This is a genomic window from Streptomyces sp. NBC_00259 (assembly GCF_036181745.1).
In the GTDB taxonomy this organism is placed as follows: Bacteria; Actinomycetota; Actinomycetes; order Streptomycetales; family Streptomycetaceae; genus Streptomyces; species Streptomyces pratisoli.
In genome coordinates, this window is the sequence record NZ_CP108080.1 from 4467501 (window position 1) to 4691219 (window position 223719).

Consider the following 223719-nt stretch of genomic DNA (forward strand, 5'->3'; position numbering starts at 1 on the left):
GTTTGAGTTATTCCCAAGTAGCACGGGGCCCGAGAAATCCCGTGTGAATCTGGCGGGACCACCCGCTAAGCCTAAATATTCCCTGGTGACCGATAGCGGATAGTACCGTGAGGGAATGGTGAAAAGTACCGCGGGAGCGGAGTGAAATAGTACCTGAAACCGTGTGCCTACAAGCCGTGGGAGCGTCGCGCATCGAGTTTACTCGGTGCGTCGTGACTGCGTGCCTTTTGAAGAATGAGCCTGCGAGTTAGCGGTGTGTAGCGAGGTTAACCCGTGTGGGGAAGCCGTAGCGAAAGCGAGTCCGAACAGGGCGATTGAGTTGCACGCTCTAGACCCGAAGCGGAGTGATCTAGCCATGGGCAGGTTGAAGCGGAGGTAAGACTTCGTGGAGGACCGAACCCACCAGGGTTGAAAACCTGGGGGATGACCTGTGGTTAGGGGTGAAAGGCCAATCAAACTCCGTGATAGCTGGTTCTCCCCGAAATGCATTTAGGTGCAGCGTCGTGTGTTTCTTGCCGGAGGTAGAGCACTGGATAGGCGATGGGCCCTACCGGGTTACTGACCTTAGCCAAACTCCGAATGCCGGTAAGTGAGAGCGCGGCAGTGAGACTGTGGGGGATAAGCTCCATGGTCGAGAGGGAAACAGCCCAGAGCATCGACTAAGGCCCCTAAGCGTACGCTAAGTGGGAAAGGATGTGGAGTCGCAGAGACAACCAGGAGGTTGGCTTAGAAGCAGCCACCCTTGAAAGAGTGCGTAATAGCTCACTGGTCAAGTGATTCCGCGCCGACAATGTAGCGGGGCTCAAGCGTACCGCCGAAGTCGTGTCATTGCGGCATATACCCCCAACGGGCGATCGTGATGGGTAGGGGAGCGTCGTGTGCCGGGTGAAGCAGCCGCGGAAGCGAGTTGTGGACGGTTCACGAGTGAGAATGCAGGCATGAGTAGCGATACACACGTGGGAAACGTGTGCGCCGATTGACTAAGGGTTCCTGGGTCAAGCTGATCTGCCCAGGGTAAGTCGGGACCTAAGGCGAGGCCGACAGGCGTAGTCGATGGACAACCGGTTGATATTCCGGTACCCGCTTTGAAACGCCCAATATCGAATCAGACGATGCTAAGGCCGTGAAGCCGCCCCTGATCTCTTCGGAGTGAGGGGGAGTGGTGGAGCCGCCGGTCCAGATCTGTAGTAGGTAAGTGATGGGGTGACGCAGGAAGGTAGTCCAGCCCGGGCGGTGGTTGTCCCGGGGTAAGGGTGTAGGACGCACGGTAGGCAAATCCGTCGTGCATATAGTCTGAGACCTGATGCCGAGCCGATTGTGGTGAAGTGGATGATCCTATGCTGTCGAGAAAAGCCTCTAGCGAGTTTCATGGCGGCCCGTACCCTAAACCGACTCAGGTGGTCAGGTAGAGAATACCGAGGCGTTCGGGTGAACTATGGTTAAGGAACTCGGCAAAATGCCCCCGTAACTTCGGGAGAAGGGGGGCCATGTCCGGTGATGAGTCTTGCACTCTGAGCTGGGGGTGGCCGCAGAGACCAGCGAGAAGCGACTGTTTACTAAAAACACAGGTCCGTGCGAAGCCGTAAGGCGATGTATACGGACTGACGCCTGCCCGGTGCTGGAACGTTAAGGGGACCGGTTAGCTCCATTTCGGTGGGGCGAAGCTGAGAACTTAAGCGCCAGTAAACGGCGGTGGTAACTATAACCATCCTAAGGTAGCGAAATTCCTTGTCGGGTAAGTTCCGACCTGCACGAATGGCGTAACGACTTCTCGACTGTCTCAACCATAGGCCCGGTGAAATTGCACTACGAGTAAAGATGCTCGTTTCGCGCAGCAGGACGGAAAGACCCCGGGACCTTTACTACAGTTTGATATTGGTGTTCGGTTCGGCTTGTGTAGGATAGGTGGGAGACTGTGAAGCGGCACACGCCAGTATGGTTGTGGAGTCGTCGTTGAAATACCACTCTGGTCGTGCTGGATGTCTAACCTGGGTCCGTGATCCGGATCAGGGACAGTGTCTGATGGGTAGTTTAACTGGGGCGGTTGCCTCCTAAAGAGTAACGGAGGCGCCCAAAGGTTCCCTCAGCCTGGTTGGTAATCAGGTGTTGAGTGTAAGTGCACAAGGGAGCTTGACTGTGAGACCGACGGGTCGAGCAGGGACGAAAGTCGGGACTAGTGATCCGGCGGTGGCTTGTGGAAGCGCCGTCGCTCAACGGATAAAAGGTACCCCGGGGATAACAGGCTGATCTTCCCCAAGAGTCCATATCGACGGGATGGTTTGGCACCTCGATGTCGGCTCGTCGCATCCTGGGGCTGGAGTCGGTCCCAAGGGTTGGGCTGTTCGCCCATTAAAGCGGTACGCGAGCTGGGTTTAGAACGTCGTGAGACAGTTCGGTCCCTATCCGCTGTGCGCGTAGGAGTCTTGAGAAGGGCTGTCCCTAGTACGAGAGGACCGGGACGGACGAACCTCTGGTGTGCCAGTTGTCCTGCCAAGGGCATGGCTGGTTGGCTACGTTCGGGAGGGATAACCGCTGAAAGCATCTAAGCGGGAAGCCTGCTTCGAGATGAGGACTCCCACCTCCTAGAGAGGGTAAGGCTCCCAGTAGACGACTGGGTTGATAGGCCGGATATGGAAGCCCAGTAATGGGTGGAGTTGACCGGTACTAATAGGCCGAGGGCTTGTCCTCAGTTGCTCGCGTCCACTGTGTTAGTTCTGAAGTAACGAACACGCCGAGACCACCCCGTGGTCGGCCAGTTCACATCTTCATAGAGTTTCGGTGGTCATAGCGTTAGGGAAACGCCCGGTTACATTCCGAACCCGGAAGCTAAGCCTTTCAGCGCCGATGGTACTGCAGGGGGGACCCTGTGGGAGAGTAGGACACCGCCGAACAATTTTTGAGCCTCAACCCCCGGACCATGTCCGGGGGTTGAGGCATTTTTGCGTCCACTTGCAGTTCGTTTCCTAAGCTGTGCGTATGCGCTATGACCTGGTGATCTTCGACAACGACGGTGTGCTCGTCGACAGTGAGCCCATCTCCAACACCATCCTGGCCGGCTATCTGACCGAGTTGGGGCACCCCACCTCCTACGAGGACTCCCTGCGCGACTACATGGGTGCCGCTGTACACCGGGTGCACGACCTCGTGCTCGAGAGGACCGGGCGCCGGTTGCCGGCCGACTTCGACGAGACCCTGCATTCCCGCGTGTTCGCCGCCTTCGAGCGCGAGTTGGAAGCGGTGCAGGGGACGGACGCCGTTCTGGGCAAGCTGACTGCGGACGGGGTGGCCTACTGCGTGGCGTCATCGGGCAGCCACGAGCGGATCCGGGTCGGACACCGGAAGACCGGGATGGACGCGTGGTTCCGGGACGAGAACATCTTCAGCGCGCAGGACGTGGGCCGAGGGAAGCCGGCACCGGATCTCTTTCTGCACGCCGCCGAGCGCATGGGGGTGGCGCCGGAACGGTGTGTCGTGGTCGAGGACAGCCCGCTCGGGGTCGCGGCGGCCAGGGCGGCCGGGATGGACGTGTACGGGTTCACCGCGATGACGGCGGCGCGGAAGCTCGTCGGCGCCAACGGGTACTTCGTGGACATGGGGGAGTTGCCGGGATTGCTCGCGTGATCCATCTACCCATGGGTAGGTGAGCCGCTTACGCTGTGCGGCCATGACGGATGCGCGGTTGCGGCACGGTCGGGCCTCGTTGGCGCTGAGCTTCTTTGTCCAGGGCGTGACCTTTGCGCTGCTCGTGACCCGAATACCGGCCATTCAGGACCGGTACGGGATATCCGACGCGCTGCTGCCGCTGTTCCTGGCGGCCGTGCCGATCCTGGCCGGGGTCGGCAGCGTGGGCACCGAGAAGCTTGTCGCCCGGCTCCGGCCGGGTCTCGTTCTGCGGTGGTCGCAGCCGGTTGTGCTGCTCTCGCTGCTGGGTGTGGGGGCGGGCAGCGAGCTGTGGCATGTGGCCGTGGCGCTGGGCGCGTTCGGGCTGGCCGTCGGTGCCCTGGATGCCTCCATGAACATGCTCGGGGTGAGCCTGCAGCGCGCGTACGGGCGCAGCATCATGCTCGGCTTCCACGCCACGTACAGCCTCGGTGGGATCGTCGGTGCGTCGCTGGCCTGGGTCGGGGCGCACTGGGACCTGCCGCTCGTGGTGTCGTATCTGCCGGTGGTGGCCGTGCTGCTGCCGGCGGCGCTCGTCGGAAGCCGCTGGTACGTGGACGCGGACGAGCGGCGGGGTCGTGACGCGGAGCGGGCACCGGAGGGCCGGGGAGCGGGCGTCTCGTTCAGGCTGCTGCTGCCGCTGTGCCTGGTGATGACGTTCGCGTACATCGGTGACTCGACGGTCTCCAATTGGAGCGCGAAGTACCTTCAGGACGTCCTGGGGAGCTCGGAGGAGCTGGCGACGGTCCCGTACAACGCGTACATGGTGACGACGTTGCTGGGGCGGACCGTGGGGGATCTCGGCGTACGGCGCTTCGGGGCGGTGGCGGTCGTGCGGTGCGGGACGGTACTGGCCGCGGGCGGGTTCGCGGTGGTGGCGGTGGCTCCCGGGCCGTGGCTGGGGCTCCTCGGGTTCACCTTGCTGGGGCTGGGTCTGTGTGTGATCGTCCCGCAGACCTTTGCGGCGGCGGGGCGGCAGGCCGTTGAGAGCGGCAATCCGGGCGCGAGCGATGTGGCCGTCGCACGTCTGAACGTCTTCAACTATGTGGGGTTCTTGATCGGGTCGCCGTTGGTCGGAGCTTTGGGGGACACGTGGAACTACCGGGGAGCGATGCTCGTTCCGATGGTGTTGGTGCTTGTGACGTTGGTGTACGCCCGGTCGTTCGCGGCGGAGTCCGACCGATACGGTGGCGAGCATGAGCGGCCGCGCATTGTTGATGTGGGACGAAGCGGTAACGAAGTATGACTTCGGGGCCAGTCATCCGATGGATCCGGTTCGGCTGGCACTGACCATGGGGTTGGTGCGGGCGTACGGACTGGACCGCGCAGTGGATGTGGTGTCGGCGAAGCCGGCCGGGGAGTCGACGCTGCGACTGGTCCACCGTGAGGACTATGTGGCGGCGGTGCGAGCGGCCTCCGGGAACCCGCGGGCGGCGGACCAGTCGTACGGGCTGGGGACGATGGACGACCCGGCCTTCGCCGGTATGCACGAGGCGTCCGCGCTGATCGCCGGGCAGTCGGTCGGGGCCGCGGAAGCGGTGTGGCGGGGCGAAGCCGCGCACGCGGTGAACTTCGCGGGCGGGCTGCACCATGCGATGCCCGGGGCGGCCTCGGGATTCTGCATCTACAACGACGCGTCGTTGGCGATCGCGAGGCTGCTGGAGCTCGGCGCCGAGCGGGTCGCGTACGTGGATGTCGACGTGCATCACGGGGACGGGGTGCAGGCCGCGTTCTGGGACGACCCGAGGGTGCTGACGATTTCGCTGCACGAGCATCCGCGGATGCTCTTTCCCGGGACGGGATGGCCCGAGGAGACGGGCGGGTCGGGGCCGGCCGAGGGCTCGGCCGCGAATGTGGCGCTGCCCGCGGGCACCGGCGACGAGGGCTGGCTGCGCGCGTTCCACGCGGTCGTGCCGGAGCTGCTGGCGGACTTCCGGCCGCAGGTGCTGGTGACCCAGCACGGGGCGGACACGCACTTCGAGGATCCGCTGGCACATCTTGCGGTGTCGCTGGACGCTCAGCGGCTGGTGCAGGAGGCGTGTCACGAGCTCGTGCACGAGTACGTCGAGGGCGGCCGGTGGGTCGCACTCGGCGGCGGCGGATACGCGGTGGTGGATGTGGTGCCGAGGTCCTGGACTCATCTGGTCGGGATCGCGGGGCATGCGCCGGTGGATCCCGAGTCGGTGATCCCGGCGTCGTGGCGGGACGAGGTGTACGCGCGGACGCGGCAGTTGGGGCCCGGGCGGATGACGGACGGGCGTACCCCCGGCTGGCGGTCCTGGGAGGACGGGTACGACCCGGCGGACCGGCTGGACCAGGCGGTGCTGGCGACGCGGCGTGCGGTGTTCCCGCTGCGCGGAATGCTGGCCTAGCCTCGGCCGACCGCTGTGTCCCACCGCGCCCGGAGCGTATCGCTCGTTACGCCGACTGTGCGGATTTGCCGGGGTTTTTGAGGTGAGGTCCCGGGCACTGCGGGAGCATCGGCGGTGTGTTGAGCAGGGGAGCGTTGCGGGCGCATTTGTTGGCGGCGAGGCTGGCCGGTCCGGTGGCCACGTCGCGGGAGGAGAGTCTGCGGAGCTATCGGCTGTTCGCGGCCCGGGACCCGCGGGTCACGCTCGGGCTCGACCCCGAATGGGCATGGGGCGAGCGGGATTTGATCGCGCTGATGGCCGACAAGTGCGGGGTCTCCGGTGACCCGGATCATGTTTCCGGCCAGGATGTGATCGATCCTGAACGCACCTTGAGCGGGCTCGACGCGTTCGCCGAACGGCTGGCGACGGTGGCCCGGCACAGGGGAGCGGTGCTGATCGGGACCGGGCATCCGCACCGGCTGCTCGGGTTCTACGCCGAGCTGGCAGACGCTCTGTCGGCGGCGGGCTGTCTCGTCCTCACACCCGCGCAGGGGCGATGTATCGACATAACGACCCGGTTCGGGCTACGCACGTACAACCTCGAGTACGTACGAGGAGTTGCGCTGGTGCGGGAACCCGGCGTACGGGAAACCGGGTGTGAGACCGGCGTGCACACCCATTCACCCCTGCCGGTTCGGATCGCGCTGGAGGGGGTGGCCGAGGCGGGGAGCCCCGTGCCCGAGCTGGTCATCGGCGACCATGGCTGGGTCTGCGGCGCAGGTCAGCTCGGTTTCGATGCCATCGGCCTGGCGGATACGGACGATCCCGCGCTGTTCGTCGGCGAGGCCGAGGGGCGGGTGTCCGTCGCCGTTCCGCTTGATGACGCTGTGCGGTCCGATTACTACCGGCCGCTTACTCGCTATGTACTCAATCGAGCGTGTCTGTCACAGTAAACGACCGATGGCTGCTCCTCTTCCCCACTCGCATCACCCGCCCCTAGTCTGGGGAGTGAGCGCACCGCGACGAAGAGTCACCGGAGGGGAAGCCGGTGTGCGTCGTGTGCGGAAGGTACAGGTGGGTCATGGCTGCTGGCGAGAGGCCTCTCAACGAGGTCAAGTTCCTGACCGTGGCGGAAGTCGCCTCGGTGATGCGCGTGTCGAAGATGACCGTGTACCGCTTGGTGCACAGCGGTCATCTGCCGGCGATCCGGGTGGGCAGGTCCTTCCGGGTCCCGGAGCAAGCGGTTCACGAGTACCTCCGCGAGTCCTTTGTGGGGGTCGAATCGGCCTGAGGCTCCCCTCGGATTACAAGCTCGGAGCTCGTGCCGGTAGGCTAGGCCGACGTAGGTCGTGTGGGCCCAGACAGCCCCGCACCGAGTGAAGAGAAGTGAGCGAGGGTAGTCGTGGGCTCTGTTATCAAGAAGCGGCGCAAGCGGATGGCGAAGAAGAAGCACCGCAAGCTGCTCAAGCGCACGCGTGTTCAGCGTCGCAACAAGAAGTAAGCGGCACCTGTCCGCAGTGCCGTGGCCCTTTCACCCGATGGTGAGAGGGCCACGGTGCGTTCTGGACGTTGAACCGTCGATGTCGTGCGTTGGGACCAAAGAGCCGTGAAGAAGGCCCTGCGGTCATCACAGCGCAACATCAACCCGCTACGGTGACGCATAGCCAGGACCGAACGGAAGGCGCTGATCTTGGGCAAGGTCGTGCTCGTCACCGGTGTGGCCCGGCAGCTCGGGGGCCGCTTCGTACGCCGCATCCAGCGGGACCCCGAAGTGGACCGGGTGGTGGGCGTCGACGCGGTGACTCCCGAGCACCCACTCGGCGAAGCCGATTTCGTGCGGGCCGACATCCGGCAGCCCGCCATAGCCCGAGTACTGGCCGAGCACGCCGTCGACACCGTCGTCCACATGGACGTCACGGGCACGCCCCTCGGGGCCGGCGGCCGCACGTCGGTCAAGGAGACCAACGTCATCGGCACCATGCAACTGCTCGGGGCCTGTCAGAAGTCGCCGACCGTCCGGCGCCTGGTCGTCAAGTCCAGCACGAGTGTGTACGGCTCCGCGCCGCGGGACCCGGCCGTCTTCACCGAGACCACGCCGCCCAAGTCCCTGCCGAGCGGCGGCTTCGCCAAGGACGCGGTGGAGGTCGAGGGGTACGTACGCGGCTTCGCGCGCCGCAGGCCGGATGTGGCCGTGTGCGTGCTGCGCTTCGCGAACATCCTCGGACCGCGGGCCGACTCCCCGCTCGCCGACTACTTCTCGCTGCCCGTGATGCCGACCGTCCTCGGCTACGACCCGCGGCTGCAGTTCGTGCACGAGGACGACGTCATCGAGGTGCTGCGGATCGCCTCCCACGAGCCCCGCAGGGGAACGCTGAACAGCGGCACCTTCAACGTCGCGGGCGACGGCGTACTGCTGCTGTCGCAGTGCTCGCGCAGGCTCGGCCGCCCCACGGTGCCGGTGCTGCTGCCGGCCGTCACCTGGGTCGGTTCGGCGCTGCGCACGGTCGGCGTGACCGACTTCTCGCCGGAGCAGATCCGGCTGCTCACCCACGGCCGGGTCGTCAGCACCGTCCAGATGCGCGAGACGCTGGGCTTCGCCCCGGCCTACACGACCGCGGAGACCTTCGCCGACTTCGCACGCAGCCGTGGACCCGGCCTGCTGCCGCCGGAGGCCCTTGCGAGGGCGGTCGACAGGGTAGCCGCCCTGCCGCTGGCCGGTGGCGCCAGGACCGCCGACAGCACCACTCAGAGCGCCGGATAAGGAGCGCAAGCAACGATGGCGGACGCCAAGGTCATTCCGTTCGACGACGACCGGTCGCGCAACGGCGCGCCGCAGCGCTCGGTGCGGCGCCGTACGGGGGCGGGCCGGCGGAAATCCGTGGCCGAGTCCGCGCGTGAGATCCCGGTCGGGTCCGTCCCCGGACAGCTGGGCGGGGAGCGGGCGGCGCCGGGCGATGCCGCTGCCGGTGACGCCACGGACCCCGTGACGGCGTCCGAAGGGGCGTCGCCCGTGCCGGGCGCCGGCGGCTGGGACGAGCGCATCGCGGGCGGGCTGGCGTTCCTGCGGCGCCGGCTCACCGGTGACTACGACGTCGACGAGTTCGGCTACGACAAGGAACTCACCGACCAGGTACTCATGTCGCTGCTGCGGCCGATGTACGCGAAGTACTTCCGCGTCGAGGTGAAGGGCATCGAGAACATCCCGTCGGAGGGCGGGGCGCTCGTCGTGGCCAACCACTCCGGGACCCTGCCGCTGGACGGGCTGATGATGCAGGTCGCCGTCCACGACAACCATCCCGCCGGGCGGCATCTGCGGCTGCTGGCCGCGGACCTGGTCTTCGTCCTGCCGGTGATAAACGAGCTGGCGCGGAAGGCCGGGCACACGCTGGCGTGCACGGAGGACGCGGAACGGCTCCTGCAGCAGGGCGAGGTCGTCGGCGTCATGCCGGAGGGCTTCAAGGGCATCGGGAAGCCCTTCAGCGAGCGCTACAAGCTGCAGCGCTTCGGGCGGGGCGGCTTCGTCTCGACGGCGCTTCGGGCGGGGACGCCGATCGTGCCCTGCTCGATCGTCGGGGCGGAGGAGATCTATCCGATGATCGGTAATGCGAAAACGCTGGCGCGGCTGCTGGGGTTCCCGTACTTCCCGATCACGCCGACGTTCCCCTGGCTCGGTCCGCTGGGGGCGGTGCCGCTGCCGACGAAGTGGACGATCCAGTTCGGTGAGCCGATTCCGACGGACGGCTATCCGCCGGAGGCGGCGGAGGACCCGATGCTGATGTTCAACCTGACGGACCAGGTGCGGGAGCAGATCCAGCACACGCTGTACAAGCTGCTGGTGCAGCGCAGGTCCGTCTTCTTCTGAGCCGGGGGGAGCCCCGGTTCGCAGCCCCGGACGCCAGCACAAAGGGAGGGGGAGGGATACGCGGTGAGCGTATCCCTCCCCCTCCCTTCGCCTTTCAGCGGCCTACGGCATGTCCTCGGTGTCGATGCCCAGGCCCGGCAGCAGCCCGGGCAGCAGCGGCGGGATCGTCACATCCGGCACGGGATCGGCCGGATCCGGAAGTCCTCCGGACGGAGACGGGGACGTGCTGTTCTGCGGGGGGTCGAGCAGGCCTCCGGTGTTGCCACCGAGCAGCCCGTCGTCCTCCGAGGCGCCGGAGCCGGACGGCTGGGGCCGGTTGCTCCCGTCCGTCCCGCCCTCGGACGGCAGGGACGGCGACGGGTCGTACTTCCCCGAGGGACCCGAGGAGTCCTGCGGGGTCGATCCGGGCTGCTGGGATCCGCCGCGCTCGGTCTCGGGAGCGACGGGCAGCAGCGACCGGAGCGGTCCGACCTCCTGGTCTATGGCGTCGAAGACCGAACTCACCTCGTCGCGGACGTCGGTGAGCTGGGCGGGGAGACGATCCCGCAGCCCGTTCCACGTCTCGCGGTGGGAGGTGGAGAAGGAGGACAGCGTGGCGATGGGGGCGAGTGAGCCGTCCCGCTCGTACGCCTGGTGGAGCAGGCGGTGGCCCTCGGACGCGTCGTGGCGCATTCCGCTGAGGGCCCGTCTGACCTCGATCACCGACTCGTGGTCCAGCTCGCCGGCTCTGCCGCGTTCCATGAGGCGGCGGGCTTCGCTCAGCCTGGTCGAGGCCTGGTCGAGATAGATCTCGCCGCGGTCCGCGTCGTCGTCGGCCATGCCGAGCTTGAGGTCCTCCATGCCCCGCTTGAGCCCGTACAGGGAATCACCGGGGAGGGCGTCCGAGCTGGCGGCGGCCACTCCTCCGAAGGCACCGGCCGCCACTCCGACGGTGAGTCCGCCGGCCGCGAGGCCCTTGGACCAGCGGGAGCGCGGACGCAGTTTCCGCAGTGGTGAGGCCCGGTGGGCGCCGCGGCGGGAGGCCCGCTGCTCCGGCACCGTAGGACCTCTGGACGCACCGCTGTCCGCGGCGGTGCCTTCCAGGAGCATCGCTTCCATGGCGGCCACGAGCTGGGCTCGCTGCACCACCTTTACCTCGGGATCCAACTCCGGCTTCGGCAGTTCACCGAGGCCGTTCGCCAGGGCCACCAGCCGCCCTTGTCCGGCCGGTTCGGCCGGATCCTCGGGCTGCTCGGCCGCCGTACCCCGGAGCGTCTGATTCTCCAGGGCCTGGGCGAAGGCGTTCGCCCGCCGGTGCGCCGAAACGTTCGCGATCACTGGCGGCACCTCCTCTCGTCATGACGGTCGACTCCCCGGGGGGTCCGGAAGGTTGCACGCCTTGAGCACATCCACACAAAAGAGTGAGTGGCTGCGGGCATGGCGTGACCGCAGGGAGCCTGCATTCCGCACAACGAGCGGCTCGGCGATTGGGTTACGCGCGGAGGATGATCGGACCAGTGCGTCATCAAGGGCTCACGGATGGTGAGTTGAGGGTGGACGGGCCGGGGACTGGGCGCGTGGGGGAGGTGTGGGGGTGTGGGGGACACGAAGGGGACGGGACCGGTGGTCAGCGTGCGTCGTCGGGAAGGAGCCGGGCCAGTGTGCGCACGGCACGGTACTGCAGGGTCTTGATCGCGCCCTCGTTCTTCCCCATCACCCGCGCGGTCTCGGCGACCGAGAGGCCCTGGAGGAAGCGCAGGGTCACGCACTCCTGCTGCTGTGGATTGAGTTTGCGGACCGCCTCCAGCAGTGAGGCGTTGGACAGCGATTCGAGGACCGAGTCCTCGGGACTGCGCTCGACCTCGTTGGCGTCGAGCATCTCGCCGGTGGTCACTTCCAGTCGGAAGCGGCTCGACTTGAAATGGTCGGCGACCAGATTGCGGGCGATGGTGACCAGCCAGGCGCCGAAGTCGCGGCCCTGCCAGGTGAAGGTGGAGATGCGGCGCAGGGCGCGCAGGAAGGTCTCGCTCGTGAGGTCCTCCGCCGTCGCCTTCCCGCCCACGCGGTAGTAGATGTAGCGGTAGACGGTGTCGCTGTACTGGTCGTAGAGCCTGCCGAAGGCTTCGGCCTCGCCGGCCTGGGCGCGCTCGACGAGCTCCATCATGCGTGCGCTGTCGCTGTCGGCGACAGGGCGGCGGGCGGTGGTCGAGGTGGCGGCGTGCCGTCCGCCCCGTCTGCCCGTCTCACGGCCGTCTCCCGGCCTCCCGCCGTCGACGACGCTGCTGCGCGCCGGCACCTTCTCGATGCCGTCGGTCAGGGCGTAGCAGGGGCCGGCCGGGCCGAGAGCGGCAGGGCTCGGCACGGCGAAGGCGGGGCCGGCGTACGCGGTGGGGACGAAGCCGCGCAAGTGGTCGAGGACCGTTGCGCGGAGCGTAGCCAGGCCCGAGGCGTCAACCCCGACGTGTGGGTACACGGGACTCCCAGAGGCAGAGCTTCCATCACGTTCAGTACGGGGACGTTCACTCGTCGTGGCGACGGGTGGGGTCCCTAATGCGTCTGAGGAGAATAACGCTTCGTACAGGCAGTGCTACACCCAGTTGCTCAAATCATCGAATCCGTCGCTTCTGTTACGGCAATGCAGCGCATCCAGTCGCAGATTGTGATCGCTTGCTGATCGGATTACTTCGTCATCTGCTGCGGGGTGTGATGGGTTGTGCTCATGTGGGTGCATCCGGACTGGCGGGCGGCCCAGAGGGGTAGGGGGCCCGGAATGCCGCGTGCCGGGTACGGCGCGCCGTCGTCCGGAGCTGAAACCGTCCCCCGGAGCCGTCGCCCGTGGTCGGAGCATCGAGGCCCGGAGCATCGAGGCCCGGGCGTCGGAGTCCGGCTGCCGGACTCCGACGGGCGCGCGCTACCGCCGGGTCGTCAGCGCCTGCGCCGGTGCAGCGCCACGGCCGCGGCCGTACCGCCCGCGATCGCCCCGACACCCGCGGCGGCCGGGATGCCGACCTTGGCGGCCTTGCGGCCGGTGCGGTAGTCGCGCAGCCGCCATTCCCGCTCGCGCGCGTGCTTGCGCAGCTTGGTGTCCGGGTTGATGGCGTACGGGTGCCCGACGAGGGAGAGCATCGGGATGTCGTTGTGCGAGTCGCTGTACGCCGCGCACCGCGTCAGGTCGAGGTTCTCGGCGCCCGCCAGGGCCCGTACCGCCTCGGCCTTCGCCGGGCCGTGCAGCGGCTCGCCGACGAGCTTGCCGGTGTAGACGCCGTCGACGGACTCGGCGACCGTGCCGAGCGCGCCGGTCAGCCCGAGCCGGCGGGCGATGATCGTCGCGGTCTCGATGGGCGCGGCGGTGACGAGCCACACCTTCTGGCCCGCGTCGAGATGGGCCTGGGCGAGGGCGCGGGTGCCGGGCCAGATGCGATCCGCCATGTACTCGTCGTAGATCTCCTCGCCGATCGACATCAGCTCGGAGACACGGTGACCCTTGACGATGGACAGCGCGGACTCGCGGACGTCCTGCATGTGTTCGGGGTCCTCGACCCCGGCGAGCCGGAACCACGTCTGCTGCCAGGCGAACCTCGCCAGCTCGCGGCGCTGGAAGAACTTCCGCTTGTACAGGCCACGCCCGAAGTGGAAGATCGCGGCGCCCTGCATGACGGTGTTGTCCAGGTCGAAGAAGGCTGCGGCGCTGACGTCCCCGACGACGGGGAAGACGGGCTCGGCCGGCGCGGCGCCCGCCGCGTCCGCCCGTGCCTGAGCGGAGTCCGCTTCGTACTGCTGCGAGGTCTTGCGCGCTGCCTCGGCGGCGGCCTCGCCTGCGAGGACGCTCCGTGCGGTGGCGGAGCGCCTACGGGGGGTGAGCCATCCCAGTGCGGCCATGTCGTGAGCATAGCCAGTCTGTTCGGTACTTCCTGACTCGCCGGGATGCGAAGGCGTGAACTCTCCGGGGCCGGATTGTTAAACGGGCCGTTCGGGCGGATGCGGGGACGGGCGGAGAATGGGGGGCATGAGTCCTCTGCTGCGGCGTACGAAGAAGAAGGCCGACGAGCGCGTGGTGACCCTGATCGGGAAGCCCGGGTGTCACCTCTGTGACGACGCGAGGTCCGTGGTCCAGGAGGTGTGTGCCGAGACGGGCGCGTCCTGGGAGGAGAAGGACATCACGCAGGACGAGGAGCTGCACCGGGCGTACTGGGAGCAGATCCCGGTGGTGCTGGTGGACGGGGAGCAGCACACCTTCTGGCGGGTGGACGCCGGCCGGCTCCGTCGCGAACTGGGGCAATGACCCGAAAGGCGGTTACCATCGTGGGCGTTTTGTTGGGGTCTCGGGGGCGTGGCCGTAAGGAGTGTGTACCGCTTTGCCCCCTTCGGGTTTTCAACGGACAGGAGCGGTCCGCGGTTCCGGATTCGCGCGATCCGCTCGCGTGACCCCGGTCACTTTGCACGGACAAAGCGGACACCATCTTTGTGCACGCGTTCACAAAGACATAGCCTGCATTCGACGGGGCGGTCGTGGGACGCATGGCCGCCTGCAGCCTCGCTCATCCCGCAGGAGCACCGTGGCAACTGGCCGAACCCACCGACCGGCGACTCGTAGCCGAGGAATCCCCGAGGCCACCGTCGCCCGGCTTCCGCTGTACCTCCGCGCGCTGACCGCGCTGTCGGAGCGCTCGGTGCCGACGGTCTCCTCCGAGGAGCTCGCGGCCGCCGCGGGAGTCAACTCCGCGAAGCTGCGCAAGGACTTCTCCTACCTCGGTTCCTACGGGACCCGTGGCGTCGGCTACGACGTGGAGTACCTCGTCTACCAGATCTCCCGTGAGCTCGGCCTCACCCAGGACTGGCCGGTCGTGATCGTCGGTATCGGTAACCTCGGCGCCGCCCTCGCCAACTACGGCGGGTTCGCCTCCCGTGGCTTCCGGGTCGCCGCGCTGATCGACGCCGACCCCACGATGGCCGGCAAGCCGGTCGCCGGGATCCCCGTCCAGCACACCGACGAGCTGGAGAAGATCATCTCGGACAACGGCGTGTCCATCGGGGTCATCGCGACCCCCGCGGGCGCCGCCCAGCAGGTGTGCGAGCGGCTCGTCGCCGCCGGTGTCACCTCCATCCTGAACTTCGCGCCCACCGTCCTCTCGGTGCCGGACGGTGTGGACGTACGCAAGGTCGACCTCTCGATCGAGCTGCAGATCCTCGCCTTCCACGAGCAGCGCAAGGCCGGCGAGGAGACCGACGCCGAGGCCGACGTCGAGACGGTCGTGCCGCCCGTCGCCACCCGTGCACCCGCCACCGGGGCCGCAGGCCGGAAGGGACCCGACGGGGACGTGCCCGCCGTGATGCCGGCATGAGCCTCCTGGTCGTCGGACTCAGCCATCGCAGCTCGCCGGTGAGCGTGCTGGAGCGGGCCTCGCTGTCCGTGGACGCGCAGAACAAGCTGCTGCAGGACACGCTCGCCGCGGAGCCCGCGGCGGAGGCGGCCGTCCTCGCCACCTGCAACCGCATCGAGCTCTACGCCGACGTGGACAAGTTCCACGCCGGTGTCGCCGAGCTGTCCACGCTGCTGTCCCAGCACAGCGGGGTCGGCCTGGAGGAGCTCACCCCTTATCTCTATGTGCACTACGAGGACCGGGCCGTCCACCACCTGTTCTCGGTGGCCTGCGGGCTGGACTCGATGGTCGTCGGCGAGGGCCAGATCCTCGGCCAGATCAAGGACTCCCTCGCGCTCGGCCAGGAGCTGCACACGGCGGGCAGGCTGCTGAACGACCTGTTCCAGCAGTCGCTGCGGGTCGGCAAGCGCGCCCACAGCGAGACCGGGATCGACCGGGCCGGGCAGTCGCTCGTGACCTTCGGCCTCGAGCAGCTCGCCGACGGCACGCCCACCGATGCCTGGGCGCGCGGCAAGCGGGCGCTCGTCATCGGCGCGGGCTCGATGTCCTCGCTCGCCGCCGCGACGCTGGCGCGGGCCGGGGTCGCCGAGGTCGTCATCGCCAACCGCACGCAGGAGCGTGCCGAGCGGCTGGTGCAGATCCTCACCGAGCCCGGCGGTACGGGCGTGGCGGCCCGGGCCGTCGACATGGCCGCGGTCGGCACGGAGCTGACACGTGCCGATGTCGTCGTCTCGTGCACCGGGGCGACCGGCCTGGTGCTGAGGGCCGACGTGGTCGAGGCCGCGCTGAAGGACCGCGAGGAGCCGCTCGCGCTGCTCGACCTCGCCATGCCCCGGGACATCGACGCCGCGATCCACCGGCTCGACGGGGTCCGCCTCATCGACATCGAGTCGCTGGCCGAGGCGTCCGCGGACGCCCCGATGGCCGCCGACGTCGACCAGGTGCGCACCATCGTCGCCGACGAGGTCGCCGCCTTCGGCGCCGCCCAGCGCGCCGCGCACATCACCCCGACCGTGGTCGCCCTGCGCACCATGGCCGCCGATGTCGTGGCCGGTGAGGTGGCCCGGCTCGAGGGCCGGCTGCCCGACCTGGACGAGCGGCAGCGCGCCGAGATCGCCCAGACCGTGCGCCGTGTCGTCGACAAGCTCCTGCACGCGCCGACCGTGCGCATCAAGCAGCTCGCCGCCGAGCCCGGCGGCGCCGGGTACGCGGACGCGCTGCGCACACTCTTCGACCTCGACCCGGAGACGGTCGCCTCCGTCAGCCGGGCCGACGTGAACGACGCCGACATCAAGAACCGAGGGCGAGTATGACCACCGAGAGGGCATGGGGGACCGAACGGCCCCTGCGGCTCGGAACCAGGCGCAGCAAGCTCGCCATGGCCCAGTCCGGGCAGGTGGCGGAGGCGGTACGGCAGTTGACGGGCCGTCCCGTCGAGCTCGTCGAGATCACCACGTACGGCGACACCTCCCGGGAGCACCTGGCGCAGATCGGCGGCACCGGTGTGTTCGTCACCGCGCTGCGCGACGCGCTGCTCGCGGACGAGGTCGACTTCGCGGTGCACTCGCTGAAGGACCTGCCGACCGCGCAGCCGGACGATCTGGTGCTGGCCGCGATCCCGAAGCGCGAGGACCCGCGTGACGTGCTGATCGCCCGGGACGGGCTGACGCTGGACCGGCTGCCGCACGGCGCCCGGATCGGCACCGGCTCGCCGCGCCGGACCGCGCAGCTCAACGCGTACGCCCGCTCGCACGGGCTGCGGATCGAGACCGTGCCGATCCGCGGGAACATCGACACCCGCATCGGTTTCGTACGGAACGGGGAACTGGACGCGGTGGTTCTCGCCGCGGCCGGCCTGAGCCGTATCGGACGGACCGACGAGGTGACCGACTTCCTGTCGGTCGACTCGGTCCTGCCCGCCCCCGGCCAGGGGGCCCTGGCAGTGGAGTGCACGGCGGCCAACGCCGAGCTCGCCGCCACGCTCGCCGAGCTCGACGACCCGTACACCCGGGCCGCCGTGACCGCCGAGCGGACCCTGCTCGCCGCCCTGGAGGCCGGCTGCAGCGCACCTGTGGGCGCGCTGGCCGACCTGCTGGCCGACGGACAGGTTGTTCATGAGATGCGCCTGCGGGGTGTCGTCGGTACGACCGACGGATCCACGCTGGTGCAGCTGTCCACCACCGGTCCCGTGCCCTCGTCGCAGGACGAAGCCGTGGCGCTCGGTCGCGAACTCGCGGCCGAGATGCTCGCCAAGGGTGCGGCCGGTCTTATGGGGGAGCGAGCACTTTGAGCCCCACCACCTCGAACGTTCCGGCCGGTCCCGTACACGGGCAGGTCACCTTCCTCGGCGCCGGTCCCGGTGACCCGGGTCTGCTGACGCTGCGTGCCGTGGAGGCGCTGGCGGGCGCGGACGTACTGATCGCCGAGCCGGATGTCCTCGACGTCGTCCGCGGGCATGCCCGCGCCGGTGTGAGCACGCCTGAGCTGACGGTGGTTGACGATGCGTCAACAACCGCCGGTGTCCCGGTGTTGAGGGACGCGGCCAATCTTGTCATGGAGGCCGCGAGGGGCGGCAAGCGGGTCGTCCGTGCGGTGAGCGGTGATCCCGGGCTCGACAGTGACACGGGCGCGGAGATGCTCGCCTGTGCCGCCGAGGGCATTCCCTTCGAGGTCGTGCCCGGTGTCGCGGCGGCCGTGGGCGTGCCCGCCTACGCCGGTGTGCCGCTGCGCGACGCGCAGGGTACGGACGTCAGGTTCATCGACGCCCGCTCGGCGGACGCGCGGTGCTGGACCGAGGTCGGCGCCTCGGACGGGACCGTCGTCGTGTCCACGACGCTCGACGCGGTGGCGTCGGCGGCCGGTGAGCTGGTGACCGCCGGGCGCAAGCCCGACACCCCGCTGACGGTGACGGTCGCCGGTACGACGACGCGGCAGCGGACGTGGAACGCGACGCTCGGCACGATCGCCCAGGTCTTCAAGCAGGGCAAGGTGCTGCCGTCGCCCGAGGGCCACCGGCCCGTCATAGCCGTGGTCGGTGAGCGCAGTTCCGCCGCACAGCGCGACCAGCTCGCGTGGTTCGAGTCCAAGCCGCTGTTCGGCTGGAAGGTCCTCGTACCGCGGACGAAGGAGCAGGCGGCCTCGCTCTCCGACCAGCTGCGCAGCTATGGGGCCGTGCCGCACGAGGTGCCGACGATCGCCGTCGAGCCGCCGCGGACGCCGCAGCAGATGGAGCGCGCGGTCAAGGGTCTGGTGACCGGCCGCTACGAGTGGATCGCCTTCACCTCGGTCAACGCCGTGAAGGCCGTGCGCGAGAAGTTCGAGGAGTACGGGCTCGACGCCCGCGCCTTCGCCGGGATCAAGGTCGCGGCGGTCGGCGAGCAGACGGCGCGCTCGCTGATCGAGTTCGGCGTCAAGCCGGACCTGGTGCCGAGCGGTGAGCAGTCGGCCGCCGGTCTGCTGGAGGACTGGCCGCCGTACGACCCCGTCTTCGACCCGATCGACCGGGTGTTCCTGCCGCGGGCCGACATCGCCACGGAGACGCTGGTGGCGGGCCTGATCGAGCTGGGCTGGGAGGTCGACGACGTCACGGCCTACCGGACCGTGCGGGCGTCGCCGCCGCCGGCGGAGACCCGGGAGGCGATCAAGGGCGGTGGCTTCGACGCTGTGCTCTTCACCTCGTCGTCGACGGTGCGGAACCTGGTGGGTATCGCCGGGAAGCCGCACAACGTGACGGTGATCGCGTGTATCGGCCCCGCGACCGCGAAGACGGCGGAGGAGCACGGGCTGCGGGTGGACGTCCTGTCGCCCGAGCCGTCGGTGCACAAGCTGGCGGCGGCGCTGGCGGACTTCGGGGCGCGGCGTCGGGAGGCGGCGCGTGAGGCCGGCGACCCGGTGACGCGACCGAGCGAGCGCCGGCCGGGGGCGCGCAGGCGTCGTACGACGTAGGTGTGGTGCGGGGGGCGGGGGCGCTGCCCCCCGCCCCCCTTCCGCCCGGTGGGCCGGTTCCGGCCCGGCACGGTGTCGGTAAAAGCGCTCCGGGCACGGGCGTAGCGTGGGTGTATGACTGTGTACGGAGCCTTCCCCGGGTCGCGGCCGCGCCGGCTGCGGACCACTCCCGCGATGCGGCGCATGGTCGCCGAGACGCGGCTGAACCCCGCCGATCTGATCCTTCCCGCGTTCGTACGGGAGGGCGCGAGCGAGCCCGTGCCGATCTCGGCGATGCCCGGGGTCGTGCAGCACTCGCTGGACACGCTGCGCAAGGCCGCGGTGGACGCCCGGGAGGCCGGTGTCTCCGGGATCATGCTCTTCGGTGTGCCGGAGGACGCGAAGAAGGACGCGGCCGGGACGGCGGGCACCGACCCGGACGGGATCCTGCAGGTCGCCATCCGGGCCGTGAGGGCCGAGGTCGGCGACGAGCTGGTGATCATGTCCGATCTGTGTCTGGACGAGTACACCGACCACGGCCACTGCGGTGTGCTGGATGCGGACGGCCGCGTCGACAACGACGCCACGCTGGAGCGTTACGCCGAGATGGCGCAGGTCCAGGCCGACGCCGGCGTCCATGTGGTCGGCCCCAGCGGGATGATGGACGGCCAGGTCGGGGTCATCCGCGACGCCCTGGACACCATCGGCAAGGAGGACGTGGCCGTGCTCGCCTACACCGCTAAGTACTCCTCCGCCTTCTACGGCCCCTTCCGTGAGGCCGTCGCCTCCTCGCTGCAGGGTGACCGCAAGACGTACCAGCAGGACCCGGCGAACCTCCGCGAGTCCCTGCGCGAACTCGCGCTGGACCTGGAGGAGGGCGCCGACATGGTCATGGTCAAGCCCGCCGGTCCGTACCTCGATGTGCTGGCGAAGGTCGCGGATGCCGTGGACGTGCCCGTCGCGGCGTACCAGATCAGCGGTGAGTACGCGATGGTCGAGGCCGCGGCCGAGAAGGGCTGGATCGACCGCGACAAGGCCATCTTCGAGACGCTGACCGGGATTCGGCGCGCGGGCGCGCAGATGATCCTCACCTACTGGGCGACCGAGGTCGCACAGAAGCTGGCCCGCCCGTAAGGCGGTTCAGTCCCGCCGGTCGGTCCCGCTGGTCAGTCCCACCAGAAGGACCAGGCGGTCTGGTCCAGGACGGCCTTGGCCGCGTAGTCGGCGAGGGCGGAGTATCCGCCCTGGGTGATGTTGTCCGGGCAGAACGCGAAGTGCTCGGCGGCGACGGCCTCCGCCTCGGCGAGTGTCGTGGGCGGGGACGCAACGGAGACCACCAGCTGGTCGAAGGTGAGCGCCACGACACGTATGCCGAAGCGGTCCTCCCACGAGCGCAGGACCGTGCAGAGGCGCGCCACGTCGTTCTCGTGGTTGAGCGGACCGGTCCAGCCCAGCGCCGCGGGTATGTCGGCGCTGCGGCGGGCCGGGACGAGCGCGAGCCGGGCCCGCGCGAGCCAGGAGTCCTGATCGGTCAGAAGGTCGACGACATCGGCCGCCACGTCGTCCGGGTCGTCCCCGGCAGCCGCGGCCGGGGCGAGGCCGGGGAACTCCTCGGTGGTGTCGAGTTCGTCCCCCGCGCACTCCTCCCAGAAGGCGGCGAGCACCTCTACGGCGTCGTGATCGCCCGCGTACGACATCATCGCCGGGGACAACTCCCAGTCCTCGGGGCGCCTTTCGTGGCCACTGCCCGAGCCTATGAGCACGGGGTGGAGACCGGCGGTCCTGCGGGCGGGCAGCAGGGCCGACCAGTCGCCGGGACGGGCCGGCTCGTCCGCGCACCAGAGCAGCGGCTCGTGCCAGGATCCGTCCGTCGTGGTGTCGATCAGTCGGCCGGCCGGCAGGTCGAGCCCCAGCGAGCGGCCTGTCGGGTCGGTGGCCAGGGTCGGCAGGGGATTGGGAAGCATCGCCATGATCTGAAAGATAGAGGCCGCCACTGACAACGGGCGGCCTCCACTTCGTTCTTCGCGTGAGCGATCAGTGATCAGTAGGTGAGCGCGTCGGCCATGTCGCTCTGCCAGTACGTCACCTTGGCCATGTCGTCCTCGATGAAGGTGTTCGCGGGCAGCGCGAGCTCGGCGGGCGCTCCGGTCGATCCGGCCCCCTTGTGCCCGAAGTGGACGGTGAGGTGCTTCGCGACGCGGCCCGGGTTCTCGGCGGCGCCGGGCTCGCCGGTCAGGACGACCGCGGCGTAGGCGGACTCGCCGGGGGCCAGGGTGACCACGGCCTGCGGACGGCTGTCCTCGATGAACTGGGTCGGGGACTGCGCCTCGTCGAAGCGCAGGAACGGCGCGTTGTAGGCGGCGCAGGTGCGCGAGCCCGTGTTGGTGATGGTGAGCAGCAGGTGGTTGATGGGGCGCGAGACCTTGCTGACCACGGCCTTGGTGTTGTCGCCGGTGCAGGTCGTGAGGGACGTGCTGTCGCCGCCCGTGCCGCCGCTGGTGCTCTTGCCCGAGCTCCCGCCGGAGTTCTTGCCCGAGCCGCTTCCGGAGCCCTTGTCGCTGCCGCCGGCGGTGGTGGAGCCGTTGCCACCGGTGCCGGTGCCGGTGCCGGTGCCGGTGCCGGTGCCCGTGTCCGTGTCCGTGTCCGTGGACGGGGTGGCCGCCGGGGTCTTCGACGCGGTGGCGTTCGCCTTGCCGCCGTCGGCCGGGGCGGCTGCCTTGGGCTCGTCGTCGTTCTGGCAGGCGGTGAGGGACAGCCCCGCAAGAAGCGTGGCGGTCGCGACGACGGCGGTGCGGTTGCGAAGAGCGCGGTTACGGATGGTGCGCATGGTGGATCGACTCCCCGTTGTGGTGGTGATGCGGATTCGCTGATCGACACGGCGACCGCGAGAGCGTCGCCGGTCGCCGCGTCGTGCTGAACACACCTTGTGGGGCTGGCTGCTTGTGGGACAACGGACCAGGGACAATGGGGGAAGCTGGAACACTTGCAGGGGGGTTGACCAGGCGAAACACCCTCCCCCTGGAATGCGTTCCTGGGACGGCGAACGACAGGGGAGGGGTTGGGTGGCGACGGGGACGGAAGGCTTCGCCGGGCTGCTGAGCGCGCTGAAGGAACGCTCCGGGCGCAGCTACGGGGCTCTCGCCAGACAGCTGCACATGAGTACGTCCACGGTGCACCGCTACTGCAACGGCGACGCCGTACCGACGGATTACGCACCCGTGGAGCGGTTCGCGCGGCTGTGCGGGGCGACCCGGGACGAGCTGGTGGAACTGCACCGGCAGTGGATCCTGGCGGACGAGGCCCGCAGGCGCGGGCGTTCCGGGGCGGCCGAACCCTCCGGTGAGCCTTCGGCCGAGCCGTCCGGTGAGTCGTCTGGTGATTCATCCGTTGAGCCATCCGGTGAGCCATCCGTTGAGCGCGTGGGTGAGGCGTCTGTTGAGGCACCTGCTGACGTGGCTTCCGTCCCGGCTCCGGGACCCGTCCCGGCTCCGGGACCCGGTCCGGCTCCGGGACCGGTCCCGGAGGACGTGGCAGCCGAGCCCGTGATCGTCGGTCCTGCCGAGGCCTCGCGCAAGCGTCGCCTTCGCATTGCCGTTGCCACAGCTGCCGTTGTCGCCCTCGCCGTTCCGACCGCCTTCGCCGTGAGCCAGTTCGGGGGCGAAGGCGCCCGTACGGACGCACACGGGAAGGGGCAGCCCGGTGCGGGGGAGGCCGCCGGGGCCGCCTCGACGGACGCCGTATCCCCGTCCGCCGCGGCCTCGGGCTCCGCTTCCGCCTCACCGAACGGCAGCGCATCACCTGGCGGTAAGGGAGAAGGTGCCTCTCCGTCGGACCCGCCTGCCAAGGGCGGGACGCAGCCGCCTGCCGGGCAGGGCGGCGGTGTGGCGCCGAGTGTGGGCATCAGCTCGTACAACTGGGAGGAGCCGTGCGGCGAGTTCTATCTCCTGGACCAGCCGCCGGAGCAGGTCCCTCCGCCGCCTCCGCCGCAGGACACCCGGCCCTGGGCGAGCGCCCTGGGAGGCGTCAGCGCCGGGGACATGGCGCTCCAGCTGACCGTGACGGGCAACACGGACGAAGCGGTCGTCATCACTGACCTGAACGTACGCGTGGTGGGGCGAAAGGCCGCACTGCCCTGGCAGGTCTACTCCATGGGTGAAGGCTGCGGCAGCGGCATCACTCCGCAGACCTTCGACATCGACCTGGACCATGCCCGGCCGCTGGCCAAACCCATTGCGGGGCAGGACGGCGACACCGTCGTACCGGCCAAGGACTTCCCGTACAAGGTCTCCACCCGCGATCCGCAGGTCCTGAACCTCAACGTCCACACCGAAGGGCACGAGGCCACCTGGTATCTGGAGCTGGAGTGGAGCAGCGGCGACCGGCACGGAACCATACGGGTCGACGACGGCGGAAAGCCGTTCCGTACGAGCGCCTTGGAAGGCCGGAAGAGCTATACCTACTGGCCGGACAAGGACGAGTGGGTCGCCGAGTGACCGCCGGCGAAGGCCGCGAACGATGACCAGACGCCGGGGGCGAGCGTGAGCATCGGGCCGTCCGGGTTCTTGGAGTCGCGGACGTGGACGGCGGTGGGGTGGGTGGCGACCTCGACGCACTCGCCGCCCTCGCTGCCGCTGTAGGAGGACTTGCGCCAGGCGTAGGCGACTTCGAGGCAGGCGCCTCCTTGCTCACTGCTGTAGCTGGACTTGAACCACTCAAGTGCGGTGTTCATGGGTCTCCTAGCCGCAGGTCCAACAGGCCTTTTGTCTCCTCGGGGTTGAGGGCCTGTGTCCGCAGCATCGCATACTTCTGCGCCAGGATGCTGACCTCATCCGGGTCGGTGATGAGCTGGCTGCCGCGCTGGTTCTCGGCATAGGCAATGTGCTGGTGGTCGGGGGTTTCCAGCAGGATGAACGGGCCGGAAAGGCCGGCATGGGTCTCTCGGCCGAGTGGCATGATCTGCAGGGCGATGCCGGGGAGTTCGGCGCAGGCGCGCAGGTGACGGAGCGCCTCAATGTGCACATTCTTGCCGCCGAGGCGGTCCCGTACGGTTGCTTCGGAGATGATGAAGCTGATGGTCGGAGGGATCTTGCGCTGCAAGATCTCTTGGCGTTCCACGCGGGCGGCCACCCGCTGCTCGATCTCGTCCTGACTGAGTGCCGGGACATCAGTCCGGAACACCGCGCGGGCGTAGTTCTCCGTCTGGAGGAGGCCGGGCAGCACCTGATTCTCGAACCACGAGAGTGCGATGGCTTCGCGCTCGAAGTCCATGTACTCCTCCGCCCACGCCGGGATCAGATCCACCTCCGGCATGTTCTCCACCGCCGTCGACAACGCGCGCTTCGTCTCCAGGATGCTGTCCAGCAGCCGTGCCAGGTCCGGTTTCAGCGGCCGTCTTCCCTGCTCGATCGAGGCGATCGTCTCCTGGTGCAGACAGGCCCGGTCCGCCAGTTCGCGCTGGGTGAGGCAGGCCGTCTCCCGGAACACCGCCACCAGCGCGCCTACGAGCTTCATCGCCGACGCGTTCTTCCTGCGCCGATTCCTGGGGTGCATGCCGTACCAACTCCCCGTGGCCGTACGAAAGTCATGCGCAGGCAACCCGTACAAACTCGGTGTACGGGTGCGCGCACTGCATCACGCTAGTCACCGACTGTGACGCTCGCCTCATGAACGAGGCGATTCAACTCCCCTGTGTGCGTGAGCGGTTCTACCGGCGCGAGCGGCGGTCCGTGCCCGCTGCCAGGGAGTTCACGAGCGAGGCCCTCGAAGCATGGGGCCTGGGCGCGGTCCGGGACGACGTACTGCTCTGCGTGAGCGAGCTGGCCACCAACGCGCTGGTGCACGGCGTACCGCCCGGCCGGGGGTATCTGTTGCGGCTGGCGCGGTACGAGGAGGCCCTCCGTGTGGAGGTCCACGACAGCGGGGACGGGTGTCCCCGGCCGCGTGAGCCGCAGGGTGAGTCGGGGCGGGGGCTGTTGCTGGTGGCGACGGTCGCGGACAAGTGGGGGGTCGGGGAGCGGGCGCCCGGGAAGGTCGTGTGGTGCGAGTTCGGGGTCAGCGTTCGACGGTGAGGAGGTCGGCGAGGCGGGAGAGGCCGTCCGCCGCGTGGCCCTCGGCGATGGCGCGGTCCAGGAGGGCCTGGAACGGGACGAACAGCTCGGGGCTGACGCCCTGGTCGCGGAACGTGGCCGTGAAGTTGGGGAACGCGGCCTGGTTGACGGCGAGGCTGGAGACGTCGGTGAGGTGCTGTCCGGTGTCGATCGCCCGGCCCATCTCCGGGGCGCTCGCGAGCATCGCGGTGACCCAGGGGACGAGGAGTTCGGAGAACTCCTCGGCGGAGATGTGTTCCGTACGGACCAGGGCGAAGGCCTGGAGGACGCCGACGACCATGCCGTACATGCCGGTGAGCAGGGCCAGGTCGTACAGGGCGGCCCTGCCCGGGTCCGTGCCGGTCCACTTCGTGCCGCCGAAGGCCGCCAGCGTGGCGCGGTGGGTCTCGTAGGCCTGCTCGTCGCCGCTGTAGAAGACGTAGGCGTGCGGGCCGGCGATCATCTGCGGGACGGCCATGATGCCGCCGTCGAGGTAGTGCGCGCCGTGGTCGGCGGCCCGGGCGGCGAGTTCGCGGGCCTGGGCCGGGGTGCCGTTGGTGAGGTTGACCAGCGTCTTGCCGGTGACGTCGCCGAGGGTGTCGAAGACCTCGTGGACGGCGTCGTCGGTCAGGAGGCAGACGACGACGAGAGGGCTCGCCGCGGCCGCTTCGGCGGGCGTGCCGGCCGGGAGCGCGCCCTGGGCGACGAGGGGACCGGTCCTGGCGGGGGAGCGGTTCCAGACGGTGACGTGGTGGCCCGCCTTGAGGAGGGCGGTGGCGAGGGCGGAGCCCATCATGCCGAGACCGAGGACGGAGACGTGGGTCGTCATGCCGTCGATCCTTGCCGCGGGGTGGGAAGGGGACAAGTACCGACTATTTGGTCAGGTACTCACCTTGTGGTGAGTGGGGTGGTGATCAGTGGCGGCCCGGCGCACCCTGAAAGGGGTACCGCTGGAGGTGATCCGTCATGCAGACGCTCGTCGGATGGCACGTCGAGATGGAGTTTCTGGAGGAAGGCGACAAGACCAAGGCGGCCGCGATGCTCCGGCTCGGCGACGGCACGGAAGTACGCGGCCACGGCCACGCCAGCCGTCATCCGTCCGATCCGGGACAGCTGCGGGTCGGCGAGGAGATCGCAGGCGCGCGGGCGCTCATGGACATCGCGCAGACACTGCTCACCAAGGCCCACGACGAGATCGAGGAGACCACGGGAAGACCCGCGCACCCGCTGACGCGGTGACGCGGTGAGGCGAAGACGCGGTGACGCGAACGACGAAGGCGGCCCGGGCGAGCGAACATCGCCGGGGCCGCCTTCGTCGTCGTGCGTCAGAGGCGCTCGGGGGTGCGGATGCCGAGGAGCGCCATGCCCTGGTGGAGCGTGCGGGCGGTCAGGTCGACGAGGAAGAGGCGGTTCTCGAAGACCTCCACCGTGTTGTCCTCGCTGATGACCTGGCACTGGTCGTAGAACGTCGTGAGGTGGGACGCCAGCTGGTACAGGTACGCGGCCAGCTTGTGCGGCTCGTACGACGCGGCGACCTCGGCCAGGACCTCGCCGAACTGGTCCAGGTGCAGCCCGAGCGCCCGCTCGGCCGGGGCCAGCGCGAGCTCCGGGTGGGCGGCCGGCTTGGCGTCGCCCGCCTTGCGGAGGATCGACTGGATACGGGCGTACGCGTACTGGAGGTACACCGACGTGTCGCCGTTGAGCGAGACCATCTGGTCCAGGTCGAACTTGTAGTCCCGGACGGCCGACGTGGACAGGTCCGCGTACTTCACCGCGCCGATGCCGACGTAGCGGCCGTTCTCGACGATCTCCTGCTCGGTGAGGCCCACCTTTTCGGCCTTCTCGCGCACGACCGCCGTCGCCCGGTCGACCGCCTCGTCCAGCAGGTCTTCCAGGCGCACCGTCTCGCCCTCACGGGTCTTGAACGGCTTGCCGTCCTTGCCGAGGACCGTGCCGAAGGCGAGCTGGGCGGCCTTGACGTCGTCGTTCAGCCAGCCGATGCGGCGGGCGGTCTCGAAGACCATCTTGAAGTGGAGCGACTGGCGGGCGTCCACCACGTACAGCAGCGTGGTCGCGCCGAGGTTCTGCACGCGGTCGCGGATCGCGGAGAGGTCCGTCGCCGCGTAGCCGAAACCGCCGTCGGACTTCTGGACGATCAGCGGGACCGGATTGCCGTCCGGGCCCTTGACGTCGTCGAAGAAGACGCACAGCGCGCCGTTGGAGCGGACGGCGACGCCCGACTCCTCCAGCAGCCGGCAGGTCTCGACCAGCATGTCGTTGTAGCCCGACTCGCCGACGATGTCCGGGTCGTCGATCTCCATGTCGAGCTTCTCGAAGACCGAGTAGAAGTAGATCTTCGACTCGTCGACGAACCGCTGCCAGAGCGCGAGGGTCTCCTTGTCGCCCGACTGCAGGTCCACGACCCGACGGCGGGCCCGGTCCTTGAACTCCGGGTCGGAGTCGAAGATCGCGCGCGAGGCCTTGTACAGCCTGTTGAGGTTGGACATGGCCTCCTCGCCGGAGGCGGAGTCGGCCTTGTGGTCCAGCTCGTGCGGGTGCTCGATCAGGTACTGGATGAGCATGCCGAACTGGGTGCCCCAGTCGCCGATGTGGTGGCGACGGACCACCTTCTCGCCCGTGAACTCCAGGATCTCGACCATGGCCGCGCCGATCACCGCGGACCGCAGATGGCCGACGTGCATCTCCTTCGCCACATTCGGCTGGGCGTAGTCGATCACGGTCGTGCCGGGCTTCTCCGCGTGCGGCACGCCCAGGCGGGCGTCCGCGGCGCGGGCGGCGAGGGTCCTGACGATCGCCTCGTCGGTGATCGTGATGTTGAGGAAGCCGGGGCCCGATACCTCGATGTCCTTGAGGAGGTCATCGGCTCCGAGCGCCTCCACGACCTTGGTCGCCAGCTCGCGCGGGTTGCCCTTCAGCTGCTTGGCGAGTGCCAGGATGCCGTTGGCCTGGAAGTCGGCCCGGTCGCTACGTCGCAGCATGGGGTCGGCGGAGCCGGCCTCCGGCAGGGCTGCCGAGAGGGCGTCCGCGAGGCGCTGCTGCACGTTCGAAGCGAGGGAAGGGACCGAGGCCATGAGCTTCCGTTCCTGTCAGTGGGTGATCGGTGCTAATTCGGTAGTCAAGTGTCCCATGGGGGAGCAACCTGTTTCTCCAGGCGACGGTGGGCTGTGGACAACCATCCGGTCCGGGGCTGTGGACAACCACAGGGCCCGCTGTTCCGTCTGGGAGAATGGCTGGCACCGGCTTCGACAGACTCAAGTATTCAAGGACGTGCCGATCGTGGCTCAGAGCAGCACCGAGACCGACTGGGTCTCCCGTTTCGCGGACGATGTCATCGCCGAGTCGGAGCGGCGTGCACCCGGGAAACCGGTCGTGGTTGCCTCTGGCCTGTCGCCGTCGGGCCCCATCCACCTGGGCAATCTGCGTGAGGTCATGACCCCGCACCTGGTCGCGGACGAGATCCGCCGCCGGGGGTACGAGGTCCGCCATCTGATCTCCTGGGACGACTACGACCGCTACCGCAAGGTGCCGGCCGGGGTGCCGGGCGTCGACGACTCCTGGGGCGAGCACATCGGCAAGCCGCTGACCTCGGTCCCCGCGCCCGCCGGCTCCTCGTACCCGAACTGGGCGGAGCACTTCAAGGCCGCGATGGTCGAGGCGCTCGCCGAGCTCGGTGTCGAGTACGACGGGATCAGCCAGACCGAGCAGTACACCTCGGGTGTCTACCGCGAGCAGATCCTGCACGCGATGAAGCACCGCGCGGACATCGACGGCATCCTCGACCAGTACCGGACGAAGGCCAAGGACGGCCAGCCGAAGCAGCAGCAGCAGAAGAAGCAGCAGCAGAAGCAGCAGCAGAAGCCGGTCGACGCGGCCGAGCTGGAGGCCGAGGAGGGCTCCGGCGCGGCGAGCGAGGACGACGGCAGCGGCGGCTCCGGCGGCTACTTCCCGTACAAGCCGTACTGCGGCAACTGCGAGAAGGACCTGACGGCCGTCACGGAGTACATCGACGCGACGACCGAGCTGACGTACTCCTGCACGGCGTGCGGCTTCTCCGAGACGGTCCGGCTCAGCGAGTTCAACCGCGGCAAGCTCGTCTGGAAGGTCGACTGGCCGATGCGCTGGGCCTTCGAGGGCGTGATCTTCGAGCCGAGCGGTGTCGACCACTCGTCGCCCGGGTCGTCGTTCGTCGTGGGCGGCCAGATCGTCCGCGAGATCTTCGACGGAGTGCAGCCGATCGGCCCGATGTACGCGTTCGTGGGCATCTCCGGCATGGCCAAGATGTCGTCGTCGCGCGGTGGCGTGCCGACGCCGGCGGACGCGCTGAAGATCATGGAGGCTCCGCTGCTGCGCTGGCTGTACGCGCGCCGCAGGCCCAACCAGTCCTTCAAGATCGCCTTCGACCAGGAGATCCAGCGGCTCTACGACGAGTGGGACAAGCTGGAGTCCAAGGTCGCGGACGGTTCCGTGCTGCCGGCCGACGCCGCCGCCCACTCCCGCGCGGTGCGCACCGCCGCCGGTGAGCTGCCGCGTACGCCCCGGCCGCTGCCGTACCGGACGCTCGCGTCGGTCGTCGACATCACCGCCGGCCACGACGAGCAGACGCTGCGCATCCTGAGCGAGCTGGACCCGGCGAACCCGCTGTCCTCGCTGGACGAGGCGCGGCCCCGGCTCGACCGCGCGGAGAACTGGATCACTACCCAGGTCCCGGCCGACGCCCGGACGATCGTGCGCTCCGAGCCCGACACGGAGCTGCTCGGCTCGCTCGACGACGAGGCGCGCGAATCGCTGCGCCTGCTGCTCGACGGCCTGGACTCGCACTGGTCGCTGGACGGGCTCACCACGCTCGTCTACGGAGTGCCGAAGGTGATGGCGGGCCTGGAGCCGGACGCCAAGCCGACGCCTGAGCTGAAGACCGCCCAGCGCTCCTTCTTCGCGCTGCTGTACCGCCTGCTGGTCAGCCGGGAGACGGGGCCGCGGCTGCCGACCCTGCTGCTGGCGGTCGGGGCGGACCGGGTGCGCAAGCTGCTCGCTGCCTGATCACGGGGCCGCACGACGGACGAAGGGCTCCCACCCTCTCGGGGTGGGAGCCCTTCGCCGTACGCGCTGCGGTCCTACGCGCTGCGGTCCTACGCGGAAATGGTGCTACGCGATGTGGTCCTCTTCCAGCTCCGCGGTGTGGCGGTTGGTGAAGCGGTTGACCATGCGCTTCGACTCCTCGGCAGGGAGGGTGACGCGGAACTCGGCCTCCACGTTGTCGATGAACTCGCGCGGCGTCGGGTAGCTGCCGTTTATCGACTTCTTGAAGACCTGGTAGTACGACTCCTCGTCCGGGGCGGCGGGTTCGGGGGTGCCGCCGCCCTCGCCCATTTCCCGGGTGCGGCCGGGGCCGGCGGGGATGGGGAAGCTGCCGGTCTCCTCCGAGGAGGACTCCCCGTTCCAGGGCTCGGACTCCTCGTACTGCTGCTGGTACTGCTCAGCCGGGTACTGCTCGGCGGGGTACTGCTCCACCTGCTGGTACTGCTCGGTCTGGTACTGCTGCGGGCCCTGCTCCTCGTACCACTGCCCGTACTGCTGCTCCTCGGGGTCGTACGAGGGGTCGTAGCCGCCCTGGTACGGGACCTCTTGAGGGTTCCGGGCGTGGAGCCAGGGGCTTTCGTCGACGGGGGGCTGCTGCTCGGCGTAGTCCGGTTGCTGGGGGGAGGGGCTCTCCAGCTGGGGGCGCTGCTCGCCGGCAGGTGCCGCCTTCTGCGGAACGGGCGTCGCGCGGACGGCACGACTGTCCGCGATGACGTCCACCTGAGGGTCCGGGGGCAGCAGCACCGGCTCGATCCCGGCGGCGGCCAGCCCCGCGGGGGCCGTCTCCGCCAGCGGAACGCCGTATCTCGCGAGCCGCAGCGGCATCAGCGCCTCGACCGGCGCCTTGCGGCGCCACGCACGCCCGTAGCGGGCCTGGAGCCGGGCCTGGTAGATCAGCCGGTCCTGCTCCAGCTTGATGACCTGCTCGTAACTGCGCAGCTCCCACAGCTTCATCCGGCGCCACAGCCGGAAGGTGGGGATAGGGGAGAGCAGCCAGCGGGTGAGGCGCACGCCCTCCATGTGCTTGTCGGCCGTGATGTCCGCGATCCGGCCCACCGCGTGGCGGGCGGCCTCGACGGAGACCACGAACAGGACCGGGATGACGGCGTGCATACCGACGCCGAGCGGGTCCGGCCAGGCGGCCGCGCCGTTGAACGCGATCGTCGCCGCCGTCAGCAGCCACGCCGTCTGGCGCAGCAGCGGGAAGGGTATGCGTATCCAGGTCAGCAGCAGGTCGAGGGCGAGCAGCACACAGATGCCCGCGTCGATGCCGATGGGGAAGACCAGGGAGAAGTCGCCGAAGCCCTTCTGCTCGGCGAGCTCGCGCACGGCGGCGTACGATCCGGCGAAACCGATCGCGGCGATGATCACCGCACCGGCGACCACCACGCCGATGAGTATGCGGTGCGTGCGTGTCAGCTGCATCGCGGCCACCCGCGATCCCCTCCCTTGTCCTTTTGTGGCGCCGGTGGCGCGGGCCAAGCCTGGCACATGAATGCGGAGCCCGGGCCTCCGGGGAGGTCCGGGCTCCGGCCGGATGCCGGTGCTTCCCGACCGTCCAACAGATGGTGCAGGTGTGGGGGTTGGGTCCGCAGGCGACCGGACCGTCGGTCCGCCGGCCTGCGGGTGTGGCCGGTCTCCCGGCCCGCCGCGAGCCTAGTTGGCCTTCGCGACCGAGGTCGTGGCCTCCTTGGCCGCGGTCACCGCGTCCTTCATCAGCGCCGACGCGTCCGGGGTCTTCGCCCCCGCGTATCCGGCACCGTTGTACCCGAGCGTGACCACGACGTTGCCGGTACGAGCCACGATCGTTGCGTACTTGAAGTCTTCGCCGGTCTTCTTGAGGCCGAAGCCGATCGCCGTGGCCTCTTCGCCGACACCCGCCGCGGGGGAGGTCTTGACGCCCTTGGCGCCGTCCGTCGCCCGGGTCTTGGCGACCTCCTTCTCGTACGCGTCCTTGGCGCGCTCCTCGCCGCTGCCCAGCCCGGCCTCGGACTCGAAACGCTGGAAGGACACGTCGAGCCAGCGGTAGTTCGAGCCCTTGACGCCCTTGTCCTCCAGGCCGTTCCAGGAGCAGCTGCCGCGGACGCCCGTGTCGCTGGAGGTGCCGGCCGTGCCGGCCTTGTTCTTCACCTTGGGCACCAGCTCCTCGATCGTCTTCGAGGCGAGGGCCTTGCAGGGCTGGGGGAGCTTGGCGAACTTCGCGGGCTCCACGGTCGCCGCGGACTGCTTCGTGTCGGGCGAGGAGCCCTCGGAGGAGGACGAGCCGGTGTCCGAGCCCGAGCCCTTGCTGTCGGAGTCCGACGAGCAGCCGGCGACGACGAGCATCACCGGGACGGCGGCGCAGGCGAGTATGCGGGTGAGTCGCGGGGCTGATCGGTGCATGGTTCCTTCAGTCGGTGTGTCGTACGGTCCGCCGTCTGCCGGACGGGGAGTCCGGATCCGGGCGGACGGTCCGGTTCTTCCGGGGCGGCCACGGTACGTCGACACGGTACGACGCCGAAGTCGTCCGGTGGGAGCGAGTGACGGATCCGGCGGGCTCGGGCAGCGGCTCGCAGGAGGCCCCTGCGGACGCGCTAGTCGTTGAAGCGCTCGGCCAGTTTCCGGGCCAGACCCTGGGCCTTTTCCTGCAGTTCCTTGCTGTCCGGCAGCTCCGTCACCCGCGCCGGCTGCTCGCCGTACTGGACGGTCACGATCACGTTCGATGTGCGGAACACCACGCTCACGGTGCGCTGCTGCGCGGTGGAACCGGCCCGGGCGAGGACGTCGTCGAGGAACGCGGCGTCGCCGAGGCCGTCGAGCACACGGGGCTCCAGGCCCTCGGGGGCGCTGCCCGGGTCGCCGGACGGCGAGGTGGTGGCCGAGGGCGAGGTGGTGGCGGGGTTGTGCGCGGTGCTCGTGGCCGGCGCGCCCGAGGAGGGGGTGCCGCCCGTGGGGCCGTCCTGCGGGGCGCCGCCCCCGGCGGGAACGGGCAGGTCGGCCGAGTCCTGCTTCTTGACGTACACCTCCTGCGCGCGCTGGTCGTCGCTGACGTCCTGGTCGTAGGAGACGACGCGCTCGACGTCGATACGGAGGTTGTGCGAGGCCTCCGGGGAGTCGGCCTTCCAGCTGCAGCCGACACGGCGGTCGGTGTCGTACGTGACGGCGGCCGTGCCGCGGAACACCTTCTCCTGCTGGTCCTCGGGCAGCTCGGCGGCGCCGGGGAGCAGATCCCGGAGCATGGCGCGCTCGACGGCGCCGCACGGCTCGTAGAGCGTGCGGTACTTGCCCGGGAGTGCGACGGGGCCCGCGGTCTCGCCCGTCTTGGCCTCGGTGGTCGAGCCGTCGTCGGCGGATCCCGCGCTGCAGCCGGTGACGAGCGTCGCCACGAGGAGCGCCACGACACCGGGTACGTACCCCCTTCGCTGCACGTTCCCAGGCTCCCTTCTCTGCACTTACGGACACTCGGCCGCTGCTGCGCGCGGCGAAAACTGGTTGCCGCCCGATGCGCGCCGATGGACACAATGTGTATCGCACGCGCAGCTGTGAACGCCGGTCCGCTGTCCCTTTTGCTGATCCTGGCGCCGGTTTTGCGTTAGTCGGCTTATCGGGGGAATCGAGGAAGTATGTCGTATGTAGAGGTGCCCGGCGCGAAGGTCCCGATCCGGATGTGGACGGACCCGTCCACGGTCGAGGACGGCGCCATGCAGCAGCTGCGGAACGTCGCGACGCTCCCCTGGATCAAGGGCCTCGCCGTGATGCCGGACGTGCACTACGGCAAGGGCGCGACGGTCGGCTCGGTCATCGCCATGCACGGTGCGGTCTGCCCGGCGGCGGTCGGTGTCGACATCGGCTGCGGAATGTCCGCCGTGAAGACCTCGCTCACCGCGAACGACCTGCCGGGCGATCTGTCCCGGCTCCGTTCCAAGATCGAGCAGGCGATCCCGGTCGGGCGCGGTATGCACGACGACCCGGTGGACCCGGGCCGGGTGTACGGATTCCCGGTGTCGGGCTTCGACGACTTCTGGTCGCGGTTCGACGGGATCGCGGACGCGGTCAAGTTCCGCAGGGAGCGGGCGGCCAAGCAGATGGGGACGCTCGGTTCCGGAAACCACTTCGTCGAGTTCTGCCTGGACGAGTCCGGCTCCGTATGGCTCATGCTGCACTCCGGCTCGCGGAACATCGGCAAGGAGCTCGCCGAGCACCACATCGGCGAGGCCCAGAAGCTGCCGCACAACCAGGGCCTGATCGACCGCGACCTGGCGGTGTTCGTCGCGGACACCCCGCAGATGGCCGTCTACCGGAGCGACCTGTTCTGGGCGCAGGAGTACGCGAAGTACAACCGCGCGCTGATGATGGGGCTCTTCCAGGAAGTGGTCCGCAGGGAGTTCCGGAAGGCGAAGGTCACCTTCGATCCGGTCATCTCCTGCCACCACAACTACGTGGCGGAGGAGCGGTACGAGGGGATGGATCTGCTGGTCACCCGGAAGGGAGCGATCAGCGCGGGCTCGGGGGAGTGGGGGATCATCCCTGGTTCCATGGGTACGGAGTCGTACATCGTCCGCGGTCTGGGCAACCCGAAGTCGTTCAACTCGGCGTCGCACGGTGCCGGTCGGCGGATGAGCCGGAACGCGGCGAAGCGGAAGTTCTCCACTAAGGATCTCGAGGACCAGACGCGGGGCGTGGAGTGCCGTAAGGACTCCGGGGTCGTGGACGAGATCCCGGCCGCGTACAAGCCGATCAGCCAGGTGATCGATCAGCAGAAGGACCTGGTGCAGGTCGTCGCGAAGATCAAGCAGGTCATCTGTGTGAAGGGCTGAATCCAGCACACCACGTGATCGACGGGCCCCGGACTGTGCGTCCGGGGCTTTGTGGTCCAACGAGCACGGTCACAACAGCTGTCGATGGTTCCGTGCAGTTTCAGCGAGTGGTTCCGGGTGGTTTCACTGGTCGTACACGGTTCCGGGCACCGGCTTGGCGGGGTGGAGGAGTTCGGGGACCGTGACGAAGGTGTAGCCGCGCTTCTTCAGCTCGGTGATGATCGCGGGCACGGCGGGGACGGTGCCGTCGTAGATGTCGTGGAGCAGGATGATGCCGTCCCGGTCGGCCTGGTCGAGGGTGCGCTCTGCGATCAGGGCCGAGTCCGTGGTGGAGAAGTCCTTCGCGGTGGTGCTCCACAGCACCAGGGAGAGGCCGAGCTCCTTGCTGACGGCCGTGACGTCGTCGTTGATCCGGCCCTGCGGCGGGCGCATCAGGGTGGGCTTCTTGCCGGTGATGGCGGCTATGGCGTCCTGAGTGCGGGCCAGTTCGTCGCGTATGGCGTCCTTGTCGAGCGTGTCGAGCCGTTCGTGGGTCCAGGTGTGGTTGGCCACCTCATGGCCCTCGGCGGCGAGGCGGCGCACGGTCTCCGGGTACTTGAGCACGTGGTTCTCGCCCAGCAGGAAGAAGGTGGCGTGGACCTTCTCCTTCTTGAGGATGTCGAGGAGCTGGGGAGTGTCCTTACCGGGCCCGCCGTCGAAGGTCAGGGCGATGCACTTGGCCTTCTCGCAGTCGACCGGCGCCTTGGCGGAGGCCGCGTTGCGTCCGGCGGAGCCCGCTGCCTGGGACTTCCCGTCCCCTGCGGTCGAGGCTGCGGGGTTCTCCAGCGCGTCTGCGCGGGCCTCGGAGGGTGAGACGCGGTCCATCGAGCAGCCGGTGAGAGCGACTGCGGCGAGGGACATCGCGGCGAGTGCGGAGGCGATCCTGAGCCGGGTCCGACCCGCCGTGCCGGGGCTGGTGGTCGTGGTGTCGGAGGTTTCGGGCATGGCGGTGCTTCTCCCTGTGGGGGGGCTTGGTCCTGGTGTGAGCGCGCAACGGGGCACGGCGAGTGCCGCGATCGATCGGCCGTGCACGCAGATCCGACTATACATAGTGCGTATACGTGCGGTGTATACACCCTGCGACTAGCGCACGAAGCCCAAGGGCGCAGTCATGAATCTCCAGATCAGATGCCGCGCGAGGTCCGACATTCACGTTCCCCGCAGCCCGGCCGGGGAGCGGCCCCATCGCCTGTGCGCGATCAACTGTGCATGCGGTATATACACCGCTTGTATAGTGCTCGCATGTCCATCGGCCACACATTGCTCGGACTCCTGGAGTCCGGCCCGCGTCACGGCTACGACCTCAAGCGCGCCTTCGACGAGAAGTTCGGTCACGACCGGCCTCTCGCCTACGGCCAGGTCTACGCGACGATGTCCCGCCTGCTGAAGAACGGCCTTGTCGAGGTCGACGGTGTCGAGGCAGGCGGTGGTCCTGAGCGCAAGCGGTACGCCATCACCGGAGCCGGGGTCACCGACGTCGCCCAGTGGCTCGCCACACCCGAGAAGCCGGAGCCGTACCTCCAGTCGACCCTGTACACGAAGGTCGTCCTCGCGCTGCTCACCGGCCGCAGTGCAGGTGAGCTGCTGGAGACGCAGCGTGCGGAGCATCTGCGGCTGATGCGTGACCTCACCCGTCGCAAGCAGGGTGGTGACCTGGCGGACCAGCTCATCTGCGACCACGCGCTGTTCCACCTGGAAGCCGATCTGCGCTGGCTGGAGCTGACCGCCGCCCGGCTCGACCAGCTGGCGAAGGAGCTCGCCAGGTGAGCGGGCCTCTGCTCACGGCGACCGCACTGCACAAGGTGTACGGGCCCACGACCGCCCTCGACGGTGCCGAGTTCGCGGTCGACGCGGGCGAGATCGTCGCCGTCATGGGCCCTTCCGGGTCCGGCAAGTCGACTCTGCTGCACTGCCTCGCCGGAATCGTCACCCCCGACTCGGGCGCCATCACCTACGACGGCCGTGAACTGTCGGCGATGAGCGACACGGAACGCAGCGCCCTGCGGCGCGGCGACTTCGGCTTCGTCTTCCAGTTCGGCCAGCTCGTACCCGAGTTGACCTGCGTGGAGAACGTCGCACTGCCTCTGCGGCTGAACGGCGTCCGCCGCAAGGACGCCGAGCGCAAGGCGGGGGAGTGGCTGGAGCGCCTGGAGGTCGCCGAGGTGAGGCAGAAGAGGCCCGGTGAGGTCTCCGGCGGTCAGGGGCAGCGCGTCGCCGTGGCCCGCGCGCTGGTCACGTCGCCGCGGGTGCTCTTCGCCGACGAACCGACCGGCGCGCTGGACTCGTTCAACGGCGAGCGGGTGATGCAGCTGCTCACCGCCGCTGCCAGGGACAGCGGTGCCGCGGTCGTCCTGGTGACCCACGAAGCCCGGGTCGCCGCGTACTCCGACCGCGAGGTCTCCGTCCGCGACGGCAAGGTGCGGAGCACGGTGGGTGTGGCGTGAGAAGGGTCCGTGCCTGGGTTCGTGATCTGGCGATGGGTGCCCGGTTCGCCGTGACCGGTGGCCGCCGGGGCTGGACCCGCACGATCCTCACCGCCGTCGGTGTGGGCCTGGGTGTCTGCCTGCTGCTGACCGCGGCCTCGGTGCCCCACCTTCTTGAGAGCCGTGACGACCGCGTGGAGGGCCGTTACGTCATTCCGGTCATGCACGGGGAGGCGAAGCCCTCCGAGCGTTCCTTCCTCTTCGTCGAGACCGAGACGCTCTACCGCGGGGACACGATCAGGGGCACGGTGTTGCGTCCCGACGGCGGGCGGGCCCCCGTGCCTCCCGGGCTGGCGAAGCTGCCGGGGCCGGGCGAGATGGCCGTCTCCCCGGCACTCGCGGATCTGCTCGCCTCCCCCGAGGGGGCGTTGCTGAAGGACCGCCTGCCGTACCGGATCACCGCCACCATCGGTGACCAGGGCCTGGTCGGCCCGAGCGAACTCTTCTACTACGCGGGCAGCGCCAGTCTCCAAGCCGCTTCCAGCGAGCGTTCCGACGGCTTCGGCTCGCCCATGGGCAGCGACCCGATGAACGCGGTTCTCCTGCTCGTCATCGTGATGGCCTGCGTGGTCCTGCTCCTGCCGGTGGCCGTGTTCATCGCCACCGCCACGCGCTTCGGCAGCGAGCAGCGTGACCGGCGGCTGGCCGCGCTGCGTCTGGTCGGCTCCGACCGGGCGATGACGCGGCGGATCGCGGCCGGTGAGTCGCTGTGCGAGTCGCTCTTCGGACTGGTCGCGGGCCTCGGCATCTTCATGCTCGTACGGCAGTTGGCCGGCTCGGTGACGGTCTGGGGCGTCAACCTGTTCCCGTCCGACCTCATGCCGAACCCGGGCCTGGCCGCGCTGATCGCCGTCGTGGTGCCGGCCTGCGCGATCGCGGTCACGCTGTTCACCCTGCGCGGCGTGTCGATCGAGCCGCTCGGTGTCGTACGGAACACGGCTCCCCGGCGGCGCCGGCTCTGGTGGCGTGTGCTGCTGCCGGTCGCGGGGCTCGCCCTGTTGCTGCCCCTGGCCGGCCAGATCGACATGAACGACTCCGACATCGCCTCGTATCAGATCGTCGGCGGCTCGCTGCTGCTGCTGCTCGGGATCACCGCGCTGCTGCCGTGGCTGGTGGAGGCCGTGGTCGGCCGGCTGCGCGGAGGCCCGGTCTCCTGGCAGTTGGCCGTGCGGCGGCTCCAGCTGAGCAGCGGCACGGCGTCCCGTGCCGTCAGCGGCATCATGGTCGCGGCGGCCGGCGGGATCGCGCTCCAGATGCTCTTCACCTCCATGCAGAGCGACTTCATGAAGCCGACCGGCATGGACACCGCCCGCGCCCAGCTGTTCACGTCCGTGCCCGGTGCGGACGGCACCACCAGCCGCGAGATCATCGAGAAGTACGCGGCGACCAAGGGCGTCACCGGCGTGATCGGCACCATCGAGGCCTACGCCGAACGGCCCGGGCCGCGGCGATCCGGCGAGTCCTACATCCCTACGGCCGGCATCACCGTGGGCGACTGCCCGTCACTGCGGGAGCTGGCGAAACTGCCCTCCTGCAAGGACGGCGACGTCTTCATCGCCAGTAAGCACGGCAAGCTGCGGCCGCCGGACGAAGATCCGGCACAGCCCGGCGCGCAGGTCGACCTCCACACGCGGTACGGGGCGGTGAAGGAGACCGAACCCGAGCTGTGGCGCATCCCGGCGACTGCCGAGGCGGTGGACACCCGAACCCACCCGATGGGGCGGATGGACATCACCGGCATTCTGGCCACGCCGTCCACCATCGACGTGTCGAAGCTGCAGGACCCCACGACCACGGCGATGATCCGGCTCGACCCGAAGGTCCCGGACGCGGCCGAGCACGCCCGCAACACCGCGGCCGCCATCAACCCCGTGACCGACGTCCGGACGATGCAGAACTTCGAACGGGACAGCCGGTATTCCAGCGTCCGCACCGGGCTGTTCGTCGGCGCCGCCGTGACCATGCTGGTGGTCGCCGCGTCCATGTTCGTCTCCACCGTCGAACAACTGCGGGAGCGCAGACGACTGCTGTCGGTACTCGTCGCCTTCGGCACCCCACGCGCCACCCTGAGCTGGTCCGTGCTCTGGCAGACGGCCGTACCCATCGTGATGGGACTCGCCCTCGCGATCACCACCGGCATCGGCCTCGGCCTCGCGCTGCTGAGGATGATCGACAAACAGGTCACCGACTGGTGGGCGTTCCTGCCCGTCACAGGAGTCGGCGCCGGCCTCATCCTGCTGGTCACGGCCCTCAGCCTGCCACCGCTGTGGCGCATGACCCGCCCGGACGGACTGCGCACGGAGTGAGAAGCCGCAACGACGTCATCGGTGAGCCCCCGGACGGAATCCGTCCGGGGGCTTTCCTGCGCGCCGGATCCCGCGGGGGTGCGGATCCCATGGACGTGTCGCACATGAAGGAAACGTGACATACAGGGCGCGAAGTGGACACTGGTCGGGCTCTGCCGTGGTGTTCCTGCCCGGAGGGCCTGACCGAGGGCGAGGTGGCCGAGGTGGCCGAGGTGGCGGAAGCTTCGACGGGCGGCACGGACGACGGCGACCGGTCCGTCGAACTCGGGGGCTACCAGCAGGAGCTGAAACGGACGCTCGGCTCCTTCCAGGTATTCGCGATCTCGTTCGCGTTCATCTCGGTGGCCGTGGGCATCTTCGCGACGTACGACGAAGTGCTGGTGACCGCGGGACCGGTCGGGATCTGGCTCTGGGTCATCGCGGCGGTGGGGCAGAGTCTGGTGGCGTTGGTGGTCGCGCAGCTCGCGGCCCGCATCCCGCTCAGCGGCTCCTCCTACCAATGGGCCTCACGGCTGGCCAGCCCGAAGGTCGGCTGGGGGTTCGGCTGGCTGACCTTCTGCTACCTGGCGATCGGCGTGGTGGCGGTCGACAACGCGCTGGCGAGTCAGGCGTTCATGCCGCTCGTCGGCATCGAGCCGGACGAGGGCACCGCACGTCTGATCACCCTTGCGGTGCTGCTCGTCCAGACCGTGATCGCCGTGGCCTCGACACGCATCGTCAGCCTGATCAACACGGCCGCGGTGGGCCTCGAACTGGCGCTCGTCGTGGTGGTGGCGATCGCGCTCGTCATCGCCGTGGCGATCACGGGCAACGGTGCGGCCGGCAACCTCACCTCGCGCGGTGTCACCGAGAGCGCACCCGACTACTTCGCCGTCGGAGGCGGGCTGATGCTCGCGATGATCATGGGCCTCGCCACGCTCGTCGGCTTCGACTCCGCGGCGAACCTGGCCGAGGAGGCCAAGGATCCCTACCGCAGCGTGCCGCGCGCGATCGTGGGGTCGGTCGTGGCGGCCGGGCTCCTGGGGATGCTGTTTCTGATCACGCTCACCCTCGCGATCGACGACATCCCCCGGATCAGCGCCGACGGCTCGCCGGTCGCGGCGATCATGCGGGATCACCTCGGTCCGGCGATGGAGAGGACGCTGCTGGTCGCGATCACGTTCGCGTTCTTCGGCGCCGGGATCGTGGTGATGGTCTCGTGCGCGCGGCTCGTCTTCGCGATGTCGCGGGACTCACGCTTCCCCGCGCACCGGTTGATGCGGCGGGTCAACCCGCGCACGCGGACGCCGATCCCGGCGACGATCCTGATCTTCGTCCTCGGGGTCGTTCTGATGGTCGTGCTGCCGGGAGCCGCGCTGCTGGAGCTGATCACGGCGTCGACGATCCTCCCGGCGATCACCTACGGCTCGACGATCGTCCTCTACCTGGCGGTGCGCAAACGACTGGACCGCCGGAAGGGTGCCTTCGACCTCGGGCGCTTCGAGCTGCCGATCGCGATCTGCGCGCTGGTGTGGACGCTGATCGCGCTGTTCGTGCTGGTGGCACCCCGGGAGGCGCTCGTCTCCGTCGTGATCGTGGTCGGGCTGCTCCTCGTGGGCGGGGTGTTCTTCCTCGGCATGCTGAAGTTCGACCGCGCGGCGCTGGAGTCCGAGCCCGGGGACGTCAGCGCCTTCCGGCACTGACTCACGGGCGACCGTCATGGCGGGGGACGAGGCCGGCCAGCGCTCCGCCGCCGGTGGCGACGCCGCCGCTGGGTCTGGGGGCGGAGAAGGGGGGCGTGTCCTGCCGGCACCTCGTTCCGGCCGGCGGGAGGGTGCCGTCGACGAGGTAGCGGCTCTCGTGTTCCTTCACGCAGCTGCTGGGGTTGATCAGCGCGGTGTGCCCGTACCCGTCGTGGGTGAGCAGGCGGGCGTCGGCCAGTTCCTCGGCCATGGCCCGCGCGTCCCGGTAGGGCGTGGCGGGGTCGTAGGTGGTGCCGACCACCAGGACGGGGTGCGCCGTCGGCCTGTTCCACGGGCCGCGGTAGCGGTGGGCGGCGACCGGCCAGGTGGCACAGGGTTCCGAGGCCCAGGTCCAGAAGCGGCCGGCGTCGCCCGCGCGGACGGCGGCGGCCTCCGCCAGGGCGTCGTAGACCGCGGGGTCGCGCGGATTGGGGCTGTCGGAGCAGAGCACGGCACCGGCCTGCTCGTCGCCGAGGTACGGATTCGGATGCGGGACCGGCGGCGGGGGCGGCAGCGGGGCCGGTTCCGGGGCGCGGCCCTGCCACAGGTCCTGCAGCTTGTCGGCGAGGGACGTCCATCCGGGGTGGACGACGTAGAGGCTGTTCACCGTGTCACCGACCGTACGGCCGTAGGTCCACGCACCCACCGGGTGCGTCCGGAGGCGCCGCATCAACTGGTCGAACTTGTCCCGTGTCGCTTTCGGGCCGCCGGCGGAGAAGGCGCAGCGGGCGGTGGTGGCGGAGCCGCACAGGGCGAGGAAGCGGTCCAGGGTCGCGGCCGCGCCGGCGTCCGCGCCCATGCGCAGGAACGTCGGGAGCCGGGGGTCGGCGTCGGACGCGTGGTTCGTCCACGCCAGCGGGTCGATGTTGCTGTCGAGGACCATGGCGCGGACCCGGGCGGGAAAGAGGTTGGCGTAGGTGGCGCCGAGGATCGTGCCGTAGGAGATCCCGAGGTAGGTGAGTTGCGGGTCGCCCACCGCGCGGCGGAGCTGGTCGAGGTCGCGAGCGGTGTCGTCGGTCGACACATGGCGCAGAAGCTCCGGGTCACGCTGCTGACAGCCCCGGATCAGTTCCTTGTACGCGGCGATCCAGGCCGCCCGCTGCTGCGCGCCCACCGGGAAGCCCGCCGGTTTGCCCGACGTCCAGGCCTCGGCCTCCTTGGTACTCGCGAAGCAGTTCACCGCGGTGCTGTTGCCGATTCCGCGTGGATCCCAGCTGACGACGTCGAACCGCTCCCGTACCTCCCGCGGGAAGAGCTCGTAGTTCTGCGGCATCTGCACCGTTCCCGGGCCGCCGGGGCCGCCGGGGTTGAAGAACAGGGTTCCGATGCGCCGTCCGGGGCCGGTCGCCTTGTGCTTGATGACCGCCAGCTCGATGGTGCGGCCTCCGGGATCGCGGTGGTCCAGCGGCACTTTCGCGGTCGCGCAGTCGAACGGACTGCCCTGGACGCACGGTTTCCAGTCCAGCGTCGGTGCGGGCACCGAAGGCGTCGGCGCGCCGTCCGCCACGGCACGGTCCGGGCCGGTCAGCACCGTCGAGCAGGTCACCACGGCGGCGATGAGCGCGGCACAGCGGCGACGGCCCTTCACGGGCGCGGATATCGGTGCGGGTGCGGGTGCGGGTGCGAGTGCGGGGTCGGACATCGGTCCGGATATCGGTCCAGGTATCGGTCCGGGTACGGGCATGGTCGTTCCTCCACGGCCGAGCGTCCGATGCCACCCCTGCGCTGGACGTCGGCACGCGTCGGTGTCCACGACATCGCGGCCGGAAAGCGTGCGCGAGCCGGCAGCAGCCGAATGGCTGGGCTGCTCCCGCCGGGGCCGTCGAGACCCGTGCTCCGGGGCACTGATCCCGAGCGGGCCGCGCTCGGCCTTCGGCCGGTACGGGACGTCCTCGCCGGCCGCGCCGGGAACAGCCCGCGAGGAATAGCCCCTGCCCCTCGGAGACTTGGCCCTTACATGACCACCACACCGTTCAACCCGCGCTCGCTGCTCGCCGAAAGCCGGCTCGGTGTCCTCGCGACGATCAAGTCGGACGGCCGCCCCCAGCTCTCCCCCGTCATGCCCTTCTACGACCAGGAGGCCGACGTCCTCTACGTCTCGATGACCGAAGGACGCGCCAAGACGGCGAATCTTCGCCGGGATCCACGAGCCGCGCTGGAGGTCACCGGCCCCGACGGCTGGTCGTGGGCCACGGCGGAGGGCGTGGCGACGCTCACCGGACCGGGGACCGATCCCCACGGTCCCGAGGTCGAGGCGCTGGTGGAGTACTACCGGCACGCCGCCGGGGAGCACCCGGACTGGGACGAGTACCGGTCGGTGATGGTGTCCGAGCGCCGAGTGCTCATGGTGATGCCGGTCGACCACGTGTACGGCGCCAGCATCCGCTGACGGAGGTCAGCTCACTGTTCGCGGTGGACCTTGGCGTTCGAGGCCTGGGCGCGGGGGCGGACGATCAGGAGGTCGATGTTGACGTGGGACGGGCGGCTGACGGCCCAGGTGATCGTCTCGGCGACGTCGTCGGCGGTGAGGGGCTCCGCCACGCCCGCGTACACCTTGGCGGCCTTCTCGGTGTCGCCGCGGAAACGGGTCGTCGCGAACTCCTCCGTCCTGACCATCCCGGGGGCGATCTCGACGACGCGGACCGGTGTGCCGACGATCTCCAGGCGGAGGGTCTCGGCGAGGACGCGGGCGCCGTTCTTGGCGGCGACGTAGCCCGCGCCGCCCTCGTAGGTGGCGTGGCCCGCGGTGGAGGAGAGGACGACGACCGTGCCGTCCCCGCTGGCGGTGAGGGCGGGGAGCAGCGCCTGTGTGAGGTTGAGGGTGCCGATGACGTTGACCTCGTACATCTGGCGCCAGTCGGCCGGGTCGCCGGTCGCGACCGGGTCCGCGCCGATCGCTCCGCCCGCGTTGTTGACGAGGACCTTGACCGGGCCGGCGCCGTCGAGGGAGGCGGCGAGGGCGTCGACGGCCGCACGGTCGGTGACGTCGAGGGTGCGGGCGGTGGCGCGGTGGCCCGCGTCGGTCAGTTCGGCGGCGAGGGCCTCGATACGGTCCTTGCGGCGGGCGGTGAGGATCACGTGGTAGCCGGCCGAGGCGAGTGCCCGCGCGGTGGCGGCGCCGATTCCGCTGCTCGCTCCGGTGACGACGGCGATGGGCGTGGCGGTCATGACGGCTCCTCGGTCAACTGATCGATACCAGAAATCAGGATAGGCAACAGTCAGCGGCCGCGCGGCGCGTACATGATCACGGCCATTCCGGCCAGGCAGATCAGGGCTCCGGCGATGTCCCAGCGGTCGGGACGGTAGCCGTCGGCCACCATGCCCCAGACGAGTGAACCGGCCACGAACACCCCGCCGTAGGCGGCGAGGACCCGGCCGAAGTCGCCCTGCGGCTGGAACGTGGCCACGAACCCGTACGCGCCCAGCGCGATGACGCCGGCGCCGATCCAGATCCATCCGCGGTGCTCACGCACGCCCTGCCAGACGAGCCAGGCGCCGCCGATCTCGAAGAACGCGGCGACGGTGAACAGGAGCGCGGAACGGGCGACGAGCATGGGGGCAGCTTGCCATGGTGCTCCGGGCGGTCAGTCCTTCGCCCAGGCGATGTATCCGTCCGGGCGGACCAGCAGGGCCGCGCGGTGCGGGGTACGCCAGTGGGCCAGGGTGACGGGGCCCGGCGCGGCGGGCGCCGCGGGCGGTGCCGCGTCCACGCCGTCCGGGGTGACCAGGACGAACGCGCCCCTGCGCAGCAGTTCGTAGAGCCGGCCCTCCTTGAGGTCCAGGTCGGGGGCACGCCTGCCCGTCGTCCGGTGGGCACCGCGCCTGCCGCCGCTGCCGTACGAGATGCCGATGCCGGAGACCATGCCCATCGCCTTGTCGGAGGCCGGACGGACCGTGTCGAGGAATCCGGCGACCAGGGAGCGGAACAGACGCCTGGCCGGCGTGTGCGCCATGGCGAGGCGGACGATCGCACCGCTGCTGCGCAGCACGGTCGCGCCGACCGGATGCCGCTCCGACTGGTACGTGTCGAGGAGCGCGTCGGCGGCCGGCGCGTGGCCGTTCAGCACCGCGGCGAGCTTCCAGGACAGGTTCGCCGCGTCCTGCATGCCCGTGTTCATGCCCTGGCCGCCGGCGGGGGAGTGGACATGGGCCGCGTCCCCGGCGAGGAAGACCCGGCCCTTGCGGTACTCCGGCACCTGGCGCTCGTCGCTGTGGAAGCGGGACAGCCAGCGGGGGTCGCGCATGCCGAAGTCCGTGCCGAAGGCCTGGCGCGCGATGTCGCGCACCTCCTCCAGGTCCAGCGGCTCGCTCTCCGGGACCTGGTGGCTGCGCCGCCAGGCCATCACGCGGTACCACCCGTCGCCGAAGGAGGCGGCGACGGCGAACGCGTCCCCCGTGCCACCGGCGAAGAGCGGGCTCTTCGGCTCCTGTGCGAGGCGGACGTCCGCCATGGCCATGGAGCGGATGACCGACCCACCGGGGAACGGCAGGCCCAGAGCCGTGCGCACGGAACTGCGCACCCCGTCCGTGCCGACCAGGTAGCGGGAGCGCAGCGTCGCGTCCCGGCCCTCCTCGTCGCGCAGCTCGGCCGTGACCGAGCCGTCGTCCTGCCGCAGACCGCGCAGCTCCGTGCCGTACCGGAACGCGGCCCCCGCGGCGAGCGCCCGGCGCTTCAGCAGCCGCTCGACCTCGTACTGCGGGGTGATCAGCAGATAGGGGTAGCGGGTCCGCAGGCGGGAGAGGTCGAGGGCGAGCCGGCCGAAGAACTGCAGACGCGTCATGGGCGTGCCCCTGCTCACCAGCTCGTCCGCGAGACCGCGGGCGTCGAGCAGCTCCAGCGTGCGGGCGTGCACACCGAAGGCGCGGGTCAGATTGCTCGTCCGCTCCGGGCGGCGCTCGACGACGGTGACCCGGACTCCGGCGGTGGCGAGGTCGCCTGCGAGCAGCAGGCCGGTCGGGCCCCCGCCGACGACGGTGACGTCGGTGGCGTGGGTGGTGTGGGTGGTGCGGTCGGAGCTGGGCTTGCCGGTCATGACAGCCTCCTGCCAACGCGTGTAGGTCAACGCTTGTGTGCCAACGCTTGTAGGCAAAGCTACGCTCGCCGGATCTGGAGTGTCAACGCTTGTTGGCCTACAGTTGTTGGCATGAGTTCGGAAGCAGCTGCCGCCGCCCCCCGCCGTTCGGACGCGACCCGTGCCGCGATCCTCGAAGCCGCCCGGGAACGCTTCGCCGCGGACGGGTACGAGCGGGCCACGATCCGGGCCATCGCCAAGGACGCCGGAATCGACCCGTCGATGGTGATGCGCTACTACGGCAACAAGGAGGGGCTGTTCATCGCCGCTTCCGAGATCGACCTGCGGCTGCCGGAGCTGGGTGCCGCGCCCGGCCGCGACGTCGGCGCGGTGCTCGTCTCCCACTTCCTCGACCGCTGGGAGGACGACGAGGTGCTCACGGCCATGCTGCGCGTGGGCGTCACCAACACGGCGGGTGCCGAGCGCATGCGGCAGGTGTTCAGGTCGCAGCTGCTGCCCGTCGCGGCCGGGGTCTGCCCGGTGCCCGAAGAGGTCCCGCGCCGGGCCGCGCTCGCCGGCTCGCAGATCCTGGGGATGGCTCTCGCCCGCTACGTTCTGCGGATCCCGCCGGCCGTCGACATGACCAAGGACGAAGTGATCGCCTGGCTGGCCCCCACGATTCAGCGGTACCTGACCGCCGAGAAGCCGTAACCGCCCGAGAAGCCGTAACCGCTCAGGCGGCCGCGCCGCCGAACTCGCGCAGCGCGCCCTCGACGATCGCCTCCAGGCGGGCGTGGTGGGCTCCTCGCCAGTAGACGCGCTCACACGCGGTGCACTGGGCGAACACGTCGTACGAGCGCTGGGTGCCCTGCTCCAGTTGGTGCTCCACCGCCTCCTTGTCCGTGTCCGCGAGCGGGCCGTTGCAGGCCGTGCAGCGGGTCCACGGTGCGAGGGCGGGCGCGAACCGCTGGAGCACGTCACGGAGCTGGTCGTCGGGGCGGTCGCTGTACACGTACGCACCGGCCCACAGCTCTCGGCGGCGCAGCAGCCCGCGGTCCCGGGACAGCATCACGCGCCGCTCCCGTGCCGAGAGCGTGGCCAGTGCCGCGTCGCCGATGTCCTCGCTCTCGTAGGCCGCGTCGACACCCAGGAGCCGCAGGCGCCGGGCGAGGGTGCCGAGATGGACGTCGAGCAGGAAGCGGAGCGGGGCGCCGGGCACGGACTGCGGGCGCTCGAAGCCCAGGACCCGCACCTGTTCGCCCGCGGCGGGAATGTGCGACGCCTCGACCCGGGCGCCGTCCACCAGCAGTCGCCCGGCCTCGGTGAGCGGGACCCCGAGCGACTCGACGACGTGGCCGAGGGTCGAGGAGCCGTCGGTGACGAGGGGCGTCCGCCCGTCGCGGCGCTCCGCCGCGACGAAGAGCCGCAGCTCAGGGGCGAAGCTGATGTGGATCTCCGGTCCGTTCACGCGGCCAGCATCCCATCGGGCGGACCGTCCCAGCCAGGGAGATATCAGGACGCCGCCGTGGCGTCCGTCCCGCCGAGGTCGAAGCGCCAGTCGTTGCTGCGCAAGGGCGTGCCCGGCGGATACTCGAAGTCGCACTCCCCGAGGAGCGTGAAGCCCGCCTTCCGGCACACCGCGTTCGACGGCACGTTGTCCACGGACGGAAAGGCGTGCAGATGGCGGTGCCTGTGCGCCGCGCGGGCCTCCTCGATGACGGCCAGGGTCGCCGCCGTGGCGACGCCGCGCCCCTGGAAGCCGGGGAGGATGCTCCACCCCGTCTCGTACACCTGCACGCCGCGCCAGGTCTTCTCCCAGAAGCCGATCGATCCGGCGGCCTCGTCGCTCCCGTCGGTCAGCACCACGCGGTACATCCGCCCCGCGCCGGTCCCGTCCGCGCTCAGGGCCACGTACCGCTTGTGCCGCTCGGCCAGCTTCGCGTCCGACTCCGGACCGCCCAGGTGCACCATCGACTCGGGCGCGTTGATGGCCCGGAGCAGCTCGAAGTCGTCGTCCGTCCAGGGCTCGATCCGCACAACCCGCGTCGTGTCGTCCATGCCCGGCACCGTACGCCCCGGGACCGACAACGCGCCGGGAAAGCGGTCCTCACCTGGGCGTTCGCGTTGCCGCGTAGGCCGTTGGCGGCACGCCGACCGTCGAGGTGAAGTCCCGTACGAGGTGGGCCTGGTCGCTGTAGCCGAGTTCGGCGGCGAGCGCGGCCCAGTCCGGCTCGCCGCGCCCGACGCTGCCACCGCGCACGCCGCTCCCGTCGTCCTTGACGCCTTCGCCGCTTCCGGTGCCGGAAACGGCGGAAGCGCGGCTTTCCGCCTCGGCCCGCTCCAGGGCCTCATGCACGCGGTAGCGCAGGATGACCCACTTGGGTCCGACTCCGACGTACTCCGCGAAGAGCCGCTGCAGGGTCCGCGCCGACACCCCTTCCGCCGCGGAGAGTTGGGCGACCCGGCGGATCGCCCGGTCGGTACGGACCTGCTCGACCAGCGCCATCGCCCGCTCGGCCTGCGGATCGGCCTCCGGCCCGAGACCGAGCAGGAAGGCGTCGAGCGCCGCGACGCGCGCGTCCTCGTCGTCCGGGAGCACGATGGCCGCGGCGTCCGCCGACGCGAACACCTCGTGGTCCGGCACCTGGCGGCCCGTCCACTCCGACACCGGCCGCCCCGGCGCGAACGGCCGGAAGCCGCCGGGCCGGAACTGCACGCCGCAGACCCGCCCCCGCCCCTCCAGCTTCCTCGTGAAGAGTCCGAGGCCGATGCCCGCGACCTCGCCCCAGGGCCGCTCGTCCCCGTATCGCTGGAAGACGGCGTTCACGGACGGATGAGGCACCACATGGGTGACGTACGGCTCGGCCAGGTCCCAGTCGATCAGCCAGTAGTGCTCCAGGTACGGCCGCAGCGGCGGGGCCGGCTCGCGGCGCCGGAAGCGGACGTGGGCGAAGAGGTCCGGGGCGTCGACGATCCCACGGGTGTCGCGGCGCGGCCCGTCCGCCGGCCGAGGTCCCCGTCCTCCCCGTGCCTCCGTCGTCCACGGCTCGCTCCTGCTCACCATGTCCGGATCCTATGTCGCGTTTCTTCAAGACACAGCGGCCCCGCGACTGCCAGCGTCGCGGGCATGAAGGCCATCAGTGAACTGCTCCGAGCCACGACCGCGCGTGCCCTTCCCGTCGTCCGCGCGGTGACCGCCGACAAGCTGACCGCTCCGACCCCGTGTCCCGAGTACGACGTACGCGCCCTGATCAACCACCTCCTCCACGTGGTGGTCAACTTCCAGGCGCTCGCCGCGAAGAAGGACTCCGACTTCTCCACGACGCCCGACCGTACGGCGGGTGACTGGCAGGCCCTCTTCGCCGACGAGACCTCCCGTCTGGTCGAGGCATGGGCCGGGCCGGGGGCCGAGGAGGGCACCACGGGGTCGCTCGGCCTTCCGGCCAGGACCGTCGGGTTCATGGTGCTGGGCGATCTGACCGTGCACGCCTGGGACCTCGCCCGGGCGACCGGACAGCGCTACGACCCCGATCCGGACGTGGTCGCCGAACTGGGCCCGGCGGTCGAGGCGATGGCGCCGATGGCCAGGGAGTGGGGAGCGTTCGGCGAGGCTGTCAGGGTGCCGGCGGACGCGTCCGTGTTCGCGCGGGTGCTGGCGACGACGGGTCGCGATCCGGGCTGGAGTCCGCGCTGATCCCGCTGATCCCGCTGATCCCGCCGGTTCCGCTGGTTCCGCTGGTCCCGTTCAACCCGCCGACCCCGCTGACGTGCGCGCCGACGACGGCGTGTGCGTCAGCGGACTCCTGGTCGCCGGTCCGGACGCCGTCCGCGCAGACGCGGTCGCCCGGGCAGACGCCCTCGCCGCAGCCGCCGTCCGTGCACGTGCCGTCGTACAGACCCGCGAGCCGTGCGTACGCCTCGTCCACGATCTCCTCGGCCGCCACGAGCATCTCCCGCTCCGCGCGCCAGGCACCGACGTGCGCGCCCGTGTGCGCGTACGGATACGCGTACGGCCAGGCATCCGGGCGCATACCCGGACGCGCGTGCGACGAGGGGGCCGCCACGCGCCTGCGTCGCCGCCACCAGCTGTCGCACACCGCGTAGACACCGCTCGCGCAGACCGTCAGGGGGATGCACAGGACCAGCAGGACGTCACCCACGCCGGACCCTCCTCGGGGAAGTCGGAATCTCATGACTCGGCTGTCACGACACGGCTGTCACGACACGGCTGTCACGACGCGCCGGTCACGACAGATCGGTGCGACACGCCAGTGCGACACGTCGGTACGTACTCACGACGGGCGCATTCCGGACATCGGCAGTCGCGGTGCCCGGCTGGAGTTAGTTCACCGTTCAAAAGAATGTCCGGCAAGCAGGCGTGCCGATCACCGAAATCGCGAGGGACGCAGGATCACCGCAGGACCCTCACGGGACTTTCGCCGTGACGAATCCCTCCGAAAGAGATTCCTCACGCATCTCCGGCACAGGGAGCCCGGCGGCACCCGAAGCCCGGGCCGACATTCACGGCCGACATTTACAAGCGACTTCCCGTTCGGGAGGCTGGCCTGAGAACCACCCCAAGTCCGCCCGGGAGTCCGTGTTGTCGATGATCCGCAACCTCCGCCGTGCCGTACGCCGCGCGTATCGCCGTACGGTCGACCTGAGCCACCCGGCGCGGTCGCCGCTCGGCAGCGCCGTCGTCAACTGTGTGGGCTACACGGACGGGGTACGGCAGGCAGGGAGCTGTCCGGCCGAGGAGGCGCTGCGCCGCGTGCGTAAGGAGAACAGCGCCGATCCCGCCGGCAGCAGCTTCGTCTGGATCGGGCTGCACGAGCCCACGCACGAGGAGTTCACCGGGCTCGCGGAGCTGTTCGGTCTGCATCCGCTGACCGTCGAGGACGCCGTCAACGCCCATAGCCGGCCGAAGGTCGTGCGCTACGACGACACATTGCTCGCGGTCTTCAAGACGGTCGGGTACGCCGAGCACGACCAGCTGACCGCCACCAGCCAGGTCGTGGAGACCGGCGAGATCACCGTGATCACCGGCCGGGACTTCGTGATCACCATCCGGTACGGACGGCACGGCTCGCTCGGCCCGCTGCGCGAGGCGCTGGAGACCGTACCCGACCAGCTCACCAAGGGTCCTTCCTCGGTGCTGCACGCGGTGGCCGACTTCGTCGTCGACGAGTACCTGGCCGTCGCCGACGCCGTACAGGACGACATCGACGCGGTCGAGACGGCCGTCTTCTCGGAGCACGCGGGGCGCGGTGACGTGGGCCGCGGTGAGGCGGGGCGGATCTACCAGCTCAAGCGGGAACTGCTGGAGTTCAAGCGGGCCGTGTCCCCGCTGAACCGCCCTCTGGAGTCGCTCGCCACCCAGCCCGCCCTGCTGATCGCCCCGGAGATACGGCCGTACTTCCGCGATGTCTCGGACCACCTCGCCCGGGTCAACGAGCAGATAAACGAGTACGACTCGCTGCTGGACTCGATCCTGCAGGCGCATCTGGCACAGATGACGGTCGCCCAGAACGAGGACATGCGGAAGATCACGGCGTGGGCGGCGATCGTGGCCGTCCCGACGATGGTCTGCGGGGTCTACGGCATGAACTTCGAGCACGTACCCGAGCTGCGCTGGACCTATGGCTACCCGGTCGTCCTCGGCGTCATCGCCGTCTCCTGCTTCGTGATCCACCGGGGCTTCCGGCGCAACGGCTGGCTCTGACGGCCCTCCGCGCCATGCCGGCCCTCCGAGTCATGCCAACCCTCTGCGTCATGTCAGCCCTCACCGGCATGAAGGCCCTCACCGGCAGGACAGGGGCGGGGCCGGAACACCCCGCCCCACTGCGCAGGCAGCTCCGGTCAGGGCCACACCAGGCAGTACGGCTGATGGCCCGCCTCGTGCAGCCGGTGGCTGAAGTCCTGCCACTCGTGCAGCAGCTGGTACACGTTGAACGCGTCCCGCGGGCCGCCGCGGTCCGGGACGGTCGACCAGATGAAGGCCGCCGCGCCCACCGATTCCTCGCCGATGCCGCGCAGGGGGTCGACAACGGTCATGGGGAGCTTCACCACGGCGTAGTCCGGGTGGAGGACCACCAGCTCCAGCGGGGGCACCTTGTGCAGCGGCATGCCCTGAATACCCGTGAGCACCATCGCGGCTATGGTCTCCGGCTTGATCTTGGTGAACATTCCACCCATGCCGAGCTCGTCGCCGCCCAGCTCCTCCGGGCGCATCGAGATCGGCACGCGGGCAGCCGTGGCGCCATCGGGTGCGCCGAAGTATTTGTACGTCACCCCCATGCCCCGGCCACCCCTGCTCTCCACGGGCTCACGCGCCTCGTGCCGCCGGTGCCTCCCACGCCGGGCAGGCTCGGGACCCAGGTCGTCGGTCCCCTCGCCCAGTCCGCCACCGCGATGCATATCTCCACCCGACTGCTTTTAGGACGCACAGCGCCGGCCGCGCAACCCGATCATCGTGACAGTGACCTCCCCCACGGACGTGCTGTGAAACACCTGTCCGCAAGAACGTCGCGTGCCTCTGACACCATGGATTCCGTGAGCTTTCCCTATGACGCCCCAGTTTCGCAGACGCTTTTCGACCGCGCGTCCCTCGTGACGCCCGGCGGCGTGAACTCTCCTGTCCGTGCCTTCCGCGCCGTGGGGGGTACACCCCGGTTCATGGTGTCCGGTACCGGTCCGTATCTGACGGACGCGGACGGGCGCGAGTATGTCGACCTCGTGTGCTCCTGGGGTCCGATGATCCTCGGGCACTCCCATCCCGAGGTCACCGCGGCCGTGCAGGACGCCGTCTCCCGAGGCACCTCGTTCGGCACGCCGGGAGAAGGAGAGGTCGCGCTCGCCGAGGAGATCGTGGCACGGGTCGCCCCGGTCGAGCAGGTGAGACTCGTCTCGTCCGGCACGGAGGCGACCATGTCGGCGATCCGGCTGGCGCGCGGTTTCACCGGGCGCGCCAAGGTGATCAAGTTCGCCGGCTGCTACCACGGCCATGTGGACGCCCTGCTGGCCGCGGCCGGTTCCGGGGTGGCGACCTTCGGGCTGCCGGACACCCCCGGGGTCACGGGAGCGCAGGCGGGCGACACGATCGTGCTGCCGTACAACGATCTGGAGTCGGTCCACGCGGCCTTCCACGCGCACCCGGGCGAGATCGCCTGTGTGATCACGGAGGCGTCGCCGGGCAACATGGGCGTGGTTCCGCCGCTGCCCGGTTTCAACCAGGGCCTCAAGGACGCCTGCGCCAAGAACGGCGCGCTGTTCATCTCCGACGAGGTCATGACCGGTTTCCGTACGTCGAAGGCCGGCTGGTACGGCGTCGACGGCGTGACCCCGGACCTGATGACCTTCGGCAAGGTCATGGGCGGCGGCTTCCCCGCCGCGGCGTTCGGCGGCCGTGCCGACGTCATGGGCCATCTCGCCCCGGCCGGGCCGGTCTACCAGGCGGGCACCCTCTCCGGGAACCCGGTGGCGACCGCCGCGGGCCTCGCCCAGCTGCGGCTCCTGGACGACGCGGCCTACGAGAAGGTCGACGCGGCCTCCGCGCGGATCCGGGGTCTCGTCACGGACGCGCTGGCCAAGGAGGGCGTCGCGCACCGGCTGCAGACCGCGAGCAACATGTTCTCCGTGTTCTTCACCGACCGTGAGGTGCGGGACTACGAGGACGCGAAGAAGCAGGAAGCCTTCCGCTTCAACGCGTTCTTCCACTCGATGCTCTCCCAAGGTGTCTACCTTCCGCCGTCCGCGTTCGAGTCCTGGTTCGTGTCGACCGCCCACGACGACGCCGCGATCGAGCGGATCGCCGCCGCGCTGCCCGCCGCCGCCCGCGCCGCCGCGAAGGCCACGGCATGACCGGTTCGGGGATCCATACGGAAACGACGGTCGTCCATCTCATCCGGCACGGCGAAGTGGAGAACCCGGACGGCGTTCTCTACGGGCGGCGGCCGGGCTACCACCTGTCCGAGCTGGGACGACGGATGGCCGACCGGGTCGCGGAGCACCTCGCCGACCGCGACATCACGCATGTGGTGGCCTCTCCGCTGGAGCGTGCCCAGGAGACGGCGGCCCCGATCGCCAAGTCGCACGGTCTGACCCTGGACACCGACGAGCGGCTGATCGAGGCGGCGAACGTCTTCGAGGGCAAGACCTTCGGCGTGGGCGACGGTGCGCTGCGCAAGCCGGGCAACTGGAAGCACCTGACCAATCCGTTCCGGCCGTCCTGGGGCGAGCCGTACATCGACCAGGTGGCACGGATGCTGGACGCGCTGGGCACCGCCCGGGACGCGGCCCGCGGCCATGAGGCGGCCGTGGTCAGCCATCAGCTGCCGATCTGGATCGTGCGCAGCCATGTCGAGCAGCGACGGCTCTGGCACGACCCGCGCCGCCGGCAGTGCACGCTCGCGTCGTTGACGACCTTCACCTATCAGGGCGACAAGATCGTCTCGGTCGGATACTCGGAGCCGGCGCGTGACCTCGTTCCCGCGCATCTTCTCGCCGGTGCCAAACCGGTCAAGGGAAAGTCAAAAGCCTTTGGCGCATAGCCATCTGGCTGTCCAGCACATTCCGTGTTAGCCCCTGGAACCTTCCCGTTCCGCACGCCATCTCACTTGATGGCGGTACGGCTGCGGCGAACGCGACAGGGAACGGGATGGTCGGCATGCGCAACATCACTCGAAGGGGCGTGCTGGGAGCGGGACTCGGCGCCGCAGCGGCGATCGGTGTCGCAGGCTGCGGCACGGGCTCGGGCAACGGAAAGCCGGGGAAGGGCAGCGGCGGCGCCGACGGAGGAAACGGGGGCGGCGGTGACGGCAAGGGCCAGGGGCCCCAGGAGAAGCCGGCGCGCCTCATAGGCGACGGTTCGACGGCCGACACCGGAAAGCAGCCGCACCAGCCCGAGGCGCCGGTACCGCTCGCGCCCGGTCAGGCTCCGCCGCAATTCGTGATCTTTTCGTGGGACGGTGCGGGCGAGGTCGGCAACGGCCTTTTCCCGCGGTTCCTGGAACTCGCCAGGAACCATGACGCGGCGATGACGTTCTTCCTCTCCGGCCTCTATCTGCTGCCGGAGTCGAAGAAGTCGCTCTACCGGCCGCCGAACAATCCCGTGGGCGCTTCCGACATCGGCTATCTCACCGACGGGCACGTCAAGGACACGCTCAAGTACGTCCGGCAGGCCTGGCTCGAGGGACATGAGATAGGCACCCACTTCAACGGGCATTTCTGCGGCGGATCGGGTTCGGTCGGGAACTGGACGCCCGCGCAGTGGGAGAACGAGATCGACCAGGCTGTGTCCTTCGTCACCCAGTGGAAGACCAACAGCGGCTGGACGGACCTCGACCCGCTGCCTTTCGACTACGAGAAGGAACTCGTCGGCGGCCGCACCCCCTGCCTGCTCGGCCAGGACAAGCTCCTGCCGACCGCGAAGAAGCTCGGCTGGCGCTACGACGCCAGCTCGCCCGGCGGCCGCCAGATGTGGCCCGACAAGCGCGGCGGCGTGTGGGACCTGCCGCTGCAGGCGCTCCCCTTCCCCGGGCACTCCTTCGAGGTGCTCTCGATGGACTACAACATCCTCGCCAACCAGTCGGGGAATTCGACCAAGGGTGTGCCGTCGCGCTATCCGGGCTGGCGGAAGCAGGCCACCGAGGCCTACGTCAGCGGATTCACGCGGGCGTACGAGTCGAATCGCGCGCCGCTGTTCATCGGCAACCACTTCGAGCAGTGGAACGGCGGTATCTACATGGACGCCGTCGAGGAGGCCCTGAAGACCATGGCCGGGAAGAAGGACGTACGGCTGGTGTCGTTCCGGCAGTTCTGCGACTGGCTGGACGTCCAGGACCCGAAGATCCTCACCAAGCTCCGTACGCTGGAAGTCGGACAGTCCCCGGCAGGCGGCTGGAACACCTTCCTCAAAGCCACCGCTTAACCTCTGTTGACAAGGGGCGTTACGGGCAGCAAGGGGGGCGCCCAAGATCTCCTGATCCCCCATGCGAAACTTTTCACATGACCCTTGCCCGTGCCCCTCGTAGCACCCTGCTCGCCGTCGGCGCCCTCGCGGCCGCACTGACGCTGTCGGCGTGCACCGGCGATTCCAACGGCAAGTCCGGCGGCGGTGGTGACACCAACTTCGTCACCGGCACCGGCGGCATCTCGACCGTCGCCAAGGGCGAGCGCAAGGCGGCCCCGGCACTGACCGGTGAGGACCTCACCGGCAAGCCGCTCGATCTCGCCGACTACAAGGGCAAGATCATCGTGATGAACCTCTGGGGCTCGTGGTGCGCGCCCTGCCGCGCCGAGGCGCCGTACCTGACCAAGGTCGCCGAGGAGACCAGGAGCAAGGGCGTGGAGTTCGTCGGGATCAACACCCGCGACCCGCAGACCAGCCAGGCCCTCGCCTTCGAGAAGGACTTCAAGGTCGGGTACCCGAGCTTCCACGACCCGACCGGCAAGCTGGTCCTGAAGTTCCCCAAGGGCGATGTCAATCCGCAGGCCATTCCGACCACGCTCGTCATCGACCGTGAAGGAAAGATCGCGGCGCGCGCGCTGATGCCGATCGACGACAAGCAGCTGCGCTCCATGATCGACCCGCTGGTCGCGGAGAAGTAGGGATGAACGAGACGGTCTTCAGCGGTGCGCTGCTGCTCGCGCTGCCCATCGCCGTACTCGGAGGACTCGTCTCCTTCTTCTCGCCCTGCGTGCTGCCGCTGGTGCCCGGCTATCTGTCCTACGTGACCGGGGTCACCGGCACCGACCTGGAGCAGGCCCGGCGGGGCCGGATGGCCGCCGGGGCCGGGCTCTTCGTCCTCGGCTTCTCCGCCGTCTTCATCTCCGGCGGGGCGCTGTTCGGCTACTTCGGCTGGACGCTCCAGGAGCACCGGGAGACGCTCACCAGGGTCCTCGGCGTGCTGATGGTCCTGATGGGCGTCTTCTTCATGGGGCTGATGCCGTTCCTCACCCAGCGTGAGTTCCGCTTCCACAAGCGACCCACGACGGGGCTCGTGGGAGCGCCGGTGCTCGGCGCGCTGTTCGGCATCGGCTGGACCCCGTGCATCGGCCCGACCCTCGCGTCCGTCCAGGCGCTCGCGGCCCAGGAGGCCAGCGCGGGCCGGGGGGCGCTGCTGACCGCCGCGTACTGTCTGGGCCTGGGCCTGCCGTTCGTCCTCGCCGCCGTCGCGTTCCGCAAGGCGCTCGGTGCGTTCGGCTGGGTGAAGCGGCACTATGCCTGGGTGATGCGGATCGGCGGCGGCATGATGATCGTGACCGGCCTGCTCCTTCTCACAGGTATGTGGGACATCCTCGTGCAGGACATGCAGAGCTGGTCCAGTGGCTTCCAGGTGGGAATCTGATCCATGAGCAAGACCGAGACGACGACGGAGACCACCGACACGCCGGGGACCACCGACGCGCCGGAGACCACCGACACGGACACCGGCGGCCAGGAGGCGGCGGGTGACCTCGGCAGCGCCGGGGAGCAGCTCTCCACCGCCCCCCAGGAACGTGCCGTACCCGGCTCGTTCGGCGGACCGCGCGCGCCGGGCGCCGGCGGCGCCCTCGCCTGGGCCGGCCGCGAGGTCCTCGGCTGGACGCGCTGGTTCTGGCGGCAGCTGACCTCGATGCGGGTCGCGCTGATCCTGCTCTTCCTGCTCTCCCTGGGCGCGATCCCCGGATCCCTCATCCCGCAGGACAGCGTGGACGAGGTGAAGGTCCGCACCTGGAAGGCGAACAACGAGTTCTGGACGCCGGTCTTCGAGAAGCTCCAGCTTTTCGACGTCTACAGCTCGGTGTGGTTCTCCGCGATCTACATCCTGCTGTTCGTGTCGCTCATCGGCTGCATCGTCCCGCGCACCTGGCAGTTCACCGGCCAGCTGCGCGGCCGCCCGCCGGGCGCCCCCAAGCGCCTCACCCGGCTGCCCGTCTACACCACCTGGCGCACCGGGGCCGAGCCCGAGGCCGTGCGCGAGGCCGCGCTCGCGATGCTGAAGAAGCGGCGGTTCCGGGCCCATGTCGCCGGGGACGCGGTCGCCGCCGAGAAGGGCTACCTCCGTGAGGTGGGCAACCTCCTCTTCCACGTCGCCCTGATCGTGATGCTCGTGGCCTTCGCCGCCGGGCAGCTCTTCAAGTCCGAGGGCGGCAAGCTGATCGTCGAGGGCGACGGCTTCGCGAACACCCTCACCCAGTACGACAACTTCAAGTCCGGGTCGATGTTCAGCGTCGACGAGCTGCCGCCGTTCAGCTTCACCCTCGACCGGTTCACGGGTACGTACGAGCCCAACGGCCCGCAGAAGGGCACCCCGCGTACCTACGAGGCCGCGGTGACGTACACCAAGGGCACCGAGGGCGAGGAGCAGAAGGGCCTCATCCGCGTCAACGAGCCCCTGGAGATCGACGGCGCCAAGGTCTATCTGCTCGCCCACGGCTACGCGCCCGTCGTCACCGTCCGCGACCGCAAGGGCGACGTCGTCTACAAAGCCGCCGTGCCGCTCCTTCCCGTCGACAGCAACGTCAGCTCCACCGGCGTCATCAAGGTGATGGACGGCTACCGGGACAAGGCGGGCAAGAAGGAACAACTGGGCTTCCCGGCCTTCTTCGTGCCGACGTTCGCCGGCAAGGGCCAGGGCCAGATGTTCTCCGAGTTCCCGGCCCTGGTGTTCCCGGCGCTCAACCTCAGCGCGTACCACGGCAGTCTCGGCGTCGACTCCGGCGTTCCGCAGAACGTGTACCAGCTGGACACCCGCAAGATGAAGCCGTTCAAGGACGCCAAGGGCGGCGTGTTCAAGCAGACCCTGCTCCCCGGCGAGACGATGAAGCTGCCCGACGGCGCCGGCTCGATCACCTTCGAGAAGGAGATCAAGGAGTGGGCGAGCTTCCAGATCTCCCAGCAGCCGGGCAACGGCCTCGCCCTCTCGGGCGCCATCGCCGCCATCGCCGGACTCGTCGGCTCGCTGTTCATCCAGCGGCGCCGGGTCTGGGTCCGCGCCGTGCGCGGCGAGGACGGCGTCACAGTCGTCGAGATGGCCGGCCTCGGCCGGAGCGAGTCCGCGAAACTCCCCGAGGAGCTGGCCGATCTGGCCGTCACCCTCAACGCACAGGCGCCGACCGCGCCCGATCCCGCAGATCCCGTCGATCCTGTTCCCGCCGAAGGGGCTGAGAAGTGACTCTCGCCGCCGCCACCAACGAGAGCCTCGCCGAGTTCAGCAACGTGCTGATCTACTCGGCGATGGCCGTCTACACCCTGGCCTTCCTCGCGCACATCGCCGAGTGGACCTTCGGCAGCCGCAGCCGCGTCGGCCGTACCGCCGCCGCCCTCACGAACGGCACCGCGGCCGCCGCAGCACCGAAGATCCAGGTGGCGCGGAAGGGCGGCGGCACCGCCGTCCTGGAACGCCCGAAGGTCATCACCCGGTCCTCGGCCGGCGCCCGGGACGTCCCGGACGGCCCCGGTGCCGCAGGCGGCGACCAGCAGGGCGACATGTACGGCCGGATCGCCGTCTCGCTGACCGTCCTCGCCTTCCTCGTCGAGGCCGCCGGCGTCATCGCCCGCGCCGTGTCCGTGCAGCGCGCCCCCTGGGGCAACATGTACGAGTTCTCCACCACCTTCTCCACCGTGGCGGTCGGCGCGTACCTCGGCTTCCTCCTCGCCAAGAAGAACGTCCGCTGGATCGGACTGCCGCTCGTCACCTCCGTCCTGCTGGACCTGGGCATCTCCGTCACCTGGCTCTACACCGAGAGCGACCAGCTGGTCCCGGCGCTGGACTCGTACTGGCTGTGGATCCACGTCTCCACCGCGATCTTCTGCGGCGCCGTCTTCTACCTGGGCGCGGTCGGTACCCTGCTGTACCTCTTCCGGGATTCGTACGAGAACAAGCTGGCGAACGGCGGCAACCCGGGCTCCTTCGCCCGCTCGGTGCTGGAGCGGCTGCCCGCCGCGGCGTCCCTCGACAAGTTCGCGTACCGCATCAACGCCGCGGTCTTCCCGCTGTGGACCTTCACGATCATCGCCGGGGCGATCTGGGCCGGCGACGCCTGGGGCCGCTACTGGGGCTGGGACGCCAAGGAAGTCTGGTCCTTCATCACCTGGGTGGCGTACGCCGCGTATCTGCACGCCCGCGCGACCGCCGGCTGGAAGGGCCGCAAGGCCGCGTACGTCGCGCTGATCGCCTTCGCCTGCTTCCTCTTCAACTACTACGGCGTCAACCTCTTCGTGAACAGCCTCCACAGCTACGCGGGCGTGTAAGGGTCGCGTTCCCGGCGGCGACGGGCGACGCTGGTGCCATGACGGAAGCGATCCCCTACGGCACCGGCGAGACCCGCGACGGCGACGACGGCACGACCCACGTCCTGCACTTCGTGCTGCATCTGCCGCACCCGGTGGTCCGGGTCTGGGCCGCCGTGGCCACACCGGAGGGCCTGCCGCAGTGGCTGGCCGCCGCGGACCTGCTGGAGCCCCACCTGGGCGGCGGAGTGACACTGCGTTGGCTGAACGCCGAGAGGGAGGGAGCGGGGACCGTGGTCTCCGGGCGGGTCACGGCCTGGGACATGGAGGCCGTCGCCGAGTACACCGTGGAGGTCCACGGCCGGGTCCGGTTCCACATGGAGCCGGCGCCCGCCGACTCCCTCGCGACCGTGCTGCGCTTCACCAACGAGTTCACCGGCTCCGACGAACAGCGCCTCGACAACCTGGCGGGCTGGCACCAGCACTTCGAGTACCTTTCCGACGCGCTCGACGGCCGCCCGGCGGACTGGGCCGCCTGGACGCCGGACCGCTTCCAGCACCTGCGCGCCGAGTACGCCGGCCGCCGGTGACCCCTCAGTCGGCGGTGATCGCGTCCAGCTTGGCCCGCAGATACGTGTGCGAGTCGGTGCCCCGGACGTCCGTGCCCGGATCGCACTCGTAGAAGTAGACGAGCGACATCAGCTCCTCGGCCGGCTCGTCCGCGGGCGGCGGCAGCACGCGGTGCCGTCCCGAGCACCAGCGGCCGTCCGTCCACCGGGCCATCAGATCCCCGATGTTGACCGTCAGCGCGTCCGGTGCGTACGGCGCGTCCTCCCAGCCGCCCTCGTCCGTGAAGACCTGGAGGCCGCCCTTGCCGGTCTGCCGGTCGAGGACGGTGACCGTGCCGAAGTCCGTGTGGGGACCGATCCGGAACTGGCCGGGCCGCGGCTCACCGACGGTGTCCCGGCCCGGGTACCAGTTGATGTTGAAGCCCCAGGTCGGATGGGCGGTGTGCCGGGTGAAGAAGTCCTCCGGCTCGCCCAGGGCCACCCCGAGCAGTGCGAGCAGCCGGTCCGACAGCGCCCGCATCTGCCGCAGGTACGCCTCCACGGCAGGGCGCAGCTCCGGTACCTCCGTCGGCCAGGTGTTCGGCAGGAACCACTCCGCGTCGACCGCCGGATCGCCCGTCGGCCCGTCCGCCGCGAACGACAGCGACTCCTTCAGGTCGGGCGGCGTCCGAGTGCCCTCCGCGTAGCCGTTGGCCTCGGCCCCGGGGCCGAGCCAGCCACGGCCGCCGACCTGCACCGCGTACGGTTCCTTCGCGGTCGGCGGCAGCCGGAAGAAGCCGCGCGCGAGCTGCCGGATCTCCGTACGCAGACCCGGGTCCACCCCGTGGCCGGTGACCAGCAGAAAGCCGGCCGTGCGCAGGGCCTCGTCGACGGTCGCGGCCAGACGGGCGCGGGCGGCGGGGCCGGCGGAGAGCCATGGGCCCAGGTCGATCACGGGGATGCGGTCACGCGTCATGGCCGGTGTCCTCGCTGCCGATGTCCTCGTACCACAGGTCCGGACGCCCGCTGATGAACTCCCGCATCAGCTCCGTGCACTCGGGGTCGTCCAGGACCACCACCTCCACGCCGTGCGCCGCGAGCCAGCCGTGGGCGCCGGAGAAGGTCTCGGCCTCGCCGACGACGACCCGGGGGATGCCGAACTGCCGCACCAGCCCGGAGCAGTACCAGCAGGGGGAGAGGGTGGTGACCATCGTCGTGTCACGGTACGAGCGCCGGCGTCCCGCCGCGCGGAAGGCGGCGGTCTCCGCGTGCAGCGACGGATCGTCGTCCTGGACGCGGCGGTTGTGCCCGCGGCCGAGGAGACCGCCGTCCGGGCCGTACAGTGCGGCGCCGATCGGGATGCCGCCCTCGGCCAGGCCCGTGCGCGCCTCGTCGAGCGCGGTGGACAGCCACTGCCGTGCCAGTTCCCGGTCCATGGGCTCGGCCCCTCCGTCAGGACGTGCCCGGATCCTCGTCCCGCCTCGGGTCCTTCGCCCGGTCCCTCGCGTCCTTGGTCGGATCCTTCGCCGGGTCCTGGGGCAGGTCCTGGGTCGGGTCCTTGTCCTCGTTGAGGGACTTCAGGAAGTCGGGGTTGTCGTCGGGCGCCACCCAGTCGCCGCGCCGCGCCGGACGCGGCGTCGCGCGCTCCTTGCCGGCGATCAGCCAGGAGATCGAGCCGACGAGCGGGAACAGCAGCACGAGGATCGCCCAGATCGGCTTGGGGATGTACCTGATCTCCTTCTCGTCCGTGGAGATGCAGTCGATGAAGGCGTAGATGCTGAGCGCCAGCGGCACCAAGAACATCAGTACCCGAAGCATTGGCTGCCCCCTACGTGCGGAGAACGGGACCGTGGAACGGCCCCCGTGACAAGTCCAGGGTAGCGAGTGGCCGATACTGGACGGCATGGCTTACGACGATCTTCGCTCCCTGCTCCGGGCGCTGGAGCGCGAGGGCGACCTCAAGCGCATCAAGGCCGAAGTCGACCCGTACCTGGAGATCGGGGAGATCGTCGACCGGGTCCAGAAGTCCGGCGGCCCGGCGCTGCTCTTCGAGAACGTGCGCGGCTCCTCCATGCCGCTCGCGATGAACGTGTACGGGACGGACCGCCGGCTGCTGAAGGCGCTGGGCCTGACGTCGTACGACGAGATCAGCGGGAAGATCGGCGGGCTGCTGAAGCCGGAGCTGCCGCACGGGTTCGTCGGGGTGCGCGAGGCGTTCGGGAAGCTCGGCGCGATGACGCACGTACCGCCGAGGAAGGTGAAGGACGCGCCGGTGCAGGAGGTGGTCCTGCGGGGCGACGACGTCGACCTGGACCGGCTGCCGGCGCTGTTCACCTGGCCCGAGGACGGCGGCTCCTTCTTCAACCTGGGGCTGACCCACACCAAGGACCCGGAGTCGGGGGTGCGCAACCTCGGCCTGTACCGGCTGCAGCGCCACGACAAGCGCACCATCGGCATGCACTGGCAGATCCACAAGGACAGCCGCAACCACTACCAGGTGGCGGCGCGGCGCGGTGAGAGGCTGCCGGTCGCGATCGCCTTCGGCTGTCCGCCGGCCGTGACGTACGCCTCGACGGCGCCGCTGCCCGGTGACATCGACGAGTACCTGTTCGCCGGCTTCGTGCAGGGCAAGCGGATCGAGATGGTCGACTGCAAGACCGTGCCGCTCCAGGTGCCCGCGCAGGCGGAGGTCGTGCTGGAGGGCTGGCTGGAGCCGGGGAAGACGCTGCCGGAGGGGCCGTTCGGCGACCACACCGGCTTCTACACGCCGCAGGAGGACTTCCCGGCGCTGACGATCGACTGCGTGACGATGCGGAAGCGTCCGCTGCTCCAGTCGATCGTGGTGGGCCGGCCGCCGACGGAGGACGGGCCGCTGGGCCGGGCGACGGAGCGTTTCTTCCTGCCGCTGCTGAAGATCATCGTCCCGGACATCGTGGACTACCACCTGCCCGAGTCGGGCGGCTTCCACAACTGCGCGATCGTCTCGATCGACAAGAAGTACCCGAAGCACGCGCAGAAGGTCATGCACGCGATCTGGGGCGCGCACATGATGTCGCTGACCAAGCTGATCGTGGTCGTCGACTCCGACTGCGACGTCCACGACCTGCACGAGGTGTCGTGGCGGGCGCTCGGCAACACCGACTACGCCCGCGACCTGACCGTCGTCGAGGGCCCGGTGGACCATCTGGACCACTCCTCCTACCAGCAGTTCTGGGGCGGCAAGGCGGGCATCGACGCGACGAAGAAGTGGCCCGAGGAGGGCTACACCCGGGACGGGGGCTGGCCGAACATGGTGCTCTCCGACCCCGATACGGCGGCGCTGGTCGACCGCCGCTGGAAGGAGTACGGCCTGTGAGCGCGTCCGCGTCCGCGGCCGCGGTCCCGGGCCCGGGACGCACCAAGGCGTTCCTGCGGCTGGTGATGATCGAGCACTCGGTCTTCGCGCTGCCGTTCGCCTACATCGCCTCGCTCACCGCGATGTTCGAGCTGGACCGGAGCATCCACTGGGGCGACCTGCTGCTCGTCACCGTCGCCATGGTGGGACTGCGGACCTTCGCGATGGCCTGCAACCGGATCATCGACCGCGAGATCGACGCCCGTAACCCGCGCACGGCGGGCCGCGAGCTGGTGACCGGGGCGGTGTCGGTTCGGTCCGCGTGGACCGGGGCGGGCATCGCGGTCGTGATCTTCCTGGGGGCCGCGGCGCTGCTCAACCCGCTGTGCCTCGCGCTCGCGCCCCTCGCGGTCGTCCCGATGGTGGTCTACCCGTACGGGAAGCGCTTCACGAACTTCCCGCACGCGATCCTGGGCCTCGCCCAGGCGATCGGCCCGGTCGGCGCGTGGATCGCGGTCACCGGGGCCTGGTCGTGGGACGCGGTGATCCTCGGCCTGGCGGTCGGTGTCTGGATCGGCGGCTTCGACCTGATCTTCGCCTGCCAGGACGTCCGGGCCGACCGCGCCCACGGCGTGAAGTCGGTCCCGGCCCGCTTCGGCATCCCGGCGGCACTGTGGGGCGCACGCGTCTGCCACGCCGTGACGATGGCCCTCTTCGTCTGGTACGCCCTCGCCACCGGCGTCGGCCTCTTCTTCTGGCTCGGCCTGCTGATCGTCGCGGCCGCCTTCGTCTACGAGCACACGATCGTGACCCCGCACGACCTGTCCCGGCTGAACAGGGCGTTCTTCACGGTCAACGGCTTCATCGGGATCGCCCTGTTCGTGTGCGCCTTGCTCGATCTCGCCGTGCGGGGTCTGACCCTGTAACCGCCGTGCGGCCGGCGGCGCTATGCCGTGAGCACGGGCGCGCGCTTCGGGCGGCGGAAGACGAAGGCCGCCGCCACTCCCGCCACCAGGCCCACGAGGTGGCCCTGCCAGCTGACCTCCGTGTTGGCGGGGGAGATGCCGAGCAGGATCGAGCCGCCCCAGATCGCGCCGATCACGAGGCCGGTGGCGACGTCGATCAGGCGGCGGTCCACGAAGCCGCGGACCAGGAGATAGCCGAAGAGGCCGAAGACGAGCCCCGACGCCCCCGCGGTGTTGGTGTCCGGCGGCGATATCAGCCAGACGCCGATGCCGTCGGCCACGATGATCAGCGCGGCCACGGCGAGGAAGCGGCGGACGCCGCCGAGCGCGGCGAGGAAGCCGAAGACCAGCAGCGGGACGCTGTTCGCCGCGACATGGGCGAAGCCGAAATGGAGGAACGAGGCGGAGACGATGTCGCCCAGCTCGCCGGGCTCACGCGGCGTTATCCCATAGGCGTCGAGGGTGTGGCCCGTCGCGAAGTCGACGGCCTCCAGCGCCCACAGCAGCGCCACCCAGCCGAGCATCAGCTTCCCGGCCGCCTTCGCCCGGTCGGTCCTGCTCCGTTCGAGCGATGTCGTCGACACCATGACCCCCTGCGCTTCCCGCGTCTCCCCCCGGAAACGTCCGGGGTACCTTACTCAGTTCCGCCGTCCGGTGGCCGGATAGGCTCAACGCCATGAACGACGCCAACCGCACCCCATGGGTCGTCGGGGTCTCCGGGGCGTCCGGGACCCCCTACGCCGCCGCCGTGCTGCGCGGGCTGCTCGACGCCGGTGAGAGCGTCGACCTCGTGGTGTCGCGGGCGTCGCGGCTCACTCTGCTCGACGAGACCGGGATCGCGTTCCGGGACGCGCACTGGCAGGAGGACCTGCGCGCATGGCTGGAACGGGGCGCCGACGGCAAGCCCGGCACCTTCCGGGTGGAAGGGGCGGACGTCCGCCACTGGGCGGCCGGCGATCTCGCCGCGGGCCCGTCCTCGGGCTCGTACCCGGTCAAGGGGATGCTGATCGTCCCCGCGTCCACGGCCTGTGTCGCGGGCGTGGCGCTCGGACTGTCCAAGGACCTGCTGCAGCGGGCCGCGAGCGTGACGCTGAAGGAGCGCCGCAAGCTCGTGGTCGCGGTGCGGGAGACCCCGCTGAACGGCCAGACACTGCGGCACCTGGTGGCGCTCGACGAGGCCGGCGCGGTCGTACTGCCCGCGTCTCCGGCGTTCTACGCGGGTGCGACGCACATCCAGGACCTGGTCGACTTCGTGGCGGGCCGGGTGCTGGACGCGGCCGGGGTGGCGCACGGGCTGTACCGCCGCTGGGAGGGCGAGCTGGGGGGCTCCAGGGCCGAATAGGGGACCACCGGGCAGGTCGACGTACGTGCCTTGACCGCCCGAGGTAACACGGGCATGCCGGGTGTCCACCCTGCATGCCTTGGATTGCACACGTAAAATTGCGGTAGCGATGAATAATGGAAGGCTCAGGCATATGGACGCCGTGGATAGGCAGCTCATCCAGGCCCTGCGCGAGAACGGCAGGGCTTCGTACGCCGAGCTCGGCCGGCTCGTGGGACTCTCCGGTCCCTCCGTCACCGACCGCATCAACCGCCTCGAGGCGGCGGGGGTCATCACCGGCTACCGGGCGACGGTCGACGCCGCCTCGCTCGGCCTCGGTGTCACCGCGCTGATCGGCATCTCGCTCTCCGACGCCGCCGACCACGAGGACGTGGCGCACCGGCTGCGCGACCTCGCGGAGATCGAGGACTGCTGGTTCATCGCGGGCGACGACTCGTACATGCTCAAGGTGCGGGTGTCCGACGTCGACGGGCTGGAGAAGACGATCCGGCGGCTGTCCGGTACGCGGGGCGTGTCGCGGACGCGTACGACCATCGTGCTGTCGACGAAGTGGGAGAACCGGGTCGGAGACCTGCCCGAAGAGGTCTAGGCGTACGGTGAGTGGGGTCTTTTTTGCGCAGACGTTGGGAGGCGGCCGCATGACTGCATCTATCAAAGATGTAGGGCTCAAGCGCGAGCTGGAGGAGAAGGTCCGGGCCGGCGAGCGGCTGAGCCGCGAGGACGGCATCGCCCTCTACGAGTCGGACGATCTGGCCTGGCTCGGCGGCCTCGCCCACGAGGTGCGCACGCGCAAGAACGGTGACGTGGTCCACTTCAACGTCAACCGCCACCTCAACATGACGAACGTGTGCACGGCGTCGTGCGCGTACTGCTCGTTCCAGCGCAAGCCGGGCGAGAAGGACGCGTACACGATGCGCATCGAGGAGGCCGTCCGCCTCGCCAAGGCGATGGAGGGCGAGAACCTCACCGAGCTGCACATCGTCAACGGGCTCCACCCGAACCTTCCCTGGCGCTACTACCCGCGGTCGCTGAGCGAGCTGAAGAAGGCGCTGCCGAACGTCTCGCTGAAGGCCTTCACCGCCACCGAGATCCACCACTTCGAGACCATTTCGGGGCTCTCGGCGTCGGAGATCCTGGACGAGCTGATCGACGCCGGCCTGGAGTCGCTGACCGGCGGCGGCGCGGAGATCTTCGACTGGGAGGTCCGCCAGCACATCGTGGACCACCGCACGCACTGGGAGGACTGGTCCCGGATCCACCGCCTCGCGCACGAGAAGGGTCTGAAGACCCCGAGCACGATGCTGTACGGGCACATCGAGGAGCCGCGCCACCGCGTGGACCACGTCCTGCGGCTGCGTGAACTCCAGGACGAGACCGGTGGCTTCCAGGTCTTCATCCCGCTGCGCTACCAGCACGACTTCGTCGACATGAAGGACGGCAAGGTCCGCAACAAGCTGCAGGCGCGCACGACGATGGCGACGGGCGCGGAGGCGCTGAAGACCTTCGCGGTGTCGCGGCTGCTGTTCGACAACGTCCCGCACGTCAAGGTCTTCTGGGTGATGCACGGTGTGCAGACGGCGCAACTGGCGCTGCAGCACGGCGCGGACGACATGGACGGGTCGGTCGTCGAGTACAAGATCACGCACGACGCGGACAACTACGGCACCCCGAACAAGCTGACGCGGGACGACCTGCTGGAGCTGATCCGCGACGCGGGCTTCCGCCCGGTGGAACGGAACACGCGCTACGAGGTGATCCGCGAGTACCCGGGGCCGGACGGCGACCGCCGCGAGTCCCCGCAGCCGATGCGCGTCTGAGCCACCGGGCTCTCGGCGGGCGCACTCGATGTGCCCCGCACGCGCGTTGTTATCGTCGGGGCCATGGCTCTCGACTTCACGCTCGATCCGCCCGTCGACCCCGTCCTGCGTGACGGGGTCCTCGGGCTCTGGACGGATGTGACCAACGCGGACGGGGCCGTCGGCTTCGTACCACCGGTGAGTGCCGACGAAGTGCGGCCCGAGCTGGTGCGCCACCTGGTCGCGATGGCCGAGGGGCGGGCGCGGCTGCTCGTCGGGCGGGACACGGACGGCGAGGTCGCGGCCGCCGCGTTCCTCACGCACAACACGCACCGGCTGATGGGGCACTGGATCTGGCTCTACACGGTCATGGTGCATCCACGGCACCAGGGCAAGGGATACGGCCGCGACCTGCTCGCCGCGGCCGCCGACGCCGCCCGCGGGATGGGCGGTGTCACGGCGATACGGCTCACCTGCCGCGGTGGTGCGGGACTGGAGCGGTTCTACGCGTCCTGCGGCTACAAGGAGGTCGGGCGGGTGCCCGAGGCGATCAGGGTCGCCGACGGGGACTATCGCGACGACATCACGATGCTGCTCCCGCTCCTCTGACGCCGCCGGTCCACGGAGCGATCCCCGCACTGAACTCCGACGTGATCGCCGACGTGATCTCCGACGCGATCTCCCGGGGCGGAGCCCCCTAAAAGAGCACACTCGGGACGTGCTTCACTGGGTGGGCAACTCAGTGAAGGAAAGGGGCCGTCGTGTCCGACAGCAAGACGAGCGCCACGCTCCGGTACACCCTCATGCGGTTCGGCATCTTCGCCGGCTGCTTCTTCGTCCTGTGGGGGCTGGTGTACCTGCGCGTACTGCCCAGGGGCCTCGGCGACTCCAACCTGCTGTGGGTGCTGGTCCTCTCCGTCCTGATCTCGGCGCCGCTCAGCCTCATCGTGCTGCGCAAGCAGCGCGAGGCGATGGCCGAGCAGATCGCCACGAAGGTCGACCGGGCCAAGTCCCGCCTGGAGGAGAACCGCACCCGCGAGGACGTCCAGCAGGCCGACGCCCAGTAAGCGGAACGTAAGCTTCATCACACATCGGCGCACGTCGGAAACACCCCGGCAGCGCACAACTGCCCGCCCCGGCCGGGAGCATCCGCTCCCACGCCGGGGCGGCGTCGTTTTCCGGGCAGGTCATGGCGCGATCCCGACTCAAAGCACAGCTTTGAGGTTCCCAAAGTTCAAGTGTTAACGTGTTCGCCATGACGACAGCAGTGCGCCCCGGAACAGCCATGAGCCCCCCGCTCGTGGCGCGCCTGCATGTCGACCTGTGCCGCTGTATGTCCGCGGTCTGTCGCCGCTCGGTCTGAACCCGGCGTCATACAGCGGCTTCCCGAGTGAACGGGCGCGCCGCACCCCCTCCCCTCACCTTCCGACACGCCTTCCGGAGATGTCCGTGTCCGCGAACTCCGCGACGCCCACCCGTACCAGCAGCCGCATACCCAAGGTCCCGTTCTGGGCCCAGATCGTCACCGGCCTCGTCGTCGGTGTCCTCCTCGGCTGGCTCGCCCGCAGCCAGGACATCAACTGGCTCTACAAGACGCTCGAGCAGGTCGGCGACATCTTCGTCCAGCTGCTGAAGCTGGCCGTCGCGCCGCTCGTCTTCTTCGCCATCCTGGTGTCGATCACCAACCTGCGGAAGGTCAACAACGCCGCGCGGCTGGCCACCCGCACCCTCCTCTGGTTCATGATCACCTCCCTGATCGCCGTCGCGATCGGCCTCGTGATCGGTCTGCTCACCAACCCGGGCGCCGGCACCGGCCTCACCAGCAAGGACGGCGCGAAGCCCGAGCACGCCGGCTCCTGGATCGACTTCCTCACCGGCATCGTCCCGACGGACGTCATCACCCCCTTCACCGAGCTGAACGTCCTTCAGATCGTCTTCATGGCCGCCGTCGCCGGTATCGCGGCGCTGAAGCTCGGCGACCGCGCCAAGCCGATCCTCGCCCTCAGCGAGTCCGTCCTGGAGCTGCTCCAGAAGGCCCTGTGGTGGGTCATCCGCCTGGCCCCGCTCGGCACCGTCGGCCTCATCGGCTACGCCATCGCCGACTACGGCTGGGACCTCATCGGCAAGTACGCGACCTTCACAGCCGACGTCTACATCGGCTGCGCGCTGGTCCTGTTCGGCGTGTACCCGCTGCTGCTCGCGACCGTGGCCAAGGTCAACCCGGTGCAGTTCTACAAGGGCGCCTGGCCGGCCATCCAGCTGGCCTTCGTCTCCCGCTCCTCCGTCGGCACGATGCCGGTCACCCAGAAGGTCACCGAGCGCCTCGGCGTCCCGAAGGAGTACACGTCCTTCGCCGTACCGTTCGGCGCGACGACCAAGATGGACGGCTGCGCCGCCATCTACCCGGCGCTCGCCGCGATCTTCATCGCGCAGATCTTCGACGTCCAGCTCGGCATCCAGGACTACCTGCTGATCGCCTTCGTCTCGGTCGTCGGCTCCGCGGCCACCGCGGGCCTCACCGGCGCGACGGTCATGCTGACGCTGACCCTCTCCACCCTCGGCCTCCCGCTGGAGGGCGTGGGCCTGCTGATGGCGATCGACCCGATCCTGGACATGATCCGGACCGCCACCAACGTCGCCGGCCAGGCCCTCGTGCCGGTCATCGTCGCCGCCCGGGAGAAGATCCTGGACCTCGACGTGTACAACTCGGCCTCGGCCTCGCCGGTCGACGACGTCGACGAGCGTGACGCCGAGCAGGCGGCCGGGCAGAAGGTGGCCGTCCCCGCCACCGCGTGAGGTGCCGGCGCCCCCTGGCATGACGAAGCGCCCCGGATCTGCAGTGATCCGGGGCGCTTGGCGTGGTCGGCGCGGGTCGCGGTACGGCCTCGACCCCGATGGCCGCGCGTCGTTGCCATGGTGATGCCGTGGTCCCGCACCTAGACTGACATGATCGTGGAGAAAGTCCTGAAATAAGGAGATCTGCACCATGTCGAAGCGTGGGAACAAGCGGAGGGCCCGCAAGGGCAAGAAGGCCAACCACGGCAAGCGCCCCAACGCCTGAGGCGCCCTGGCGTGAGTCCGAAGGCCGGTCCCGCTCCGAGTGCGGACCGGCCTTCGGCGTTTCCGCGCTGTGGCGGGCCTTAGTCTTACCGAACAGTAGAACGACGGGCCGGGGCCGGGAGGGCGTCAGACGTGGGTGATGCCGGTAGGGGCAAGCGGATGCCGCGTGCCGTGCGGGAGCGACAGATGCTCGACGCCGCGGTGCAGACGTTCGGGCAGCGCGGCTACCGTGCGGCGTCCATGGACGAGATCGCCGAGCTGGCCGGGGTGTCGAAGCCGCTCGTCTATCTGTATCTGAACTCCAAGGAGGACCTCTTCACGGCGTGCATCCGGCGGGAGTCGGAAGCGCTGGTCGCCGCGGTGCAGGCGGCCGTGGCACCGGGTCTGCCGGCGGACCGGCAGCTGTGGGAGGGGCTCGCGGCGTTCTTCCGGCACACCGCCGAGCACCCCGACGCGTGGGCGGTGCTGCACCGGCAGGCGCGGACGCACGGGGAGCCGTTCGCCGCGGAGGTCGCGGTGATGCGGGACGAGATCGTGGCGTTCGTGACCGGGCTGATCGGGGCGGCGGCGCGCGAGACGCACGGTGAAGGGGAGCTTGCCGACCGGGACATGGCCGGACTCGCGCAGGCGCTCGTCGGGGCGGCGGAATCGCTGGCGGGGTGGGCCAACGACACCCCCGGCGTCTCGGCGAAGGAGGCGGCGGCGACGCTGATGAACTTCGCGTGGGAGGGCCTGGGGAACCTCATGCAGGGGGAGCGCTGGTCGCCGTCCGCCCGGTGAGGTGGACGCGGCCGTCGCGCGGGTCGCGCAGCTCGAAGACGCCGGCGTCCTCCCGTACGGCGTACTCGACCGTCCCCGGCAGCAGCACGGGAGCCTTGAACTCGGCCTCCGCGTAGCGCGGTCCACCGGGGTCCGGCTGTTCGGCCAGGCAGCGGGCGAACGTCCACATGCCGTGGGCGACGGCACGGGGGAAGCCGAAGGCGCGGGCGGTCGCCGCGAACAGGTGGATGGGATTGCGGTCCCCGGACGCCGCGCCGTAGCGACGCCCGAGGTCCGCGGCGAGCGGCCATCGCGCCCGTACGGCCGTCGGCGGCAGGGGTGTCCTGGGCGCGGACGGTGCGCCGGGTGCGTCCGTACTCCTCGTATGCCGGGACAGATACGCGCTGCGGGACTCCCACACGAGCTCACCCCCGAGCCGGGCCTCGGTCGCCAACGTGACCTCCGTGCCGCGCCGGTGCGGGGCCGTTCCGGCCGTGTACACGGAGATCTCGGGGCGGTCCGCGGGCAGGAGCCGGTGGTGCTGCGTGATGGCGATGCGCGTGTGGACGAGTCCGAGGACGGGCAGCGGGAACGTTCGGTCCGCCATGAGGCGCATGGCGAGCGGGAAGCCGAGGACATGGGGGTACGTGATCGGGAGCGGGCCGGTCCCGGGGAATCCGCACTCGTGTGTGTACGCGGTGAGGCGTTCGGGTACGACGACGGCTTCCGCGAGGACGAGCCGTGTCGCCGGGGCCGCGGCGTCGTCCCGTAGGCGGCGGCGCCTGACCGGCGAGGCGAGCGCGCCGCGCAGGAGGGCGGGCCACAGCGCGGGCGGCGAGGACAGGGTGCGGGTCTCCACGTCAGGCGCCCAGGAGCGACTGGCCGCAGACCCGCACCACTTGGCCGTTCACCGGGGCCGAGGCCGGGTGGGCCAGCCAGGACGTCGTTTCCGCGACGTCCTGCGGGAGGCCGGCCTGGGCCAGGGAGTTCATGCGGCGGCCTGCCTCGCGGATCAGGAGGGGGACCGCGGCGGTCATCTTCGTCTCGATGAAGCCCGGGGCCACGGCGTTGACGGTGACTCCGTGCTCGGCGGCGGCGCGCGGGGCCAGGGAGCGGACCAGGCCGATGATTCCGGCCTTGCTCGCCGCGTAGTTGGTCTGGCCCGCGTTGCCGGCGATGCCCGCGATGGAGGCGGTCGCGACGATCCGGCTGCCGTTCGTCATCACCCCTGCCTTCAGCAGCGCGTCCGTGGTGTCGAGGACCGCCGCGAGGTTGACGTCCAGCACGGAACTCCAGCGCTCGGCGGGCATGTTGGCGAGGCGGCGGTCGCGGGTGACGCCCGCGTTGTGGATCAGGGCGCCGAGGCCGTCGGGGACGGCGGCGGCGATACGGTCGGCCGCGTCGGCGGACGTGATGTCGAGGGGGAGCGCCGTGGCGCCGAGCCGGTCGGCGGTGCGGACGAGATCGGCCTGGGCCTGCGGGACGTCGAGGCAGACGACCCGGGCGCCGTCCCGTGCGAGGACCTCGGCGACGGCCGCGCCGATGCCGCGCGCGGCGCCGGTGACGACCGCGGTGCGGCCGGTGAGCGGGCGGGACCAGTCCTCGGGAGCGGTGACCGGTGCGTCGGCGACCTCGACGGTCTGCCCGCTGATGTAGGCGGACCTGGGTGACAGCAGGAACCGCAGCGTCGACTCCGCGGTGCGCGCGGCCCCGGTCAGCCGCACCAGGTTGACCGTCCTGCCTCCGCCGATCTCCTTGCCCAGCGACCGTACGAAGCCCTCCAGCGCCTGCTGGGTGGCGGCCTGGTGGTGGTCCGTGGCGGAGAGCGGCGCGCCGAGCACCACGATCCGGCCGCTCGTGGCGACGGACCGCACGACGGGGTGCAGCAGGGCGTGCACCCCGGCGAGCGCGCTCGTGGACGCGACTCCCGTCGCGTCGAGGACGACCGCCGTCGGGGCGCCGGCGGCGGCCGTCACCGTCAGGCCGGTACCCGCGAGGACCGCCGGGAGCTCCTTGGCGCCGACCGCCGGCGAACCCACCGTCAGATGCAGCAGGTCCCCGTCGAACGCGGGGTCTTCGGGTGTCCGGCGCCGCAGCGCGGCCGGTTCCGGGAGGCCGAGCCGACAGGTCAGGAAACGGCCGGGAGCGGTGTGGGTGAAGCGCAGATAGCGGTCGGCCATGGTTGTCCGGACTCCCTGCTGGGTCGTAGCCTGCGTCGGGTATTTACTCCGGAGTAAGGTTACTCAGGGGTCAGGAGTTGTCGAGAGTCAGGGGTGGTCCGGGATGTATCTCCGTGAGGTCCGCAGGGTCGCGATCGTCGGCGGCAGCCGCATTCCCTTCGCCCGCTCCGACGGCCCCTACGCCACCGCGTCCAACCAGGAGATGCTGACCGCCGCCCTCGACGGTCTCGTCCGGCGCCACGGACTCCAAGGGCCGGGTGCGGTCGGTGAGTTCGTCGCCGGCGCCGTCCTCAAGCACAGTCGGGACTTCAACCTCGCCCGCGAGACCGTCCTCGGCTCCGGCCTCGATCCGCACACCCCCGCCTACGACATCCAGCAGGCCTGCGGCACCGGGCTGCAGGCCGTCATCGCCGCCGCGAACAAGATCGCGCTCGGTGCGATCGACTCGGCGGTCGCGGGCGGCGCCGACACCACCAGCGACGCGCCGCTCGGGGTCAACGACGAGCTGCGCAAGCTGCTTCTCGCCGCCCGTCGTGCGAAGAGCCTCGGCGGCCGCCTGAAGGCGCTGGCCCGTGTGCGCCCCTCCCATCTCGTCCCCGACATCCCGCGCAACGCCGAGCCCCGCACGGGCCTGTCCATGGGCGAGCACGCCGCGATCACCGCCCGGAAGTGGGGCATCACGCGCGAGGACCAGGACGCGCTGGCCGTCACGAGCCACCGGCGTCTCGCCGCGGCGTACGAAAGGGGCTTCTTCCGGGACCTCGTCGTCCCCTTCCGGGGGCTCGACCGGGACCAGAACCTCCGACCCGGCTCCACCACGGCGAAACTCGCCACGCTCAGGCCGGTGTTCGGGACCGACCACGCCGACGCCACGATGACCGCGGGCAACTCCACTCCGCTCACCGACGGCGCGGCGGTCGTCCTGCTCGCGAGCGAGGAGTGGGCCGAGGAGCGCGGCCTCGACGTGCTCGCGTACCTCACGGCGTACGAGACGGCGGCGGTCGACCACGTGGGCGGCGACGAGGGCCTGCTGATGGCGCCGGCGCGGGCCGTACCGCGCATGCTGGAGCGCACCGGCCTGGGCCTCGGCGACTTCGACCTCGTGGAGATCCACGAGGCCTTCGCCTCCCAGGTCCTCGCTACCCTCGCGTCCTGGGAGAATCAGGGACTCGCCCCGCTCGACCGGGCGAAGCTCAACGTGGCGGGCTCGTCCCTGGCCACCGGGCACCCCTTCGCGGCCACCGGTGCGCGGGTCGTCGCCACCCTCGCCGGGCTGCTCGCGGAGCGGGGCGGACCCGGCCGCGGGCTGATCTCCGTCTGCGCGGCGGGCGGGCAGGGCGTGACGGCGATCCTGGAGCGGCCGTAGCGGGTACGGCCCAGCAGGTACGGCCCCGGAGCTCGCGCCGCTGTCGCGCCGCCGCGCCGCTGTCGCGCCGCCGCGCCGCTGTCGCGCCGCCGCGCCGCTGTCGCGCCGCCGCGCCGCTGTCGCGCCGCCGCGCCGCTGTCGCGCCGCCGCGCCGCTGTGTCACCGCGTCACGCGCGCCTGAGCCGCCAGTCCCGCAGGACCTCCTCGACGTCGTACGGCTTGCGTCCGAGCGGCGGACCCGGGGGAGGCATGCGCAGCATCCGGATGATCTTCTCGTTGATCTCCTCGATGATGCGGCGCACCACCGTCTCCGACGGCGCTCCGTACGCCTTCTCCAGGGCGTCCTCGGCCTCCTTGCGCAGGGCGAGGGCCGGCGGCAGGACGGCCATGCCCTCCTTGTGCATCTTTCCCTTGATCCACCAGAGCTCGTCGTAGGGCGCCTCGTCGTCGGGCAGCGGCTTCCCGAAGCCGGGCAGATCCGTGAACTCGCCGCGGTCCTTCGCGTCACTGATCTGCTTGTCGACCCACGATTCGAAACTGACGCCCGGGGGCTTGCGCTCGGTCATGCGTTCCAGGGTACGGACGCACCCGAGCGCCGGTGAGGCCTCTGCGAGACTTGGAGTGTGCTGATCAGAGACGCGACCGCGGATGACTGGGACCGGATCTGGCCGTTCTGGCACCGGATCGTGTCCGCCGGGGACACCTACGCCTGGGATCCGGACACCTCCGAGTCCGCCGCCCGCGCGCTGTGGATGGCGCCCGGCCACCGTGTCTTCGTCGTCGAGGACGAGGACGGTGCGCTCGTCGCCACGGCGTACGTGAAGCCCAACTACGGCGGTCCGGCTGCCGGCATCGCGAACGCGGGCTTCATGGTCGACCCGGACCGGACGGGCCTCGGCATCGGCCGGCGGCTGGCCGAGCACGTGCTCGACCGGGCGCGGCAGGACGGCTACACGGGGATGGTCTTCAACGCGGTCGTGGACACGAACCCGGCGCTGAAGCTGTGGGAGTCCCTGGGCTTTCGCACCCTGGGGACGGTCCCGGGCGCGTTCCGGCATCCGGAGCACGGCCCGGTGGGGCTGCGCATCATGTACCGGGAGCTCTAGACCGCGTCTGCTACGACCCAGGGTCGTACGGCCGGGCGGCCGGAAAAGGGCAGGAGCCCCGTTCCGTACAGAAAGTACGGAGTGGGGCTCCTTGGTACTGCTAAGTCGTGCGCGATTCGCCGACCCGGGCAACTAGGCCGGGGTGACGTTCTCCGCCTGCGGGCCCTTCGGGCCCTGGGTGACGTCGAAGTTCACGACCTGGTTCTCCTCGAGCGAGCGGAAACCAGACGCGTTGATCGCGGAGTAGTGGACGAAGACATCCGGGCCGCCGCCGTCCTGGGCGATGAAGCCGAAGCCCTTTTCAGCGTTGAACCACTTGACGGTTCCGGTAGCCATAAGCCCTCCTTGGGCCAAAGGGTTGCCCTGCTCCAGAACCTGCAAACAAGTCTGAAAACTACAAAAGCCTGCGGGTCACATGCTCCGCAGGCTCTGTACTGCAAGGGAAACCAAACTGCAACTTGCGCTGAGCGTAGCACGCAGGCTGTTCCGAGCGGTAGAGGGAAAGATCACTTCACCCGGATGTTTGATGCATGCTTGACATGCTGACGCTCTCGGCGGGCGTGCCCCGCCCATTCGAAGGCGTACCCACGGGTCTAGCCTCACGATGTGGACACTCACGCAGAGCCCGCGGGACACGCGGCACACGCCGAGAACGCCGCCGCCGACGCCGATCGTCGCAGCCGGCCGCGCGTCGGTCACATCCAGTTCCTGAACTGTCTGCCCCTCTACTGGGGCCTCGCCCGCACCGGGACGCTCCTCGATCTGGAGCTCACGAAGGACACTCCGGAGAAGCTCTCCGAGCGGCTGGTCGCCGGTGACCTCGACATCGGGCCGATCACCCTCGTGGAATACCTGCGCAATGCGGACGATCTCGTCGCCTTCCCCGACATCGCCGTCGGCTGCGACGGGCCGGTCATGTCGTGCGTGATCGTTTCGCAGCTGCCGCTGGAGCAGCTCGACGGCGTGCGGGTCGCCCTGGGCTCCACCTCCCGCACCTCGGTGCGGCTGGCGCAGCTGCTGCTCGCCGAGCAGTACAAGGTGACGCCCGACTACTACACCTGCCCGCCCGACCTCGGCGTGATGATGCAGGAGGCGGAGGCGGCCGTGCTGATCGGGGACGCCGCGCTGCGCGCCTCGCTGCACGACGCGCCGAGGCTCGGCCTGCGTGTCCATGACCTGGGGCAGATGTGGAAGGACTGGACCGGGCTGCCGTTCGTCTTCGCGGTGTGGGCGGCCCGCAAGGACTATCTCGCGCGCGAGCCCCGCGTCGTACGGAAGATCCACGAGGCGTTCCTGGCCTCGCGTGACGTCTCCCTGGAGGAGGTCACGAAGGTCGCCGAGCAGGCGGCGCGCTGGGAGGCGTTCGACGCGGAGCTGCTGCAGAGGTACTTCACGACGCTCGACTTCCGCTTCGGTGCCGAGCAGCTCGCCGGGGTGCGCGAGTTCGCGCGCAGGACCGGTCCGACGACCGGTTTCCCCGCGGACGTACGGGTCGAGCTGCTCGGCGTCTGAGCTCGCGTCGCCGGGGAGTGCGGACCACGTCAGGACGTCAGGCCGTGACGATGTCACGACGCCAGGCCGTCAGGACATCACGACGTCAGGACGTCAGGACGTCACGACGTGGGGACGGGTGCCTGCATGTGCTGGCTGATCCACTGGATCGAGCCGTCCTCCATGCCCTTCACGTAGGTCGCCGCGTTGTGCTCGCCGTCCTGGATCAGCTGCAGCCGGGTCTTCACCGGACCCTTGGAGTAGTCCCGGATGAAGGCATTCACCTTCCGCACCGCGGACTCCTTGGTGCCCGCCTGGAACGCCAGATAGACGTCGCGGTCCTGACCGGCCGGCTTCGCGCCCAGCGCCTTGGCGAGCTTTTCCGGGTCGTTCGCGGCCTGCTCCGCGGCGTGCCCCGCCCACAGGGGTGAGTCCGGCACGATGTCGGGGCCGGAGGCGATGACCGCCTTGAACCTGTCGGGGTGCTTCAGTACCGACTTCAGTCCGACGAAGGCACCGGACGACGATCCCATGAAGGCCCAGCCGTCCCGGGATTTGAACGTACGGAAATTGGCCTTCACGAAATCGGGCACGTCCTCCGTCATCCACGTACCCATTTTCGGTCGGCCCGGAATATCGCTGCCGTCGTAGTAGTACTTGTCGTCCGGGTTGAGTACGGGCATCACGACGATGAACGGAAGGCTCTTTCCTTCCTCCGACCACTTGCTGATGCTGCTCTGCAGCTTCAGGTCGGTGCCCATCCAGTAATTGTTCGGGTAGCCGTTGCCGCCCGGGAGTGCGATGAGGACCGGGAAGCCGCTGCCGGCGTACTTGGGGTCGAAGTACTGCTTGGGGGCCCAGACCCACACCTTGCCCGTGAAGCCGGACTTCTTGCCGTGCAGCGTGGTGACGCCGATCTTGGTGCCGTCGTCGATGGTGTTCTGGGTGGTGAACTCCGCCTTCGGGCCGGTCGGCATCAGGGTCTTGGCGGCGGCTTCGCCGTCCGTGCCGCCGCCGCCTTTGCCGCCGCCCTTGCCGGCGGGGGCCGCGGCGGACGGACCGTCGAAGGTGACCGGTTCGCCCTCGTCCGAGCAGCCCGAGACGAGCGCGACAGAGCCGAGGGCGACGGCGGCTATGAGGGCCTTGGGCAGGCGATTCATTGCGAACTCCGTTTTTCCGGTGCTTTCGGTGTGCTTGGAAGGTGTTTGTGGAGACTCATGGTGTCTTGCGCGGGTTCCGGGCGCGGTGCGCGGTTTACGCCAAGGGAGATGCGGGCCGGCGCGGATCGGTTGGCCCGGGGCCGGGCCCAATCCCCGTGATCCGGCGCACGTGGAGCCCTACGCTGCTGCACGGACGAACTCGACCGTCCGGCCGTACCGGTGCCATTGGGGGAGAAGCGCATGCAGCCGCTGGAAGCCGGCGAACCGCGAACCATCGGCGCCTACCGGTTGCTGGGCAGGCTCGGCGCCGGCGGCATGGGCCGCGTGTATCTCGCCCGCAGCGAGGGCGGCCGTACGGTCGCGGTGAAGGTCGTCCATCCGCACTTCGCGCTCGACGAGCAGTTCCGGGCGCGGTTCCGGCGGGAGGTCGAGGCGGCCAGGCGGGTGGGCGGGGCCTGGACCGCGCCGGTCCTGGACGCCGACCCGGACGCCCCGGTCCCTTGGGTGGCCACCGGCTATGTCGCCGGACCCGCCCTGTCCCAGGCGGTCATGGAGCACGGGGCGCTGCCGGAGCACACGGTACGGACGCTGGGCGCGGGCCTCGCCGAGGCGCTCGCCGCCGTGCACGCGCTGGACCTGGTCCACCGGGACGTCAAACCCTCGAACGTGCTGCTGGCCCTCGACGGCCCGCGCCTCATCGACTTCGGCATCGCCCGGGCGGTCGACGGCACCGCCTCGCTCACCACGACCGGTGTGTCCGTGGGCTCCCCGGGCTACATGGCGCCCGAGCAGATCCTCGGCCAGGGCGTCAACGGCGCCGCAGACGTCTTCTCGCTCGGCGCGGTCCTCGCGTACGCCGCGACGGGCACCGCGCCCTTCCCCGGGGACTCCTCGGCGGCCCTGCTCTACAAGGTGGTCCACGAGGAACCCCAACTGGGCCCGCTGGCCGGGGAACTGCGCGAGGTGGTCGCCGCCTGCCTGGCCAAGAACCCGGCCGCGCGGCCCGCTCCCGCCGAGATCGCCCAGTGGCTCGCGCCCGGCGGCGCGGACGCGCTGGTGGCGGCGGGCTGGCTGCCGGGAGCGCTGGTGGAGCAGGTCAGCCGGGCGGCGGTGCGGCTGCTCGACCTGGAACCTGCCCGGCACGATCCGTCCGGTTCGGGGCCCGTACCGTTCAGCAGCCCGGCGGTCGGGGTCTTCGGCCCGCCGGTCGAACCGTCGGGCGAACTGCCGGCCGCCCCGTCGCCGATGCCGTCCTCGTCGATGCCGTCCTCGCCGTGGTCGCGGCCGCCGGGCACGGGCGTCGCCGACGCGGTGCCGCCGTCGCGGCCGGCCGACGGCCGCTTCTCGGTCTCCGTGACCGCCGGCTCGCAACGGTCCGGCCGTGACGGCGGCCGCAAGGTGAGCTGCACGGTCGCCCTCGCCGTGGCGGGCGCGCTGGCGGCCGTGACCGTCGGCGCGGGAGTCCTCTTCGACCTCTTCCCCGGCGGCGGAACCCCCGCCGACACGGCCGCAGAGCCGCCGTCCAAGTCCTCGGTGACGCCCGGCAACCCGGGGGACGGGGCGACGGGTGCGGCGAAGGAGGTGCCGAAGGCCTTCGTCGGCACCTGGGAGGGCGCCATCACCGCCGCGGGGCTCCCCGCCGGGACCATGAAGGTCACCATCGAGACCGGCCGCACCGGCGAACAGGTCGGCAAGGCCGAACAGACCGACATCCTCGGCAACTTCATCTGCGAGGACCTGCTCACCGCCACCCGCGTCGACGAGCGGACCCTCGTCGTGGACGCGAAACGCGGGCCGCGCAGCCAGGGCATCTGCACGGAGAGCACTACCGGTCTGCGGCTCGTGCTCGGCGACGGTGCGCTCCGTTACGTCTCCGCCGACGCCCGGGCCGGGAACCCGGCGGGCGATCTGGCGAGGAAGCGCTGACGCCACTCCATCCGTCTTCCACCCGACTTCCACCCGGCTTCCACACGGCCTCCGTCGGGCTTCCGCCGTGCTTCCGCCGGGGGGGACCGCAGGGCCGGCCAGGGCGGCTGGCGTAGGCTGGCCCGGTCCGGTAATGCCCTGATCCACCACCGAAAGGTGACACCCCGGTGACCCAGAAGGCCGACCTTCAGTCCGTCCTGGACCGTGCCGCCGAGGGCGGACGGATCACCCCCGAGGAAGCGCTCGACCTCTACCGGTCCGCACCCCTGCACGCGCTGGGCAGCGCCGCCGACGCCGTACGCCGCCGCCGTTACGCCGGCACGGAGCACATCGCGACGTACATCATCGAGCGCAACATCAACTACACCAACGTCTGCGTCACGGCCTGCAAGTTCTGCGCCTTCTACGCTCCGCCCAAGGACACCGCCAAGGGCTGGACCCGTGATCTCGACGACATCCTGCGGCGCTGCGCGGAGACGGTGGAGCTGGGCGGCACCCAGATCATGTTCCAGGGCGGCCACCACCCGGACTACGGCGTCGAGTACTACGAGAAGCACTTCGCGGCCATCAAGAAGGACTTCCCGCAGCTCGTCATCCACTCCCTCGGCGCCTCCGAGGTCGAGCACATGGCCCGCATCTCCAAGGTGTCGGTGGAGGAGGCCGTCCAGCGCATCCACGCCGCCGGCCTCGACTCCTTCGCCGGCGCCGGCGCCGAACTGCTCCCGGCGCGCCCGCGCAAGGCGATCGCCCCGCTGAAGGAGTCGGGCGAGCGCTGGCTGGAGATCATGGAGATCGCGCACGGACTCGGGGTCGAGTCGACGTCGACGATGCTGATGGGTACGGGCGAGACCAACGCCGAGCGCATCGAGCATCTGCGGATGATCCGTGACGTACAGGACCGGACGGGCGGCTTCCGGGCCTTCATCCCGTACACGTACCAGCCCGAGAACAACCACCTCAAGGGCCGGACCCAGGCGACGATCTTCGAGTACCTGCGGATCATCGCGGTCGCCCGGCTCTTCTTCGACAACATCGCCCACATCCAGGGCTCGTGGCTGACGACGGGCAAGGAGATCGGCCAGCTGTCGCTGCACTACGGCGCGGACGACCTCGGCTCGATCATGCTGGAGGAGAACGTCGTCTCCTCGGCGGGCGCCAAGCACCGGTCCAACCGGCAGGAGATCATCGACCTGATCCGGAAGGCGGACCGGGTGCCGGCGCAGCGCACGACGACGTACGAGCACATCGTCGTCCACGACGACCCGGCGAACGACCCCGCCGACGACCGCGTCGCCTCGCACATCTCGTCGACGGCCATCGCGGGCGGCACGGCGCATCCCGAGCTGAAGCTGCTCAACGCCAACTGACGTCCCGTGCTGACGATCCACGTCGCCGATCTGCTGCTGCCCGGGGGCGGGCGAGATCCCGTGCCGGATGGCGCGGTCGCCGTCCGGGGCCGGGAGATCGCGGCCGTCGGCCCGTACGAGCAGCTCGCCGCCGCCCACCCGGGCGCCCGGGTGCGCCGCTGGCCCGGTGTCCTGACGCCCGGTCTGTGCAATCCGTACGGCCCCGAACTGCTGGAGCGGGCCTACCACCCCGACCCCCGTGAGGCGGACGACCTCGGCACCGAGCCGCTCACCGGCGAGGCGCTGTCCGCCCTGGGGATGACGGACGCCCGCTGGGGCGCGAGCGCCCGGCGCGGAGCCCAGCGGATGCTGGCGCACGGCACGGTCGCCGTCGCGGGGGACCTGTGGCGCGGCACGGTCGTGGACGCGGTGACCCGGGCGGGACTGCACAGGGAGGAACGCTTCACCGCGCCCCGAGGGACGCCGTCCCTGGACCCGTTCGCCGGACGGCCGCCGGGGGAGGCGTTCCTGGTGCCGCTGGGCCCGGAGGGCGTCGACGCGGACTTCGCCGTCTTCGACGTTCCGGCTGCTTCGGGCGGCGACCCGTACGCCACGCTCGCCATCCATGGCGCCGGCACCTGCGTCGCGACCGTCCTCGCCGGCCGGCTGGTGTACCGGCGGCGGTAGGCGGTCGGGTCACCGGCGGGCCTGTGCCCGTGCCCGTACCGGTGCCCGTGGCCCGTGCCCGTACCGCGCGCGAGCGCGTTTCGGCACGCCCCCGCAGGGGTGCCCGGGGTGTGCCTGAGACAATGGGTGGGTACTGTCCGCACCCGATACTGCGAGGCCGAACGCCAGTGACCCGCGCTTCCCTGGACAAGCAGCCGCACGAAGTCGCCTCGATGTTCGACGATGTCGCGGCGAACTACGACCTCACCAACGATGTGCTCTCGCTCGGCCAGGACCGGCGCTGGCGCAAGGAGGTCGCCAACGCGGTCGGCGCGCGTCCCGCCGAGAAGATCCTCGATCTCGCCGCCGGCACCGGCACGTCGTCGCTGCCCTTCACCCGTACCGGTGCCTACGTCGTGCCCTGCGACTTCTCGCTCGGCATGCTGCGCGAGGGCAAGAAGCGGCACCCGTGGCTGCCGCTGACCGCCGGCGACGCGTCGAGGCTCCCCTTCCGGGACGACGCCTTCGACGCCGTGACGATCTCCTTCGGGCTGCGCAACGTCCAGGACACGGAAGGCGCGCTGCGTGAGCTGCACCGGGTGACGAGGCCCGGCGGACGCGTCGTGATCTGCGAGTTCTCGCATCCGACGTGGGCACCGTTCCGGACCGTGTACGAGGAGTACCTGATGCGGGCGCTGCCGCCGGTGGCCCGCGCGGTCTCGTCCAACCCGGACGCGTACGTCTATCTCGCCGAGTCCATCCAGTCGTGGCCCGAACAGGCGGAACTCGCCGGGCTGCTGCAGAAGGCCGGCTGGTCGAAGGTGGCCTGGCGGAACCTGAGCGGCGGGATCGTCGCACTGCACCGCGGCACCAAGCCCCAGTAGTCCCGGGCCGAGCACCATGGACCACCAGGCGCTCCTGGAGCAGATCGCACGGGACGTCGAGCCGCTCCTCGGCACCGGCACGCCCGCCGAGTACATTCCCGCCCTCGCCGCGGTCGACCCGGGCCGCTTCGGCATGGCCATCGCCGGTCTCGACGGCACCGTGCACGGGGTGGGCGACTGGAAGCGGGCCTTCTCCACCCAGTCCGTCACCAAGGTCTTCGCCCTGGCCCTCGCACTGTCCCTGGGCGGCGACAGCCTCTGGGAGCACGTGGGCAGGGAGCCCTCCGGCAATCCGTTCAACTCCCTGGTGCAGCTGGAGTACGAGAACGGCGTCCCGCGCAATCCGTTCATCAACGCGGGCGCGCTCGTCGTCACCGACCGGCTGCAGACCCTGACCGGCGACGCGAGCAGTGAACTGCTCGAGTTCCTGCGGCAGGAGAGCGGCAATCCGGAGCTGTCCTTCGATCCGGAGGTCGCCGAATCCGAGTCGGCGCACGGCGACCGCAACGCCGCGCTGGCGCACTTCATGGCCTCGTACGGCCACATCGCCAATCCCGTCCCCGCGCTGCTCGACCACTACTTCTGGCAGTGCTCGATCGAGATGAACTGTGCCGATCTGGCCCGTGCGGCCCTCTTCCTGGCCCGCCACGGACTGCGCGCGGACGGCAGCAGGCTGCTGACCCGCAGCGAGGCCAAGCAGATCAACGCGGTGATGCTCACCTGCGGTACGTACGACGCGGCGGGGGAGTTCGCCTACCGGGTCGGGCTGCCGGGCAAGAGCGGGGTCGGCGGCGGCATCGTCGCGGTCGTGCCGGGCCGCTGCACGCTGGGCGTGTGGAGCCCGGGACTGGACAGGCAGGGCAACTCGGTGGCGGGCGTGGCGGCGCTGGACCGGTTCACGACGCTGACGGGGCTGTCCGTCTTCTAGCGCCGGTCACGCGGCACGAGGCACGCCGCACCGGGCACGCGACACTGGGCACGTGGCACGTACGGCGCGGCGCCCGGTGCGGCCCGGACAGCGTGGCACCGCGCCGCACCGCACCGCGCCGCGCCGCACCGCGTGCCAGGACCGGGCTACAACTCCAGCCGGAAGCAGTAGGCCTTGCGTTCGGTGCCCGGGACGCCGAACGTCTCGGCCGCCTCCATGCCCAGCCGTCGCGTCACGGCGATCGACCGCTCGTTGCGGCAGTCGACCATCGCGACCACCGACGGGACCCCGGCCGCCCGCAGCCTCTCCAGCGTGATCCGGGCGGCGGTCGTCACGTACCCGCGTCCCCAGGACGCGCGTGCCAGCCGCCAGCCGATCTCGATCTCGCCGACCGGGCCGAAGGACTCGTGCGGCCACGGCTGCGCGCCGGTGAAGCCGATCACCTCACCCGCCTCGTCGAGCAGCGTCCACAGGCAGAAGCCCCGCTCCGCGTCATGGCGGCGCTGCCGCGCGGTGAACTCCTCGTAGACGGACACCTCGGCGGACCTGCCGCCGTGGAACTCCATGACGTCCGGGTCGTCGAAGACGCGATGCCAGGCGTAGGCGTCCTCCTCGGTCGGGACGCGGAGCTGTACGACGGGGAGAGACGCAGAGGTCATCGCGAGGGAGCCCTTCGTTGGCCGATCAGTACGCCCCCATAGACTGCACATGACCTGTGCCGCCCGGCACGCGAATTCGAGTCTTCGGGAGAACCCGCCGTGACCGAGACGACCCCCTCCGAGCACAGCGCAGATGTGATCGTCGTCGGGGCAGGCCCGGCCGGTTCGACGACGGCGTACTACCTGGCCAAGGCCGGCCTCGACGTACTGCTCCTGGAGAAGACGGCGTTCCCGCGCGAGAAGGTCTGCGGTGACGGGCTCACGCCCCGCGCCACCAAGCAACTCGTCGCGATGGGCATCGACATCTCCGAAGAGGCCGGCTGGCTCCGCAACAAGGGCCTGCGGATCATCGGCGGTGGCGTACGGCTCCAGTTGGACTGGCCGGAGCTCGCCAGCTACCCGGACTACGGTCTCGTCCGCAAGCGTGACGACTTCGACGAGCAGCTGGCACGGCAGGCGCAGAAGGCGGGTGCGCGGCTGTACGAGCGCTGCAACGTGGGCGCGCCGCTGATCGACGACCGCACGGGACGCATCACGGGTGTGGAGGCCAAGCTCGGCGAGGAGAAGACCCCGGTCACCTTCCACGCCCCGCTCGTCGTCGCCGCCGACGGCAACTCCTCCCGGATCTCGCTGGCGATGGGCCTGCACCGCCGCGAGGACCGCCCGATGGGTGTCGCGGTCCGTACGTACTTCACCAGCCCCCGGCACGACGACGACTACCTGGAGTCCTGGCTGGAGCTGTGGGACCGGCGCGGCCCCGGCGAGGACCGGCTGCTGCCCGGCTACGGCTGGATCTTCGGCATGGGCGACGGCACCTCCAACGTCGGCCTCGGCGTCCTCAACACCTCCGCCTCCTTCAAGGAGCTGGACTGGCGCGAGGTCCTCAAGGCCTGGTGCGCCTCGATGCCGGAGGACTGGGGTTACGTACCCGACAACATGACGGGCCCGATCCGCGGCGCCGCGCTCCCCATGGCCTTCAACCGGCAGCCGCACTACACCAAGGGCCTGCTGCTGGTCGGCGACGCGGGCGGCCTGGTCAACCCCTTCAACGGCGAAGGCATCGCGTACGCCATGGAGTCCGGCCAGATCGCCGCGGACGTCATCGTCCAGGCCCACGCCCGGGCCACCCCCGCCCAGCGCGAACTGGCCCTCCACAACTACCCGAAGGTCCTCAAGGACACCTACGGCGGCTACTACACACTGGGCCGCGCCTTCGTGAAGCTCATCGGCAACCCGAGGGTCATGAAGATCGCGACCCAGCGCGGTCTGACGCACCCGGTGCTGATGAAGTTCACGCTGAAGATGCTCGCGAACCTGACGGACCCGTCGGGCGGCGACGCGATGGACCGCATCATCAACGGGCTGAGCAAGGTGGCTCCGAAGGCCTGACACGCACCGTGAGCGTGGGGCGAACGCAGTGTGAGGATGCTGTGGGCGCCCCTCCGCGGCGCTTCCGGGAGGCCACGGGCGTCCCTAGCCTGCGGTGTCCATGACGGACAGTGGACAGACCGCCGGCGGACAGACTGCCGACGGACGGACCGCAGCTGCGCACACGGCCGGTGGGCAGACGGCAGGCGTACCGACCGCCGGTGTAGGGACCGCCGTCGGCCGGACCCGGAGACGCTTCCTGGCGGCCACCGGTGGCGCCGTCGGTGCTGCCGCCTTCGCGACGACCTCCCGGGCGGCGGCGACGCCCTCAGCCGCGGGCCGTACCGTCGCCGTGCTCGGCGGCGGGGTGTCCGGACTGAGCGCCGCACATGAACTCGCCGAGCGCGGCTATGCCGTGACCGTGTACGAGTACCACGACGTGCTCGGCGGCAAGGCCCGCTCCATGGACGTACCCGGCACCGGCAGCGGTGGCCGCAAACCGCTTCCGGGGGAGCACGGCTTCCGTTTCTTCCCCGGCTTCTACCGGAACCTGCCGGACACGATGCGCCGCATCCCCTTCCCCGGCAACCCCGGTGGCGTACGCGGCAATCTGCGCAACGCCACCGAGGAACTCTTCGCCCGCGAGGCGGGCCGGCCGGATCTGCACTTCCCGCTACGGCGCCTGACGACCCCGCCGCGCCTCGGCGATCTCACCACGACGTGGATCCGCGACGAGGTGACGGCCGCGCTCGACACCGCGACGAAACTGCCCGCGCACGAGGCCGCGTACTTCGCCAACCGTCTTCTCGTCCATCTGACCAGCTGCGACGCCCGCCGCGAGAGCGAGTGGGAGGCCACGTCATGGTGGGACTTCATCCGGGCGGGGGACTTCGGCGACGAGTACCGGATCCTGCTCGGCATCGGCCAGACCCGCAATCTCGTCGCGACGCGCGCCCAGGAGGCGTCCACCCGTACGGTCGGCCGCGTGATCATCGAGGCGCTGATCCTGTGGGGTCTGCTCGGCCGTGGTCTCGACGGTGACGACGCGGACATCGACCGGGTGCTGAACGCCCCCACGTCCGAGGCGTGGATCGACCCCTGGCGTGCCCATCTCACCACGCTGGGTGTGCAGTTCGTGTTCTCCAGCGACGTACGAGAGGTGCTGTACGCCGACGGCCGGGTCACCGGCGTACGGGTCACCGACCCCGACGGGTCGCGTCCGCGCACCGTCACGGCCGACCACTACGTCCAGGCGATGCCCGTGGAGCACGCCCGGCGCACCTGGGGTGCCGCCCTGCGCGTCGCCGACCCGCAGCTGGCCCGCTGCGACGAGCTCCGCACCGACTGGATGACGGGCATCATGTTCTATACGCGACGGAAAGTTCCGCTTGTCCACGGACACGTCAATTGCCTGGATTCGCCATGGTCGGTGACCGCCATCGACCAGGCACAGTTCTGGGACGGCCGCGACTTCGCCGCCGACTACGGGGACGGCACCGCGCTCGACTGCGTGTCGGCGATCGTGTCGGAGTGGGACCGCCCGGGGATCCTGTACGGCAAGCCGGCCCGCGCCTGCACGCGCGAGGAGATCGTCGAGGAGTGCTGGGCGCAGCTGAAGGACGGGGTGAACGACGCGGGGCGGACGCTCATCGAGGACGCCGACCGGGTGGCGTGGTTCATGGACCCGGCGGTCACCGGGCTCGGTGGCCCCGATCCGCAGAACCGCGAGCCGCTGTTCATCCATCCGACCGGCACCTGGCATCTGCGCCCCACCGCCCGTACCGCCGTCCCGAATCTCTTCCTCGCGGGCGACTACGTACGGACGGACGTGGACCTGGCGACGATGGAGGGCGCCAACGAGTCCGCGCGGCGGGCCGTCAACGCCCTCCTCGACCGGGACGGTTCGGACGCCCCGCGCTGCAGGGTGTGGGAGCTGTACCGCCCGCCGGAGCTGGAACCGCTCAAGCGGGTGGACGAGGTCCGCTTCCGCCTCGGTCTGCCGAACACCTTCGACCTGGGGTGACGAGGCGGTGAGGACCGCAAGGGCGCACGAGAAAGGCCACCGCCCCCCGAGGGGAGCGGTGGCCTTCGCCGGGATGCGCTCAGAGCACGCGGACCGCACCGCTCGCGGGGTAGCCCGACAGGTCCTGGATGACGACGCCCTTGCTGGGGTTGGCGGCGTCGAGGTACTGGCCGTCGCCGATGTAGACGCCGGTGTGGTACGCCGAGCCGGCGCCGCCCCAGTACAGGATGTCGCCGACCTGGATGTTGTCGAGGGAGACCGGGGTACCGGCCAGCGACTGGTCCTGGGAGACGCGCGGGAGGTCGATGCCCACCTGGCGGAACGCGGCCTGGACGAGGCTGGAGCAGTCCCACGAGTTGGGGCCGGTGGCGCCCATGACGTAGGCGTCGCCGAGCTGTGCCTTCAGGAAGGCGATGACGGTCGCGGCGGAGCCGGTCGCGTTGGAGACGCCCTGGGAGGAGCCGGAGGCGGAGAGGGTGGTGCGCTCCGAGGAGCGGGAGGAGCGCTCCTGGGCCTCGGCGCGGGCGGCCTCCTCGGCCTTCTTCACGGCCTCGGCCTTGCGGTCTGCCTCGTCCTTGGCCTTCTTCGCGGCCTTGGCGGCCTTCGCGGCGGCGGCGTTCTCCTGGGTCTGAAGATTCAGATCCAGGGCGGCCTGCTGGGTCGCCTCGGCGGAGAGGGCGACCGCGCTCGCGAGCTCGGGGGTGTCGAAGGTGAGGGCGGGCATCTCGATGGTCTCGGTCACCGGCTCGGCGTTCGCCGGCCCGGCGCTTCCGGCCACCGCGAGGGTGCTGAGGACGCCACCGGCAACTCCGGCCCGCAGCGCGAGCGTCGAGGCGCTGCGAGGGCGGGGCTTCCGGTGGCTACGTATGTGAGCGGTGTGGGACATGAGTACAACCGCTATCAGGGCTTCACGGTTCCCTTCAAGAAACGTGCTTTGCGCCACAGTTGTGCGCGGAGGCGCCGAATCCGCTTCCCTGAGACCCTTATTGACGCCGTAACGGGCAAAACGGGCATGGGTGATCAGGGCCATGATCATGGGCTTTCAGAAAAAGGTCCGGATTGCCCGCCACCTACCACCCCCTCGTACCGATGGCCAAGCCCCGGTTTTCGGGGTCCCCGTCCGAGTGGTACAGGTCACAGAGTGATCACGCTCGAAGGTGGGTCCGGGCGCTCGTGAATGTGTGCACGCGTCCACTCCCGTCCAGGCATCCCCTCGCCCGGGTGACGGCCGTCCCTTATCACCCGGTCCGGCCCCTCGCGAATTTGCCTGGACGTCCGGTGGCTGGTAGGCGCGCCCGCCCCTGACCAGCGGTAACGATGGAGTTGGTCACCTTTTGTAATCGCTCGTGCGCTTCCCGTATGAAGATCACCGCTCATCCGACTTCATGATCCTTCGTCAGGTGGTGGAGATCACAAAGTCGTTGCCGTACCCCGTGTCGCAGATCACAGACCAGCAGGCATAGGATGCGGAGCAGTCGGGCTTGTGAACTGCCTCACATGTAGGTGATCTTCGTGGGGTGGGTCGCGGGGCCCGGTGCGGTCCAACGGTCAAGGACGACTGGAAGGAGCGAGGAGCGTGAATGCCTATACGCCCATCCTCGTGCTCGGCGCCCTAGGGGCAGGCTTCGCGATCTTCTCCGTGGTCATGGCCACGCTTATCGGTCCGAAGCGCTACAACCGCGCGAAGCTCGAGGCCTATGAGTGCGGTATCGAGCCGACGCCGACGCCGGCCGGAGGGGGCCGCTTCCCCATCAAGTACTACCTGACGGCGATGCTCTTCATCATCTTCGATATCGAGATCGTCTTCCTCTACCCCTGGGCCGTCACCTTCGACGCCCTGGGGATCTTCGGGCTCGTGGAGATGCTGCTCTTCGTGCTCACCGTCTTCGTCGCCTACGCCTACGTCTGGCGGCGCGGCGGCCTGGAATGGGACTGAAGGGCTACTGAGGGGCTGAGGAGCACACCAATGGGACTCGAAGAGAAACTGCCGAGCGGCTTTCTGCTGACCACCGTCGAACAGGCCGCGGGCTGGGTGCGCAAGGCGTCCGTCTTCCCCGCCACCTTCGGTCTGGCCTGCTGCGCCATCGAGATGATGACGACCGGCGCCGGCCGCTACGACCTGGCCCGCTTCGGCATGGAGGTCTTCCGCGGCTCGCCGCGGCAGGCCGACCTGATGATCGTGGCCGGGCGGGTGAGCCAGAAGATGGCGCCCGTCCTGCGGCAGGTCTACGACCAGATGCCCAATCCCAAGTGGGTGATTTCCATGGGGGTTTGCGCATCTTCGGGCGGAATGTTCAACAATTACGCGATTGTGCAGGGTGTTGACCACATTGTTCCCGTTGACATCTATTTGCCGGGCTGCCCTCCGCGGCCGGAGATGCTGATGGACGCCATCCTCAAGCTCCACCAGAAGATCCAGAGCTCCAAGCTCGGTGTGAACGCGGAGGAAGCGGCCCGCGAGGCGGAGGAAGCGGCCCTCAAGGCGCTCCCGACGATCGAGATGAAGGGGCTGCTGCGATGAGCGACGCACGCGACGACCAGCCGAACCCCGAGAAGGAACTCAGCGAGCAGAACCTGCCGGGGCAGCGCGGTGAGCACGGCGAGGAGATCCGGGTCCAGCGCGGCATGTTCGGCGCCGCGGGCGGCGGCGACACCTCCGGCTACGGCGGGCTCGTCCGCTCCGTACGGCTGCCAGGCCCGGCCACGCGCCCCTACGGCGGCTGGTTCGACGAGGTCGCCGACGAACTCGAGGGCGCCCTGGAGGAACAGGACCTCGTCCCCGAGAACGCGATCGAGAAGACCGTCGTCGACCGGGACGAGCTCACCTTCCACATCACCCGCGAGCACCTCGTCCGCGTCGCCAGGACCCTGCGCGACGACCCGGCGCTGCGCTTCGAGCTCTGCACGGGGGTGAGCGGCGTCCACTACCCCGGAGACAAGGGCCGCGAGCTGCACGCCGTCTACCACCTGCGCTCGCTCACCCACGGCCGGCTGATCCGCGTGGAGGTCAGCGCCCCGGACGCGGACCCGCACATCCCGTCCCTCGTCGAGGTCTATCCGACCAACGACTGGCACGAGCGCGAGGCCTACGACTTCTTCGGCCTGATCTTCGACGGCCACCCCGCCCTCACCCGGATCATGATGCCGGACGACTGGCAGGGCTTCCCGCAGCGCAAGGACTATCCCCTCGGCGGCATCCCCGTCGAGTACAAGGGCGCCCAGATCCCGGCTCCGGACCAGCGGAGGTCGTACTCGTGACAACACCGTCCGCATCCGCACGTGAGACGACCGAGGGGACTGTATATACAGTCACCGGCGGCGACTGGGACGAGGTCGCCCGGTCCGCGGCCAAGGCCGACGACGAGCGCATCGTCGTCAACATGGGTCCGCAGCACCCGTCCACCCACGGTGTGCTCCGGCTGATCCTGGAGATCGACGGCGAGACCGTCACCGAGGCCCGCTGCGGTATCGGCTACCTCCACACCGGCATCGAGAAGAACCTCGAGTACCGGACCTGGACGCAGGGCACCACCTTCGTCACGCGCATGGACTACCTCACGCCGTTCTTCAACGAGACGGCGTACTGCCTCGCGGTGGAGAAGCTGCTCGGCATCGAGGACCAGATCCCCGACCGGGCGTCGGTCCTCCGCGTGCTCCTCATGGAGCTGAACCGGCTCTCGTCCCACCTGGTGTGCATCGCCACGGGCGGCATGGAGCTCGGCGCCACCACGATCATGATCTACGGATTCCGTGATCGTGAACTGATTCTCGACATCTACGAGCTCATCACCGGCCTGCGGATGAACCACGCGTACATCCGCCCCGGCGGGCTCGCCCAGGACCTGCCGCCGGGCGCCGTGGACCAGATCCGCGAGTTCGTGAAGAAGATGAAGAAGAACCTTCCCGAGTACGACAAGCTCGCCACCGGGAACCCGATCTTCAAGGCCCGGATGCAGGACATCGGCTACCTCGACCTGGCGGGCTGCATGGCCCTCGGCGCGACCGGACCGATCCTGCGCTCCACCGGCCTCCCGCACGACCTGCGCAAGACCGATCCGTACTGCGGCTACGAGACGTACGACTTCGACGTCCCGACCGCTGACAGCTGCGACTCCTACGGCCGCTTCCTCATCCGGCTGGAGGAGATGCGGCAGTCGCTGCGGATCGTCGAGCAGTGCCTGGACCGGCTCACCCCCGGCCCGGTGATGGTCGAGGACAAGAAGATCGCCTGGCCCGCGCAGCTCGCGCTCGGCCCGGACGGCCTCGGCAACTCCCTCGACCACATCAAGAAGATCATGGGCACCTCCATGGAGGCCCTGATCCACCACTTCAAGCTGGTGACCGAGGGCTTCCGGGTCCCCGCCGGCCAGGCGTACGCGGCCGTCGAGTCGCCCAAGGGCGAACTCGGCGTCCATGTCGTCTCCGACGGCGGCACCCGCCCCTACCGGGTCCACTTCCGCGACCCGTCCTTCACCAATCTGCAGTCCATGGCGGCGATGTGCGAGGGCGGCATGGTCGCCGACGTCATCGTCGCCGTGGCGTCCATCGACCCCGTGATGGGAGGCGTCGACCGGTGACAGACGTATCGCTCGGGATGCCACAGCTCCCCGCCCCGCACTACCCGGCGGAGGTGCGCACGAGGCTGGAGACGGACGCCCGGCAGATCATCGACCGCTACCCGGACAGCCGGTCCGCGCTGCTGCCGCTGCTCCACCTCGTGCAGTCGGAGGAGGGCTATGTCACCCGCACCGGCATGCGGTTCTGCGCGGACATGCTGGATCTGACGACGGCGGAGGTCACCGCGGTCGCCACCTTCTACTCCATGTACCGCCGCAAGCCGTCCGGTGACTACCAGGTCGGTGTCTGCACCAACACCCTCTGCGCGGTGATGGGCGGCGACGCGATCTTCGACGAACTCAAGGAGCACCTCGGCGTCGGCAACGGCGGGACCACCGAGGACGGCAAGGTCACCCTTGAGCACATCGAGTGCAACGCGGCCTGCGACTTCGCGCCCGTCGTGATGGTCAACTGGGAGTTCTTCGACAACCAGACTCCCGAGTCGGCACGCAGGCTCGTCGACGACCTGCGGGCGGGAGCGACCGTCGAACCCACCCGCGGCGCTCCGCTGTGCACCTTCAAGGAGACCTCCCGCATCCTGGCCGGCTTCCCCGACGAGCGCCCCGGCGCCGTCGAGGCCACCGGCGGAGCGGGCCCCGCCTCCCTGGTCGGCCTGCGGCTGGCCAAGGGCGAGTCGCCGCAGCCCCGCGTGGTCCACCCGCGCGGCGCCGCCCCGCAGGGCGAGTCGGCGGCCGAGCACCTCAGCTCCCACGACGCCCCGCAGCACACGTCCGAGTCCGACCCCGCGCACCCCGCGGGCCCGGTTTCCGAGGAGGGGGAGTGATGACCGTGTCCACCGAGTACGGGCCGGAGGCCGGCGGCGGGACGAGCCCCGAGAAACTGCTCGCGCCCGTCCTGTCCGCCTTCTGGGACCAGCCCGAGTCCTGGACGCTGGACACCTATCGGAGCCACGAGGGCTACGAGGGTCTGCGCAAGGCCCTCGCGATGGCCCCGGACGACCTCATCGCCTACGTCAAGGACTCCGGTCTGCGCGGCCGCGGCGGCGCCGGCTTCCCCACCGGAATGAAGTGGCAGTTCATTCCGCAGGGCGACGGCAAGCCCCACTACCTCGTTGTCAACGCCGACGAGTCGGAGCCCGGGACCTGCAAGGACATCCCGCTCCTCTTCGCCAACCCGCATTCCCTCATCGAGGGGATCGTGATCGCCTGCTACGCGATCCGGTCGAACCATGCCTTCATCTATCTGCGCGGCGAGGTCGTCCCCGTACTGCGCAGGCTGCAGGAGGCCGTGCGCGAGGCGTACGAGGCCGGCTACCTCGGCAAGGACATCCTGGGCAGCGGACTCGACCTCGAACTCACCGTGCACGCGGGTGCGGGCGCGTACATCTGCGGTGAGGAGACCGCGCTGCTGGACTCCCTGGAAGGCCGGCGCGGCCAGCCCCGGCTGCGTCCCCCCTTCCCCGCGGTCGCCGGTCTGTACGCGTGCCCCACTGTGGTGAACAACGTCGAGTCCATCGCGTCCGTTCCCGCGATCCTCCACCGGGGCAAGGACTGGTTCCGTTCGATGGGCAGCGAGAAGTCCCCCGGCTTCACGCTGTACTCGCTGAGCGGCCATGTCGCGCGGCCCGGGCAGTACGAGGGCCCGCTCGGGATCACCCTGCGCCAGCTGCTCGACATGAGCGGCGGCATGCGCCCGGGCCACCGGCTGAAGTTCTGGACCCCGGGCGGCTCCTCGACCCCGATGTTCACCGACGAACACCTCGACGTCCCGCTGGACTACGAGGGTGTGGGCGCCGCCGGATCGATGCTCGGCACCAAGGCGCTGCAGTGCTTCGACGAGACGACGTGCGTGGTGCGCGCGGTGACGAGGTGGACCGAGTTCTACGCCCACGAGTCCTGCGGAAAGTGCACGCCCTGCCGCGAAGGCACCTACTGGCTCGTCCAGTTGCTGCACGACATCGAGGACGGCAAGGGCGCCATGGAGGACCTCGACAAGCTGAACGACATCGCCGACAACATCAACGGCAAGTCGTTCTGCGCCCTCGGTGACGGTGCCGCCGCGCCGATCTTCTCCTCGCTGAAGTACTTCCGTGACGAGTACGAGCAGCACATCAGCGGCCGGGGCTGCCCCTTCGACCCCGCGAGGTCCACGGCCTGGGCCGACAACGACCTGGAGGTGCCGGCATGACTCCGCTCTCCTCGCCGATTCCTCTCCGCGGCCACGCCGCGGGCCGCCTCGGGGGCGGCCCGTCCCGGCCCGTCGAGTGCCATCTGGAGGCTGTCCGCATGACTGTGGCCCATGCGCCGAACCCAGGCCGCGGCTCCGCCGTGGACCGTCCCGCGGCACGGACGGAGGTGCGGTCGTGACCGTGACCACCCCGGCCTCCGCCGGAGGCGGCGCCGCCGCCGTCCCGCCCGAGGACCTCGTCTCGCTGACCATCGACGGCGTCGAGATCTCCGTGCCCAAGGGCACCCTGGTCATCCGTGCCGCCGAGCAACTCGGCATCGAGATCCCCCGGTTCTGCGACCACCCCCTCCTCGACCCGGTCGGCGCCTGCCGGCAGTGCATCGTCGAGGTCGAGGGCCAGCGCAAGCCGATGGCCTCCTGCACCATCACCTGCACCGACGGCATGGTCGTCAGGTCACAGCTCACCTCGCCCGTCGCCGAGAAGGCGCAGAAGGGCGTGATGGAGCTGCTGCTCATCAACCACCCGCTGGACTGCCCGGTCTGCGACAAGGGCGGCGAGTGCCCGCTGCAGAACCAGGCCATGTCGCACGGCCAGGCCGAGTCCCGCTTCGAGGGCAGGAAGCGGACGTACGAGAAGCCGGTCGCCATCTCCACCCAGGTGCTGCTCGACCGCGAGCGGTGCGTGCTCTGCGCGCGCTGCACCCGCTTCTCCAACCAGGTCGCGGGCGACCCGATGATCGAGCTGCTGGAACGCGGCGCGCTCCAGCAGGTCGGCACCGGCGAGGGCGACCCGTTCGAGTCGTACTTCTCCGGGAACACCATCCAGATCTGTCCGGTCGGCGCGCTGACCTCCGCGGCGTACCGGTTCCGCTCCCGGCCCTTCGACCTCGTCTCCTCGCCGTCCGTCTGCGAGCACTGCGCGGGCGGCTGCGCCACCCGCACCGACCACCGGCGCGGCAAGGTCATGCGGCGGCTCGCCGCCGACGACCCCGAGGTCAACGAGGAGTGGATCTGCGACAAGGGGCGGTTCGCCTTCCGCTACGCCCAGCAGCGCGACCGGCTCACCACTCCGCTCGTACGCGACAAGGAGACCGGTCGGCTGGAGCCGGCGAGCTGGCCGGAGGCCCTGGAGGCCGCGGCCGCCGGGCTCACGGCGGCACGCGGCCGGGCGGCGGTGCTGACCGGCGGCCGGCTCACGGTCGAGGACGCCTACGCGTACGCCAAGTTCGCCCGGGTCGCCCTCGACACCAACGACATCGACTTCCGGGCCCGGGTCCACTCCTCGGAGGAGGCCGACTTCCTGGCCGCCAGGGTCGCCGGCCACGGCCGGGACCTGGACCGCGGGGGAGTCACGTACACCTCCCTGGAGGCCGCTCCGGCGGTGCTGCTCGTGGGCTTCGAGTCGGAGGAGGAGGCCCCCGGCGTCTTCCTGCGGCTGCGCAAGGCCGCGCGCAGGCACCGGCAGCGGAGCTTCTCCCTCGCCACGCACGCCACCCGTGGTCTGACGAAGGCCGGAGGCGTCCTGCTGCCCGCCGCCCCCGGCACGGAGACCGTCTGGCTGAACGCCCTGGCCTCCGGCACCGGACTCGAAGGGGACGGTGCCACGGCCGCCGAGGCGCTGCGGGCCGAGGGCGCCGTGATCGTGGTCGGTGAGCGGCTGGCCGGAGTGCCGGGCGCCCTGACCGCGGTCGTACGGGCCGCGGCCGCGACCGGCGCCCAGCTGGTGTGGATCCCGCGCCGGGCCGGTGAGCGCGGTGCGATCGAGGCGGGCGCCGTCCCGTCGCTGCTGCCCGGCGGCCGCCCCGCCACCGATCCGCGGGCCCGTGAGGAGACCGCGGCGGCCTGGGGCGTCCGCGAACTCCCGCACCGCTACGGCCGGGACACCGGCCAGATCGTCGAGGCCGCGGCCAACGGCGAACTGGCCGCCCTGGTCGTCGCCGGTGTCGAGGTCGCCGATCTGCCGCACCCGGAACGCGCGCGCGAGGCGTTCGACGCGGTCGGCTTCCTCGTCTCGCTGGAGCTGCGGCCCAGCGAGGTCACCGAGCGGGCCGACGTGGTCTTCCCGGTCGCGGCCGTCCCCGAGAAGGCCGGCACGTTCCTCAACTGGGAGGGCAGGGCGCGGCTCTTCGAGGCCGCGCTGAAGCCGGACCAGATGATCCGCACGCTCGCGCCGACCGACGCGCGGGTGCTGCACATGCTCGCCGACGCCCTGGACGTCCATCTGGCCCTGCCCGACCTGCAGTCGGTGCGGCGGGAGCTGGACCGGCTCGGGGTGTGGGACGGACCACGGGCCGCCGAGCCCGCCGAGTCCGCCCGGCCGCTGCCCCTCCCCGGTGAGGGCGAGGCGGTCCTGGCGGGCCACCGGCTCCTGCTGGACCAGGGGCTGCTCCAAGAGGGCGACGAGGCGTTGGCGGGCACCCGGCACGCCGCGGTCGCCCGGCTCTCCGCCGCCACCGCGGCCGAGACCGGGGTCAAGAACGGCGATGTCCTCGCCGTCAGCGGACCCTCCGGTTCCGTGCACCTCCCGCTCCAGGTGACCGAGATGCCCGACCGGGTGGTCTGGCTCCCGCTCAACTCCACGGGCGGAGGCGTGCTGAGCGACACGGGAGTGACGCCCGGCCGGCTCGTCCGTATCGGCCCGGCGGCGCCGAGGCCCGCCGACGACGTACCGGAGGTGCGCGCGTGAACCCGCCACTCCTCGACCCGACCCTGCTCGCGGCGGAGGACCTCTCGCTGTTCGGGCGGGACGTCTGGTGGATCGTCGTCATCAAGGCGGTCTTCTGCTTCGCCTTCCTGATGCTGACCGTGCTGTTCTCCATCGTGTGGGAGCGCAAGGTCGTCGCCTGGATGCAGCTGCGCATCGGCCCCAACCGGCACGGCCCCTGGGGCCTCCTCCAGTCCCTCGCGGACGGCGTCAAGCTGATGCTCAAGGAGGACGTGATCGTCAAGCGCGCGGACAAGGTGGTCTACGTCCTCGCGCCGATCATCGCGGCGATCCCGGCCTTCATGGCGATCGCCGTCATCCCGTTCGGCCCGGCGGGCAACGAGATCTCGATCTTCGGCCAGCGGACCACGATGCAGCTCACCGACCTGCCGATCGCGATGCTCTACATCCTCGCGGTCGCCTCGGTCGGCATCTACGGCATCGTGCTGGCCGGCTGGTCGTCCGGTTCGACCTACCCGCTGCTCGGCGGACTGCGGTCGTGTGCGCAGATGATCTCGTACGAGATCGCGATGGGCGCGGCCTTCGCCTCGGTCTTCCTCTACTCCGGATCGATGTCGACCTCGACGATCGTCGAGGCGCAGGCGGACCGCTGGTACGTCCTGCTGCTGCCGGTCTCGTTCCTCATCTACATCGTGACGATGATCGGTGAGACCAACCGGGCACCGTTCGACATGCCGGAGTCCGAGGGCGACCTCGTCGGCGGCTTCAACACCGAGTACTCGTCGATCAAGTTCGCGCTGTTCATGCTCGCCGAGTACGTCAACATGGTCACCGTCTCGGCGGTCTCCGTCACCCTCTTCCTGGGCGGCTGGCGGGCCCCGTGGCCGATCAGCACCTTCTGGGAGGGCGCGAACCACGGCTGGTGGCCGATGCTCTGGTTCGTCATCAAGGTGCAGCTGCTGCTGTTCTTCTTCATCTGGCTGCGCGGCACGCTCCCCCGCGTCCGCTACGACCAGCTGATGAAGCTCGGCTGGAAGGTGCTCATCCCGGTCTCGGTCGTCTGGCTGATGCTCGTCGCGACCGTACGGGCCCTGCGCAACGAGGGACAGGACTTCTCGCAGATCGTGCTGTACGTCGGCGGGGCGGTCCTCGCCGTACTGCTGCTGTCCTTCGTCGCCGACCTCTTCCGGGGCAAGAAGGAACGGGCCGAGGCGGAGTCGGAGCAGGCGGCGGCGCCCGCCGGCTTCGACCCGATGGCGGGCGGCTTCCCGGTACCCCCGCTGCCCGGGCAGCAACTGCCGCCGGTGCCACGCAGGCGGCCGCGCCACGACCGCGAGCTGATTGTCAGTGGCGGCCCCGATACTCAGAGTGACGGTCCTCGTGAGGGAAAGGAGGCTGACGGTGCCTGAGCAGTCCAAGGACTCCGAGAGCGGGTTCCAGAACCCGGTCGCCGGCTTCGGCGTGACCTTCAAGGCCATGTTCAAGAAGCGGCTGACCGAGCAGTATCCGGAGCAGCAGAAGACGACGGCGCCGCGCTTCCACGGCCGGCACCAGCTCAACCGGCATCCGGACGGGCTGGAGAAGTGCGTCGGCTGCGAGTTGTGCGCCTGGGCCTGTCCGGCGGACGCCATCTATGTGGAGGGCGCGGACAACACCGACGAGGAGCGCTACTCGCCGGGCGAGCGCTACGGGCGGGTGTACCAGATCAACTACGCCCGCTGCATCCTGTGCGGCCTGTGCATCGAGGCCTGCCCGACCCGGGCGCTCACGATGACCAACGAGTTCGAGCTGGCCGACAGCTCCCGCGAGAACCTGATCTACACCAAGGAGCAGCTCCTCGCGGGCCTGGAGACGGGCATGGTCGACAGCCCGCACGCGATCTACCCGGGGATGGACGAGCAGGACTACTACCGGGGGCTGGTCACCGAGGCCGCGCCCGGTACGGAGCGCCAGGTCGCCACCTCCGAGGGAGAGAAGCCGGACGAGCAGGAGGTCGACGCATGAGCGCGCTGGCCGCCGCGGCCTCCACCGGTGAGGCCGTCCAGTTCTGGGTGCTCGGCACCGTCGCCGTCATCGGCGCACTCTGCACGATCCTGATGAAGCGGGCCGTGCACAGCGCGCTGTGCCTCGCCGCGACCATGATCATCCTGGCCGTCTTCTACCTCGCCAACGGGGCGTACTTCCTGGGCGTCGTCCAGATCGTCGTCTACACCGGCGCGATCATGATGCTGTTCCTCTTCGTCGTCATGCTCGTCGGCGTGACGGCGGCGGACTCCCTCAAGGAGACGCTGAAGGGACAGCGCTGGTGGGCCGCCCTGTGCGGACTCGGCTTCGGCGTCCTGCTGATCGCCGGAATCGGCCACGCCTCGCTGACTTCCGGCTCCTTCATCGGACTCGGCCAGGCCAACGCGGGCGGCAATGTCGAGGGCCTCGCGGCGCTGATCTTCACCAAGTACGTCTTCGCCTTCGAGATCACCGGCGCGCTGCTCATCTCGGCGGCCGTCGGCGCGATGGTCCTCACCCACCGGGAGCGCACCGAGCGCGCCAGGACCCAGCGCGAGCTGGCCGAGCAGCGGGTGCGCGAGGGCAAGCACCTGCCGCCGCTGCCCGCGCCCGGCGTGTACGCCCGGCACAACGCGGTGGACATCGCGGGTCTGCTCCCGGACGGCACGCCGTCCGAGCTCACCGTCAACAAGACGCTGCGTGCCCGCGGTCAGATCCGCGACGTCTCCAGTGAGGCGCTGAACGACCTCAAGGCGCTGGAGCGGCGCTCCGAGGAGCGCCTGGGACGGGCCCGCGAGGAGTCCGGCCGGGACGAGAACCGCCGGGACGAGCACGACCGGGACGAGCACGACCGGGACGGCCGGCGCGACGGACAGGAGGCCAAGCGGTGAATCCCGTCAACTATCTCTATCTCGCCGCCCTGTTGTTCACCATCGGCGCGGTGGGCGTACTGATCAGGCGGAACGCGATCGTGGTCTTCATGTGCATCGAGCTGATGCTCAATGCCTGCAACCTCGCGCTCGTCGCCTTCTCCCGGATGCACGGCAATCTCGACGGCCAGATCATCGCGTTCTTCACGATGGTCGTCGCCGCCGCCGAGGTCGTGGTCGGGCTCGCGATCATCGTGTCGCTGTTCCGTTCCCGCCACTCGGCCTCGGTCGACGACGCCAGCCTGATGAAGCTGTAAGGGGTCGCAGACTCGTGGACAACGCAGAGAACCTGATCGCGCTGCTGGTCGCGGCGCCCCTGCTGGGAGCGGCGGTGCTGCTGTGCGGCGGGCGCCGGCTCGACCGCACGGGCCACTGGATCGGCACCGCGCTCGCCGCCGTCTCCTTCGTCATCGGCGTCGTGCTCTTCGCCGACATGCTCGGCAGGCCCGGCGACGAACGGACGCTCACCCAGCATCTGTTCAGCTGGATCCCGGTCGAGGGCTTCCAGGCGGACGTCGCCTTCCAGCTGGACCAGCTGTCGATGACCTTCGTCCTCCTGATCACCGGCGTCGGCTCGCTCATCCATCTGTACTCCGTGGGGTACATGGAGCACGACGAGCGCCGCCGCCGCTTCTTCGGCTATCTCAACCTCTTCCTCGCGGCGATGCTCCTGCTGGTCCTCGCCGACAACTATCTGCTGCTGTACGTCGGCTGGGAGGGCGTCGGCCTCGCCTCGTACCTGCTCATCGGCTTCTGGCAGCACAAGCCCAGCGCGGCGACGGCCGCGAAGAAGGCCTTCCTGGTCAACCGGGTCGGCGACATGGGCCTGTCGATCGCGATCATGCTGATGTTCACCACCTTCGGGACCTTCGCCTTCGGGCCGGTGCTGGAGTCCACGGGGAAGGCGTCCGAGGGCACGCTGACCGCTCTCGGCCTGCTCCTGCTGCTCGCCGCCTGCGGCAAGTCCGCCCAGGTGCCGCTGCAGTCCTGGCTCGGGGACGCGATGGAGGGCCCGACCCCGGTCTCGGCCCTGATCCACGCGGCGACGATGGTCACCGCCGGCGTCTACCTCATCACCCGCTCCGGGGCGATCTTCAACGCCGCACCGGACGCACAGCTCGCGGTCGTGACGGTCGGCGCGGTCACGCTCCTCTTCGGTGCCATCGTCGGTTGCGCGAAGGACGACATCAAGAAGGCACTGGCCGGTTCGACGATGTCGCAGATCGGCTACATGATCCTGGCGGCGGGCCTCGGCCCCATCGGATACGCCTTCGCGATCATGCATCTCGTGACGCACGGCTTCTTCAAGGCCGGGCTGTTCCTCGGCGCCGGTTCGGTCATGCACGGCATGAACGACGAGGTGGACATGAGGAGGTACGGGGGTCTGTGGAAGTTCATGCCGATCACCTTCGTCACCTTCGGTCTCGGCTATCTCGCGATCATCGGCTTCCCCGGCCTGTCCGGCTTCTTCTCCAAGGACAAGATCATCGAGGCGGCCTTCGCCAAGGGCGGCACGGAGGGCTGGATCCTCGGTGGAGCGGCCCTGCTGGGCGCGGCCATCACCGCGTTCTACATGACGCGCGTGATGCTGATGACCTTCTTCGGTGAGAAGCGCTGGCAGCCCGACGAGAAGGGTGACCTGCCGCATCCGCACGAATCCCCGAAGACGATGACGGCGCCGATGATCGTGCTCGCCTTCGGCTCGGTCTTCGCCGGCGGGCTGTTCTCCTGGCACGAGTCGTTCGTGAAGTGGCTGGAGCCGGTCACCAGCTTCGACCACGGCCACTCACCGCTCAGCGCCTCCACGGTCACCCTCTCCACGGTCGCGGTGATGCTTCTCGGCGTCGCTCTCGCCTACCTCCAGTACGGACGGCGTCCGGTGCCCGCCACCGCCCCGCGCGGCTCGCTGCTCACCAGGGCGGCCCGCCGGGACCTCCTCCAGGACGACTTCAACCACGTCGTCCTGGTCCGCGGCGGCGAGCACCTCACCCGCTCGCTCGTGTACGTGGACCACAGCCTGGTCGACGGGGTCGTCAACGGCACCGCGGCCTCGATCGGCGGCCTCTCCGGCCGGCTCCGCAAGCTGCAGAACGGCTACGCCCGCACCTACGCGGTCACGATGTTCGGAGGTACGGCTGTGCTGATCGCCGCGACCCTGCTGATGAGGGCGGTGTAACCCGATGTCGTTCCCACTCCTCACCGCGACGGCGGCGCTCCCGGCGCTCGGTGCGATCGCCACCGCGGCCGTGCCGGCCGGCCGGCGTGCCGCCGCCAAGTGGCTGGCGCTGCTGGTCTCGCTCGGCACGCTGGTGCTGGCGGCGGTCGTGGCCGCCCGGTTCGAGCCCGGCGGGGCCCGCTATCAGCTCACCGAATCCCATGCCTGGATCAAGGACTTCGGGGTGCGGTACGAGCTGGGCGTCGACGGGATCGCGGTGGCGCTGATCGCCCTGACCGCCGTACTGATCCCGTTCATCATCCTGGCCGGCTGGCACGACGCCGATCCGCTGGAGACGAAGAGCAAGCGCTGGCGGCCGACACAGGGCTTCTTCGCCCTGATCCTTTCGGTCGAGGCGATGGTGATCCTCTCCTTCGAGGCCACCGACGTCTTCCTCTTCTACATCCTCTTCGAAGCCATGCTCATCCCGATGTACTTCCTCATCGGCGGCTTCGGGGACCGTGCCCACGCGGGCAGCGACGAGAACGCGGCGGCCCAGCGGTCCTACGCCGCCGTGAAGTTCCTGCTCTACAACCTGGCCGGCGGCCTGATCATGCTGGCCGCGGTGATCGGGCTCTATGTCGTGGCGGGCAACTTCTCGCTCACGGAGATCGCCGAGGCCCGCGCCAACGGCACGCTCGACATGGCGACGAACACCGAACGGCTGCTGTTCCTCGGCTTCTTCTTCGCCTTCGCGGTGAAGGCGCCGCTGTGGCCGCTGCACACCTGGCTGCCCAACGCCATGGGTGAATCGACCGCTCCGGTCGCGGTGCTGATCACGGCCGTCGTCGACAAGGTCGGCACCTTCGCGATGCTCCGCTTCTGCCTCGGGCTGTTCCCGGAGGCGTCGGAGTGGGCGACACCGGTGATCCTGGCCCTGGCGCTGATCAGCATCGTCTACGGGGCGCTGCTCGCCGTCGGCCAGCGCGACATCAAGCGCCTGATCGCCTACGCGTCGATCTCGCACTTCGGCTTCATCGTCATGGGCATCTTCGCGATGACCAGCCAGGGCCAGTCCGGCGCCACGCTCTACATGGTCAACCACGGGATCTCGACGGCCGCGCTGATGCTGGTGGCCGGCTTCCTGATCTCGCGGCGCGGCTCGCGGCTCATCGCCGACTACGGCGGAGTGCAGAAGGTCGCCCCGGTGCTCGCCGGCACGTTCCTCATCGGCGGGCTCGCGACGCTGTCGCTGCCGGGACTCGCGCCGTTCGTCAGCGAATTCCTGGTCCTGGTCGGGACGTTCGCGCGCTATCCGGTGGTCGGGATCATCGCGACCTTCGGCATCGTGCTCGCCGCGCTCTACACGCTGGTGCTCTACCAGCGGACGATGACGGGCCCGGTGAAGGAGGAGGTGCGGACCCTTCCGGATCTGCGCCTGCGTGAACTGGTGGTGATCACGCCACTGATCGCGTTGCTGATCTTCCTCGGCGTCTATCCGAAGCCGCTGACGGACATCGTGAACCCGGCCGTCGAGCACACCATGTCCGACGTCCAGAAGAAGGACCCCCAGCCCGAGGTGGAGGCGGCCAAGTGAGCACGACAGCTGTCCACAGCCTGTGGACAACGGCAGCCCAGCCGCTGGACAAGATCCCGGCCCCGCACATCGAGTACGCCCAGCTCGCGCCCACCCTGATCGTGGTCGGCGCGGCGGTCCTCGGTGTCCTGGTCGAGGCCTTCGTCCCGCGTCGAAGCCGCCACTACACCCAGGTGTTCCTCGCCGTCGTCGCGCTGGCCGCCGCGTTCGCCGCGGTGGTCGGCCTCGCCGCCGGCGGATACGGCACGACCAAGGCGCACATCGCCGCGATGGGCGCCATCGCGGTCGACGGGCCCGCGCTGTTCCTGCAGGGCACGATCCTGCTGGCCTCGCTCGTCGCGATCTTCACCTTCGCCGAGCGCCGGCTCGACCCCGCCGTCCACGGCAACCGCATCGACTCCTTCGCCGCACAGGCCGGGTCCGTGCCGGGCAGCGACGGCGAAAAGGCCGCGGTCAAGGCCGGGTTCACCACCACCGAGGTGTTCCCGCTGGCGCTCTTCGCCATCGCCGGCATGCTCGTCTTCCCGGCGGCCAACGACCTGTTGACGCTGTTCGTCGCGCTCGAGGTCTTCTCCCTGCCGCTGTACCTCCTGTGCGCCCTGGCCCGCCGCAAGCGGCTCATGTCGCAGGAGGCCGCGGTCAAGTACTTCCTGCTCGGCTCGTTCTCCTCCGCGTTCCTGCTGTTCGGCATCGCCATGCTGTACGGCTACGCGGGCTCCGTCTCGTACGCCCGGATCGCCGACGTCGTCGACGGCACGGTCAAGACGATCGACCCGGCCCTCGCCGGCACGATGGGCAACGACGCGCTGCTGCTCATCGGAGGCGCGCTGATCCTGATGGGGCTGCTCTTCAAGGTCGGCGCCGTGCCGTTCCACATGTGGACCCCGGACGTCTACCAGGGTGCGCCGACCCCGGTCACCGGCTTCATGGCGGCGGCCACCAAGGTCGCCGCGTTCGGCGCGCTGCTCCGGCTGCTGTACGTGGTGCTGCCCGGGCTGCGCTGGGACTGGCGGCCGGTCATGTGGGCCATCGCGATCGTCACCATGCTCGGCGGTGCGATCGTCGCGATCACCCAGACCGACATCAAGCGGCTCCTCGCGTACTCGTCCATCGCGCACGCCGGGTTCATCCTCGCCGGTGTCATCGCGGTGACCCCCACCGGCGTCTCGTCCGTGCTCTTCTACCTGGCCGCGTACTCCTTCGTGACGATCGGCGCGTTCGCCGTCGTCACGCTGGTCCGGGACGCGGGCGGCGAGGCCACGCATCTGTCCAAGTGGGCCGGGCTCGGGCGGCGTTCGCCCCTGGTGGCCGCCGTCTTCGCGGTGTTCCTGCTGGCCTTCGCCGGCATTCCGCTGACGTCCGGCTTCTCCGGCAAGTTCGCCGTCTTCCGGGCGGCGGCGGAGGGCGGCGCCGGAGCGCTGGTCGTGGTCGGTGTGATCTCGTCCGCGATCGCCGCGTTCTTCTACATCCGGGTCATCGTGCTGATGTTCTTCAGCGAGCCGACGCCGGAGGGGCCGACGGTGGCCGTGCCGTCGCCGCTCACCATGACGACGATCGCGGTCGGTGTCGCCGTCACGCTGGTGCTCGGTGTGGCGCCGCAGTACTTCCTGGATCTGGCCGGGCAGGCGAGCGTCTTCGTCCGGTAGCCCCCCGGGGCGTGATCATCCCGAAGGCCCGGCTCCTCCCGACGGAGGGCCGGGCCTTCGGCTGCGCCGGGCCGCCGGAAGAGGACTACGCTCGACAGCGGGAGGGCTGGCAGGTCAAAGGAGAACCGTCATGATCGACCAGTACCAGTACCCCGAGTACACCACCCCCTCGCAGGCCGAGGGCGAGGACACCGAGTCGACCGAGGAACAGCACCCCGACACCCCGAGGACGACCCCGTCCCAGGCCGAGGGCGAGCGTACGGCGGACGACGACCGCTGAGCGGTCGGCCGACCGGCCCCGGCGCCCGGGCAACCCGCGGCCGCTGTCCGACGTCCTCCAGGGCGCAGGACCTTGATCGTGTACGTGGGGGGGGACACCATGGGGGCATCAGCGGCGCAGGCCGAGCAGCGACGGACCGCGAGCATCGCCGACACCTGGCCGGCGGTGCTGCTGCTCCTCCCGGCCCTCCTGCTGCTGAGGTACGCCGGCGAGCACAGCTGGGCCTACTGGACCGGGGCGGTCATCGGCCTGTTCGGACTGACCGGAGCGGCCTTCGAGATCACCGCCGCGGTCAAGCATCTGGCGAAGCGGCGCAAGCCGTGGGTCGCGGTCTGGGCCCTCCTCGTGCTGATGGCCGCATCGGTGCACCTGGTCCTCAGGCTGGCCGAGCGCTGGTGACGCTCCGGGCCGCGTAGGCCCGTACGTCGGCGTCCGGATCGTCCGTGGCCGTCCCGAGCGCGGCACGGGCCTCGGCCCCGTCGTGACGCAGCAGTGCGAGGACCGCCGCCTTGCGGACATCGGCGTTCGGGTCGCCGAGCGTCTTGGCGAGGGCGGGGACCGCCACGTCCTGGGCGGCGGCACGCAGGGCCGTGGCGGCGCCTGCGCGGACCTGCCAGGCCGGGTCGGTGAGCGCGCGTCCACGGCGGCGGGCGCGAGACCGGGCGGGCAGCCCGCGGACCCCGTCCCGAGAGCCTCCAGGGCCGCCGCGCGGTGCCTGGAGCACGGCCGCCGAGTGGGCGTCGGCGTTCACGGCCTCGAGGGTGATCTCGGCGCTGCCGAGCGGCTGTCCGGTCAGGGCTTCGAGCAGCCGGAACACATCGGTGTGTTCCAGGGCGCAGCCGATGAGGTCGGCGCCGATGTCCATCGGGACGTACGTGAGGTCGAGGGAGAGCGGCAGCCCGCCGAGGAGCCGGAGCCGTTCGATGTAGAGCACGTCGCTGTGCTCGGGTACGCGGAGACGGGCGGCCACCGGGGCGGGGGCCGGGACCGGGCCGACGGTGCGGACCTCGTTGGTGACCCTGCCCTGTTCACGCAGGGTCTCGGCGAGGCCTTCCAGCCGGTCGAGGCCGTGCCGGTACTTGTGGCAGACGACGACCGTGCCGAGCCCCGGCACCCGTTCGACCAGCTGCTCGGTGCGGAGCAGGTCGAGGGCCTGGCGGACGGTGTTGCGGGTGGCGCCGTAGTCACGGCCGATGGTGCCCTCGTGGGGCAGCGCGCCGTCGGGGAAGGCCCCGGCGAGGATCTGGTGGCGCAGCAGGTCGGCGAGTTGCCTGGCCTGGTCGGCACGCAGCCGGCGACGCCGGGCGGCGACGGTGGTCGCTCCCTGTCCGGCGTGGTCTCGGATGCGTTCGGCGGGCATGCGTCGGACCATGCCGACGCGTGCCCGCCGTTGGTGTCGCGGCAGTGTCGCGCCACTCCCGTGCTTCGGGAGAGCGGCTCTGAACTGCGGTTACGCGGTTGTGCCGGGAAGATCTGCCACCGGTCGCCGCACGGTCACGGCGGTCCCGGCGCCGAGCGGCCCGCAGCCGTCAGGGGCCTTTCGGCCGTTCCGTCCCGCCGAACTCACTCGTCGCCGTAGGGGACGGCGGGAACGATACGGCCCGTGACCTCGCCGAGGCCGACCTTCACACCGTCCGGGCCGGGGGCCCACGCCGTGATGGTGACCTCGTCGTCGTCCTCCAGGAAGGTCCGCTTCCCGTACGGCAGTTCCAGCGGGTCGCGGCCGTTCCAGGTGAGTTCGAGGAGCGAGCCGCGCTGGTGGACCTCGGGGCCGCTGACCGTGCCGGAGCCGTACAGGTCTCCGGTGCGCAGGGAGGCGCCGTTGACGGTCATGTGCGTGAGCTGCTGGGCGGCCGTCCAGTACATGGTGGCGAACGGCGGCTCGGACACGATCTGTCCGTTGATCGCGACGGAGATACGGAGGTCGAAGCCGCCGGGTTCCTCGTCGGCGGAGTCGTCCAGGTAGGGGAGCGGGTCGACGTCCCGGGCGGGCGGGGAGACGCGTGCGGCGTCCAGGGCCTCCAGCGGGGTGACCCACGCGGAGACCGAGGTGGCGAACGACTTGCCGAGGAACGGGCCGAGCGGCACGTACTCCCAGGCCTGGATGTCGCGCGCGGACCAGTCGTTGAGCAGCTGCAGCCCGAAGACGTGGTCGCGGAAACCGTTCAGCGGGACGGGCCGGCCCAGCGCGGAGGGCGTGCCGACGACGAATCCGACCTCCGCCTCGATGTCGAGCTTGACGGAGGGGCCGAAGACGGGCGCCGGGTCGGCGGGGGCCTTCCGCTGCCCGGAGGGGCGGATGACGTCGGTGCCGGAGACGACGACCGTTCCGGAACGGCCGTGGTAACCGATCGGCAGGTGCTTCCAGTTGGGGGTGAGCGGCTCGCCGTCGGGACGGAAGATGTGTCCGACGTTGGTGGCGTGGTGCTCGCTGGAGTAGAAGTCGACGTAGTCGGCGACCGCGTACGGAAGGTGCAGGGTGACCGCACCCAGCGGGTGCAGCAGCGGCTCGATGTCCTGACGGTGGGCCGGCACCGTCACCCACGCGGTGAGCGCGCGGCGTACGTCCCGCCAGGCGGTGCGCCCGGCCGCGAGCAGCGGGCCCAGGTCCGGCTGCGCGAGCAGCGCGGCGTACGGGGAGCCGAGGGTGTGCGCCGCGGCCCCCGCGTCGAGCACGTGGTCACCGATGCGGACGCCGAGCCGCCGCCGGTCCGGCTCGTCCGCCGTGGTGAACACGCCGTACGGAAGGTTGTGCGGGCCGAAGGGATCGCCCTCGGCCAGATCGAGCGGGCTCTGCTCGGGCATCGGTGCTTGCCTCGCTTTCCACGTGTGTGGGGGACACGTTACGTGGGGCCGGGGCACGGGCACAGCGGCGCCCGACCGGGCGACGGTGCCCGCTAACCCGCCGTCCTCGGGATCCGCTTCTCCCAGGTGCGGTGGAAGACGACTTCCTGTCCGTGCCGGCACACCACCTCGTCGGAGGTGAGGAAGTGGCCCGTGTCGCAGGCGATTTCGGACCGGGTCTCGATCGTCACGTCCCAGGCGAGGTCGGGGCGGTGGTGCCGGATCCGCCAGTCGGAGCGGGTGCGGGCGGACAGCGGGTCGTTCTCCCGGATCGTGTACGTCTCCACCGACTGCTCGGTGTGTTCGAGACCGTCCGGGTGGACACGGGTGCCGCCGTTCTCCGGGACGACCTCCAGGCGCCATTCGCCCTCGGCGACGTCCCGGACGATCAGCCGTCCGGGACGGGGTGGGTCGAGCGTGACGGGAATGACGACGCCGAGCGGCTCGGCGTGCTCGGGGGCCTCGAAGGCGACGGCCTCGTCGGCGTCCGTGGCGGCGGACCCGGTGGCGGACCCGGTGGCGGAGCGGACGGGGAGTTCGAGGGCGGAGCCCGCAGGGTCGAGGGTGAAGCCCGCGGAGTCCGCCCGGGGCCAGATCCAGGGCCAGTACGCGGAGGAGACGGCGAGCCGGATGCGGTGGCCGGGCGCGAAGGTGTGGCCGGTGCCGGCCAGCTCGAAGGTGACGTCCTCGGCCGAGCCGGCCGGCCAGGCGTCGGCGCGGTCGCGACCGGCCCGGGCCGAGAGATCGAGGACGCCGTGGGTGAGGAGCGTGGAGGAGCCGTCGGGGGCCACGTCGCACAGCCGTGCCACGGCCTGCCCGAAGGGGACGTCCATGCGCAGCCGGAGGGTCACCCGTGGCCGTCCGAGGACCTCCAGCGGTTCCGTCAGCGTGAACTCGAAGCTCGCCGACTTCGCGTCCTCGTCACGCTGGTCGGGCGGCAGATCGGCGTCGCTGCCGCAGGGGGTGAAGCGGCCGGCGTCGAGTCCGGTGTGCTGCGGGGAGTCGACGATCTGCGGCGGCCCCTGGAAGGGATACGCCACATGGGTGACGCGCGGCGAGGGCCATGCGCTCTCGCCCGCCCAGCGGCCGGGCATCTCCTCGTACACCGTCGCAGGGGGATGCGGCCCGGTGATCCAGGAGCGCAGCAGCGGCCCGGCCATCACGCCCGGGTCGGTGTCCGTGTCCCGGAGCCAGTGGTCCCACCAGCGCAGCGTCTCCTGGAGGAAACCGATCGCGGGCCCCGGCGGTCGCTCCTCGTCCGGGTATTCCCGCGGCCAGGGGCCGATGATCCCGCGTACGCGCGTCGGGTCGAGGTGCTCGACGAGCCGCAGGACGGTGTCCCGGCACGGGTCGTGCCAGCCGCCCACCGCGAGGACGGCGGCCCGGACGGCGCCGTAGTCCTCGCGGACGCTGCCGCCCTTCCAGTAGTCGTCGCGGGTCTGGTGGTCCAGCCAGGTGTGGACGAGGGGTTCCATCGCCTCCAGCCGTTCCAGCCACATCCGGCGCCAGTCGTCGCCCGCGAACAGCGGATCGGGCGGGCCGGCGGTGTGGGCGAGCATGGCCGCGGCCGAGGAGTGCGTCGCGCAGGCCGCGACCGAGCCGCCCAGGTAGTGGCCGTCGTCGTCGTACGGGTCGTCGGTGGAGCAGACCGTGACGACGGCCTCGAGCGGCTCGGGCGCGAGTGCCGCGATCCGGAGCGCGGCGGTCCCGCCCGAGCCGACCCCGAACATGCCGACCCGCCCGGTGCACCACGGCTGCCCTGCGAGCCATTCGACGACGGCGGCCGCGTCGGCGGTGCCGATGGCCGGGCAGGCGTCGCCCGGCAGGCCCTCACTGTTCCCGTGGCCGCGCGCGTCGACCCGTACGGAGACGTAGCCGTGGCCCGCGTACCAGGGGTGACGCTGGGCATCGCGGGGTGCGGTCCCGTCGCTCAGCCGGTGGGGGAGGTATTCGAGCAGCGCCGGCACGGGCGCGTCGGTGACCGGCCGCCACACGCGGGCGTACAGCAGGGTGCTGCCTCCCGCGCCGTCGGGCACCGGGATGCGGAGGTCCTCGTGGCGGGTCTCGTACGGGTACGCGGTACGGATCTTCATGGCGGGACCTCAGCGGGCCCGGCCGGCGCGCACGCCGGTACGCCCGGTCGGCCGAACGACGCACGATCGACTTCGCCGGACGGCTGTTCGCCGTTCCCTTCGTGTTCGATCGTGGTTCCGGACAAAACTCTCACTCCCGGTCGTATGAGCTGATCAAGAACATACCGGGGGTGGCGGGAAGGCGCCCATGGTGATCGAACGGCGACCGGATACGCTGACTTGAGTGAAGGCAGCGACACATCGACAATCCGTGTGATCGTCAGCAGACAGGAGTACCTCTCGTGACCGTCGTCGGGCCGTTCGGGCTGAGCGTGCGGGACCAGGCTCTTGAGGCCGATGTCCAGACCGGGTTGGCGGCTGTCGAGGCGGGGCTGCTCGATGCCACCAAGAGCGAGGTGCCCTTCATCACGGAAGCCGCGCAGCACCTCGTGCGCGCGGGCGGGAAGCGCTTCCGGCCGCTGCTGGTGATGCTGGCGGCACAGTTCGGCGACCCGTACGCGCCGGGCGTCGTGCCCTCGGCCGTCGTCGTCGAGCTGACGCACCTGGCGACGCTGTACCACGACGACGTGATGGACGAGGCCGAGGTGCGCCGCGGAGTGGCCAGCGCCAACGCCCGCTGGGGGAACTCGCTGGCCGTCCTGACCGGTGACTTCCTGTTCGCCCGTGCCTCGCACGTCCTGGCCGATCTGGGTCCCGAGGCCGTCCGCATCCAGGCCGAGGCCTTCGAGCGGCTGGTCACCGGTCAGATCCTGGAGACCGCCGGCCCGCGCGACGGCCGCGACCCCGTCGACCACTACCTCGACGTGCTCGCGGGCAAGACCGGCTCGCTGGTCGCCGTCTCGTGCCGCTTCGGCGCGATGATGTCCGGCGCCGACGAGCACGTCACGGACGTTCTCACCCAGTACGGGGAGCGGCTCGGGGTCGCCTTCCAGCTTGCCGACGACGTCCTCGACATCGCCTCCGACTCGCACGAGTCCGGCAAGACCCCCGGCACCGATCTGCGCGAGGGCATCCCCACGCTGCCGGTGCTCCGGCTGCGCGAGCAGGCCGCCGTGCACGGCCGGCCGGAGGACCTGGAGCTGGTCGAGCTCCTCGAGGGTGATCTGACGGACGACGCGCGGCACGCGGAGGCGCTGGCCAGGCTGCGGGTCCACCCCGCGCTGGAGCAGGCCAGGCGGGACACCGTGCGGTACGCGGAGGAGGCGCGGGCGATGCTGGCGCCGCTGCCCGAGTGCTGGGCGAAGTCCGCGCTGGTGGAGCTGTGCGACGCGGTGGTCCACCGCGCCGCCTGAGGCGATCCGCGCCACCTACGGTGTCGCGCCCTCCACCGCGTACCGCGTGACGCCTGTCGTGCGACGGCTGCCGTGCCGCGTGCCTCCATCGTGCGACCCTCACCTTCACCGCGCGACCCCGATCGTGCGACGTCCGCCGTCGTGACCCCTAGTGGACGGGGGACGGGACAGGCCCTCGGGTCATACCGCAGCAGTACGCGGAGTTGATCCCGGGGGCTGACGCTTCTTACCGGCCGATTTGGTCAGATGGAGACAACCACTCCTCACCAACCTGACCGATACGGGTGAGAATGGCGGCGCGGGGTGGACTCGTGCACTGGACGGACGACGCCGCCGATCACGGAGGTAGGGCACACCATGGCACCGAACGACAACGCACGGACCACCGAGGAGGCCGGGGAGCGCTCCGCCGTCCGCCGCAAGGCGGCGCGGTACGCGGTCCCCGTCGCGGTGGCGGGGGTTGCCGCGGCGACCATCGGGCTCGTCCCGGCGCTCGCCGCGTCCGGCGACCCCGATCTGCCGGAGGTCACCGCACAGCAACTCATCGAGAAGATGGCCGCGTCGGACGTCGAGCAGCTGTCCGGCACGGTCAAGATCAGCACCGACCTGGGCCTTCCGTCGCTGGGCGGGCTCGCGGGGGACGCCGCGAGCAGCTTCGCCCCGAAGGGCGAGGACGGCGGCGAAGGCGGCTCGGCCGCGTCGCCCGACGCCAAGCTGATGGAACTGACGTCCGGCACGCACACGCTGCGGGTCGCGGCCGACGGTCCGGACCGACAGAAGCTGTCAATCCTGAACGACGCCGCGGAGTACAGCGTCATCCACAACGGGAACGACGTCTGGGCCTACGACAGCAAGTCCAACGAGGTCTTCCACGGCAAGGACGCGGACAAGGCCGCGGGCAAGGGCGCCGACGAGGAGCACGCGGCCCCGGGCGAGCTGCCGAGCACCCCGAAGGACTTCGCCGAAGAGGCGCTGAAGGCCGTGGACGACACGACCTCGGTGACCGTCGACGGCACGGCCCGGATCGCCGGCCGCGACGCCTACCAGCTGCTCATCAAGCCCAAGCAGAGCGGCTCGACCATCGGCTCCGTACGCATCGCGGTGGACGCCGAGAAGGGCGTGCCGCTGAAGTTCACCCTGCTGCCGAGCAGTGGGGGCAAGGCCGTGGTCGACGCGGGCTTCACCAAGGTCGACTTCTCGAAGCCCGAGGCCTCGACGTTCGACTTCACCCCGCCGAAGGGCGCGAAGGTCACCGAGGCGGACGAGCTGGAGGGACGGGAGAAGGGCGCCACCGAGCACCCCGAGGGGCTGAAGGGCTTCAAGGGCCTCGAAGGCCTGGGCCTGGAGGGCGTGGACGGCTCCCAGGGCGTGAACGTCATCGGTGAGGGCTGGACCGCCATCGCCGAACTCACCGCCCCGGGCGGCGAGGGCCTCACCGCTCCGAAGTCCGGTGACACCCCGCCGGAGGCCCAGAAGTTCCTGGACGCGCTCGGTGACCAGGTCAAGGGCGACTTCGGCACCGGTACGGTCTTCAAGACCCGTCTGGTCAACGCCCTCATGACGGACGACGGCAAGGTCTACGTGGGTGCTGTCACGAAGGACGCGCTGGTCAAGGCGGCCAACGCGGCGAAGTAGCGGCGAAGTGGCCGGGTAGCGGGGCGACCTGGCCGCCGGGTCGGGTTCGTGTTCGAGCCGGGTGCGGGGTGACCTACGGGGCACCCCGCACCCGGGCGTACGAAGGGGGACGGATGACCGACGCCGCCGCCGTCATCGAGACGCGCGGGCTCACCAAGCGGTACCGGGGCGGGCATACGGCCGTCGACCGGCTCGATCTCCGGGTGCCCGCGGGGAGCGTCTTCGGGTTCCTCGGGCCGAACGGATCCGGGAAGACCACCACGATCCGTCTGCTGCTGGGACTCCTCGCGCCCACCTCCGGCACCGCCACCGTCCTCGGCGCCCCCATGCCCCGCGCCTCCCGCGCCGTCCTGCCCAGGGTGGGAGCGCTGATCGAGGGGCCCGCGCTGTACGGGTACCTGAGCGGGCGGGACAATCTCGTACGGTACGACTCCGCGGATCCGTCCGCCGACCCCCGCACCCGCCGCGCCCGGGTCGCCGGCGCGCTCGACCGGGTGGGACTCGGGGCCGCCGCGGCGCGCAAGGCGAAGACGTACTCGCTCGGCATGAAGCAGCGGCTCGGGCTCGCGGCCGCACTGCTTCAGCCGCGCAGCCTGCTCGTGCTGGACGAGCCGACGAACGGGCTCGATCCGCAGGGCATGCGGGAGATCCGCACGCTGATCAGGGAACTCGCGGCGGACGGTACGACCGTCTTCCTCTCGTCCCATCTCCTCGACGAGATCGAGCAGGTGTGCACCCACGCCGCGGTGATGAACCGGGGCGCCCTGATCGCGCAGGGCTCCGTCGCCGAGCTCGCCGCGCGGACCCGGGGCCGCCTCTCCGTCACCGGGCCCGATCCCGCCGACGCCGCCCGGGTGCTGAAGGAGCACGGAATCACCGACCTCGCCGTCACCGAGGACCGGGTGACGGGCGAGGTGCCCGCCGATGCCGAACTGGCCGACATCAACGCGGCCCTGGTGCGTGCGGGTGTCCGGGTACGGGCCTTCGGCCAGGAACGGGCGTCCCTGGAGGACGCGTTCGTGGCGCTGACAGGGGAGGGTTTCGATGTCGCGGGCTGATGCGCGCACGGATTCCGGTGCCGGGACGACGGGGGCCGGGACGACGGTGCCCGGGGCGACGGAGGCCGGTGCGACGGAGGTGGGTCCGGCAGCCACGGATTCCGGTGCGGGGACGACGGGGATCGGGACGACGGGGGTCGGCACGTCCGCCGCCGGCACACCCCGCCTCCTGTGGTCCCTCGGCCTCTTCCGCTCCGAGCTGGTCACGACCTTCCGCCGCTGGCGCACCCTCGCGCTGCTCGGCGTACTCGCCGCCGTACCCGTACTCATCGGCGTCGCCATCAGGATCGAGACGAGCGACGGCGGCTCGGTCGGCGGTGGCGGTCAGGGTCCCGCCTTCTTCACCCAGATCACCAACAACGGCCTGTTCCTCGTCTTCGCCGCGCTCGCCGCGACCCTGCCGGTGTTCCTGCCCATGGCGGTCGGCGTGGTCGCGGGCGACGCGGTCGCCGGCGAGACGAACAGCGGAACGCTGCGCTATCTGCTCGTCGCCCCGGCCGGCCGGACCCGGCTGCTGCTCGCCAAGTACGCCGCCACACTGGCCTTCTGCCTGGCGGCGACACTCGCCGTGGCCGCCTCGGCCCTGGCAGCCGGGGCCCTGCTCTTCCCGCTCGGCGACGTCACCACCATCTCCGGGACGCGGATCTCCTTCATGGACGGACTGCTCCGCGCACTGTTGGTCGCGGTGCTGGTGGCCGCGTCGCTGACGGGGATCGCGGCGCTCGGACTGTTCGTCTCGACGCTCACGGGCAGCGGGGTCGCCGCGATGGCGACGACCGTCGGGCTCGTGATCACGGTGCAGATCCTGAACTCGATCCCGCAGCTGGACGCCGTGCACCCGTATCTGTTCCCGCACCACTGGCTGTCCTTCGCCGACGTGCTGCGGGAACCCGTGTACTGGGACGACGTATTGCGGAACCTGGGCCTCCAGGGTGCCTACGTGGCGGTGTTCGGCTCGGCGGCGTGGGCGCGGTTCACCTCGAAGGACATCACGGCGTGAGCCACGCCCGGGCGGAGGCCGGCGTCACGGCGTGAAGAACGTCTTTGCCTGCCGCGCCGCCTCGTCGTCCCCGGCCACGTCGCCCGGGCGTGTGCCGTTGCCCAGCAGCACCCCGCCGAACTCCATCCGCATGTACCTCGCGGTGTGCCGCAACGTACCTACCAGCGGGTCCGCGTCACCGGGCGCGCCCGCGAGTGCCGTCACGCCCCACAGCGTGCGTCCCGCCATCCGTGGCCGGAAGTCGAGCCCCGGCACCCGCATCCAGCCCGACCAGTGGTCCAAGTACCGCTTGGTCGTGGTGGAGACGGAGTACCAGTACAGCGGGGAGGCGAGGACGAGGTCGGTCGCCCCCAGCGTCGCGTCCAGCAGTGTGGCCGCGTGCCCGGTCGGTGCGGGGTAGCGGCCGTCGCCCTCGTGGCGCAGGTCCTCGAAGTCGGGGAGCGGGAGGTCGTCGAGGTGCAGCCAGCGCTGCCCGGCACCGGCCGGGAGCTGCTCGGCGGCGAGCCGCGCCAGCGCCTCGGTGTTGCCGCCGGTGCGGCTGCTGCCGAGCAGAAAGAGAAACGACCTGGTCATGAAGGCTCCACCCTCCCGGGGTGACCGCAGCCACCCGCAGAACACAACTGCATGCGCATGCAGTATATGCATGCGCATGCAGTCCCTGGGGGGTGGCGCGTGGGGGGAGGGCTCAGAAGGTGAGCCTCCAGCTGTCGATGTAGCCGGTGTCCTGTGACGCCACGTCCTGCACCCGGAGCTTCCAGGTGCCGTTCGCGGACTCGCTCGACGCGTTCACGGTGTACGTGGCGACGACGTTGTCCGCCGAGTCGTTGCTGCTGGAGTTCTTCAGGCGGTACGACGTGCCGTCGGGCGCCAGCAGATCGACGACCAGGTCACCGCGCCAGGTGTGCTTGATGTCCACGCCCACCCTGAGCGTCGTCGGTGCGTTCCCCGAACGGCCGGACACGGTGACGGACGAGGTCACCGCGGCTCCGTTGTCGGGGACGGCGACGTCCGCGGTGGTCTCGTACACGTCGCCCGGGACGGTCGTCCCGGCGGACAGGGTCCAGATGGCGTGGGCGATGGCGTCGCTGTTGCGGTCGATCGCGGTGTCGTTGATGTTCGCCGTGGTGTCGCAGGACGAGTGGTAGCAGCGGTCGAAGGCCTGGCCGGCCGTGCCGCCCCACTTCTGGGCCTGCGCGCTCGACTTCGTACGGCTCGCGCCGGTGAAGAGTCCGCCCACCGGTATGCCGACGTTCTTGAACGAGGCGTGGTCCGAGCGGCCGTCGCCCTCGGTCTCGATCTCGGTGGCCACACCGAGCCCGGCGTAGTAGTCCTTGAAGGTCTGCTCGATCGTCGGGTCGTCGTCGTAGACGAAGTAGCCGGGGTTCGGTGAGCCGATCATGTCGAAGTTGAGATAGCCGGAGATCTTCGAACGGTCGGCCGCCGGGAGGTTGTTGACGTAGTACTTCGAGCCGACCAGGCCCAGCTCCTCGGCGCCCCACCAGGCGAAGCGCAGATGCTTCGCCGGCTGCAGCTGTGCCCGGGAGACGGCGAGGGCGGTCTCCAGGACGCCCGCGGAACCCGAGCCGTTGTCGTTGATGCCCGGCCCGGAGCCGACCGAGTCGAGATGGGCACCCGCCATCAGCACCTGGTTGGCGTCGCCGCCCGGCCAGTCGGCGATCAGGTTGTAGCCGGTGGCGCCCGAGGAGGTGAACTGCTGGACGGTGGTGGTGAAACCGGCGGCGTCGAGCTTGGCCTTCACATGGTCGATCGAGGCCTTGTAGCCGGGGCGTCCGTGTGCGCGGTTGCCGCCGTTGGCGGTCGCGATGGACTGCAGCTCGGAGAGGTGCGCCTTGACGTTGGCGAGGGGTATGTCCGGCGCGGCGAGCGCCGCCGGGGAAGTGGCGGCGCTCGGTGCGGCGGCCGGTGCGGCCGCCGGTGCGGCCGCCGCCGTGGCGGCCGGTGCGGCCGCCGTGAGCAGCCCGGCGAGAGCGAGTGCCGCGGCTGCGGCGGTGCGTCTGTGCGCGGAGTGGGTCATGTGGGGGCTCCGGATTCCGTACGGGGACAGGACGGAACGTGCGAGACCTCCTGTGACGACGGTGTCCCAGGAGGCTGGAGCTGTGCGTGGTGCGAGTGCGTGTATGCGGTACGAGCGCGTGTGCGGTGCGGCTGTGTGCTGAATGGTCAGTGAGATGCTGACTGACCGTCAAGGGCGGAAACCGGTCAGTTGGGTTCGATAAGCGGACGTCGGTGCTCGGGAGGGAAACGGAATGGTCAATGCCGCGCGGCGGTCCGCGTACGCGTCTTCTCCTCGCACCCGGCGGCGGGCACGCTGCCTCCCATGTATGCGTGCGGGTGTATGGACCTCCGTGAGGTCGCGTGGCGGCTGGCGGGGCAGGGCGTGCTCGGGGTGCTGCTGGCGGCCGCGGCGGTCGTCCTGATGTGCCTCACCGCTGGCGCGATGGCGCTCGTGCTGCGTGCCGTCCGCCGCCGGCGGGGCGCCGTCGAGCCCGCCGGGCAGCCGGCGTCGCTCGGGGACTTCCGCTGGGAGGAGGAGCCGGAGGAACGGCTCGGGCCGGAGGAACGGGTCGAGCGGGAGGAACGGGTCGAGCGGGAGGAACGGGTCGGGCCGTAGCGCCTACTGCACGCAGAACTCGTTGCCCTCCGGATCCTGCATCACGCACCACTCCCCGCCCGGCTCCTTCACCTCGCGCAGCAGCGTCGCCCCCAGCCGCACCAGCCGGGCCACTTCCTCGTCGCGCTGCCCGGGGCCGGAGTGGAGGTCGAGATGGAGCCGGTTCTTGACCGTCTTGGTCTCGGGCACCCGCTGGAACAGCAGCCGTCGGCCGAGCCCGATGCCGGTCGCCTCCTCGTACGGATCGTCCGGATGCCGGACGGCGGCCAGATCGCGCCAGACGCGGCGGCCGTGCCGCTCGGTGGTCAGGGCGTCCGGTACGGCTCCCGACTCCAGCAGCCGCTCGATGAGGGCGCTGTTGTCCTCCGCGGTGTAGCCGAGGGCCTCGGCCCAGAAGTCGACCTGGGCGAGCGGGTCGGTCGCATCGATCACGAGCTTCCAGTGCAGCGTCATGCCCACCAGTCATAGTGGCTCGGTCGACGGCGCGGCAACGGGCGCGCCGGTACGGGAACTTCACCCGGGACGAGTGACGGGACGACCGAAAGGTGCCGCGCCCGCGCACGGCCGCCGAAGCGTCCGCGGCCGGGGTGACGGGTCAGGCCGCGGGCTCCGGACGCTTCGCCGGGTCCGGAACGGTGGCGGCCACAGGATCCGGGACCGTGGCGGTCGCCCCGTCCGGAAGGACGACACTGGTCACCCCGTCCGGAACCGTGGCCGCGGACGCGGACGCCGCCCGGGTGGCCCGGGTGAGACGCACCGCCTCCGCCTTGTTGCGGCGGGCCGTACGCAGGGCGTCCCAGGTCAGCATGCTCAGCGCCAGCCACACCAGCGAGAAGCCGGCCCACCGCTCCGCGGGCATGGCCTCGTGGAAGTACACGATGCCCAGCAGGAACTGGAACACCGGCGCCAGATACTGCAGAAGTCCCAGCGTCGACAGCGGCACCCGGATCGCCGCCGCACCGAAGCACACCAGCGGCACCGCGGTGACGATGCCGGTCGCCGCGAGCAGCGCGGCGTGCCCGGCGCCGTGCGCGCCGAAGTCGGCCGAGCCCTGCGAGCCCAGCCACAGCAGATAGGCGAGGGCCGGCAGGAACTGCACCGCCGTCTCGGCCGCCAGCGATTCCAGGCCGCCGATGTTGATCTTCTTCTTGATCAGCCCGTAGACGGCGAACGAGAAGGCCAGGACCAGGGAGATCCACGGCGGCCGCCCGTACCCGACCGCGAGCACCACCACGGCCGCGAAGCCGATACCGACCGCGGCCCACTGCGCCGGCCGCAGCCGCTCCTTGAGCAGCAGCACCCCCATCGCGATGGTGACCAGCGGATTGATGAAGTAGCCGAGCGACGCCTCCACCACCTGGCCCGCGTTGACGGCCCAGATGTAGACGCCCCAGTTCACGGTGATCACCGCGGCGGCGACGGTGATCAGGCCGAGCTTGCGCGGCTCGCGCAGCAGTTCCCGTATCCAGCCCCAGCGGCGCAGCGCCAGCAGCGCGACACCGACGACGGCCAGGGACCAGACCATGCGGTGGGCGAGGATCTCGACGGCGCCTGCCGGCTTCAGCAGCGGCCAGAAGAGCGGGACCAGACCCCACATGCCGTAGGCGCCGATCCCGTACAACAGGCCGATCCGCTGCTCGTTGTCCGCCTTCACTGGCCCTCCAGCCCGCCCTGCGCCGCGGTGATCCCGTCGGCTGCCCCGTCCTCGTCGAAGGTAGCGCCGAGCGGGCCGCGCTGTCATGTCCGTATCGCCATACGGTCATGACGCGCCGTTCAGTGGTGCGCGAGGGCCTCGGCCACCGTGTCGGCGAGGGGTGTCGTCGGACGTCCGGCGAGCCGGGCCAGATCGCCGCTGCCGCCGGCGAGCCGTCCGCGCTCGATGGCGTGGTCGACGTCGACGAGGATCGCGGCGAAGGCCTCCGGCACGCCGGCGCCGGTCAGGATCTGCAGATGCGTCTCGGCGGGGACGTCGGTGTAGGCGATGTCCCTGCCGGACTGCTTCGCGACCTCGGCCGCGTACTCGGCGAGCGACCAGGCGGTGTCGCCGCTGAGTTCGTACACCCGGCCGAGGTGGTCGTCGCCGGTCAGCACGGCGGCCGCGGCGGCGGCGTAGTCGGCGCGGGCCGCCGAGGCGATCCGGCCCTCGCCCGCGTTGCCGACGACGGCTCCGTGCTCCAGCACCGGGGCGAGGTGCTCGGTGTAGTTCTCGGTGTACCAGCCGTTGCGCAGGAAGGTGTACGGCAGGCCGGAGTCGAGGATCGCCTGCTCGGTGGCCTTGTGCTCGGCGGCGAGCTCGAAGTCGGCCTCGGGGCCGCCGAGGACGCCCGTGTACGCGAGCTGGGCGACCCCGGCCGCCTGTGCGGCCGAGACGACCGCCGTGTGCTGCGGCACCCGCTGGCCGACCTCGCTGCCGGAGATCAGCAGCACCCGGTCGCCGGAGCGGAACGCGGTCGTGAGCGTCTTGGGTGCGCTGTAGTCGGCGACCCGCAGCTCGATGCCGCGCGCCGCGAGGTCCGCGGCCTTCTCCTTGTCGCGCACGAGGGCGGCGATGGTGCCGGCGGGGACGCCGGTCGCCAGAAGCCGCTCGATGACGAGGCGGCCGAGCCGTCCGGTGGCTCCGGTGACGACGATGCTGCTCATGGGGGTCTCTCCGTTTCGCGGGGGGAGGCGGCTTGCACGAGGGCCTTCCGCGGACCCTTCGTGAAGCCGTTCTGTACGGGCTCGTTGAGCTCGTACCGACCCTACGGTGAGCGCTAACCGATCGAAAGTACCCACTTTGAAGTAAGGTACTGATATGAGCGTTAGTGCCAACGTCAACGAGAAGCTGTGCCCGTCCCGTGTCGTCCTGGAGCATGTGACCAGCCGCTGGGGCGTCCTCGTCCTGGCCGCGCTGCTGGAGCGCTCGTACCGCTTCAGCGAGCTGCGCCGCACCGTCGGCGGCGTCAGCGAGAAGATGCTGGCCCAGACCCTGCAGACCCTGGAGCGCGACGGGTTCGTCCACCGTGACGCCAAGCCCGTCATCCCGCCGCGCGTGGACTACTCCCTCACGCCGCTCGGCACGGAGGCCGCCGAGCAGGTGTGGGCACTGGCGCGCTGGACGGAGCGCCGCCTCGGCGACGTGGAGCGGGCGCGGGCGGAGTACGACGAGGCCCGGACCTCCTGAGCGGAGATCCGGGCCTCGTGGTCGCGCCGGGCTGCTGTGCGTCAGCCGACGACGGTCCAGGTGTCGCTGCCGGCGAGGAGCGCGCCCAGGTCGCCCTTGCCGTTCTGCTCGATCGCGGCGTCGAGCTGGTCGGCCATCAGGGTGTCGTAGACCGGGCGGTCGATGCTGCGGAACACCCCGATGGGGGTGTGGTGCAGCGTGTCCGGGTCGGCCAGCCTGGACAGCGCGAACGCGGTCGTGGGGCTGGCGCTGTGCGCGTCGTGGACGACGATCCGCGACTCGTTCTCCGCGGTGACCGCGACGACCTTGAGGTCTCCGGTGGCCGGGTCCCGCACCACGCCCTTGGAGTCGTCGCTGCCGAACCGGATCGGCTGCCCGTGCTCCAGCCGGATCACGGCCTCCTCGGCCTTCTGCTGGTCCTTGAGGGCCTCGAAGGCGCCGTCGTTGAAGATGTTGCAGTTCTGGTAGATCTCCACCAGTGCCGTGCCCGGGTGGTCGGCGGCGGCACGGAGCACCTCGGTGAGGTGCTTGCGGTCGGAGTCGATGGTGCGGGCGACGAAGGTCGCCTCGGCGCCGATCGCCAGTGACACCGGGTTGAAGGGCGCGTCGAGCGAGCCCATCGGCGTCGACTTGGTGATCTTGCCGACCTCGGAGGTCGGCGAGTACTGGCCCTTGGTCAGACCGTAGATCCGGTTGTTGAACAGCAGGATCTTGAGGTTGACGTTGCGGCGCAGGGCGTGGATGAGGTGGTTGCCGCCGATGGACAGCGCGTCGCCGTCACCGGTGACCACCCACACGCTCAGGTCGCGGCGGGAGGAGGCGAGTCCGGTCGCGATCGCGGGGGCGCGGCCGTGGATGGAGTGCATCCCGTACGTGTTCATGTAGTACGGGAAGCGGGAGGAGCAGCCGATGCCGGAGACGAAGACGATGTTCTCCTTCGCCAGACCGAGCTCGGGCATGAAGCCCTGCACGGCGGCGAGGATCGCGTAGTCACCGCAGCCAGGACACCAGCGGACCTCCTGGTCCGACTTGAAGTCCTTCATGGACTGCTTGGCCTCGGCCTTGGGAACCAGGGACAGCAGTGAGGACGCTGTCTCAGTCATCGATGGCCTCCTTGAGAGCCGCAGCGAGCTGCTCGGCCTTGAACGGCATGCCGTTCACCTGGTTGTAGGAGTGCGCGTCGACCAGGTACTTCGCCCGGATCAGGGCGGCGAGCTGGCCGAGGTTCATCTCCGGTACCACTACCTTGCCGTAACGTCCGAGGACCTCGCCCAGATTCCGCGGGAACGGGTTGAGGTGGCGCAGATGGGCCTGGGCGATGGCACCGCCCTCGCGGCGGATGCGCCGGACCGCGGCGGTGATCGGCCCGTACGTCGATCCCCAGCCGAGGACCAGGGTCCTCGCGCCGTCGGGGTCGTCGACCTGCAGGTCCGGCACCTCGATGCCGTCGATCTTGGCCTGGCGGGTGCGGACCATGAGGTCGTGGTTGGCCGGGTCGTACGAGATGTTCCCCGAGCCTTCCTGCTTCTCGATGCCGCCGATCCGGTGCTCCAGGCCCGGCGTACCGGGCACCGCCCAGGGGCGGGCCAGCGTCTGCGGGTCCCGCTTGTACGGCCAGAACACCTCGGTGCCGTCGTCGAGCGTGTGGTTGGGGCCGGTGGCGAACTGGGTCCGCAGATCGGGCAGGTCGTCGATGTCCGGGATCCGCCACGGCTCGGAGCCGTTGGCCAGGTAGCCGTCGGAGAGCAGGAACACCGGGGTGCGGTAGGTCAGTGCGATCCGGGCCGCGTCCAGCGCCGCGTCGAAGCAGTCCCCCGGCGTGCGCGGGGCGACGATCGGCACGGGCGCCTCACCGTTGCGGCCGAACATGGCCTGGAGCAGGTCGGCCTGCTCGGTCTTGGTGGGCAGACCGGTCGAGGGCCCGCCGCGCTGGATGTCGATGACCAGCAGCGGCAGCTCCAGGGACACCGCGAGGCCGATGGTCTCCGACTTCAGGGCGACGCCGGGTCCGGACGTGGTGGTCACGGCCAGCGAGCCGCCGAACGCGGCGCCGAGTGCCGCGCCGATGCCGGCGATCTCGTCCTCGGCCTGGAAGGTGCGCACGCCGAAGTTCTTGTGCCTCGACAGCTCGTGCAGGATGTCCGAGGCCGGGGTGATCGGGTACGACCCCAGGAAGAGCGGCAGGTCCGCCTGCCGGGAGGCGGCGACCAGCCCGTAGGACAGGGCCAGGTTCCCGGAGATGTTGCGGTACGTGCCGGGCGGGAAGGCCGTCCTGGCCGGGTCGACCTCGTAGGAGACGGCGAAGTCCTCGGTGGTCTCGCCGAAGTTCCAGCCGGCCCGGAAGGCGGCCACGTTCGCCTCGGCGATCTGCGGCTTCTTCGCGAACTTGGCTCTGAGGAACTTCTCGGTGCCCTCGGTGGGCCGGTGGTACATCCACGACAGCAGACCCAGCGCGAACATGTTCTTCGAGCGCTCGGCCTCCTTGCGGGAGAGCCCGAACTCCTTCAGCGCCTCGATCGTGAGGGTGGTGAGCGGGACGGGGTGGACGTTGTAGCCGTCCAGCGACCCGTCCTCCAGCGGGGAGGCCTCGTAGCCGACCTTGGCCATCGCGCGCTTGGCGAATTCGTCGGTGTTGACGATGATCTCGCCGCCGCGGGGCACGTCGGCGATGTTGGCCTTCAGCGCGGCCGGGTTCATCGCCACCAGCACGTTCGGAGCGTCGCCGGGGGTGAGGATGTCGTGGTCGGCGAAGTGCACCTGGAAGCTGGACACACCCGGGAGGGTGCCGGCGGGTGCACGGATCTCCGCCGGGAAGTTCGGCAGGGTCGACAGGTCGTTGCCGTAGGACGCCGTCTCCGACGTGAATCGGTCACCGGTCAGCTGCATGCCGTCACCGGAGTCACCCGCGAAGCGGATGATCACCCGGTCCAGCTGCCGTACTTCCTTCTCGCCGGGGGGCCGTCGCTGCCCACCGACCAGGGTCTCGCCGGTCTCGTCTGCCTCGTCTGCGTGTTCTGCTGGGCTGCTGACCTGCGTCACTGAACTGGACCTCCCTCGAGGCGGCTGGACTGCGGCCGGCGCGCCGGTCGCTCCAAGGCCAACCCTACGTCCGTAAGGGTCGCCTTCCCTGGAACGCTCACATGTCGGACGTGGTCTTGAGATACCGCTGTGCCCTGGTTTGCCATGTTCCCGTTCGCCCCCGGTCCTTTCGGTGAGACGCTCCCCGTCGGTGGTTCGGTTCTGGCGGTTCTGGCCGTTCGGGTGGTTCGGGTGGTTCTGGCTGTTCTGCCGGTTCTGTGCGGCTGACCCTTCCCTCTTTTACCTGACGGAGTGTCAGGTATCTAGGAGTTGAGATAGGTGAGCACGGCAAGTACACGCCGATGGTCGCCGTCGCTGGGGGACAGCCCGAGCTTCAGGAAGATGTTGCTCACGTGCTTCTCCACCGCGCCGTCGCTGACCACCAGCTGCCTCGCGACCGCCGAGTTCGTCCGGCCCTCCGCCATCAGACCGAGCACCTCCCGCTCGCGCGGCGTCAGCCCGGCCAGGACGTCCTGCTTACGGCTGCGGCCCAGCAGCTGCGCCACGACCTCCGGGTCGAGCGCCGTGCCGCCGCGGGCGACCCGTACGACGGCGTCGACGAACTCGCGGACCTCGGCGACGCGGTCCTTGAGCAGATAGCCCACACCGCGGGTGTTCCCGGCGAGCAGCTCTGTGGCGTAGCGCTCCTCCACGTACTGCGACAGCACGAGCACCCCGATCCCGGGGTGCTCGCGGCGCAGCCGCACGGCCGCACGCACGCCCTCGTCGGTGTGCGTCGGCGGCATGCGTACGTCGGCGACGACGACGTCCGGCAGCGAGTCCTGCGCGGCGAGATCCGCGACCGTCTTGATCAGCGCGTCGGCGTCCCCGACGCCCGCGACCACGTCGTGCCCCCGGTCGGTCAGCAGCCGGGTGAGGCCCTCCCGCAGCAACACGGAATCCTCGGCGATGACCACCCGCACCCTGTCCTCCACGACCCTGCGTCCCCCTGCGTTCCCTGTGCTTCCCGCTCCGTCGTACCTTGCGTCAACCAGCATCCCAGCATTGCGCGACGCGCGGGGCCGATTACCGTGTGCAGCCGCTTCGGGGCGTCGGGGCGTCGGGGCGTCGGGGAGGCTGGTCGGCCGGTCGGCCGGTCAGGTGCGCCAGGGCAGCTCCGCGGTGACGACGGTGGGGCCGCCGGCCGGTGAGTCGACGACGAGCAGTCCGTCCACCGCGTCGAGCCGCTCCGCCAGCCCGGCGAGCCCGCCGCCCTCCGACGAGTCCGCACCGCCGCGACCGTCGTCCCGTACCTGGATCAGGAGCCGGTCCTCCGTACGCCACACGTCCACGGACGCCGTCCGTGCCCCGCTGTGCTTGCTGACGTTCTGCAGCAGCTCGGAGACCGTGAAGTACGCGATGCCCTCGATCGCCGGAACCGGCCGCGCCGGCAGGTCCACCTCCACCAGGACGGGCACGGTGCAGCGGGAGGCGACGGAGGAGAGCGCGGCGTCCAGGCCGCGGTCGGTGAGGACGGCCGGGTGGATGCCGCGTGCCAGGTCGCGCAGCTCCTGCAACGCCGTCTTCACCTCGCCGTGCGCCTCGTCCACCATCCGCGCCGCCGCCTGCGGATCCTCGGACAGCTTCTCCTTCGCCAGCCCGAGATCCATCGCGAGGGCGACGAGCCGCGCCTGGGCGCCGTCGTGGAGATCGCGTTCGATGCGCCGCAGGTCCGCGGCGGCCGTGTCCACGACCACGCCCCGGTCCGACTCCAGCTCCACGACCCGCCCCTCCAGCCGCGACGGCCCGAGCAGCCCGGCCACGAGCAGCCGGTCCACCGTGGCGAACCCACGGATGAACCAGGGCGTGACCAGGACGAACAGCAGACCGATCCCGCTGGTCACGGCCAGCTCGAAGGGGGAGTCGAGGTAGAAGTTGTGCGTGCCGTCGCCGTACAGCTGCAGCCCGTCGACGCCCGCGTAGACGGGGAAGACCCACTGCCACAGCGGATACGTCAGCAGGCTCCAGCCGTACGCCCAGAAGGTGAGCGAGACGCAGAAGGCGAACACCGCCCACGGCATGTGCACCAGCGCGTAGAGAAGGTGCCGCCAGGACACCCCGCTCTTGAGCAGTGCGCCGATCCATCCCATCAGCCCGGCCCGCTGCGCCCGGACCGGCGCCGGATCGGCGACGTCCAGCCGCAGCAGCGCCCGCGCCCGCGCCCGCTCGACCGCGCCGAAGCCGCGGCACATGGCGAGCGCTCCGGCGAGGACCGGGATGCCGAGGAAGGTGACCACCAGTCCGGCGCCGGCCGCGGTCAGCGCCAGCGCGAGGGAGAAGAAGACGACGCTGAGCGGGAGGCTCAGCAGAAGGTAGGCGAACTCGCGCCATGTGCGGCCCTCGAACGGCGCGCGCAGTGCCGGGGGGAGGCGGTGGGCCCTGGGCTGGGGCTGGGCGCGGTATGCCGTGGCCATCGTCGTGTCGTCCGTTCTGGTCGGCGGGTGGTGCACTGCCTCAAGGCTCCCGGCCGGGCCCGGCGCACACCATGTGGCCCTTCTCCGTCTTGTCCGTGGGGTTTTCCCTACCGTTTGGCCTGCCCGCTCGCCGGTTCGTTTCTCGGGTACGTGGGGGCGGCAGTGCGCCTGCCGGGCACGTACCGGCACGTGAGCCGGTTCCCCTTTGAGCTGGTTCCTCTATGAGCCGGTCCCTCTATCGGGTACGCGCGCCGGGAGCGGGCCGGGTGCCCGCCCTCCCCATGCCCGCCTTGGCCGCCGCGCCCCGGTCCGTCTGCACCCGGTCACGCCAGGGCAGCTCCGCCGTGACGACGGTGGGACCGCCGGCCGGTGAGTCGACGACGAACAGCCCGTCGACGGCCCCGAGCCGTTCCGCGAGCCCGGCCATACCGGTGCCGCCGGTCGGAGCGGCGCCCCCATGGCCGTCGTCCCGTACCTGGATCAGGAGCCGGTCCTCACGCCGCCACACGTCGACGGCCGCCGTCCGTGCCCCGCTGTGCTTGCTGACGTTCTGCAGCAGCTCGGAGACCGTGAAGTACGCGATGCCCTCGATCGCCTCGGCAGGACGGGCCGGCAGGTCGACCGTGACCTGCACGGGCACGGTGCAGCGGGACGCGACGGAGGAGAGCGCGGCGTCCAGGCCGCGGTCGGTGAGGACGGCCGGGTGGATGCCGCGCGCCAGGTCGCGCAGCTCCTGCAGGGCCAGCTTCACCTCGCCGTGCGCCTCGTCGACCATCGCCGCCGCGGCGTCGGGGTCCTCCAGCAGCTTCTCCTTCGCCAGCCCGAGTCCCATCGCGAGGGCGACGAGTCGGGCCTGGGCGCCGTCGTGGAGATCGCGTTCGATGCGCCGCAGGTCCGCGGCGGCCGTGTCCACGACCACGCCCCGGTCCGACTCCAGCTCGGCGATGCGCCGCTCCAGCTCGTCGGAGGGCGAGAGCAGTCCACGGACCATCGCCCGGTCGGCGTTGGCCATTGCGCGTACGACATAGGGGAGCACCGGCCACAGCACGAACAGCCCCACCAGCGTCACCACGAAGGACAGCACCGCCCAGGGCAGCCGGATGAACCCGTACAGGACCGTCCGCCAGCCGACCGGATCCTTCAGCCCGGTCCACAGCCGGCCGAGCGTTCCGCCGTCGCGGCGGCGCGGCAGCGGGCTGGGCTCGTCCACCCGTACACGGAGCAGCGCCCGGGCCCGCGCCCGCTCCCACCGGCCGAGCACCCGTGAACCGGCCAGCCCGGCCGCGAGCAGCGGCAGACCGATCACCGTCACCGACAGCCCGGCACCGACCGCGACCATGACGACGGTGTACACGAACCCGAGCAGCGCGACGGGCAGACCGGAGAGGAGGTAGGCGATCTCCCTCCAGGTGTGCCGGTCGTACGCGAACCGGGCGGGCGGCGGCCCGTCGTACCGGTCCGCGGAGCCGTCGGGGATGGTGCTGGTCGGGGTCATGAGGGACAGCCTGCACGCTCGTATCCCTGCACGCCATGGGGTGCGTGGGTGGGGGCGGAGTGGGGATATCCCCACCTGCCGAGCGCCCGATCCGGACCGATGCATGACACAGCTGCTTACCGTCTCTTTAACAGGGCCTAGACTCCCGTGCGTACAGATCGAACGGGGCGCAGGGAGCGAGGGGCGGACGTGCGGAGACTTCCCGAACCGACCGTACTCGCGGCCGACTACTTCCAGAGCTACTCGGTCGTCGGACTGCTCGCGCTGGTCGGCGTGCTGTTCGTCGCCGTGGCGTTCGGCGCCGGGCGGCTGCTGCGTCCGGTCGTACCGACCCCGGAGAAGCTGCTCACGTACGAATGCGGCGTCGACCCGGTGGGCGAGGGCTGGGCCCACACCCAGGTCCGCTACTACGTCTACGCCTTCCTGTACGTGATCTTCGCCGTCGACTCGATCTTCCTTTTCCCGTGGGCCACGGTCTTCGCCGCGGCCGGATACGGCGCGACGACGCTCGTGGAGATGTTCATCTTCCTCGGCTTCCTGGCCGTCGGGATTCTCTACGCATGGAAGAAGGGCGTCCTCACATGGACGTGACCCCGCAGACCCCCGGCCCGGCGGAGGCCGGGGCGCAGACCGCTGCGGCCGGGCAGGCCGCCACCGGCGGCGGGCAGGCTGCCGCTGGCGTGCAGGCCGCCCAGCCCGTGTTGCTTCCGGAGCCCAAGAGACTCGGTGCTCTCGCCCGGCTCGCGCCCGAGCCGATGAAGGTGGTCCTGAACTGGGGCCGCCGCTACAGCCTGTGGGTCTTCAACTTCGGGCTCGCCTGCTGCGCGATCGAGTTCATCGCCGCGTCGATGGCCCGGCACGACTTCATCCGGCTCGGCGTGATCCCGTTCGCGCCAGGGCCGCGCCAGGCCGACCTGATGGTCGTGTCCGGCACGGTCACGGACAAGATGGCGCCCGCGGTGAAGCGGCTGTACGAGCAGATGCCCGAGCCGAAGTACGTCATCTCCTTCGGCGCCTGCTCGAACTGCGGCGGGCCCTACTGGGACTCGTACTCGGTGACGAAGGGCGTCGACCAGATCATCCCCGTCGACGTGTACGTCCCGGGTTGCCCGCCGCGGCCCGAGGCACTGCTGCAGGGCATCCTCAAGCTGCAGGAGAAGATCGCACGCGAGTCGCTGAGCGAGCGCTACGGCTCCGCCCCGGGGCGCAGCTCCGTCGGCGAACTCCGCAGCGGGCTGGTGACCCCGCCGCCGGCACCGGAGCCGCCGGCCTCGTCCGGGCCGGGAGCCTCGTCGGGAGCGGCGTCATGAGCGCCTTCGACACGGACGTCGCCGAGCGGTTCGGGCCCGACGCCACGGCCGAGGCGGCGTACGACCTGCTGACGGTGGACGTCCCCGCGGCCTCCTGGACCGACGCGCTGCGCATCGCCCGCGACGAACTCGGCTGCGCGTATTTCGACTGGCTCAGCGCCGTCGACGAGCCGGGCACGGGCTTCCGCGTCTGCGCACACGTCGTCGCGCTGGACACCGGCCCGGAGGGGCGCGGCGTCCGTCGGCTGCTGCTGCGCACCACCGTCCCGCACGACGCGCCCGTGCTCGCGTCCGCCGTGGAGATCTACGCCGGCGCGGGCTGGCACGAGCGCGAGACGTACGAGATGTTCGGCGTGGACTTCACCGGCCACCCGCACCTGGTCCCGCTGCTCCTGCCGGAGGGCTTCGAGGGGCACCCGCTGCGCAAGGACTTCGTGCTCGCGGCCCGGGTCGCGAAGGCCTGGCCGGGCGCGAAGGAGCCGGGGGAGTCCGATCACGGTGGGCCCAAGCGGCGGCAGATGCTGCCGCCGGGCGTTCCCGACCCGAACGAGTGGGGCCCCCTCAAGGGCCAGCTCCCCCCGGCACCGGCCCGCCCCGCCCGTGCCCCCCGCGCCGCCGGCGACCGCCCTCCGCGCCGTACCCGCAGCGTGTCCGAAGGCTCGGCGAGCCAGGCAGGCCCGGCAGGTCCCGCCGGCCCGGCCGAGACGCCGCAGTCCGCTGCCGCCGACACCCCGGCGGGCAGCCCCCGTACGGCGCCGGAGGCCACGGCGCGCCGCTCCCGCAGCGTCTCCGAAGGCTCGGCGAGCCAGCGCCCGCCGGCCCCGGAACCGAAGCTCGCCGACGCTCCGGACTCGACGGCCGCCGACGCCCCGGAACCGAAGTCCGCCGACACCCCGCCGTCCCGCCCCCGCAGCGCCGACGCCCCGTGGCACCACGCCCGCCCGGCCTTCGACACCTCCGAGCCCGATACCGAGCCCGATCCGGGCGCTGGGCCTGCGCCCGAGCCAGATCCGGGCGCCAAGCCCGATCCGGGCGCGACGCCCGTTCCCGAGGCCCAGCCGGCACCGGAAGCGGAACCGGAGCCGGAGCCGGAGGATCGGGCGGAGTCCGGGCCCGCCGAGCCCCGCGCCGGCAGGGAGGGCGCCACCCGCGCCGACGACGGTGAGACCCCATCGACCACCCCCGGGCCGGACGCCGGGTCCGACGAAGGACGCGGCGGGCGGCCGGACGACGCCACAGGAGGCGACCCCGCGTGAACGACGCACTCGACGTCGCCCTGCGGCTTCTCGCCGTGTTCGCCGTGTTCCTCGTCCTGCCCCTCGTCATCGGGCAGACCGAGCACAAGGTGATGGCCCATATGCAGGGCCGCCTCGGCCCCATGTACGCCGGCGGCTTCCACGGCTGGGCCCAGCTCGTCGCCGACGGCGTGAAGTTCGCGCAGAAGGAGGACGTGGTCCCGGCCAACGCCGACCGCCGCATCTTCCAGCTCGCCCCCGCCGTCGCGCTGCTCCCGTACCTCCTCGTGCTGGTCGCGATCCCCATCGGCCCGAGCGAGGGCGCGGTCGGGATCGTCGTGGACGCCGGCATCTTCTTCGTGCTCGCGGTCATGGGTGTCGGCGTGCTCGGCTCGCTGATGGCGGGCTGGGCCTCGGCCAACAAGTTCTCCCTCCTCGGCGGTCTGCGTACCGCCGCCCAGCTCCTCGCGTACGAGCTGCCGATGCTGCTCGCCGCCGCGTCCGTCGCGATGGCGGCCGGCACGGTCTCCCTCCCCGGCATCCTGAACGCCTTCGAGTGGTGGTGGCTGCCCTGGCAGATCGTGGGCGCGATCGTCTTCTTCGTCGCCGGTCTCGCCGAGCTGCAGCGTCCGCCGTTCGACATGCCGGTCGCCGACTCCGAGATCATCTTCGGTGCGTACACCGAGTACACGGGGCTGCGCTTCGCGCTCTTCCTGCTCGCCGAGTACGCGGGCATCGTCGTCCTCTGCGGTCTGACCACCGTCCTCTTCCTCGGCGGCTGGCACGGTCCGTTCGGCGCCGACGGTCTCGGCTGGGTCTGGACCCTGCTCAAGACCGGCGTGCTCGCCTTCATCGTGATCTGGCTCCGCGTGACCTATCCGCGGCTGCGCGAGGACCAGCTGCAGCGGCTCGCCTGGACGACGCTCGTGCCGCTCGCCCTCGCCCAGATCGCCCTCACCGGCGTCGTCAAGGTGGTGATGCAGTAATGCCTCCGATCCCCGGATCAGGCCTGGCCAAGGGTCTCGCCGTCACCCTGCGGACGATGACGAGGCGCTCGCACACCGCGCAGTACCCGGACGCCCAGCCCGAACTGCCGCCCCGTACGCGCGGCGTGATCGGTCTGTTCGAGGAGAACTGCACGGTCTGCATGCTCTGCGCCCGCGAGTGCCCCGACTGGTGCATCTACATCGACTCCCACAAGGAGACGGTCCCGGCCGCGGTGCCCGGCGGACGTGAGCGCAGCCGCAACGTCCTCGACCGGTTCGCGATCGACTTCTCGCTCTGCATGTACTGCGGTATCTGCATCGAGGTGTGTCCTTTCGACGCGCTGTTCTGGTCTCCGGAGTTCGAGTACGCGGAGACGGACATCCGTGAGCTGACCCATGAGCGGGACAAGCTCCGGGAGTGGATGTGGACGGTCCCGGCGCCGCCCGCGCTCGACCCGGCCGCGGAGGAGCCGAAGGAGATCGCCGCGGCCCGCAAGACCGCGGAGAAGCTCGCCGCCGCCCAGGCAGCCCAAGCCGGCCCGGACTCCACGGAGCAGGCCGCACCGCCCGCCGAGGGAGGCCAGGCATGACGCTCGCCGCCCACGCCCTCGCCCAGACCGCCTCCGCCCAGAACGCCGTCGCGGGGACCGGCAACGGTTTCCTGTCCCCGACCGGCGTCGAGATCGCGTTCCTCCTCGTCGGCATCGCCACCCTCGCCGCGGCCGTCGTCACGGTCACGACCAAACAGCTGGTGCACGCCGCCCTCTGGCTGGTCGTCGCGCTGGGCGGCCTCGCCGTCGAGTACCTCCTGCTCACCGCCGAGTTCATCGCCTGGGTGCAGGTGCTGATCTATGTCGGTTCCGTCGTCGTTCTCCTCCTCTTCGGGCTGATGCTCACCAAGGCCCCCATCGGCCGCTCCCCGGACGCCGACTCGGGCAACCGCCCCGCCGCCCTCGTCGTGGCCGTGGCCGCCGCGGCCGCCCTGGTCTGGGTGGTCGTCGACGCGTTCCGCACCACCTGGATCGACCTGGACGGTCCGGTGCAGGGGTCCACCCGGGTCTCCGGAGAGATGCTCTTCCGGCACTGGGTGCTGCCGTTCGAAGCGCTCTCGGTCCTGCTCCTCGCCGCACTGGTCGGCGCGATCGTCCTGTCCCGCAAGAACTCCCAGGACCCGGAGGGGAAGAGCTGATGCATCTCGCCTATCCCGCGGTGCTCTCCGTCCTGCTCTTCTGCACCGGGCTGTACGGAGTGCTCGCCCGCCGCAACGCGATCCTGGTCCTGATGTCCGTCGAGCTGATGCTCAACGCGGTCAACCTCAACCTCGTCGCGTTCGACGTCTGGCTCCGTGACACCCTGCACACCGGCCAGGCGCTGACCCTGTTCACCATCGCCATCGCCGCGGCGGAGATCGGCATCGGCCTGGCGATCGTCCTGATGGTGTACCGCAATCGCGGCACCTCGGACATCGACAAGCTCCGCGACACCGCCGAGGGCCAAGAACCGGCCGAGGCCGCCGCCCCGGCAGAGAAGGCTGAGGCCACCGCGTGACCACGACGACCCTCGCCGTTCTCGTCCCCCTCCTTCCCTTCCTCGGCGCCGTCGCCGGCCTGCTCCTCGGCCGTAAAGCACCCGGTTTCGTCCGCCCCCTGGCCGTTCTGCCGACGCTCGCCGCGACCGTGCTCGCGGTCCTCGTCGCCGTACGCCAGGGCGGTGGCACGCCGATCACCGCCGCCACCCGGCTCACCCCCACCGGCTCGGTCCCCATCGACCTCGCCCTCTACCTCGACGGATTCGCCGTCCTGGTCGCCGTCCTGGTCGGCGTCGTCGCGTCCTGCGTGCAGATCTACTCGACCGCGTATCTGCGCGACGACCCCCGCTACCCCTCCTACGCGGCCCTCGTCTCCCTCTTCACCTCCGCGATGCTGCTCGTCGTCTACTCCGGCGACCTGATGGTGCTGCTGGTCGGCTGGGAGATCATGGGCATCTGCTCGTACTTCCTGGTCGGCCACTACTGGGAGACGCCCGAAGCACGTGCCGCCTCCCTGAAGGCCTTCCTGGTCACCAAGCTCGGCGACGTCCCCTTCCTCTTCGGTCTGTTCGCGCTCGCCGTGGACACCGGAACGTTCCGCATCACCGGCATCCTCGACAACGTCGCGGCGATCGAGCACCCGACCCTGGTGGCGCTGCTGCTGCTCGCCGGCGTGGCGGGCAAGTCCGCCCAGTTCCCGCTGCACACCTGGCTGCCCGACGCCATGGCCGGCCCCACCCCGGTCTCGGCGCTCATCCACGCCGCCACGATGGTCGCCGCCGGTATCTACTTCATCGCCCGGCTCCTCCCGGTCTTCGCCGCCTCCGCGGCAGCGCTGATCGTCCTCGCCGTGATGGCCGCGATCACGATGGTCGGCTCGGCCCTCGCCGCCCTCGCCCAGGACGACATCAAACGGGTCCTCGCCTACTCGACCATCGGCCAGCTCGGCTACATGTCGGGCGCCCTCGCCGTGGGCGACCGTGGCGCCGCCGTCTTCCACCTCCTCGCGCACGGCGCGTTCAAGGCGCTGCTCTTCCTCGGCGCCGGCGTGATCATCCACGCGGCCGGCACCAACTCGCTGGCCGCCATGTCCCGGATGAGCGGCCTGACCAAGCGGATCCCCGACGCGTACTGGACGATGACCGTCGCCCTGCTCGCGCTCGCCGCCATTCCTCCCTTCGCCGGCTTCTTCTCCAAGGAAGCCGTCCTCGTGGCCGCCGAGCACTCCGCGCTCGGCGAGTCCGAGATCGCCCCGGCCGCGGCGGGCTGGGCCGTCCTGCTCGCCGGTCTGCTCACCGCACTGCTCACCGCGGCGTACGCCACCCGGCTGTGGCTGCTCGCGTTCCGCGGCCGAGGTGCCGAGGCCCCCGACCACGGCAGGCAGCCCCTCGCCATGAACGCCGTGCTGTGGGTGCTCGCCGTCCCGTCGCTCGGCTTCGGCCTGACCGCGGCCTATCTCGACGACTGGTTCGGCGGGCGGCCCCTGGAGCCGACGCTCACCACCGCCGTACTCGGCACGGGCGTCGCCCTCGTCGGCGGACTGGTCACCTACGCCACCTGGCGGCACACCACGGCCCTCGCCGCCCGGGCCCGGGCCGGCGCGCCCGCCGCCGAGCCCCAGCTCGTCGCCCACCCGGACGCCGAACCCGCACTCGTCGAGGCGGAGGCCCTGCACATGCCGCATCCCGTGGCCGACCCCGCCGACCCCGGCCGGCTGCTGCTCGGCCCGCTGCACCGCCCCGCGGCCGCCGGCTTCCACCTCGACGCCGTCTACCGCGCCCTGTTCGTCCGCCCCGTCCTGGCCGGTGCCGAACTGGTCCGATTCCTCGACCGCGAGGTCGTGGACACCTACGTACGCGGTGCGGGCACCGGCACCAACTGGCTGGGATGGCTCGTCCGCCGCGCCCAGACCGGCAATGTGCAGACCTACCTCAGCGCGCTGCTGGCCGGCTCCGTCGTCCTGGCGATCGCCGCCGTACTCGTCGCCGCAGGAGCGTGAGCCGTGATCGATATCAGCGAATCCGTGATGCAGGTCCTTCTGGCGTTCATCGTCGTCGGTCCGCTCATCGGCGCCGTGGCCGCCCTCCTGCCGGCCCCGCCCGGACTGAAGGGGAAGTCCCCTGACCAGGCCGTGCTCCGCCACGGTGTCGTCGTCACCGGCGTGATCCTCGCCGCCGCGATCGTCCTCGCGCTCGGCTTCGACCACGACCAGCCGGCGAAGATGCAGGCCACGACGGACATCAGCTGGATCCCGGCACTGGACGTGCGGATCCACCTCGGCACCGACGGCATTTCCCTCCCCCTTCTGGTCCTGACCGCGCTGCTGACCTTCCTCTGCGCGCTCTACAGCTACTTCAAGATGCCGTCGGGCCCGTCCCCGAAGGCCTTCGTCGCACTGATCCTCCTGCTCGAGTCCGGCACCCTCGCCACCTTCGCCGTCCTCGATCTGCTGCTGTTCTTCCTCGCCTTCGAGATGGTCCTCATCCCGATGTACTTCCTCATCGCCCGCTGGGGCGGTGAGGGCCGCCGCCAGGCGGCCTGGAAGTTCATCCTCTTCACTCTGCTCGGTTCGGTCGTCATGCTGCTCGGCCTGCTCCTCGTCGGAGTCAAGGCCGGCACGTTCGACATGGTGGCACTCGCCACTGACAACGGTCGGGGCCTGAGTGCATCCGTGCAGGTCATCGCCGTTCTCGCGATCGGGATCGGCCTCGCGGTGAAGACGCCGATGTGGCCGCTGCACAGCTGGCTCCCGGACGCCCACACCGCCGCCCCGACCGTCGGCTCGGTCCTTCTCGCGGGCGTACTGCTGAAGATGGGTACGTACGGATTCGTCCGGATCGTCCTGCCGATCGCGCCCGACGGGATGCAGGTCTTCGCCCCGTACCTCGCGGCCTTCGCCGTCGCGGGCATCATCTACGGATCGCTCGCCTGCCTCGCCCTGTCCCGCCCGTCGTCCGCACACCGCCCCTCGGCGAGCCTCTTCGAGCCGCTCGACCCGACCGGCCCGAAGGGCGACCTCAAGCGGCTGATCGCGTACTCCTCCGTCGGCCACATGGGCTTCGTCCTCCTCGGCATCGCGACCATGACCCCGACCGGCGTCAACGGCGCGCTCTTCGCCAACATCGCCCACGGCCTCATCACCGGCCTGCTGTTCTTCCTCGTCGGAGCCATCAAGGACCGCTACGGCACCGCCGACCTCGACACGCTGGCCGGCGCCACCGGCGCCGCGCTCTACGGCCGGGCGCCCCGCCTCGGCGGACTGCTCGCCTTCGCCGCCGTCGCCTCGCTGGGCCTGCCCGGACTCGCCGGATTCTGGGGAGAAATGCTCGCGCTGTTCGGCGCGTTCGACCCCGCCGACGGTCTCAGCCGCCCCGCCTTCCTCACCTTCATGGCGATCGGCGGTCTCGGCACGCTCCTCACCGCCGCCTATCTCCTCATCATCGTCCGCCGCGTCTGCATGGGCGCCGCACGGCCCGCCGGCGAGGCGCAGATCGCCGACGTCCAGGGCTACGAGTTCGCCGCCTGGACGCCGCTCGTCGTCCTCACCGTCCTCGCCGGACTCTGGCCCGCGGTCCTCCTCGGCCTCACCGACCCGGCCGTGCAGAAGCTCCTCGCGGGAGGAAAGGCATGACCCCGGCCGCCACGCACGCGCTGTCCGCGCCCGTCGTCCAGTCCGTCGACTGGCTCGCGATCGCCCCGCCGACCATCGCCGCGGTGGCCGCCCTGCTCATCCTGGTCGCCGACCTCTTCGTCGCCGAGCGGAACAAGAAGTACCTGGGCTACGCGGCCATCGCCGGCCTCGTCGCCGCGGTGATCACGCTCGTCCCGCTGCGCAAGGGCGACCGCTCCACCTTCTGCCTCACCACCGCCCCGGACGCCTGCAGTTACACGGCGGACCACTTCGCGCTGGTCATCCAACTCCTCGTGCTCGGCGGCGCGCTGCTCACCGCGCTCCTCTCCGTCACCGAGACCAAGGACCGGCTCCCCGCGGGCGAGTACTGGTTCCTGCTGCTGTCCTCGGCCGCCGGAGCCGCACTGCTGCCCGCCTCGCGCGACCTCGCCACCCTCGTCGTCGCCCTCGAAGTGGCCTCCCTCCCGGCGTTCGCCCTGGTCGGCCTGCGTCGCGGCGACCGGCTCTCCAGCGAGGCCGCGCTCAAGTTCTTCCTCTCCTCGGTCACCGCCACCGCCGTGATGCTGCTCGGCGTCAGCTTCGTGTACGCGTCGACCGGCACCCTGCACCTCAACCAGATCGCGGCCCGTATGGACGCCGTTCCCGGGCAGCTGGAGATCCTCGCCCAGGCGGGAGTCGCCCTCACCCTCGTCGGGTTCGCCTTCAAGACGGCCGCGGTGCCCTTCCACTTCTGGGTGCCCGACACCTATGTGGGCGCGCCGCTGCCCGTCGCCGCCTACCTCTCCGTCGTCGGCAAGGCGGTCGGCTTCTCCGGGCTGGTCCTGGTGACCGTCATCGCCTTCCCCGCCTACGCGGACGTGTGGGGGCCCGTCATGGTCGTACTCGCCGGTCTCACCATGACCGCGGGCAATGTCGCAGCCCTACGCCAGTCGGCCACACGTGCGAACAGCGCGGTACGGCTGCTCGCCTGGTCCTCGGTGGCGCAGGCCGGCTACATCCTGGTGCCGATCGCAGCGGCCGCGTACTCCAGCGACGACCAGATCGGCTCCACCGTCGCCTACGCCCTCATGTACGCCGTCGTGAACCTCGGTGCCTTCGCCGTCGTCGCCCTGGTCGCGCGCACGAAGCCGCTGAACCGGATCGCGGACTACCGGGGCCTGTACGCGACCCGCCCCGTGACCGCCCTGCTGATGGGCTTCTTCCTGCTCTGCCTGGCCGGACTGCCGCCCGGCATCATCGGGCTCTTCGCGAAGGTCACGGTCTTCTCGGCCGCGGTCGACGCGGGTCTCGGCTGGCTCGCGGTCGTCATGGCCGTCAACGTCGTGATCGCGCTCTACTACTACCTGCAGTGGACCGCCCTGCTCTTCAGGGCGCCCGAGGAGGCACCCGGGGGCGCGCCGGAAACCGCCCCGGAGCGGCACCGCGCACCCACTCCTGTCACGGTCGCGATCGCCCTGACCGGTGCCGCGGCCATCCTGCTGTCCGGCTGGCCTCAGTTGGTGCTGAGATTCGCCGCGGTGAGCCTCTTCTGACGCGGCGGCCCTTCTGATGCGACGGTCGCCCACAAGGCTCTGACCTGGCGGTTCGACAAGCCGTGCCCCTACGGGGCACGGTGTTCCGCGCATCTGCACATCAGAAGACAATGAGGAGATCCAGCCGTGCTGAGCGGGTTCAAGGACTTCATTCTCCGCGGAAACGTGATCACGATGGCGATCGGTCTCGCCGTCGGCTCTGCCTTCACCGCGGTCGTCACGGGATTCAGCAACGCCTTCATCACCCCGCTCATCGGCCTCGCCACGCGCGGCACCGGTGACTTCAGCAAGGCCACGTTCTCCGCGGAGGGCGTGAAGTTCCCCTACGGCCTCTTCATCAGTGCCGCGATCGCCTTCGTGATCACCGCGGCGGTGCTCTACTTCTGCGTCGTCGCCCCGATGATGAAGGTGCAGAACCGCTTCATCAAGGACGAGCCGGTCAGTATCAAGGCGGCCGTCCGCGACTGCCCCCGCTGCTACACGGAGATCCCCGCGATCGCCAGCCGCTGCGCGCACTGCACCAGTGAGGTGGAGCCCCTTCCGGAGGCACTGGAGAGGGCCGGGCTGCTCCCGGCCCAGCGCTGATTCACCCGAACGGCCCAACGGCGCCGACGTCCCCGCCCGTGAGGGCGGGGGAACCCGCGGCTCCCGCCTGGCGTTGACCAGTACGGGAGGGTCCACTGGAGAGCGGACCACGACCAGCAGAGGGTTCCCCTGCCGCACCACCTGGAGGGCGTACCGTGCACCGCCGGCACAACGGACTGAGGACTGCCGTTCTCCTCGGGGGACTGTCAGCCCTCATCATCGTCATCGGCAGTCTGTTCGGCCGTATGGGCCTGATCGTCGCCGTCCTCGTGGCCCTGGGGACGAATGCGTACGCGTACTGGAACAGCGACAAGCTGGCCCTGCGCGCCATGCGCGCCCGCCCCGTCAGCGAGTTCGAGGCACCGGCCCTCTACCGGATGGTCAGGGATCTCTCCACCCAGGCGCGTCAGCCGATGCCCCGGCTGTACATCTCCCCGACCCAGGCGCCGAACGCGTTCGCCACGGGACGCAATCCGCGCAACGCGGCGGTCTGCTGCACCGAAGGGATCCTGCGGATCCTCGACGAGCGGGAGCTGCGCGGAGTCATCGGCCATGAGCTGAGCCACGTCTACAACCGGGACATCCTCATCTCGTCCGTGGCCGGCGCCCTCGCCTCGGTCATCATGTTCCTGGTCAACTTCGCCTGGCTGATCCCCATAGGCCGCTCGGACGACGATGACGGCCCAGGCATTCTCGGCATGCTCCTGATCATGATTCTGGGCCCGCTCGCGGCGTCCGTCATCCAGCTCGCCATCAGCCGCTCCCGGGAGTACGAGGCCGACGCCTCGGGAGCCAGGCTCACCGGGGACCCGCTCGCCCTCGCCAGTGCCCTGCGCAAGCTCGACGCGGGGACCAAGCAGCTGCCGCTGCCGCCCGAGCCGAAGATCGAGACGGCGAGTCACATGATGATCGCGAATCCCTTCCGCCCCGGCCAGGGCCTGTCCAAGATGTTCTCCACGCACCCACCGATGGCGGAGCGCATCGCCCGCCTCGAACAGATGGCAGGTCACCGTCCATGAAGACAATCCTGAACGTCATATGGCTCGTCCTGTGCGGTTTCTGGATGTTCCTCGGCTATCTGCTGGCCGGTGTGCTGCTGTGCATCACGATCATCGGCATCCCCTTCGGCCTGGCGGCGTTCCGCATCGGCGTCTACGCGCTCTGGCCGTTCGGCTACACGGTGGTGGACCGCAGGGACTCAGGTGCGCCGTCCTGCGTCGGCAACGTGCTGTGGCTGGTCCTGGCGGGCTGGTGGCTGGCCCTCGGTCATGTCGTCACGGGCATCGCCCTCTGCATCACGATCATCGGCATCCCGCTGGGCATCGCGAACTTCAAGCTGATCCCGGTCTCGCTGCTGCCGCTGGGCAAGGAGATCGTGTCGACGGACGAGCCGTTCACGGCGCGGTACTGAGCGGCTGAGCGGCGTAGCGGTTGAGGCGCTGCGCGGTAGGAGGCGCCGGGCGACCGTGCGGTACTGCCGGCGGCCGGCCGCGGCCTGTCAGTCGTGGCCCTGTCGGCCGCCGCGCTCCCGCAATCCCGCCCGCACCGCGTACGCCGCGGCCCCCACCGCCAGCACCGCGGCGCCCGCAAGGACCGAGGACAGCGGAAGGGCGAACGCCAGCACCAGGCATCCCGCGAGACCACAGGCGGCCGGCGCACGCCATCGGGAACTCAGCGTCCATGCCGAGGCGTTGGCAATGGCGTAGTACACGAGCACACCGAACGACGAGAAGCCGATCGCTCCCCGCACATCGACCGTCGCCGCCACGACGGCCACCACCAGCCCCACCGCGAGCTCCGCGTGGTGCGGGACCTGGAAGCGGGGGTGGACGGCCGCGAGCGTGCGTGGGAGGTGGCCGTCCCGGGCCATCGCCAGCGTCGTCCGTGAGACACCGAGGATCAGCGCCAGCAGCGAGCCGAGCGCGGCCACCGCCGCCCCGACCCGCACCACAGGGACCAGCCACTCCGCGCCCGCCGCCCGGGCGGCATCCGCCAGCGGAGCCGTTGCCCGGCCCAGCTCCGCCACGCCCAGCACGGAAAGGACCGCCAATGCGACACATACGTACACGACCAGCGTGATCCCGAGCGCCATCGGAATCGCCCGCGGAATGGTCCGGGCCGGGTCCCGCACCTCCTCGCCGAGCGTGGCGATCCGCGCGTACCCGGCGAAGGCGAAGAACAGCAGCCCGGCCGCCTGAAGGACGCCTCCCGCGCCGCCGCCGGAGCCGTCCGACCCGAGCCTGCCCAGATCCGCGGACGCCGACGTGAGAGAGGAGACCACCACCGCCGTGAGGACCGCCAGCACGACCGCCACGATCGCCCGGGTCAGCCACGCCGACTTCTGAACTCCCCCGTAGTTCACGGCGGTCAGCGCCAGCACGGCGGCGACCGCCACGGCGTGCGCCTGCTCCGGCCACACGTACGCGCCGACGGTCAGCGCCATCGCCGCACACGACGCGGTCTTGCCGACGACGAACGCCCAGCCCGCCAGATAACCCCAGAACGGGCCGAGCCTCTCCCGCCCGTAGACGTATGTCCCGCCCGACGCGGGGTACCGGGCCGCGAGTCGTGCCGACGCCATCGCGTTGCCGTACGCCACCACCGCGGCCAGCCCCAGCCCCAGAAGCAGCAGCCTCCCGGAACCGGCCGCCGCGGCCGCGGGGGCCAGCGCGACGAAGACCCCGGCGCCGACCATCGAACCCAGCCCGATGACGACTGCGTCGAACACGCCGAGCGACCGGCGCAGCTCCTGTGTCATGGACCGCACCCTACTGATCGCCGCAACCGCACTCGGTACGCACGTCGTCTGAGAGGACAACACCGCACGAAGAATGTGCACGAACAGAAGAAAGGCAGGTCATGGCATGGGCATCATCAGCTGGATCGTCCTGGGGCTGCTCGCCGGGATCGTCGCCAAGATCCTGCTGCCGGGGCGCGACCCGGGGGGCTTCATAGGCACCACCCTCATCGGCATCGCGGGCGCCTTCGTCGGCGGCTGGATATCGACCCGTTTCCTGGACCGTCCGATCGCCAAGGACTTCTACGACGGCGCCACATGGGTGTCCGCCATCGGCGGCGCGCTCGTGCTGCTGATCGCGTACCGGATCCTGTTCGGCCACTCGCGTTCCCGCTAGGTCCCGAGCTCAGCCGGGGAGCCCGGTCTCCCGCAGGGTGAGGTTCAGCCGGCCGGTCAGGCCCAGCGCAGGATCGGCCGTGCCCGGATACACCTTCGGCACCCCGTGGTACGCGAACCGGGACGCGCCGCCGAAGACGAACAGGTCCCCCGACCCCAACTCCACATCCGTGTAGGGCCGCCCGCGGCCCTCCGTGTTCCCGAAGCGGAAGACACAGGTGTCGCCGATGCTCAGCGACACCACCGGGGCGCCGGACCGCTCGTCCTTGTCCTGGTGCATGCCCATCTTCGCGTCGCCGTCATAGAAGTTGACCAGCGCGGTGTCCGGCGCGTACGCCTCCGCCGCGGCGCGGCCCGCCGCGTCGTCCCCGTACGCTCCGGCCAGCGCCTCGCGCCCCAACTCCACCAGCCAGTCCGGGAATCCGGCGACCCTCGCGCCGTTCACGTCATCGGCCGTACGCGTATACCGGTACGGCTGCCAGTGCCAGCCGACGCACACCGTCTGCACGGACATCACCCCACCGCGCGGCAGCCTGGTGTGGCGCAGAGGCACGGGCCCGCGGGCCCAGTCCCGGCACGCCTCGACCAGTTCGCGCTGCCGGGCCGCCGGCAACCACCCGGGGACGTGCACCGCCCCGGGCGCCACCACGGCCCGCTCGCGCGGGAACAGCCCGGACGTCACGACACCAACGCGCCTTCCAGCCCGAGGAGCCGCTCCTTGCGCTCCACCCCGCCCGCGTAGCCGCGCAGCGCGCCATCGGCGCCGATCACCCGGTGGCACGGCCGTACGACCAGCAGCGGATTGCGCCCGATCGCGGTCCCCACGGCCCGTACACCGGCACCCGCGGCCCCGACCCGCTCGGCGATCTGGCCGTAGGTCGCCGTCTCCCCGTACGGAATCTCCTCCACCGCCCGCCAGACGCGACGCTGGAAGTCCGTGCCGGCACCCGGCGCGTACTCGATGGCGAAGTGCCTCAGCTCCCCCGCGAAGTACCCCCGCAGTTGCCCGGCGATCTCCTCGAACGCCCCCGGGTCGCACCGCCAGTCGTCCTTGATCTCGGCCGCGCCCTTCTGGCCGGGCAGAGACAGCGAGACGAGCGCGGTACCACCCACGGCGCTCGCGGACTCCTCGCCGACCAGCAGCAGCTCACCGAGCGGGCTGTCGACCGTCGCGTACACCGTCATGGCTCTTTCCTCTTCTCGTCCGGTCCTGCACCAACGAGTCTGGGCCGCACACCCCCGCGCTGGCTGGCGGTATTCGGACATCGACGCCGGAGCGCCCTCTCGCTAGGCTCCCGGCATGGCCGACAGCGATAGCGTGATGGCGATGGCGAACAGCCGGGTCCATGTCGTGCCGGCGGTGCTCTCGCTGGCCAATCCACCCTGGCAGCGCGAGGTTTGGCTCGACCGGTCCAGGTTCGAGAACCTGGACCACATCTTTGATGTGCTCTTCGATGACTTCTGCGATGCCGACAACCCCGAGCGCTACCTCGGCATCGGTCTGAGGACCGAGGAAGAGATCGAACTCATGCGTCGGCTCGGCGCCGCACTCAACGCCGCGAGCGACGAGGCTCCACACGACACCGACGAGGAGTACCTGGCTGCCGGCACCTGGCCCGAAGTGGTGGCCATCGCTGGTCGTCTTGCACGGGTCATGGTCGCGAACGACCTGAGCGAACTCGTCCGCCTGCATGAGGACGCGAGCCAGAGGCAGCAGTCAGGCCCGGCGACACAAGGCGAGTCGGCCTGAACCGGTCATCAGGAGGAAGGCCGAGTCAGAGCGCTCGACACACCGGCACACACCCGTGGCCGGACGAGGAGGGCACAACGAGGGCTGCCGTGGTGGCCGTCCTCGGCGATGTGTCCCGCTGTGCCCTGCTCGCCCGGCCTGACAGTGCCAGTGCAGGTCGGACTGGTTGATCAGCGGTAGTTCACGAACTGCAGGGCGAAGTCGAAGTCCTTCCCCTTCAGCAGCGCGATGACGGCCTGCAGGTCGTCACGGCTCTTCGAGCTGACGCGCAGCTCCTCGCCCTGCACCTGCGCCTTGACGCCCTTGGGGCCCTCGTCGCGGATGGCCTTGGCGACCTTCTTGGCGTTCTCCTGGGAGATGCCCTCCTCGATCGAGGCGAAGATCTTGTACTCCTTGCCGGAGAGCTGCGGCTCACCCGCGTCCAGGGACTTCAGCGAGATACCACGCTTGATCAGCTTGGACTGGAAGATGTCGAGAATCGCCTTGACCCGCTCCTCACCGCTCGCCTGCATAAGGATCTTGTCGCCGGACCACTCGATGGTCGCGCCGGTGCCCTTGAAGTCGTAGCGCTGCGAGATCTCCTTGGCGGCCTGGTTGAGGGCGTTGTCGACCTCCTGCCGCTCGACCTTCGAGACGATGTCGAAACTGGAGTCGGCCATGTGCTGTGGCTCCTTGTATCGGGGGCGTAGACGTACGGCCGGGCAACCCGGACCGCCACCGCAAAGCCTAGCCACCCGCACCCGCCCGAGCCCTGATCAATCCGGTGGCGGAGCACCCCCACGGATCAGGTATCGTTTACGTCGTTGCCACGGAGCACCGCCCCAAAGCGGACCTCCTGTGCGACATCCCATGGCGGTGTGCCCGAGTGGCCAATGGGAGCGGACTGTAAATCCGTCGGCTTAGCCTTCCCAGGTTCGAATCCTGGCGCCGCCACGCGATAGAAATGGCCCCTGATCTGCGGAAACGTGGATCAGGGGCCATTGTTGTTGAGGCGGCGTCGGGAGTTGACTGTCTCGCTGTGTCTCGTCCCTTCGCGCTGTCACCACCTGCGGTGTCTGGTCGAGAGCCCGGTTGAGGACCGCGTCGCGATGGACTTCTGGCGGATGGCCTCGGCGACCTTGGCCGCTGGGCTCTTCCCCCGCTAACCGAAGCAAGGCGACGACGGCGTCGGCTTCCGAGGCCCGCGCCAGTCGAATGGTCGAGTTGGCGGGGCCGACCCAACCTTCTGCGAGGCGTTGCGCCGTGATCCGCTGCGGCCTCCAGTCGGCGGGCTTCTTGGGGCCTCCTGTCGTGCCTCGTCTCTTGGCCATGCGGTCGATCGTTCCCACGAGCTCTCGCTCACCCACCTCATGCCCAGGGCGCTTTGATGTGAGGCTGGCGGAAAGTGGGTGGGCAGGTGGTGCGGAGCCATGCATGATTGCCGCATGACTGACGTACGAAAGGCGTATGCCGCGTAGGGCTCCCTCGCAGGTCAGGCTGGACCTGCCACGTGTCCCACGGCCGTGGGACAGCAGAGCGGTGATACCTGGGCTCTCCGCCCGGGCGCTCGCGGAGATCGCCCGGATCGAGCGGCGGCGATACTGGTCCGGTGATGCGCACCGAGCTGTGACGCGATGGCGGGCCATGGCGTACAAACCCGGGCCGTGGGTGATGTATGCCGCGCCGGAGGGCGACGGCTGCGAGTGCTGTGATCCATTCACCGGCGCCGACGTCCGCGCGTTCTTGGAAGAGCTGTGCTCCAGCCTCTCCAGCAGTTCGGCACGTGAGCTCCGCACACTGCTCAAGCCGCTCGACGAGCGCTTCCTCGCCCGTACGCTCAACGACCCGTTTGCCTCGCCTCGTGACCCATGGTGGAGACGCCGGCTCGAAGCCCCGTGAGCGAGTGGGAATGGTGGCTGCCAGAGCAAGATCGGGGCCAGTCGCGGGCCAGCGGGAAATGACGGGTCGCTCTGGTGGACGTATCCGCAGGTGAGAGGACGGATCCGATGGTGCGGCGCAGTGGACTGCAGAATCCGTCGGCTTAGCCTTCCCAGGTTCGAATCCTGGCGCCGCCACGCGATAAAAAACGGCCCCTGATCTGCGGAAACGTGGATCAGGGGCCATTGTCGTCGATGCCGTCGGCGTGAACGCCCGAGACGGCCACCGCGCGGTCCCGCCCGGCGAAGAAGCCGTCGCGGGCGGATCATCAGGCCGGACCCGTCGCCGACGTCGCGGCCCGGCTGCCGCGGCGCAGGTCGATGAGTGAGGCGACCGTCTCCAGCCAGCGCCCGGCGCGCGCCTCGTCGTCCGGTGTGCCGGCGACCTGCGCGGCGCTCTCCAGCCAGTCCCGTAGGTACGCGGACGCGGCACCCGACGGCAGGGGCTCGGCCAGCCGGGCCGCGTACGCGAGGCCGCCGGCCCGGACGATCTTCGCGACGTACGTCACCGAGCGCGGCAGCACGCCGAGCCGGTCGAGGGTGACGGCGGCGGCGATCGCACCGTCGCCGAAGAGCGCGGTGCGGAGGGCGTCGCGGCTGAGGCCGTGACGCAGCAGCGCCTCGATGTCGGTGGCGGCGAGCACCTCGTCGTCGGTGCGTGGGTAGCGGTCGTGGACCATCGTCGTTCCGTTCCGGTCCGGCTCAGCGGACGGTGATCGTATAGAGGTAGTAGGCGGCTTCCTGGTCCGAGTCCTTCGGGGTGCCCGTGGCCGTCGGGACCGGCTTCGACGCGGCCTCCTCGGCGCTGTGGCACCGGCCGTAGGGGCAGAACAGCAGCTTCACCGTCGCCTTCCCGGGCGAGAGCGCCGTGAAGTCGAAGAACTGGGTTCCGTCACCCTCGCCGGTGTCCTCGCGGTCACCCCGGTACTTCAGGACGTCCGGGTCCGCGGCCGGGCTCGCCAGGTACCAGTTCTGCCCGAGCTCGGGGTCGGCCGGGACCTCCAGGGTGAACTTCTCGCCGCTCTCGACCGAGATGGTCCGCTCGTCGGTCTCGTACGCGGAGTCGCCGCAGCCGGTGAGGACGAGGAGCAGGGCGGCCAGGGCGGGCGTCGTACGGAGGGCGGAGCGCATGGACCTCATCAGTTCTGCTCGATGTAGACGCGGCTGACATCGCCCTTGTGGGCCTTGGAGTAGCGGTCGTCGGTGGCCGCGCTGAGGTCGCCGTTGATGAAGTCGTCCTCGCTCACCCACGTGGTGGTGCCCCAGGGGTTGTAGATCTGCAGCTTCCCGTCCTCCTGCCCGATGATCATCAGGCTGTGGCCGTGCATGTTGCCGTCCTCGTCCTTGCGGGAGATGTTGAAGGGGACCGGCTTGCCCTCGGCGACGGACTTCTCGATCTCGGGCATGACACCGCGCCGGTCGTCGGCGCCGTCCATCTCCTGCGTGTCGTACCTGTCGCCGGTGTGCGGGCCGAGCTCCTTGTCGGAGATCTCCTCCTGCCCGTCGGAGTCCATGCCGGCCGCGTGGCGGTCCCACCACCAGCCGTCGTACTCGCCGTCGCCCTCGTCGTTCATCCGGAACTGCTCGTCGTGCAGGCGCTTGCGGAAGTTGTCGGGGTTGTCGTCCTGGCCGTCGGGCCCGCCGGTGAGTTCGAGGGCGTAGACCGGGTCGACCAGGGCGCGCGCGGTGACCGTCGAGGACGGGACGCAGGTCTCGTCGTCCTGTGACCAGTGCTCGTCACCGAACTTCTGCTCCTCCTGCCCCGTGGCCGAGCCGGTGGTGACCGGTGCCAGGTGCTCCTGGAGCCATGCCGAGTCCTTGCCGTGGATCTTCCCGCCGAACTCCTCGACCTCGCCGACGTCGTAGCCCGCGGCGAGGGCCTTCATGAGGTACGCCTTCTCCTGCGGGCTCGACGCGTTCGCCAGGAGCCGTTCCATACGCGCCCGTTCGGCGGGCGAGAGGTTCTCCATGGCGCGGCCCGAGCGTTCGAGGTCGTTGGCGCTGAGGATCTCGTTCAGTTCCGCGTCGCCGCCGACGTTGCTGGTGTCGGCGAGGGCGAGGCGGTCGGCGGCGGCGAGTTCGTCGGTGTCCATCTGGCCGGCGCGGGCCTCGGCGGCGAACTTGTTGAGGTCGCGGGCCGCGACGCGGGCGGCGTCATCGGCGTCGACGGCCGCCGCGTGCAGGTCGTCGACGCCGTGGGAGGCCAACGAGCGGGCCCGCAGGCGGAGTTCCTCCTCGTCGTCGTCCTCGTGCCAGTCGTCGAAGAAGCCGTCCTTGCCGCCGAGCATGGTGCGGGCGTCGCGCAGCTTGCCGCGGCCGGTGCCGTCCTTGGTCTGCGCCTTCTCCAGCGCGTCGGACAGCGCGATCAGCGCCTTGCCGCCGCCCTGGAACGCCTCGATCATCTGCTGGGCGTCGCGGGAGGCGGCGCCCACCACGTCGGAGGCGAGGACGCTCGTGTCGCCGACCCAGACCTTCGGAAGACCCTTGCGGGCGATCTTGTCGATCCGGTCGCTCACCGCGTCGGCCTCGTCGATCTGGCCGGTGTAGCGCTTGCCCAGGGCCTCGATCACCTTCGGTTCTCCGACCGGTGCCGAGACGCCGAGGGCGTCCTCGATCGCGTCGATCAGGTCGTTCTTGCTGCCGGCCGAGGAGATGCGCCCGCGCAGGCCGTCGAGCTTCTGCCTGCGGTCGTTCGTGGATTCCGTCATGGACGCGGGCCTCGTCAGTAGGCGGCCAGCGCGGAAGGGCGCTGGGCGTGGGCCGGCATCGTGCTGACGCCGGCGTCGGCCGGGTCGGCCGCCGAGCCGACGGAGACGGCGCGGGCTCCCGTACGCACGTCGACGTCGGAACCGCGGTACGCGTGACTGGAGAGGCGGACCTTGTCCGCGAGTTGGTGCAGGGCCGCTTCGAGGACCTTGGTCTCGGCCTCCCAGGCGGCCGCGAAGGCGTTGAACGCGGGCCCGGTGTCGGAGCCGCCGAGGGCTTCCTGCGTGTAGCACATCGTGCTGGCGACGGCCTTACGTATCTTGCCCACGTCGTCGCCGGAACCGTCCAGTTCGCCGGCCTGTCCCGACATGCCCTTGTGCCCGACCTGGTAGCCCTCCGGAGAGGTCATGGCCCTTCCCCCGTTTCTCGCTCACCCGACCCGACGCTTTCCGGACAGGGAAGTCGGGCCAGGTCACAACTGTCAGGAAGTTAGCAGAAGGCTGCCATGTACACGCTCGGTGCCACAGGTTCCCCACAGGGCTCCCGCGTACCACCCGGGCGCTCGCGGAGATCGCCGGGACCGAGCGGCGCCGGTACTGCTCCGGTGATGCGCAGCGAGCTCCGGTGGGCCGCCAGACCCCCGTTGAACTGCGCAGACGTCGGGCGGCGGGAGACTTCTCGATGATCCGGAGGGGCGGCTCGTGGCATGGCGGACGGCGCTGTAGCGCTTCCCGGCCATGCTTCGGCGCGCGTGATGGAGCCGAAGCTGGTCTGCTGGATTGCAGGGGACGTTGGCCGCGTTTGCCGGGAGAGATTCAGATGAGTACTTATCGAGTCGCGCAGGTCGCCGCCGCCAGTGGGCCCTTCGAGATCGTCGAGCGTGAGTTGCCGCAGCCGGGCCCCGGTCATGTGCGGGTCGCCGTGGACGCCTGCGGGGTCTGCCACAGCGATTCCTTCTTCGTGGACGCGGGGCTACCGGGCGTCCGCTTCCCGGTGGTTCCCGGCCACGAGATCGCCGGGCGTATCGAGGTACTGGGCGAGTACACGCAGGAGAAGGGCTGGCAGGTCGGCGACCGGGTGGCCGTCGGCTGGTTCGGCGGCAGTTGTGGCCACTGCACGCCGTGCAGGCAGGGCGACTTCGTCGTGTGCGACAACCTGAAGGTTCCGGGGTGGGCGTACGACGGAGGATTCGCCGACGCGGTCGTCGTGCCGGCCGACGCCCTGGCCCGGATCCCCGATTCGCTGTCGGCGACCGACGCGGGGCCCATGGCCTGCGCGGGGGTGACCACGTTCGACGGGCTGAGGCGCAGCTCCGCCCTGCCGGGGGACCTGGTCGCGGTACTCGGCCTGGGCGGGCTCGGACACCTGGCGGTGAAGTACGCGGTCGCCATGGGCTTCGAAACCGTCGCCATCGCCCGCGGCGCCGAGAAGGCCGACCTCGCCAAGCAACTCGGCGCCCACCACTACGTCGACAGCACGGCGGGCACCGCCGTCGCGGACGAGCTGCTGTCCCTCGGCGGTGCCAAAGTCGTCATGGCCACCGCGTCGAACTCCGACGCCATCGCGGCGACCGTCGACGGGCTGTCGCACCGCGGCGAGCTGGTCGTGGTCGGTGTGGACACCGAACCGCTCGCCATCAGCCCGGCCCAACTGATCCTGCGCGGCAGGGTCGTCCGCGGCCACCCGTCCGGCACCGCGCAGGCCGTGCAGGACACCATGGCGTTCAGCGCCCTGCACGGGATCCGTCCGATGGTCGAGGTCGTTCCGCTGAGCCAGGCCGGTGAGGCGTACCAGAAGATGATGGCCGGCGGCGCGCGCTTCCGGATGGTGATCACCCCGCACTGACGCACTTCGCGCTTCCGTACGGGGCTGTCAAGTCCCGACATCCAGTGGCGTGACGCCCTGGGTCGCCCAGGGGTGAATTGAGGCGTGGGCTCACGCAGGTCGTACGGCCCACTCGCTCGACAGACCTCACCCCATCCCGATCCAGGAGCCTTCCCATGAACCGCACCCGCACCCGAACCCAGCGTCTTCTTACGCTCGCCGCCGTGACCGCCCTGGCCGCCGGAGGTGCCTCGATGTCCTCGAGCGCGTTCGCCGCACCGGCCACGCAGTACCCGGGCAGCGCGATCGCGAGCGCACCCACCAGCGACGACGACTGCTCGTCGGACTGGTGCGACGACAGTGACGAAGAGGACGACGACGACCAGGAGAGCGAGGACTGGGGCGCGGCCGACTGGCTGTCCCTGTACTACTGAACGTAGTCGTACCTGCCGTCGGCCTCTGATCTGCGCAAACGTGGATCGGGGGCCGCCGGTGCGCCGTGCGGCCGAAGTCGCCGGAGCGGCGCGGCCGGGCGAGCATGGAGGGGCGGTCCGGTCCGGCCGCGGGCGGTCTCGTGGCGGGAGGTCCCCGTGGTGCGCAACCAGGTGCTGGACGTACTGGTCGTGGGCGCAGGTCCGGTCGGGCTGACCGCGGCCGCGGAGCTGCGGCGCAACGGCGCCGACTGCCGCATCGTCGACCGGCTCCCGACCCGGCTGCCGTACGCGAAAGCCGTGGGGATCCAGCCCAGAACCATGGAGCTCTGGGACCGGATGGGCATGGTGCGGGCCGCGCTGGAGGCGGCCGTGCCGATGCGCGGGCAGCTGACGTACATGGACGGTGCCGAGGGGCCACGGATCGACCTCGCTCTTCCGCCGGATGTCCCGTACGGCTTCGCCGCCCTGCCCCAGTACGAGACCGAGCGCATCATCGAGGAGCACCTCGCCCGCTTCGGCACCCGGATCGAGCGCGGCACCGAACTCGTGTCGTTCGTGCAGGACGACGACGGCGTCGTCAGCCGCGTCACCACGTCTTCCGGCCTGCGGCCCCAGGTGGAGGAGGTGCCGATGCCGGTGCGGTCGACGTGGCGGACGGTCGAGTCCTCGATCCGCACGCCGTCGAAGCGCGTCGGCACGGCCGAGCCCGTGACCGAGAAGAGGATGCCGCCGCTGGGATCGGGGTCCTTGAAGTCGGCGCCGTTGACGTCGTGCACATCCACGCCGTCGACGACGTAGTGACGGCCCACGCCGTGGTCGGTGAGCCGGACGAGCAGGCCCGCGCGGCGGTCGGTGGTGGTCGGTGCCCCGGTGTTGGAAAGGTCGAGGTTGCGCAGCTCCCAGCCCTCGACGTTGAGCAGCAGCACGGCGGCCCGGGCCCCGGCGCCGTCGATGCGCGGCTTCGCCCCCTTGCCGTACGCGTCGACGGAGATCGGGAGGGCGGCCGTACCGGAGCCGGTGGGGGCGAGCACACCGGTGCAGCTGGTGCCGCGCCGCAGCAGCAGCCGGTCACCCGGCCTGTACGTGCGCGAGGCCTTGGCGAGGCTCCGCCAGGGCCTGCCGGCGCTGGTGCCCGAGGACGTGTCGCTGCCGCTCCGGCAGTCCACGTAGTAGGTGGTGCCCGACTGTCCGTGAGGCTTCTCCTGGGCGGCGGCCGTGGGTGCCGGGAGCGGGCCGGCCACGGTGAGCGACGTGGCCATGAGCGCGGTCACGGCCATGGCCGCGGGCTTGGTACGTATCGTGGTACGTATCTGGGAGATCGGCATGGCCCGGAACGTAGCCATGGCCCTCGGGGAGGGCCATGGACATACCTTTCCGGCGCTTGGACCCCGCGAATCGGACTACGCGCGGGCGGTCGACCGGTGGCTGACCGGTGGCCGATCAGAGGCCCCGATCACAGGCCCCGATCAGCGGCCTGTCAGTAGGGGCCGTTCACGTTGTCGATGGACCCGTAACGCTGGGCTGCGTAATTGCACGCGGCCGTGATATTCGCAATCGGGTCATAAATGTCCCACGAGGTACCGTCCACGTGGTATGCCCGAAATGTGGGGTCAATGACCTGCATGAGGCCCTTGGACGGAATGCCCTTCTGGGCATTCGAGTCCCACAGGTTGATCGCGAAGAGGTCGCCGCTCGACTCGCGCATCAGATTCCGGTGGATCCCGTCGTAGCTGCCCGGGATTCCCTTGGCCTTCATGACCAGCAGTGCGTGCTTGATCCAGCCGTCGATCCGCTGCGTGCTGGCGGGGGCCGCCGATGCCTGGGCCGGTACGACGGCGGTGCTCACGCCGATCAGGACCGTGGCGGTGGCGAGGCCACCGGCGAGGCACCTGGCGATCTTGGAGGTGGCCTGCTTGGGGAGCAGAGAAAGCTGCATGATGCCGCCCTTTCACATGAATCTGTGGATGTTGATCCCATGCAAGGCGGTTAATCGGAGAATGGGGATTTCCGCCGGGTTTTCAGCATCCGAATGAAGGGGGGCGGCGGCAAGGGGCATTTCTGTGATTGGCGCCACAAGAGGAATAAATGCGGGGTAAAGCGGGATGTGCTTCGCGTCACGTGCCCCCGCGATCAGGTGGAAATCGCCTGAATATGGACAGAAGGGCTGGAAAGCGGCAGCCTTCGGTGCCGGATCCGGCGACGCGAGTCAGCGCAGGGCGGCCCGCCGGCCAGTGGTTCTGCGCCGGGGTGCAGGCGGCGCGCCTCGCCTGGCAACGCTTCCGCCTGCAACCCCCCTTTGCGAGCACCGGGACATGCGCCGCCCAGGCCTCGGGGCGTCCGATGGTCCCTTGTGACGCGCCTGATCGCCGGATGCCACGGCCGAGACCGGCGTCGCGTACGCGCAATTCCCGTCCCGCACAAAGGCGTTGCGGTTACCGGCTTCGAGCGGGTGGGCATGGAATTCCGCGGGTGCTCAGGAATTGGACACGCCCATGGTGTGGCTGACGGCAAGTCAGAACGCTCGGCGGTCCGGCAGTCCCAGCCCTATTGGTCGGCCAGGCGAAACGCCAGTTCCGTCTCCCATTTGTTCATGTCCGGCTCGACGCGCGGGTCGGTGGGGTACGACTCGACGCGACAGCCCCAGCGCTCCACGCCGTCCGGGTCCGTGATCAGGTCCCACTCCAGGCCCTGTTCCGCCGCCCACTCCCGCAGCCGGGTGATGGCGCCGAAGAGCCTGTCGGGGTGACCGGCATGTGTCAGGCGTGCGTAGCGGCCCGCGGGGAGGGTGCCGATCACGATGTCGCCCTCGGGGGGCGGCGGGGAGTCGACCGGGACGCCCGCCTCGACCTCCGACTCGCCCTGCATGTCGACGGTGTGGAAGCGGAAGAAGGGGGGTCCGGCCGGGGTGGTGCCGTGGGAGGCCAGCCAGCCGAAGATTTCGGGCAGGCGGTCGGCGATGACGCCGAAGGCGTCCATCCTGACCGACCTTCTGACGGCCACGTAGGTCTGCTCGGGGCGCTGTTCGACGGTGGGTTGCTGCTCCACGGGTTCCCTCATGAGGTCAAGGACCACGTCGGCGGCCGGAATTCATCGGTCGCCCGGCCGGTCCTTCCGCCGTCCTTCCGCGTTCGTCCCCCGGCGCTCGCCCCCTGCGTTGCCCCGCGTGCCCCACCACGCCTGCTCCGGCGTCAGTTGCCCGCGATGTCCTTCACCGCGACCGCGACGGGCACCGCCCCGCTGATCAGCTCCAGGGTCAGTCCGGTCGTCGCCGGAGTCTCGATGAGCTCCGCGATGACCGCGGCCACGTCGTCCCTGGGCACCGGGCCGCGCCCGGTACGGGCCTCCAGCCGGACCAGCCCCGTCCCGGCGTCGTTGGTCAGCATCCCGGGGCGCAGGATCGTCACGTCCAGACCGCTCCTGCCACGTACGTAGGCGTCGGCCGCGCCCTTCGCCCGCAGGTACACGTCGAAGACCTCGTCGCCCTCGTGCCCGGGGTCGGCGCCCATGGACGAGACGACGATGTGCCGCCGTACACGCGCCCGTTCGGCCGCGTCCGCGAAGAGGATCGCCGCGTCCCGGTCGACCGTGTCCTTGCGCTCCGCGCCGCTTCCCGGCCCCGCGCCCGCCGCGAAGACCGCCGCGTCCGCGCCCGTCAGGACCGCCGTGACCTCATCCACCGAGGCCGACTCCAGATCCAGCAGACACGGCTCCGCACCGGCCTCGCGCAGGTCGTCACTCTGCTCCGGTTTGCGGATGATGCCCACCGGCTCGTGTCCGCCCGCCGCGAGCAGCCGCTCCAGGCGCAGTGCGATCTGACCGTGTCCCCCAGCGATGACGATGCGCATGCTCACGACCGTACGCCGGTCCACCGCGCCCCGCGCGCGACATCCGGACGCACCGCCCCGTTCCGGCCAACGGGCGGTCGCCTCACGGCCTGGGGTCCGGCCGTCCCTGGCGCGGCAGTTCGAGGGCGACGGCCGCCGCCGAGTCGCAGTACTCGCGTACCGCGCTCGTCCGGGCCACCACGCGTCCCCGGTGGATGACGATCCTGCTGTACGCCAGCGACAGCACGCCCTCCAGCTGCTCGCCGCGCACCGCGAGGAGCTCGGCCGGGAACCCCGCCTCGACCCGCACCTCCGGCAGCCCCATCGTCGCGCGTGCCGCCGTGCCGATCGCGTCGTACGCCTCCGCCGCGCGCAGCCCGCCCTGGGAGGCGAGCAGGAAGGCCGCCTCCAGCGGATCGCCGCGCCCGACCGGATTCGCCACGTCGCGCATCGCCCCGCTGCCCGCCGCGACCCGGACCCCTGCCGCCCGCAGCAGCCGCACCGGTGCGACGCCGCGCAGCTCCGCGCCGGCGCAGCCGCCCTGCGGCAGGCAGACCACGGTCACCCCGGCCGCTGCCAACTGGTCCGCGGTCCGGGACGCGACCTCGGCCGGCAGCCGGGAGAGGCCCGCGCACGGGCCGATCGAGACACCCGGCCGCAGCCCGCCGGCCATGGCGGCGAGCCGGGCCAGCCGGGCCGGATCGTCACCGTCCGTGTGGAGGTCGACGGGACAGCCGTACTCGGCGGCGATCTCCAGGACCGCTTCCGTGTAGCCGGTCGGATCCGGGTCGGCGTCCGGGCAGCCGCCCACCACGGACGCGCCTGTCTTCACCGCGTCCCGCAGCACCGCCAGACCGTCGGCGCCCGCCACTCCCGTGAGCAGCCGCGGCACGGCGACGGTGGTCAGCTCGGCCAGTCCGCGCAGCGACCGGCGCGCCTGCAGCACCGCCTCCAGCGGGCCGAGGCCCTGCACATCGCCGATCCGCACGTGCGAGCGCAGCGCGGTCGCCCCGTGCCCGAGCTGCAGCAGCGCGGCCTCCGTGGCCCGCCGCTGGACGTCCTCGGCGGCGTACGAGACGGGCTCCGCGGCGGCGAGCGCGGTGAGGGCCGTGTCCGCGTGGGCGTGCGGCTCCGCAGGTGCGGGGAGCAGGAGATAGCCGCTCAGGTCCACTCGGGCGGAGTGCACCTTGGGGGAGGTGCTGAGGCTGCCCGCGGTGCCGACGGCCTCGATCCGCGCGCCGCTGAGCCGCACGTCGACCGTGCGGCCGTCGGTGAGGCGGGCGCCGCACAGGAGCAGCGCCGTGGTGTCTGCGGTGGCGCGGTCGGGCGGCTGCGCCTGACTGTCGGGCATCGCGCTCCTGATGGGCGGGGGGAGTGGCCCGGGGGCGGGGGAGTGGCCGCGGGCGGCCTGCGGACGATCATGGTCACCCGGCGTGAGCCGAGCCTAGGGGCGCGCCGACCGCGCATCGAGGAGGAGCGCAATAGTCGTACCGGTGTGACCACGAGTGGCGTACGGGGAGGGACGTGGACGCGTCACCGTCTGTGGCCGTGTGTGGCTGACGAGGCGGGTGTGACGGCGCTCCGTCGGGTACGCGCCGAAGGCGGCCAACGTGGCTCGTAAACGGATTTGGGCGATCGGCGACCGACCGTGTAATGTCTTCATCGCTCGCCCCAATAGCTCAGTCGGTAGAGCGTCTCCATGGTAAGGAGAAGGTCTACGGTTCGATTCCGTATTGGGGCTCTGATGTTGGTGATCCTCGCCTTCGGGCGAGGGGATCCGGCATCGAAGCGGTGTAGCTCAGTCGGTAGAGCAAGCGGCTCATAATCGCTGTGTCACCGGTTCAAGTCCGGTCACCGCTACACACAGTAGCCGATTGTGGGGTCGGTCCTTCGATCGGCTACTCTTTTCTGCGTTCATCCGTCCATCCGTCCGTCCAAGGAGCACTCACGTGGCTGCCACCGACGTCCGCCCGAAGATCACGCTGGCCTGCGTGGAGTGCAAGGAGCGGAACTACATCACCAAGAAGAACCGGCGCAACAACCCGGACCGTCTTGAGATGAAGAAGCATTGCCCGCGCTGCAACGCGCACACTGCACACCGCGAGACGCGCTGAATCAGGCTCGTATGCGAGGCCGCCCCCGTCGAGGGGGCGGCCTCGTGTCGTTTGTTACGGGGTTACCGGCAAGTTCCGGTGTCTCCGGCCAGGGAACGAAAACCAGGAGGTAGCGAGTCCATGGCGCTCGACCAGTCCTTCGTCGGGCGGACCTATCCGCCCACCGCGCCGTACGAGGTAGGCCGGGAGAAGATCCGGGAATTCGCGGAGGCGGTCGGCGACGCGAATCCGGCGTACACGGACCCCGACGCCGCCAAGCAGCTCGGCCACTCCGATGTGATCGCTCCGCCGACCTTCGTGTTCGCGATCACCTTCAAGGCCGCGGGACAGGTCGTCGCGGATCCGCAACTGGGCCTGGACTACAGCCGTGTGGTGCACGGCGACCAGAAGTTCGCGTACACCCGTCCGGTGCGGGCGGGTGACCGGCTGACGGTCACCTCGACCATCGAGGCCATCAAGTCCCTCGCGGGCAACGACATCCTGGACATCCGCGGTGAGGTGCACGACGAGGCCGGGGAGCACGTCGTGACGGCGTGGACCAAGCTGGTGGCGCGCGGCGCCGAGGAAGGCTGATCGAGATGGCGGCGAAGATCGCATACGCGGACGTCGAGGTCGGTACGGAACTGCCGGCGCAGAGCTTTCCGGTGACGCGGGCGACGCTGGTGCAGTACGCGGGCGCCTCCGGGGACTTCAACCCGATCCACTGGAACGAGAAGTTCGCCAAGGAGGTCGGGCTGCCGGACGTGATCGCGCACGGCATGTTCACGATGGCCGAGGCGGCGCGTGTGGTGACGGACTGGGTGGGCGACCCGGCGGCGGTCGTCGAGTACGGGGTCCGCTTCACCAAGCCGGTGGTCGTGCCCAACGACGACAAGGGCGCGCTCATCGAGGTCAGCGCCAAGGTCGCGGCGAAGCTGGACGACGGCCGGGTGCGGGTCGACCTGACGGCGATGTCGGCGGGCCAGAAGGTGCTGGGGATGTCGCGGGCGGTCGTACAGCTCGCCTGACCGCCGCGTCGCGCGGCCGGGGGCTGCGGGACGGCGGAAAGCATGGAGGAAGGGGCGCGGCTCATCGGGCGGCGCCCCTTCACGGGTGTTCACGCCTTCTCTGCTGCTCGCGCCTTCACTGCTCCTCGCCCCTTCTCCGCTGTTCGCGCGCGCCGTTGACGTAGTTAGTGATTGAGCACTAACTTCACTCCCATGGTCCGGATGAGTGCAGAGGAGCGGCGCGAGAGCGTCATCCGTGCGGCGATGTCGGAGTTCGCCCACGGCGGCTACAGCGGTACGTCCACCGAGGCGATCGCCAGACGGGTGGGTGTCTCGCAGCCGTATCTCTTCCGGCTCTTCCCGGGGAAGAAGGCCATCTTCCTCGCCGCCGCGGGACGCTGCATGACCGAGATGCGCCAGGCGTTCGAGGAGGCGAGCGAGGGGCTGGAGGGCGAGGAGGCCCTGCACGCCATGGCGAACGCGTACACCCGGATCATCGACGAGCAGCCCGAGCGGCTGCTGATGCAGATGCAGACCTATGTCGCCGTGGCCGCCGCCGAAGCGGCGGGTGACCGTGAGTTCGGCGAAGAGGTCCGCGGCTGCTGGATGGAACTCTGGGAGGCGGTCCATCTGCCGCTCGGGGCGGACATCGGCGAGACCACGCAGTTCATGGCGTACGGAATGCTGATCAACACGCTGGTCGCCATGGGCTTCCCGGCCGGTCACCGGGTCTGGGAGGGGTTCTACGCCTCGGCCCGGCGTCCTGCCTCGCGTGAGCCGTGATCCCGGGGGTGCCCCGCCGCACCGTCGCGCGTGCCGTGGTGTCCGGGGCCTGCGTGCCGTCCGTTTCCATGACCAGGAAAGTTAGTCAGCAATAACTAACGAGCAGCCACACCAACAGGGGGAGAGAGCAGTGACCAAGCAATCGGCCCGAGGCGGCGGCCCCGCCATCTGGGCGCTCGTCATCACCAGCGTCGCCGGCTTCATGGCGGCTCTCGACAATCTCGTCGTCACCACCGCGCTTCCGTCCATACGCACCGACCTCGGCGGGGCGCTGGAGGACCTGGAATGGACGGTGAACGCGTACACGCTCACGTTCGCCGTCCTCCTCATGTTCGGGGCGGCGCTCGGGGACCGGTTCGGCCGGCGGCGGCTCTTCACGGCCGGGCTCACGGTCTTCACCGTGGCGTCCGCCGCCGCCGCGCTCTCGCCCGGCATCGGCGAACTGATCGCCGCCCGGGCGGTGCAGGGCGCCGGGGCCGCGGTCATGATGCCGCTGACCCTCACCCTGCTCACGGCCGCCGTGCCCGCCGCCCGCCGCGGCATGGCCCTCGGCGCCTTCGGCGCGGTCACCGGTCTGGCCGTGGCCAGCGGACCGCTGATCGGGGGCAGCCTCACCGAGCACCTGTCCTGGCAGTGGATCTTCTGGCTCAACGTTCCCGTCGGCCTCGCCCTCCTGCCTCTGGCGCGGCTGCGCCTGAAGGAGTCGTACGGGCCCGACGCGCGACTCGATGTCCTCGGCACGGTCCTGATCAGCGCAGGTCTCTTCGGCATCGTGTACGGCCTGGTCAGCACGCCGTCGCACGGCTGGACCGACGGGCGCGTGCTGACCGGGCTGACGGCGGGCGGCCTGCTGGTGGCCGCGTTCGTGTGGCACGGGATCCACGGCAAGCGGCCGATGCTGCCGATGCGGCTCTTCCGGGACCGCGGGTTCCTCGGCATCAACATGGCGAGCCTGCTGATGTTCCTGGGGATGTTCGGCTCGATCTTCCTGCTCAGCCAGTTCCTGCAGACGATCGTCGGCTACTCGCCGACCGAGGCCGGGCTGCGGATGCTGCCGTGGACCGGCATGCCGATGCTCGTCGCGCCGGTCGCGGGCTATCTCTCCGACCGCGTCGGCGGACGGCCCGTCGTCGTCACCGGACTCGCCCTGCAGGCCGTGGGCCTCGGGTACTTCGCGCTGATACTCGCACCCGACGTCTCGTACGCGGCCCAGCTGCCGCCGCTGATCATCAGCGGCATCGGCATGTCGCTCTACTTCGCCCCCGCGGCCAGTCTCGTCATGTCCAGCGTCCGCACCTTCGAACAGGGCATCGCCTCCGGCGCGAACAACGCCATGCGCGAGGTCGGCGGAGCCCTCGGGGTGGCGATCCTCGCCTCCGTCTTCGCGGCGCAGGGCGGATACGGATCCGCGGACGCGTTCGTGGACGGGACCGTGCCCGCACTGTGGATCGGCTCGGCGGCGGTGGGGGTGGGCGCGGCGCTCGCCCTCCTCATCCCGCGCCGACGGGCCGCGGCCGGGCATCCGGCCAGGGTCACGGCCTCCGGGCCCGACGTGGTCGTCGCCCCCGTGGCGTGAGCCTGAGCACACCCCGGCCCCCACCGGGCCGGGGTGCCCAGGCCCGTACTCTTGTCGGCGTGCAGGAACTCCATGACGCGCCCCTCGCCCCGCTGACCACGTTCCGCCTGGGCGGACCGGCCACCCGCCTCGTCACCGCCACCACGGATGACGAGGTGATCGCCGCCGTCCGCGAGGCCGACGCCGCCGGGACACCGCTGCTGCTGATCGGCGGCGGCAGCAACCTGGTGATCGGCGACAAGGGGTTCGACGGCACCGCCCTGCGCATCGCCACCACCGGATTCCGGCTGGACGGCACACGGCTGGAGCTCGCCGCGGGCGAGGTGTGGACCGAGGCCGTGGCGAGGACGGTGGAGGCAGGCCTCGCTGGGCTGGAGTGCCTGTCCGGCATTCCCGGCTCGGCCGGTGCCACGCCGATCCAGAACGTCGGGGCGTACGGCCAGGAGGTGTCCAGCACCATCACCGAGGTCGTCGCGTACGACCGCCGCGGCGGCGGGACGGTCACCGTCCCGAACGCCGAGTGCGGCTTCTCGTACCGCCACAGCCGCTTCAAGGCCGACCCGGACCGCTATGTCGTGCTGCGCGTCCGGTTCGAGCTGGAGGACGCGCGGGGCATGTCCGCGCCGATCAAGTACCCCGAGACCGCCCGCACGCTCGGCGTCGAGGCGGGGGACCGGGTGCCGGCGGCGGCCGCGCGCGAGGCGGTCCTGAAACTGCGCGCGGGCAAGGGCATGGTGCTGGATCCCGAGGACCACGACACCTGGTCGGCCGGATCGTTCTTCACGAACCCGATCCTGACGGCGGCGGAGTACGAGACCTTCCTCGGCCGGGTCCGCGACCGGCTCGGCGACGACGTCACCCCACCCGCCTATCCCGCGGGCGACGGCCACACCAAGACCTCCGCCGCCTGGCTCATCGACAAGGCGGGCTTCACCAAGGGGTACGGCAGCGGACCCGCCCGTATCTCCACCAAGCACACGCTCGCCCTCACCAACCGCGGCGAGGCCACCACGGAAGACCTCCTCGCGCTCGCCCGCGAGGTCGTCGCCGGTGTGCGCGAGGCCTTCGGGGTCACCCTCGTCAACGAGCCGGTGACGGTCGGCGTCAGCCTCTGAACCGGACCCGCACGGCCCGGTATCGGTTAGTCAGCCGGTCAGCCAGTCGTCGATCCCGCTCAGCAGCTTGCCCCGTACGTCCTCCGGCGCCGCCGACGCCCGCACCGACTGGCGGGCCAGCTCGGCCAGCTCGGCGTCCGTGAAGCCGTGATGGAGCCGGGCGATCTCGTACTGCGCCGCCAGCCGGGACCCGAACAGCAGGGGGTCGTCCGCGCCCAGCGCCATCGGAACGCCCGCGTCCCACAGCGTCCGCAGCGGCACGTCCTCGGGCTTCTCGTACACCCCGAGGGCCACGTTGGACGCCGGGCAGACCTCGCAGGCCACCCCGCGCTCGGCCAGCTTGCGCAGCAGCCGTGGATCCTCGGCCGCCCGCACCCCGTGGCCGATCCGGGAGGCGTGCAGATCGTCCAGACAGTCCCGGACGGACATGGGGCCGGTCAGCTCGCCGCCGTGCGGGGCCGCCAGCAGCCCGCCCTCGCGGGCGATGGCGAAGGCACGGTCGAAGTCCCTGGCCATGCCGCGGCGCTCGTCGTTGGAGAGCCCGAAGCCGACCACGCCCCGGTCCGCGTAGCGCACGGCCAGCCGTGCCAGCGTGCGCGCGTCCAGCGGGTGCTTCATCCGGTTGGCCGCCACCACGACCCGCATCCCCAGGCCGGTCTCGCGGGCCGCGCCCTCCACCGCGTCGAGGATCACCTCCAGGGCCGGGATCAGCCCGCCCAGCATGGGCGCGTACGACGTCGGGTCGACCTGGATCTCCAGCCAGCCGGAACCGTCCCGCACATCCTCCTGGGCCGCCTCGCGCACCAGCCGCCGGATGTCCTCCGGCTCCCGCAGACAGGACCGTGCGATGTCGTACAAACGCTGGAAGCGGAACCAGCCGCGCTCGTCCGTCGCGCGGAGCTTCGGCGGTTCGCCGCTCGTCAGGGCCTCAGGGAGGTGCACGCCGTACTTGTCGGCGAGTTCGAGCAGGGTGCTGGGGCGCATCGAGCCGGTGAAGTGCAGATGCAGATGGGCCTTGGGCAGCAGGTTGATATCGCGGACTCGCTCCATTGCAGGATCTTGCCGCACGTGTCGCCCGTCCGGCAGCCCCTTTCCCCGATCGGGTCCTTGCCCGAACGAAGAAACGGGCCCCCGGCCAACAGCCGGGAGCCCGTCCCACGAGCGAAAGCGGAACGTCAGTCCCGGGCCTCCGCGAGCAGCTTCTGCATCCGCGAGACACCCTCGACCAGGTCCTCGTCACCCAGCGCGTAGGACAGCCGCAGATAGCCCGGCGTACCGAACGCCTCGCCCGGTACGACCGCGACCTCGGCCTCGTCCAGGATCAGCGCCGCGAGCTCCACGGAGGTCTCCGGGCGCTTGCCACGGATCTCCTTGCCCAGCAGCCCCTTCACCGACGGGTACACGTAGAAGGCGCCCTCCGGCTCCGGGCAGAGCACGCCGTCGATCTCGTTGAGCATCCGCACGATCGTCTGGCGGCGGCGGTCGAAGGCCTCACCCATCTCGGCGACCGCGTCCAGGCTGCCGGAGACCGCGGCGAGCGCGGCGACCTGCGCCACGTTGGACACGTTGGAGGTGGCGTGGGACTGGAGGTTGGTCGCGGCCTTCACGACGTCCTTCGGTCCGACGATCCAGCCCACCCGCCAGCCGGTCATCGCGTACGTCTTCGCGACACCGTTGACGACGATGCACCGGTCGCGCAGCTCGGGCACGAGCGCCGGGATCGAGGTGAACTTCGCGTCGCCGTAGACGAGGTGCTCGTAGATCTCGTCCGTCAGCACCCACAGACCGTGCTCCAGCGCCCAGCGGCCGATCGCCTCGGTGTCCGCCTCGCTGTAGACCGCGCCGGTCGGGTTGGACGGGGAGACGAAGAGGACCACCTTGGTCCGCTCGGTGCGCGCCGCCTCCAGCTGCTCGACCGAGACCCGGTAGCCGGTGGTCTCGTCGGCCACGACCTCCACCGGGACACCGCCGGCCAGGCGGATCGACTCGGGGTACGTCGTCCAGTACGGCGCCGGGACGATGACCTCGTCGCCCGGGTCCAGGATCGCTGCGAAGGCCTCGTAGATCGCCTGCTTGCCGCCGTTGGTCACCAGCACCTGGGCCGGGTCGACCTCGTAGCCGGAGTCGCGGAGCGTCTTGTCGGCGATGGCCTTCTTCAGCTCGGGCAGGCCGCCGGCCGGCGTGTAGCGGTGGTACTTGGGGTTCTTGCAGGCCTCGATCGCGGCCTCGACGATGTAGTCCGGGGTCGGGAAGTCCGGCTCGCCCGCGCCGAAACCGATCACCGGACGGCCGGCGGCCTTGAGGGCCTTGGCCTTGGCGTCGACGGCGAGGGTCGCGGACTCGGAGATCGCGCCGATACGGGCGGAGACCCGGCGCTCGGTGGGAGGAGTTGCAGCGCTCATACGGCCATGGTCCCAGACCCCGGACCCCCCGGGCACAGCGGTTTCGAGGGTCGGACAGACAGCTGACAGGGCACGGACAGAATGCGGACAGGAACCGCCGCGAAGCTTTCTGTTCGACGCACGGGCTCTGACCACGTACACTCACTCGTCGTTGGCCCTCACCGACCACCTCTACTGATGCGGTAGGTTTGGGGGGAACCACAAAGGGTCGTAGCTCAATTGGTAGAGCACTGGTCTCCAAAACCAGCGGTTGGGGGTTCAAGTCCCTCCGGCCCTGCTACACACACCTTGTCCAGGATGTGTGCGCATGTACGTACTTCAATGCATCGCCGTGCGGCTCCACCGGGCGCGGCACGGCCACGACCCGGAATCAGGTGAGAGACGTGACGGACGCCGTGGGCTCCATCGACATGCCTGATGCCGAGGACGAGGCGCCCGAGTCTCGTAAGAAGACCCGGAAGGGCGGCAAGCGCGGGAAGAAGGGCCCTCTGGGTCGCCTCGCGCTGTTCTACCGTCAGATCGTCGCCGAGCTGCGCAAGGTCGTCTGGCCCACTCGCAGCCAGCTGACGACGTACACCACAGTGGTGATTGTCTTCGTTGTCATCATGATCGGCCTGGTGACCGTGATTGACTATGGCTTCCAGGAAGCAGTCAAGTACGTCTTCGGCTGATCCAGCGGAGGGCGCCTCATCGGCGCCCCTTTCGCATGTTCCACCCCATCTGTATCCAGGAAGAAGCAGCCACCGTGTCTGACCCGAACCTGAACGACGCCGTTGAGCCGAGCGACAGCCTCGAGTCCCCCGAGGACGCGCTCGACATCGTCGAGGCGGCCGATGAGGACCAGGCGGAAGCTGCTGACGCCGCTGCGGGCGAGCCGGCCGAGGAGGCCGCGACTCACGTAGAGGTCGAGGACGAGGACGCGGACGAGGCCGTCACCGAGGCCGGCGAGGACGAGGAAGCCGTCGAGGCGGCCGACGAGGAGCTCGCCGCGGAGGACGAGGACGACGACGAGGTCGAGGCAGAGCCCGAGGCCCCCGCCGACCCGATCGCCGCGCTCCGTGACGAGCTGCGTGGTCTGCCCGGTGAGTGGTACGTGATCCACACCTACGCGGGCTACGAGAAGCGCGTGAAGGCCAACCTGGAGCAGCGCGCCGTCTCGCTGAACGTCGAGGACTTCATCTACCAGGCCGAGGTGCCCGAGGAGGAGATCGTCCAGATCAAGAACGGCGAGCGCAAGAACGTCCGGCAGAACAAGCTGCCCGGCTACGTGCTCGTCCGGATGGATCTGACGAACGAGTCCTGGGGCGTCGTCCGCAACACCCCCGGCGTCACCGGCTTCGTCGGCAACGCCTACGACCCGTACCCGCTGACCCTGGACGAGATCGTCAAGATGCTCGCCCCGGAGGCCGAGGAGAAGGCCGCCCGCGAGGCCGCCGAGGCCGAGGGCAAGCCGGCTCCGGCCCGCAAGGTCGAGGTCCAGGTGCTGGACTTCGAGGTCGGCGACTCGGTCACCGTCACGGACGGCCCGTTCGCCACCCTGCAGGCCACGATCAACGAGATCAACGCCGACTCGAAGAAGGTCAAGGGCCTCGTCGAGATCTTCGGTCGCGAGACCCCGGTCGAGCTGAGCTTCGACCAGATCCAGAAGAACTAGCTCGTACAGAAGCTTCCGATCAGGTCAGAACGGCCCTCGTGGCCGTTCTGACCTGCTCGGTTTTTGGCCGCGCAGCCATACCCGTTATCGTTGTGCGGTATGCCTCCATCCGGATGATCGGGTGGAAGGCGGATAACTCTCACTAGGACCCGGAGAGAGCAATGCCTCCCAAGAAGAAGAAGGTCACGGGGCTGATCAAGCTCCAGATCCAGGCCGGTGCGGCCAACCCGGCTCCGCCGGTCGGTCCCGCGCTGGGTCAGCACGGCGTCAACATCATGGAGTTCTGCAAGGCCTACAACGCCGCGACCGAGTCGCAGCGCGGAATGGTCGTGCCGGTGGAGATCACGGTCTACGAGGACCGTTCCTTCACCTTCGTCACCAAGACTCCGCCGGCCGCCAAGCTGATCCTCAAGGCCGCGGGTGTGGACAAGGGCTCCGGCGAGCCGCACAAGACCAAGGTCGCCAAGCTGACGCGCGACCAGGTCCGTGACATCGCCACCACCAAGATGCCCGACCTGAACGCCAACGACCTGGACGCCGCCGAGAAGATCATCGCCGGCACCGCCCGTTCCATGGGCATCACGGTCGAGGGCTGATCAGCTCCCGCGAGACCACAGTGGCAGGGCCAGCGCCGGCCCGGACCACGACTCCGTACCTGAACCAACAGGAGAAGAAGTGAAGCGCAGCAAGGCTCTCCGCAACGCGGACGACAAGATCGACCGGGAGCGCAACTACGCCCCGCTCGAGGCCGTCCGTCTTGCGAAGGACACCGCCAGCACGAAGTTCGACGGCACCGTCGAGGTCGCCTTCCGCCTGGGTGTTGACCCGCGCAAGGCCGACCAGATGGTCCGTGGCACCGTGAACCTTCCGCACGGCACCGGTAAGACCGCCCGGGTCCTGGTCTTCGCGACCGGTGACCGTGCTGCGGCCGCGGAAGCCGCGGGCGCCGACATCGTCGGCTCCGACGAACTGATCGACGAGGTCTCGAAGGGCCGTCTGGACTTCGACGCCGTCGTCGCCACCCCGGACCTCATGGGCAAGGTCGGCCGCCTCGGCCGTGTGCTCGGTCCCCGTGGTCTGATGCCGAACCCCAAGACCGGCACCGTGACCATGGACGTCGCCAAGGCTGTCAACGACATCAAGGGCGGCAAGATCGAGTTCCGCGTCGACAAGCACTCGAACCTGCACTTCATCATCGGCAAGGTCTCCTTCGACGAGACCAAGCTGGTGGAGAACTACGCCGCGGCGCTGGACGAGATCCTCCGTCTGAAGCCGTCCGCCGCGAAGGGCCGCTACATCAAGAAGGCGACCCTGACCACCACCATGGGCCCCGGCATCCCGCTGGACTCCAACCGCACCCGCAACCTCCTCGTCGAGGAGGACCCGGCAGCTGTCTGACCGGGTCGAGCCCGACGGGCTCGTGTGCTGTGAGACCGGCCCCCGCACCTCTTCCGAGGCGCGGGGGCCGGTTTTTTGCAACGCCGGTGTCGGACCGGTGAGTTACCGTTCAGTTGGTCCCAATGGGCCGAAACAGCAGCGAATGATCTAGGGGTGGGGATTCATGGGCATGTCCGCATGGAAGCGCGCGGGCGTCTCTCTGACGGCCGTGGCGGTCGTCGCGGGTGTCGCGGGCTGTCAGGACGGCGACGAGAGCGGGAGCGGCAAGAAGAAGGCCGCCGAGGCGCCGAAGTCGCAGGTCCAGACGCAGGGCGAGATCACCGAGGTCATCCAGGCCGCCTACCGCAAGACGTCCGAGGCCAAGTCCGCCAAGGTCCGTATGACCATGTCGATGCCGGTCGGGGCGGGCGGCGGCGGCGAGGGCACGGTCGAGCTGACCGGCGTCCAGGGGTGGGACCCCGCGGTGATGGACGTCACCATGAAGGGCTCGGCCCTCTCGGCCGGTGACCCCGACGCCCCGTCCCAGGTGCGCATGGTCCTGGTGGACAACGCCATGTACATGGACATGGGCGCGAAGCAGGCCGCCGAGATGGACGGCAAGCGCTGGATGAAGCTGGACTTCCAGGCCGCGGCCGAGATCGCCGGCAGCGAGGCCATGAAGAAGCAGATGACCGGCAGCCTGGAGAACATGAACCAGGACCCGGCCCAGCAGCTCGCCCTGCTGCTGGACTCGCCGAACCTGAAGCACATCGGCCCGGAGAAGGTCGACGGCGCCCCGGCGCAGCACTACAAGGGCACGCTGACCTTCGAGGAGATGGTCGACGCCAACAAGTCCCTCGAGGTGCTCTCCGAGAAGGAGCGCAAGGAGCTGGTCGCCAACGTCAAGAAGGCCGGCGTCAAGGGCTACGACACCGAGCTCTGGGTCAACGAGGACAACTTCCCGGTCAAGATGGTCATCGGCATCAAGACCCCCCAGGGCACGGTCGACATGACGGCCCACTACTCCGACTACGGAGCCAAGGCCACCGTCCAGGCGCCGCCGGCGAAGGACACCTTCGACCTCTTCACGATGCTGAAGGAGCTGGAGAGCGCCGGGGCGGACGGCGGGACCGGCCCCGGGTCCGGCTCCTGACCACCCGCTTGGACCGATTTGCTTGACGCCGATCCGTTCGCGTACTCTTCCACGGAAGCCAAAGACCGCTGGTCGTTGCCGTGCCTGTCATGGGTGCGGCGGCCGAAGGATCCGCTAACTGCGGACGACCCGCGCAGGTGACTGTGGATGAGCTCCCGGACGTCGCTCTTCGATGAGTGCGGCCGGTCGAGCCACGCCCCGTGCGCCTGCGCCGGGGCGTTTCGTTTTGTTCAGCCCCTTCCGAGCGGTCCTCATCACCCGGAAGGAGGCCGACGCTCTATGGCAAGGCCCGACAAGGCTGCCGCGGTAGCCGAGCTCGCGGACCAGTTCCGCAGCTCGAACGCCGCCGTGCTGACCGAGTACCGGGGTCTCACCGTGGCGCAGCTCAAGACGCTGCGTCGTTCGCTCGGTGAGAACGCCCAGTACGCCGTGGTGAAGAACACGCTGACCAAGATTGCGGCCAACGAGGCCGGGATCACCTCGCTCGACGACCAGTTCTCTGGTCCGACGGCTGTCGCCTTCATCACCGGTGACCCGGTGGAGTCGGCGAAGGGTCTTCGTGACTTCGCCAAGGACAACCCGAATCTCATCATCAAGGCGGGTGTCCTTGACGGCAAGGCGCTGTCCGCCGATGAGATCAAGAAGCTTGCGGACCTCGAGTCCCGCGAGGTTCTGCTCGCCAAGCTGGCGGGCGCCTTCAAGGGCAAGCAGTCCCAGGCTGCTCAGCTCTTCCAGGCGCTCCCGTCGAAGCTCGTCCGCACCGTGGACGCGCTTCGTGCCAAGCAGGCCGAGCAGGGCGGTGCCGAGTAATTCGGCTCGCGCATTGATCCGCGCCGCCTAGCGCGCGGGTCGCAGCGGGCCAACGTACGCCCGCCTCACATGTACATCGGCACCAGCCGAATTAGTGGAAGGACCGCCACCATGGCGAAGCTCAGCCAGGACGACCTGCTCGCGCAGTTCGAAGAGATGACCCTCATCGAGCTCTCCGAGTTCGTGAAGGCCTTCGAGGAGAAGTTCGACGTCACCGCCGCCGCCGCGGTCGCCGTTGCCGGCCCCGCCGGCCCGGGCGTCGCTGCCGAGGCCGTCGAGGAGCAGGACGAGTTCGACGTCATCCTCACCGGCGCCGGCGAGAAGAAGATCCAGGTCATCAAGGTCGTGCGTGAGCTGACCTCCCTGGGCCTGAAGGAGGCCAAGGACCTCGTCGACGGCACCCCGAAGCCGGTCCTCGAGAAGGTCGCCAAGGAGGCCGCGGAGAAGGCTGCCGAGTCCCTCAAGGCCGCCGGCGCCTCCGTCGAGGTCAAGTAAGTACCTGCACGCGCCCACGGGCGCGTGGTGCGTGAGCGGGAGCCTTCCGGCCCCCGCGGTGTAACGCGCACACACTGAAGGGCGATCACCCATCCGGGTGGTCGCCTTTCGGCGTTCCGTGTACACCCGTGCGGTCGTCTTGCACTGTCCGCTGCGGAGAGTAAGGTGATCTTCGCCGTGCGCCAGGTGACGATCTCCACGGAGTGGGGGGCCTTGACGAACCGCACGCAGCGCGCAATTCTCAGGACGCGTCGTCACAACGGTCCAAGTTCGAGGCATGGATCGACGACCGAACGGGCAGTATCGGTGTGCGCCTCCCCGGCGCACGGCATACCGCGGAGTTGAGAACAACGAGGGTCTCGGTAAACCCGCCCTGGACATCAGTGGGCCAAGTGGCTACACTGACCCTTTGCGCTGCCTGTTAGCTGCCCCCTGCCCGTCACCAGGGGCATCCCCTCGCATGAGCACCGTTGACCGAATAGCCCTGACCTGGCCTTTTACGTCGGATCGGGAACGTCTGTCTCTGTGCCCGGCTTGGGACCGGTACGCGCGTAGTGAGTCCGAGCCCTCGGAAGGACCCCCTCTTGGCCGCCTCGCGCAACGCCTCGACCGCGAATACGAACAACGGCGCAAGCACCGCCCCGCTGCGCATCTCCTTTGCAAAGATCAAGGAGCCCCTCGAGGTTCCGAACCTCCTCGCGCTGCAGACCGAGAGCTTTGACTGGCTGCTCGGCAATGCCGCGTGGAAGGCTCGTGTCGAGGTGGCTCTGGAGTCCGGACAGGACGTCCCCACCAAGTCCGGTCTGGAGGAGATCTTCGAGGAGATCTCTCCGATCGAGGACTTCTCCGGGTCGATGTCGCTGACCTTCCGCGACCACCGCTTCGAGCCTCCGAAGAACTCGATCGACGAGTGCAAGGAGCGCGACTTCACGTACGCCGCCCCGCTCTTCGTCACGGCCGAGTTCACCAACAACGAGACCGGCGAGATCAAGTCCCAGACGGTCTTCATGGGCGACTTCCCGCTCATGACCAACAAGGGCACCTTCGTCATCAACGGCACCGAGCGTGTCGTCGTGTCGCAGCTGGTCCGCTCGCCGGGTGTCTACTTCGACTCCTCCATCGACAAGACGTCCGACAAGGACATCTTCTCCGCCAAGATCATCCCGTCCAGGGGTGCCTGGCTGGAGATGGAGATCGACAAGCGCGACATGGTCGGTGTCCGCATCGACCGCAAGCGCAAGCAGTCCGTCACCGTCCTCCTGAAGGCTCTCGGCTGGACCACCGAGCAGATCCTCGAGGAGTTCGGCGAGTACGAGTCGATGCGCGCCACCCTGGAGAAGGACCACACCCAGGGCCAGGACGACGCGCTGCTCGACATCTACCGCAAGCTGCGCCCGGGTGAGCCCCCGACGCGCGAGGCCGCGCAGACCCTTCTTGAGAACCTGTACTTCAACCCCAAGCGATACGACCTCGCCAAGGTCGGCCGCTACAAGGTCAACAAGAAGCTCGGCGCGGACGAGCCGCTGGACGCCGGCGTGCTCACCACCGACGACGTCATCGCGACCATCAAGTACCTGGTCAAGCTGCACGCCGGTGAGGTCGAGACGGTCGGTGAGAACGGCACGCAGATCGTCGTCGAGACCGACGACATCGACCACTTCGGCAACCGTCGTCTGCGTAACGTCGGCGAGCTCATCCAGAACCAGGTCCGTACGGGTCTCGCCCGTATGGAGCGGGTCGTGCGCGAGCGCATGACCACCCAGGACGTCGAGGCGATCACGCCGCAGACCCTGATCAACATCCGGCCGGTCGTCGCCTCCATCAAGGAGTTCTTCGGCACCAGCCAGCTGTCCCAGTTCATGGACCAGAACAACCCGCTCTCGGGCCTGACCCACAAGCGCCGTCTGTCGGCGCTGGGCCCCGGCGGTCTGTCCCGTGAGCGGGCGGGCTTCGAGGTCCGAGACGTGCACCCGTCCCACTACGGACGCATGTGCCCGATCGAGACCCCCGAAGGCCCGAACATCGGTCTGATCGGTTCGCTCGCCTCGTACGGCCGCGTCAACGCGTTCGGCTTCGTCGAGACGCCGTACCGCAAGGTCGTCGACGGCCAGGTCACCGACGAGGTGGACTACCTGACCGCCGACGAGGAGGACCGCTACGTCATCGCGCAGGCCAACGCCGCGCTGGGCGAGGACCTGCGCTTCTCGGAGTCCCGCGTGCTCGTCCGCCGTCGTGGCGGCGAGGTCGACTACGTGCCGCCGTCGGACGTGGACTACATGGACGTCTCGCCGCGCCAGATGGTGTCGGTCGCGACGGCCATGATCCCGTTCCTCGAGCACGACGACGCCAACCGTGCCCTCATGGGCGCGAACATGATGCGCCAGGCCGTTCCGCTCATCAAGGCGGAGGCCCCGCTCGTCGGCACCGGCATGGAGTACCGCTGTGCCACCGACGCCGGCGACGTCATCAAGGCGGAGAAGGACGGTGTGATCCAGGAGGTCTCGGCCGACTACGTCACCGTCACCAACGACGACGGCACGTACACCACGTACCGCATCGCCAAGTTCTCCCGCTCCAACCAGGGCACCTCGGTCAACCAGAAGGTCGTCGTCGCCGAGGGCGACCGCGTCATCGAGGGCCAGGTCCTCGCCGACGGCCCCGCCACCGAGAACGGTGAGATGGCGCTCGGCAAGAACCTGCTCGTGGCGTTCATGCCGTGGGAGGGTCACAACTACGAGGACGCGATCATCCTGTCGCAGCGCCTCGTGCAGGACGACGTCCTCTCCTCGATCCACATCGAGGAGCACGAGGTCGACGCCCGTGACACCAAGCTCGGCCCCGAGGAGATCACCCGGGACATCCCGAACGTCTCCGAGGAGGTCCTCGCCGACCTCGACGAGCGCGGCATCATCCGTATCGGTGCCGAGGTCGTCGCCGGCGACATCCTGGTCGGCAAGGTCACCCCGAAGGGCGAGACCGAGCTGACCCCGGAGGAGCGCCTGCTCCGTGCGATCTTCGGCGAGAAGGCCCGTGAGGTCCGTGACACCTCGCTGAAGGTGCCGCACGGCGAGACCGGCAAGGTCATCGGCGTCCGCGTCTTCGACCGCGAGGAGGGCGACGAGCTTCCCCCCGGTGTGAACCAGCTGGTGCGCGTGTACGTCGCGCAGAAGCGCAAGATCACCGACGGTGACAAGCTCGCCGGCCGTCACGGCAACAAGGGCGTCATCTCCAAGATCCTGCCGATCGAGGACATGCCGTTCCTGGAGGACGGCACCCCGGTCGACATCATCCTCAACCCGCTGGGTGTCCCGTCCCGAATGAACCCGGGACAGGTCCTGGAGATCCACCTCGGCTGGCTCGCCAGCCGCGGCTGGGACGTCTCCGGCCTCGCGGACGAGTGGGCGCAGCGCCTGCAGGCCATCGGCGCCGACCAGGTCGCGCCGGGCACCAACGTCGCGACCCCGGTCTTCGACGGTGCGCGCGAGGACGAGCTGGCCGGTCTGCTGCAGCACACCATCCCGAACCGGGACGGCGAGCGCATGGTGCTCCCGACCGGTAAGGCCCGGCTGTTCGACGGCCGCTCCGGTGAGCCGTTCCCGGACCCGATCTCGGTCGGGTACATGTACATCCTCAAGCTCCACCACCTGGTCGACGACAAGCTGCACGCCCGGTCGACCGGTCCGTACTCGATGATCACCCAGCAGCCGCTGGGTGGTAAGGCTCAGTTCGGTGGCCAGCGCTTCGGAGAGATGGAGGTGTGGGCGCTTGAGGCGTATGGCGCCGCGTACGCCCTCCAGGAGCTGCTGACCATCAAGTCCGACGACGTCACCGGTCGCGTGAAGGTCTACGAGGCCATCGTCAAGGGCGAGAACATCCCCGAGCCCGGCATCCCCGAGTCCTTCAAGGTGCTCATCAAGGAGATGCAGTCCCTGTGCCTCAACGTGGAGGTGCTGTCCTCGGACGGCATGTCCATCGAGATGCGCGACACCGACGAGGACGTCTTCCGCGCCGCGGAGGAGCTCGGTATCGACCTGTCCCGGCGCGAGCCGAGCAGCGTCGAAGAGGTCTGACGGGCCTGGCCGGGGCTCCCACCAAGAGCCCCGGCCGTCCCCGGACCCGTTCAGACCATTGAGACACGACCCTGAGAGGGATTGACGCATAGTGCTCGACGTCAACTTCTTCGACGAGCTCCGGATCGGCCTGGCCACCGCTGACGACATTCGTCAGTGGTCTCACGGCGAGGTCAAGAAGCCCGAGACCATCAACTACCGCACGCTCAAGCCCGAAAAGGACGGACTCTTCTGCGAGAAGATCTTCGGTCCGACCCGGGACTGGGAGTGCTACTGCGGCAAGTACAAGCGTGTCCGCTTCAAGGGCATCATCTGTGAGCGGTGTGGCGTCGAGGTCACCCGCGCCAAGGTGCGCCGTGAGCGGATGGGCCACATCGAGCTGGCCGCTCCCGTCACCCACATCTGGTACTTCAAGGGCGTTCCGTCGCGGCTGGGCTACCTGCTCGACCTCGCCCCGAAGGACCTCGAGAAGGTCATCTACTTCGCGGCGTACATGATCACGTACGTCGACGACGAGCGCCGCACCCGCGACCTGCCCTCGCTGGAGGCCCATGTCTCCGTCGAGCGCCAGCAGATCGAGAACCGCCGCGACGCCGACCTGGAGGCCCGCGCCAAGAAGCTCGAGGCCGACCTGGCCGAGCTGGAGGCCGAGGGCGCCAAGGCCGACGTGCGCCGCAAGGTGCGCGAGGGTGCCGAGCGTGAGATGAAGCAGCTGCGCGACCGTGCGCAGCGCGAGATCGACCGTCTCGACGAGGTGTGGAACCGCTTCAAGAACCTCAAGGTCCAGGACCTGGAGGGCGACGAGCTGCTCTACCGCGAGCTGCGTGACCGCTTCGGCACGTACTTCGACGGATCGATGGGTGCCGCGGCGCTGCAGAAGCGCCTGGAGTCCTTCGACCTGGAGGAGGAGGCCGAGCGTCTCCGCGAGATCATCCGTACCGGCAAGGGCCAGAAGAAGACCCGTGCGCTCAAGCGCCTCAAGGTCGTCTCCGCCTTCCTGCAGACCAGCAACAGCCCCAAGGGCATGGTGCTGGACTGCGTCCCGGTGATCCCGCCGGACCTTCGTCCGATGGTGCAGCTGGACGGTGGCCGCTTCGCGACCTCCGACCTGAACGACCTGTACCGCCGCGTCATCAACCGCAACAACCGCCTGAAGCGGCTTCTCGACCTCGGTGCGCCCGAGATCATCGTGAACAACGAGAAGCGCATGCTCCAGGAGGCCGTCGACGCGCTGTTCGACAACGGCCGCCGCGGTCGTCCGGTCACCGGTCCCGGTAACCGCCCGCTGAAGTCCCTCAGCGACATGCTGAAGGGCAAGCAGGGTCGCTTCCGTCAGAACCTGCTCGGTAAGCGAGTCGACTACTCGGCGCGTTCCGTCATCGTCGTCGGCCCGCAGCTGAAGCTGCACCAGTGCGGTCTGCCCAAGGCCATGGCGCTGGAGCTCTTCAAGCCGTTCGTGATGAAGCGTCTGGTCGACCTGAACCACGCGCAGAACATCAAGAGCGCGAAGCGCATGGTCGAGCGTGGCCGCACCGTCGTGTACGACGTCCTCGAAGAGGTCATCGCCGAGCACCCGGTGCTGCTGAACCGTGCGCCCACGCTGCACCGCCTCGGCATCCAGGCCTTCGAGCCGCAGCTGGTCGAGGGCAAGGCCATCCAGATCCACCCGCTCGTCTGCACCGCGTTCAACGCGGACTTCGACGGTGACCAGATGGCCGTGCACCTGCCGCTGTCCGCGGAGGCGCAGGCCGAGGCCCGCATCCTGATGCTGTCCTCGAACAACATCCTCAAGCCGGCCGACGGCCGGCCGGTGACCATGCCGACCCAGGACATGGTGCTGGGCCTCTTCTTCCTCACCACGGACGAGGAGGAGCGCGAGGTGCGCGGCGAGGGCCGTGCGTTCAACTCCACCGCCGAGGCGATCATGGCGTTCGACGCCCGGGAGCTCTCGCTCCAGGCGAAGATCGACATCCGCTTCCCGATCGGCACCGTCCCGCCGCGTGGCTGGACCCCGCCGGTCGCGGAGGAGGGCGAGCCGGAGTGGCAGCAGGGTGACTCGTTCCGTCTGCGGACGACCCTGGGCCGTGCGCTCTTCAACGAGCTGCTGCCCGAGGACTACCCGTTCGTCGACTACTCGGTGGGCAAGAAGCAGCTCTCCGAGATCGTCAACGACCTCGCCGAGCGCTACCCGAAGGTCATCGTGGCGGCGACGCTCGACAACCTGAAGGCGTCCGGCTTCTACTGGGCGACCCGTTCCGGTGTCACCGTGGCCATCTCCGACGTCGTCGTTCCCGAGGCGAAGAAGGCGATCGTCGCGGGTTACGAGGCGCAGGACGAGAAGGTCCAGAAGCAGTACGAGCGCGGTCTGATCACCAAGGACGAGCGCACGCAGGAGCTCATCGCGATCTGGACCAAGGCGACCAACGAGGTTGCCGAGGCCATGAACGAGAACTTCCCGAAGACCAACCCGATCTTCATGATGGTCAACTCGGGTGCTCGTGGAAACATGATGCAGATGCGTCAGATCGCGGGTATGCGTGGTCTGGTGTCGAACGCCAAGAACGAGACGATCCCGCGTCCGATCAAGGCGTCCTTCCGCGAGGGTCTGTCCGTGCTGGAGTACTTCATCTCCACGCACGGTGCCCGTAAGGGTCTCGCCGACACCGCCCTGCGTACGGCCGACTCGGGTTACCTGACCCGTCGTCTGGTCGACGTCTCGCAGGACGTCATCATCCGCGAGGAGGACTGTGGCACCGACCGCGGTCTGAAGCTGCGGATCGCCGAGCGCGGCGCCGACGGTGTCCTGCGCAAGGCGGAGGACGTCGAGACGTCCGTGTACGCGCGGATGCTCGCCGAGGACGTCGTCGTGGACGGCAAGGTCATCGCGCCGGCCAACGTCGACCTCGGTGACGTGCTCATCGACGCGGTCGTGGGCGCGGGTGTCGAGGAGGTCAAGACCCGCTCGGTCCTGACCTGTGAGTCCGCGGTCGGTACGTGTGCGTACTGCTACGGCCGTTCGCTCGCCACCGGCAAGCTGGTCGACATCGGTGAGGCGGTCGGCATCATCGCCGCCCAGTCCATCGGTGAGCCCGGTACCCAGCTGACGATGCGTACCTTCCACACCGGTGGTGTGGCCGGTGACGACATCACCCAGGGTCTGCCGCGTGTCGTCGAGCTCTTCGAGGCCCGTACCCCGAAGGGTGTCGCCCCGATCTCCGAGGCCGCCGGCCGCGTGCGGATCGAGGAGACCGAGAAGACCAAGAAGATCATCGTCACCCCGGACGACGGCAGCGACGAGACGGCGTTCCCGATCTCGAAGCGCGCCAAGGTCCTGGTGCGTGAGGGCGACCACGTCGAGGTGGGCCAGAAGCTCACCTTCGGTGCGACCAACCCGCACGACGTGCTGCGCATCCTCGGCCAGCGGGCCGTTCAGGTCCACCTGGTCGGCGAGGTCCAGAAGGTCTACAACTCGCAGGGTGTGTCGATCCACGACAAGCACATCGAGATCATCATCCGGCAGATGCTGCGCCGTGTGACGATCATCGAGTCCGGCGACGCGGAGCTGCTGCCGGGCGAGCTCGTGGAGCGCTCGAAGTTCGAGACCGAGAACCGTCGTGTGGTCACCGAGGGCGGTCACCCCGCCTCCGGCCGTCCGCAGCTGATGGGTATCACCAAGGCCTCGCTCGCCACCGAGTCGTGGCTGTCGGCGGCGTCCTTCCAGGAGACGACCCGGGTTCTGACCGACGCGGCGATCAACGCCAAGTCGGACTCCCTGATCGGCCTCAAGGAGAACGTCATCATCGGTAAGCTCATCCCGGCCGGTACGGGTCTGTCCCGCTACCGCAACATCCGGGTGGAGCCGACCGAGGAGGCCAAGGCCGCGATGTACTCGGCCGTCGGCTACGACGACATCGACTACTCGCCGTTCGGCACGGGCTCCGGCCAGGCCGTTCCGCTGGAGGACTACGACTACGGTCCGTACAACCAGTAAGGCGAATGTCTGAAGAAGGGCGGTCACCCCGTGGGTGGCCGCCCTTCGGCATTTCCGGGAATTCCCCGGAAAGGTGAATTGTGTTCTTTGCCGACCTGGCTGAGCGAGGGCCTCGTAGCCGTCTCACCTGCTGCGTCTGCCGTACAAGGGCTGGTGGCCGCCTGCCGGGGCCCGGTTTCGTGTACGCACCAGCGACCCTTTGGTGGCCAGGGGAAGGGAATGCGCGAATTCGACCGGAGGGCCGTGCTTCGGCGTGCGGATAAAGGCTGCGCCGGCCCTTTGTGAATACCCGGGGAGAACGAGCCCGGCGGGCCCTGGGCCGCCCCGGCGCGGAGATCGCCGAGCGCGGCGGGGGCTCCGCGCCTACCATGCCCTTGTCAGGCCGAGTGGGTGGCGACGCCGGTCCTGCGGCAGTTGTTTTGACCGAAGTGGATGCGCTAGGTACGCTCAGACCTTGTGCCTGGGGTGTGCCTGGGCTCCTGTGCGTGTCCTCAGCCGCACAGCGAGCCGAGACCGGCCACCGTAATCTGCGCCTTTTCCGCCTTCGGCGGGAGTCTGCAGCATTCGACACACCCGACCGCGTGGGTCGGCGACGTTCCAGGTTAGCTTTACTACACGGCACACAGAAACCGGAGAAGTAGTGCCTACGATCCAGCAGCTGGTCCGGAAGGGCCGGCAGGACAAGGTCGAGAAGAACAAGACGCCCGCACTCGAGGGTTCCCCTCAGCGTCGCGGCGTCTGCACGCGTGTGTTCACGACCACCCCGAAGAAGCCGAACTCGGCCCTCCGTAAGGTCGCGCGTGTGCGTCTGACCTCGGGCATCGAGGTCACGGCCTACATTCCGGGTGAGGGACACAACCTGCAGGAGCACTCCATCGTGCTCGTGCGTGGTGGCCGTGTGAAGGACCTGCCGGGTGTTCGCTACAAGATCATCCGCGGTTCCCTTGACACCCAGGGTGTCAAGAACCGCAAGCAGGCCCGCAGCCGCTACGGCGCCAAGAAGGAGAAGTAAGAATGCCTCGTAAGGGCCCCGCCCCGAAGCGCCCGGTCATCATCGACCCGGTTTACGGTTCTCCTCTGGTGACGTCGCTCATCAACAAGATCCTGCTCAACGGCAAGCGTTCCACCGCTGAGCGCATCGTCTACGGCGCCATGGAAGGCCTCCGCGAGAAGACCGGCGCTGACCCGGTCATCACGCTGAAGCGCGCTCTCGAGAACGTCAAGCCGTCTCTCGAGGTCAAGTCCCGCCGTGTCGGTGGCGCCACCTACCAGGTGCCGATCGAGGTCAAGCCCGGTCGCGCCTCCACCCTCGCGCTCCGCTGGGTCGTGGGTTACTCCCGCGCCCGTCGCGAGAAGACCATGACCGAGCGCCTCATGAACGAGCTGCTGGATGCCTCGAACGGCCTCGGCGCTTCGGTCAAGAAGCGTGAGGACACGCACAAGATGGCCGAGTCCAACAAGGCCTTCGCGCACTACCGCTGGTAGTCGCTACCCACATCGAGAACCGAGAGAAGACTGAGCCTTATGGCCACCACTTCGCTTGACCTGGCCAAGGTCCGCAACATCGGGATCATGGCCCACATCGACGCGGGCAAGACGACGACCACCGAGCGCATCCTGTTCTACACCGGTGTTTCGTACAAGATCGGTGAGGTCCACGACGGCGCTGCCACGATGGACTGGATGGAGCAGGAGCAGGAGCGCGGCATCACGATCACGTCCGCCGCGACGACCTGTCACTGGCCGCTCGAGGACGTCGACCACACCATCAACATCATCGACACCCCGGGTCACGTCGACTTCACCGTTGAGGTGGAGCGCTCCCTGCGTGTGCTCGACGGTGCCGTGACGGTGTTCGACGGCGTGGCCGGCGTCGAGCCGCAGTCCGAGACTGTGTGGCGTCAGGCGGACCGCTACGGCGTTCCGCGTATCTGCTTCGTCAACAAGCTCGACCGCACCGGTGCCGAGTTCCACCGCTGTGTGGACATGATCAGCGACCGCCTTGGCGCGCAGCCGATCGTCATGCAGCTCCCGATCGGTGCCGAGGCCGACTTCAAGGGCGTCATCGACCTGGTCACCATGAAGGCCCTGGTCTGGTCCGCCGAGGCGGCCAAGGGCGAGATGTACGACATCGTCGACATCCCGGCCACCCACACCGAGGCTGCCGAGGAGTACCGCGGCAAGCTCATCGAGGCCGTGGCCGAGAACGACGAAGAGATCATGGAGCTGTACCTGGAGGGCCAGGAGCCTTCCGTGGAGCAGCTGTACGCCGCGATCCGTCGTATCACCATCGCTTCCGGCAAGGGCAAGGGCACCACGGTCACCCCGGTGTTCTGTGGCACCGCGTTCAAGAACAAGGGCGTCCAGCCCCTGCTCGACGCGGTCGTGCGCTACCTCCCGTCGCCCGTCGACATCGAGGCCATCGAGGGCCACGACGTCAAGGACGCGGACCTGGTCGTGAAGCGCAGGCCGTCCGACGAGGAGCCGCTGTCGGCGCTGGCGTTCAAGATCATGAGCGACCCGCACCTCGGCAAGCTCACCTTCGTGCGCATCTACTCCGGCCGTCTGGAGTCCGGCACCGCTGTGCTGAACTCCGTGAAGGGCCGCAAGGAGCGCATCGGCAAGATCTACCGCATGCACGCGAACAAGCGTGAGGAGATCGAGTCGGTGGGCGCCGGTGACATCGTCGCCGTCATGGGCCTGAAGCAGACCACCACCGGTGAGACGCTCGCGGACGAGAAGAACCCGGTCATCCTGGAGTCCATGGACTTCCCGGCGCCGGTCATCGAGGTCGCGATCGAGCCCAAGTCCAAGGGTGACCAGGAGAAGCTGGGTGTCGCCATCCAGCGTCTCGCGGAGGAGGACCCCTCCTTCCAGGTGCACACCAACGAGGAGACCGGCCAGACCGTCATCGGCGGTATGGGCGAGCTTCACCTCGAGGTGCTCGTCGACCGTATGAAGCGTGAGTTCAAGGTCGAGGCCAACGTCGGCAAGCCGCAGGTCGCGTACCGCGAGACGATCCGTAAGGCCGTCGAGCGTCACGACTACACCCACAAGAAGCAGACCGGTGGTACCGGTCAGTTCGCCAAGGTGCAGATCGCGATCGAGCCGATCGAGGGCGGCGACGCCGCGTACGAGTTCGTGAACAAGGTCACCGGTGGCCGCATCCCGAAGGAATACATTCCTTCCGTGGACGCCGGCTGCCAAGAGGCGATGTCGTTCGGCATCCTCGCCGGCTACGAGATGACGGGCGTCCGCGTCATTCTTCTCGACGGTGGCTACCACGAGGTCGACTCCTCCGAGCTCGCGTTCAAGATCGCCGGATCGCAGGCCTTCAAGGAGGCCGCGCGCAAGGCGTCCCCCGTGCTCCTCGAGCCGATGATGGCCGTTGAGGTCACCACGCCCGAGGACTACATGGGCGACGTCATCGGTGACATCAACTCCCGCCGTGGCCAGATCCAGGCCATGGAGGAGCGTGCCGGTGCCCGTGTCGTCAAGGGCCTGGTGCCGCTGTCGGAGATGTTCGGCTACGTCGGCGACCTCCGCAGCAAGACCTCGGGTCGCGCAAGCTACTCGATGCAGTTCGACTCCTACGCCGAGGTTCCCCGGAACGTCGCCGAGGAGATCATCGCGAAGGCCAAGGGCGAGTAACTCACCCGAGTACACGCTTTAGGCTTGACGTCGTAACCGTCGGGGCGTTTCCCGCGAACCCGCGAGGTTCGCCCCGGCGGACGGCAATACCAGCAAAGATCACCTGGCGCCGATGAGTAAGGCGTACCAGAACCACTCCACAGGAGGACCCCAGTGGCGAAGGCGAAGTTCGAGCGGACTAAGCCGCACGTCAACATCGGCACCATCGGTCACATCGACCACGGTAAGACGACCCTCACGGCCGCCATTACCAAGGTGCTGCACGACGCGTACCCGGACCTGAACGAGGCCTCGGCCTTCGACCAGATCGACAAGGCTCCTGAGGAGCGCCAGCGCGGTATCACCATCTCCATCGCGCACGTCGAGTACCAGACCGAGTCGCGTCACTACGCCCACGTCGACTGCCCCGGTCACGCGGACTACATCAAGAACATGATCACCGGTGCCGCCCAGATGGACGGCGCCATCCTCGTGGTCGCCGCCACCGACGGCCCGATGCCGCAGACCAAGGAGCACGTGCTCCTGGCCCGCCAGGTCGGCGTTCCGTACATCGTCGTCGCCCTGAACAAGGCCGACATGGTGGACGACGAGGAGATCCTGGAGCTCGTCGAGCTCGAGGTGCGTGAGCTCCTCTCCGAGTACGAGTTCCCGGGCGACGACCTGCCGGTCGTCAAGGTCTCGGCGCTCAAGGCGCTCGAGGGCGACAAGGAGTGGGGCCAGTCGGTCCTGAACCTGATGGCCGCCGTCGACGAGGCGATCCCGCAGCCCGAGCGTGACGTCGACAAGCCGTTCCTGATGCCGATCGAGGACGTCTTCACGATCACCGGTCGTGGCACCGTCGTCACCGGCCGTATCGAGCGTGGTGTCCTGAAGGTCAACGAGACCGTCGACATCGTCGGTATCAAGCAGGAGAAGACCACCACCACGGTCACCGGCATCGAGATGTTCCGCAAGCTGCTCGACGAGGGCCAGGCCGGTGAGAACGTCGGTCTGCTCCTCCGTGGCATCAAGCGCGAGGACGTCGAGCGCGGCCAGGTCATCATCAAGCCCGGTTCGGTCACGCCGCACACCGAGTTCGAGGCCCAGGCCTACATCCTGTCGAAGGACGAGGGTGGCCGTCACACCCCGTTCTTCAACAACTACCGCCCGCAGTTCTACTTCCGTACCACGGACGTGACCGGTGTCGTGACCCTCCCCGAGGGCACCGAGATGGTCATGCCGGGCGACAACACCTCCATGACCGTCTCGCTGATTCAGCCGGTCGCCATGGAGGAGGGCCTGAAGTTCGCCATCCGTGAGGGTGGCCGGACCGTCGGCGCCGGCCAGGTCACCAAGATCACCAAGTAAGTTCCTTGGTCGTCTGACCTGGTAGCTCCGTAAAGAGCTGCAAGCGAGAGGCCCCGCACCGGAAGGTGCGGGGCCTCTTCGCGTGGCGGACGCGGCCGCGCGGGTGCCGACAGCGCCCGAAGGGCCGTCAGCCCGCCGTGCCGGCCTGCGGGCTCCAGATCCACGGGTGCGCGTCCGCGCCCATGCCGATCGCCGTGGCGCCGGAGCGGCCGATGAACAGGGCGGGGGAGTCCAGCGGCTCCGTTCCCTGGGCTCGCGTCACCACCCGTCCGTCGACGCGGAGTTGGACGCGCCCGCCGAGGTCCTTGCCGAGCAGCGCGGGCCCGTTCGGGGCCGCGGCCGCGCGGAGTGGGCCGTAGCCGTCGAAGCGTTCCTTGCGGGGGCGGGCCGGGGCGCCGCCCGCGCGGACGGCGATCACGCCCGCGGCCGTCGGCTTGCGGTAGTAGAGCTCGATGCCGCCGTCGTCGGTCGGGAGTGCGGCGAGCGGTCCACCGGGGGCGGGGAGCCCGCTGCCGGCGTCCGGCTTGAAGGCGACGTCCTCGCCGAGGACGTCCTGCGCCCAGTGGTGCACGGTGTCCCGTCCCGCCCCGAAGACATGGACCCGGCCCGCGCCGTCGACGACCGTCGTGAGACCGTCCTGGATCTCGTCGCCGCCGAGGTCCCGCCAGCGGTCCCAGCGGCCGTCCGTGTTCCGTACGCGCGTGCTGACTCCCTTGTCCGCGTTGCGTACGAAGAGATGGACCCGGCCGTCGGGCGCGGTCACCGCGACCGGTACGCCGATGCGGCGGCCCCGGTCGTCGTCGCGCTCCGGGTTGCCGAGCCCGTACCAGGCAAGGAAACCGCCTCCCGGCGCGCGCTGTTCCAGCAGCACCACCTCGCGGCGGTTCGGCCCGCCGTGGCCGCCGATCGCGGCGAACCGCAGCCCGAAGACCAGCTGCCGTCCGTCCTTGAGGGCCGCCGAGCCGAGCGCCGGGGCCAGCGGGCCGCCGCCCAGGTCCTGCGGGTCGCCCCACTCGCCGCCGCCCGGCTCGGTCTCCCGCCAGCGCACGGCACGCAGCCCCAGCACCCCGTACGCGGCGAGCCGCCCGTCGGGCTCGGTGGCGACGACGGGCCGGTCGCCCGGGTAGCGGTGGTGGGTGGAGCGGACCCAGCCCTTCTTGTTCGTCAGCGGACGGACGCCACCCACGTTGTAGTCACCGCAGCCCGAAGGGTTGCCGCACTCCCAGGACGGGTCCCCGCCGTACGGGACCAGGTGCGCGGCCTTCTCCTGCAGCACGCGGGCCGGGAGGTTCTTGGGCCAGTGACGGTTGTAGTAGCCACGGAACGCGGTCGCGACGAAACCGGGCACCCGCCCGCCGTCCTCGGTCGCCTCCGCCACCCAGCGCACCATCGCGGCCCAGCTGAACGAGGCGACGGCGGTGTGGTCGGCGTGGTCCGAGTAGCCGCGCTGCTCGCTGTCCTTCTTCCGGGTCGCCTCGTCGCTGTGCTGGATGTCCGGATCGGGGTCCAGGGTCTGGATCACGGTCGGCCGGTACCGCTCCATGAGCCCGACGAGGACGTCGACGAGTTCGTCGTAGTCGTACGGGACGGTCCTGCGCAGCGGGGAGTCCTTGGCGACGACGGTGTGCAGCCCGAGCGCCCGGTCCTGCCACAGGCTGGGTATCGCCATGTAGCGACGGGTCGTGTGCATCGGGAGGTTGAGGAAGATCAGCTCGACCCTGCGGTGGCCGTTGGTGAGCGTGTTGATCTCGGCCTGGTGGTCCCGGCGGAGGGTGGCGACGCCCTTCGTCCAGTCCGTGAACCGGTCCAGCCCGAGGAGCGTCGCGTAGGCCTGACGCAAGCCCTGGTGGCGGGCCGATGAGTAGGCGTCCTTGTCGGCGGGGACGTCCCAGTTCCCCGGTATGTGGTTCTTCCCGTCGTGCTCCCCGGCGGTGACGTACACACAGACGAGCGGTACGCCCGCGTCGAGCATCCGCTGGGTGTCCGGGTTCATGAAGTACAGGTCGTCGTCCGGGTGGGCGAGGATCTGCATCAGCTGCGCGCGGCGGGAGCTGGCTATCGGCATGCCGGGCGCAGGGTCGGCGGTGGGCGTGGTGCGCCGGGGCGGCGCCGGTACGGAGCAGGCGCCCAGGGCGGTGGCTCCGGCGGCCGCGGCGAGGGTGGCGACGACGGTGCGGCGGGGGACGGTGCGGCGGCGGGGTCTGTGGCGCGGCTGGTCGAGTCGGTCCGGTCGGCTAAGTCGGCTCAGTCGGCTCAGTTGGTTCGACCGCTCCGGTCCGTCCGGTCGGTTCGCTCGTTCCGGTCCGTCGCCGGACATGGGCATGCTGCGCGCAGCGCTGTCGTTCACGTGTGGTGCTCCGTCCGCTTCCCCCCGCAGCGGTCGGGCGTGGCCCCCGGCTGCGTACTGTGCTCTCCCCAGGTCGCGGACGGCGGGCCGGTCGCAGCCGCCTTCCGCGATCAGCTAGACGGATTATCGATGCACAGGGTTGCCCGCGATGTCGTGTGCCGTTGGCGACCCGGCGGGGGCGGATGGAGCGCCGAGGGTCGGTACGTCCCCGCACTCCGCCCAGGCGAGCGTGGTGCCCGGCAGCCCCCGCAGCCAGCGCTCGGCGATCTCCGCGAGCCGTGCCCGGTCCGGGGGAGTGGCCCCGAGGCCGATCGCGTAACGGGCCTGGCCCCGGCCGGACGTGAACGGGCGGGGCCAGGCATGGGCGTCCGGCGCGCCCGCGTCCTCCAGCGCGGTGAGCAGTGCCCGTACGCGACCACGGACACGGCCCTCGTCGGGCCCCTCGGGGACGGTGAGGACGGCCCAGGCGGCATGGCGCCGGTGCAGGGGCGGTGGGGAGAGGAGCTCGGACCAGGGGAGGGGAGGGGGGTCGGAGCCGGCTCCGGCGGCCGCGTCGAGGAGCTCCCAGGCGCGGAACAACTCCCGGGCCAGCAGGTCACGGCCGCCCGGGCCGACCTGTGCGGTGCAGGAGCGCACGGGTTCCGTGGGGGTCAGCAGCGAGGGCTCACCCCAGTCCGCCATGGACCAGGTGGCGAAGAACCGCCGCAGCAGCTCGGCTTCGGACAGGTCTGCTTCGGACTGGTCATCGCGGTACTGATCATCGCGATGCGCCTCGCCGACCGTACGGGCGGCCATCAGCGCCCAGGCCAGGCCCGGCAGGCCGCCGAACGGAGCCGCGTCCAGGCCGCGGGCCCTCGCCCATGCCTTGACCTGCCGGGCGAGACGGACGAACGCGTCCCGGCGGGGACCCGCCAGAGCGAGGACCGCGACAGCGTCGGTGACCGCGCTGAGTGCGATCGCCGCGGGTTCGCCCAGTTCGGCCCGGCGGGCCACCGCCTCGCCCGGGGCCATGGCGCCGGTCGGCACGAGGACGAGGTCGACGGCGAGCGTGCCGACGCGGAACCGCAGGCCCGGGACCCGGGCCCCGATCACCTCGCGTACGTCCCGGGCCTCGGGCAGGGCCGCCGTGATCCGGTCCCGTACCTCCGCCGGACCGGCCGTACCGGGCAGCGCGGCGACCAGGTCGAGGTCCGCGCCGGGCAGCGCACAGCCCATGCGCCGTGAGCCGACGACGTACACGACACCGTCGGCCAGCGCCTCGGCGACGCGCTGCGCGGTCCTGCGCGCGAGTTCCTCGCCGCGCGGGTCCTCGGCGGTTGCGGCCGGTGCGTCGGCGTTGCTCTTTCCCGGCTCCTGCGACTCCTCCGTCTCCTGCGGCTTCCGCGACTCCTCCGGCTCTTCGAGCGACCAGCGCACCTCGCCCGTGCCCAGGGCGACCCGCGCCCGTACCCGCATCGGTTCGTCGCCCCGCCGGGACAGCAGGACCAGGTCACCGACGCGTGCGGTCGTGCCGCCGAGCAGAGCCTCGCAGTGGGCGGTGAGTTCGTGAGGGTCGCGGGTCCTGCCCAGGGAGAGATGAGGGGTGAAGCCACCGCCGCGGCCCCCGCAACGAGGGAAGCGTTCCTCCAGTGCCTGGCGCAGCTCCGCCCAGGGCGCCGCGTCGGCGGCCGCGGGATCGAGCCAGACGGTGGCGTCGTCCCGGTGCCCGAAGCTGTGCACCCCTTCGAGCCGAGCCGTGAACGGCGCCACCCCGGCCACCGCCGCCGAGAGCAGCGGGGCCGCCCGCTCGAAGTCGCACTCCGGTACGAAGCCGAAGAGCACGTTGACATGCGGTGGCCAGCGGTGGATCTGCCGGTCGTGCTCGCGGCGGATGTGCTGGATGCGCGGCCACAGCTCCTGCGGCGGGAGCCAGGCGACGGCGGTCCGGGGCGTGGCGCGTACGGCGAGCACCTCGGCGGCCGGCTCACCCTCCGCGTCGGCGACGCTCAGCTCCGCCGCGACGCCGTAGTGGTCGGAGACGTACAGCCCGTCCGGTGCCGGGCTGTCGCCGAGCAGCGTCGCCGCGTCCACCCGCAGCCCCGCCGCCCGCAGCAGCACCCGGTCCAGCCGGGACGCCCGACCGCTGAGTGAGGACACCGCGGCCAGCGGATTGCGACCGGGGTCGAAGGTCGGGGTCCGGTCGCCGAGCCCGTGGACCTCGGTCCACGCGTCGCTCATCCCGAGCGTCGTCTCCGGTACGTCCCCGCCGTCGTTGAAGTCGCCCAGCAGCAGGACGTCGCCCTCGACGCTCGCCAGCCCCTCGGCGAGCACGACCAGCTCGGCGTCACGCCGCGCCGCCCCGTTCTCGGAGTGGTCGCTGCTCAGATGGGTCGCGGCGACCGTGACCAGGCCCCAGCCGGTCTCCACCACCACCGCCGTGACGGCTTTGTGCGGGCCGAGTACGTGCATGCCCGCCTCGCTCACCGGGAGCCGGCTGAGCAGCAGCAGGCCGCAGTCGCCGACGTCCGCCCCGGCCGGGTCGGTGCCGAGCGTGTAGGCCTCGCGGACCCACGGCGCGTCCAGCAGCATCGTGAGCAGTTCGGGCTCGACCTCCTGCAGCGCGACGACGTCGGCGTCGGCGTCGCGCAGCGCGGCCAGCAGCAGTGGCCTGCGCCGGGCGGTGTCGATGCGGTCGCTGTCGTACCTGTCCCACAGGGTGTTCCAGGTCAGTACACGCAGACCAGCGGCCGGATCGCGGCCCTGATCAGGCCCCGGAGCCCCGAGTGGACCGTCCGCCGCGGTCCAGCCGCGCGCCGCGTCCCAGGCGTACGGCGTGCGCCCCGTGAAGAACGGGGACGGCAGCCGCCGCGGGTCCCGTACCCGCCCGGCCTCCGTCGCGTCGATCCGGTCCACGCCCGCCGACCGGTCCCAGACCACCTCGCCGTCCGCCTCGAAGAAGATGACCCGGTGCCACGGGATCTCGCCCGCGGGGTCGAAGTCGTCCAGCGGCATCCGCTTGGGCGCGGCGGAACGCTGATGGATGCCCATCACGAAGCGAGCCGGGTCGAAGCGCGGATCCCAGCGGACCCGGTGGTAGATCTCCTCGCTCGTGCGCACCTACGCCTCCTCCTCGACGGTGCCGTCCGCGCCGATGTACCAGGTGCGGTGCGCCTGGCCGGGGTACGGGGGCACGTACCGGCGCAGCTGCCCGGTGAGCACGTCCGCCGGGACGGGGTGCGTCCGCCGTTCGTTGCGCCGCACCAGCTCGTCCTCGTCGACCAGCACCACCGCGTGCGTGGTCAGGGCGTCGCGGCGGCGGGCGACCGCGTGCACCAGGGAACGCTGGTGCGGGTTGAGGGATGTGGCGTCCCATACCACCGTCCCACCCGAGGCCAGTGCGGCGTCGAGCCGCTCCAGGCCGAGGCGGAGGACGTCTGCGTTGGCCCGCTGGTCCGTGCGTGCGCCGCGGGCCTCGCGCAGGTCGTCGAGGGACACGTACGTATCGACGCCGGGCAGCCCGCGGGCGAAGGTGCTCTTGCCGCTGCCGGACGGCCCGACCATGTGGATCAGCTTCGGGAAGCCGCCCGACCGCCAACGCCAGGTCGCGGCGACGGCCTCGTCGGCGGTCCGGATCCGCCCGTGGGCGTACGCCTCGCGCGCCTCGGCCCGGCACCGGTCGGCGGCGTCGGGGGCGAGCCCGTCGAACGTCTCCCGGAGCGAGCCGAGCGGTCCGGCCTCCTCGGCGTGCAGTGCGGACCAGTCCACCTGCTCTCGGGCCGCGGCGTCCGGCGCGAGAGCCGCGGCGACGGCGTGCAGCACGTCGAGGTCGACGGCGTACGACATGCGCAGGAGACCTGCTCTGCGGTCCTCGTCGGGATACGGGCGGTGCAGCGCGGCGTGCAGGCCGACCAGGTCCGCGACGCGACGTGCGAGAGGCAGGCCGAGCGGGTGGGCGAGCCGCCCGGCGAGCGTGGAGCGGTGGCCTGTGTGCAGCAGCCCGGCCAGGACACCGGCGAGCCGCGCGTCCCCGGTCCGTTCGAGCCGTCCGGCCACATCGGCGGCGGCCGCGGCGTCGCCCTCGGGCACCCCGACCGCGTCCAGCAGCCCGGCCGCGTCCGGCGCGGCCCCCGACCGCACCGCCCAGAGCGCGGCGGCGGGCCCCAGCCCGTTCTCCACGACGGCGGAATGCATCCAGTGCGTGTCGGTCACCACGTGCCCGGACCGCACCCACTTCGCGACGCGCTGCCCGAACTCGCCTGCCGGGAAGCCGTCGACGGTGCGTACGACGTATCCCTCCCGGCGCTCGGTGTCCAGCTTGAGCGCGCGCAGGGCCCGCTCGTCGAACACCCCGCGCCACAGCACGGCCGGCACGGGTATGCCGAGCCGCCGCAGGAACTCCACGCTCCGGTCCCAGTGCAGACACCGGCCGTCGCCGTCCCAGACCGAGAAGCCGTAGAACCAGCTCTCCAGGTCGTCGTACGCGAGCGAATGCCGCGCGTACATGCTCTCCCCGCACACCCGCCACCCGGCCGGAATGCCCTGCCCGATCCGCCCCTGGAGCCCCTTCACCCAGGCCCGCGACGGATGATGCGCCGAGTCCAGCGACCGCGCGTGCAGCCCGTCGGCGTACAGCGTCGTGTTCTCCCCGTCGAGCTTCTCGGTGACGACGACCTCCCGGCCACGCAGGCCGGACAGATCGGTGACCCGCAGGTCGTCGGCGGTCGCTCCGGGGGACCAGGGCAGATGCCGGGTCCTCGGATAGTGCGTACGCATGGTGCTTCGTCCCCCGTGACGATGACGTGCCGTGATCACTGTAGGAGCGCGGGGGAACGGTGATCGAACGATTAAGGCGTGACTTGTATTCTCTTGCGATCTGTACGTGGAATGTCCACGACAGTGCTGGAGAACGCAGGGTGGGGACAAGTGGGGAAGAACGCACCGGAGGGGCGGCCCGGGGACGGGGCGTCGGTGTCGGACGAGGAGTGGGCGGAGTTCGTACGCCGGGCCGGGGAGGGCTCGGGTGCCGACGCGCCCAAGGAGCCGTCCGCCAGGGCGCGGATGGTGGCCGCGCGGCTGCGTGCGGAGGACGAGCGGCGGCGTAGGGAGGGGAAGCCGGCCGAGCCCGAGGGCTGGCGCACGGGGCCCGCGTGGCAGGAGAGGAACGGGAGCGCGAGGAAGCGCCGGCGCCTGGTGCCGGTGCTCGGCGTACTCGTCGCCGTGGGGCTCGCCGTGGTCGCTGTGCGGCCCGAGCTGGTGACCGGCGAGGCCGCCCGCGAAGACTCCGCACCGCTCGCCGCCGAGACCGCGCGGCCCACCGCCGCACCCTCGGCGGACCTGTTCCCGGACCGGCCGACGCTGAAGGAGCCGTTCCGGGGGTCGCCCGCGGTCGGCTGGGCGGCAGGGGCGGCCGGGATCGAGCTGCCTGAGGCCAAGGCGGTCGGTGGGATGAGCAAGGAACAGGTCGCGCACGCGCTGCGCAGCACCAAGGAGTTGCTGGTCGCCTCGAACCTCGATCCGGCCACCCTCCGCGGCGAGTGGCCCGGGGCCGCGCTGAAGCTGCTCGACCCGCTCCAGAAGGACGGGCACGGCGCGCTCGAGAAGGCGCTGCGCAAGCCGGCGAAGGACGAGGATCCGCTGTGGATGTTCAGCCGGTTCGATCCGGCCCAGGTGCGCCCCGCCGGTGACGTGGTCAGGACGCGGGGCCGGATGACCTTCGGCAAGGGCGACCGCAGCGGCGAGGTGCGGGTGTACGCCGACTACACCTTCGTCTACCCGGTGGTGAAGGCGAAGCCCGGCGCGGACGAGGTGACGCGGACCGTCGTCCGCCGTCAGCTGACCCTCGCCCTGTACGACCCGGCCCAGGTGATCACCACCCGCGGACGGCTCTACGTGCTCCGAATGGACATGACCAGCGGAAACTCCGACTGCTCGAAGGACGGCGACGGCTTCCTGAGGCCGCAGTTCACGGAAGACCTGGCCGGCGGCGCGCCGGAGGTGTCCGGACCGTCCGTGGACCCGTACGACCGCAGCCAGGACCTCGACGACCTCTCGCAGGAGTGCGGCGCGGTCACCCGCACCTGAGGAACACAGGGGATAAGTCCAGGCCCATGGGGCAGGCAACCGCGCCCCGTCCGACGACGCGCGTTCCGCGCGCTGCGGTTTGACACGCAACCCCCGCGGGGTAACCTCTTCGGCTCGATTGGCGTGCTCGACGCCCCGTATGGCAGACTATCGGGGTTGCTCGGTTGAGTGCCGATGCTGCGCGCCTCCCGCCGGGAGGACCGGAAGCGAGTCCCACAGTACTCGTCGCCCCAACTGCCCCCAGGGCAGCGCTGGGGCGGACGTACGGGAATCTTCCGGGAAGTGTCAGCGGGGCCCCGGCCAGGCACCCGGTGGGTTTTCTCCCCCGTCCAGCGGTCTCTTCTGCGGATCGCAATCCCCTCCAGCAGGGAATCCGTCACTGGATATCTGCGTAGCGGGAGTGCGACACGCCCGACCGCGTGGGTCGGAGAGAAGGCTGTTAACACCGGGTTCCAGAGCGTTACGAGACAGACAGGACTACGAAGTAGCCATGGCGGGACAGAAGATCCGCATCCGGCTCAAGGCCTACGACCACGAGGTCATCGACTCCTCGGCGAAGAAGATCGTCGAGACGGTGACCCGCACTGGTGCGTCGGTCGCGGGCCCGGTGCCGCTGCCCACTGAGAAGAACGTGTACTGCGTCATCAAGTCGCCGCACAAGTACAAGGACTCGCGCGAGCACTTCGAGATGCGCACGCACAAGCGCCTCATCGACATCCTCGACCCCACGCCGAAGACGGTTGACTCGCTGATGCGTCTCGACCTGCCGGCGGGCGTCGACATCGAGATCAAGCTCTGAGGTGACGCGCGAGATGGCTAAGCAGATCAAGGGCATCCTGGGCGAGAAGCTCGGCATGACTCAGGTCTGGGACGAGAACAACCGTGTCGTCCCGGTCACTGTCGTCAAGGCCGGCCCCAACGTCGTCACCCAGGTCCGTACGAACGACACCGACGGCTACGAGTCGGTCCAGATCGCCTTCGGCGAGATCGACCCGCGCAAGGTGAACAAGCCCCTCAAGGGCCACTTCGCCAAGGCCGACGTGACCCCGCGCCGCCACCTGGTGGAGCTCCGTACCTCCGACGCCAGCGAGTACACGCTCGGCCAGGAGATCACCGCCGAGGTGTTCGAGTCCGGCGTCAAGGTCGACGTCACGGGCAAGAGCAAGGGCAAGGGCTTCGCCGGTGTCATGAAGCGTCACAACTTCAAGGGCCTCGGCGCCGGTCACGGCACCCAGCGCAAGCACCGCTCGCCCGGTTCCATCGGTGGCTGCGCCACCCCGGGCCGTGTGTTCAAGGGCCTCCGCATGGCGGGCCGTATGGGCAACGAGCGGGTCACCACCCAGAACCTGACCGTCCACGCCGTTGACGCGGAGAAGGGTCTGCTGCTCATCAAGGGCGCAGTTCCCGGTCCGAACGGCGGCCTCGTCCTGGTCCGTACCGCGGCCAAGGGGGCCTGAGGTAACGATGAGCACCATTGACATCCTTTCGCCCGCTGGCGACAAGGCCGGTAGCGTCGAGCTCCCCTCGGAGATCTTCGACGCCAAGGTCAGCGTTCCGCTGATCCACCAGGTCGTCGTCGCGCAGCTGGCCGCTGCCCGTCAGGGCACGCACAAGACCAAGACCCGCGGCGAAGTCCGTGGCGGTGGCAAGAAGCCTTACCGCCAGAAGGGCACCGGCCGCGCCCGTCAGGGTTCGACCCGTGCGCCGCAGTTCGCCGGCGGTGGCGTCGTCCACGGCCCCGTGCCGCGTGACTACTCGCAGCGGACCCCGAAGAAGATGAAGGCCGCCGCCCTGCGCGGTGCCCTCACCGACCGGGCCCGTCACTCCCGCATCCACGTCGTCTCCGGCGTGGTCGAGGGCGGGATCTCCACCAAGGCCGCCAAGACGCTGTTCGGCAAGATCTCGGAGCGCAAGAACCTGCTCCTGGTCGTCGACCGCAGCGACGAGGCCGCGTGGCTGTCCGCCCGCAACCTGCCCCAGGTGCACATCCTGGAGCCGGGCCAGCTGAACACGTACGACGTGCTCGTCTCCGACGACGTGGTCTTCACCCAGGCCGCCTTCGAGTCCTTCGTGTCTGGCCCCAAGGCCGTTGAGACCGAAGGGAGCGAGGCCTGATGACTGAGGCCGCCGTCACCAGCAAGACCTTCTCGGACCCGCGCGACCTGCTGATCAAGCCGGTCGTCTCGGAGAAGAGCTACGCGCTGCTGGACGAGAACAAGTACACGTTCGTCGTCGACCCGCGCGCCAACAAGACCCAGATCAAGCAGGCCGTCGAGGCGGTCTTCCAGGTCAAGGTCACCGGGGTCAACACGATCAACCGGCAGGGCAAGCGCAAGCGCACCCGCACCGGTTTCGGCAAGCGCGCCAACACCAAGCGCGCCATCGTGACCCTTGCCGAGGGCAACCGTATCGACATCTTCGGCCAGGCCTCCTAACGGAGCGCCCTGGTCCGAATATCGGACGAGGACTGAGAAATGGGTATCCGCAAGTACAAGCCGACGACTCCGGGCCGTCGTGGCTCCAGCGTCGCCGACTTTGTCGAGATCACGCGGTCCACGCCGGAGAAGTCGCTGGTCCGCCCCCTGCACAGCAAGGGCGGCCGTAACAACGCCGGTCGTGTGACCGTTCGCCACCAGGGCGGTGGCCACAAGCGCGCCTACCGAGTGATCGACTTCCGTCGTCACGACAAGGACGGCGTGCCGGCCAAGGTCGCGCACATCGAGTACGACCCCAACCGCACCGCGCGCATCGCGCTCCTGCACTACGCGGACGGCGAGAAGCGCTACATCGTCGCGCCGCGTGGCCTGAGCCAGGGCGACCGTGTCGAGAACGGCCCGGCCGCCGACATCAAGCCCGGTAACAACCTGGCGCTGCGCAACATCCCGGTCGGTACGACCATCCACGCCATCGAGCTGCGGCCCGGCGGCGGCGCGAAGTTCGCCCGCTCCGCGGGTGCCTCCGTGCAGCTGCTGGCGAAGGAGGGCTCCATGGCCCACCTTCGTATGCCGTCCGGCGAGATCCGTCTGGTCGACGTCCGCTGCCGCGCCACCATCGGTGAGGTCGGCAACGCCGAGCAGTCGAACATCAACTGGGGCAAGGCCGGCCGTATGCGCTGGAAGGGCGTTCGCCCGACCGTCCGCGGTGTCGCGATGAACCCGGTTGACCACCCGCACGGTGGTGGTGAGGGCAAGACCTCCGGTGGTCGCCACCCGGTCTCCCCGTGGGGTCAGAAGGAGGGTCGTACTCGTTCTCCCAAGAAGGCGAGCAACAAGTACATCGTCCGCCGCCGCAAGACGAACAAGAAGCGCTAGGAGCGGGTTTAGATGCCGCGCAGTCTCAAGAAGGGGCCCTTCGTCGACGACCACCTGATCAAGAAGGTGGACGTCCAGAACGAAGCAGGCACCAAGAACGTCATCAAGACCTGGTCCCGTCGCTCGATGATCGTCCCGGCCATGCTGGGCCACACGATCGCGGTGCACAACGGCAAGACCCACGTCCCGGTGTTCGTCACCGAGTCCATGGTCGGCCACAAGCTCGGCGAGTTCTCGCCGACTCGCACCTTCCGCGGCCACGTCAAGGACGACCGGAAGTCGAAGCGCCGCTAATCGCGGGGTGGAAACGACTATGACTTACACCGAAGGGACAACCATGGAAGCCAGGGCCCAGGCGCGGTACATCCGCGTCACGCCCATGAAGGCCCGCCGCGTGGTGGACCTCATCCGTGGCATGGACGCCACGGAGGCTCAGGCGGTCCTGCGTTTCGCCCCGCAGGCCGCGAGCGTGCCGGTCGGCAAGGTGCTGGACAGCGCCATTGCCAACGCCGCGCACAACTACGACCACACCGACGCCTCTTCGCTGGTCATCAGCGAGGCGTACGTGGACGAGGGTCCGACCCTGAAGCGGTTCCGTCCGCGCGCTCAGGGCCGGGCCTACCGGATCCGTAAGCGGACCAGCCACATCACCGTGGTCGTCAGCAGCAAGGAAGGAACCCGGTAATGGGCCAGAAGGTTAACCCGCATGGGTTCCGGCTCGGCATCACCACGGACTTCAAGTCCCGTTGGTACGCCGACAAGCTGTACAAGGACTACGTCAAGGAAGACGTCGCCATTCGTCGCATGATGACGAAGGGCATGGAGCGGGCCGGCATCTCGAAGGTCGAGATCGAGCGCACCCGCGACCGCGTCCGCGTTGACATCCACACCGCTCGTCCGGGCATCGTCATCGGCCGCCGCGGCGCCGAGGCGGACCGCATCCGCGGCGAGCTGGAGAAGCTGACCGGCAAGCAGGTCCAGCTGAACATCCTCGAGGTCAAGAACCCCGAGGTGGACGCTCAGCTGGTGGCCCAGGCCGTCGCCGAGCAGCTCTCCTCCCGCGTCTCCTTCCGTCGTGCGATGCGCAAGTCGATGCAGAGCTCGATGAAGGCCGGCGCCAAGGGCATCAAGATCCAGTGCGGCGGCCGTCTCGGCGGCGCCGAGATGTCCCGCTCGGAGTTCTACCGCGAGGGCCGTGTGCCCCTGCACACGCTCCGCGCGAACGTCGACTACGGCTTCTTCGAGGCCAAGACGACCTTCGGCCGCATCGGCGTGAAGGTCTGGATCTACAAGGGCGACGTCAAGAACATCGCCGAGGTCCGCGCCGAGAACGCCGCTGCCCGCGCCGGCAACCGCCCGGCCCGTGGCGGCGCTGACCGCCCGGCCGGCCGTGGTGGCCGCGGTGGCGAGCGTGGCGGTCGCGGTCGCAAGCCGCAGCAGCAGTCCGCGCCGGCTGCCGAGGCCCCCAAGGCCGACGCTCCCGCCGCCGCTGCCGCTCCGGCTGAGAGCACCGGAACGGAGGCCTGACCGAAATGCTGATCCCCCGTAGGGTCAAGCACCGCAAGCAGCACCACCCCAAGCGTCGCGGTATGGCCAAGGGTGGTACGACGGTTGCGTTCGGCGAGTACGGCATCCAGGCCATGACTCCGGCGTACGTGACCAACCGCCAGATCGAGGCGGCTCGTATCGCGATGACCCGCCACATCAAGCGTGGCGGCAAGGTCTGGATCAACATCTACCCGGACCGCCCGCTCACGAAGAAGCCCGCCGAGACCCGCATGGGTTCCGGTAAGGGTTCCCCGGAGTGGTGGGTCGCGAACGTGCACCCGGGCCGGGTCATGTTCGAGCTGTCCTACCCGAACGAGAAGATCGCACGTGAGGCTCTGACTCGCGCGGCCCACAAGCTGCCGATGAAGTGCCGGATCGTCAAGCGCGAGGCAGGTGAAGCGTGATGTCGGCCGGTACCAAGGCGTCCGAGCTGCGCGAGCTGGGCAGCGAGGAGCTTGTCGCCAAGCTCCGCGAGGCCAAGGAAGAGCTGTTCAACCTCCGCTTCCAGGCGGCGACGGGCCAGCTCGAGAACCACGGCCGGCTGAAGGCCGTCCGCAAGGACATCGCCCGGATCTACACCCTGATGCGTGAGCGCGAGCTGGGCATCGAGACGGTGGAGAGCGCCTGATGAGCGAGAGCAACGTGACTGAGAACAAGACCGCGGAGCGCGGCTTCCGCAAGACCCGCGAGGGTCTGGTCGTCAGCGACAAGATGGACAAGACCGTCGTCGTCGCTGTCGAGGACCGCGTCAAGCACGCGCTGTACGGCAAGGTCATCCGCCGTACGAACAAGCTCAAGGCGCACGACGAGCAGAACGCCGCGGGTGTCGGCGACCGCGTCCTCCTCATGGAGACCCGGCCGCTGTCCGCGACGAAGCGCTGGCGCGTCGTCGAGATCCTCGAGAAGGCCAAGTAATTACCTGAGGGGTTTCCCTCAGGTCAGTTCCGCCAGGCTCGGCAGGGGCTCCGCCTCCCAGGAGGAAAGCCCCTGCCGGGAACCGGCAGACAAACAGGAGATAGACGTGATCCAGCAGGAGTCGCGACTTCGCGTCGCCGACAACACTGGTGCCAAGGAGATCCTTTGCATCCGTGTTCTCGGTGGCTCGGGTCGCCGCTACGCGGGCATCGGTGACGTCATCGTCGCCACCGTCAAGGACGCGATCCCCGGTGGCAACGTGAAGAAGGGTGACGTCGTCAAGGCGGTCATCGTTCGCACCGTCAAGGAGCGCCGCCGTCAGGACGGCTCGTACATCCGCTTCGACGAGAACGCCGCCGTCATTCTGAAGAACGACGGCGACCCTCGCGGCACCCGTATCTTCGGCCCGGTGGGCCGTGAGCTGCGCGAGAAGAAGTTCATGAAGATCATCTCGCTCGCGCCGGAGGTGCTGTAAGCATGAAGATCAAGAAGGGCGACCTGGTCCAGGTCATCACCGGCAAGGACAAGGGCAAGCAGGGCAAGGTCATCGCGGCCTTCCCCCGCGAGGACCGCGTCCTGGTCGAGGGTGTCAACCGGGTCAAGAAGCACACGAAGGCCAACCAGCCGGGCCGTGCGTCGCAGGCCGGCGGCATCGTCACCACCGAGGCCCCCATTCACGTGAGCAACGTTCAGCTCGTCGTGGAGAAGGACGGCAACAAGGTCGTGACCCGCGTCGGTTACCGCTTCGACGACGAGGGCAACAAGATCCGCGTTGCCAAGCGGACGGGTGAGGACATCTGATGGCTACCACCACCACTCCGCGTCTCAAGACGAAGTACCGCGAGGAGATCTCCGGCAAGCTGCGTGAGGAGTTCTCGTACGAGAACGTCATGCAGGTTCCCGGCCTCGTGAAGATCGTGGTCAACATGGGTGTGGGCGACGCCGCCCGCGACTCCAAGCTGATCGAGGGTGCCATCAAGGACCTCACCACGATCACCGGCCAGAAGCCGGCCGTCACCAAGGCCCGCAAGTCCATCGCGCAGTTCAAGCTGCGTGAGGGCCAGCCGATCGGTGCCCACGTCACGCTTCGTGGCGACCGCATGTGGGAGTTCCTGGACCGCACCCTGTCGCTCGCGCTGCCGCGCATCCGCGACTTCCGTGGCCTGTCTCCCAAGCAGTTCGACGGCCGTGGCAACTACACCTTCGGTCTCACGGAGCAGGTCATGTTCCACGAGATCGACCAGGACAAGATCGACCGCGTCCGGGGTATGGACATCACCGTGGTGACCACGGCGACCAACGACGCTGAGGGCCGTGCCCTTCTCCGTCACCTCGGCTTCCCGTTCAAGGAGGCGTAAGCGAGATGGCGAAGAAGGCTCTCATTGCCAAGGCTGCTCGTAAGCCCAAGTTCGGTGTGCGTGCGTACACCCGCTGCCAGCGCTGCGGCCGTCCGCACTCCGTGTACCGCAAGTTCGGCCTGTGCCGCGTGTGCCTTCGTGAGATGGCTCACCGTGGCGAGCTGCCGGGCGTGACCAAGAGCTCCTGGTAATCCCGGGTTTTCCCGGAATTACCGGAGGCTCTCGGTAAGCAACGGGACGGCGGGGCCCTCCCTCACATGCCGTAGGCTTGTGGGGTTGGGCGCCCGCCGCCCTGATCGACTTACTACGCCGTAGGTCCCCGCGCCGCACCCGTCCCGCCCATGTGTGGGGAGAGGGATGGCGCATACAGGAAACCCCGGCGAGAGAGGCCGAAGGCCAATTCATGACCATGACTGATCCGATCGCAGACATGCTGACTCGTCTGCGTAACGCGAACTCGGCGTACCACGACTCCGTGACGATGCCGCACAGCAAGATCAAGTCTCACATCGCGGAGATCCTCCAGCAGGAGGGCTTCATCACGGGCTGGAAGGTCGAGGACGCCGAGGTCGGCAAGAACCTCGTCCTCGAGCTGAAGTTCGGCCCGAACCGTGAGCGCTCCATCGCGGGCATCAAGCGGATCTCCAAGCCCGGTCTCCGGGTGTACGCGAAGTCCACCAACCTGCCGAAGGTGCTCGGCGGCCTGGGCGTGGCCATCATCTCCACGTCGCACGGTCTCCTCACCGACAAGCAGGCCAGCAAGAAGGGTGTGGGCGGGGAAGTCCTCGCCTACGTCTGGTAGTCGGGAACGGAGGAGAAGAAACATGTCGCGTATCGGCAAGCTCCCCATCTCGGTTCCCGCCGGCGTGGATGTCACCATCGATGGCCGTACGGTCCAGGTGAAGGGCCCCAAGGGCTCCCTGACCCACACCGTTGCCGCGCCGATCGAGATCGCGAAGGGTGAGGACGGCGTTCTGAACGTCACCCGCCCCAACGACGAGCGTCAGAACAAGGCCCTGCACGGCCTGTCCCGCACGCTGGTGGCCAACATGATCACCGGTGTGACCCAGGGGTACGTCAAGGCGCTCGAGATCAGCGGTGTCGGTTACCGCGTTGCCGCGAAGGGCTCCAACCTGGAGTTCCAGCTCGGCTACAGCCACTCGATCCTGGTGGAGGCGCCCGAGGGCATCTCCTTCAAGGTCGAGTCGCCGACCAAGTTCTCGGTCGAGGGCATCGACAAGCAGAAGGTCGGCGAGGTCGCCGCGAACATCCGCAAGCTGCGCAAGCCCGACCCGTACAAGGCCAAGGGCGTGAAGTACGCGGGCGAGGTCATCCGCCGCAAGGTCGGAAAGGCTGGTAAGTAAGCCATGGCATACGGCGTGAAGATTGCCAAGGGCAAGGCCTACAAGGGCGCTTCCCTGAAGCGTCGCCACATCCGCATCCGCAAGAAGATCTCGGGTACCCCGGCGCGTCCGCGTCTGGTCGTCACCCGGTCCAACCGCGGGATCACGGCTCAGGTCATCGACGACCTCGCGGGTCACACCCTCGCGTCGGCGTCCACCCTGGACTCGTCCATCCGTGGCGGCGAAGGCGACAAGTCGTCGAAGGCGAAGCAGGTCGGCCAGCTCGTGGCCGAGCGTGCCAAGGCCGCCGGCATCGAGGCTGTCGTGTTCGACCGTGGCGGCAACCAGTACGCCGGGCGCATTGCCGCCCTGGCGGACGCCGCCCGCGAAGCCGGTCTGAAGTTCTGACCCGGTTCCGTAGCTGACGGAAAACGAAGAGAGGTAATTCCAATGGCTGGACCCCAGCGCCGCGGAAGCGGTGCCGGTGGCGGCGAGCGGCGGGACCGGAAGGGCCGTGACGGCGGCGCAGCTGCCGCCGAGAAGACCGCTTACGTTGAGCGCGTTGTCGCGATCAACCGTGTCGCCAAGGTTGTGAAGGGTGGTCGTCGCTTCAGCTTCACCGCGCTGGTCGTGGTGGGCGACGGTGACGGCACCGTGGGTGTCGGTTACGGCAAGGCCAAGGAGGTGCCGGCCGCCATCGCCAAGGGTGTTGAGGAGGCCAAGAAGCACTTCTTCAAGGTCCCCCGTATCCAGGGCACCATCCCGCACCCGATCACGGGCGAGAAGGCTGCGGGCGTCGTCCTGCTCAAGCCGGCTTCCCCCGGTACCGGCGTTATCGCCGGTGGCCCGGTGCGTGCCGTGCTCGAGTGCGCCGGCGTTCACGACATCCTGTCGAAGTCGCTCGGCTCGTCCAACGCGATCAACATCGTCCACGCGACCGTGGCGGCCCTGAAGGGTCTGCAGCGTCCCGAGGAGATCGCGGCGCGCCGCGGTCTGCCGCTCGAGGACGTCGCCCCCGCGGCCCTGCTTCGTGCGCGTGCCGGTGCGGGAGCGGGTGCGTAATGGCCCGCATCAAGATCACGCAGACGAAGTCGTACATCGGCAGCAAGCAGAACCACCGTGACACCCTGCGTTCGCTTGGCCTGAAGAGGGTCAACGACGTGGTCGTCAAGGAGGACCGCCCCGAGTTCCGCGGAATGGTGCACACCGTCCGCCACCTCGTGACGGTTGAGGAGGTCGACTGATCATGGCGGAGCAGAACCCGCTGAAGATCCACAACCTCCGTCCCGCCCCGGGCGCCAAGACCGCCAAGACCCGTGTGGGTCGTGGTGAGGCGTCGAAGGGTAAGACGGCCGGTCGTGGTACCAAGGGCACGAAGGCCCGTTACCAGGTTCCGGAGCGCTTCGAGGGTGGGCAGATGCCCCTCCACATGCGTCTCCCGAAGCTGAAGGGCTTCAAGAACCCGTTCAAGACCGAGTACCAGGTCGTGAACCTGGACAAGCTCACCGCCCTCTACCCCGAGGGTGGCGAGGTCACGGTCGCGGACCTGGTCGCCAAGGGCGCGGTTCGCAAGAACCAGCTCGTCAAGGTGCTCGGCCAGGGTGAGGTCTCCGTGGCGCTGCAGGTGACGGTCGACGCCGTCTCCGGCTCCGCCAAGGAGAAGATCACCGCCGCCGGCGGCACCGTCACCGAGCTCGTCTGATCTGAGACGAGCCGATGGCCTGAACACCAACCGGGGATGCCTCTCAAAAGGGGCATCCCCGGTTGGTCGTTCCAAGCGGGGCACACTCGCCGGTAAGGTGGCGTGCGTTGTTGCTGTAATCCTGGGGGGTGACCCCCGCGCCGCGAGGTGGGGCCGAAGGCCTCCCCGGACGGTTTTGGACTCATACGTATTCGTCGAACCTCAAGACCGTCACCTCTGACGCTTTGCGCGGGGGTCGCAGGAGGCACCGTGCTCACCGCGTTCGCCCGGGCGTTCAAGACGCCCGACCTGCGCAAGAAGCTGCTCTTCACGCTTGCCATCATCGTGCTGTACCGGGTCGGCGCACACATTCCGGTCCCCGGCGTCAGTTACGAGAACGTCCAGATCTGTGTGGACCAGGCCTCGAAGAACAACAGCAGCCTGTTCGGCCTCGTCAACATGTTCAGCGGCGGAGCGCTGCTGCAGATCACGATCTTCGCGCTCGGCATCATGCCGTACATCACAGCGAGCATCATCCTGCAGCTGCTGACCGTGGTCATTCCGCGTCTGGAGGCCCTCAAGAAGGAGGGCCAGTCCGGCACGGCGAAGATCACGCAGTACACGCGTTACCTCACGGTCGCGCTGGCCGTGCTGCAGGGCACCGGCCTGGTGGCCACCGCCCGCAGCGGAGCGCTGTTCTCGGGGTGTCAGGTCGCCAACGAGATCGTCCCTGATCAGTCGATCTTCGTGACCGCCACGATGGTGGTCACCATGACCGCCGGCACGGCCATGGTCATGTGGCTCGGCGAGCTGATCACGGACCGTGGTATCGGCAACGGCATGTCGATCCTGATGTTCATCTCGATCGCCGCCGGTTTCCCGGGCGCCCTCTGGGCCATCAAGGAGAGCGGCAGCCTCGCCAAGGGCTGGATCGAGTTCGGCACGGTCATCCTGATCGGCTTCGTGATGGTGGCGCTCGTCGTGTTCGTCGAGCAGGCCCAGCGCCGTATCCCCGTGCAGTACGCGAAGCGCATGATCGGCCGCAGGTCGTACGGCGGTACGTCCACATACATCCCGCTGAAGGTGAACCAGGCGGGTGTGATTCCTGTCATCTTCGCGTCGTCGCTGCTCTACATCCCGGCGTTGATCGCCCAGTTCTCGAATTCCAACTCGAGCTGGAAGACCTGGATCGAAGCCCATCTCGTCAAGGGCGACCACCCGTACTACATCGCTCTGTACTTCCTCCTGATCGTGTTCTTCGCCTTCTTCTACGTGGCGATCTCGTTCAACCCCGAGGAAGTCGCGGACAACATGAAGAAGTATGGTGGCTTCATCCCGGGTATCCGGGCTGGTCGACCTACCGCCGAGTATCTGAGCTACGTGCTCAACCGGATCACCTGGCCGGGCTCGCTGTATCTGGGTCTGATCGCTCTTGTGCCGACGATGGCGTTGGCGGGCTTCGGTGGTGCCAACCAGAACTTCCCGTTCGGTGGCACCAGCATCCTCATCATCGTGGGTGTCGGTCTCGAAACCGTGAAGCAGATCGAGAGCCAGCTCCAGCAGCGCAACTATGAAGGGTTCCTCCGCTGATGCGAATCGTCCTCGTCGGACCGCCCGGTGCGGGCAAGGGCACGCAGGCTCAGTACCTTGCCAAGAACCTGTCGATCCCGCACATCTCCACGGGCGACCTCTTCCGGGCCAACATCAGCAAGGGCACGGAGCTCGGCAAGCAGGCCAAGGCGTACATGGACGCCGGCAACCTGGTGCCCGACGAGGTCACCATCGGGATGGCCAGGGACCGCATGGCTCAGCCGGACGCCCAGAACGGCTTCCTGCTCGACGGTTTCCCGCGCAACGTCTCCCAGGCCGAGGCGCTCGACGCCGCGCTCGCGGTGGACGGCGTGAAGCTGGACGCGGTGCTGGACCTGGAGGTCCCCGAGGACGAGGTCGTGAAGCGGATCGCGGGTCGCCGCATCTGCCGCAACGACAGTGCGCACGTCTTCCACGTCACGTACACCCCGCCGAAGACCGAGGGCGTCTGCGACGCCTGCGGCGGCGAGCTGTACCAGCGCGACGACGACTCTGAGGAGACCGTGCGCAAGCGGCTCGAGGTCTACCACACGCAGACCGAGCCGATCATCGACCACTACCGGGCCCAGGGCCTCGTGGTCACCATCTCCGCGCTCGGCAAGGTCACCGAGGTGACCGAGCGGGCGATGGAGGCACTGCAGAACGACCCGGCCGCCCAGGCCTGAGTCATGCGGTGCGCGGTGCGCAGTACGCACCACCACTGAGCTGTTTCCGATACGGCCGCGGTGTCCCAGGGACGCCGCGGCCGTATCGTTGATTACCCAGGCATTCCGCCGAACCACTCTCCGATTCCGAAAGGCGCCGGCACTCATGGTGCAGATCAAGACCCCCGAGCAGATCGCGAAGATGCGCGAGGCGGGGCTGGTCGTCGCCGCCATCCACGCGGCGACCCGTGAGGCGGCGGTCCCCGGCGCCACGACGAGGGATCTCGACGAGGTCGCCCGCAAGGTGATCGCCGACCATGGCGCCAAGTCGAACTTCCTCGGCTACGGCGGTTTCCCCGCCACCATCTGCACCTCGGTCAACGAGGTCGTCGTCCACGGCATCCCGGACGAGAAGACGGTCCTCAAGGACGGCGACATCATCTCCATCGACGCCGGCGCGATCGTCGACGGCTGGCACGGCGACGCGGCGTACACGGCCTTCGTGGGTGATGGTCACGCTCCGGAGCTGCTGGAGCTCTCCCGGGTGACCGAGGAGTCCATGTGGGCCGGTGTCGCCGCGATGAAGAACGGCAACCGCCTGGTCGACATCTCCCGCGCCATCGAGACGTACATCCGCCGTCAGCCGAAGCCGGGCGGCGGCAAGTACGGGATCATCGAGGAGTACGGCGGCCACGGCATCGGCACCGAGATGCACATGGACCCCCATCTGCTGAACTACGTCAGCCGTAAGCGCGGCAAGGGCCCGAAGCTGGTCCCCGGCCTGTGCCTGGCCATCGAGCCGATGGTGTCGCTCGGCACGCCGCACACCGAGGTACTCGAGGACGACTGGACCGTCATCACCATCGACGGCACCTGGTCCTCGCACTGGGAGCACTCGGTCGCCCTGACCGAGGAGGGCCCCCTGGTCCTCACCGCGGTCGACGGTGGCAGGGCCAAGCTGGCGGAGCTCGGTGTCACGGCGGCGCCGGATCCTCTGGCATAACGATCACTTCCGTTGGGCAAACTTCCGGATTCGTCTTTTCCAGGGGCCTGACGTAGACTGATGCGTCGGCTCTCGTGTACCCGTATGTCCGCTTGCGGTAGTCCGTTGCGGTCAAACGGCGACGAGAGTCGATCAAGGTAGCCGATTCGAAGGGCGAAGCGTGGCCAAGAAGCAAGGTGCCATCGAGATCGAGGGCACCGTGATCGAGTCTCTGCCGAACGCCATGTTCAAGGTGGAGCTCCAGAACGGTCACAAGGTCCTCGCGCACATCTCCGGCAAGATGCGGATGCACTACATCCGAATCCTCCCGGACGACCGAGTCGTTGTGGAGCTCTCTCCGTACGACCTCACGCGTGGCCGGATCGTCTACCGATACAAGTAGATCTTGCCGTCACCCCTCCCGTGGGGTGCTGGCACTGACCCGGAGAACCTCACATCCCATGAAGGTCAAGCCGAGCGTCAAGAAGATCTGCGACAAGTGCAAGGTGATCCGCCGTCACGGCCGGGTCATGGTCATCTGCGACAACCTGCGCCACAAGCAGCGCCAGGGCTGACGCACGCCGACCTGCACTTCGCAGTTCTTCGAGCGACGCGAGCAATACGTACATAAGCAGTGCCCGTCCACGCCTCACGGCTGACGACACCTCCGGCGGGGGCCGGGGACCCGGACGTACCACCTCTTCGAACGGGAGAGATCGGCGGTCGGGAGCGGTACTGCGGAAGACCCCCGAACACCACAGGAGCCATTGAATGGCACGCGTTTCCGGTGTTGACATCCCGCGCGACAAGCGTGTGGAGGTCGCACTCACCTACGTCTTCGGTATCGGCCGCACCCAGTCGAAGGCGACTCTCGCCGCGACCGGTGTGAACCCGAACACCCGCGTTCGTGACCTGGCCGAAGAGGACCTGGTCAAGATCCGCGAGTACGTGGACGCCAACCTCAAGACCGAGGGTGACCTCCGCCGCGAGATCCAGGCCGACATCCGCCGCAAGGTCGAGATCGGCTGCTACCAGGGTCTGCGCCACCGCCGCGGTCTGCCGGTCCACGGCCAGCGCACCAGCACGAACGCTCGTACCCGCAAGGGCCCGCGTCGCGCCATCGCCGGTAAGAAGAAGCCGGGCAAGAAGTAGTCCTCAGCAGGACGCACTGTGTGATCTGGGGGGCTGCCCCCAGACCCCCCAAGCGGTCTTCGCTGTAGGACCGACCACCTCCACGGGAGAAATACATGCCCCCCAAGGGACGCCAGGGCGCTGCCAAGAAGGTGCGCCGCAAGGAAAAGAAGAACGTCGCGCACGGCCACGCGCACATCAAGAGCACGTTCAACAACACGATCGTGTCCATCACGGACCCGACCGGCAACGTGATCTCCTGGGCCTCCGCCGGCCACGTCGGCTTCAAGGGCTCGCGCAAGTCCACCCCCTTCGCCGCGCAGATGGCCGCCGAGTCGGCCGCCCGCCGCGCGCAGGAGCACGGCATGCGCAAGGTCGACGTCTTCGTCAAGGGTCCGGGCTCCGGCCGTGAGACCGCGATCCGCTCCCTCCAGGCCACCGGCCTCGAGGTCGGCTCGATCCAGGACGTCACCCCGACGCCGCACAACGGCTGCCGTCCCCCCAAGCGTCGTCGCGTCTGACGCCCTCTGTGCCCCCTGGGGCGTGGTGGGACAACGCTTGACCTGAGTGTTCGGGCGGTACGGCTCCTCCGGGTCGTGCCGCCCGTACCCTTGCAGTACGCAGTACTCCGTCGGGCGTCAAATAGCGGGCGCCCACGACTGAAGGAAAAACACCATGCTGATCGCTCAGCGTCCTTCGCTGACCGAAGAGGTTGTCGACGAGTACCGCTCGCGGTTCGTCATCGAGCCGCTGGAGCCCGGCTTCGGCTACACGCTCGGCAACTCTCTCCGCCGCACGCTCCTCTCCTCGATCCCGGGCGCGGCCGTCACGTCCATCCGGATCGACGGTGTCCTGCACGAGTTCACCACCGTGCCGGGCGTCAAGGAGGACGTCACCGACCTCATCCTGAACATCAAGCAGCTGGTCGTCTCCTCGGAGCACGACGAGCCGGTCGTGATGTACCTGCGCAAGCAGGGCCCGGGTCTGGTCACCGCCGCCGACATCGCGCCCCCGGCCGGTGTCGAGGTCCACAACCCCGACCTCGTCCTCGCCACGCTCAACGGCAAGGGCAAGCTGGAGATGGAGCTGACCGTCGAGCGCGGTCGCGGTTACGTCTCCGCCGTGCAGAACAAGCAGGTGGGCCAGGAGATCGGCCGTATCCCGGTCGACTCCATCTACTCGCCGGTGCTGAAGGTCACGTACAAGGTCGAGGCGACCCGTGTCGAGCAGCGCACCGACTTCGACAAGCTGATCGTCGACGTCGAGACCAAGCAGGCCATGCGTCCGCGTGACGCCATGGCGTCGGCCGGTAAGACCCTGGTCGAGCTGTTCGGTCTGGCCCGCGAGCTCAACATCGACGCCGAGGGTATCGACATGGGCCCGTCCCCGACGGACGCCGCCCTTGCCGCCGATCTTGCGCTGCCGATCGAGGAGCTGGAGCTCACGGTCCGCTCGTACAACTGCCTCAAGCGCGAGGGCATCCACTCCGTGGGTGAGCTCGTCGCCCGTTCCGAGGCCGACCTGCTCGACATCCGCAACTTCGGTGCGAAGTCGATCGACGAGGTCAAGGCGAAGCTGGCCGGCATGGGCCTGGCCCTCAAGGACAGCCCGCCCGGATTCGACCCGACCGCCGCCGCGGACGCCTTCGGCGCCGACGACGACGCGGACGCCGGTTTCGTCGAGACCGAGCAGTACTGAGCCCCTCCCGGTGGGAGTGCCGGGGCCCGACGGCCCCGCACCCCACCGGGGTGGCTTTCCCCGGGGCCCCGCCCCGGACCCCGGCCGGGCCCTCGGGTCCCGGCCGGCGCAAGGCTTCCCCCGGGTCCCCGGGGGTGCGCGAGGGGCGACGTCCCTCGCACAGGCTGACCTCGGTACCTGATACGGCCGGGGCAGATCCCAAGGAGAAGAACCATGCCGAAGCCCGCCAAGGGTGCCCGTCTGGGCGGCAGCGCCGCGCACGAGAAGCTGCTCCTCGCGAACCTCGCGAAGTCGCTCTTCGAGCACGGCCGCATCACCACGACCGAGGCCAAGGCCCGCCGCCTGCGCCCGGTCGCGGAGCGTCTGATCACGAAGGCGAAGAAGGGCGACATCCACAACCGTCGCCTGGTGCTGCAGACGATCACGGACAAGGGCATCGTCCACACGCTCTTCACCGAGATCGCTCCGCGCTACGCCGAGCGTCCGGGTGGCTACACCCGGATCACCAAGATCGGCAACCGTCGTGGTGACAACGCCCCGATGGCCGTGATCGAGCTCGTCGAGGGCGAGATCGCGAAGAAGGCCACGGTCGCCGAGGCCGAGGCCGCCACCAAGCGTGCGGTCAAGGAGGCGGACGAGGCCAAGGTCGAGGAGACCAAGGCCGAGGACGCCGCCGAGGCTCCGGCCGAGTCGAAGGACGCCTGAGCGTTCGAGCGGCTTTCCGGCTGAACGGCTGACGGACGGGCCCGTCCCCCTCGTGGGGGCGGGCCCGTTCCGCTGAAAGGGACATGATTCGTGAGCGATGACGTGAAGCCCGGTTTCGTACGGGTGCGGCTCGACCTGTCGTACGACGGCCGGGACTTCTCCGGCTGGGCCCGGCAGACCCGTGGGCAGCGCACCGTCCAGGGCGAGATCGAGGACGCGATCCGTACGGTCACCCGGTCGTCGCAGACGTACGAGCTGACCGTCGCGGGCCGCACGGACGCGGGTGTGCACGCCCGCGGTCAGGTCGCTCACGTCGATCTGCCGCAGGCCCTGTGGGACGAGCACCGCGAGAAGCTGCTGCGACGGCTCGCCGGGCGGCTGTCCCACGACGTGCGGGTGTGGAAGGCCGAGGAGGCCCCCGCCGGCTTCAACGCCCGCTTCTCCGCGATCTGGCGGCGTTACGCCTACCGTGTCACCGACCACCCCGGCGGCGTCGACCCGCTGCTGCGCGGGCATGTGCTGTGGCACGACTGGCCGTTGGACGTGGACGCCATGAACGCCGCCGCCGAACGGCTCCTGGGCGAGCACGACTTCGCCGCGTACTGCAAGAAGCGCGAGGGCGCGACCACCATCCGGACCCTGCAGCAACTGCGCTGGGAGCGGGATCCGTCGGGGATCCTCACCGCGACGGTGAAGGCCGACGCCTTCTGCCACAACATGGTGCGCTCGCTCGTCGGCGCGATGCTCTTCGTCGGTGACGGACACCGTCCGGTGGACTGGCCCGGCAAGGTCCTGGCCGCAGGGGTCCGCGACTCCGCCGTCCACGTCGTACGACCGCACGGGCTCACCCTGGAGGAAGTCGGCTACCCCGCCGACGAGTTGCTGGCCGCCAGGAACCTGGAGGCCCGCAACAAGCGCTCACTTCCCGCCGCTGGACCCGCGGCGGGCGGCTGCTGCTGAACGGCCCGGTGGCGAGCCGTCAGCCGCCGGGCGGCCCGCCGGGGCGCCGCGTCGGCGGTCAGCTCGCCGGGGCCGTCGCGGCCGCCGACGCCTGCAGCTCGCCGCGGCGCACGATCTGGCGGAACGTGAACTCGGCCAGGTCGTCGCCGGGCTGGAACGCCTTGGTGTCGCCCTTGGTGACGGACTTTCCGTTGAGATGTCCGGTGGCGGTGAAGTAGGCGTAGCGGCCGTAGGAGTTGCCCACGAAGCGGCAGACCGGGCCGCCCTTGCAGAAGCCCGCGACGCCGGAGCCCGAGAGGGGCGCGATGCTGCGGGCCGACTTCTTCACGGCCGCCTGGGCCTGGGCCTCGGTCGGGAAGACCGCCACGCCGATGGTGACGGCCACGCCGTCCTTGGTGTACGTGGCGCGGATGACCTGGTCACAGCCGTGGGAACGGAGTGCGGTGCCCAGTGAACCCTGGGTGGCGGAGGCGCAGTTGGTGGTGCGCGCCGTGGGGCCCTTGGTGTAGACGCGGTCGCCCATCGTCAGCTTCCGGCCGGGGAAGAGGGTGTCGGCGCTGATCGGTGCCTTGTCCTTCGCCTCGCTGGAGATGAAGTCCTTCGGATTCGGCGGGGGCGGCGGGGCGACCGCGGAGAACGAAGGCTGCGGCTGCGTCGTCTCGTTCGGCAGCTCGGGTGCCGTGGGCAGATCACCGGCGTTCTTGTCGGAGGGCGCGGCGTCGTTCATGAAGACGACGGCCGTGGCCACGATCGCGGCGACGGCCGTCGTCGCGAGCGCACCGGCGCCGATCAGCAGCCACCTCTTGCGGCGCGCACGCGACGCGGAGGCGTCGGCCAGCGCAGCCCAGTCGGGCGTCGACGACGACGACGGTGACTGCTGTCCGTACGGCTGTTGCGGCTCCTGCGGCCACTGCGGTCCCCCAAAGCTCATGCCGCGCATCCTAAACCTGTTGGGCGTGGGCGTGTCGCCCGGCGAGAATGCCCACCATGGGACATCTCGAGGCCGGACATCTGGAGTACTACCTGCCCGACGGGCGGGTGCTGCTCGGCGACGTCTCGTTCCGCGTCGGTGAGGGCTCGGTCGTCGCCCTGGTCGGGGCGAACGGCGCGGGCAAGACGACACTGCTCCGGCTGCTCTCCGGGGAGCTGAAGCCGCACGGCGGGACCGTGTCGGTGAGCGGCGGGCTCGGGGTGATGCAGCAGTTCGTCGGCTCCGTGCGGGACGAGCGCACGGTCCGGGACCTGCTGGTCTCGGTGGCCCAGCCGAGGATCCGGGAGGCGGCGCGGGCGGTCGACGAGGCCGAGCACCTGATCATGACCGTGGACGACGAGGCCGCGCAGATGGGCTACGCCCAGGCGCTGAGCGACTGGGCCGAGGTGCAGGGGTACGAGGCCGAGACGGTCTGGGACATGTGCACCATGGCCGCGCTCGGCGTCCCGTACGAGCAGGCCCAGTGGCGTCTCGTACGCACCCTGTCCGGGGGCGAGCAGAAGCGGCTGGTGCTGGAGGCGCTGCTGCGCGGTCCGGACGAGGTGCTGCTGCTGGACGAGCCGGACAACTATCTGGACGTGCCGGGCAAGCGGTGGCTGGAGGAACGGCTGCGGGAGACCCGCAAGACCGTCCTGTTCGTCTCGCACGACCGGGAGCTGCTGGCCCGGGCCGCGCAGAAGATCGTGGCGGTGGAGCCGGGGCCGGCGGGCAGCGACGTGTGGGTGCACGGCGGGGGCTTCGACACGTTCCACGACGCGCGGCGGGAGCGGTTCGCGCGGTTCGAGGAGCTGAAGCGGCGCTGGGAGGAGGAACACGCCCGGCTGAAGGCGCTGGTCCACAAGCTGCGGCAGCAGGCGGCGATCAGCCCCGACATGGCGTCGCGGTACCGGGCGATGCAGACGCGGTTCAGGAAGTTCGAGGAGGCCGGCCCGCCGCCGGAGCCGCCGCGCGAGCAGGAGATCCGGATGCGGCTGCGCGGCGGGCGCACCGGGGTGCGGGCCGTGACCTGCGTGAACCTGGAGCTCTCCGGGCTCATGAAGCCGTTCGACCTGGAGATCTTCTACGGGGAGCGGGTCGCGGTCCTCGGGTCCAACGGCTCGGGCAAGTCCCACTTCCTGCGGCTGCTCGCGGGCGACACGTCCGTGGCGCACAAGGGCGAGTGGAAGCTGGGCGCGCGCGTGGTCCCGGGGCACTTCGCCCAGACGCACGCGCACCCCGAGCTTCTCGGGCGCACGCTGGTCGACATCCTGTGGACGGAGCACGCCAAGGACCGCGGCGGCGCGATGTCGGTGCTGCGGCGGTACGAGCTGGAGCGCCAGGGCGACCAGACCTTCGACAAGCTCTCCGGCGGTCAGCAGGCCCGGTTCCAGATCCTCCTCCTGGAGCTGGAGGGCACCACGGCGCTGCTCCTCGACGAGCCCACGGACAACCTGGACCTGGAGTCGGCGGAGGCGCTCCAGGACGGCCTGGAGGTCTACGAGGGCACCGTGCTCGCCGTCACGCACGACCGCTGGTTCGCGAAGTCCTTCGACCGATATCTGGTCTTCGGCTCGGACGGCGTGGTCCGGGAGACGGCGGAGCCGGTGTGGGACGAGCGGCGGGTCGAGCGGGCCCGCTAGGGCGGGCGCGTTTTGACCCATACAGGGCTGCGCGGGTAGTCTCGTCGATTGTTATGCGTATTGGCTTCGTCGTTCTCACGCGAAGGGCCCTTACGTAGGTTCCCTGGAGCAGTTACCAGTGGCTCGCATACGGGCTTCGTCCCCGGCATTGTGAGCCCCAGCTGCATGATCGCTTCAGAGGATTCGTGTGTCTGGAACCCATCCACCGAAGAAGCGAAGGCTACGACCTTGCGTACGTACAGCCCCAAGCCCGGCGATGTCACTCGCCAGTGGCACATCATCGACGCGCAGGACATCGTCCTGGGCCGTCTGGCGACTACGGCAGCGAACCTCCTCCGGGGCAAGCACAAGCCGATCTACGCCCCCCACATGGACATGGGCGACTTCGTCATCATCATCAACGCCGAGAAGGTTCACCTCTCCGGCAACAAGAAGACCCAGAAGATGGCCTACCGCCACTCCGGGTACCCGGGTGGTCTGCGCTCCGTCCGCTACGACGAGCTGCTGGCCAAGAGCCCGGAGAAGGCCGTGGAGAAGGCCATCAAGGGCATGATCCCGAAGAACACCCTGGGTCGTCAGATGCTCTCGAAGCTGAAGATCTACGCGGGCGAGAACCACCCGCACGCTGCTCAGCAGCCGGTCCCGTTCGAGATCACCCAGGTCGCGCAGTAGTTCCGGCCACCCCCTAAGACGTACAGAAAGATCTGAGGAGAATCGTGGCCGAGACCACCGCAGAAACCCCCGTCGAGGGCGAAGAGACCTACGCCGAGGTCACCACCTTCGAGTCGGAGACGCCCGTCGAGGGCGAGTACACCTCCGAGTCCCTCGCGTCCCGCTTCGGCGAGCCGCAGCCGGCCGCCGGCCTGGGTCGTCGCAAGAACGCCATCGCCCGTGTCCGGATCGTTCCGGGCACCGGCAAGTGGAAGATCAACGGTCGCACCCTTGAGGAGTACTTCCCCAACAAGGTGCACCAGCAGGAAGTCAACGAGCCCTTCAAGGTGCTCGAGCTCGACGGCCGCTACGACGTCATCGCCCGTATCGCGGGTGGCGGCGTCTCCGGCCAGGCCGGCGCCCTGCGCCTCGGCGTGGCCCGCGCGCTGAACGAGGCGGACGTGGACAACAACCGCGGCCCGCTGAAGAAGGCCGGCTTCCTGAGCCGCGACGACCGTGCGGTCGAGCGCAAGAAGGCCGGTCTGAAGAAGGCCCGCAAGGCCCCGCAGTACAGCAAGCGCTAAATCGCCTGCTGGCCTGTACGGCATACGTTCGCCCCGGCGGCACTCCGTGCTGCCGGGGCGTTCCGTTTATCGGACCCGGGAGACCCCCGGGGTGACACAGCTCGGCGTCCTGGGCGTATAAACGACAGGAAAGCGCCGGGGGACGCGCGTTTTCGGAGCATTTTCGGAGGACACCAGTGGGACGACTCTTCGGCACGGACGGTGTGCGCGGTGTCGCGAACGCGGATCTGACGGTGGAGCTCGCGCTCGGCCTGTCGGTCGCGGCGGCGCACGTGCTCGCCGAGGCGGGCACGTTCGAGGGCCATCGGCCGACGGCGGTGGTCGGACGTGATCCCCGCGCGTCCGGGGAGTTCCTGGAGGCCGCCGTCGTGGCGGGCCTCGCGAGCGCGGGCGTCGACGTCCTGCGCGTCGGTGTGCTGCCCACGCCGGCCGTGGCGTACCTCACCGGTGCGCTGGGTGCCGACCTCGGGGTGATGCTCTCCGCGAGCCACAACGCCATGCCGGACAACGGCATCAAGTTCTTCGCGCGGGGCGGCCACAAGCTCGCCGACGAGCTGGAGGACCGCATCGAGTCCGTGTACGAGGAGCACCGCACCGGTGCCCCGTGGGACCGGCCGACCGGTTCCGGCGTCGGCCGCGTACGCGACTACGACGAGGGCTTCGACAAGTACGTCGCCCACCTCATCGCCGTCCTGCCGAACCGGCTCGACGGGCTCAAGGTCGTCCTCGACGAGGCGCACGGCGCGGCCGCCCGGGTCTCGCCCGAGGCGTTCACCCGGGCCGGTGCCGAGGTCGTCACGATCGGCGCCGAGCCGGACGGCCTCAACATCAACGACGGCTGCGGTTCCACCCACCTGGACCTGCTGAAGGCCGCGGTCGTGGACCACCGGGCCGACCTCGGCATCGCCCACGACGGCGACGCCGACCGCTGCCTCGCCGTGGACGCGGCGGGCAACGAGATCGACGGCGACCAGATCCTGGCCGTGCTCGCGCTGGCCATGCGCGAGGCGGGCACGCTGCGCGGCAACACCGTCGTCGCCACCGTCATGTCGAACCTGGGCTTCAAGCTGGCGATGGAGCGCGAGGGCGTCGAGATGGTGCAGACGGCCGTCGGCGACCGGTACGTCCTGGAGTCGATGAAGGAGCACGGGTACGCGCTGGGCGGCGAGCAGTCCGGCCACGTCATCGTCCTCGACCACGCCACGACCGGCGACGGCACCCTGACCGGCCTGATGCTGGCGGCCCGGGTCGCCGCGACGGGCCGCTCCCTGGCGGACCTCGCCGGTGTCATGGACCGGCTCCCGCAGGTCCTGATCAACGTCCCGGACGTCGACAAGTCGCGCGTCTCGTCCTCGGTCGAGCTGACGGCCGCGGTCACCGAGGCCGAGCGGGAGCTCGGCACCACCGGCCGGGTGCTGCTGCGCCCCTCCGGCACGGAGCCGCTGGTCCGTGTGATGGTCGAGGCCGCGGACATCGACCAGGCCCGCTCGGTGGCGGGACGGCTGGCGGACGCGGTGAAGTCGGCGCTCGGCTGACCTCCGGGGGCTTCCGCAGGGGGGTCACCCCCTGCGGGCCCCGTGCGGGATTCCGGTGCCGTCCCCGGGGACGGCACCGCGACCCGGACCGCGGACGGTCCGTGCGTCGGCTGTTCGGGCGAGTCGAGCGTGTGGCGCGGTGAGGGCCGAGGGGACGGCTCGTACCTTCGGGTCGTATGACGTACGTATCCAGGGAGCGTGCAGCCGGACCCACTCGTCGCAGCGCGCTGGCCGGGCTCGTCGGCGGGGCAGGGGCCGCGATGGCCGCCGGGTGCACCCCCTCGGGAGCGTCACCCGCCGCCGCGCCCACCCCCAGCCGTTCGCCGGGGGCCACCGCCCCGGCGGCGAACCCGACGCCCGGGGCGATGACGCTCTTCAAGGACCCCGCGTACAACTTCGGCGGTCTCATGGCACTCGGCGGGGCCGGTTTCGGCGCCGGGGAGGTGGGCGAGGTGCTCACCGCCGTGAACACGATCAACAAGGCCGGCCTCTCCTCCCAGACGTACGTCGAGACCTTCAAGAAGCTCGGCGACCAGCTCATGGAAGCCCCGGAGGGCAGCAAGCCCGACGACCAGACCAAGCGCTTCCGCGCGCTGCGGGCCGCCCAGTACTACGCCCAGGCGCTGTTCTTCGTCCTCGGCTCCGACGATCCGGGCAGCGAGGAGCAGCTGTACAAGGCCGGGCGAGGCGCCTGGGACACGTTCTGCGGCCTGTGCGACCCGGCGCCGGTGAAGGCGAACGTGCCGTACGGGAAGACCCCGCTGCCGGTGTGGTTCTTCCGGCCGGACGGGGCCGACACGCGCCGCCCCACCGTGATCCTCACGAACGGCAGCGACGGCCAGAACGTCGACATGTGGACCTACGGTGTCCCGGCGGCCCTGGACCGCGGCTGGAACGCCCTCGTGTACGACGGGCCCGGCCAGGGACAGCTGCTCTTCGTGGACCAGGTGGTCTTCTCACCGACCTGGGACAAGGTCGTCACCCCGCTGGTGGACTGGCTGGTCGCCCGCCCGGACGTCGACCCGAAGAAGATCGCCCTGACGGGGCTGAGCATGGCCGGTGACCTGGCTCCCCGTGCCGCGGCCTTCGAGACCAGGATCGCCGCGCTGGTGGCGATGCCCGGCTGTGTCGAGCCCTGGCTGGGCTTCCCCGCGGAGATCCGGGAGATCCTCACCCCGAGCAAGGAGGAGACCAACAACATCTGGAACAAGGAGGTCGTCCCCGAGCTGCCGCCCGCCGCCGCCGCGACGATGAAGAAGCGCTTCGAGCCCTTCTCGATCCCCGCGATGCTCGACGCCCGCGAGGGCAAGCTGTTCACCGACTTCTACACGCCCGCCACGCGCATCCAGGCACTGACGATCACGGACGTCGTCGGACGCATCACGTCGCCCACGCTGGTGCTGGACTACGACGACGAGCAGTTCTATCCCGGCCAGCCGCGCCAGATGTACGACAAACTGACGTCCCCCAAGGACTACGTGAAGCTCACCGCGGCCCAGGGCGCACAGCTGCACTGCTCCCCGATGGCCCCGCAGCTGCACTGCGAGGTCGTCTTCGACTGGCTGCAGGAGACGCTGTCAGGCAGCTGACTTCCTCGTCGTGCGCTTGCGCTGGTTGTTCCACAGCGCCTTCTGGACGAACAGTGTGAGCGTCCCGGCGAGGATGATCCCGAGCAGATTGAGCAGCAGCTGCTCGGTCGAGCCCCAGGCCTGGCCGAACTCGCTCAAGCTGAGCGCCACCGCCGCGTTGGCCGCCGCCGGGACCGTCGTCACCGAGATGGCCACACCGACCAGGGCACCCGACTTCGCCGAGGTCAGCGAGAGCGTGCCCGCGATGCCCGCGAGGACGGCGACGACGAACGAGAACGCGTCCGGGTTGTAGATGAACGCCGTGTTGGGCCGTTCGCCCTCCAGCAGTGCGCGGTCGAAGAGCCCGATGCCGCCCATGAAGAGGCTGAAGAGCACCGTCAACGCCATGGACACCGCAAAACCCACGATCAGCGCGATGAACGAGCGCCAGGCCAGCCTCGGCAGCCGCTGGACCACCGCCGTGCTGAAGCCGGCGAGCGGACCGAACTCCGGGCCGACCGCCATCGCGCCCACGATGAGGATGGCGTTGTCCAGCACCACACCGCATGCGGCGATCATCGTCGCCAGCGTGAGGAACGCGAGGTAGGTGACGGACAGCGTCGACTCCTCGTGCGTCGCGTCGGTCAGGTGCTCCCACAGCACCGCGTCCGCGCCCTCACCCGGTGCGTCGTCCTTCGCCTCGTCGGCGCGCTTCGACAGCGACAGGTCGATGCTGTCGACCGCGATCGAGCCGTCGTGTTCAAGACCGAGCTCCCGGAGGCGGCCGATCAGCTCGTCCCCGGCCTCACGGGCCACGTCGCACAGGACCAGATCGCCCGACGGGTTGCGGGCGGCTCCCGGGACCACGGCGAGGTGGGCCGCGCCGACCGTCTTCTCGACGGTGTCGACGACCTCCTCGGTGCGGTCGGACGGCACGATCAGGCGCAGGTGCAGCACGCGGTGCTCCTCGGCGGTTCAGAGTTTGCGCAGGGACAGGCGCTGGACCTTGTGGTCGGGGCCCTTGCGGACGACCAGCGTGGCACGCCCGCGGGTGGGCGCGACGTTCTCCAGCAGGTTGACCCCGTTGATCGTGCGCCACATCGTGCGCGCGTAGTCCAGCGCCTCCTCCTCGGACACCTGGGTGTACCGGCGGAAGTACGAGGACGGGTCCTGGAAGGCGGTCGCGCGGAGCTTGCGGAAGCGGTTGAGGTACCAGCTCTCGATGTCCTCGGGGCGGGCGTCCACGTACACGGAGAAGTCGAAGTAGTCGGCGAGGCCGACGCGGGTGCGGCCGTCCTTGCCGGGCAGGGCGGGCTGGAGGACGTTGAGGCCCTCGACGATCAGGATGTCCGGGCGGCGTACGGTCAGCCGCTCGCCGGGGACGATGTCGTAGATCAGGTGCGAGTAGACGGGGGCGGTGACCTCGTCCTTGCCGGCCTTGATGTCGGCGACGAAGCGGGTCAGGGCCCGGCGGTCGTACGACTCGGGGAAACCTTTCCGCGACATCAGGCCCCGGTCCTGGAGCTCCTTCATCGGGTAGAGGAACCCGTCGGTGGTGACCAGCTCGACGCGCGGGTGCTCGGGCCAGCGGGCGAGCAGGGCCTGCAGAAGACGGGCGACCGTGGACTTGCCGACGGCGACGGAGCCCGCGACGCCTATGACGAACGGTGTGCCCCGCTGGGTGCCGTGGCCGTTGCCGGCCTCGCCGAGGAAGGTGTTGAGCGCGCCGCGGAGGTTGGCCGTGGCGCCGACGTACAGATTGAGCAGCCTGGACAGCGGCAGATAGATGTCCCGTACCTCGTCGAGGTCGATGACGTCACCGAGTCCGCGCAGCTGCTCGACCTCGGCGGCGGAGAGGGAAAGCGGCGTCTTCTCGCGGAGGGCGCTCCACTCCTCGCGGGTGAGATCGACGTACGGGGACGCCTCTGTCCTGTCCGGCTTGCGGCTTCGTGGCGGCGAAGTGATCACATGCTCATTGTCGGTGCTGCGAGGTGGTCGTGGGGGGTGGGCTCGGTCACGCGGGCGCCGGGCCGGCGGCCGGCCGGGGCGCCGGTGATCACGCGGAAGTCACGGCCGACACCGTGGCGGCCGTGCCGCTAGGTGAGGCCAAGGCCCGTCATCGACGCGCAGGCCGCCAAGCTCGGCCGACCGCTCGCCCGTTCGGGCCGCTGACGCAGCCTGCGACTCCGGCGTCACGGCCACCGGAGTCGTAGGCTGCCGCCATGTGCGGAATCGTGGGTTATGTGGGAGCGCAGTCCGCGCTCGATGTCGTCATCGCCGGGCTCAAGCGGCTCGAATACCGGGGCTACGACTCGGCGGGCGTGGCCGTGCTCGCCGACGGCGGGCTGGCAGCGGCCAAGAAGGCCGGCAAGCTGCTGAATCTGGAGAAGGAACTCGTCGACCGGCCGCTGCCGAGCGGGTCCACGGGCATCGGCCACACCAGATGGGCCACCCATGGCGCACCGAACGACGCCAACGCGCATCCGCATCTCGACAACGCCGGTCGTGTCGCCGTCGTCCACAACGGCATCATCGAGAACTTCGCGGCGCTGCGGGCCGAACTGGCCGAGCGGGGCCACGACCTGGCCTCCGACACGGACACCGAGGTCGTGGCGCATCTGCTCGCCGAGGAGTTCTCGTCGTGCGGTGAACTGACCGAGGCGATGCGACTGGTGTGCAGGCGGCTGGACGGCGCGTTCACCCTGGTCGCCGTCCACGCGGACGACCCGGACGTCGTCGTGGGCGCCCGGCGCAACTCGCCCCTGGTCGTCGGCGTCGGCGACGGGGAGGCGTTCCTGGCCTCGGACGTGGCCGCGTTCATCGCCCACACCCGCTCGGCGATCGAGCTCGGCCAGGACCAGGTCGTCGAACTGCGGCGCGACGGCGTCACCGTGACGGACTTCGACGGCGCGCCCGCGGAGGTCAGGTCGTACCACGTCGACTGGGACGCCTCCGCCGCCGAGAAGGGCGGCTACGACTACTTCATGCTCAAGGAGATCGCCGAGCAGCCGAAGGCGGTCGCCGACACGCTGCTCGGTCGGATCGACGCGAACGGGTCGCTGACGCTGGACGAGGTGCGGATCCCGGCCGCGGTGCTGCGGGAGGCGGACAAGGTGGTGATCGTGGCGTGCGGCACGGCCTTCCACGCCGGTCTCATCGCCAAGTACGCCATCGAGCACTGGACGCGCATCCCCTGCGAGGTGGAGCTGGCCAGCGAGTTCCGCTACCGGGACCCGATCCTGGACCAGCGGACGCTCGTCATCGCGATCTCGCAGTCCGGCGAGACCATGGACACCCTCATGGCGCTGCGCCACGCCCGGGAGCAGGGCGCGAGGGTCCTGGCCATCTGCAACACCAACGGCTCGACGATCCCCCGTGAGTCGGACGCCGTGCTGTACACCCACGCGGGCCCCGAGGTCGCGGTCGCGTCGACCAAGGCGTTCCTGACGCAGCTGGTCGCCTGCTACCTCGTGGCGCTGTACCTGGGGCAGGTGCGGGGGACGAAGTGGGGCGACGAGATCCGGGCCGTCGTCCGGGACCTGTCGCAGATCGCGGGCGAGGTGGACCGGGTCCTGGAGACCATGGGGCCGGTACGGGAACTGGCGCGGTCACTGGCCCGCAAGAAGACGGTGCTGTTCCTGGGGCGGCACGTCGGGTACCCGGTTGCGCTGGAGGGCGCGCTGAAGCTCAAGGAACTCGCGTACATGCACGCCGAGGGCTTCGCGGCGGGTGAGCTCAAGCACGGGCCCATCGCGCTGATCGAGAACGACCTGCCGGTCGTCATCGTCGTCCCCTCGGCACGCAGCCGGTCCGTGCTGCACGACAAGATCGTGTCCAACATCCAGGAGATCCGGGCGCGGGGTGCGCGGACGATCGTCATCGCGGAGGAGGGCGACGAGGCGGTCGTGCCGTACGCGGACCACCTCATCCGCATCCCGGCGACGCCGGCGCTGCTCCAGCCGATGGTGGCGACCGTGCCGCTGCAGGTCTTCGCCTGCGAGCTGGCGACGGCCCGTGGCAACGAGGTGGACCAGCCGCGGAACCTGGCGAAGTCGGTCACCGTCGAATGATCATCGGGGTGGGGATCGACGTCGCCGAGATCGACCGTTTCGAGGACGCGCTGCGGCGGACGCCGGCGATGGCGGACCGGCTGTTCATCGAGAGCGAGCTGATGCTGCCGAGCGGGGAGCGACGTGGAGTCGCCTCGCTGGCCGCCCGCTTCGCGGCGAAGGAGGCGGTCGCGAAGGCGCTGGGCGCGCCGGCGGGGCTGCTCTGGACGGACTGCGAGGTGTACGTCGAGGAGTCCGGCCGGCCCCGCCTGCGGATGCGCGGCACGGTGGCGGCGGCGGCCCGGGCGCGGGGGGTGCGGACGTGGCACCTCTCGCTGAGCCATGACGCCGGGGTGGCCTCGGCGATGGTGATCGCGGAGGGGTGAGCGGTGTCCGGCGGCACCGTACGGGCCGGGCATGGCGGCATGGCCCCGTGAGCCGATGAGCGGCATGCTTCTGAGCATGCGTCATGCCTACAGCGTCGAGACCGTACGGGCCGCCGAGGCCGAGTTGATGGCCCGGGTGCCGGAGGGCGCGCTCATGCAGCGGGCCGCCGCGGGGCTGGCCGCCGCCGTCACCGGGCTGCTCCCACGGGTGTACGGCGCCCGTGTCGTGCTGCTCGTCGGAAGCGGCGACAACGGCGGCGACGCGCTGTACGCGGGCGCGCGGCTGGCGCGCCGCGGCGCGGCGGTGGCGGCGGTGCTGCTCGCCCCCGACCGGGCGCACCGGCAGGGGCTTGCCGCGTTCCGGAAGGCCGGCGGGCAGGTCGCCGAGGACCCGTTCGCCGTGCTGGCCGTGGCCGATGTGGTCCTGGACGGCATCACCGGCATCGGCGGCCACGGCGGTCTGCGCCCCGACGCCGTGCCGGTCGCGCGGGCGGCACGCGGCTCGAACGCGATGGTCGTCGCCGTCGATCTGCCCAGCGGGATCGAGGCGGACACGGGCGAGGTGACGGGCGAGGCGCTGCGGGCCGACGCCACCGTCACCTTCGGTACGTACAAGCAGGGCCTGCTCATCGACCCGGCGCGGGAGCACACCGGGGCCGTGCGACTCGTCGACATCGGTCTGGAGCCGCACCTGCCGTCCGTGCCGGACCTGGAGGCGCTGCAACACACGGATGTGGCTCAGCTGTTGCCGGTACCCGCCGCGGAGAGCGACAAGTACCGCCGCGGTGTCGTGGGCGTGGTGGCCGGGTCCGCGCGCTACCCGGGCGCCGCGGTGCTGGCCGTCGCGGGCGCGCTGCGCGGCGGCGCCGGAGCCGTGCGGTACGTGGGTCCGGCGGCGGACGCGGTGATCGCCCGGTTCCCGGAGGCGCTGGTGCACGGCTGGCCCCCGTCACGGGCGGGCCGGGTACAGGCGTGGGTCGTCGGTCCCGGCCTCGGCGACGGACCCGGGGTGCAGGAGGTGCTGGACACCGACGTTCCGGTACTGGTCGACGCGGACGGGCTGCGCGGACTCGACCCGGACGCCGTGCGCGCCCGTAAGGCCCCGACCCTGCTCACCCCGCACGCCGGCGAGGCGGCCGCGCTGCTCGGCGTCGACCGCAAGGAGGTCGAGGGCGCCCGGCTCGGCACCGTACGGGCGCTGGCCGCGAAGTACGGGGCCACGGTGCTGCTGAAGGGCTCCACGACGCTGGTGGCCGGCCCGGACGAACGGACTCCGGTCCGGGTGAACCCGACCGGTACGTCCTGGCTCGCCACGGCGGGCAGCGGCGATGTGCTGTCGGGACTGGCCGGCTCGCTCCTCGCGGCGGGCCTCGCGCCCCTCGACGCCGCCTCCGTGGCCGCGTATCTGCACGGGCTGGCGGCGCGTCTCGCCTCCCACGACGCCCCGGTGGCGGCGCACGACGTGGCCACGGCGATCCCTCGGGCCTGGCGCGACGCGAGGACCCCCTGACGCGTCCCCCGGCACAGCAGGCGGGTGACCAGGGCCACTCATGGCCGTTGCCGTACGAGCTATGCAGCGGC

222 protein-coding genes, 4 tRNA genes, 2 rRNA genes and 3 pseudogenes (1 of these 231 cut by a window edge) are annotated in these 223719 nt (G+C 69.9%); 164 read left to right on the forward strand and 67 right to left on the reverse strand.

Annotation, left to right across the window (positions count from 1 at the left end):
* From OG766_RS20230 to OG766_RS20275, 10 genes are all read left to right on the forward strand, one after another.
* Window positions 1–2688 (forward strand): 23S ribosomal RNA (locus tag OG766_RS20230); it begins 442 nt to the left of the window's first position.
* Window positions 2689–2774: 86 nt separating this feature from the next.
* Window positions 2775–2891, forward strand: a 5S ribosomal RNA gene (rrf, locus tag OG766_RS20235).
* 85 nt (window positions 2892–2976) lie between these two features.
* Complete coding sequence (locus OG766_RS20240; RefSeq protein ID WP_266381237.1) at window positions 2977–3621, forward strand: HAD family hydrolase; 645 nt, start codon at window positions 2977–2979, stop codon at window positions 3619–3621.
* Window positions 3622–3664: 43 nt separating this feature from the next.
* Window positions 3665–4906 (forward strand): MFS transporter, encoded by a 1242-nt coding sequence (locus OG766_RS20245; RefSeq protein ID WP_328725921.1) that lies wholly within the window; start codon window positions 3665–3667, stop codon window positions 4904–4906.
* A complete protein-coding gene (locus tag OG766_RS20250) occupies window positions 4857–6032 on the forward strand; it encodes an acetoin utilization protein AcuC (RefSeq protein WP_266381239.1) in 1176 nt (391 codons plus the stop codon). Before OG766_RS20245 ends, OG766_RS20250 begins: the two co-directional genes overlap by 50 nt.
* A gap of 116 nt (window positions 6033–6148) precedes the next feature.
* Window positions 6149–6964: a phosphatase gene (locus OG766_RS20255; protein WP_266381240.1), complete on the forward strand. Its 816-nt coding sequence runs from the start codon at window positions 6149–6151 to the stop codon at window positions 6962–6964.
* A gap of 128 nt (window positions 6965–7092) precedes the next feature.
* The gene (locus tag OG766_RS20260) at window positions 7093–7302 is read left to right on the forward strand and encodes a helix-turn-helix domain-containing protein (RefSeq protein ID WP_158687078.1); all 210 of its coding nucleotides are present in this window, start codon (window positions 7093–7095) and stop codon (window positions 7300–7302) included.
* Window positions 7303–7413: 111 nt separating this feature from the next.
* Window positions 7414–7512: a 30S ribosomal protein bS22 gene (locus OG766_RS20265; protein WP_003948845.1), complete on the forward strand. Its 99-nt coding sequence runs from the start codon at window positions 7414–7416 to the stop codon at window positions 7510–7512.
* 189 nt (window positions 7513–7701) lie between these two features.
* Window positions 7702–8772, forward strand: a complete 1071-nt coding sequence (locus tag OG766_RS20270) for an NAD-dependent epimerase/dehydratase family protein (protein WP_266381241.1) — start codon at window positions 7702–7704, stop codon at window positions 8770–8772.
* A gap of 15 nt (window positions 8773–8787) precedes the next feature.
* Window positions 8788–9873, forward strand: a complete 1086-nt coding sequence (locus tag OG766_RS20275; protein WP_266381242.1) for a lysophospholipid acyltransferase family protein — start codon at window positions 8788–8790, stop codon at window positions 9871–9873.
* 102 nt (window positions 9874–9975) lie between these two features.
* Here OG766_RS20275 and OG766_RS20280 read toward each other — a convergent pair whose 3' ends face one another.
* The 3 genes from OG766_RS20280 to OG766_RS20290 form a co-directional block, all read right to left on the reverse strand.
* Window positions 9976–11190, reverse strand: coding sequence for a DUF5667 domain-containing protein (locus tag OG766_RS20280; RefSeq protein WP_266381243.1), 1215 nt, complete (start codon window positions 11188–11190; stop codon window positions 9976–9978).
* 289 nt (window positions 11191–11479) lie between these two features.
* Entirely contained in the window at window positions 11480–12325 is an 846-nt protein-coding gene (locus OG766_RS20285) for an ECF subfamily RNA polymerase sigma factor, BldN family (protein ID WP_266381244.1), read from the reverse strand.
* Window positions 12326–12777: 452 nt separating this feature from the next.
* Entirely contained in the window at window positions 12778–13731 is a 954-nt protein-coding gene (locus OG766_RS20290) for an HAD family hydrolase (RefSeq protein ID WP_266381245.1), read from the reverse strand.
* Between the two features lie 127 nt (window positions 13732–13858).
* Here OG766_RS20290 and OG766_RS20295 point away from each other — a divergent pair, with 127 nt between their 5' ends.
* From OG766_RS20295 to hemB, 6 genes are all read left to right on the forward strand, one after another.
* The gene (locus tag OG766_RS20295) at window positions 13859–14134 is read left to right on the forward strand and encodes a glutaredoxin family protein (protein ID WP_266381246.1); all 276 of its coding nucleotides are present in this window, start codon (window positions 13859–13861) and stop codon (window positions 14132–14134) included.
* Window positions 14135–14408: 274 nt separating this feature from the next.
* On the forward strand, window positions 14409–15194 hold the full coding sequence (locus tag OG766_RS20300; protein WP_266381247.1) for a redox-sensing transcriptional repressor Rex: 786 nt from the start codon (window positions 14409–14411) through the stop codon (window positions 15192–15194).
* On the forward strand, window positions 15191–16546 hold the full coding sequence (locus tag OG766_RS20305) for a glutamyl-tRNA reductase (RefSeq protein ID WP_266381248.1): 1356 nt from the start codon (window positions 15191–15193) through the stop codon (window positions 16544–16546). Before OG766_RS20300 ends, OG766_RS20305 begins: the two co-directional genes overlap by 4 nt.
* Complete coding sequence (gene hemC, locus OG766_RS20310; RefSeq protein ID WP_266381249.1) at window positions 16543–17523, forward strand: hydroxymethylbilane synthase; 981 nt, start codon at window positions 16543–16545, stop codon at window positions 17521–17523. The genes OG766_RS20305 and hemC overlap by 4 nt, the downstream gene beginning before the upstream one ends.
* A complete protein-coding gene (locus OG766_RS20315; protein WP_266381250.1) occupies window positions 17520–19178 on the forward strand; it encodes a bifunctional uroporphyrinogen-III C-methyltransferase/uroporphyrinogen-III synthase in 1659 nt (552 codons plus the stop codon). Before hemC ends, OG766_RS20315 begins: the two co-directional genes overlap by 4 nt.
* 114 nt (window positions 19179–19292) lie before the next feature.
* Window positions 19293–20291: a porphobilinogen synthase gene (hemB, locus tag OG766_RS20320; RefSeq protein ID WP_266381251.1), complete on the forward strand. Its 999-nt coding sequence runs from the start codon at window positions 19293–19295 to the stop codon at window positions 20289–20291.
* Window positions 20292–20323: 32 nt separating this feature from the next.
* Here the strand turns inward: hemB and OG766_RS20325 are convergent, their stop codons facing one another.
* Both OG766_RS20325 and OG766_RS20330 read right to left on the reverse strand, forming a co-directional pair.
* Entirely contained in the window at window positions 20324–21127 is an 804-nt protein-coding gene (locus tag OG766_RS20325) for a DUF4253 domain-containing protein (protein ID WP_328725922.1), read from the reverse strand.
* A 71-nt stretch (window positions 21128–21198) separates the two neighbouring features.
* Window positions 21199–21984, reverse strand: a complete 786-nt coding sequence (locus OG766_RS20330) for a DUF4232 domain-containing protein (protein ID WP_328725923.1) — start codon at window positions 21982–21984, stop codon at window positions 21199–21201.
* A gap of 196 nt (window positions 21985–22180) precedes the next feature.
* Here OG766_RS20330 and OG766_RS20335 point away from each other — a divergent pair.
* Together OG766_RS20335 and OG766_RS20340 are read left to right on the forward strand one after the other, a co-directional pair.
* A pseudogene (locus OG766_RS20335) lies at window positions 22181–22417 on the forward strand (helix-turn-helix domain-containing protein); the annotation flags it as partial.
* A gap of 621 nt (window positions 22418–23038) precedes the next feature.
* Window positions 23039–23650 (forward strand): hypothetical protein, encoded by a 612-nt coding sequence (locus OG766_RS20340; RefSeq protein ID WP_328727587.1) that lies wholly within the window; start codon window positions 23039–23041, stop codon window positions 23648–23650.
* Here the strand turns inward: OG766_RS20340 and OG766_RS20345 are convergent.
* Together OG766_RS20345 and OG766_RS20350 are read right to left on the reverse strand one after the other, a co-directional pair.
* Window positions 23614–23886, reverse strand: coding sequence for a DUF397 domain-containing protein (locus tag OG766_RS20345; RefSeq protein ID WP_266381255.1), 273 nt, complete (start codon window positions 23884–23886; stop codon window positions 23614–23616). The two genes, OG766_RS20340 and OG766_RS20345, sit on opposite strands and share 37 nt — an antisense overlap.
* Complete coding sequence (locus OG766_RS20350; RefSeq protein ID WP_266381256.1) at window positions 23883–24668, reverse strand: helix-turn-helix domain-containing protein; 786 nt, start codon at window positions 24666–24668, stop codon at window positions 23883–23885. Before OG766_RS20350 ends, OG766_RS20345 begins: the two co-directional genes overlap by 4 nt.
* 152 nt (window positions 24669–24820) lie before the next feature.
* Between OG766_RS20350 and OG766_RS20355 the strand changes: the two genes are divergently transcribed.
* Window positions 24821–25225 (forward strand): ATP-binding protein, encoded by a 405-nt coding sequence (locus OG766_RS20355; protein WP_328725924.1) that lies wholly within the window; start codon window positions 24821–24823, stop codon window positions 25223–25225.
* Here the strand turns inward: OG766_RS20355 and OG766_RS20360 are convergent.
* Window positions 25209–26072, reverse strand: a complete 864-nt coding sequence (locus OG766_RS20360) for an NAD(P)-dependent oxidoreductase (RefSeq protein WP_328725925.1) — start codon at window positions 26070–26072, stop codon at window positions 25209–25211. The genes OG766_RS20355 and OG766_RS20360 overlap by 17 nt on opposite strands.
* Before the next feature lie 137 nt (window positions 26073–26209).
* Here OG766_RS20360 and OG766_RS20365 point away from each other — a divergent pair, with 137 nt between their 5' ends.
* The gene (locus OG766_RS20365) at window positions 26210–26482 is read left to right on the forward strand and encodes a DUF1876 domain-containing protein (RefSeq protein WP_266381260.1); all 273 of its coding nucleotides are present in this window, start codon (window positions 26210–26212) and stop codon (window positions 26480–26482) included.
* Window positions 26483–26568: 86 nt separating this feature from the next.
* On the opposite strand, the gene argS is transcribed toward OG766_RS20365, so the two are convergent.
* Window positions 26569–28335 (reverse strand): arginine--tRNA ligase, encoded by a 1767-nt coding sequence (gene argS / locus OG766_RS20370; RefSeq protein ID WP_266381262.1) that lies wholly within the window; start codon window positions 28333–28335, stop codon window positions 26569–26571.
* A gap of 196 nt (window positions 28336–28531) precedes the next feature.
* Here argS and lysS point away from each other — a divergent pair, with 196 nt between their 5' ends.
* Window positions 28532–30301 carry a lysine--tRNA ligase gene (gene lysS, locus OG766_RS20375; RefSeq protein WP_328725926.1) on the forward strand — a complete coding sequence of 590 codons (1770 nt, stop codon included), beginning with the start codon at window positions 28532–28534 and terminating at the stop codon, window positions 30299–30301.
* 105 nt (window positions 30302–30406) lie between these two features.
* Here lysS and OG766_RS20380 read toward each other — a convergent pair whose 3' ends face one another.
* The 3 genes from OG766_RS20380 to OG766_RS20390 all read right to left on the reverse strand — a co-directional run bounded on the left by OG766_RS20380 (window position 30407) and on the right by OG766_RS20390 (window position 33747).
* Entirely contained in the window at window positions 30407–31765 is a 1359-nt protein-coding gene (locus tag OG766_RS20380; RefSeq protein WP_266381264.1) for a DUF2637 domain-containing protein, read from the reverse strand.
* Window positions 31766–31996: 231 nt separating this feature from the next.
* Complete coding sequence (locus OG766_RS20385; protein ID WP_266381266.1) at window positions 31997–32722, reverse strand: DUF3558 domain-containing protein; 726 nt, start codon at window positions 32720–32722, stop codon at window positions 31997–31999.
* A 191-nt stretch (window positions 32723–32913) separates the two neighbouring features.
* Entirely contained in the window at window positions 32914–33747 is an 834-nt protein-coding gene (locus OG766_RS20390; protein ID WP_328725927.1) for a DUF3558 domain-containing protein, read from the reverse strand.
* A gap of 195 nt (window positions 33748–33942) precedes the next feature.
* Here OG766_RS20390 and OG766_RS20395 point away from each other — a divergent pair, with 195 nt between their 5' ends.
* Window positions 33943–35136 (forward strand): RtcB family protein, encoded by a 1194-nt coding sequence (locus OG766_RS20395; RefSeq protein ID WP_328725928.1) that lies wholly within the window; start codon window positions 33943–33945, stop codon window positions 35134–35136.
* A gap of 123 nt (window positions 35137–35259) precedes the next feature.
* Here OG766_RS20395 and OG766_RS20400 read toward each other — a convergent pair whose 3' ends face one another.
* Window positions 35260–36120 (reverse strand): polysaccharide deacetylase family protein, encoded by an 861-nt coding sequence (locus OG766_RS20400; RefSeq protein WP_328725929.1) that lies wholly within the window; start codon window positions 36118–36120, stop codon window positions 35260–35262.
* A 297-nt stretch (window positions 36121–36417) separates the two neighbouring features.
* On the opposite strand from OG766_RS20400, the gene OG766_RS20405 reads away from it, so the two are divergent.
* From OG766_RS20405 to OG766_RS20420, 4 genes are all read left to right on the forward strand, one after another.
* On the forward strand, window positions 36418–36942 hold the full coding sequence (locus tag OG766_RS20405; RefSeq protein WP_266381271.1) for a PadR family transcriptional regulator: 525 nt from the start codon (window positions 36418–36420) through the stop codon (window positions 36940–36942).
* A complete protein-coding gene (locus OG766_RS20410; protein ID WP_266381272.1) occupies window positions 36939–37619 on the forward strand; it encodes an ABC transporter ATP-binding protein in 681 nt (226 codons plus the stop codon). Before OG766_RS20405 ends, OG766_RS20410 begins: the two co-directional genes overlap by 4 nt.
* A gap of 32 nt (window positions 37620–37651) precedes the next feature.
* Window positions 37652–39964 carry an FtsX-like permease family protein gene (locus OG766_RS20415; protein WP_328725930.1) on the forward strand — a complete coding sequence of 771 codons (2313 nt, stop codon included), beginning with the start codon at window positions 37652–37654 and terminating at the stop codon, window positions 39962–39964.
* A gap of 134 nt (window positions 39965–40098) precedes the next feature.
* Window positions 40099–41646, forward strand: a complete 1548-nt coding sequence (locus OG766_RS20420; protein WP_266381274.1) for an APC family permease — start codon at window positions 40099–40101, stop codon at window positions 41644–41646.
* A gap of 1 nt (window position 41647) precedes the next feature.
* Here OG766_RS20420 and OG766_RS20425 read toward each other — a convergent pair whose 3' ends face one another.
* A complete protein-coding gene (locus OG766_RS20425; protein WP_328725931.1) occupies window positions 41648–43327 on the reverse strand; it encodes an alpha/beta hydrolase in 1680 nt (559 codons plus the stop codon).
* Between the two features lie 315 nt (window positions 43328–43642).
* Here OG766_RS20425 and OG766_RS20430 point away from each other — a divergent pair, with 315 nt between their 5' ends.
* Window positions 43643–44074, forward strand: coding sequence for a PPOX class F420-dependent oxidoreductase (locus OG766_RS20430; RefSeq protein ID WP_266381276.1), 432 nt, complete (start codon window positions 43643–43645; stop codon window positions 44072–44074).
* Window positions 44075–44085: 11 nt separating this feature from the next.
* Here OG766_RS20430 and OG766_RS20435 read toward each other — a convergent pair whose 3' ends face one another.
* From OG766_RS20435 to OG766_RS20445, 3 genes are read right to left on the reverse strand one after another with little or no spacing between them, the layout of a single operon-like run.
* On the reverse strand, window positions 44086–44853 hold the full coding sequence (locus OG766_RS20435; protein WP_266381277.1) for an SDR family NAD(P)-dependent oxidoreductase: 768 nt from the start codon (window positions 44851–44853) through the stop codon (window positions 44086–44088).
* Between the two features lie 50 nt (window positions 44854–44903).
* Entirely contained in the window at window positions 44904–45239 is a 336-nt protein-coding gene (locus OG766_RS20440; RefSeq protein ID WP_266381278.1) for a YnfA family protein, read from the reverse strand.
* A 30-nt stretch (window positions 45240–45269) separates the two neighbouring features.
* The gene (locus tag OG766_RS20445) at window positions 45270–46718 is read right to left on the reverse strand and encodes an FAD-dependent monooxygenase (protein ID WP_328725932.1); all 1449 of its coding nucleotides are present in this window, start codon (window positions 46716–46718) and stop codon (window positions 45270–45272) included.
* A gap of 111 nt (window positions 46719–46829) precedes the next feature.
* Here OG766_RS20445 and OG766_RS20450 point away from each other — a divergent pair, with 111 nt between their 5' ends.
* The gene (locus tag OG766_RS20450; protein ID WP_266381280.1) at window positions 46830–47408 is read left to right on the forward strand and encodes a TetR/AcrR family transcriptional regulator; all 579 of its coding nucleotides are present in this window, start codon (window positions 46830–46832) and stop codon (window positions 47406–47408) included.
* A 22-nt stretch (window positions 47409–47430) separates the two neighbouring features.
* Here the strand turns inward: OG766_RS20450 and OG766_RS20455 are convergent, their stop codons facing one another.
* From OG766_RS20455 to OG766_RS20465, 3 genes are read right to left on the reverse strand one after another with little or no spacing between them, the layout of a single operon-like run.
* A complete protein-coding gene (locus OG766_RS20455) occupies window positions 47431–48165 on the reverse strand; it encodes a Mut7-C RNAse domain-containing protein (protein ID WP_266381281.1) in 735 nt (244 codons plus the stop codon).
* Window positions 48166–48209: 44 nt separating this feature from the next.
* A complete protein-coding gene (locus tag OG766_RS20460; RefSeq protein ID WP_328725933.1) occupies window positions 48210–48755 on the reverse strand; it encodes a GNAT family N-acetyltransferase in 546 nt (181 codons plus the stop codon).
* A 49-nt stretch (window positions 48756–48804) separates the two neighbouring features.
* Window positions 48805–49761, reverse strand: a complete 957-nt coding sequence (locus tag OG766_RS20465; protein WP_266381283.1) for a helix-turn-helix domain-containing protein — start codon at window positions 49759–49761, stop codon at window positions 48805–48807.
* A 63-nt stretch (window positions 49762–49824) separates the two neighbouring features.
* On the opposite strand from OG766_RS20465, the gene OG766_RS20470 reads away from it, so the two are divergent.
* Complete coding sequence (locus OG766_RS20470; RefSeq protein ID WP_266381284.1) at window positions 49825–50391, forward strand: TIGR03086 family metal-binding protein; 567 nt, start codon at window positions 49825–49827, stop codon at window positions 50389–50391.
* Here OG766_RS20470 and OG766_RS20475 read toward each other — a convergent pair.
* Window positions 50312–50857: a hypothetical protein gene (locus OG766_RS20475; RefSeq protein ID WP_328725934.1), complete on the reverse strand. Its 546-nt coding sequence runs from the start codon at window positions 50855–50857 to the stop codon at window positions 50312–50314. The genes OG766_RS20470 and OG766_RS20475 overlap by 80 nt on opposite strands.
* 446 nt (window positions 50858–51303) lie before the next feature.
* Between OG766_RS20475 and OG766_RS20480 the strand changes: the two genes are divergently transcribed.
* Window positions 51304–52419, forward strand: a complete 1116-nt coding sequence (locus OG766_RS20480) for a magnesium and cobalt transport protein CorA (protein ID WP_328725935.1) — start codon at window positions 51304–51306, stop codon at window positions 52417–52419.
* A 137-nt stretch (window positions 52420–52556) separates the two neighbouring features.
* Here OG766_RS20480 and OG766_RS20485 read toward each other — a convergent pair whose 3' ends face one another.
* Entirely contained in the window at window positions 52557–53114 is a 558-nt protein-coding gene (locus OG766_RS20485) for a hypothetical protein (RefSeq protein WP_266381287.1), read from the reverse strand.
* Window positions 53115–53240: 126 nt separating this feature from the next.
* Here OG766_RS20485 and hemL point away from each other — a divergent pair, with 126 nt between their 5' ends.
* The 8 genes from hemL (at window position 53241) to OG766_RS20525 (ending at window position 61502) form a co-directional block, all read left to right on the forward strand.
* On the forward strand, window positions 53241–54557 hold the full coding sequence (gene hemL / locus OG766_RS20490) for a glutamate-1-semialdehyde 2,1-aminomutase (protein WP_266381288.1): 1317 nt from the start codon (window positions 53241–53243) through the stop codon (window positions 54555–54557).
* Entirely contained in the window at window positions 54554–55246 is a 693-nt protein-coding gene (locus OG766_RS20495; protein WP_266381289.1) for a histidine phosphatase family protein, read from the forward strand. The genes hemL and OG766_RS20495 overlap by 4 nt, the downstream gene beginning before the upstream one ends.
* Window positions 55247–55362: 116 nt before the next feature.
* The gene (locus OG766_RS20500) at window positions 55363–56625 is read left to right on the forward strand and encodes a hypothetical protein (RefSeq protein WP_328725936.1); all 1263 of its coding nucleotides are present in this window, start codon (window positions 55363–55365) and stop codon (window positions 56623–56625) included.
* Window positions 56626–56702: 77 nt separating this feature from the next.
* Window positions 56703–57305, forward strand: a complete 603-nt coding sequence (locus OG766_RS20505) for a TlpA family protein disulfide reductase (RefSeq protein ID WP_266381291.1) — start codon at window positions 56703–56705, stop codon at window positions 57303–57305.
* Between the two features lie 2 nt (window positions 57306–57307).
* Complete coding sequence (locus tag OG766_RS20510) at window positions 57308–58045, forward strand: cytochrome c biogenesis CcdA family protein (RefSeq protein WP_266381292.1); 738 nt, start codon at window positions 57308–57310, stop codon at window positions 58043–58045.
* Between the two features lie 3 nt (window positions 58046–58048).
* Window positions 58049–59854: a cytochrome c biogenesis protein ResB gene (gene resB / locus OG766_RS20515; RefSeq protein WP_328725937.1), complete on the forward strand. Its 1806-nt coding sequence runs from the start codon at window positions 58049–58051 to the stop codon at window positions 59852–59854.
* Window positions 59851–60933, forward strand: coding sequence for a c-type cytochrome biogenesis protein CcsB (ccsB, locus tag OG766_RS20520; protein ID WP_266381294.1), 1083 nt, complete (start codon window positions 59851–59853; stop codon window positions 60931–60933). The genes resB and ccsB overlap by 4 nt, the downstream gene beginning before the upstream one ends.
* A gap of 38 nt (window positions 60934–60971) precedes the next feature.
* Window positions 60972–61502, forward strand: coding sequence for an SRPBCC domain-containing protein (locus OG766_RS20525; RefSeq protein WP_266381295.1), 531 nt, complete (start codon window positions 60972–60974; stop codon window positions 61500–61502).
* Window positions 61503–61506: 4 nt separating this feature from the next.
* Here OG766_RS20525 and OG766_RS20530 read toward each other — a convergent pair whose 3' ends face one another.
* From OG766_RS20530 to OG766_RS20540, 3 genes are read right to left on the reverse strand one after another with little or no spacing between them, the layout of a single operon-like run.
* Window positions 61507–62436, reverse strand: coding sequence for an isopenicillin N synthase family dioxygenase (locus tag OG766_RS20530; protein WP_266381296.1), 930 nt, complete (start codon window positions 62434–62436; stop codon window positions 61507–61509).
* A complete protein-coding gene (locus tag OG766_RS20535; RefSeq protein WP_266381297.1) occupies window positions 62426–62896 on the reverse strand; it encodes a nucleoside deaminase in 471 nt (156 codons plus the stop codon). The genes OG766_RS20530 and OG766_RS20535 overlap by 11 nt, the downstream gene beginning before the upstream one ends.
* A 16-nt stretch (window positions 62897–62912) precedes the next feature.
* Window positions 62913–63278 (reverse strand): PLD nuclease N-terminal domain-containing protein, encoded by a 366-nt coding sequence (locus tag OG766_RS20540; RefSeq protein ID WP_266381298.1) that lies wholly within the window; start codon window positions 63276–63278, stop codon window positions 62913–62915.
* Window positions 63279–63363: 85 nt separating this feature from the next.
* Between OG766_RS20540 and OG766_RS20545 the strand changes: the two genes are divergently transcribed.
* Both OG766_RS20545 and mqnP read left to right on the forward strand, forming a co-directional pair.
* Window positions 63364–64815 carry a menaquinone biosynthesis decarboxylase gene (locus OG766_RS20545; RefSeq protein ID WP_266381299.1) on the forward strand — a complete coding sequence of 484 codons (1452 nt, stop codon included), beginning with the start codon at window positions 63364–63366 and terminating at the stop codon, window positions 64813–64815.
* Complete coding sequence (gene mqnP / locus OG766_RS20550; protein WP_266381300.1) at window positions 64812–65720, forward strand: menaquinone biosynthesis prenyltransferase MqnP; 909 nt, start codon at window positions 64812–64814, stop codon at window positions 65718–65720. Before OG766_RS20545 ends, mqnP begins: the two co-directional genes overlap by 4 nt.
* 20 nt (window positions 65721–65740) lie before the next feature.
* Here the strand turns inward: mqnP and OG766_RS20555 are convergent, their stop codons facing one another.
* A complete protein-coding gene (locus OG766_RS20555) occupies window positions 65741–66346 on the reverse strand; it encodes a rhomboid family intramembrane serine protease (protein WP_423247076.1) in 606 nt (201 codons plus the stop codon).
* An 89-nt stretch (window positions 66347–66435) separates the two neighbouring features.
* Here OG766_RS20555 and OG766_RS20560 point away from each other — a divergent pair, with 89 nt between their 5' ends.
* From OG766_RS20560 to OG766_RS20595, 9 genes are all read left to right on the forward strand, one after another.
* Complete coding sequence (locus tag OG766_RS20560; RefSeq protein WP_266381301.1) at window positions 66436–67101, forward strand: UbiX family flavin prenyltransferase; 666 nt, start codon at window positions 66436–66438, stop codon at window positions 67099–67101.
* 133 nt (window positions 67102–67234) lie between these two features.
* The gene (locus OG766_RS20565; protein WP_266381302.1) at window positions 67235–67690 is read left to right on the forward strand and encodes an Lrp/AsnC family transcriptional regulator; all 456 of its coding nucleotides are present in this window, start codon (window positions 67235–67237) and stop codon (window positions 67688–67690) included.
* Between the two features lie 49 nt (window positions 67691–67739).
* A complete protein-coding gene (mqnE, locus tag OG766_RS20570; protein ID WP_266381303.1) occupies window positions 67740–68918 on the forward strand; it encodes an aminofutalosine synthase MqnE in 1179 nt (392 codons plus the stop codon).
* 63 nt (window positions 68919–68981) lie between these two features.
* Entirely contained in the window at window positions 68982–69506 is a 525-nt protein-coding gene (locus OG766_RS20575; protein ID WP_266381304.1) for a GNAT family N-acetyltransferase, read from the forward strand.
* 152 nt (window positions 69507–69658) lie between these two features.
* The gene (locus OG766_RS20580) at window positions 69659–69964 is read left to right on the forward strand and encodes a DUF4229 domain-containing protein (RefSeq protein ID WP_266381305.1); all 306 of its coding nucleotides are present in this window, start codon (window positions 69659–69661) and stop codon (window positions 69962–69964) included.
* 218 nt (window positions 69965–70182) lie between these two features.
* Window positions 70183–70260 carry a putative leader peptide gene (locus OG766_RS20585; RefSeq protein WP_323137333.1) on the forward strand — a complete coding sequence of 26 codons (78 nt, stop codon included), beginning with the start codon at window positions 70183–70185 and terminating at the stop codon, window positions 70258–70260.
* An 86-nt stretch (window positions 70261–70346) separates the two neighbouring features.
* On the forward strand, window positions 70347–71693 hold the full coding sequence (locus OG766_RS20590; protein WP_443045516.1) for a dicarboxylate/amino acid:cation symporter: 1347 nt from the start codon (window positions 70347–70349) through the stop codon (window positions 71691–71693).
* 190 nt (window positions 71694–71883) lie between these two features.
* The gene (locus OG766_RS36755; protein ID WP_099048249.1) at window positions 71884–71958 is read left to right on the forward strand and encodes a 50S ribosomal protein bL37; all 75 of its coding nucleotides are present in this window, start codon (window positions 71884–71886) and stop codon (window positions 71956–71958) included.
* Window positions 71959–72116: 158 nt separating this feature from the next.
* Window positions 72117–72737: a TetR/AcrR family transcriptional regulator gene (locus tag OG766_RS20595; protein WP_266381325.1), complete on the forward strand. Its 621-nt coding sequence runs from the start codon at window positions 72117–72119 to the stop codon at window positions 72735–72737.
* Here the strand turns inward: OG766_RS20595 and OG766_RS20600 are convergent.
* Both OG766_RS20600 and OG766_RS20605 read right to left on the reverse strand, forming a co-directional pair.
* The gene (locus tag OG766_RS20600; RefSeq protein WP_328725939.1) at window positions 72700–73575 is read right to left on the reverse strand and encodes a MaoC family dehydratase; all 876 of its coding nucleotides are present in this window, start codon (window positions 73573–73575) and stop codon (window positions 72700–72702) included. The genes OG766_RS20595 and OG766_RS20600 overlap by 38 nt on opposite strands.
* A gap of 1 nt (window position 73576) precedes the next feature.
* Window positions 73577–74896: a 3-oxoacyl-ACP reductase gene (locus OG766_RS20605; RefSeq protein WP_328725940.1), complete on the reverse strand. Its 1320-nt coding sequence runs from the start codon at window positions 74894–74896 to the stop codon at window positions 73577–73579.
* Window positions 74897–74999: 103 nt separating this feature from the next.
* Here OG766_RS20605 and OG766_RS20610 point away from each other — a divergent pair, with 103 nt between their 5' ends.
* Window positions 75000–76262 carry an acetyl-CoA C-acetyltransferase gene (locus OG766_RS20610; RefSeq protein WP_328725941.1) on the forward strand — a complete coding sequence of 421 codons (1263 nt, stop codon included), beginning with the start codon at window positions 75000–75002 and terminating at the stop codon, window positions 76260–76262.
* A 167-nt stretch (window positions 76263–76429) separates the two neighbouring features.
* On the opposite strand, the gene OG766_RS20615 is transcribed toward OG766_RS20610, so the two are convergent.
* Complete coding sequence (locus OG766_RS20615; protein ID WP_328725942.1) at window positions 76430–76828, reverse strand: J-domain-containing protein; 399 nt, start codon at window positions 76826–76828, stop codon at window positions 76430–76432.
* Window positions 76829–76885: 57 nt separating this feature from the next.
* Between OG766_RS20615 and OG766_RS20620 the strand changes: the two genes are divergently transcribed.
* Window positions 76886–77368 (forward strand): GNAT family N-acetyltransferase, encoded by a 483-nt coding sequence (locus OG766_RS20620; protein WP_266381336.1) that lies wholly within the window; start codon window positions 76886–76888, stop codon window positions 77366–77368.
* A 132-nt stretch (window positions 77369–77500) separates the two neighbouring features.
* Here the strand turns inward: OG766_RS20620 and OG766_RS20625 are convergent, their stop codons facing one another.
* Window positions 77501–77704 carry a cold-shock protein gene (locus OG766_RS20625; RefSeq protein ID WP_003967102.1) on the reverse strand — a complete coding sequence of 68 codons (204 nt, stop codon included), beginning with the start codon at window positions 77702–77704 and terminating at the stop codon, window positions 77501–77503.
* Between the two features lie 270 nt (window positions 77705–77974).
* Between OG766_RS20625 and OG766_RS20630 the strand changes: the two genes are divergently transcribed.
* A complete protein-coding gene (locus OG766_RS20630; protein ID WP_423247078.1) occupies window positions 77975–78880 on the forward strand; it encodes a menaquinone biosynthetic enzyme MqnA/MqnD family protein in 906 nt (301 codons plus the stop codon).
* A 101-nt stretch (window positions 78881–78981) separates the two neighbouring features.
* On the opposite strand, the gene OG766_RS20635 is transcribed toward OG766_RS20630, so the two are convergent.
* Complete coding sequence (locus OG766_RS20635; RefSeq protein WP_328725943.1) at window positions 78982–80019, reverse strand: alpha/beta hydrolase; 1038 nt, start codon at window positions 80017–80019, stop codon at window positions 78982–78984.
* A 240-nt stretch (window positions 80020–80259) separates the two neighbouring features.
* Between OG766_RS20635 and OG766_RS20640 the strand changes: the two genes are divergently transcribed.
* The 5 genes from OG766_RS20640 (at window position 80260) to OG766_RS20660 (ending at window position 85769) form a co-directional block, all read left to right on the forward strand.
* On the forward strand, window positions 80260–81945 hold the full coding sequence (locus tag OG766_RS20640) for a serine/threonine-protein kinase (protein ID WP_328725944.1): 1686 nt from the start codon (window positions 80260–80262) through the stop codon (window positions 81943–81945).
* A gap of 167 nt (window positions 81946–82112) precedes the next feature.
* Complete coding sequence (gene mqnC, locus OG766_RS20645) at window positions 82113–83312, forward strand: cyclic dehypoxanthinyl futalosine synthase (protein ID WP_328725945.1); 1200 nt, start codon at window positions 82113–82115, stop codon at window positions 83310–83312.
* Between the two features lie 6 nt (window positions 83313–83318).
* Entirely contained in the window at window positions 83319–83978 is a 660-nt protein-coding gene (locus tag OG766_RS20650; protein WP_266381345.1) for an amidohydrolase family protein, read from the forward strand.
* A gap of 167 nt (window positions 83979–84145) precedes the next feature.
* Window positions 84146–84841, forward strand: a complete 696-nt coding sequence (locus OG766_RS20655) for a demethylmenaquinone methyltransferase (RefSeq protein WP_266381347.1) — start codon at window positions 84146–84148, stop codon at window positions 84839–84841.
* A 16-nt stretch (window positions 84842–84857) separates the two neighbouring features.
* Window positions 84858–85769 carry a glutaminase gene (locus tag OG766_RS20660; RefSeq protein ID WP_266381349.1) on the forward strand — a complete coding sequence of 304 codons (912 nt, stop codon included), beginning with the start codon at window positions 84858–84860 and terminating at the stop codon, window positions 85767–85769.
* 146 nt (window positions 85770–85915) lie between these two features.
* On the opposite strand, the gene OG766_RS20665 is transcribed toward OG766_RS20660, so the two are convergent.
* Window positions 85916–86428, reverse strand: a complete 513-nt coding sequence (locus OG766_RS20665) for a GNAT family N-acetyltransferase (RefSeq protein WP_266381351.1) — start codon at window positions 86426–86428, stop codon at window positions 85916–85918.
* Between the two features lie 99 nt (window positions 86429–86527).
* On the opposite strand from OG766_RS20665, the gene OG766_RS20670 reads away from it, so the two are divergent.
* On the forward strand, window positions 86528–87817 hold the full coding sequence (locus OG766_RS20670; RefSeq protein ID WP_328725946.1) for a geranylgeranyl reductase family protein: 1290 nt from the start codon (window positions 86528–86530) through the stop codon (window positions 87815–87817).
* A gap of 100 nt (window positions 87818–87917) precedes the next feature.
* The gene (locus tag OG766_RS20675) at window positions 87918–89819 is read left to right on the forward strand and encodes a hydroxysqualene dehydroxylase (RefSeq protein ID WP_328725947.1); all 1902 of its coding nucleotides are present in this window, start codon (window positions 87918–87920) and stop codon (window positions 89817–89819) included.
* A 79-nt stretch (window positions 89820–89898) separates the two neighbouring features.
* Here the strand turns inward: OG766_RS20675 and OG766_RS20680 are convergent, their stop codons facing one another.
* Window positions 89899–90705 carry a C40 family peptidase gene (locus OG766_RS20680; protein WP_266381357.1) on the reverse strand — a complete coding sequence of 269 codons (807 nt, stop codon included), beginning with the start codon at window positions 90703–90705 and terminating at the stop codon, window positions 89899–89901.
* Window positions 90706–91395: 690 nt separating this feature from the next.
* On the opposite strand from OG766_RS20680, the gene OG766_RS20685 reads away from it, so the two are divergent.
* The 16 genes from OG766_RS20685 to OG766_RS20760 all read left to right on the forward strand — a co-directional run bounded on the left by OG766_RS20685 (window position 91396) and on the right by OG766_RS20760 (window position 108259).
* Complete coding sequence (locus OG766_RS20685) at window positions 91396–91755, forward strand: NADH-quinone oxidoreductase subunit A (protein WP_266381359.1); 360 nt, start codon at window positions 91396–91398, stop codon at window positions 91753–91755.
* Window positions 91756–91785: 30 nt separating this feature from the next.
* Window positions 91786–92340, forward strand: coding sequence for a NuoB/complex I 20 kDa subunit family protein (locus OG766_RS20690; protein ID WP_007383964.1), 555 nt, complete (start codon window positions 91786–91788; stop codon window positions 92338–92340).
* The gene (locus tag OG766_RS20695; RefSeq protein WP_328725948.1) at window positions 92337–93077 is read left to right on the forward strand and encodes an NADH-quinone oxidoreductase subunit C; all 741 of its coding nucleotides are present in this window, start codon (window positions 92337–92339) and stop codon (window positions 93075–93077) included. Before OG766_RS20690 ends, OG766_RS20695 begins: the two co-directional genes overlap by 4 nt.
* Window positions 93074–94396, forward strand: a complete 1323-nt coding sequence (locus tag OG766_RS20700) for an NADH-quinone oxidoreductase subunit D (RefSeq protein ID WP_266381364.1) — start codon at window positions 93074–93076, stop codon at window positions 94394–94396. Before OG766_RS20695 ends, OG766_RS20700 begins: the two co-directional genes overlap by 4 nt.
* A 17-nt stretch (window positions 94397–94413) precedes the next feature.
* On the forward strand, window positions 94414–95220 hold the full coding sequence (gene nuoE / locus OG766_RS20705) for an NADH-quinone oxidoreductase subunit NuoE (RefSeq protein WP_266384334.1): 807 nt from the start codon (window positions 94414–94416) through the stop codon (window positions 95218–95220).
* The gene (nuoF, locus tag OG766_RS20710; RefSeq protein ID WP_266381367.1) at window positions 95220–96584 is read left to right on the forward strand and encodes an NADH-quinone oxidoreductase subunit NuoF; all 1365 of its coding nucleotides are present in this window, start codon (window positions 95220–95222) and stop codon (window positions 96582–96584) included. The genes nuoE and nuoF overlap by 1 nt, the downstream gene beginning before the upstream one ends.
* Window positions 96585–96759: 175 nt before the next feature.
* Window positions 96760–99270: an NADH-quinone oxidoreductase subunit G gene (locus OG766_RS20715; protein WP_266381370.1), complete on the forward strand. Its 2511-nt coding sequence runs from the start codon at window positions 96760–96762 to the stop codon at window positions 99268–99270.
* Window positions 99267–100658, forward strand: coding sequence for an NADH-quinone oxidoreductase subunit NuoH (nuoH, locus tag OG766_RS20720; RefSeq protein WP_328725949.1), 1392 nt, complete (start codon window positions 99267–99269; stop codon window positions 100656–100658). Before OG766_RS20715 ends, nuoH begins: the two co-directional genes overlap by 4 nt.
* Window positions 100651–101253 carry an NADH-quinone oxidoreductase subunit NuoI gene (gene nuoI / locus OG766_RS20725; RefSeq protein ID WP_266381376.1) on the forward strand — a complete coding sequence of 201 codons (603 nt, stop codon included), beginning with the start codon at window positions 100651–100653 and terminating at the stop codon, window positions 101251–101253. Before nuoH ends, nuoI begins: the two co-directional genes overlap by 8 nt.
* On the forward strand, window positions 101250–102143 hold the full coding sequence (locus OG766_RS20730) for an NADH-quinone oxidoreductase subunit J (RefSeq protein ID WP_328725950.1): 894 nt from the start codon (window positions 101250–101252) through the stop codon (window positions 102141–102143). Before nuoI ends, OG766_RS20730 begins: the two co-directional genes overlap by 4 nt.
* On the forward strand, window positions 102140–102439 hold the full coding sequence (gene nuoK, locus OG766_RS20735; RefSeq protein WP_266381381.1) for an NADH-quinone oxidoreductase subunit NuoK: 300 nt from the start codon (window positions 102140–102142) through the stop codon (window positions 102437–102439). The genes OG766_RS20730 and nuoK (OG766_RS20735) overlap by 4 nt, the downstream gene beginning before the upstream one ends.
* A gap of 14 nt (window positions 102440–102453) precedes the next feature.
* Window positions 102454–104358 carry an NADH-quinone oxidoreductase subunit L gene (nuoL, locus tag OG766_RS20740; protein ID WP_328725951.1) on the forward strand — a complete coding sequence of 635 codons (1905 nt, stop codon included), beginning with the start codon at window positions 102454–102456 and terminating at the stop codon, window positions 104356–104358.
* 4 nt (window positions 104359–104362) lie between these two features.
* Window positions 104363–105934 (forward strand): NADH-quinone oxidoreductase subunit M, encoded by a 1572-nt coding sequence (locus tag OG766_RS20745; RefSeq protein WP_266381386.1) that lies wholly within the window; start codon window positions 104363–104365, stop codon window positions 105932–105934.
* Window positions 105931–107580 carry an NADH-quinone oxidoreductase subunit NuoN gene (gene nuoN, locus OG766_RS20750; protein WP_328725952.1) on the forward strand — a complete coding sequence of 550 codons (1650 nt, stop codon included), beginning with the start codon at window positions 105931–105933 and terminating at the stop codon, window positions 107578–107580. Before OG766_RS20745 ends, nuoN begins: the two co-directional genes overlap by 4 nt.
* A gap of 130 nt (window positions 107581–107710) precedes the next feature.
* A complete protein-coding gene (locus OG766_RS20755; RefSeq protein ID WP_266381392.1) occupies window positions 107711–107860 on the forward strand; it encodes a hypothetical protein in 150 nt (49 codons plus the stop codon).
* 99 nt (window positions 107861–107959) lie between these two features.
* Window positions 107960–108259, forward strand: a complete 300-nt coding sequence (locus tag OG766_RS20760; RefSeq protein WP_328727588.1) for a hypothetical protein — start codon at window positions 107960–107962, stop codon at window positions 108257–108259.
* Here the strand turns inward: OG766_RS20760 and OG766_RS20765 are convergent.
* The 4 genes and pseudogenes from OG766_RS20765 to OG766_RS20780 all read right to left on the reverse strand — a co-directional run bounded on the left by OG766_RS20765 (window position 108237) and on the right by OG766_RS20780 (window position 112797).
* Complete coding sequence (locus OG766_RS20765; RefSeq protein ID WP_443045610.1) at window positions 108237–108584, reverse strand: HEAT repeat domain-containing protein; 348 nt, start codon at window positions 108582–108584, stop codon at window positions 108237–108239. The two genes, OG766_RS20760 and OG766_RS20765, sit on opposite strands and share 23 nt — an antisense overlap.
* A pseudogene (locus OG766_RS20770) lies at window positions 108564–109220 on the reverse strand (GntR family transcriptional regulator); the annotation flags it as partial. The gene OG766_RS20765 and the pseudogene OG766_RS20770, both read right to left, overlap by 21 nt.
* A gap of 203 nt (window positions 109221–109423) precedes the next feature.
* A complete protein-coding gene (gene fahA / locus OG766_RS20775; RefSeq protein WP_328725953.1) occupies window positions 109424–110665 on the reverse strand; it encodes a fumarylacetoacetase in 1242 nt (413 codons plus the stop codon).
* 92 nt (window positions 110666–110757) lie between these two features.
* Complete coding sequence (locus OG766_RS20780; protein ID WP_266381397.1) at window positions 110758–112797, reverse strand: CocE/NonD family hydrolase; 2040 nt, start codon at window positions 112795–112797, stop codon at window positions 110758–110760.
* Window positions 112798–113078: 281 nt separating this feature from the next.
* On the opposite strand from OG766_RS20780, the gene OG766_RS20785 reads away from it, so the two are divergent.
* The 4 genes from OG766_RS20785 (at window position 113079) to OG766_RS20800 (ending at window position 117782) form a co-directional block, all read left to right on the forward strand.
* Window positions 113079–114089: a polyprenyl synthetase family protein gene (locus OG766_RS20785; protein ID WP_266381399.1), complete on the forward strand. Its 1011-nt coding sequence runs from the start codon at window positions 113079–113081 to the stop codon at window positions 114087–114089.
* A gap of 357 nt (window positions 114090–114446) precedes the next feature.
* The gene (locus OG766_RS20790) at window positions 114447–115724 is read left to right on the forward strand and encodes a LolA family protein (RefSeq protein WP_328725954.1); all 1278 of its coding nucleotides are present in this window, start codon (window positions 114447–114449) and stop codon (window positions 115722–115724) included.
* Between the two features lie 113 nt (window positions 115725–115837).
* Window positions 115838–116782, forward strand: coding sequence for an ABC transporter ATP-binding protein (locus OG766_RS20795; protein WP_266381402.1), 945 nt, complete (start codon window positions 115838–115840; stop codon window positions 116780–116782).
* Window positions 116769–117782, forward strand: coding sequence for an ABC transporter permease (locus OG766_RS20800; RefSeq protein WP_328725955.1), 1014 nt, complete (start codon window positions 116769–116771; stop codon window positions 117780–117782). The genes OG766_RS20795 and OG766_RS20800 overlap by 14 nt, the downstream gene beginning before the upstream one ends.
* Before the next feature lie 24 nt (window positions 117783–117806).
* Here OG766_RS20800 and OG766_RS20805 read toward each other — a convergent pair whose 3' ends face one another.
* Entirely contained in the window at window positions 117807–118355 is a 549-nt protein-coding gene (locus tag OG766_RS20805; protein ID WP_266381408.1) for a flavodoxin family protein, read from the reverse strand.
* A 112-nt stretch (window positions 118356–118467) separates the two neighbouring features.
* Complete coding sequence (locus tag OG766_RS20810; RefSeq protein ID WP_266381410.1) at window positions 118468–119817, reverse strand: M28 family metallopeptidase; 1350 nt, start codon at window positions 119815–119817, stop codon at window positions 118468–118470.
* Between the two features lie 321 nt (window positions 119818–120138).
* Between OG766_RS20810 and OG766_RS20815 the strand changes: the two genes are divergently transcribed.
* Window positions 120139–120414, forward strand: coding sequence for a hypothetical protein (locus OG766_RS20815; protein WP_328725956.1), 276 nt, complete (start codon window positions 120139–120141; stop codon window positions 120412–120414).
* A gap of 3 nt (window positions 120415–120417) precedes the next feature.
* Here OG766_RS20815 and OG766_RS20820 read toward each other — a convergent pair whose 3' ends face one another.
* From OG766_RS20820 to OG766_RS20830, 3 genes are all read right to left on the reverse strand, one after another.
* Window positions 120418–120867, reverse strand: coding sequence for a VOC family protein (locus tag OG766_RS20820; protein ID WP_266381415.1), 450 nt, complete (start codon window positions 120865–120867; stop codon window positions 120418–120420).
* A 142-nt stretch (window positions 120868–121009) separates the two neighbouring features.
* Window positions 121010–122068 (reverse strand): EamA family transporter RarD, encoded by a 1059-nt coding sequence (rarD, locus tag OG766_RS20825; protein ID WP_328725957.1) that lies wholly within the window; start codon window positions 122066–122068, stop codon window positions 121010–121012.
* A gap of 119 nt (window positions 122069–122187) precedes the next feature.
* Complete coding sequence (locus OG766_RS20830) at window positions 122188–123054, reverse strand: SDR family oxidoreductase (RefSeq protein WP_266381421.1); 867 nt, start codon at window positions 123052–123054, stop codon at window positions 122188–122190.
* Between the two features lie 154 nt (window positions 123055–123208).
* Here OG766_RS20830 and OG766_RS20835 point away from each other — a divergent pair, with 154 nt between their 5' ends.
* A complete protein-coding gene (locus OG766_RS20835; RefSeq protein ID WP_266381423.1) occupies window positions 123209–123577 on the forward strand; it encodes a winged helix-turn-helix transcriptional regulator in 369 nt (122 codons plus the stop codon).
* Between the two features lie 41 nt (window positions 123578–123618).
* Here the strand turns inward: OG766_RS20835 and OG766_RS20840 are convergent, their stop codons facing one another.
* The 5 genes from OG766_RS20840 to OG766_RS20860 form a co-directional block, all read right to left on the reverse strand.
* A complete protein-coding gene (locus tag OG766_RS20840) occupies window positions 123619–124680 on the reverse strand; it encodes a 2-oxoacid:ferredoxin oxidoreductase subunit beta (RefSeq protein WP_266381425.1) in 1062 nt (353 codons plus the stop codon).
* Complete coding sequence (locus OG766_RS20845) at window positions 124673–126616, reverse strand: 2-oxoacid:acceptor oxidoreductase subunit alpha (RefSeq protein ID WP_266381427.1); 1944 nt, start codon at window positions 126614–126616, stop codon at window positions 124673–124675. Before OG766_RS20845 ends, OG766_RS20840 begins: the two co-directional genes overlap by 8 nt.
* A 302-nt stretch (window positions 126617–126918) precedes the next feature.
* The gene (locus OG766_RS20850; RefSeq protein ID WP_323137335.1) at window positions 126919–127578 is read right to left on the reverse strand and encodes a response regulator transcription factor; all 660 of its coding nucleotides are present in this window, start codon (window positions 127576–127578) and stop codon (window positions 126919–126921) included.
* A gap of 174 nt (window positions 127579–127752) precedes the next feature.
* On the reverse strand, window positions 127753–129069 hold the full coding sequence (locus tag OG766_RS20855) for a sensor histidine kinase (protein WP_328725958.1): 1317 nt from the start codon (window positions 129067–129069) through the stop codon (window positions 127753–127755).
* 235 nt (window positions 129070–129304) lie between these two features.
* A complete protein-coding gene (locus tag OG766_RS20860) occupies window positions 129305–130564 on the reverse strand; it encodes a sensor histidine kinase (RefSeq protein WP_328725959.1) in 1260 nt (419 codons plus the stop codon).
* Window positions 130565–130753: 189 nt separating this feature from the next.
* Between OG766_RS20860 and OG766_RS20865 the strand changes: the two genes are divergently transcribed.
* The 13 genes from OG766_RS20865 to OG766_RS20925 all read left to right on the forward strand — a co-directional run bounded on the left by OG766_RS20865 (window position 130754) and on the right by OG766_RS20925 (window position 142782).
* Window positions 130754–131155 carry an NADH-quinone oxidoreductase subunit A gene (locus tag OG766_RS20865; RefSeq protein WP_266381433.1) on the forward strand — a complete coding sequence of 134 codons (402 nt, stop codon included), beginning with the start codon at window positions 130754–130756 and terminating at the stop codon, window positions 131153–131155.
* Entirely contained in the window at window positions 131146–131874 is a 729-nt protein-coding gene (locus OG766_RS20870) for an NADH-quinone oxidoreductase subunit B (protein ID WP_266381435.1), read from the forward strand. The genes OG766_RS20865 and OG766_RS20870 overlap by 10 nt, the downstream gene beginning before the upstream one ends.
* Window positions 131871–133130 carry an NADH-quinone oxidoreductase subunit C gene (locus OG766_RS20875; RefSeq protein WP_266381437.1) on the forward strand — a complete coding sequence of 420 codons (1260 nt, stop codon included), beginning with the start codon at window positions 131871–131873 and terminating at the stop codon, window positions 133128–133130. The genes OG766_RS20870 and OG766_RS20875 overlap by 4 nt, the downstream gene beginning before the upstream one ends.
* Window positions 133127–134095 carry a complex I subunit 1/NuoH family protein gene (locus OG766_RS20880; protein WP_266381439.1) on the forward strand — a complete coding sequence of 323 codons (969 nt, stop codon included), beginning with the start codon at window positions 133127–133129 and terminating at the stop codon, window positions 134093–134095. Before OG766_RS20875 ends, OG766_RS20880 begins: the two co-directional genes overlap by 4 nt.
* Entirely contained in the window at window positions 134095–134685 is a 591-nt protein-coding gene (locus tag OG766_RS20885) for a NuoI/complex I 23 kDa subunit family protein (protein ID WP_266381442.1), read from the forward strand. Before OG766_RS20880 ends, OG766_RS20885 begins: the two co-directional genes overlap by 1 nt.
* Entirely contained in the window at window positions 134682–135284 is a 603-nt protein-coding gene (locus OG766_RS20890) for an NADH-quinone oxidoreductase subunit J family protein (protein ID WP_266381445.1), read from the forward strand. Before OG766_RS20885 ends, OG766_RS20890 begins: the two co-directional genes overlap by 4 nt.
* A complete protein-coding gene (gene nuoK / locus OG766_RS20895) occupies window positions 135284–135643 on the forward strand; it encodes an NADH-quinone oxidoreductase subunit NuoK (RefSeq protein WP_266381447.1) in 360 nt (119 codons plus the stop codon). The genes OG766_RS20890 and nuoK (OG766_RS20895) overlap by 1 nt, the downstream gene beginning before the upstream one ends.
* A complete protein-coding gene (locus OG766_RS20900; RefSeq protein WP_266381449.1) occupies window positions 135640–137622 on the forward strand; it encodes an NADH-quinone oxidoreductase subunit 5 family protein in 1983 nt (660 codons plus the stop codon). The genes nuoK (OG766_RS20895) and OG766_RS20900 overlap by 4 nt, the downstream gene beginning before the upstream one ends.
* Window positions 137623–137649: 27 nt before the next feature.
* Entirely contained in the window at window positions 137650–139254 is a 1605-nt protein-coding gene (locus OG766_RS20905) for a complex I subunit 4 family protein (protein ID WP_266384337.1), read from the forward strand.
* Complete coding sequence (locus tag OG766_RS20910; RefSeq protein WP_266381453.1) at window positions 139251–140786, forward strand: NADH-quinone oxidoreductase subunit N; 1536 nt, start codon at window positions 139251–139253, stop codon at window positions 140784–140786. The genes OG766_RS20905 and OG766_RS20910 overlap by 4 nt, the downstream gene beginning before the upstream one ends.
* Before the next feature lie 126 nt (window positions 140787–140912).
* Window positions 140913–141371, forward strand: a complete 459-nt coding sequence (locus OG766_RS20915; protein WP_266381456.1) for a large conductance mechanosensitive channel protein MscL — start codon at window positions 140913–140915, stop codon at window positions 141369–141371.
* A gap of 155 nt (window positions 141372–141526) precedes the next feature.
* Complete coding sequence (gene htpX / locus OG766_RS20920) at window positions 141527–142390, forward strand: zinc metalloprotease HtpX (protein ID WP_266381459.1); 864 nt, start codon at window positions 141527–141529, stop codon at window positions 142388–142390.
* Window positions 142387–142782, forward strand: a complete 396-nt coding sequence (locus OG766_RS20925; protein WP_266381463.1) for a YccF domain-containing protein — start codon at window positions 142387–142389, stop codon at window positions 142780–142782. The genes htpX and OG766_RS20925 overlap by 4 nt, the downstream gene beginning before the upstream one ends.
* Before the next feature lie 87 nt (window positions 142783–142869).
* On the opposite strand, the gene OG766_RS20930 is transcribed toward OG766_RS20925, so the two are convergent.
* Window positions 142870–144129: an APC family permease gene (locus OG766_RS20930; RefSeq protein WP_266381465.1), complete on the reverse strand. Its 1260-nt coding sequence runs from the start codon at window positions 144127–144129 to the stop codon at window positions 142870–142872.
* Between the two features lie 106 nt (window positions 144130–144235).
* Here OG766_RS20930 and OG766_RS20935 point away from each other — a divergent pair, with 106 nt between their 5' ends.
* Window positions 144236–144505 carry a GlsB/YeaQ/YmgE family stress response membrane protein gene (locus tag OG766_RS20935; protein ID WP_266381467.1) on the forward strand — a complete coding sequence of 90 codons (270 nt, stop codon included), beginning with the start codon at window positions 144236–144238 and terminating at the stop codon, window positions 144503–144505.
* Between the two features lie 9 nt (window positions 144506–144514).
* Here OG766_RS20935 and OG766_RS20940 read toward each other — a convergent pair whose 3' ends face one another.
* Together OG766_RS20940 and OG766_RS20945 are read right to left on the reverse strand one after the other, a co-directional pair.
* Window positions 144515–145186: an alpha-ketoglutarate-dependent dioxygenase AlkB family protein gene (locus OG766_RS20940; protein ID WP_266381469.1), complete on the reverse strand. Its 672-nt coding sequence runs from the start codon at window positions 145184–145186 to the stop codon at window positions 144515–144517.
* Complete coding sequence (locus OG766_RS20945) at window positions 145183–145689, reverse strand: methylated-DNA--[protein]-cysteine S-methyltransferase (RefSeq protein ID WP_266381472.1); 507 nt, start codon at window positions 145687–145689, stop codon at window positions 145183–145185. Before OG766_RS20945 ends, OG766_RS20940 begins: the two co-directional genes overlap by 4 nt.
* 115 nt (window positions 145690–145804) lie before the next feature.
* Between OG766_RS20945 and OG766_RS20950 the strand changes: the two genes are divergently transcribed.
* Window positions 145805–146254 carry an SCO4402 family protein gene (locus OG766_RS20950; RefSeq protein ID WP_328725960.1) on the forward strand — a complete coding sequence of 150 codons (450 nt, stop codon included), beginning with the start codon at window positions 145805–145807 and terminating at the stop codon, window positions 146252–146254.
* Window positions 146255–146424: 170 nt separating this feature from the next.
* Here the strand turns inward: OG766_RS20950 and OG766_RS20955 are convergent, their stop codons facing one another.
* Entirely contained in the window at window positions 146425–146913 is a 489-nt protein-coding gene (locus OG766_RS20955; RefSeq protein ID WP_328725961.1) for a YajQ family cyclic di-GMP-binding protein, read from the reverse strand.
* A gap of 192 nt (window positions 146914–147105) precedes the next feature.
* On the opposite strand from OG766_RS20955, the gene OG766_RS20960 reads away from it, so the two are divergent.
* Window positions 147106–147187 (forward strand) — tRNA-Tyr (locus OG766_RS20960).
* Between the two features lie 690 nt (window positions 147188–147877).
* Window positions 147878–148132 carry a hypothetical protein gene (locus OG766_RS20965; RefSeq protein WP_328725962.1) on the forward strand — a complete coding sequence of 85 codons (255 nt, stop codon included), beginning with the start codon at window positions 147878–147880 and terminating at the stop codon, window positions 148130–148132.
* 307 nt (window positions 148133–148439) lie between these two features.
* Here the strand turns inward: OG766_RS20965 and OG766_RS20970 are convergent, their stop codons facing one another.
* From OG766_RS20970 to OG766_RS20985, 4 genes are read right to left on the reverse strand one after another with little or no spacing between them, the layout of a single operon-like run.
* Window positions 148440–148850 carry a hypothetical protein gene (locus OG766_RS20970; protein ID WP_266381478.1) on the reverse strand — a complete coding sequence of 137 codons (411 nt, stop codon included), beginning with the start codon at window positions 148848–148850 and terminating at the stop codon, window positions 148440–148442.
* A 22-nt stretch (window positions 148851–148872) separates the two neighbouring features.
* Window positions 148873–149301, reverse strand: coding sequence for a hypothetical protein (locus tag OG766_RS20975; RefSeq protein WP_266381481.1), 429 nt, complete (start codon window positions 149299–149301; stop codon window positions 148873–148875).
* A gap of 8 nt (window positions 149302–149309) precedes the next feature.
* Window positions 149310–150878 (reverse strand): peptidoglycan-binding protein, encoded by a 1569-nt coding sequence (locus OG766_RS20980; protein ID WP_328725963.1) that lies wholly within the window; start codon window positions 150876–150878, stop codon window positions 149310–149312.
* A gap of 14 nt (window positions 150879–150892) precedes the next feature.
* The gene (locus OG766_RS20985) at window positions 150893–151285 is read right to left on the reverse strand and encodes a hypothetical protein (protein WP_266381486.1); all 393 of its coding nucleotides are present in this window, start codon (window positions 151283–151285) and stop codon (window positions 150893–150895) included.
* A 410-nt stretch (window positions 151286–151695) separates the two neighbouring features.
* On the opposite strand from OG766_RS20985, the gene OG766_RS20990 reads away from it, so the two are divergent.
* The 4 genes and pseudogenes from OG766_RS20990 (at window position 151696) to OG766_RS21005 (ending at window position 154304) form a co-directional block, all read left to right on the forward strand.
* The gene (locus tag OG766_RS20990; protein ID WP_266381489.1) at window positions 151696–152721 is read left to right on the forward strand and encodes an alcohol dehydrogenase catalytic domain-containing protein; all 1026 of its coding nucleotides are present in this window, start codon (window positions 151696–151698) and stop codon (window positions 152719–152721) included.
* 155 nt (window positions 152722–152876) lie between these two features.
* Window positions 152877–153134, forward strand: a complete 258-nt coding sequence (locus OG766_RS20995; protein ID WP_266381492.1) for a hypothetical protein — start codon at window positions 152877–152879, stop codon at window positions 153132–153134.
* A 156-nt stretch (window positions 153135–153290) separates the two neighbouring features.
* Window positions 153291–153752: pseudogene (locus OG766_RS21000) on the forward strand (FAD-dependent monooxygenase); the annotation flags it as partial.
* A 294-nt stretch (window positions 153753–154046) separates the two neighbouring features.
* Entirely contained in the window at window positions 154047–154304 is a 258-nt protein-coding gene (locus tag OG766_RS21005) for a hypothetical protein (RefSeq protein WP_328725964.1), read from the forward strand.
* A gap of 307 nt (window positions 154305–154611) precedes the next feature.
* Here OG766_RS21005 and OG766_RS21010 read toward each other — a convergent pair whose 3' ends face one another.
* From OG766_RS21010 to OG766_RS21025, 4 genes are all read right to left on the reverse strand, one after another.
* Window positions 154612–155070, reverse strand: a complete 459-nt coding sequence (locus tag OG766_RS21010; protein ID WP_266381496.1) for a transglycosylase SLT domain-containing protein — start codon at window positions 155068–155070, stop codon at window positions 154612–154614.
* A 608-nt stretch (window positions 155071–155678) separates the two neighbouring features.
* Window positions 155679–156179 (reverse strand): GyrI-like domain-containing protein, encoded by a 501-nt coding sequence (locus OG766_RS21015; RefSeq protein ID WP_266381498.1) that lies wholly within the window; start codon window positions 156177–156179, stop codon window positions 155679–155681.
* Between the two features lie 143 nt (window positions 156180–156322).
* Window positions 156323–156979, reverse strand: a complete 657-nt coding sequence (locus OG766_RS21020; RefSeq protein WP_266381502.1) for an SDR family oxidoreductase — start codon at window positions 156977–156979, stop codon at window positions 156323–156325.
* An 82-nt stretch (window positions 156980–157061) separates the two neighbouring features.
* Window positions 157062–158309 (reverse strand): amidohydrolase family protein, encoded by a 1248-nt coding sequence (locus tag OG766_RS21025; RefSeq protein ID WP_266381505.1) that lies wholly within the window; start codon window positions 158307–158309, stop codon window positions 157062–157064.
* 317 nt (window positions 158310–158626) lie between these two features.
* Here OG766_RS21025 and OG766_RS21030 point away from each other — a divergent pair.
* The 8 genes from OG766_RS21030 to OG766_RS21065 all read left to right on the forward strand — a co-directional run bounded on the left by OG766_RS21030 (window position 158627) and on the right by OG766_RS21065 (window position 163532).
* Window positions 158627–158699 (forward strand) — tRNA-Thr (locus tag OG766_RS21030).
* Between the two features lie 46 nt (window positions 158700–158745).
* Window positions 158746–158818 (forward strand) — tRNA-Met (locus OG766_RS21035).
* Window positions 158819–158907: 89 nt separating this feature from the next.
* On the forward strand, window positions 158908–159072 hold the full coding sequence (rpmG, locus tag OG766_RS21040; RefSeq protein WP_003948671.1) for a 50S ribosomal protein L33: 165 nt from the start codon (window positions 158908–158910) through the stop codon (window positions 159070–159072).
* Between the two features lie 120 nt (window positions 159073–159192).
* Window positions 159193–159645: a MaoC family dehydratase N-terminal domain-containing protein gene (locus tag OG766_RS21045; protein WP_266381508.1), complete on the forward strand. Its 453-nt coding sequence runs from the start codon at window positions 159193–159195 to the stop codon at window positions 159643–159645.
* A gap of 5 nt (window positions 159646–159650) precedes the next feature.
* Window positions 159651–160079 carry a MaoC family dehydratase gene (locus OG766_RS21050; RefSeq protein ID WP_266381511.1) on the forward strand — a complete coding sequence of 143 codons (429 nt, stop codon included), beginning with the start codon at window positions 159651–159653 and terminating at the stop codon, window positions 160077–160079.
* A gap of 192 nt (window positions 160080–160271) precedes the next feature.
* Window positions 160272–160841, forward strand: coding sequence for a TetR/AcrR family transcriptional regulator (locus OG766_RS21055; protein WP_266381514.1), 570 nt, complete (start codon window positions 160272–160274; stop codon window positions 160839–160841).
* A gap of 130 nt (window positions 160842–160971) precedes the next feature.
* Window positions 160972–162417: a DHA2 family efflux MFS transporter permease subunit gene (locus OG766_RS21060; protein WP_266381517.1), complete on the forward strand. Its 1446-nt coding sequence runs from the start codon at window positions 160972–160974 to the stop codon at window positions 162415–162417.
* Between the two features lie 2 nt (window positions 162418–162419).
* Window positions 162420–163532, forward strand: coding sequence for a UDP-N-acetylmuramate dehydrogenase (locus OG766_RS21065; RefSeq protein WP_266384340.1), 1113 nt, complete (start codon window positions 162420–162422; stop codon window positions 163530–163532).
* Between the two features lie 30 nt (window positions 163533–163562).
* Here OG766_RS21065 and OG766_RS21070 read toward each other — a convergent pair whose 3' ends face one another.
* Entirely contained in the window at window positions 163563–164582 is a 1020-nt protein-coding gene (locus OG766_RS21070; protein WP_328725965.1) for an adenosine deaminase, read from the reverse strand.
* A gap of 125 nt (window positions 164583–164707) precedes the next feature.
* A complete protein-coding gene (locus OG766_RS21075; RefSeq protein WP_328725966.1) occupies window positions 164708–165934 on the reverse strand; it encodes a pyridoxal phosphate-dependent aminotransferase in 1227 nt (408 codons plus the stop codon).
* A 204-nt stretch (window positions 165935–166138) separates the two neighbouring features.
* Between OG766_RS21075 and OG766_RS21080 the strand changes: the two genes are divergently transcribed.
* The 14 genes from OG766_RS21080 to tuf all read left to right on the forward strand — a co-directional run bounded on the left by OG766_RS21080 (window position 166139) and on the right by tuf (window position 184482).
* Window positions 166139–166211: transfer RNA gene (locus OG766_RS21080), tRNA-Trp, on the forward strand.
* Between the two features lie 106 nt (window positions 166212–166317).
* The gene (secE, locus tag OG766_RS21085; RefSeq protein ID WP_266381527.1) at window positions 166318–166605 is read left to right on the forward strand and encodes a preprotein translocase subunit SecE; all 288 of its coding nucleotides are present in this window, start codon (window positions 166318–166320) and stop codon (window positions 166603–166605) included.
* Window positions 166606–166679: 74 nt separating this feature from the next.
* Window positions 166680–167588, forward strand: a complete 909-nt coding sequence (gene nusG / locus OG766_RS21090) for a transcription termination/antitermination protein NusG (protein WP_266381529.1) — start codon at window positions 166680–166682, stop codon at window positions 167586–167588.
* A 161-nt stretch (window positions 167589–167749) separates the two neighbouring features.
* Entirely contained in the window at window positions 167750–168184 is a 435-nt protein-coding gene (gene rplK / locus OG766_RS21095; RefSeq protein ID WP_003956479.1) for a 50S ribosomal protein L11, read from the forward strand.
* 79 nt (window positions 168185–168263) lie between these two features.
* Entirely contained in the window at window positions 168264–168986 is a 723-nt protein-coding gene (rplA, locus tag OG766_RS21100) for a 50S ribosomal protein L1 (RefSeq protein WP_266381532.1), read from the forward strand.
* Between the two features lie 163 nt (window positions 168987–169149).
* Entirely contained in the window at window positions 169150–170118 is a 969-nt protein-coding gene (locus tag OG766_RS21105) for a hypothetical protein (protein WP_266381535.1), read from the forward strand.
* A gap of 279 nt (window positions 170119–170397) precedes the next feature.
* Window positions 170398–170928 carry a 50S ribosomal protein L10 gene (gene rplJ, locus OG766_RS21110; RefSeq protein ID WP_266381538.1) on the forward strand — a complete coding sequence of 177 codons (531 nt, stop codon included), beginning with the start codon at window positions 170398–170400 and terminating at the stop codon, window positions 170926–170928.
* A 111-nt stretch (window positions 170929–171039) separates the two neighbouring features.
* A complete protein-coding gene (gene rplL, locus OG766_RS21115) occupies window positions 171040–171423 on the forward strand; it encodes a 50S ribosomal protein L7/L12 (protein WP_266381541.1) in 384 nt (127 codons plus the stop codon).
* Window positions 171424–172007: 584 nt separating this feature from the next.
* Complete coding sequence (gene rpoB, locus OG766_RS21120; RefSeq protein ID WP_266381544.1) at window positions 172008–175493, forward strand: DNA-directed RNA polymerase subunit beta; 3486 nt, start codon at window positions 172008–172010, stop codon at window positions 175491–175493.
* A 91-nt stretch (window positions 175494–175584) separates the two neighbouring features.
* Entirely contained in the window at window positions 175585–179484 is a 3900-nt protein-coding gene (locus OG766_RS21125) for a DNA-directed RNA polymerase subunit beta' (RefSeq protein WP_266381547.1), read from the forward strand.
* A gap of 640 nt (window positions 179485–180124) precedes the next feature.
* A complete protein-coding gene (rpsL, locus tag OG766_RS21130; protein WP_003948652.1) occupies window positions 180125–180496 on the forward strand; it encodes a 30S ribosomal protein S12 in 372 nt (123 codons plus the stop codon).
* A 2-nt stretch (window positions 180497–180498) separates the two neighbouring features.
* On the forward strand, window positions 180499–180969 hold the full coding sequence (gene rpsG / locus OG766_RS21135; RefSeq protein ID WP_006347241.1) for a 30S ribosomal protein S7: 471 nt from the start codon (window positions 180499–180501) through the stop codon (window positions 180967–180969).
* Between the two features lie 39 nt (window positions 180970–181008).
* Complete coding sequence (gene fusA / locus OG766_RS21140) at window positions 181009–183135, forward strand: elongation factor G (RefSeq protein ID WP_266381551.1); 2127 nt, start codon at window positions 181009–181011, stop codon at window positions 183133–183135.
* A 153-nt stretch (window positions 183136–183288) separates the two neighbouring features.
* Window positions 183289–184482: an elongation factor Tu gene (gene tuf, locus OG766_RS21145; protein WP_266381554.1), complete on the forward strand. Its 1194-nt coding sequence runs from the start codon at window positions 183289–183291 to the stop codon at window positions 184480–184482.
* 127 nt (window positions 184483–184609) lie between these two features.
* Here tuf and OG766_RS21150 read toward each other — a convergent pair whose 3' ends face one another.
* From OG766_RS21150 to OG766_RS21160, 3 genes are all read right to left on the reverse strand, one after another.
* Window positions 184610–186799: a PIG-L family deacetylase gene (locus OG766_RS21150; protein WP_266384343.1), complete on the reverse strand. Its 2190-nt coding sequence runs from the start codon at window positions 186797–186799 to the stop codon at window positions 184610–184612.
* A 153-nt stretch (window positions 186800–186952) separates the two neighbouring features.
* On the reverse strand, window positions 186953–189925 hold the full coding sequence (locus OG766_RS21155) for an RNA repair domain-containing protein (RefSeq protein ID WP_328725967.1): 2973 nt from the start codon (window positions 189923–189925) through the stop codon (window positions 186953–186955).
* Complete coding sequence (locus OG766_RS21160) at window positions 189926–191581, reverse strand: RNA ligase family protein (protein ID WP_328725968.1); 1656 nt, start codon at window positions 191579–191581, stop codon at window positions 189926–189928.
* Between the two features lie 150 nt (window positions 191582–191731).
* Between OG766_RS21160 and OG766_RS21165 the strand changes: the two genes are divergently transcribed.
* The 32 genes from OG766_RS21165 (at window position 191732) to truA (ending at window position 210755) form a co-directional block, all read left to right on the forward strand.
* The gene (locus tag OG766_RS21165) at window positions 191732–192889 is read left to right on the forward strand and encodes a hypothetical protein (protein ID WP_328725969.1); all 1158 of its coding nucleotides are present in this window, start codon (window positions 191732–191734) and stop codon (window positions 192887–192889) included.
* Between the two features lie 490 nt (window positions 192890–193379).
* Entirely contained in the window at window positions 193380–193688 is a 309-nt protein-coding gene (rpsJ, locus tag OG766_RS21170; protein ID WP_003948644.1) for a 30S ribosomal protein S10, read from the forward strand.
* Between the two features lie 13 nt (window positions 193689–193701).
* A complete protein-coding gene (gene rplC / locus OG766_RS21175) occupies window positions 193702–194346 on the forward strand; it encodes a 50S ribosomal protein L3 (RefSeq protein WP_242329291.1) in 645 nt (214 codons plus the stop codon).
* Window positions 194347–194353: 7 nt separating this feature from the next.
* On the forward strand, window positions 194354–195004 hold the full coding sequence (gene rplD / locus OG766_RS21180; protein WP_266381576.1) for a 50S ribosomal protein L4: 651 nt from the start codon (window positions 194354–194356) through the stop codon (window positions 195002–195004).
* Window positions 195004–195324 carry a 50S ribosomal protein L23 gene (gene rplW / locus OG766_RS21185; RefSeq protein WP_266381579.1) on the forward strand — a complete coding sequence of 107 codons (321 nt, stop codon included), beginning with the start codon at window positions 195004–195006 and terminating at the stop codon, window positions 195322–195324. Before rplD ends, rplW begins: the two co-directional genes overlap by 1 nt.
* 39 nt (window positions 195325–195363) lie before the next feature.
* Window positions 195364–196200: a 50S ribosomal protein L2 gene (gene rplB / locus OG766_RS21190; protein ID WP_266381581.1), complete on the forward strand. Its 837-nt coding sequence runs from the start codon at window positions 195364–195366 to the stop codon at window positions 196198–196200.
* 12 nt (window positions 196201–196212) lie between these two features.
* Window positions 196213–196494 carry a 30S ribosomal protein S19 gene (rpsS, locus tag OG766_RS21195; RefSeq protein WP_003956461.1) on the forward strand — a complete coding sequence of 94 codons (282 nt, stop codon included), beginning with the start codon at window positions 196213–196215 and terminating at the stop codon, window positions 196492–196494.
* A 43-nt stretch (window positions 196495–196537) separates the two neighbouring features.
* Entirely contained in the window at window positions 196538–196885 is a 348-nt protein-coding gene (gene rplV / locus OG766_RS21200) for a 50S ribosomal protein L22 (protein WP_004571827.1), read from the forward strand.
* On the forward strand, window positions 196885–197727 hold the full coding sequence (rpsC, locus tag OG766_RS21205; protein WP_266381584.1) for a 30S ribosomal protein S3: 843 nt from the start codon (window positions 196885–196887) through the stop codon (window positions 197725–197727). Before rplV ends, rpsC begins: the two co-directional genes overlap by 1 nt.
* A 5-nt stretch (window positions 197728–197732) precedes the next feature.
* The gene (rplP, locus tag OG766_RS21210) at window positions 197733–198152 is read left to right on the forward strand and encodes a 50S ribosomal protein L16 (RefSeq protein ID WP_005313579.1); all 420 of its coding nucleotides are present in this window, start codon (window positions 197733–197735) and stop codon (window positions 198150–198152) included.
* Entirely contained in the window at window positions 198152–198376 is a 225-nt protein-coding gene (gene rpmC / locus OG766_RS21215; RefSeq protein WP_266381587.1) for a 50S ribosomal protein L29, read from the forward strand. The genes rplP and rpmC overlap by 1 nt, the downstream gene beginning before the upstream one ends.
* Window positions 198376–198663, forward strand: a complete 288-nt coding sequence (rpsQ, locus tag OG766_RS21220) for a 30S ribosomal protein S17 (RefSeq protein WP_262006829.1) — start codon at window positions 198376–198378, stop codon at window positions 198661–198663. Before rpmC ends, rpsQ begins: the two co-directional genes overlap by 1 nt.
* Window positions 198664–198769: 106 nt before the next feature.
* Window positions 198770–199138 carry a 50S ribosomal protein L14 gene (gene rplN / locus OG766_RS21225; protein WP_003956455.1) on the forward strand — a complete coding sequence of 123 codons (369 nt, stop codon included), beginning with the start codon at window positions 198770–198772 and terminating at the stop codon, window positions 199136–199138.
* A 2-nt stretch (window positions 199139–199140) separates the two neighbouring features.
* On the forward strand, window positions 199141–199464 hold the full coding sequence (gene rplX / locus OG766_RS21230) for a 50S ribosomal protein L24 (protein WP_105868304.1): 324 nt from the start codon (window positions 199141–199143) through the stop codon (window positions 199462–199464).
* Window positions 199464–200021: a 50S ribosomal protein L5 gene (gene rplE / locus OG766_RS21235; protein ID WP_122615762.1), complete on the forward strand. Its 558-nt coding sequence runs from the start codon at window positions 199464–199466 to the stop codon at window positions 200019–200021. Before rplX ends, rplE begins: the two co-directional genes overlap by 1 nt.
* A gap of 5 nt (window positions 200022–200026) precedes the next feature.
* Window positions 200027–200212, forward strand: a complete 186-nt coding sequence (locus OG766_RS21240; RefSeq protein ID WP_003956452.1) for a type Z 30S ribosomal protein S14 — start codon at window positions 200027–200029, stop codon at window positions 200210–200212.
* Between the two features lie 212 nt (window positions 200213–200424).
* Window positions 200425–200823 carry a 30S ribosomal protein S8 gene (rpsH, locus tag OG766_RS21245; RefSeq protein ID WP_017949652.1) on the forward strand — a complete coding sequence of 133 codons (399 nt, stop codon included), beginning with the start codon at window positions 200425–200427 and terminating at the stop codon, window positions 200821–200823.
* A gap of 22 nt (window positions 200824–200845) precedes the next feature.
* Complete coding sequence (gene rplF, locus OG766_RS21250) at window positions 200846–201385, forward strand: 50S ribosomal protein L6 (RefSeq protein ID WP_266381590.1); 540 nt, start codon at window positions 200846–200848, stop codon at window positions 201383–201385.
* Between the two features lie 3 nt (window positions 201386–201388).
* Window positions 201389–201772, forward strand: coding sequence for a 50S ribosomal protein L18 (gene rplR / locus OG766_RS21255; protein WP_242329301.1), 384 nt, complete (start codon window positions 201389–201391; stop codon window positions 201770–201772).
* Between the two features lie 42 nt (window positions 201773–201814).
* On the forward strand, window positions 201815–202426 hold the full coding sequence (rpsE, locus tag OG766_RS21260; protein ID WP_242329302.1) for a 30S ribosomal protein S5: 612 nt from the start codon (window positions 201815–201817) through the stop codon (window positions 202424–202426).
* Window positions 202426–202608 carry a 50S ribosomal protein L30 gene (gene rpmD, locus OG766_RS21265; protein ID WP_266381593.1) on the forward strand — a complete coding sequence of 61 codons (183 nt, stop codon included), beginning with the start codon at window positions 202426–202428 and terminating at the stop codon, window positions 202606–202608. The genes rpsE and rpmD overlap by 1 nt, the downstream gene beginning before the upstream one ends.
* A 2-nt stretch (window positions 202609–202610) precedes the next feature.
* On the forward strand, window positions 202611–203066 hold the full coding sequence (rplO, locus tag OG766_RS21270; protein WP_266381595.1) for a 50S ribosomal protein L15: 456 nt from the start codon (window positions 202611–202613) through the stop codon (window positions 203064–203066).
* Between the two features lie 249 nt (window positions 203067–203315).
* Complete coding sequence (gene secY, locus OG766_RS21275) at window positions 203316–204635, forward strand: preprotein translocase subunit SecY (protein WP_266381598.1); 1320 nt, start codon at window positions 203316–203318, stop codon at window positions 204633–204635.
* Complete coding sequence (locus OG766_RS21280; protein ID WP_266381601.1) at window positions 204635–205300, forward strand: adenylate kinase; 666 nt, start codon at window positions 204635–204637, stop codon at window positions 205298–205300. The genes secY and OG766_RS21280 overlap by 1 nt, the downstream gene beginning before the upstream one ends.
* 145 nt (window positions 205301–205445) lie before the next feature.
* Window positions 205446–206282 carry a type I methionyl aminopeptidase gene (map, locus tag OG766_RS21285; RefSeq protein WP_266381603.1) on the forward strand — a complete coding sequence of 279 codons (837 nt, stop codon included), beginning with the start codon at window positions 205446–205448 and terminating at the stop codon, window positions 206280–206282.
* 160 nt (window positions 206283–206442) lie between these two features.
* Window positions 206443–206664 (forward strand): translation initiation factor IF-1, encoded by a 222-nt coding sequence (gene infA, locus OG766_RS21290; protein ID WP_003956442.1) that lies wholly within the window; start codon window positions 206443–206445, stop codon window positions 206662–206664.
* A gap of 58 nt (window positions 206665–206722) precedes the next feature.
* Window positions 206723–206836 (forward strand): 50S ribosomal protein L36, encoded by a 114-nt coding sequence (gene rpmJ, locus OG766_RS21295; protein ID WP_003956441.1) that lies wholly within the window; start codon window positions 206723–206725, stop codon window positions 206834–206836.
* Between the two features lie 196 nt (window positions 206837–207032).
* Window positions 207033–207413, forward strand: coding sequence for a 30S ribosomal protein S13 (rpsM, locus tag OG766_RS21300; RefSeq protein WP_004946638.1), 381 nt, complete (start codon window positions 207033–207035; stop codon window positions 207411–207413).
* A 95-nt stretch (window positions 207414–207508) separates the two neighbouring features.
* Window positions 207509–207913, forward strand: coding sequence for a 30S ribosomal protein S11 (rpsK, locus tag OG766_RS21305; protein ID WP_003948617.1), 405 nt, complete (start codon window positions 207509–207511; stop codon window positions 207911–207913).
* Between the two features lie 154 nt (window positions 207914–208067).
* The gene (locus OG766_RS21310) at window positions 208068–209090 is read left to right on the forward strand and encodes a DNA-directed RNA polymerase subunit alpha (protein WP_003956430.1); all 1023 of its coding nucleotides are present in this window, start codon (window positions 208068–208070) and stop codon (window positions 209088–209090) included.
* Window positions 209091–209303: 213 nt separating this feature from the next.
* On the forward strand, window positions 209304–209795 hold the full coding sequence (gene rplQ, locus OG766_RS21315; RefSeq protein ID WP_266381606.1) for a 50S ribosomal protein L17: 492 nt from the start codon (window positions 209304–209306) through the stop codon (window positions 209793–209795).
* A 90-nt stretch (window positions 209796–209885) separates the two neighbouring features.
* Entirely contained in the window at window positions 209886–210755 is an 870-nt protein-coding gene (gene truA, locus OG766_RS21320) for a tRNA pseudouridine(38-40) synthase TruA (protein WP_328725970.1), read from the forward strand.
* Between the two features lie 58 nt (window positions 210756–210813).
* Here truA and OG766_RS21325 read toward each other — a convergent pair whose 3' ends face one another.
* On the reverse strand, window positions 210814–211686 hold the full coding sequence (locus OG766_RS21325) for a hypothetical protein (protein WP_328725971.1): 873 nt from the start codon (window positions 211684–211686) through the stop codon (window positions 210814–210816).
* A 47-nt stretch (window positions 211687–211733) separates the two neighbouring features.
* On the opposite strand from OG766_RS21325, the gene OG766_RS21330 reads away from it, so the two are divergent.
* The 5 genes from OG766_RS21330 to OG766_RS21350 all read left to right on the forward strand — a co-directional run bounded on the left by OG766_RS21330 (window position 211734) and on the right by OG766_RS21350 (window position 217724).
* On the forward strand, window positions 211734–213365 hold the full coding sequence (locus OG766_RS21330) for an ABC-F family ATP-binding cassette domain-containing protein (protein ID WP_328725972.1): 1632 nt from the start codon (window positions 211734–211736) through the stop codon (window positions 213363–213365).
* Window positions 213366–213593: 228 nt separating this feature from the next.
* Window positions 213594–214037 carry a 50S ribosomal protein L13 gene (gene rplM, locus OG766_RS21335; RefSeq protein ID WP_266381617.1) on the forward strand — a complete coding sequence of 148 codons (444 nt, stop codon included), beginning with the start codon at window positions 213594–213596 and terminating at the stop codon, window positions 214035–214037.
* A gap of 44 nt (window positions 214038–214081) precedes the next feature.
* Window positions 214082–214600, forward strand: coding sequence for a 30S ribosomal protein S9 (gene rpsI, locus OG766_RS21340; protein WP_266381620.1), 519 nt, complete (start codon window positions 214082–214084; stop codon window positions 214598–214600).
* A 176-nt stretch (window positions 214601–214776) separates the two neighbouring features.
* On the forward strand, window positions 214777–216135 hold the full coding sequence (glmM, locus tag OG766_RS21345) for a phosphoglucosamine mutase (protein ID WP_266381623.1): 1359 nt from the start codon (window positions 214777–214779) through the stop codon (window positions 216133–216135).
* A 176-nt stretch (window positions 216136–216311) separates the two neighbouring features.
* A complete protein-coding gene (locus OG766_RS21350) occupies window positions 216312–217724 on the forward strand; it encodes an alpha/beta hydrolase family protein (RefSeq protein ID WP_328725973.1) in 1413 nt (470 codons plus the stop codon).
* On the opposite strand, the gene OG766_RS21355 is transcribed toward OG766_RS21350, so the two are convergent.
* On the reverse strand, window positions 217713–218660 hold the full coding sequence (locus OG766_RS21355; RefSeq protein ID WP_266381629.1) for a DUF389 domain-containing protein: 948 nt from the start codon (window positions 218658–218660) through the stop codon (window positions 217713–217715). The two genes, OG766_RS21350 and OG766_RS21355, sit on opposite strands and share 12 nt — an antisense overlap.
* Window positions 218661–218678: 18 nt before the next feature.
* Window positions 218679–219671 (reverse strand): type I pantothenate kinase, encoded by a 993-nt coding sequence (gene coaA / locus OG766_RS21360; protein ID WP_266381632.1) that lies wholly within the window; start codon window positions 219669–219671, stop codon window positions 218679–218681.
* A 254-nt stretch (window positions 219672–219925) separates the two neighbouring features.
* Between coaA and glmS the strand changes: the two genes are divergently transcribed.
* The 3 genes from glmS (at window position 219926) to OG766_RS21375 (ending at window position 223648) form a co-directional block, all read left to right on the forward strand.
* On the forward strand, window positions 219926–221773 hold the full coding sequence (glmS, locus tag OG766_RS21365; RefSeq protein ID WP_328725974.1) for a glutamine--fructose-6-phosphate transaminase (isomerizing): 1848 nt from the start codon (window positions 219926–219928) through the stop codon (window positions 221771–221773).
* Window positions 221770–222138 (forward strand): holo-ACP synthase, encoded by a 369-nt coding sequence (locus tag OG766_RS21370; protein WP_266381639.1) that lies wholly within the window; start codon window positions 221770–221772, stop codon window positions 222136–222138. Before glmS ends, OG766_RS21370 begins: the two co-directional genes overlap by 4 nt.
* Before the next feature lie 76 nt (window positions 222139–222214).
* Entirely contained in the window at window positions 222215–223648 is a 1434-nt protein-coding gene (locus OG766_RS21375; protein WP_328725975.1) for an NAD(P)H-hydrate dehydratase, read from the forward strand.
* Window positions 223649–223719: the final 71 nt, after the last annotated feature.

Coding starts and splice junctions, on each gene's coding strand:
- OG766_RS20495 (WP_266381289.1), top strand. CDS start 54,554: ATGACCGGTTCGGGGATCCATACGGAAACGACGGTCGTCCATCTCATC.
- OG766_RS20350 (WP_266381256.1), bottom strand. CDS start 24,668: ATGAAGCTCGTAGGCGCGCTGGTGGCGGTGTTCCGGGAGACGGCCTGC.
- OG766_RS20355 (WP_328725924.1), top strand. CDS start 24,821: ATGAACGAGGCGATTCAACTCCCCTGTGTGCGTGAGCGGTTCTACCGG.
- rplC (WP_242329291.1), top strand. CDS start 193,702: ATGGCTAAGCAGATCAAGGGCATCCTGGGCGAGAAGCTCGGCATGACT.
- OG766_RS20875 (WP_266381437.1), top strand. CDS start 131,871: ATGAGCGCCTTCGACACGGACGTCGCCGAGCGGTTCGGGCCCGACGCC.
- OG766_RS20505 (WP_266381291.1), top strand. CDS start 56,703: ATGACCCTTGCCCGTGCCCCTCGTAGCACCCTGCTCGCCGTCGGCGCC.
- OG766_RS20680 (WP_266381357.1), bottom strand. CDS start 90,705: ATGTCCCACACCGCTCACATACGTAGCCACCGGAAGCCCCGCCCTCGC.
- rpsQ (WP_262006829.1), top strand. CDS start 198,376: ATGAGCGAGAGCAACGTGACTGAGAACAAGACCGCGGAGCGCGGCTTC.
- rplL (WP_266381541.1), top strand. CDS start 171,040: ATGGCGAAGCTCAGCCAGGACGACCTGCTCGCGCAGTTCGAAGAGATG.
- rpmD (WP_266381593.1), top strand. CDS start 202,426: ATGGCCCGCATCAAGATCACGCAGACGAAGTCGTACATCGGCAGCAAG.
- OG766_RS21050 (WP_266381511.1), top strand. CDS start 159,651: ATGGCGGCGAAGATCGCATACGCGGACGTCGAGGTCGGTACGGAACTG.
- OG766_RS20290 (WP_266381245.1), bottom strand. CDS start 13,731: ATGGCCGCACTGGGATGGCTCACCCCCCGTAGGCGCTCCGCCACCGCA.
- OG766_RS21070 (WP_328725965.1), bottom strand. CDS start 164,582: ATGGAGCGAGTCCGCGATATCAACCTGCTGCCCAAGGCCCATCTGCAT.
- OG766_RS20955 (WP_328725961.1), bottom strand. CDS start 146,913: ATGGCCGACTCCAGTTTCGACATCGTCTCGAAGGTCGAGCGGCAGGAG.
- OG766_RS21105 (WP_266381535.1), top strand. CDS start 169,150: ATGGGCATGTCCGCATGGAAGCGCGCGGGCGTCTCTCTGACGGCCGTG.
- OG766_RS20780 (WP_266381397.1), bottom strand. CDS start 112,797: ATGAAGATCCGTACCGCGTACCCGTACGAGACCCGCCACGAGGACCTC.
- nuoE (WP_266384334.1), top strand. CDS start 94,414: ATGCCACAGCTCCCCGCCCCGCACTACCCGGCGGAGGTGCGCACGAGG.
- OG766_RS20795 (WP_266381402.1), top strand. CDS start 115,838: ATGACCGACGCCGCCGCCGTCATCGAGACGCGCGGGCTCACCAAGCGG.
- OG766_RS21375 (WP_328725975.1), top strand. CDS start 222,215: ATGCGTCATGCCTACAGCGTCGAGACCGTACGGGCCGCCGAGGCCGAG.
- OG766_RS20840 (WP_266381425.1), bottom strand. CDS start 124,680: ATGACTGAGACAGCGTCCTCACTGCTGTCCCTGGTTCCCAAGGCCGAG.
- rplV (WP_004571827.1), top strand. CDS start 196,538: ATGGAAGCCAGGGCCCAGGCGCGGTACATCCGCGTCACGCCCATGAAG.
- rplK (WP_003956479.1), top strand. CDS start 167,750: ATGCCTCCCAAGAAGAAGAAGGTCACGGGGCTGATCAAGCTCCAGATC.
- OG766_RS20830 (WP_266381421.1), bottom strand. CDS start 123,054: ATGAGCAGCATCGTCGTCACCGGAGCCACCGGACGGCTCGGCCGCCTC.
- rplW (WP_266381579.1), top strand. CDS start 195,004: ATGACTGAGGCCGCCGTCACCAGCAAGACCTTCTCGGACCCGCGCGAC.
- OG766_RS20470 (WP_266381284.1), top strand. CDS start 49,825: ATGAAGGCCATCAGTGAACTGCTCCGAGCCACGACCGCGCGTGCCCTT.
- OG766_RS20820 (WP_266381415.1), bottom strand. CDS start 120,867: ATGACGCTGCACTGGAAGCTCGTGATCGATGCGACCGACCCGCTCGCC.
- OG766_RS20540 (WP_266381298.1), bottom strand. CDS start 63,278: ATGCTTCGGGTACTGATGTTCTTGGTGCCGCTGGCGCTCAGCATCTAC.
- OG766_RS20395 (WP_328725928.1), top strand. CDS start 33,943: ATGTCGTATGTAGAGGTGCCCGGCGCGAAGGTCCCGATCCGGATGTGG.
- OG766_RS20815 (WP_328725956.1), top strand. CDS start 120,139: ATGGACCTCCGTGAGGTCGCGTGGCGGCTGGCGGGGCAGGGCGTGCTC.
- OG766_RS21370 (WP_266381639.1), top strand. CDS start 221,770: ATGATCATCGGGGTGGGGATCGACGTCGCCGAGATCGACCGTTTCGAG.
- OG766_RS21350 (WP_328725973.1), top strand. CDS start 216,312: ATGACGTACGTATCCAGGGAGCGTGCAGCCGGACCCACTCGTCGCAGC.
- OG766_RS20585 (WP_323137333.1), top strand. CDS start 70,183: ATGAGCCCCCCGCTCGTGGCGCGCCTGCATGTCGACCTGTGCCGCTGT.
- rpsH (WP_017949652.1), top strand. CDS start 200,425: ATGACCATGACTGATCCGATCGCAGACATGCTGACTCGTCTGCGTAAC.
- OG766_RS21010 (WP_266381496.1), bottom strand. CDS start 155,070: ATGCAGCTTTCTCTGCTCCCCAAGCAGGCCACCTCCAAGATCGCCAGG.
- OG766_RS20610 (WP_328725941.1), top strand. CDS start 75,000: ATGTATCTCCGTGAGGTCCGCAGGGTCGCGATCGTCGGCGGCAGCCGC.
- hemC (WP_266381249.1), top strand. CDS start 16,543: ATGACCACCGAGAGGGCATGGGGGACCGAACGGCCCCTGCGGCTCGGA.
- OG766_RS21310 (WP_003956430.1), top strand. CDS start 208,068: ATGCTGATCGCTCAGCGTCCTTCGCTGACCGAAGAGGTTGTCGACGAG.
- resB (WP_328725937.1), top strand. CDS start 58,049: ATGAGCAAGACCGAGACGACGACGGAGACCACCGACACGCCGGGGACC.
- OG766_RS20250 (WP_266381239.1), top strand. CDS start 4,857: ATGAGCGGCCGCGCATTGTTGATGTGGGACGAAGCGGTAACGAAGTAT.
- map (WP_266381603.1), top strand. CDS start 205,446: ATGGTGCAGATCAAGACCCCCGAGCAGATCGCGAAGATGCGCGAGGCG.
- OG766_RS20385 (WP_266381266.1), bottom strand. CDS start 32,722: ATGCACCGATCAGCCCCGCGACTCACCCGCATACTCGCCTGCGCCGCC.
- rpsJ (WP_003948644.1), top strand. CDS start 193,380: ATGGCGGGACAGAAGATCCGCATCCGGCTCAAGGCCTACGACCACGAG.
- OG766_RS20925 (WP_266381463.1), top strand. CDS start 142,387: ATGAAGACAATCCTGAACGTCATATGGCTCGTCCTGTGCGGTTTCTGG.
- OG766_RS21325 (WP_328725971.1), bottom strand. CDS start 211,686: ATGAGCTTTGGGGGACCGCAGTGGCCGCAGGAGCCGCAACAGCCGTAC.
- OG766_RS20480 (WP_328725935.1), top strand. CDS start 51,304: ATGATCCGCAACCTCCGCCGTGCCGTACGCCGCGCGTATCGCCGTACG.
- OG766_RS20835 (WP_266381423.1), top strand. CDS start 123,209: ATGAGCGTTAGTGCCAACGTCAACGAGAAGCTGTGCCCGTCCCGTGTC.
- OG766_RS20405 (WP_266381271.1), top strand. CDS start 36,418: ATGTCCATCGGCCACACATTGCTCGGACTCCTGGAGTCCGGCCCGCGT.
- OG766_RS20860 (WP_328725959.1), bottom strand. CDS start 130,564: ATGACCCCGACCAGCACCATCCCCGACGGCTCCGCGGACCGGTACGAC.
- OG766_RS20890 (WP_266381445.1), top strand. CDS start 134,682: ATGACGCTCGCCGCCCACGCCCTCGCCCAGACCGCCTCCGCCCAGAAC.
- OG766_RS20760 (WP_328727588.1), top strand. CDS start 107,960: ATGGGGGCATCAGCGGCGCAGGCCGAGCAGCGACGGACCGCGAGCATC.
- OG766_RS20595 (WP_266381325.1), top strand. CDS start 72,117: ATGCCGCGTGCCGTGCGGGAGCGACAGATGCTCGACGCCGCGGTGCAG.
- rpsS (WP_003956461.1), top strand. CDS start 196,213: ATGCCGCGCAGTCTCAAGAAGGGGCCCTTCGTCGACGACCACCTGATC.
- OG766_RS20575 (WP_266381304.1), top strand. CDS start 68,982: ATGGCTCTCGACTTCACGCTCGATCCGCCCGTCGACCCCGTCCTGCGT.
- rpsK (WP_003948617.1), top strand. CDS start 207,509: ATGCCCCCCAAGGGACGCCAGGGCGCTGCCAAGAAGGTGCGCCGCAAG.
- OG766_RS20565 (WP_266381302.1), top strand. CDS start 67,235: ATGGACGCCGTGGATAGGCAGCTCATCCAGGCCCTGCGCGAGAACGGC.
- rpmJ (WP_003956441.1), top strand. CDS start 206,723: ATGAAGGTCAAGCCGAGCGTCAAGAAGATCTGCGACAAGTGCAAGGTG.
- OG766_RS20445 (WP_328725932.1), bottom strand. CDS start 46,718: ATGACCGGCAAGCCCAGCTCCGACCGCACCACCCACACCACCCACGCC.
- OG766_RS20500 (WP_328725936.1), top strand. CDS start 55,363: ATGCGCAACATCACTCGAAGGGGCGTGCTGGGAGCGGGACTCGGCGCC.
- OG766_RS20755 (WP_266381392.1), top strand. CDS start 107,711: ATGATCGACCAGTACCAGTACCCCGAGTACACCACCCCCTCGCAGGCC.
- rplR (WP_242329301.1), top strand. CDS start 201,389: ATGGCATACGGCGTGAAGATTGCCAAGGGCAAGGCCTACAAGGGCGCT.
- rplF (WP_266381590.1), top strand. CDS start 200,846: ATGTCGCGTATCGGCAAGCTCCCCATCTCGGTTCCCGCCGGCGTGGAT.
- OG766_RS20510 (WP_266381292.1), top strand. CDS start 57,308: ATGAACGAGACGGTCTTCAGCGGTGCGCTGCTGCTCGCGCTGCCCATC.
- rplX (WP_105868304.1), top strand. CDS start 199,141: ATGAAGATCAAGAAGGGCGACCTGGTCCAGGTCATCACCGGCAAGGAC.
- OG766_RS20415 (WP_328725930.1), top strand. CDS start 37,652: ATGGGTGCCCGGTTCGCCGTGACCGGTGGCCGCCGGGGCTGGACCCGC.
- OG766_RS20525 (WP_266381295.1), top strand. CDS start 60,972: ATGACGGAAGCGATCCCCTACGGCACCGGCGAGACCCGCGACGGCGAC.
- OG766_RS20660 (WP_266381349.1), top strand. CDS start 84,858: ATGGACCACCAGGCGCTCCTGGAGCAGATCGCACGGGACGTCGAGCCG.
- OG766_RS20295 (WP_266381246.1), top strand. CDS start 13,859: ATGAGTCCTCTGCTGCGGCGTACGAAGAAGAAGGCCGACGAGCGCGTG.
- OG766_RS20990 (WP_266381489.1), top strand. CDS start 151,696: ATGAGTACTTATCGAGTCGCGCAGGTCGCCGCCGCCAGTGGGCCCTTC.
- OG766_RS20325 (WP_328725922.1), bottom strand. CDS start 21,127: ATGGCGATGCTTCCCAATCCCCTGCCGACCCTGGCCACCGACCCGACA.
- OG766_RS20380 (WP_266381264.1), bottom strand. CDS start 31,765: ATGCAGCTGACACGCACGCACCGCATACTCATCGGCGTGGTGGTCGCC.
- OG766_RS20450 (WP_266381280.1), top strand. CDS start 46,830: ATGAGTTCGGAAGCAGCTGCCGCCGCCCCCCGCCGTTCGGACGCGACC.
- OG766_RS20995 (WP_266381492.1), top strand. CDS start 152,877: ATGAACCGCACCCGCACCCGAACCCAGCGTCTTCTTACGCTCGCCGCC.
- OG766_RS20675 (WP_328725947.1), top strand. CDS start 87,918: ATGACGGACAGTGGACAGACCGCCGGCGGACAGACTGCCGACGGACGG.
- OG766_RS20305 (WP_266381248.1), top strand. CDS start 15,191: ATGAGCCTCCTGGTCGTCGGACTCAGCCATCGCAGCTCGCCGGTGAGC.
- OG766_RS20615 (WP_328725942.1), bottom strand. CDS start 76,828: ATGACCGAGCGCAAGCCCCCGGGCGTCAGTTTCGAATCGTGGGTCGAC.
- argS (WP_266381262.1), bottom strand. CDS start 28,335: ATGGCCTCGGTCCCTTCCCTCGCTTCGAACGTGCAGCAGCGCCTCGCG.
- OG766_RS20910 (WP_266381453.1), top strand. CDS start 139,251: ATGACCCCGGCCGCCACGCACGCGCTGTCCGCGCCCGTCGTCCAGTCC.
- rplQ (WP_266381606.1), top strand. CDS start 209,304: ATGCCGAAGCCCGCCAAGGGTGCCCGTCTGGGCGGCAGCGCCGCGCAC.
- OG766_RS21330 (WP_328725972.1), top strand. CDS start 211,734: ATGCCCACCATGGGACATCTCGAGGCCGGACATCTGGAGTACTACCTG.
- rplP (WP_005313579.1), top strand. CDS start 197,733: ATGCTGATCCCCCGTAGGGTCAAGCACCGCAAGCAGCACCACCCCAAG.
- OG766_RS20345 (WP_266381255.1), bottom strand. CDS start 23,886: ATGAACACCGCACTTGAGTGGTTCAAGTCCAGCTACAGCAGTGAGCAA.
- OG766_RS20635 (WP_328725943.1), bottom strand. CDS start 80,019: ATGAATCGCCTGCCCAAGGCCCTCATAGCCGCCGTCGCCCTCGGCTCT.
- OG766_RS20935 (WP_266381467.1), top strand. CDS start 144,236: ATGGGCATCATCAGCTGGATCGTCCTGGGGCTGCTCGCCGGGATCGTC.
- OG766_RS20950 (WP_328725960.1), top strand. CDS start 145,805: ATGGCCGACAGCGATAGCGTGATGGCGATGGCGAACAGCCGGGTCCAT.
- OG766_RS21240 (WP_003956452.1), top strand. CDS start 200,027: ATGGCGAAGAAGGCTCTCATTGCCAAGGCTGCTCGTAAGCCCAAGTTC.
- OG766_RS21150 (WP_266384343.1), bottom strand. CDS start 186,799: ATGTCCGGCGACGGACCGGAACGAGCGAACCGACCGGACGGACCGGAG.
- OG766_RS20810 (WP_266381410.1), bottom strand. CDS start 119,817: ATGACCCACTCCGCGCACAGACGCACCGCCGCAGCCGCGGCACTCGCT.
- mqnE (WP_266381303.1), top strand. CDS start 67,740: ATGACTGCATCTATCAAAGATGTAGGGCTCAAGCGCGAGCTGGAGGAG.
- OG766_RS20745 (WP_266381386.1), top strand. CDS start 104,363: ATGTCGTTCCCACTCCTCACCGCGACGGCGGCGCTCCCGGCGCTCGGT.
- OG766_RS20885 (WP_266381442.1), top strand. CDS start 134,095: ATGCCTCCGATCCCCGGATCAGGCCTGGCCAAGGGTCTCGCCGTCACC.
- OG766_RS20530 (WP_266381296.1), bottom strand. CDS start 62,436: ATGACGCGTGACCGCATCCCCGTGATCGACCTGGGCCCATGGCTCTCC.
- OG766_RS21055 (WP_266381514.1), top strand. CDS start 160,272: ATGGTCCGGATGAGTGCAGAGGAGCGGCGCGAGAGCGTCATCCGTGCG.
- OG766_RS21280 (WP_266381601.1), top strand. CDS start 204,635: ATGCGAATCGTCCTCGTCGGACCGCCCGGTGCGGGCAAGGGCACGCAG.
- OG766_RS20545 (WP_266381299.1), top strand. CDS start 63,364: ATGGCTTACGACGATCTTCGCTCCCTGCTCCGGGCGCTGGAGCGCGAG.
- OG766_RS21025 (WP_266381505.1), bottom strand. CDS start 158,309: ATGCCCGACAGTCAGGCGCAGCCGCCCGACCGCGCCACCGCAGACACC.
- OG766_RS20945 (WP_266381472.1), bottom strand. CDS start 145,689: ATGACGGTGTACGCGACGGTCGACAGCCCGCTCGGTGAGCTGCTGCTG.
- OG766_RS20965 (WP_328725962.1), top strand. CDS start 147,878: ATGGCGTACAAACCCGGGCCGTGGGTGATGTATGCCGCGCCGGAGGGC.
- OG766_RS20665 (WP_266381351.1), bottom strand. CDS start 86,428: ATGACCTCTGCGTCTCTCCCCGTCGTACAGCTCCGCGTCCCGACCGAG.
- OG766_RS20485 (WP_266381287.1), bottom strand. CDS start 53,114: ATGCATCGCGGTGGCGGACTGGGCGAGGGGACCGACGACCTGGGTCCC.
- OG766_RS21045 (WP_266381508.1), top strand. CDS start 159,193: ATGGCGCTCGACCAGTCCTTCGTCGGGCGGACCTATCCGCCCACCGCG.
- OG766_RS20465 (WP_266381283.1), bottom strand. CDS start 49,761: ATGGTGAGCAGGAGCGAGCCGTGGACGACGGAGGCACGGGGAGGACGG.
- nuoK (WP_266381447.1), top strand. CDS start 135,284: ATGCATCTCGCCTATCCCGCGGTGCTCTCCGTCCTGCTCTTCTGCACC.
- OG766_RS20240 (WP_266381237.1), top strand. CDS start 2,977: ATGCGCTATGACCTGGTGATCTTCGACAACGACGGTGTGCTCGTCGAC.
- rpsE (WP_242329302.1), top strand. CDS start 201,815: ATGGCTGGACCCCAGCGCCGCGGAAGCGGTGCCGGTGGCGGCGAGCGG.
- rplB (WP_266381581.1), top strand. CDS start 195,364: ATGGGTATCCGCAAGTACAAGCCGACGACTCCGGGCCGTCGTGGCTCC.
- glmS (WP_328725974.1), top strand. CDS start 219,926: ATGTGCGGAATCGTGGGTTATGTGGGAGCGCAGTCCGCGCTCGATGTC.
- rplD (WP_266381576.1), top strand. CDS start 194,354: ATGAGCACCATTGACATCCTTTCGCCCGCTGGCGACAAGGCCGGTAGC.
- OG766_RS20365 (WP_266381260.1), top strand. CDS start 26,210: ATGCAGACGCTCGTCGGATGGCACGTCGAGATGGAGTTTCTGGAGGAA.
- OG766_RS20260 (WP_158687078.1), top strand. CDS start 7,093: ATGGCTGCTGGCGAGAGGCCTCTCAACGAGGTCAAGTTCCTGACCGTG.
- rplO (WP_266381595.1), top strand. CDS start 202,611: ATGGCGGAGCAGAACCCGCTGAAGATCCACAACCTCCGTCCCGCCCCG.
- OG766_RS20870 (WP_266381435.1), top strand. CDS start 131,146: ATGGACGTGACCCCGCAGACCCCCGGCCCGGCGGAGGCCGGGGCGCAG.
- OG766_RS20330 (WP_328725923.1), bottom strand. CDS start 21,984: ATGCGCACCATCCGTAACCGCGCTCTTCGCAACCGCACCGCCGTCGTC.
- OG766_RS20435 (WP_266381277.1), bottom strand. CDS start 44,853: ATGACCGCCACGCCCATCGCCGTCGTCACCGGAGCGAGCAGCGGAATC.
- rplE (WP_122615762.1), top strand. CDS start 199,464: ATGGCTACCACCACCACTCCGCGTCTCAAGACGAAGTACCGCGAGGAG.
- OG766_RS20360 (WP_328725925.1), bottom strand. CDS start 26,072: ATGACGACCCACGTCTCCGTCCTCGGTCTCGGCATGATGGGCTCCGCC.
- hemL (WP_266381288.1), top strand. CDS start 53,241: ATGGATTCCGTGAGCTTTCCCTATGACGCCCCAGTTTCGCAGACGCTT.
- OG766_RS20440 (WP_266381278.1), bottom strand. CDS start 45,239: ATGCTCGTCGCCCGTTCCGCGCTCCTGTTCACCGTCGCCGCGTTCTTC.
- OG766_RS20535 (WP_266381297.1), bottom strand. CDS start 62,896: ATGGACCGGGAACTGGCACGGCAGTGGCTGTCCACCGCGCTCGACGAG.
- OG766_RS20695 (WP_328725948.1), top strand. CDS start 92,337: ATGAGCGACGCACGCGACGACCAGCCGAACCCCGAGAAGGAACTCAGC.
- OG766_RS20905 (WP_266384337.1), top strand. CDS start 137,650: ATGCAGGTCCTTCTGGCGTTCATCGTCGTCGGTCCGCTCATCGGCGCC.
- hemB (WP_266381251.1), top strand. CDS start 19,293: ATGACTGTGTACGGAGCCTTCCCCGGGTCGCGGCCGCGCCGGCTGCGG.
- OG766_RS20425 (WP_328725931.1), bottom strand. CDS start 43,327: ATGTCCGACCCCGCACTCGCACCCGCACCCGCACCCGCACCGATATCC.
- OG766_RS20730 (WP_328725950.1), top strand. CDS start 101,250: ATGAGCGCGCTGGCCGCCGCGGCCTCCACCGGTGAGGCCGTCCAGTTC.
- rpsM (WP_004946638.1), top strand. CDS start 207,033: ATGGCACGCGTTTCCGGTGTTGACATCCCGCGCGACAAGCGTGTGGAG.
- OG766_RS20400 (WP_328725929.1), bottom strand. CDS start 36,120: ATGCCCGAAACCTCCGACACCACGACCACCAGCCCCGGCACGGCGGGT.
- OG766_RS21075 (WP_328725966.1), bottom strand. CDS start 165,934: ATGAGCGCTGCAACTCCTCCCACCGAGCGCCGGGTCTCCGCCCGTATC.
- OG766_RS20605 (WP_328725940.1), bottom strand. CDS start 74,896: ATGGCCGACCGCTATCTGCGCTTCACCCACACCGCTCCCGGCCGTTTC.
- OG766_RS20980 (WP_328725963.1), bottom strand. CDS start 150,878: ATGACGGAATCCACGAACGACCGCAGGCAGAAGCTCGACGGCCTGCGC.
- OG766_RS20690 (WP_007383964.1), top strand. CDS start 91,786: ATGGGACTCGAAGAGAAACTGCCGAGCGGCTTTCTGCTGACCACCGTC.
- OG766_RS21160 (WP_328725968.1), bottom strand. CDS start 191,581: ATGCGTACGCACTATCCGAGGACCCGGCATCTGCCCTGGTCCCCCGGA.
- OG766_RS21020 (WP_266381502.1), bottom strand. CDS start 156,979: ATGCGCATCGTCATCGCTGGGGGACACGGTCAGATCGCACTGCGCCTG.
- OG766_RS20975 (WP_266381481.1), bottom strand. CDS start 149,301: ATGCGCTCCGCCCTCCGTACGACGCCCGCCCTGGCCGCCCTGCTCCTC.
- OG766_RS20560 (WP_266381301.1), top strand. CDS start 66,436: ATGAACGACGCCAACCGCACCCCATGGGTCGTCGGGGTCTCCGGGGCG.
- OG766_RS20275 (WP_266381242.1), top strand. CDS start 8,788: ATGGCGGACGCCAAGGTCATTCCGTTCGACGACGACCGGTCGCGCAAC.
- OG766_RS20800 (WP_328725955.1), top strand. CDS start 116,769: ATGTCGCGGGCTGATGCGCGCACGGATTCCGGTGCCGGGACGACGGGG.
- rpmC (WP_266381587.1), top strand. CDS start 198,152: ATGTCGGCCGGTACCAAGGCGTCCGAGCTGCGCGAGCTGGGCAGCGAG.
- OG766_RS20985 (WP_266381486.1), bottom strand. CDS start 151,285: ATGACCTCTCCGGAGGGCTACCAGGTCGGGCACAAGGGCATGTCGGGA.
- rpsG (WP_006347241.1), top strand. CDS start 180,499: ATGCCTCGTAAGGGCCCCGCCCCGAAGCGCCCGGTCATCATCGACCCG.
- nuoF (WP_266381367.1), top strand. CDS start 95,220: ATGACCGTGTCCACCGAGTACGGGCCGGAGGCCGGCGGCGGGACGAGC.
- OG766_RS20555 (WP_423247076.1), bottom strand. CDS start 66,346: ATGGTGTCGACGACATCGCTCGAACGGAGCAGGACCGACCGGGCGAAG.
- OG766_RS20970 (WP_266381478.1), bottom strand. CDS start 148,850: ATGGTCCACGACCGCTACCCACGCACCGACGACGAGGTGCTCGCCGCC.
- OG766_RS20805 (WP_266381408.1), bottom strand. CDS start 118,355: ATGACCAGGTCGTTTCTCTTTCTGCTCGGCAGCAGCCGCACCGGCGGC.
- OG766_RS20930 (WP_266381465.1), bottom strand. CDS start 144,129: ATGACACAGGAGCTGCGCCGGTCGCTCGGCGTGTTCGACGCAGTCGTC.
- fusA (WP_266381551.1), top strand. CDS start 181,009: ATGGCCACCACTTCGCTTGACCTGGCCAAGGTCCGCAACATCGGGATC.
- rplJ (WP_266381538.1), top strand. CDS start 170,398: ATGGCAAGGCCCGACAAGGCTGCCGCGGTAGCCGAGCTCGCGGACCAG.
- OG766_RS20625 (WP_003967102.1), bottom strand. CDS start 77,704: ATGGCTACCGGAACCGTCAAGTGGTTCAACGCTGAAAAGGGCTTCGGC.
- OG766_RS20640 (WP_328725944.1), top strand. CDS start 80,260: ATGCAGCCGCTGGAAGCCGGCGAACCGCGAACCATCGGCGCCTACCGG.
- OG766_RS20460 (WP_328725933.1), bottom strand. CDS start 48,755: ATGGACGACACGACGCGGGTTGTGCGGATCGAGCCCTGGACGGACGAC.
- OG766_RS20855 (WP_328725958.1), bottom strand. CDS start 129,069: ATGGCCACGGCATACCGCGCCCAGCCCCAGCCCAGGGCCCACCGCCTC.
- OG766_RS20245 (WP_328725921.1), top strand. CDS start 3,665: ATGACGGATGCGCGGTTGCGGCACGGTCGGGCCTCGTTGGCGCTGAGC.
- OG766_RS20790 (WP_328725954.1), top strand. CDS start 114,447: ATGGCACCGAACGACAACGCACGGACCACCGAGGAGGCCGGGGAGCGC.
- rpsC (WP_266381584.1), top strand. CDS start 196,885: ATGGGCCAGAAGGTTAACCCGCATGGGTTCCGGCTCGGCATCACCACG.
- OG766_RS20430 (WP_266381276.1), top strand. CDS start 43,643: ATGACCACCACACCGTTCAACCCGCGCTCGCTGCTCGCCGAAAGCCGG.
- fahA (WP_328725953.1), bottom strand. CDS start 110,665: ATGCCCGAGCAGAGCCCGCTCGATCTGGCCGAGGGCGATCCCTTCGGC.